Origin of the sequence: Thauera chlorobenzoica, from assembly GCF_001922305.1 — a bacterium.
GTDB classification, from domain to species: Bacteria; Pseudomonadota; Gammaproteobacteria; order Burkholderiales; family Rhodocyclaceae; genus Thauera; species Thauera chlorobenzoica.
The window spans coordinates 3,151,369-3,378,883 of record NZ_CP018839.1; the positions used below are offsets into that span (position 1 = coordinate 3,151,369).

Annotated in this window: 212 protein-coding genes, 4 tRNA genes and 6 pseudogenes (2 of these 222 running past the window's edge); 81 read left to right on the forward strand and 141 right to left on the reverse strand. The window is 65.5% G+C overall.

The window, feature by feature from the left end:
- The 18 genes from Tchl_RS14675 to tpiA form a co-directional block, all read right to left on the reverse strand.
- Positions 1 to 448, reverse strand: partial view of an NUDIX domain-containing protein gene (locus Tchl_RS14675; RefSeq protein WP_075149050.1) — the 5' portion only. 116 nt of this gene lie to the left of the window's left edge; 448 of the gene's 564 nt are visible here — the first part of the coding sequence; it begins with the start codon at positions 446 to 448; its stop codon lies beyond the left edge, outside the window.
- A 97-nt stretch (positions 449 to 545) separates the two neighbouring features.
- Positions 546 to 2,015 (reverse strand): NADH-quinone oxidoreductase subunit NuoN, encoded by a 1,470-nt coding sequence (nuoN, locus tag Tchl_RS14680; protein WP_075149051.1) that lies wholly within the window; start codon positions 2,013 to 2,015, stop codon positions 546 to 548.
- 43 nt (positions 2,016 to 2,058) lie between these two features.
- Positions 2,059 to 3,540, reverse strand: coding sequence for an NADH-quinone oxidoreductase subunit M (locus Tchl_RS14685; protein ID WP_075149052.1), 1,482 nt, complete (start codon positions 3,538 to 3,540; stop codon positions 2,059 to 2,061).
- Between the two features lie 85 nt (positions 3,541 to 3,625).
- Complete coding sequence (gene nuoL, locus Tchl_RS14690; RefSeq protein WP_075149053.1) at positions 3,626 to 5,647, reverse strand: NADH-quinone oxidoreductase subunit L; 2,022 nt, start codon at positions 5,645 to 5,647, stop codon at positions 3,626 to 3,628.
- A gap of 12 nt (positions 5,648 to 5,659) precedes the next feature.
- Positions 5,660 to 5,965 (reverse strand): NADH-quinone oxidoreductase subunit NuoK, encoded by a 306-nt coding sequence (nuoK, locus tag Tchl_RS14695; protein ID WP_004304479.1) that lies wholly within the window; start codon positions 5,963 to 5,965, stop codon positions 5,660 to 5,662.
- 58 nt (positions 5,966 to 6,023) lie between these two features.
- Positions 6,024 to 6,629 carry an NADH-quinone oxidoreductase subunit J gene (locus Tchl_RS14700; RefSeq protein ID WP_075149054.1) on the reverse strand — a complete coding sequence of 202 codons (606 nt, stop codon included), beginning with the start codon at positions 6,627 to 6,629 and terminating at the stop codon, positions 6,024 to 6,026.
- Between the two features lie 30 nt (positions 6,630 to 6,659).
- Positions 6,660 to 7,145, reverse strand: a complete 486-nt coding sequence (gene nuoI, locus Tchl_RS14705; protein ID WP_075149055.1) for an NADH-quinone oxidoreductase subunit NuoI — start codon at positions 7,143 to 7,145, stop codon at positions 6,660 to 6,662.
- 7 nt (positions 7,146 to 7,152) lie between these two features.
- Positions 7,153 to 8,202 carry an NADH-quinone oxidoreductase subunit NuoH gene (gene nuoH / locus Tchl_RS14710; RefSeq protein ID WP_075149056.1) on the reverse strand — a complete coding sequence of 350 codons (1,050 nt, stop codon included), beginning with the start codon at positions 8,200 to 8,202 and terminating at the stop codon, positions 7,153 to 7,155.
- Positions 8,202 to 10,541: an NADH-quinone oxidoreductase subunit NuoG gene (gene nuoG, locus Tchl_RS14715; protein WP_075149057.1), complete on the reverse strand. Its 2,340-nt coding sequence runs from the start codon at positions 10,539 to 10,541 to the stop codon at positions 8,202 to 8,204. The genes nuoH and nuoG overlap by 1 nt, the downstream gene beginning before the upstream one ends.
- Positions 10,535 to 11,839 carry an NADH-quinone oxidoreductase subunit NuoF gene (gene nuoF / locus Tchl_RS14720; RefSeq protein ID WP_075149058.1) on the reverse strand — a complete coding sequence of 435 codons (1,305 nt, stop codon included), beginning with the start codon at positions 11,837 to 11,839 and terminating at the stop codon, positions 10,535 to 10,537. Before nuoF ends, nuoG begins: the two co-directional genes overlap by 7 nt.
- 11 nt (positions 11,840 to 11,850) lie before the next feature.
- On the reverse strand, positions 11,851 to 12,330 hold the full coding sequence (nuoE, locus tag Tchl_RS14725) for an NADH-quinone oxidoreductase subunit NuoE (RefSeq protein WP_075149059.1): 480 nt from the start codon (positions 12,328 to 12,330) through the stop codon (positions 11,851 to 11,853).
- 98 nt (positions 12,331 to 12,428) lie between these two features.
- Complete coding sequence (locus tag Tchl_RS14730; protein ID WP_075149060.1) at positions 12,429 to 13,682, reverse strand: NADH-quinone oxidoreductase subunit D; 1,254 nt, start codon at positions 13,680 to 13,682, stop codon at positions 12,429 to 12,431.
- The gene (locus Tchl_RS14735) at positions 13,675 to 14,280 is read right to left on the reverse strand and encodes an NADH-quinone oxidoreductase subunit C (protein WP_075149061.1); all 606 of its coding nucleotides are present in this window, start codon (positions 14,278 to 14,280) and stop codon (positions 13,675 to 13,677) included. Before Tchl_RS14735 ends, Tchl_RS14730 begins: the two co-directional genes overlap by 8 nt.
- 14 nt (positions 14,281 to 14,294) lie before the next feature.
- Positions 14,295 to 14,771: a NuoB/complex I 20 kDa subunit family protein gene (locus Tchl_RS14740; protein ID WP_002926530.1), complete on the reverse strand. Its 477-nt coding sequence runs from the start codon at positions 14,769 to 14,771 to the stop codon at positions 14,295 to 14,297.
- Positions 14,772 to 14,774: 3 nt separating this feature from the next.
- Positions 14,775 to 15,149: an NADH-quinone oxidoreductase subunit A gene (ndhC, locus tag Tchl_RS14745; protein ID WP_075149062.1), complete on the reverse strand. Its 375-nt coding sequence runs from the start codon at positions 15,147 to 15,149 to the stop codon at positions 14,775 to 14,777.
- 104 nt (positions 15,150 to 15,253) lie between these two features.
- Positions 15,254 to 15,338, reverse strand: a tRNA-Leu gene (locus Tchl_RS14750).
- A 66-nt stretch (positions 15,339 to 15,404) separates the two neighbouring features.
- The gene (secG, locus tag Tchl_RS14755) at positions 15,405 to 15,764 is read right to left on the reverse strand and encodes a preprotein translocase subunit SecG (RefSeq protein WP_075149753.1); all 360 of its coding nucleotides are present in this window, start codon (positions 15,762 to 15,764) and stop codon (positions 15,405 to 15,407) included.
- Between the two features lie 37 nt (positions 15,765 to 15,801).
- On the reverse strand, positions 15,802 to 16,539 hold the full coding sequence (gene tpiA, locus Tchl_RS14760) for a triose-phosphate isomerase (RefSeq protein ID WP_075149063.1): 738 nt from the start codon (positions 16,537 to 16,539) through the stop codon (positions 15,802 to 15,804).
- A 174-nt stretch (positions 16,540 to 16,713) separates the two neighbouring features.
- On the opposite strand from tpiA, the gene Tchl_RS14765 reads away from it, so the two are divergent.
- From Tchl_RS14765 to Tchl_RS14795, 7 genes are all read left to right on the forward strand, one after another.
- Positions 16,714 to 17,094, forward strand: a complete 381-nt coding sequence (locus tag Tchl_RS14765) for an ArsR/SmtB family transcription factor (RefSeq protein ID WP_075149064.1) — start codon at positions 16,714 to 16,716, stop codon at positions 17,092 to 17,094.
- Positions 17,091 to 17,576 carry an arsenate reductase ArsC gene (locus Tchl_RS14770; RefSeq protein WP_075149065.1) on the forward strand — a complete coding sequence of 162 codons (486 nt, stop codon included), beginning with the start codon at positions 17,091 to 17,093 and terminating at the stop codon, positions 17,574 to 17,576. Before Tchl_RS14765 ends, Tchl_RS14770 begins: the two co-directional genes overlap by 4 nt.
- 74 nt (positions 17,577 to 17,650) lie before the next feature.
- A complete protein-coding gene (gene arsD / locus Tchl_RS14775) occupies positions 17,651 to 18,013 on the forward strand; it encodes an arsenite efflux transporter metallochaperone ArsD (protein ID WP_075149066.1) in 363 nt (120 codons plus the stop codon).
- Positions 18,014 to 18,194: 181 nt separating this feature from the next.
- Complete coding sequence (gene arsA / locus Tchl_RS14780; protein WP_075149067.1) at positions 18,195 to 19,985, forward strand: arsenical pump-driving ATPase; 1,791 nt, start codon at positions 18,195 to 18,197, stop codon at positions 19,983 to 19,985.
- Between the two features lie 57 nt (positions 19,986 to 20,042).
- Positions 20,043 to 21,125, forward strand: a complete 1,083-nt coding sequence (arsB, locus tag Tchl_RS14785; RefSeq protein ID WP_075149068.1) for an ACR3 family arsenite efflux transporter — start codon at positions 20,043 to 20,045, stop codon at positions 21,123 to 21,125.
- A gap of 77 nt (positions 21,126 to 21,202) precedes the next feature.
- Positions 21,203 to 22,603, forward strand: coding sequence for a hypothetical protein (locus Tchl_RS14790; protein WP_232311599.1), 1,401 nt, complete (start codon positions 21,203 to 21,205; stop codon positions 22,601 to 22,603).
- A gap of 164 nt (positions 22,604 to 22,767) precedes the next feature.
- Positions 22,768 to 23,004, forward strand: coding sequence for a DUF2789 domain-containing protein (locus Tchl_RS14795; protein ID WP_075149069.1), 237 nt, complete (start codon positions 22,768 to 22,770; stop codon positions 23,002 to 23,004).
- Between the two features lie 83 nt (positions 23,005 to 23,087).
- On the opposite strand, the gene pstB is transcribed toward Tchl_RS14795, so the two are convergent.
- The 8 genes from pstB to Tchl_RS14835 all read right to left on the reverse strand — a co-directional run bounded on the left by pstB (position 23,088) and on the right by Tchl_RS14835 (position 31,963).
- On the reverse strand, positions 23,088 to 23,870 hold the full coding sequence (pstB, locus tag Tchl_RS14800) for a phosphate ABC transporter ATP-binding protein PstB (protein WP_075149070.1): 783 nt from the start codon (positions 23,868 to 23,870) through the stop codon (positions 23,088 to 23,090).
- Positions 23,871 to 23,920: 50 nt separating this feature from the next.
- Positions 23,921 to 24,850: a phosphate ABC transporter permease PstA gene (pstA, locus tag Tchl_RS14805; protein WP_075149071.1), complete on the reverse strand. Its 930-nt coding sequence runs from the start codon at positions 24,848 to 24,850 to the stop codon at positions 23,921 to 23,923.
- Positions 24,851 to 24,854: 4 nt separating this feature from the next.
- Positions 24,855 to 25,802: a phosphate ABC transporter permease subunit PstC gene (pstC, locus tag Tchl_RS14810; protein WP_075149072.1), complete on the reverse strand. Its 948-nt coding sequence runs from the start codon at positions 25,800 to 25,802 to the stop codon at positions 24,855 to 24,857.
- 84 nt (positions 25,803 to 25,886) lie between these two features.
- Positions 25,887 to 26,885, reverse strand: coding sequence for a PstS family phosphate ABC transporter substrate-binding protein (locus tag Tchl_RS14815; protein ID WP_075149073.1), 999 nt, complete (start codon positions 26,883 to 26,885; stop codon positions 25,887 to 25,889).
- A 118-nt stretch (positions 26,886 to 27,003) separates the two neighbouring features.
- Entirely contained in the window at positions 27,004 to 28,356 is a 1,353-nt protein-coding gene (glmM, locus tag Tchl_RS14820; protein ID WP_075149074.1) for a phosphoglucosamine mutase, read from the reverse strand.
- Positions 28,357 to 28,388: 32 nt separating this feature from the next.
- Entirely contained in the window at positions 28,389 to 29,219 is an 831-nt protein-coding gene (gene folP / locus Tchl_RS14825) for a dihydropteroate synthase (protein WP_075149075.1), read from the reverse strand.
- A gap of 101 nt (positions 29,220 to 29,320) precedes the next feature.
- On the reverse strand, positions 29,321 to 31,213 hold the full coding sequence (gene ftsH, locus Tchl_RS14830) for an ATP-dependent zinc metalloprotease FtsH (RefSeq protein ID WP_075149076.1): 1,893 nt from the start codon (positions 31,211 to 31,213) through the stop codon (positions 29,321 to 29,323).
- Between the two features lie 126 nt (positions 31,214 to 31,339).
- Positions 31,340 to 31,963 (reverse strand): RlmE family RNA methyltransferase, encoded by a 624-nt coding sequence (locus tag Tchl_RS14835; protein ID WP_075149077.1) that lies wholly within the window; start codon positions 31,961 to 31,963, stop codon positions 31,340 to 31,342.
- 89 nt (positions 31,964 to 32,052) lie between these two features.
- Between Tchl_RS14835 and yhbY the strand changes: the two genes are divergently transcribed.
- A complete protein-coding gene (yhbY, locus tag Tchl_RS14840; RefSeq protein ID WP_075149078.1) occupies positions 32,053 to 32,502 on the forward strand; it encodes a ribosome assembly RNA-binding protein YhbY in 450 nt (149 codons plus the stop codon).
- An 89-nt stretch (positions 32,503 to 32,591) separates the two neighbouring features.
- On the opposite strand, the gene greA is transcribed toward yhbY, so the two are convergent.
- From greA to Tchl_RS14870, 6 genes are all read right to left on the reverse strand, one after another.
- Positions 32,592 to 33,068: a transcription elongation factor GreA gene (greA, locus tag Tchl_RS14845; RefSeq protein WP_075149079.1), complete on the reverse strand. Its 477-nt coding sequence runs from the start codon at positions 33,066 to 33,068 to the stop codon at positions 32,592 to 32,594.
- Positions 33,065 to 36,295, reverse strand: coding sequence for a carbamoyl-phosphate synthase large subunit (gene carB / locus Tchl_RS14850; RefSeq protein ID WP_075149080.1), 3,231 nt, complete (start codon positions 36,293 to 36,295; stop codon positions 33,065 to 33,067). The genes greA and carB overlap by 4 nt, the downstream gene beginning before the upstream one ends.
- 88 nt (positions 36,296 to 36,383) lie before the next feature.
- Positions 36,384 to 37,526, reverse strand: coding sequence for a glutamine-hydrolyzing carbamoyl-phosphate synthase small subunit (carA, locus tag Tchl_RS14855; protein ID WP_075149081.1), 1,143 nt, complete (start codon positions 37,524 to 37,526; stop codon positions 36,384 to 36,386).
- 186 nt (positions 37,527 to 37,712) lie between these two features.
- Positions 37,713 to 40,283: a response regulator gene (locus Tchl_RS14860; protein ID WP_232311600.1), complete on the reverse strand. Its 2,571-nt coding sequence runs from the start codon at positions 40,281 to 40,283 to the stop codon at positions 37,713 to 37,715.
- A gap of 8 nt (positions 40,284 to 40,291) precedes the next feature.
- Entirely contained in the window at positions 40,292 to 41,098 is an 807-nt protein-coding gene (gene dapB, locus Tchl_RS14865) for a 4-hydroxy-tetrahydrodipicolinate reductase (protein WP_075149083.1), read from the reverse strand.
- A 68-nt stretch (positions 41,099 to 41,166) separates the two neighbouring features.
- Complete coding sequence (locus tag Tchl_RS14870) at positions 41,167 to 41,577, reverse strand: outer membrane protein assembly factor BamE (protein ID WP_075149084.1); 411 nt, start codon at positions 41,575 to 41,577, stop codon at positions 41,167 to 41,169.
- Positions 41,578 to 41,731: 154 nt separating this feature from the next.
- Between Tchl_RS14870 and fur the strand changes: the two genes are divergently transcribed.
- Positions 41,732 to 42,169, forward strand: coding sequence for a ferric iron uptake transcriptional regulator (gene fur / locus Tchl_RS14875; protein WP_075149085.1), 438 nt, complete (start codon positions 41,732 to 41,734; stop codon positions 42,167 to 42,169).
- 90 nt (positions 42,170 to 42,259) lie between these two features.
- On the opposite strand, the gene recN is transcribed toward fur, so the two are convergent.
- The gene (recN, locus tag Tchl_RS14880; protein ID WP_075149086.1) at positions 42,260 to 43,930 is read right to left on the reverse strand and encodes a DNA repair protein RecN; all 1,671 of its coding nucleotides are present in this window, start codon (positions 43,928 to 43,930) and stop codon (positions 42,260 to 42,262) included.
- 95 nt (positions 43,931 to 44,025) lie between these two features.
- A complete protein-coding gene (locus tag Tchl_RS14885; RefSeq protein ID WP_075149087.1) occupies positions 44,026 to 44,910 on the reverse strand; it encodes an NAD kinase in 885 nt (294 codons plus the stop codon).
- A gap of 129 nt (positions 44,911 to 45,039) precedes the next feature.
- Between Tchl_RS14885 and hrcA the strand changes: the two genes are divergently transcribed.
- Together hrcA and hemH are read left to right on the forward strand one after the other, a co-directional pair.
- Complete coding sequence (gene hrcA / locus Tchl_RS14890) at positions 45,040 to 46,068, forward strand: heat-inducible transcriptional repressor HrcA (RefSeq protein WP_075149088.1); 1,029 nt, start codon at positions 45,040 to 45,042, stop codon at positions 46,066 to 46,068.
- Positions 46,069 to 46,115: 47 nt separating this feature from the next.
- Positions 46,116 to 47,213, forward strand: a complete 1,098-nt coding sequence (gene hemH / locus Tchl_RS14895; protein ID WP_075149089.1) for a ferrochelatase — start codon at positions 46,116 to 46,118, stop codon at positions 47,211 to 47,213.
- An 83-nt stretch (positions 47,214 to 47,296) separates the two neighbouring features.
- Here the strand turns inward: hemH and Tchl_RS14900 are convergent, their stop codons facing one another.
- Complete coding sequence (locus Tchl_RS14900) at positions 47,297 to 48,658, reverse strand: protein kinase domain-containing protein (RefSeq protein WP_075149090.1); 1,362 nt, start codon at positions 48,656 to 48,658, stop codon at positions 47,297 to 47,299.
- 217 nt (positions 48,659 to 48,875) lie between these two features.
- Between Tchl_RS14900 and Tchl_RS14905 the strand changes: the two genes are divergently transcribed.
- From Tchl_RS14905 to ubiG, 3 genes are all read left to right on the forward strand, one after another.
- Positions 48,876 to 50,195, forward strand: a complete 1,320-nt coding sequence (locus Tchl_RS14905; RefSeq protein WP_075149755.1) for a TRZ/ATZ family hydrolase — start codon at positions 48,876 to 48,878, stop codon at positions 50,193 to 50,195.
- Between the two features lie 103 nt (positions 50,196 to 50,298).
- Positions 50,299 to 51,009, forward strand: coding sequence for an OmpA family protein (locus Tchl_RS14910; protein WP_075149756.1), 711 nt, complete (start codon positions 50,299 to 50,301; stop codon positions 51,007 to 51,009).
- 123 nt (positions 51,010 to 51,132) lie between these two features.
- A complete protein-coding gene (ubiG, locus tag Tchl_RS14915; protein WP_075149757.1) occupies positions 51,133 to 51,837 on the forward strand; it encodes a bifunctional 2-polyprenyl-6-hydroxyphenol methylase/3-demethylubiquinol 3-O-methyltransferase UbiG in 705 nt (234 codons plus the stop codon).
- Positions 51,838 to 51,871: 34 nt separating this feature from the next.
- Here ubiG and Tchl_RS14920 read toward each other — a convergent pair whose 3' ends face one another.
- Together Tchl_RS14920 and Tchl_RS14925 are read right to left on the reverse strand one after the other, a co-directional pair.
- Positions 51,872 to 52,558 carry a TetR/AcrR family transcriptional regulator gene (locus Tchl_RS14920; protein ID WP_075149091.1) on the reverse strand — a complete coding sequence of 229 codons (687 nt, stop codon included), beginning with the start codon at positions 52,556 to 52,558 and terminating at the stop codon, positions 51,872 to 51,874.
- Positions 52,559 to 52,717: 159 nt separating this feature from the next.
- Positions 52,718 to 53,476, reverse strand: a complete 759-nt coding sequence (locus Tchl_RS14925) for an enoyl-CoA hydratase/isomerase family protein (RefSeq protein ID WP_075149092.1) — start codon at positions 53,474 to 53,476, stop codon at positions 52,718 to 52,720.
- A gap of 351 nt (positions 53,477 to 53,827) precedes the next feature.
- On the opposite strand from Tchl_RS14925, the gene Tchl_RS14930 reads away from it, so the two are divergent.
- From Tchl_RS14930 to Tchl_RS14970, 9 genes are all read left to right on the forward strand, one after another.
- Positions 53,828 to 54,577 carry an SDR family NAD(P)-dependent oxidoreductase gene (locus tag Tchl_RS14930; protein WP_075149093.1) on the forward strand — a complete coding sequence of 250 codons (750 nt, stop codon included), beginning with the start codon at positions 53,828 to 53,830 and terminating at the stop codon, positions 54,575 to 54,577.
- 48 nt (positions 54,578 to 54,625) lie between these two features.
- The gene (locus tag Tchl_RS14935) at positions 54,626 to 55,444 is read left to right on the forward strand and encodes an enoyl-CoA hydratase family protein (RefSeq protein WP_075149094.1); all 819 of its coding nucleotides are present in this window, start codon (positions 54,626 to 54,628) and stop codon (positions 55,442 to 55,444) included.
- Between the two features lie 72 nt (positions 55,445 to 55,516).
- Positions 55,517 to 56,299: an SDR family NAD(P)-dependent oxidoreductase gene (locus tag Tchl_RS14940; RefSeq protein ID WP_075149095.1), complete on the forward strand. Its 783-nt coding sequence runs from the start codon at positions 55,517 to 55,519 to the stop codon at positions 56,297 to 56,299.
- Positions 56,300 to 56,363: 64 nt separating this feature from the next.
- On the forward strand, positions 56,364 to 57,530 hold the full coding sequence (locus Tchl_RS14945; protein ID WP_075149096.1) for an acyl-CoA dehydrogenase family protein: 1,167 nt from the start codon (positions 56,364 to 56,366) through the stop codon (positions 57,528 to 57,530).
- Positions 57,531 to 57,689: 159 nt separating this feature from the next.
- Positions 57,690 to 59,258: a benzoate-CoA ligase family protein gene (locus Tchl_RS14950; protein WP_083945251.1), complete on the forward strand. Its 1,569-nt coding sequence runs from the start codon at positions 57,690 to 57,692 to the stop codon at positions 59,256 to 59,258.
- Between the two features lie 82 nt (positions 59,259 to 59,340).
- Entirely contained in the window at positions 59,341 to 60,111 is a 771-nt protein-coding gene (locus Tchl_RS14955; RefSeq protein WP_075149098.1) for an enoyl-CoA hydratase, read from the forward strand.
- Positions 60,112 to 60,258: 147 nt separating this feature from the next.
- A complete protein-coding gene (locus Tchl_RS14960; RefSeq protein WP_075149099.1) occupies positions 60,259 to 61,293 on the forward strand; it encodes a TRAP transporter substrate-binding protein in 1,035 nt (344 codons plus the stop codon).
- Between the two features lie 153 nt (positions 61,294 to 61,446).
- On the forward strand, positions 61,447 to 61,902 hold the full coding sequence (locus Tchl_RS14965; protein ID WP_075149100.1) for an acyl-CoA thioesterase: 456 nt from the start codon (positions 61,447 to 61,449) through the stop codon (positions 61,900 to 61,902).
- A gap of 149 nt (positions 61,903 to 62,051) precedes the next feature.
- Entirely contained in the window at positions 62,052 to 64,784 is a 2,733-nt protein-coding gene (locus Tchl_RS14970; RefSeq protein WP_075149101.1) for a bifunctional acetate--CoA ligase family protein/GNAT family N-acetyltransferase, read from the forward strand.
- A gap of 91 nt (positions 64,785 to 64,875) precedes the next feature.
- On the opposite strand, the gene Tchl_RS14975 is transcribed toward Tchl_RS14970, so the two are convergent.
- The 3 genes from Tchl_RS14975 to Tchl_RS14985 are packed head-to-tail and all read right to left on the reverse strand — an operon-like array spanning position 64,876 to position 67,827.
- Positions 64,876 to 65,547: a LutC/YkgG family protein gene (locus tag Tchl_RS14975; protein ID WP_075149102.1), complete on the reverse strand. Its 672-nt coding sequence runs from the start codon at positions 65,545 to 65,547 to the stop codon at positions 64,876 to 64,878.
- A 7-nt stretch (positions 65,548 to 65,554) separates the two neighbouring features.
- Positions 65,555 to 66,994, reverse strand: coding sequence for a LutB/LldF family L-lactate oxidation iron-sulfur protein (locus Tchl_RS14980; protein WP_075149103.1), 1,440 nt, complete (start codon positions 66,992 to 66,994; stop codon positions 65,555 to 65,557).
- Complete coding sequence (locus Tchl_RS14985; RefSeq protein WP_075149758.1) at positions 66,991 to 67,827, reverse strand: (Fe-S)-binding protein; 837 nt, start codon at positions 67,825 to 67,827, stop codon at positions 66,991 to 66,993. The genes Tchl_RS14980 and Tchl_RS14985 overlap by 4 nt, the downstream gene beginning before the upstream one ends.
- A gap of 429 nt (positions 67,828 to 68,256) precedes the next feature.
- Here Tchl_RS14985 and Tchl_RS14990 point away from each other — a divergent pair, with 429 nt between their 5' ends.
- Positions 68,257 to 69,030 carry a GntR family transcriptional regulator gene (locus Tchl_RS14990; protein WP_232311601.1) on the forward strand — a complete coding sequence of 258 codons (774 nt, stop codon included), beginning with the start codon at positions 68,257 to 68,259 and terminating at the stop codon, positions 69,028 to 69,030.
- Positions 69,031 to 69,127: 97 nt separating this feature from the next.
- Here Tchl_RS14990 and Tchl_RS14995 read toward each other — a convergent pair whose 3' ends face one another.
- The 9 genes from Tchl_RS14995 to Tchl_RS15035 form a co-directional block, all read right to left on the reverse strand.
- The gene (locus Tchl_RS14995) at positions 69,128 to 70,333 is read right to left on the reverse strand and encodes a lytic murein transglycosylase (protein ID WP_075149104.1); all 1,206 of its coding nucleotides are present in this window, start codon (positions 70,331 to 70,333) and stop codon (positions 69,128 to 69,130) included.
- Between the two features lie 159 nt (positions 70,334 to 70,492).
- The gene (ugpQ, locus tag Tchl_RS15000; RefSeq protein ID WP_075149105.1) at positions 70,493 to 71,281 is read right to left on the reverse strand and encodes a glycerophosphodiester phosphodiesterase; all 789 of its coding nucleotides are present in this window, start codon (positions 71,279 to 71,281) and stop codon (positions 70,493 to 70,495) included.
- Positions 71,278 to 72,756, reverse strand: coding sequence for an NYN domain-containing protein (locus Tchl_RS15005; protein ID WP_075149106.1), 1,479 nt, complete (start codon positions 72,754 to 72,756; stop codon positions 71,278 to 71,280). The genes ugpQ and Tchl_RS15005 overlap by 4 nt, the downstream gene beginning before the upstream one ends.
- A 104-nt stretch (positions 72,757 to 72,860) precedes the next feature.
- Positions 72,861 to 73,316 (reverse strand): ferritin-like domain-containing protein, encoded by a 456-nt coding sequence (locus Tchl_RS15010; protein WP_075149107.1) that lies wholly within the window; start codon positions 73,314 to 73,316, stop codon positions 72,861 to 72,863.
- Positions 73,317 to 73,489: 173 nt separating this feature from the next.
- A complete protein-coding gene (locus Tchl_RS15015; protein ID WP_075149108.1) occupies positions 73,490 to 74,851 on the reverse strand; it encodes a sigma-54-dependent transcriptional regulator in 1,362 nt (453 codons plus the stop codon).
- Positions 74,848 to 76,668, reverse strand: a complete 1,821-nt coding sequence (locus Tchl_RS15020) for a sensor histidine kinase (RefSeq protein ID WP_075149109.1) — start codon at positions 76,666 to 76,668, stop codon at positions 74,848 to 74,850. The genes Tchl_RS15015 and Tchl_RS15020 overlap by 4 nt, the downstream gene beginning before the upstream one ends.
- 4 nt (positions 76,669 to 76,672) lie before the next feature.
- Positions 76,673 to 77,122, reverse strand: coding sequence for a DUF1850 domain-containing protein (locus tag Tchl_RS15025; RefSeq protein WP_232311602.1), 450 nt, complete (start codon positions 77,120 to 77,122; stop codon positions 76,673 to 76,675).
- Positions 77,119 to 79,152 carry a TRAP transporter permease gene (locus Tchl_RS15030; RefSeq protein ID WP_075149760.1) on the reverse strand — a complete coding sequence of 678 codons (2,034 nt, stop codon included), beginning with the start codon at positions 79,150 to 79,152 and terminating at the stop codon, positions 77,119 to 77,121. The genes Tchl_RS15025 and Tchl_RS15030 overlap by 4 nt, the downstream gene beginning before the upstream one ends.
- Before the next feature lie 106 nt (positions 79,153 to 79,258).
- A complete protein-coding gene (locus Tchl_RS15035; protein WP_075149110.1) occupies positions 79,259 to 80,209 on the reverse strand; it encodes a TAXI family TRAP transporter solute-binding subunit in 951 nt (316 codons plus the stop codon).
- A gap of 345 nt (positions 80,210 to 80,554) precedes the next feature.
- Here Tchl_RS15035 and Tchl_RS15040 point away from each other — a divergent pair, with 345 nt between their 5' ends.
- Positions 80,555 to 81,664 (forward strand): NAD(P)/FAD-dependent oxidoreductase, encoded by a 1,110-nt coding sequence (locus Tchl_RS15040; RefSeq protein ID WP_075149111.1) that lies wholly within the window; start codon positions 80,555 to 80,557, stop codon positions 81,662 to 81,664.
- A 103-nt stretch (positions 81,665 to 81,767) separates the two neighbouring features.
- On the opposite strand, the gene Tchl_RS15045 is transcribed toward Tchl_RS15040, so the two are convergent.
- The 15 genes from Tchl_RS15045 to Tchl_RS15115 all read right to left on the reverse strand — a co-directional run bounded on the left by Tchl_RS15045 (position 81,768) and on the right by Tchl_RS15115 (position 99,365).
- Positions 81,768 to 82,925 carry an iron-containing alcohol dehydrogenase gene (locus Tchl_RS15045; RefSeq protein ID WP_075149112.1) on the reverse strand — a complete coding sequence of 386 codons (1,158 nt, stop codon included), beginning with the start codon at positions 82,923 to 82,925 and terminating at the stop codon, positions 81,768 to 81,770.
- A gap of 10 nt (positions 82,926 to 82,935) precedes the next feature.
- A complete protein-coding gene (gabD, locus tag Tchl_RS15050) occupies positions 82,936 to 84,393 on the reverse strand; it encodes an NADP-dependent succinate-semialdehyde dehydrogenase (protein WP_075149762.1) in 1,458 nt (485 codons plus the stop codon).
- A 108-nt stretch (positions 84,394 to 84,501) separates the two neighbouring features.
- Positions 84,502 to 85,656 carry an iron-containing alcohol dehydrogenase gene (locus Tchl_RS15055; protein ID WP_075149113.1) on the reverse strand — a complete coding sequence of 385 codons (1,155 nt, stop codon included), beginning with the start codon at positions 85,654 to 85,656 and terminating at the stop codon, positions 84,502 to 84,504.
- A 21-nt stretch (positions 85,657 to 85,677) separates the two neighbouring features.
- Entirely contained in the window at positions 85,678 to 86,325 is a 648-nt protein-coding gene (locus Tchl_RS15060; protein ID WP_075149114.1) for an ABC transporter ATP-binding protein, read from the reverse strand.
- Positions 86,322 to 87,101 carry an ABC transporter ATP-binding protein gene (locus Tchl_RS15065; protein WP_075149115.1) on the reverse strand — a complete coding sequence of 260 codons (780 nt, stop codon included), beginning with the start codon at positions 87,099 to 87,101 and terminating at the stop codon, positions 86,322 to 86,324. Before Tchl_RS15065 ends, Tchl_RS15060 begins: the two co-directional genes overlap by 4 nt.
- Entirely contained in the window at positions 87,098 to 88,042 is a 945-nt protein-coding gene (locus tag Tchl_RS15070; RefSeq protein WP_075149116.1) for a branched-chain amino acid ABC transporter permease, read from the reverse strand. The genes Tchl_RS15065 and Tchl_RS15070 overlap by 4 nt, the downstream gene beginning before the upstream one ends.
- Complete coding sequence (locus Tchl_RS15075) at positions 88,042 to 88,941, reverse strand: branched-chain amino acid ABC transporter permease (protein ID WP_075149117.1); 900 nt, start codon at positions 88,939 to 88,941, stop codon at positions 88,042 to 88,044. The genes Tchl_RS15070 and Tchl_RS15075 overlap by 1 nt, the downstream gene beginning before the upstream one ends.
- A gap of 111 nt (positions 88,942 to 89,052) precedes the next feature.
- The gene (locus Tchl_RS15080; protein WP_075149118.1) at positions 89,053 to 90,366 is read right to left on the reverse strand and encodes an ABC transporter substrate-binding protein; all 1,314 of its coding nucleotides are present in this window, start codon (positions 90,364 to 90,366) and stop codon (positions 89,053 to 89,055) included.
- 31 nt (positions 90,367 to 90,397) lie between these two features.
- A complete protein-coding gene (locus Tchl_RS15085) occupies positions 90,398 to 91,723 on the reverse strand; it encodes an ABC transporter substrate-binding protein (RefSeq protein ID WP_198158960.1) in 1,326 nt (441 codons plus the stop codon).
- 224 nt (positions 91,724 to 91,947) lie between these two features.
- Positions 91,948 to 93,318 carry a sigma-54-dependent transcriptional regulator gene (locus tag Tchl_RS15090; RefSeq protein ID WP_075149119.1) on the reverse strand — a complete coding sequence of 457 codons (1,371 nt, stop codon included), beginning with the start codon at positions 93,316 to 93,318 and terminating at the stop codon, positions 91,948 to 91,950.
- Positions 93,315 to 95,000, reverse strand: a complete 1,686-nt coding sequence (locus Tchl_RS15095; RefSeq protein WP_198158961.1) for a sensor histidine kinase — start codon at positions 94,998 to 95,000, stop codon at positions 93,315 to 93,317. Before Tchl_RS15095 ends, Tchl_RS15090 begins: the two co-directional genes overlap by 4 nt.
- Positions 95,001 to 95,216: 216 nt before the next feature.
- Entirely contained in the window at positions 95,217 to 96,158 is a 942-nt protein-coding gene (locus tag Tchl_RS15100) for an electron transfer flavoprotein subunit alpha/FixB family protein (RefSeq protein ID WP_075149120.1), read from the reverse strand.
- A gap of 2 nt (positions 96,159 to 96,160) precedes the next feature.
- The gene (locus Tchl_RS15105; protein WP_075149121.1) at positions 96,161 to 96,910 is read right to left on the reverse strand and encodes an electron transfer flavoprotein subunit beta/FixA family protein; all 750 of its coding nucleotides are present in this window, start codon (positions 96,908 to 96,910) and stop codon (positions 96,161 to 96,163) included.
- Between the two features lie 26 nt (positions 96,911 to 96,936).
- Complete coding sequence (locus Tchl_RS15110; protein ID WP_075149122.1) at positions 96,937 to 98,160, reverse strand: CaiB/BaiF CoA transferase family protein; 1,224 nt, start codon at positions 98,158 to 98,160, stop codon at positions 96,937 to 96,939.
- Positions 98,161 to 98,177: 17 nt separating this feature from the next.
- Positions 98,178 to 99,365, reverse strand: a complete 1,188-nt coding sequence (locus tag Tchl_RS15115; protein WP_075149123.1) for an acyl-CoA dehydrogenase — start codon at positions 99,363 to 99,365, stop codon at positions 98,178 to 98,180.
- A 146-nt stretch (positions 99,366 to 99,511) separates the two neighbouring features.
- On the opposite strand from Tchl_RS15115, the gene Tchl_RS15120 reads away from it, so the two are divergent.
- A complete protein-coding gene (locus Tchl_RS15120; protein ID WP_075149124.1) occupies positions 99,512 to 100,402 on the forward strand; it encodes a LysR family transcriptional regulator in 891 nt (296 codons plus the stop codon).
- A gap of 103 nt (positions 100,403 to 100,505) precedes the next feature.
- On the opposite strand, the gene Tchl_RS15125 is transcribed toward Tchl_RS15120, so the two are convergent.
- From Tchl_RS15125 to Tchl_RS15150, 6 genes are all read right to left on the reverse strand, one after another.
- The gene (locus Tchl_RS15125) at positions 100,506 to 101,222 is read right to left on the reverse strand and encodes an ABC transporter ATP-binding protein (RefSeq protein ID WP_075149125.1); all 717 of its coding nucleotides are present in this window, start codon (positions 101,220 to 101,222) and stop codon (positions 100,506 to 100,508) included.
- The gene (locus Tchl_RS15130) at positions 101,219 to 101,968 is read right to left on the reverse strand and encodes an ABC transporter ATP-binding protein (protein WP_075149126.1); all 750 of its coding nucleotides are present in this window, start codon (positions 101,966 to 101,968) and stop codon (positions 101,219 to 101,221) included. The genes Tchl_RS15125 and Tchl_RS15130 overlap by 4 nt, the downstream gene beginning before the upstream one ends.
- A 79-nt stretch (positions 101,969 to 102,047) precedes the next feature.
- Entirely contained in the window at positions 102,048 to 103,082 is a 1,035-nt protein-coding gene (locus Tchl_RS15135; protein WP_083945253.1) for a branched-chain amino acid ABC transporter permease, read from the reverse strand.
- 14 nt (positions 103,083 to 103,096) lie between these two features.
- Positions 103,097 to 104,017, reverse strand: a complete 921-nt coding sequence (locus Tchl_RS15140) for a branched-chain amino acid ABC transporter permease (RefSeq protein WP_075149127.1) — start codon at positions 104,015 to 104,017, stop codon at positions 103,097 to 103,099.
- Between the two features lie 83 nt (positions 104,018 to 104,100).
- Entirely contained in the window at positions 104,101 to 105,267 is a 1,167-nt protein-coding gene (locus tag Tchl_RS15145) for an ABC transporter substrate-binding protein (protein WP_075149128.1), read from the reverse strand.
- A 290-nt stretch (positions 105,268 to 105,557) separates the two neighbouring features.
- Positions 105,558 to 106,448 carry a helix-turn-helix domain-containing protein gene (locus tag Tchl_RS15150; RefSeq protein WP_075149129.1) on the reverse strand — a complete coding sequence of 297 codons (891 nt, stop codon included), beginning with the start codon at positions 106,446 to 106,448 and terminating at the stop codon, positions 105,558 to 105,560.
- A 160-nt stretch (positions 106,449 to 106,608) separates the two neighbouring features.
- Here Tchl_RS15150 and pobA point away from each other — a divergent pair, with 160 nt between their 5' ends.
- A complete protein-coding gene (pobA, locus tag Tchl_RS15155; protein ID WP_075149130.1) occupies positions 106,609 to 107,796 on the forward strand; it encodes a 4-hydroxybenzoate 3-monooxygenase in 1,188 nt (395 codons plus the stop codon).
- A 68-nt stretch (positions 107,797 to 107,864) separates the two neighbouring features.
- Here the strand turns inward: pobA and Tchl_RS15160 are convergent, their stop codons facing one another.
- Entirely contained in the window at positions 107,865 to 108,725 is an 861-nt protein-coding gene (locus Tchl_RS15160) for a fused MFS/spermidine synthase (protein ID WP_075149131.1), read from the reverse strand.
- A 301-nt stretch (positions 108,726 to 109,026) separates the two neighbouring features.
- Between Tchl_RS15160 and Tchl_RS15165 the strand changes: the two genes are divergently transcribed.
- From Tchl_RS15165 to Tchl_RS15220, 13 genes are all read left to right on the forward strand, one after another.
- Positions 109,027 to 110,328, forward strand: coding sequence for a tyrosine-type recombinase/integrase (locus tag Tchl_RS15165; RefSeq protein ID WP_075149132.1), 1,302 nt, complete (start codon positions 109,027 to 109,029; stop codon positions 110,326 to 110,328).
- An 18-nt stretch (positions 110,329 to 110,346) separates the two neighbouring features.
- Complete coding sequence (locus Tchl_RS15170; RefSeq protein ID WP_146060805.1) at positions 110,347 to 110,919, forward strand: hypothetical protein; 573 nt, start codon at positions 110,347 to 110,349, stop codon at positions 110,917 to 110,919.
- A gap of 77 nt (positions 110,920 to 110,996) precedes the next feature.
- Positions 110,997 to 111,218 carry a hypothetical protein gene (locus tag Tchl_RS15175; protein ID WP_075149134.1) on the forward strand — a complete coding sequence of 74 codons (222 nt, stop codon included), beginning with the start codon at positions 110,997 to 110,999 and terminating at the stop codon, positions 111,216 to 111,218.
- A 50-nt stretch (positions 111,219 to 111,268) separates the two neighbouring features.
- Positions 111,269 to 112,882, forward strand: coding sequence for a DUF3987 domain-containing protein (locus Tchl_RS15180; protein ID WP_075149135.1), 1,614 nt, complete (start codon positions 111,269 to 111,271; stop codon positions 112,880 to 112,882).
- Between the two features lie 255 nt (positions 112,883 to 113,137).
- Entirely contained in the window at positions 113,138 to 113,326 is a 189-nt protein-coding gene (locus Tchl_RS15185) for a hypothetical protein (RefSeq protein ID WP_146060804.1), read from the forward strand.
- A gap of 35 nt (positions 113,327 to 113,361) precedes the next feature.
- Entirely contained in the window at positions 113,362 to 113,631 is a 270-nt protein-coding gene (locus Tchl_RS15190) for a helix-turn-helix transcriptional regulator (protein WP_075149137.1), read from the forward strand.
- Between the two features lie 108 nt (positions 113,632 to 113,739).
- On the forward strand, positions 113,740 to 114,780 hold the full coding sequence (locus tag Tchl_RS15195) for a phage major capsid protein (protein ID WP_075149138.1): 1,041 nt from the start codon (positions 113,740 to 113,742) through the stop codon (positions 114,778 to 114,780).
- A gap of 10 nt (positions 114,781 to 114,790) precedes the next feature.
- Entirely contained in the window at positions 114,791 to 115,000 is a 210-nt protein-coding gene (locus Tchl_RS15200; protein WP_075149139.1) for a hypothetical protein, read from the forward strand.
- The gene (locus tag Tchl_RS17835; RefSeq protein WP_157110123.1) at positions 114,997 to 115,167 is read left to right on the forward strand and encodes a hypothetical protein; all 171 of its coding nucleotides are present in this window, start codon (positions 114,997 to 114,999) and stop codon (positions 115,165 to 115,167) included. Before Tchl_RS15200 ends, Tchl_RS17835 begins: the two co-directional genes overlap by 4 nt.
- On the forward strand, positions 115,164 to 115,349 hold the full coding sequence (locus Tchl_RS15205) for a hypothetical protein (RefSeq protein WP_075149140.1): 186 nt from the start codon (positions 115,164 to 115,166) through the stop codon (positions 115,347 to 115,349). The genes Tchl_RS17835 and Tchl_RS15205 overlap by 4 nt, the downstream gene beginning before the upstream one ends.
- Before the next feature lie 207 nt (positions 115,350 to 115,556).
- Entirely contained in the window at positions 115,557 to 115,967 is a 411-nt protein-coding gene (locus tag Tchl_RS15210) for a hypothetical protein (protein WP_146060803.1), read from the forward strand.
- Positions 115,968 to 116,008: 41 nt separating this feature from the next.
- Entirely contained in the window at positions 116,009 to 116,254 is a 246-nt protein-coding gene (locus Tchl_RS15215) for a hypothetical protein (protein WP_075149142.1), read from the forward strand.
- 160 nt (positions 116,255 to 116,414) lie between these two features.
- Complete coding sequence (locus Tchl_RS15220) at positions 116,415 to 116,747, forward strand: hypothetical protein (RefSeq protein WP_075149143.1); 333 nt, start codon at positions 116,415 to 116,417, stop codon at positions 116,745 to 116,747.
- 58 nt (positions 116,748 to 116,805) lie between these two features.
- On the opposite strand, the gene Tchl_RS15225 is transcribed toward Tchl_RS15220, so the two are convergent.
- On the reverse strand, positions 116,806 to 117,468 hold the full coding sequence (locus Tchl_RS15225) for a hypothetical protein (protein WP_075149144.1): 663 nt from the start codon (positions 117,466 to 117,468) through the stop codon (positions 116,806 to 116,808).
- A 339-nt stretch (positions 117,469 to 117,807) separates the two neighbouring features.
- Here Tchl_RS15225 and tnpA (Tchl_RS15230) point away from each other — a divergent pair, with 339 nt between their 5' ends.
- From tnpA (Tchl_RS15230) to Tchl_RS15245, 4 genes are all read left to right on the forward strand, one after another.
- A complete protein-coding gene (tnpA, locus tag Tchl_RS15230) occupies positions 117,808 to 118,119 on the forward strand; it encodes an IS66 family insertion sequence element accessory protein TnpA (RefSeq protein WP_075146703.1) in 312 nt (103 codons plus the stop codon).
- Positions 118,119 to 118,478, forward strand: a complete 360-nt coding sequence (tnpB, locus tag Tchl_RS15235; RefSeq protein WP_083945075.1) for an IS66 family insertion sequence element accessory protein TnpB — start codon at positions 118,119 to 118,121, stop codon at positions 118,476 to 118,478. Before tnpA (Tchl_RS15230) ends, tnpB (Tchl_RS15235) begins: the two co-directional genes overlap by 1 nt.
- 29 nt (positions 118,479 to 118,507) lie before the next feature.
- On the forward strand, positions 118,508 to 120,124 hold the full coding sequence (gene tnpC, locus Tchl_RS15240) for an IS66 family transposase (RefSeq protein ID WP_075146702.1): 1,617 nt from the start codon (positions 118,508 to 118,510) through the stop codon (positions 120,122 to 120,124).
- 330 nt (positions 120,125 to 120,454) lie between these two features.
- On the forward strand, positions 120,455 to 120,802 hold the full coding sequence (locus tag Tchl_RS15245) for a hypothetical protein (protein ID WP_075149145.1): 348 nt from the start codon (positions 120,455 to 120,457) through the stop codon (positions 120,800 to 120,802).
- Between the two features lie 151 nt (positions 120,803 to 120,953).
- Here Tchl_RS15245 and Tchl_RS15250 read toward each other — a convergent pair.
- A tRNA-Met gene (locus Tchl_RS15250) sits at positions 120,954 to 121,030 on the reverse strand.
- A 71-nt stretch (positions 121,031 to 121,101) separates the two neighbouring features.
- Positions 121,102 to 121,177 (reverse strand) — tRNA-Thr (locus Tchl_RS15255).
- Between the two features lie 114 nt (positions 121,178 to 121,291).
- On the opposite strand from Tchl_RS15255, the gene Tchl_RS18025 reads away from it, so the two are divergent.
- A complete protein-coding gene (locus tag Tchl_RS18025; protein ID WP_198158962.1) occupies positions 121,292 to 121,450 on the forward strand; it encodes a hypothetical protein in 159 nt (52 codons plus the stop codon).
- Between the two features lie 25 nt (positions 121,451 to 121,475).
- Here Tchl_RS18025 and Tchl_RS15260 read toward each other — a convergent pair whose 3' ends face one another.
- From Tchl_RS15260 to ald, 4 genes are all read right to left on the reverse strand, one after another.
- Entirely contained in the window at positions 121,476 to 121,940 is a 465-nt protein-coding gene (locus tag Tchl_RS15260) for a ProQ/FINO family protein (protein ID WP_075149146.1), read from the reverse strand.
- A gap of 103 nt (positions 121,941 to 122,043) precedes the next feature.
- The gene (locus Tchl_RS15265) at positions 122,044 to 122,688 is read right to left on the reverse strand and encodes a cytochrome b/b6 domain-containing protein (protein ID WP_075149147.1); all 645 of its coding nucleotides are present in this window, start codon (positions 122,686 to 122,688) and stop codon (positions 122,044 to 122,046) included.
- A 1-nt stretch (position 122,689) separates the two neighbouring features.
- Complete coding sequence (locus tag Tchl_RS15270) at positions 122,690 to 124,330, reverse strand: tetrathionate reductase family octaheme c-type cytochrome (protein WP_408646110.1); 1,641 nt, start codon at positions 124,328 to 124,330, stop codon at positions 122,690 to 122,692.
- A 135-nt stretch (positions 124,331 to 124,465) separates the two neighbouring features.
- The gene (gene ald, locus Tchl_RS15275) at positions 124,466 to 125,599 is read right to left on the reverse strand and encodes an alanine dehydrogenase (protein WP_075149148.1); all 1,134 of its coding nucleotides are present in this window, start codon (positions 125,597 to 125,599) and stop codon (positions 124,466 to 124,468) included.
- Positions 125,600 to 125,794: 195 nt separating this feature from the next.
- Between ald and Tchl_RS15280 the strand changes: the two genes are divergently transcribed.
- Positions 125,795 to 126,082, forward strand: coding sequence for a DUF1330 domain-containing protein (locus Tchl_RS15280; protein ID WP_075149149.1), 288 nt, complete (start codon positions 125,795 to 125,797; stop codon positions 126,080 to 126,082).
- Positions 126,083 to 126,092: 10 nt separating this feature from the next.
- Here Tchl_RS15280 and Tchl_RS15285 read toward each other — a convergent pair whose 3' ends face one another.
- On the reverse strand, positions 126,093 to 126,854 hold the full coding sequence (locus tag Tchl_RS15285) for a helix-turn-helix transcriptional regulator (protein ID WP_083945255.1): 762 nt from the start codon (positions 126,852 to 126,854) through the stop codon (positions 126,093 to 126,095).
- Positions 126,855 to 127,109: 255 nt separating this feature from the next.
- Here Tchl_RS15285 and Tchl_RS15290 point away from each other — a divergent pair, with 255 nt between their 5' ends.
- Entirely contained in the window at positions 127,110 to 128,276 is a 1,167-nt protein-coding gene (locus tag Tchl_RS15290; protein WP_075149150.1) for an ABC transporter substrate-binding protein, read from the forward strand.
- A 26-nt stretch (positions 128,277 to 128,302) separates the two neighbouring features.
- Positions 128,303 to 128,983: a flavin reductase family protein gene (locus tag Tchl_RS15295; protein ID WP_075149151.1), complete on the forward strand. Its 681-nt coding sequence runs from the start codon at positions 128,303 to 128,305 to the stop codon at positions 128,981 to 128,983.
- 142 nt (positions 128,984 to 129,125) lie between these two features.
- Here Tchl_RS15295 and Tchl_RS18030 read toward each other — a convergent pair whose 3' ends face one another.
- Positions 129,126 to 129,359: a hypothetical protein gene (locus Tchl_RS18030; RefSeq protein WP_232311604.1), complete on the reverse strand. Its 234-nt coding sequence runs from the start codon at positions 129,357 to 129,359 to the stop codon at positions 129,126 to 129,128.
- A gap of 72 nt (positions 129,360 to 129,431) precedes the next feature.
- Between Tchl_RS18030 and Tchl_RS15305 the strand changes: the two genes are divergently transcribed.
- Positions 129,432 to 130,127, forward strand: a complete 696-nt coding sequence (locus Tchl_RS15305; protein WP_232311605.1) for a LysR substrate-binding domain-containing protein — start codon at positions 129,432 to 129,434, stop codon at positions 130,125 to 130,127.
- On the opposite strand, the gene Tchl_RS15310 is transcribed toward Tchl_RS15305, so the two are convergent.
- On the reverse strand, positions 130,101 to 131,015 hold the full coding sequence (locus Tchl_RS15310) for a LysR substrate-binding domain-containing protein (RefSeq protein WP_075149152.1): 915 nt from the start codon (positions 131,013 to 131,015) through the stop codon (positions 130,101 to 130,103). The genes Tchl_RS15305 and Tchl_RS15310 overlap by 27 nt on opposite strands.
- Positions 131,016 to 131,143: 128 nt before the next feature.
- Between Tchl_RS15310 and gcvH the strand changes: the two genes are divergently transcribed.
- The 5 genes and pseudogenes from gcvH to Tchl_RS18300 all read left to right on the forward strand — a co-directional run.
- The gene (gene gcvH, locus Tchl_RS15315) at positions 131,144 to 131,512 is read left to right on the forward strand and encodes a glycine cleavage system protein GcvH (protein ID WP_075149153.1); all 369 of its coding nucleotides are present in this window, start codon (positions 131,144 to 131,146) and stop codon (positions 131,510 to 131,512) included.
- Between the two features lie 20 nt (positions 131,513 to 131,532).
- On the forward strand, positions 131,533 to 134,418 hold the full coding sequence (gene gcvP / locus Tchl_RS15320; RefSeq protein ID WP_083945257.1) for an aminomethyl-transferring glycine dehydrogenase: 2,886 nt from the start codon (positions 131,533 to 131,535) through the stop codon (positions 134,416 to 134,418).
- 27 nt (positions 134,419 to 134,445) lie between these two features.
- Positions 134,446 to 134,976, forward strand: a complete 531-nt coding sequence (locus Tchl_RS15325; protein ID WP_075149154.1) for a glycine cleavage system protein R — start codon at positions 134,446 to 134,448, stop codon at positions 134,974 to 134,976.
- 75 nt (positions 134,977 to 135,051) lie between these two features.
- Positions 135,052 to 136,182 carry a glycine cleavage system aminomethyltransferase GcvT gene (gene gcvT, locus Tchl_RS15330; protein WP_075149155.1) on the forward strand — a complete coding sequence of 377 codons (1,131 nt, stop codon included), beginning with the start codon at positions 135,052 to 135,054 and terminating at the stop codon, positions 136,180 to 136,182.
- A 63-nt stretch (positions 136,183 to 136,245) separates the two neighbouring features.
- Positions 136,246 to 136,389: pseudogene (locus Tchl_RS18300) on the forward strand (MerR family DNA-binding protein); the annotation flags it as partial.
- A gap of 9 nt (positions 136,390 to 136,398) precedes the next feature.
- Here the strand turns inward: Tchl_RS18300 and arfB (Tchl_RS15340) are convergent.
- From arfB (Tchl_RS15340) to Tchl_RS15370, 7 genes are all read right to left on the reverse strand, one after another.
- Complete coding sequence (gene arfB, locus Tchl_RS15340; protein ID WP_075149156.1) at positions 136,399 to 136,803, reverse strand: alternative ribosome rescue aminoacyl-tRNA hydrolase ArfB; 405 nt, start codon at positions 136,801 to 136,803, stop codon at positions 136,399 to 136,401.
- Positions 136,804 to 136,821: 18 nt separating this feature from the next.
- Entirely contained in the window at positions 136,822 to 137,676 is an 855-nt protein-coding gene (locus tag Tchl_RS15345) for a PA4780 family RIO1-like protein kinase (protein ID WP_075149157.1), read from the reverse strand.
- Positions 137,673 to 137,951, reverse strand: a complete 279-nt coding sequence (locus tag Tchl_RS15350) for a VF530 family protein (protein ID WP_075149158.1) — start codon at positions 137,949 to 137,951, stop codon at positions 137,673 to 137,675. Before Tchl_RS15350 ends, Tchl_RS15345 begins: the two co-directional genes overlap by 4 nt.
- Positions 137,952 to 138,601: 650 nt before the next feature.
- The gene (locus Tchl_RS15355; RefSeq protein WP_075149159.1) at positions 138,602 to 139,645 is read right to left on the reverse strand and encodes a DMT family transporter; all 1,044 of its coding nucleotides are present in this window, start codon (positions 139,643 to 139,645) and stop codon (positions 138,602 to 138,604) included.
- Positions 139,646 to 139,716: 71 nt separating this feature from the next.
- The gene (locus Tchl_RS15360) at positions 139,717 to 140,409 is read right to left on the reverse strand and encodes a hypothetical protein (protein WP_004265716.1); all 693 of its coding nucleotides are present in this window, start codon (positions 140,407 to 140,409) and stop codon (positions 139,717 to 139,719) included.
- A 20-nt stretch (positions 140,410 to 140,429) separates the two neighbouring features.
- Positions 140,430 to 141,164, reverse strand: coding sequence for a HupE/UreJ family protein (locus Tchl_RS15365; RefSeq protein WP_075149160.1), 735 nt, complete (start codon positions 141,162 to 141,164; stop codon positions 140,430 to 140,432).
- Positions 141,165 to 141,225: 61 nt separating this feature from the next.
- The gene (locus Tchl_RS15370) at positions 141,226 to 141,636 is read right to left on the reverse strand and encodes a hypothetical protein (RefSeq protein ID WP_004265712.1); all 411 of its coding nucleotides are present in this window, start codon (positions 141,634 to 141,636) and stop codon (positions 141,226 to 141,228) included.
- A gap of 571 nt (positions 141,637 to 142,207) precedes the next feature.
- On the opposite strand from Tchl_RS15370, the gene Tchl_RS15375 reads away from it, so the two are divergent.
- Both Tchl_RS15375 and copK read left to right on the forward strand, forming a co-directional pair.
- Entirely contained in the window at positions 142,208 to 142,537 is a 330-nt protein-coding gene (locus Tchl_RS15375; RefSeq protein WP_043742016.1) for a CzcE family metal-binding protein, read from the forward strand.
- A gap of 115 nt (positions 142,538 to 142,652) precedes the next feature.
- The gene (gene copK, locus Tchl_RS15380; protein ID WP_043742157.1) at positions 142,653 to 142,931 is read left to right on the forward strand and encodes a periplasmic Cu(I)/Cu(II)-binding protein CopK; all 279 of its coding nucleotides are present in this window, start codon (positions 142,653 to 142,655) and stop codon (positions 142,929 to 142,931) included.
- Between the two features lie 2 nt (positions 142,932 to 142,933).
- Here copK and Tchl_RS18035 read toward each other — a convergent pair whose 3' ends face one another.
- Positions 142,934 to 143,245 (reverse strand): HD-GYP domain-containing protein, encoded by a 312-nt coding sequence (locus Tchl_RS18035; protein WP_075149161.1) that lies wholly within the window; start codon positions 143,243 to 143,245, stop codon positions 142,934 to 142,936.
- Between the two features lie 86 nt (positions 143,246 to 143,331).
- On the opposite strand from Tchl_RS18035, the pseudogene istA (Tchl_RS15390) reads away from it, so the two are divergent.
- Positions 143,332 to 144,153 (forward strand): annotated as a pseudogene (gene istA, locus Tchl_RS15390) (IS21 family transposase); the annotation flags it as partial.
- A 110-nt stretch (positions 144,154 to 144,263) separates the two neighbouring features.
- Here istA (Tchl_RS15390) and Tchl_RS15395 read toward each other — a convergent pair.
- From Tchl_RS15395 to Tchl_RS15415, 5 genes and pseudogenes are all read right to left on the reverse strand, one after another.
- Positions 144,264 to 145,298 carry an IS630 family transposase gene (locus Tchl_RS15395; protein ID WP_075149162.1) on the reverse strand — a complete coding sequence of 345 codons (1,035 nt, stop codon included), beginning with the start codon at positions 145,296 to 145,298 and terminating at the stop codon, positions 144,264 to 144,266.
- 43 nt (positions 145,299 to 145,341) lie between these two features.
- Positions 145,342 to 148,242, reverse strand: a pseudogene (locus Tchl_RS15400) (Tn3 family transposase); the annotation flags it as partial.
- A 2-nt stretch (positions 148,243 to 148,244) separates the two neighbouring features.
- Positions 148,245 to 148,802 (reverse strand): recombinase family protein, encoded by a 558-nt coding sequence (locus Tchl_RS15405; protein ID WP_004213590.1) that lies wholly within the window; start codon positions 148,800 to 148,802, stop codon positions 148,245 to 148,247.
- 129 nt (positions 148,803 to 148,931) lie between these two features.
- Positions 148,932 to 150,011 (reverse strand): signal peptidase II, encoded by a 1,080-nt coding sequence (gene lspA, locus Tchl_RS15410; protein WP_075149163.1) that lies wholly within the window; start codon positions 150,009 to 150,011, stop codon positions 148,932 to 148,934.
- Positions 150,008 to 152,413 (reverse strand): heavy metal translocating P-type ATPase, encoded by a 2,406-nt coding sequence (locus Tchl_RS15415; RefSeq protein ID WP_034375348.1) that lies wholly within the window; start codon positions 152,411 to 152,413, stop codon positions 150,008 to 150,010. Before Tchl_RS15415 ends, lspA begins: the two co-directional genes overlap by 4 nt.
- 85 nt (positions 152,414 to 152,498) lie before the next feature.
- Here Tchl_RS15415 and cadR point away from each other — a divergent pair, with 85 nt between their 5' ends.
- From cadR to istB (Tchl_RS15445), 7 genes and pseudogenes are all read left to right on the forward strand, one after another.
- On the forward strand, positions 152,499 to 152,939 hold the full coding sequence (gene cadR, locus Tchl_RS15420; RefSeq protein ID WP_003804130.1) for a Cd(II)/Pb(II)-responsive transcriptional regulator: 441 nt from the start codon (positions 152,499 to 152,501) through the stop codon (positions 152,937 to 152,939).
- Positions 152,940 to 152,984: 45 nt separating this feature from the next.
- Positions 152,985 to 153,683 (forward strand): annotated as a pseudogene (locus tag Tchl_RS15425) (Mu transposase domain-containing protein); the annotation flags it as partial.
- Positions 153,676 to 153,804, forward strand: a complete 129-nt coding sequence (locus Tchl_RS18305) for a hypothetical protein (protein ID WP_269745425.1) — start codon at positions 153,676 to 153,678, stop codon at positions 153,802 to 153,804. The pseudogene Tchl_RS15425 and the gene Tchl_RS18305, both read left to right, overlap by 8 nt.
- Positions 153,805 to 153,881: 77 nt before the next feature.
- On the forward strand, positions 153,882 to 154,193 hold the full coding sequence (tnpA, locus tag Tchl_RS15430) for an IS66 family insertion sequence element accessory protein TnpA (protein WP_075146703.1): 312 nt from the start codon (positions 153,882 to 153,884) through the stop codon (positions 154,191 to 154,193).
- Positions 154,193 to 154,552: an IS66 family insertion sequence element accessory protein TnpB gene (tnpB, locus tag Tchl_RS15435; RefSeq protein ID WP_083945075.1), complete on the forward strand. Its 360-nt coding sequence runs from the start codon at positions 154,193 to 154,195 to the stop codon at positions 154,550 to 154,552. The genes tnpA (Tchl_RS15430) and tnpB (Tchl_RS15435) overlap by 1 nt, the downstream gene beginning before the upstream one ends.
- A gap of 29 nt (positions 154,553 to 154,581) precedes the next feature.
- On the forward strand, positions 154,582 to 156,198 hold the full coding sequence (gene tnpC / locus Tchl_RS15440) for an IS66 family transposase (protein ID WP_075146702.1): 1,617 nt from the start codon (positions 154,582 to 154,584) through the stop codon (positions 156,196 to 156,198).
- Positions 156,171 to 156,926 (forward strand): IS21-like element helper ATPase IstB, encoded by a 756-nt coding sequence (gene istB, locus Tchl_RS15445; protein ID WP_456300375.1) that lies wholly within the window; start codon positions 156,171 to 156,173, stop codon positions 156,924 to 156,926. Before tnpC (Tchl_RS15440) ends, istB (Tchl_RS15445) begins: the two co-directional genes overlap by 28 nt.
- A gap of 215 nt (positions 156,927 to 157,141) precedes the next feature.
- Here istB (Tchl_RS15445) and Tchl_RS18185 read toward each other — a convergent pair.
- From Tchl_RS18185 to Tchl_RS15515, 13 genes and pseudogenes are all read right to left on the reverse strand, one after another.
- Positions 157,142 to 157,267: pseudogene (locus Tchl_RS18185) on the reverse strand (IS110 family transposase); the annotation flags it as partial.
- A gap of 278 nt (positions 157,268 to 157,545) precedes the next feature.
- Positions 157,546 to 158,250 (reverse strand): GTP cyclohydrolase II, encoded by a 705-nt coding sequence (ribA, locus tag Tchl_RS15455; RefSeq protein ID WP_083945259.1) that lies wholly within the window; start codon positions 158,248 to 158,250, stop codon positions 157,546 to 157,548.
- The gene (nadC, locus tag Tchl_RS15460) at positions 158,234 to 159,109 is read right to left on the reverse strand and encodes a carboxylating nicotinate-nucleotide diphosphorylase (protein WP_075149166.1); all 876 of its coding nucleotides are present in this window, start codon (positions 159,107 to 159,109) and stop codon (positions 158,234 to 158,236) included. Before nadC ends, ribA begins: the two co-directional genes overlap by 17 nt.
- A gap of 24 nt (positions 159,110 to 159,133) precedes the next feature.
- Positions 159,134 to 159,763 carry a YbhB/YbcL family Raf kinase inhibitor-like protein gene (locus Tchl_RS15465; RefSeq protein ID WP_075149167.1) on the reverse strand — a complete coding sequence of 210 codons (630 nt, stop codon included), beginning with the start codon at positions 159,761 to 159,763 and terminating at the stop codon, positions 159,134 to 159,136.
- A 154-nt stretch (positions 159,764 to 159,917) separates the two neighbouring features.
- Positions 159,918 to 161,479, reverse strand: a protein-coding gene (locus tag Tchl_RS15470; protein WP_103893898.1) for an IS3 family transposase whose coding sequence is annotated in 2 segments (ribosomal slippage) — positions 159,918 to 161,038 and positions 161,038 to 161,479 — 1,563 coding nt in all. Because the reading frame shifts where the segments join, the coding sequence is not laid out codon by codon here.
- A 35-nt stretch (positions 161,480 to 161,514) separates the two neighbouring features.
- Positions 161,515 to 162,048: an antibiotic biosynthesis monooxygenase gene (locus Tchl_RS15480; RefSeq protein WP_268810550.1), complete on the reverse strand. Its 534-nt coding sequence runs from the start codon at positions 162,046 to 162,048 to the stop codon at positions 161,515 to 161,517.
- 74 nt (positions 162,049 to 162,122) lie between these two features.
- Positions 162,123 to 164,054, reverse strand: a complete 1,932-nt coding sequence (locus Tchl_RS15485; protein WP_232311607.1) for a TRAP transporter permease — start codon at positions 164,052 to 164,054, stop codon at positions 162,123 to 162,125.
- Between the two features lie 214 nt (positions 164,055 to 164,268).
- Entirely contained in the window at positions 164,269 to 165,249 is a 981-nt protein-coding gene (locus Tchl_RS15490) for a TAXI family TRAP transporter solute-binding subunit (protein WP_075149171.1), read from the reverse strand.
- A gap of 295 nt (positions 165,250 to 165,544) precedes the next feature.
- Positions 165,545 to 166,765, reverse strand: a complete 1,221-nt coding sequence (locus tag Tchl_RS15495) for a CaiB/BaiF CoA transferase family protein (RefSeq protein WP_075149172.1) — start codon at positions 166,763 to 166,765, stop codon at positions 165,545 to 165,547.
- Complete coding sequence (locus Tchl_RS15500; RefSeq protein ID WP_075149173.1) at positions 166,762 to 167,964, reverse strand: CoA transferase; 1,203 nt, start codon at positions 167,962 to 167,964, stop codon at positions 166,762 to 166,764. The genes Tchl_RS15495 and Tchl_RS15500 overlap by 4 nt, the downstream gene beginning before the upstream one ends.
- Positions 167,965 to 167,992: 28 nt before the next feature.
- Positions 167,993 to 169,576 (reverse strand): UbiD family decarboxylase, encoded by a 1,584-nt coding sequence (locus Tchl_RS15505; protein ID WP_075149174.1) that lies wholly within the window; start codon positions 169,574 to 169,576, stop codon positions 167,993 to 167,995.
- Positions 169,577 to 169,618: 42 nt separating this feature from the next.
- Positions 169,619 to 170,236, reverse strand: coding sequence for a UbiX family flavin prenyltransferase (locus tag Tchl_RS15510; protein WP_269745429.1), 618 nt, complete (start codon positions 170,234 to 170,236; stop codon positions 169,619 to 169,621).
- 479 nt (positions 170,237 to 170,715) lie between these two features.
- Positions 170,716 to 171,504: an IclR family transcriptional regulator gene (locus Tchl_RS15515; protein WP_075149176.1), complete on the reverse strand. Its 789-nt coding sequence runs from the start codon at positions 171,502 to 171,504 to the stop codon at positions 170,716 to 170,718.
- A 132-nt stretch (positions 171,505 to 171,636) separates the two neighbouring features.
- Here Tchl_RS15515 and idi point away from each other — a divergent pair, with 132 nt between their 5' ends.
- Both idi and Tchl_RS15525 read left to right on the forward strand, forming a co-directional pair.
- On the forward strand, positions 171,637 to 172,305 hold the full coding sequence (gene idi / locus Tchl_RS15520; protein ID WP_232311608.1) for an isopentenyl-diphosphate Delta-isomerase: 669 nt from the start codon (positions 171,637 to 171,639) through the stop codon (positions 172,303 to 172,305).
- Positions 172,269 to 172,418, forward strand: a pseudogene (locus Tchl_RS15525) (chorismate synthase); the annotation flags it as partial. The gene idi and the pseudogene Tchl_RS15525, both read left to right, overlap by 37 nt.
- 17 nt (positions 172,419 to 172,435) lie before the next feature.
- Here Tchl_RS15525 and Tchl_RS15530 read toward each other — a convergent pair.
- Positions 172,436 to 173,761 (reverse strand): IS4 family transposase, encoded by a 1,326-nt coding sequence (locus tag Tchl_RS15530; protein ID WP_075149177.1) that lies wholly within the window; start codon positions 173,759 to 173,761, stop codon positions 172,436 to 172,438.
- Positions 173,762 to 173,801: 40 nt separating this feature from the next.
- Here Tchl_RS15530 and aroC point away from each other — a divergent pair, with 40 nt between their 5' ends.
- From aroC to Tchl_RS18045, 3 genes are all read left to right on the forward strand, one after another.
- Entirely contained in the window at positions 173,802 to 174,776 is a 975-nt protein-coding gene (gene aroC, locus Tchl_RS15535) for a chorismate synthase (protein WP_232311609.1), read from the forward strand.
- Positions 174,777 to 174,782: 6 nt separating this feature from the next.
- Complete coding sequence (locus Tchl_RS18040; RefSeq protein ID WP_198158966.1) at positions 174,783 to 174,923, forward strand: PNPOx family protein; 141 nt, start codon at positions 174,783 to 174,785, stop codon at positions 174,921 to 174,923.
- A 117-nt stretch (positions 174,924 to 175,040) separates the two neighbouring features.
- The gene (locus Tchl_RS18045) at positions 175,041 to 175,298 is read left to right on the forward strand and encodes a hypothetical protein (RefSeq protein ID WP_075149178.1); all 258 of its coding nucleotides are present in this window, start codon (positions 175,041 to 175,043) and stop codon (positions 175,296 to 175,298) included.
- Positions 175,299 to 175,400: 102 nt separating this feature from the next.
- On the opposite strand, the gene Tchl_RS15545 is transcribed toward Tchl_RS18045, so the two are convergent.
- The 3 genes from Tchl_RS15545 to Tchl_RS15555 all read right to left on the reverse strand — a co-directional run bounded on the left by Tchl_RS15545 (position 175,401) and on the right by Tchl_RS15555 (position 178,742).
- Positions 175,401 to 176,348 (reverse strand): MBL fold metallo-hydrolase, encoded by a 948-nt coding sequence (locus tag Tchl_RS15545; RefSeq protein WP_075149179.1) that lies wholly within the window; start codon positions 176,346 to 176,348, stop codon positions 175,401 to 175,403.
- A 150-nt stretch (positions 176,349 to 176,498) separates the two neighbouring features.
- Positions 176,499 to 178,082 (reverse strand): UbiD family decarboxylase, encoded by a 1,584-nt coding sequence (locus Tchl_RS15550; RefSeq protein WP_075149174.1) that lies wholly within the window; start codon positions 178,080 to 178,082, stop codon positions 176,499 to 176,501.
- Positions 178,083 to 178,124: 42 nt separating this feature from the next.
- Positions 178,125 to 178,742 carry a UbiX family flavin prenyltransferase gene (locus Tchl_RS15555; protein WP_269745429.1) on the reverse strand — a complete coding sequence of 206 codons (618 nt, stop codon included), beginning with the start codon at positions 178,740 to 178,742 and terminating at the stop codon, positions 178,125 to 178,127.
- 340 nt (positions 178,743 to 179,082) lie between these two features.
- Between Tchl_RS15555 and istA (Tchl_RS15560) the strand changes: the two genes are divergently transcribed.
- Positions 179,083 to 180,582, forward strand: a complete 1,500-nt coding sequence (gene istA / locus Tchl_RS15560) for an IS21 family transposase (RefSeq protein WP_083945322.1) — start codon at positions 179,083 to 179,085, stop codon at positions 180,580 to 180,582.
- Positions 180,575 to 181,384, forward strand: coding sequence for an IS21-like element helper ATPase IstB (gene istB / locus Tchl_RS15565; RefSeq protein ID WP_075149181.1), 810 nt, complete (start codon positions 180,575 to 180,577; stop codon positions 181,382 to 181,384). The genes istA (Tchl_RS15560) and istB (Tchl_RS15565) overlap by 8 nt, the downstream gene beginning before the upstream one ends.
- A gap of 385 nt (positions 181,385 to 181,769) precedes the next feature.
- Here istB (Tchl_RS15565) and Tchl_RS15570 read toward each other — a convergent pair whose 3' ends face one another.
- The 13 genes from Tchl_RS15570 to Tchl_RS15635 form a co-directional block, all read right to left on the reverse strand.
- Positions 181,770 to 182,399, reverse strand: coding sequence for a methyltransferase family protein (locus tag Tchl_RS15570; RefSeq protein ID WP_174202309.1), 630 nt, complete (start codon positions 182,397 to 182,399; stop codon positions 181,770 to 181,772).
- A gap of 17 nt (positions 182,400 to 182,416) precedes the next feature.
- The gene (locus Tchl_RS15575) at positions 182,417 to 182,671 is read right to left on the reverse strand and encodes a DUF2933 domain-containing protein (protein ID WP_002943399.1); all 255 of its coding nucleotides are present in this window, start codon (positions 182,669 to 182,671) and stop codon (positions 182,417 to 182,419) included.
- A gap of 117 nt (positions 182,672 to 182,788) precedes the next feature.
- Positions 182,789 to 185,137: a heavy metal translocating P-type ATPase gene (locus Tchl_RS15580; protein ID WP_075146735.1), complete on the reverse strand. Its 2,349-nt coding sequence runs from the start codon at positions 185,135 to 185,137 to the stop codon at positions 182,789 to 182,791.
- Positions 185,138 to 185,161: 24 nt separating this feature from the next.
- Complete coding sequence (locus Tchl_RS15585; protein WP_004265696.1) at positions 185,162 to 185,560, reverse strand: c-type cytochrome; 399 nt, start codon at positions 185,558 to 185,560, stop codon at positions 185,162 to 185,164.
- 1 nt (position 185,561) lies between these two features.
- Positions 185,562 to 185,810 carry a DUF2933 domain-containing protein gene (locus Tchl_RS15590; protein WP_012586265.1) on the reverse strand — a complete coding sequence of 83 codons (249 nt, stop codon included), beginning with the start codon at positions 185,808 to 185,810 and terminating at the stop codon, positions 185,562 to 185,564.
- Positions 185,811 to 186,052: 242 nt separating this feature from the next.
- The gene (locus Tchl_RS15595) at positions 186,053 to 189,292 is read right to left on the reverse strand and encodes an efflux RND transporter permease subunit (protein ID WP_269745430.1); all 3,240 of its coding nucleotides are present in this window, start codon (positions 189,290 to 189,292) and stop codon (positions 186,053 to 186,055) included.
- A 1-nt stretch (position 189,293) separates the two neighbouring features.
- Positions 189,294 to 190,832, reverse strand: a complete 1,539-nt coding sequence (locus Tchl_RS15600) for an efflux RND transporter periplasmic adaptor subunit (RefSeq protein ID WP_075149182.1) — start codon at positions 190,830 to 190,832, stop codon at positions 189,294 to 189,296.
- Between the two features lie 14 nt (positions 190,833 to 190,846).
- The gene (locus Tchl_RS15605) at positions 190,847 to 192,154 is read right to left on the reverse strand and encodes a TolC family protein (RefSeq protein WP_075147233.1); all 1,308 of its coding nucleotides are present in this window, start codon (positions 192,152 to 192,154) and stop codon (positions 190,847 to 190,849) included.
- A 133-nt stretch (positions 192,155 to 192,287) separates the two neighbouring features.
- Positions 192,288 to 192,635, reverse strand: coding sequence for a copper-binding protein (locus tag Tchl_RS15610; protein WP_075147232.1), 348 nt, complete (start codon positions 192,633 to 192,635; stop codon positions 192,288 to 192,290).
- Positions 192,636 to 192,737: 102 nt separating this feature from the next.
- Positions 192,738 to 193,238, reverse strand: a complete 501-nt coding sequence (locus Tchl_RS15615; protein WP_075147231.1) for a cupredoxin domain-containing protein — start codon at positions 193,236 to 193,238, stop codon at positions 192,738 to 192,740.
- A gap of 70 nt (positions 193,239 to 193,308) precedes the next feature.
- On the reverse strand, positions 193,309 to 194,712 hold the full coding sequence (locus tag Tchl_RS15620; protein WP_075146732.1) for a multicopper oxidase family protein: 1,404 nt from the start codon (positions 194,710 to 194,712) through the stop codon (positions 193,309 to 193,311).
- A 17-nt stretch (positions 194,713 to 194,729) separates the two neighbouring features.
- Entirely contained in the window at positions 194,730 to 196,142 is a 1,413-nt protein-coding gene (locus Tchl_RS15625; protein WP_075146731.1) for a TolC family protein, read from the reverse strand.
- A gap of 371 nt (positions 196,143 to 196,513) precedes the next feature.
- Positions 196,514 to 196,963: a hypothetical protein gene (locus Tchl_RS15635; RefSeq protein ID WP_012586273.1), complete on the reverse strand. Its 450-nt coding sequence runs from the start codon at positions 196,961 to 196,963 to the stop codon at positions 196,514 to 196,516.
- 186 nt (positions 196,964 to 197,149) lie between these two features.
- On the opposite strand from Tchl_RS15635, the gene Tchl_RS15640 reads away from it, so the two are divergent.
- From Tchl_RS15640 to Tchl_RS15655, 4 genes are all read left to right on the forward strand, one after another.
- On the forward strand, positions 197,150 to 197,830 hold the full coding sequence (locus Tchl_RS15640) for a heavy metal response regulator transcription factor (protein ID WP_002943434.1): 681 nt from the start codon (positions 197,150 to 197,152) through the stop codon (positions 197,828 to 197,830).
- Positions 197,831 to 197,832: 2 nt separating this feature from the next.
- Positions 197,833 to 199,236: a heavy metal sensor histidine kinase gene (locus Tchl_RS15645; RefSeq protein ID WP_004357698.1), complete on the forward strand. Its 1,404-nt coding sequence runs from the start codon at positions 197,833 to 197,835 to the stop codon at positions 199,234 to 199,236.
- Positions 199,237 to 199,352: 116 nt separating this feature from the next.
- Positions 199,353 to 199,796 (forward strand): DUF411 domain-containing protein, encoded by a 444-nt coding sequence (locus Tchl_RS15650; RefSeq protein ID WP_002943438.1) that lies wholly within the window; start codon positions 199,353 to 199,355, stop codon positions 199,794 to 199,796.
- Positions 199,797 to 200,057: 261 nt separating this feature from the next.
- A complete protein-coding gene (locus Tchl_RS15655) occupies positions 200,058 to 200,423 on the forward strand; it encodes a hypothetical protein (protein ID WP_075149183.1) in 366 nt (121 codons plus the stop codon).
- A gap of 53 nt (positions 200,424 to 200,476) precedes the next feature.
- Here Tchl_RS15655 and arfB (Tchl_RS15660) read toward each other — a convergent pair whose 3' ends face one another.
- From arfB (Tchl_RS15660) to Tchl_RS15670, 3 genes are read right to left on the reverse strand one after another with little or no spacing between them, the layout of a single operon-like run.
- Positions 200,477 to 200,881 (reverse strand): alternative ribosome rescue aminoacyl-tRNA hydrolase ArfB, encoded by a 405-nt coding sequence (gene arfB / locus Tchl_RS15660; RefSeq protein WP_075149184.1) that lies wholly within the window; start codon positions 200,879 to 200,881, stop codon positions 200,477 to 200,479.
- 18 nt (positions 200,882 to 200,899) lie between these two features.
- Positions 200,900 to 201,754 (reverse strand): PA4780 family RIO1-like protein kinase, encoded by an 855-nt coding sequence (locus Tchl_RS15665; RefSeq protein WP_075149185.1) that lies wholly within the window; start codon positions 201,752 to 201,754, stop codon positions 200,900 to 200,902.
- Positions 201,751 to 202,011: a VF530 family protein gene (locus Tchl_RS15670; RefSeq protein ID WP_075149186.1), complete on the reverse strand. Its 261-nt coding sequence runs from the start codon at positions 202,009 to 202,011 to the stop codon at positions 201,751 to 201,753. The genes Tchl_RS15665 and Tchl_RS15670 overlap by 4 nt, the downstream gene beginning before the upstream one ends.
- Before the next feature lie 402 nt (positions 202,012 to 202,413).
- On the opposite strand from Tchl_RS15670, the gene Tchl_RS15675 reads away from it, so the two are divergent.
- The gene (locus tag Tchl_RS15675; protein ID WP_075149187.1) at positions 202,414 to 203,403 is read left to right on the forward strand and encodes an AraC family transcriptional regulator; all 990 of its coding nucleotides are present in this window, start codon (positions 202,414 to 202,416) and stop codon (positions 203,401 to 203,403) included.
- 155 nt (positions 203,404 to 203,558) lie between these two features.
- Positions 203,559 to 203,960, forward strand: a complete 402-nt coding sequence (locus Tchl_RS15680; protein WP_146060793.1) for a hypothetical protein — start codon at positions 203,559 to 203,561, stop codon at positions 203,958 to 203,960.
- A 521-nt stretch (positions 203,961 to 204,481) separates the two neighbouring features.
- On the opposite strand, the gene Tchl_RS15685 is transcribed toward Tchl_RS15680, so the two are convergent.
- From Tchl_RS15685 to Tchl_RS15745, 13 genes are all read right to left on the reverse strand, one after another.
- Positions 204,482 to 204,829 (reverse strand): RidA family protein, encoded by a 348-nt coding sequence (locus Tchl_RS15685; RefSeq protein WP_075149189.1) that lies wholly within the window; start codon positions 204,827 to 204,829, stop codon positions 204,482 to 204,484.
- A gap of 19 nt (positions 204,830 to 204,848) precedes the next feature.
- Positions 204,849 to 206,129, reverse strand: coding sequence for a TRAP transporter large permease (locus tag Tchl_RS15690; RefSeq protein WP_075149190.1), 1,281 nt, complete (start codon positions 206,127 to 206,129; stop codon positions 204,849 to 204,851).
- 3 nt (positions 206,130 to 206,132) lie between these two features.
- A complete protein-coding gene (locus Tchl_RS15695) occupies positions 206,133 to 206,621 on the reverse strand; it encodes a TRAP transporter small permease (protein WP_146060792.1) in 489 nt (162 codons plus the stop codon).
- A gap of 69 nt (positions 206,622 to 206,690) precedes the next feature.
- Positions 206,691 to 207,692 carry a TRAP transporter substrate-binding protein gene (locus tag Tchl_RS15700; RefSeq protein ID WP_075149192.1) on the reverse strand — a complete coding sequence of 334 codons (1,002 nt, stop codon included), beginning with the start codon at positions 207,690 to 207,692 and terminating at the stop codon, positions 206,691 to 206,693.
- Positions 207,693 to 207,728: 36 nt separating this feature from the next.
- Positions 207,729 to 209,399 carry a thiamine pyrophosphate-binding protein gene (locus tag Tchl_RS15705; protein WP_075149193.1) on the reverse strand — a complete coding sequence of 557 codons (1,671 nt, stop codon included), beginning with the start codon at positions 209,397 to 209,399 and terminating at the stop codon, positions 207,729 to 207,731.
- Positions 209,400 to 209,933: 534 nt separating this feature from the next.
- Positions 209,934 to 210,009 (reverse strand) — tRNA-Ala (locus Tchl_RS15710).
- 86 nt (positions 210,010 to 210,095) lie between these two features.
- Positions 210,096 to 211,142, reverse strand: a complete 1,047-nt coding sequence (locus Tchl_RS15715; protein WP_075149194.1) for an L-threonylcarbamoyladenylate synthase — start codon at positions 211,140 to 211,142, stop codon at positions 210,096 to 210,098.
- Positions 211,139 to 212,305 carry a 5-(carboxyamino)imidazole ribonucleotide synthase gene (locus tag Tchl_RS15720; protein WP_075149195.1) on the reverse strand — a complete coding sequence of 389 codons (1,167 nt, stop codon included), beginning with the start codon at positions 212,303 to 212,305 and terminating at the stop codon, positions 211,139 to 211,141. The genes Tchl_RS15715 and Tchl_RS15720 overlap by 4 nt, the downstream gene beginning before the upstream one ends.
- A 10-nt stretch (positions 212,306 to 212,315) precedes the next feature.
- A complete protein-coding gene (gene purE / locus Tchl_RS15725) occupies positions 212,316 to 212,807 on the reverse strand; it encodes a 5-(carboxyamino)imidazole ribonucleotide mutase (RefSeq protein WP_075149196.1) in 492 nt (163 codons plus the stop codon).
- A 14-nt stretch (positions 212,808 to 212,821) separates the two neighbouring features.
- Entirely contained in the window at positions 212,822 to 213,709 is an 888-nt protein-coding gene (gene folD / locus Tchl_RS15730) for a bifunctional methylenetetrahydrofolate dehydrogenase/methenyltetrahydrofolate cyclohydrolase FolD (RefSeq protein ID WP_075149197.1), read from the reverse strand.
- Positions 213,710 to 213,826: 117 nt separating this feature from the next.
- Entirely contained in the window at positions 213,827 to 215,569 is a 1,743-nt protein-coding gene (locus tag Tchl_RS15735; protein ID WP_075149198.1) for a potassium/proton antiporter, read from the reverse strand.
- A gap of 139 nt (positions 215,570 to 215,708) precedes the next feature.
- Positions 215,709 to 216,362: a response regulator transcription factor gene (locus Tchl_RS15740; RefSeq protein ID WP_075149199.1), complete on the reverse strand. Its 654-nt coding sequence runs from the start codon at positions 216,360 to 216,362 to the stop codon at positions 215,709 to 215,711.
- Positions 216,337 to 219,045 (reverse strand): PAS domain S-box protein, encoded by a 2,709-nt coding sequence (locus Tchl_RS15745; protein ID WP_075149200.1) that lies wholly within the window; start codon positions 219,043 to 219,045, stop codon positions 216,337 to 216,339. The genes Tchl_RS15740 and Tchl_RS15745 overlap by 26 nt, the downstream gene beginning before the upstream one ends.
- Positions 219,046 to 219,246: 201 nt before the next feature.
- Here Tchl_RS15745 and Tchl_RS15750 point away from each other — a divergent pair, with 201 nt between their 5' ends.
- From Tchl_RS15750 to lpdA, 4 genes are all read left to right on the forward strand, one after another.
- Positions 219,247 to 220,482, forward strand: a complete 1,236-nt coding sequence (locus Tchl_RS15750) for an ABC transporter substrate-binding protein (protein ID WP_083945260.1) — start codon at positions 219,247 to 219,249, stop codon at positions 220,480 to 220,482.
- A gap of 172 nt (positions 220,483 to 220,654) precedes the next feature.
- A complete protein-coding gene (gene aceE, locus Tchl_RS15755; protein ID WP_075149201.1) occupies positions 220,655 to 223,333 on the forward strand; it encodes a pyruvate dehydrogenase (acetyl-transferring), homodimeric type in 2,679 nt (892 codons plus the stop codon).
- 20 nt (positions 223,334 to 223,353) lie between these two features.
- The gene (aceF, locus tag Tchl_RS15760) at positions 223,354 to 225,027 is read left to right on the forward strand and encodes a dihydrolipoyllysine-residue acetyltransferase (protein ID WP_075149202.1); all 1,674 of its coding nucleotides are present in this window, start codon (positions 223,354 to 223,356) and stop codon (positions 225,025 to 225,027) included.
- 12 nt (positions 225,028 to 225,039) lie between these two features.
- Positions 225,040 to 226,830: a dihydrolipoyl dehydrogenase gene (lpdA, locus tag Tchl_RS15765; protein WP_075149203.1), complete on the forward strand. Its 1,791-nt coding sequence runs from the start codon at positions 225,040 to 225,042 to the stop codon at positions 226,828 to 226,830.
- Positions 226,831 to 227,012: 182 nt separating this feature from the next.
- On the opposite strand, the gene Tchl_RS15770 is transcribed toward lpdA, so the two are convergent.
- On the reverse strand, positions 227,013 to 227,515 hold the end of the coding sequence (locus Tchl_RS15770) for a TonB-dependent receptor (protein WP_075149204.1). 1,732 nt of this gene lie beyond the right edge of the window; only the last 503 of its 2,235 coding nucleotides appear in the window; its start codon lies beyond the right edge, outside the window — the gene reads right to left on this strand; it ends in the stop codon at positions 227,013 to 227,015.

Consider the following 227,515-nt stretch of genomic DNA (forward strand, 5'->3'; position numbering starts at 1 on the left):
GTTCGAGGAATTCGCCCTCGTCCCAGGCGTGGCCGACCTGCTCCAGGTGAGTGGCGTAGAAGATCTCGATGCGCTCATCGGAATAGCCGATGCAGGGGTGCATTACCCCGACATGATGCCAGCGGGCCGCCCGGTAGCCGGTTTCTTCACGCAGCTCGCGCACCGCGCAGGCAAGGGGAGCCTCGTTCGCATCGATCTTGCCGGCGGGCAGTTCGAGAAAGGCCCGGCGCAGCGGATAGCGGTACTGGCGTTCGAACACCAGCGTGCCGTCGTCGCGCAAGGCGACGACGACGACGGCGCCGGGGTGGCGGATGTACTCGCGCACGCCATTGCCCCCATCGGGCAGGCGGACGCGGTCGCGGCGGACATGAAGCAGCGCACCATCGAACACGCACTCGGTGGCCAGCTCGCATTCGTGCAGGGGATCGTCAAGGTCGGGGGCGCTCATGTTCCGATCCTAGCCGACCCGCGCCTCCCGCGCCACCGGCGACGGCGGGCGAGGAGCGCCACAGCGGGTGGGCAGCGCGGCGCGCCGGTCCAGCTTCTTACAGCGAGCCCAGCAGGGCGTAAGCACACAGCGACATCAGCATCTGCGGCGCGAGCCCGAGGGCGGCGATCGCCAGGCCATTGGCCGACAGCATCACGCGCACTTCGGCCGGAGCGCGGATCGGCGAGGCATCGACCGGTTCGTCAAAGTACATCACCTTGACCACGCGCAGGTAGTAGAAGGCGCCGATCACCGACATCACCACCGCGACCACGGCCAGCCACAGGTAACCGGCCGCGACCACCGCCTGCAACACCGACAGTTTGGCGAAGAAGCCGATGAAGAACGGCACCCCGGCCATCGAGAACATCACGAACAACATCATCAGCGCGTACCACGAGCTGCGCTTGTTGAGGCCCTTGAAGTCGTCGATGTTCTCGGCTTCGAAGCCGGCGCGCGAGAGCAGGATCAGCATGCCGAACGAGGCCAGGCTCATGATCACGTAGGACACGGCGTAGAACATCGCCGAGCTGTAGGCATTGAGGGCGAAGTGACGGTCGCCCTCGACGACGCCGGCGAGCAGACCCAGCAGCATGAAGCCCATGTGCGAGATGCCCGAGTAGGCGAGCATGCGCTTGATGTTCTGCTGCGCGATCGCGGCCAGATTGCCGAGCACGATCGAAGCCACGGCAACCAGCATCAGCATCACCTGCCACTCTTCGGCAAGGTCGAACAGGGCCCAGATCAGCAGGCGCACCGCCATCGCGAACGCCGCCAGCTTGGGCGCGGTGGCGATCACCAGGGTGACCGCGGTCGGGGCGCCCTGATAGACGTCGGGCACCCACATGTGGAAGGGCACGACGCCGAGCTTGAAGCAGATCCCGGCGACGAGGAAGACGAGACCGAACATCAGCACGGTCTGGTTCGCCGACTGGTTGTAGATCGCCTGGGCGATGGCGGAGAACTCCAGCGTGCCGGTCGCGCCATAGACCATCGACATGCCGTAGAGGAGCAGGCCGGAGGCCAGCGCGCCGAGCACGAAATACTTCATCGCGGCTTCGGTCGAGCGCGGGGAGTCGCGGTCGAAGGCGACCATCGTGTACAGCGCGAGCGACATCATCTCGAGGCCGATGTACATCGGCAGCATGTGGTTGGCGGTGACCATCACCATCATGCCCAGCGTCATCAGCAGCGCGAGCAGGTAGTACTCGGGCTTGTCGAGCTTGCGGTCGGCCAGATAGCCGCGGCCGTAGAGCAGCGCAATCGCGGTGGAGAAGTAGATCATCAGCTTCAGGAAGTCGCCCAGCAGGTCGCTGATGAAGAGGTTGCTGAAGGTGTAGACCACCTCGCCTTCCATCGTGAAGATGGTGATGAAGGCGGCCGCGATCAGGGTGAATTGAGTGAGGTGGTAGGCGAGCCCGCGCGCAATGCCGCGCGCGAAGGTGCTCGCCAGCATGATCACCAGGGCCATCACGGCGACGAAGATTTCGGCCGCTGCGGGGTAGAAGTCGGGGACGACGAAATTCATCTTCTGACCAGTCCGTTAAGTGTCTCTCGAACGCTCGGGGCGCTCAGAGCTTGCTCACGGCAACATGCCGCAGGAGTTCGTTGACCGAGGCGTGCATCACTTCGGTGAAAGGGAAGGGATACAGGCCCATCGCCAGCACACAGAATGCCAGGATCGCGAGGAAGGCGAATTCACGCCCGTTGATGTCGGTCAGCTCGGCCACATGCTGGTTGGCGATCTTGCCGAAGACGACGCGCTTGTACATCCACAGCGAATAGGCCGCACCGAGAATCAGGGTGATCGCGGCAGTGAAGCCGATCCAGAAGTTGAACTGGACCGCGCCGAGCACCACCATGAATTCACCGACGAAGCCGGAGGTGGCCGGCAGACCGGAGTTGGCCATCGCGAACAGCATGAAGAAGGCGGCGAACTTCGGCATCGTGTGCACCACCCCGCCGTAGTCGGCGATCTGGCGCGAGTGCATGCGGTCGTAGAGCACGCCGATGCACAGGAACATCGCGCCCGAGACGAAACCGTGGGAAATCATCTGCACCAGCGCGCCTTCGAGGCCGAGCGGATTGAAGATGAAGAAGCCCAGGGTGACGAAACCCATGTGCGAGATCGACGAATAGGCGACGAGCTTCTTCATGTCGGCCTGGACCAGGGCGACAAAGCCGATGTAGACCACCGCGATCAGCGACAGGGTGATCACCAGCGGCGCCATCTGCTGCGCGGCATCGGGCACGATCGGCAGCGAGAAGCGCAGGAAGCCGTAGGCGCCGAGCTTGAGCGCGATCGCCGCCAGCACCACCGAACCGCCGGTGGGCGCCTCGACGTGGGCATCGGGCAGCCAGGTATGCACCGGCCACATCGGCACCTTGACTCCGAAGGCGATCAGGAAGGCGAGGAAGATCAGCACCTGCGGCTCGATCGCCAGCGGCACCTGATGCCAGTCGAGAATGCTGAAGCTGCCGCCGGACTCCATGAACAGGTAGAGCAGCGCGATCAGCATCAGCAGCGAGCCGAGCAGGGTGTAGAGGAAGAACTTGATCGCCGCATAGACGCGGTTGGCGCCGCCCCAGATGCCGATGATCAGGTACAGCGGAATCAGCGAAGCTTCGAAGAAGACGTAGAACAGCACGCCGTCGAGCGCCGAGAAGATGCCGTTCATCAGCCCCGACATGATCAGGAAGCCCGCCATGTACTGCGCGACCTTGTCCTGGATCACCTGCCAGCCCGCCATCACCACGAGGATGGTGATGAAGGCGTTGAGGATCACGAACAGCACCGACAGACCATCGACGCCGAGGTGGTAGTTGATGTTGAAGCGCGGCACCCACGGCATCAGTTCGCTGAACTGCATCGCGCTGGTGCTGGCATCGAAGCCGGTGTAGAGCGGAATGGTCACGACAAAGCCAGCCACCGCGACCGCGAAGGCGAGCATCCGCGCCAGCGGGGCATTGCGATCCGAGCCGGTGGCCAGCACCAGCAGGCCGCCGAAAATCGGCACCCAGATCGCCAGACTGAGGAGAGGAATGTCCGTCATCGTTGCTTTCCGTTCAGTGCGCCAGAGAGGGCGCGTTCGATCTTGTTATGTGTTTCCGTTCCTGCGTGCACACTGCGCACCCATCTCAGCCACGGTTGAACCAGTAGGTGAGGAGCACGAACACGCCGATGATCATCATGAAGGCGTACTGGTACAGGTGGCCGGTCTGGAACAGGCGCGACATCTGCGCGACCCAGCCCACCAGCCTTGCCGAGCCATTGACCGCGATGCCATCGATCAGGCCCTGATCGCCGGCTTTCCACAGTCCCTTGCCGAGCACGCGGGCGCCGCCGGCGAAGACGATCTCGTTGAAACGGTCGAAGAAGTACTTGTTCTCGAGCAGGCTGTGGATCGGCTTGAAGATGCGCTGGATCGCGGCCGGAATGTCCGGACGGACCAGGTAGAAGAACCAGGCCAGCACCACCCCGCCCATCGCCAGCCAGAACGGCGCGGTCTGCAGGCCGTGCACCGCCATCGCCACCGGACCATGGAAGGCCGCTTCGAGCTCCTTCAGGCCGACGTGGTTGTCGCCGACGAAGATCACGCCCTTGAACCATTCGCCGAACAGCATCGGCTCGATGGTGAAGAAGCCGATCAGCACCGAGGGGATGGCGAGCAGGGCCAGCGGCAGCGTCACCACCCAGGGCGACTCGTGCGGCTTCTGCCCCGGCGCGAGGCCATGGTGATGGTCGGCCGAAGGTTCCTCGTCGTCGTGATCGCCGTGGTGGTCGTGATGCCCGTGCGCGTTGCCGAAGCGCTCCTTGCCGTGGAAGACCAGGAAGTACATGCGGAACGAGTAGAAGGCGGTGACGAACACCCCCAGCAGGACGCAGAACAGGGCATAGCCGGCGCCGGGGATGGTCGACGCATGGACCGCCTCGATGATCGAGTCCTTGGAGTAGAAGCCGGCAAAGAAGGGGAAGCCGATCAGGGCCAGCGAACCGAGCAGCGAGGTGAGCCAGGTGACCGGCATGTACTTCCACAGCCCGCCCATGTTGCGCATGTCCTGGTCGTGGTGCATGCCGATGATCACCGAGCCGGCGCCGAGGAACAGCAGGGCCTTGAAGAAGGCGTGGGTCATCAGGTGGAACACCGCCGCCGAGTAGGCCGACACGCCCAGGGCCACGGTCATGTAGCCGAGCTGGGACAGCGTCGAGTAGGCGACGACGCGCTTGATGTCGTTCTGGACGATGCCGAGAAAGCCCATGAACAGCGCGGTGGTGGCGCCGATCACCAGGACGAAGGACAGCGCCGCGTCGGACAGTTCGAACAGCGGCGACATCCGCGCCACCATGAAGATGCCGGCGGTGACCATGGTCGCGGCGTGGATCAGCGCCGAGATCGGGGTCGGGCCTTCCATCGAGTCCGGCAGCCAGACGTGCAGCGGCACCTGGGCGGACTTGCCCATCGCGCCGATGAACAGGCAGATGCAGATCGCGGTGATCAGCGGCCAGCCGGTGACGGCCATCTCGGTGACCGACAGTTCCTGCGCCTGGGCGAACACTTCGGCGTAGTTGAGGCTGCCGGTGTAGGCGACGATCAGGCCGATGCCGAGGAGGAAGCCGAAGTCGCCGACGCGGTTGACCAGGAAGGCCTTCAGGTTGGCATAGATCGCCGTCGGGCGGTCGTACCAGAAGCCGATCAGGAGGTAGGAGACGAGGCCCACCGCTTCCCAGCCGAAGAACAGCTGGAGGAAGTTGTTGGACATCACCAGCATCAGCATCGAGAAGGTAAACAGCGAGATGTAGCTGAAGAAGCGCTGGTAGCCGGGGTCTTCGGCCATGTAGCCGATGGTGTAGATGTGCACCATCAGCGACACGAAGGTCACCACCAGCATCATCATCACGGTCAGCGAGTCGATCAGGAAGCCGACCTCGAAGGTGATGCCGCCGGCGACCATCCAGGTGTAGAGCGTGCCGTTGAAGGTGTTGCCCGCGGCCACGTCCTGGTAGATCACCACCGACAGGGCGAAGGCGATCGCCACCCCCAGGATGGTGGCGGTGTGCGCGCCGGCACGGCCGATGGTCTTGCCGAACAGACCGGCCAGAATCGCCCCGGCGAGCGGCGCCAGCGGCACGAGAAGATAAAGTGTCTGCATGTCCGTCATCGTGACGCTTCCTTAACCCTTGAGGCTGTCCAGATCATCCACATGGATCGTGCGCATGTTGCGGAACATGACGATCAGGATCGCCAGGCCGATCGCGGACTCGGCCGCTGCGACGGTGAGGATGAAGAAAACGAAAACCTGGCCGGCGATGTCGCCCAGATAGTGCGAGAAGGCGACGAAGTTCATGTTGACCGACAGCAGCATCAGCTCGATGGCCATCAGCAGCACGATCAGGTTCTTCCGGTTGAGGAAGATCCCGACCACGCTGATCGCGAACAGGATCGCGCCCAGGATGAGGAAATGGGAAAGCGAAAGCATCTGTGACTCCCTGATCGCGCCGGCGCATGACCGGCGCGGTTCTTGTTCGCGTGCAGTGTCAGTCTTGTTTCTCGGGCTGCATCTTCACCAGCTCGACGCGGCCTTCGCGCTTCACCGCGACCTGCTTCGACGGATCGATGGCCTTGAGCCCCTTGCGCTTGCGCAGCGTCAGCGCCACCGCAGCGACCATCGCCACCAGCAGCACCAGCGAGGCGAGCTCGAACGGATACACGTAGTCGGTGTAGAGCACGCGTCCGAGTTCGCGGGTGTTGCTGTAGGTCTCGCCCGCGGCGGGCGGAGCCGGCATCGCTTCGAGGCCGAAGTACGGGCCGCCGAGCACCAGGATCATCTCGATCAGCATCAGGATGCCGACCAGCGCGCCGACCGGCAGATAGCTCCAGAAGCCTTCGCGCAGACGGTCGAGATTGATGTCGAGCATCATCACCACGAACAGGAACAGCACCATCACTGCGCCGACGTACACCATCACCAGGGTGACGGCGAGAAACTCGGCCTGCAGCAGCAGCCACAGGCCGCCGGCGTTGAAAAAGGTCAGCACCAGGAACAGCGCGGCGTGCACCGGGTTCCGGACGGTGATCACCCTCAGCGCCGCGAGCACCATGATCGCGGCGAGAAAGTAGAAGACGAAGGTCTTGAATTCCATGTTCCTGAATGGCGCCCGGGCGCCCTCCCCTTAGCGGTACTTTGCGTCCTGCTCGCGGTCGGCCGCGATCTGGGCCTCGTTGCGTTCCCCTACGGCCAGCAGCATCTGCTTGGTGTAGTAGAGGTCGCCACGCCGTTCGCCGTGATATTCCAGCACTCTCGTCTCGACGATGGCATCGACCGGACAGGCCTCCTCGCAGAAACCGCAGAAGATGCACTTGGTGAGGTCGATGTCGTAGCGCGTGGTGCGGCGCGAGCCGTCCTCGCGCTGCTCCGACTCGATGGTGATCGCCATCGCCGGGCAGATCGCCTCGCACAGCTTGCACGCGATACAGCGCTCTTCACCGTTCGGGTAACGGCGCAGTGCGTGCAGGCCGCGGAAGCGGTTGCTCTGCGGGGTCTTTTCTTCCGGATACAGGACGGTGATCTTGCGCTGGAAGAAATGCCGGCCGGTCAGGGCCATGCCCTTGACGAGTTCCTTCAGGAACAGACTGCCGATGTAATCCTTGGCACCCATGGTCTTCTCAACTCCAGATCGACAGCGGCGACATCATCCACACCGCCACTACAAACACCCACACCAGGGTCACCGGGATGAACACCTTCCACCCCAGGCGCATGATGTGGTCGTAGCGGAAGCGCGGGAAGGTGGCACGCGCCCACAGGAACAGCAGCAGGATGAACGCGGTCTTCAATGCCAGCCAGTGGAAGCCGTCGGGCAGGAAGCCGACCGGCGACAGCCAGCCGCCGAGGAACAGGATCGAGGTCAGGATCGACACCAGGATCATGTTCGCGTACTCGGCGAGGAAGAACAGCGCGAAGGTCATGCCCGAGTACTCGACCATGTGACCGGCGACGACTTCGGCTTCGCCTTCGACGACGTCGAACGGGGCGCGGTTGGTCTCGGCGATGCCCGAGATCACGTACACCACGAACATCGGCAGCAGCGGCAGCCAGTTCCACGACAGGAAGGACAGGCCCATGTCGTGGAAGCGGCCCTGGCCCTGCGAAGTGACGATGTCGGTGAGGTTGAGGCTGGCCGAGATCAGCAGCACGCAGATCAGGGCGAAGCCCATCGACACTTCGTAGGACACCATCTGCGCCGCAGCGCGCATCGCACCGAGGAAGGGGTATTTCGAGTTCGACGCCCAGCCGGCGACGATCACCCCATAGACTTCCATCGAGGTGATCGCGAGCAGGAACAGCAGGCCGGCATTGACGTTGGCCAGCACCAGACCGTCATCGAAGGGGACCACCGCCCAGGCCGCCAGCGAAGGCGCGATGGCGAGGATCGGACCAAGGATGAACAACCCCTTGCTCGCCCCGCTGGGAACGATGATTTCCTTGAACAGCAGCTTCATGCCGTCGGCGATCGGCTGCAGCAGGCCCTTGGGACCGACGCGGTTGGGGCCGATACGGACCTGCATGTAGCCGATCACCTTGCGCTCGGCAAGCGTCAGATAGGCCACGCAGATCATCAGCGGAGCGATGATCGCGACGATCTTCGCCAGCGTCCACACCGCAGTCCAGGCAGGGCCGAAAAATTCGGCGACAGGTTGCAGCATCGCTTCCATCAGACACGCTCCACGCTGAGTTCACCGCTCATCGCGCCGAGCGCAGCGGTCGAGGAGTGCGCTGCGGCCACGCGCACGCAGCCGGCGGCGAGGCCCGCATCCGCCTGAACGGTCAGTTCCGCGCCCCCTCCTCCCTGGACAACACGAATCTTCTGCCCGGCCGCGAGCCCGAGCGCGGCAAGCGTCGCCGGGGCGATGCGCGCCACCGGCGCCGCGGCATCGCGCGTCTTCTGCAGCGAAGGAGCACGACGCACGAGGGCATCGGCAAAATAGATCGGCACGTCGGCAACGCGCTCGAGGGCGTTCGCCGCCGCGCTGGCGGAGGACACCACCACCCCTTCGATGCCGTTGTCGAGCGCCGCGGCGAGATCGGCCGGCAGCGCCTGGGCGCGAACCGCTTCGGAATCGTCGTAGCCGAAGCCTTCGAGCGACAGCAGGTTGCCGAGCACGCGCAGCACCTTCCAGCCCGGACGGACGTCGCCCAGCGGGCGCGCCACCGCGGTGAAGCTCTGGGCGCGGCCTTCGCAGTTGACGAAGGTGCCGGAAGTTTCGCTGAAGGGCGCGATCGGCAGCAGCACGTCGGCGACCGCGCGCAGCGCGGGGGAATCGAAGGCCGACAGGCCCACCACCAGCTGCGCCGAGCTCATCGCCGCCATCGTCGCCGCGGGGTTGGCGAAATCCAGATCGGGTTCGGCGCCGAGCACCACATAGGCCTTGCGCGGCTGCTCGATCATCGCCGCGGCATCGAGGCCGTCCGCTCCCGGCACCGCACCGGCCAGATAGCCGCCGACGCTGTTGGCGGCCTCGCCGATGAAGCCGAAGCTGCCAGCGGTGAGGCGGGCGATCTCCTGCGCGAGCATCTGCAGTTCGCTGGCACGGCCATGGTGGGCGGCGAGGCTGCCCAGCCACACCGCGACCTTGCGTCCGCTGGCGAGGCTTTGCGCGATCGCAAGGGCTTCGTCGGCGACCGTGTCGGGCAATTTGCCCAGCAGCGCGGGACTGACTTCGGCCCCCTTTTCGCGTGCCAGCGCGACCACCACCTGGGCGAGCGTGGCGACCATTGCCGAGGGCGCGACCAGCGCCCGGTTCCGGACCGGAATCAGCCACTCTTCGGCATTCGGGCCGACGGCGCTGACGTGCAGCCCCTTCTTCGCCGCCTGGCGCACGCGCTGGGCGAGCAGCGGCGCATCCTTGCGCAGGAAGCTGCCGATCACCAGCAGGCGGTTGAGATCAGCGACGCCGGCGACCGGCATCCCCAGCCAGGGGGCCCCGGCCCTTTTGCCGTCGGCGCGGAAGTCGGCCTGGCGCAGGCGGAAATCGACGTTCTCGCTGCCCAGCCCGCGCATCAGCTTCTGCAGCAGGTAGAGCTCTTCGACCGTCGAATGCGGCGAGGCGAGCGCGCCGAGGGCGGCCGCGCCGTGATCCTTGGCGATCCCGCGCAGCCCGGTGGCGGCGAATTCGAGCGCAACCTGCCAGTCGACCGCCTTCCACTGCCCGCCCTGCTTGATCATCGGCGTGGTCAGGCGCTGCTCGCTGGCGAGCGCTTCATAGGAAAAGCGGTCCTTGTCCGACAGCCAGCATTCGTTGAGTTCTTCGTTTTCCAGCGGCAGCACGCGCTTGACGGTGTCGTGCTTGGTCTGGACGATCAGGTTCGCGCCGAGCGCATCGTGCGGGCTCACCGACTTGCGTCGCGACAGCTCCCAGGTGCGGGCGGCGAAGCGGAACGGCTTCGAGGTCAGGGCGCCGACCGGGCAGAGGTCGATGATGTTGCCCGACAGTTCGGTGTCGATCGTACGCTCGATGAAGGGCATGATCTCTGCGTGCTCGCCGCGGAAGGCCTGGCCCATTTCCATCTCGCCGGCGATTTCGGTGGTGAAGCGGACGCAGCGCGTGCAGTTGATGCAGCGCGTCATGTCGGTGGAGACGAGGGCGCCGAGGTTCTTGTTGAACACGACGCGCTTTTCTTCCTGGTAGCGCGAAGCGGAAGAACCGTAACCGACGGCCAGATCCTGGAGCTGGCATTCGCCGCCCTGGTCGCAGATCGGGCAGTCGAGCGGGTGGTTGATGAGGAGGAACTCCATCACTCCCTTCTGCGCCTTCACCGCCTGCTCGGAGTGGGTCCACACCTTCATGCCGTTGGTCACCGGCGTGGCACAGGCGGGCAGCGGCTTGGGCGCCTTCTCGACCTGGACCAGGCACATCCGGCAGCTGGCGGCGATGGACAGCTTCTTGTGGTAGCAGAAGTGCGGGATGTAGGCCCCGGCCACCACGGCCGCATCCATCACGGTGCTGCCGTCATTGACCTGGACCTGCTTGCCGTCGATTTCGATCTCTAGCATGAGGGGCTCACGTAGATTTGGCTGCCGGCGTGCTGCACTTCGGGCGGCACGAGGCATTTCTTGTTTTCGATGTGGTATTCGAATTCGGCACCGAAGTGCTTGATGAAGCTCTGTACCGGCATCGAGGCGGCGTCGCCCAGCGCGCAGATGGTGCGACCCATGATGTTGCCGGTGACCGAATTGAGCAGATCGAGGTCGTCCGGGCGGCCGAGACCGTGCTCGATGCGATGCACCACGCGGTACAGCCAGCCGGTGCCCTCGCGGCACGGCGTGCATTGGCCGCAGGACTCCTCGAAGTAGAAATACGACAGCCGCTCGAGCGCCTTCACCATGCAGGTGCTCTCGTCCATGACGATCACCGCGCCCGAGCCGAGCATCGACCCCGCCTTGGAGATCGAGTCGTAGTCCATCGTGCAGTCCATCATCACGCTGCCCGGCAGCACCGGCGACGACGAGCCGCCGGGAATGACCGCCTTCAGCTTGCGCCCGCCGCGCACCCCACCGGCCATCTCGAGCAGTTCGGCGAACGGCGTGCCGAGCGGGATCTCGTAGTTGCCGGGGCGATTGACGTGGCCCGAGATCGAGAACAGCTTCATCCCGCCGTTGTTGGGCTTACCGAGCTCGAGGAAGGTCTCGCCGCCCATGTTGAGGATGAACGGAACGGAAGCGAAGGTCTCGGTGTTGTTGATCGTGGTCGGCTTGCCGTACAGGCCGTAGCTCGCCGGGAACGGCGGCTTGAAGCGCGGCTGTCCCTTCTTGCCCTCGATCGATTCGAGCAGCGCGGTTTCCTCGCCGCAGATGTAGGCGCCGTAACCGTGATGGGCGAAGAGTTCGAAGGAGAACTCCGAGCCAAGGATGTTCTGCCCGATCAGCCCGGCAGCGCGCGCTTCGGCAAGCGCCTCTTCGAAACGCTGATAAACCTCGAAGATCTCGCCGTGGATGTAGTTGTAGCCGCGCGCCGCGCCCATCGCATAGGCCGCGATCACCATGCCCTCGATGACGCTGTGCGGGTTGTAGCGCAGGATGTCGCGGTCCTTGAAGGTCCCCGGCTCGCCCTCGTCCGAGTTGCAGGCGAGGTACTTGTCGCCGGGAAAGGAGCGCGGCATGAAGCTCCACTTCAGTCCGGTCGGGAAGCCCGCCCCGCCGCGACCGCGCAGCACCGAGGTCTTCAGCTCGGTGATGATCGCGTCCTGGGAAATATTTTCGGCGATGATCTTCTTCAGCGCCGAATAGCCGCCGCGGGCGAGGTAGTCCTGGAGCCGCCAGGTGCGGTCGCCGTCACAGCCGGCGAGGATCATTCCTTGCGTGCTCATTTCTTGTCCAGCTCGGCCAGAATCTGGTCGATCCTCTCGGTGGTCATCCAGCTGCACATGTGATGGTTATTCACCAGCAGCACCGGGGCGTCGCCACAGGCGCCCATGCACTCGCCTTCCTTCAGCGTGAACTTGCCGTCGGGCGTGGTCTCGTTGAAGTCGATGCCGAGCTTGTGCTTGAGGTAGTCGGCGGCATGGACGCCGCCGGACAGCGCACAGGGCAGGTTGGTGCACACGGTGATCTTGTGCCGCCCGACCGGCTCGAGGTCGTACATGTTGTAGAAGCTCGCCACCTCGTAGGCGGCGATCGCCGGCATGTCGAGGTAATCGGCCACGAACTCGATCAGTTCCTTCGGCAGCCAGCCCTTTTCGACCTGGGCGATCCGCAGCGCGGACATCACCGCGGACTGCTTCTGATCGGGCGGATATTTTGCGATCTCTCGATCGATCTGTTGCAGCGATTCCTGGCTCAGCATGTCGTCTTGATCTTCCGGATAGCCTGCCGATTCTTGTTTGATACCGTGGCGCCCGCGGGCGCCGATTCCCTTCGCGCGGACGCGTGCCGCGCGCCCGCTTACCGGTCGATTTCGCCGAACACCACGTCCATCGTGCCGATGATCGCGACCACGTCGGCGATCATGTGGCCGCGGGCCAGTTCGTCCATCGCCGCGAGGTGGGCAAAGCCCGGTGCGCGCAGCTTCAGGCGATACGGCTTGTTGGCCCCATCGGAGACGGCATAGACGCCGAACTCGCCCTTCGGGTGCTCGATCGCGGCATAGACTTCGCCTTTCGGCACGTGCATGCCTTCGGAAAAGAGCTTGAAGTGGTGGATCAGCTCTTCCATGTTCGACTTCATGTCCGCACGCGCGGGCGGGGCGACCTTGTGGTTGTCGGTGATCACCGGCCCGGGATTCTTGCGCAGCCAGTCGATGCACTGGCGGATGATGCGGTTCGACTGGCGCATCTCTTCCATGCGGCACAGGTAACGGTCGTAGCAGTCGCCGTTCTTGCCGATCGGGATGTCGAAGTCCATGCGGTCGTAGACTTCATAGGGCTGCTTCTTGCGCAGATCCCAGGCGATGCCCGAACCGCGCAGCATCGGCCCGGTGAAGCCCCACGCCAGTGCCTGCTCCGGCGAAACGACGCCGATGCCGACGGTGCGCTGCTTCCAGATCCGGTTGTCGGTGAGCAGGGTCTCGTATTCGTCGCAGTAGGTCGGGAAGCGGTCGGTGAAGTCTTCCAGGAAATCGAGCAGCGAGCCTTCGCGGCTGGCATTGAGCTCGCGGACCGTCTTCTCGTTCTTGAACTTGTTGACCTCGTACTTCGGCATCCGGTCCGGCAGGTCGCGATAAACGCCGCCCGGCCGGTAGTAGGCTGCATGCATGCGCGCGCCGGACACCGCCTCGTAGACGTCCATCAGGTCTTCGCGCTCGCGGAAGGTGTACAGCACCATCGTCATCGCACCGATGTCGAGCGCGTGGGTGCCGATGTTAAGCAGGTGGTTCAGGATCCGCGTGACCTCGTCGAACATGACGCGGATGTACTGGGCGCGCTCCGGCACCTGAACGCCGAGCAGCTTCTCGATCGCCATGCAGTAGGCATGCTCGTTGCACATCATCGAGACGTAGTCGAGGCGGTCCATGTAGGGCACCGACTGGACCCAGGTGCGGGTCTCGGCCAGCTTTTCGGTGCCGCGGTGCAGCAGGCCGATGTGCGGATCGGCACGCTCGACGACTTCGCCATCCAGCTCCAGCACCAGGCGCAGGACGCCGTGGGCGGAAGGATGCTGCGGGCCGAAGTTGATCGTGTAATTGCGGATCTCAGCCATGGCCGACGTCCCCGTAGTTCTCTTCGCGCACGATGCGCGGCGTGTTCTCGCGCGGCTCGATGGTCACCGGCTGATAGACGACCCTGCCCTGTTCCGGGTCGTAACGCATTTCGACGTAGCCCGACACCGGGAAGTCCTTGCGGAACGGATGACCGACGAAACCGTAGTCGGTGAGGATGCGGCGCAGGTCGGGATGGCCGGCGTACATGATGCCGTACAGATCAAAGGACTCGCGCTCGAACCAGTTGGCGCTCGGCCACACATCGACGACCGAATCGACTACCGGGAAATCGTCGTCCTCGGCGAACACCCGTACACGCAATCGCCAGTTGTGCCTGACCGAAGTCAGGTGAGCCACGGAAGCGAAACGCCGGCCTTCCCAGGCGGCATTGCCATAAGTGGAATAATCGAGCCCCGAAATGTCGATCAGCTGATCGAAGCGCAAGTCGTCATGATCGCGCAGCTTGCGCGCGATGCGCAGATATTCGGTGGCGGCGACTTCGATCGTGAGCTCGCCGCGGTCGAGCACCAGCGACCGGATGCGGTCGCCGAATACATCGCGCAAGGCCTGGCTCAGGCGTTCAAGTTTGGCACTCATGTCTGGGACACCCTTCAGCGCGCAATCGTGTTGGTGCGCTTGATCTTGTTCTGGAGCTGCAGAATGCCGTAGATCAGCGCCTCGGCCGTCGGCGGACAGCCCGGCACATAGACGTCGACCGGCACGATCCGGTCGCAGCCACGCACCACCGAGTAGGAATAGTGATAGTAGCCGCCACCATTGGCGCACGACCCCATGGAAATGACCCAGCGCGGCTCCGACATCTGGTCATAGACCTTGCGCAGCGCCGGCGCCATCTTGTTGCACAGCGTACCGGCCACGATCATCAGATCGGACTGGCGCGGACTGGGCCGGAACACGACGCCGAAGCGGTCGAGGTCATAGCGCGAACAGCCCGCATGAATCATTTCCACCGCACAACAGGCCAGACCGAAGGTCATCGGCCACAACGAACCGGTGCGCGTCCAATTGATGACCGCATCGAGCGAGGTGGTAACAAACCCCTCGCGGAAGACGCCCTCAATGCTCATGCATTACTCCCAGTCGAGTGCGCCGTTTTTCCACTCGACGATGTACCCGATGACCAGAACCGTGAGAAAGACCATCACCGAGCCGAACACGAACCAGGCCAGCTCGCCGGCGGCAATGAATTCCTGAAAGACCGTCGCCCAGGGAAAGAGGAAGGCGATTTCGAGATCGAACAGGATGAAGAGAATGGCGATCAGGTAATAGCGAACGTCGAACTTCATGCGGGCGTCTTCAAACGCCTCGAAGCCGCATTCGTAGGGAGAGAGCTTTTCGCCGTCAGGGCGATAGGGCGCGAGAAGTCGCCCAAGAATGACAGGAGCAAGCCCGAAACCAAGTCCAACGAGAATGAACACCAATACGGGAAAATAATTTTCCAGCATGTTCAGAAACCCCCATTGCGTTCGACAGCGTCAACGATGCGCTGCAATTATTGTTTTGGCTGCTCTGCATGGAAACGCCCGCAAATGCGGGCGTTTCCGGAATATGGTGCCGACGATGAGACTCGAACTCATACGGCTTTCGCCACTACCCCCTCAAGATAGCGTGTCTACCAATTTCACCACGTCGGCGCTTCGTTCAGAAAGCCAAAGAATTATACGGGTTTTTACGCAGTGCGCAAAGACTCGCAAGGATAATTATTTGGGAATCGACTGCGCCGGAGAGGTGTCGGCCGGAGCCCCCGGAGCAACCGGGATCGGCTCGCTCGCGGGCGCGCCCTGCACCCCTTCCATGACGCTGGAAGGCGCGGCCGGCTTGTTGCTGGCAAGATAGCTCAGCCCCAGGCTGGTGATGAAAAACGCCGTCGCCAGCACCGCAGTGGTACGGCTCAGGAAGTTCGCCGACCCGGACGAACCGAACAGGCTGCCCGACGATCCGCTGCCGAATGCCGCCCCCATATCGGCACCTTTGCCGTGCTGCACAAGAACGAGCCCAATGACTGCCAGACCGACCAGCACATGGACAGTGAGCACCAGGGAAAAAAGATAGTCGCCCATCACTAACCTTGAAAAAACCAAACGATTAAACAACCCATCAAGCCGGATCTGCCGCTGCGCCGCAGATCGCCATGAAATCAACCGCCACCAGCGATGCCCCGCCAATCAGGCCGCCATCGACATCCGCCACCGCGAAGATCTCGCGCGCATTCCCGGGCTTGACGCTGCCGCCATAGAGGATCCGCACCGACTCCGCTTCGACCCCATGCGCCACCAGCCAGGCGCGGATACCGCCATGCACTTCGGCCACCTGCTCGGCACTGGCCGAGGATCCGCTGCCGATCGCCCATACCGGCTCGTACGCCAGCACCACCGAGGCCATCGCCGCCACCCCGAGCACTTCGAGCACCGCTGCGAGCTGACGACCGATCACCGCCATCACCCGCCCGGCGTCACGCTCGGCGAGGGTTTCGCCCACACAGACGATCGGCACCACGCCTGCCGCCAGCGCCGCACGCGCCTTGCGCCCGACGGTGACGTCCTGCTCACCGAACAGCGCCCGGCGCTCGGAATGACCGACGATGACATAGCGGCAACCGAATTCGGCCAGCATCGACGCGCTTACCTCTCCGGTATAGGCCCCGGCGGCATACTCGCTGACGTCCTGCGCACCGAGCGCCAGTCCGCCCGGTCGCTGCTGCAGCTGGGCGAGATACGGGTAGGGGACGCACACGGCGACTTCCACCCCCGGGCTTGCCTCGAGCTGATCGAGCAGGACACGATTGGCGACAAGACTGCCATTCATCTTCCAGTTGCCGGCGACGAGTCTGATCATGTGGCGCGCTTATCTACAAGCTAAACCGATGGATTATAGGACGGCAAGGCATGCCTCGCAAATCGGATCCGCCGCTCCGCACCAGCAAGACGGGTGCCACGAGCTTGCACTGGACTCGAAGTCGGATTAGCATCTGAACCGTTCAACAATATTTGTACTATCAAAAAGATCCAGATGGAGAAACGAAGCGCCCTGCAGGTCTTCGAAGCCCTGTCGTCCGGCATCCGCCTCGACGTCTACCGCTGCCTCGTGGTCGCCGGACGCCAGGGTATGGTTGCAGGTGAAATTGCCGCCACACTCGACATCCCGCCGACCAATCTCTCGTTCCACCTCAAGAACCTGACCCAGTCCGGGCTTCTGAACGTGGCGCAGGAAGGGCGCTTCCAGCGCTACCGCGCCAACATCGAGACGATGCTCGAGGTCATCGCCTACCTCACCGAAAATTGCTGCGCAGGACGTCCGCACGAGTGCGCCGACTTCCGCCGGAGCCAGCCCGGCCTCGCCGCCCTGCTCCCCCCGCTCGACTGCCCTGCCGAAGAATCCGATCACCCATGAACGTCCTTTTCTTGTGTACCGGCAATTCCTGCCGCTCCATCCTTGCCGAAGCCACGTTCAATGCTCTGGCGCCCGCCCCGCTGCGGGCGATGAGCGCCGGCAGCCAGCCTGCCGGCTACGTCCACCCGCATTCACTGGCGCTGCTCGCCCGCGAAGGAATCCCCACCGCGGGCTGCCGCAGCAAGTCATGGAACGAGCTCCCCGCCACGCCCGACGTGGTCATCACCGTCTGCGCCAGCGCCGCCGGCGAAAGCTGCCCGGTTTATCTGGCCCCGGTGCCGCGCGCCCACTGGGGCGTGGACGACCCGGCCAGGGCCACCGGCACGACGGCCGAAATCGACGCCGCGTTCGAATCCGCCTACCGCATCCTGCGCCACCGCATCGAAGCCTTCCTCGCCCTGCCGGCCGACCTTGCCGCACGGGATCCGCAACGGTTCCGGCACGAACTCGCGCACATCGGCACCCTCGTACCGGCAAAATAGCGCGGCAAGCTTTCAACCCCGCCATGCAGGCCCCCTGGATGGCACCCACGCAGCTTCCACAGGAGAACCGCAACATGAGCACCATCCAGATCTTCGACCCCGCGCTGTGCTGCCCCACCGGCGTCTGCGGCACCGACGTCGATCCGATGTTCGCCAAGGCCGCCGCCGACCTCGACTGGGCCAAGGAAGAAGGCATCGCCATCGAACGCTTCAACCTCGCCATGGACCCCCAGGCTTTCGCCGCCAACGCGGTGGTCAAGGCCTTCCTCGAGCGCTCCGGCGAGGACGCCCTGCCCCTGATCCTGGTCGACGGCGAAATGATGCTCGCCGGTCGTTACCCGAACCGCGCCGAGCTGTCGCGCTGGGCCGGGGTGTCCTCCCCCAAGCTCAATCCGGTGCCGGCCGGCAACTGCTGCAGCGGCGGCCACTGCGGCTGAGCACGGCGCGCGCCCGTCCCCGCCCTGCGGGGGCGGGTCCGGCAGCCGCGACGGGGCAGGTTCCGCCCTCGGGCGCCGCTTGCCGAGCTGTCGCCGACCGGTCCTCTGTGTGCATTGCCCACCGCCCGCCGGCATGCCGCCCCGATCCTTCCGATCCTCTGCTCCCGTGACTTCAGCCGCCATGCACTTTCTCGAACATCCGCCCCGCCACCTGTTCTTCACCGGCAAGGGCGGCGTCGGCAAAACCTCGATCGCCTGCGCCACCGCGGTCCGCCTGGCCGATGCCGGGCGCCGGGTGCTGCTGGTCAGCACCGATCCGGCCTCCAACGTCGGCCAGGTGTTCGGCGTCGAGATCGGCGACCGCATCACCCCGATTCCCGCCGTGCCGCGGCTGTCCGCGCTCGAGATCGACCCCGAGGCGGCCGCCCGCGCCTACCGCGAGCGCATCGTCGGCCCGGTCCGCGGCGTCCTCCCCGACAGCGTGGTGCGCGGCATCGAAGAGCAGCTCTCGGGTGCGTGCACCACCGAAATCGCCGCCTTCGACGAGTTCACCGGCCTGCTCACCGATGGCGAACTGGCGCAGGCATTCGAGCACATCGTGTTCGACACTGCCCCGACCGGCCACACCATCCGCCTGCTGCAGCTCCCCGGGGCATGGACCGGCTTCCTCGACGACAGCAGCAGCGGCGCTTCCTGCCTCGGCCCCCTCGCCGGCCTGGAAAAGCAGCGCCAGCAATACCGCGCGGCGGTCGATGCGCTCGCGGCCCCCGCCCTGACCCGCCTCGTGCTGGTCGCCCGCGCCCAGGCCTCGACCCTGCGCGAAGTCGCACGGACTCACGCAGAGCTCGCCGCGATCGGCCTCGGGCGCCAGTTCCTCGTCATCAACGGCGTGCTGCCGGCCGAAGCCGTCGAGGACGATGCGCTCGCCGCGGCGATCGCCCGCCGCGAGGCCGAGTCACTCGAGCGCTGTCCGGCCGTCCTGCGCGCCCTGCCCACCGACCGCATCGCGCTGATGCCGTTCAACCTCGTCGGCCTGGCGGCCCTGCGCGCGTTGCTGGCGCCGGCGGCCGCAACCACGGCCGGCACGAGCACGGCCGCCGGCCGGCATTCGGACCGCGCGCCGGAGCCGCTTCCCGCCCTGCCCGGACTTTCCGCCCTGGTCGATGAGATCGCCCCGGGCGGCCACGGCCTGGTGATGCTGATGGGCAAGGGCGGAGTGGGCAAGACCACGCTGGCCGCTGCGATCGCAGTCGAGCTCGCCCACCGCGGCCACGACGTGCACCTGAGCACCTCCGACCCTGCCGCCCATCTCGACGAGACCCTCGCCGGCGGGCTCGTCCACCTGACCGTCAGCCGCATCGATCCCCAGGCCGAAACCGAGCGTTACCGCAACGACGTCCTCGCCACCAAGGGCGAGGCCCTCGATGCACGCGGCCGCGCCCTCCTCGAAGAAGACCTGCGCTCGCCGTGCACCGAGGAAATCGCCGTCTTCCAGGCCTTCTCGCGCATCATCCGCGACGCCGGACGCAAGTTCGTCGTCATGGACACCGCCCCCACCGGCCACACCCTGCTGCTGCTCGATGCCACCGGCGCCTATCACCGCGAGGTCGCACGCAACATGGACAAGAGCGGCATCGCCCACTTCACCACGCCGATGCTGCAGCTGCAGGACCCGGCCCAGACCAAGGTGCTGATCGTCACCCTGGCCGAGACCACGCCGGTGCTCGAAGCGGCCCGCCTGCAGGCCGACCTGCGCCGCGCCGGCATCGAGCCGTGGGCGTGGATCATCAACAACAGTCTGGCTGCAGCCGCTCCGCACGCGCCCCTGCTCGCCCGCCGTGCCGCCGCAGAAGGACCGCAGATCGCCGCGGTGCGCGAGCATCATGCCCGCCGCGTCGCGCTGGTGCCACTGCAGGCCGAAGAGCCGGTCGGCGTCGACCGTCTGCTGGCGCTCGCCGGCGGCAAGTGCTAGTTTCCGCGCCCCCGCATCTCGCGTTCAGCCCTCGTTTCCGCCCCCACTGGAGCCTCCATGTCCGCCCAATGTGAAGTCGTCGGCAAGAAAGCGGCCGCAGCCCCGATCAGCTTCTTCGAACGCTACCTCAGCCTCTGGGTGTTCCTCTGCATCGTCGCCGGCACCGCCTTCGGCCAGGCCGCGCCCGACCTTGCACAGGCGGTCGGCGCGCTCGAGATCGCCCACGTCAACCTCCCGGTCGGGCTGCTGATCTGGGTCATGATCATCCCGATGCTGATGAAGATCGACTTCGGCGCGCTGCACGAAGTGCGCGAGCAGAAAGCCGGCATGGCCGTCACCCTGTTCGTGAACTGGGCGGTGAAGCCGTTCACGATGGCGCTGCTGGGCTGGATCTTCATCCGCCATGTGTTCGCCCCCTGGCTGCCAGCAGAACAGCTCGACAGCTACATCGCCGGCCTGATCCTGCTCGGCGCCGCACCGTGCACGGCGATGGTGTTCGTGTGGAGCAACCTGTGCCGCGGCAACGCCAACTTCACCCTGACCCAGGTCGCGCTCAACGATCTGGTCATGGTGTTCGCCTTCGCCCCGATCGTCGCCCTGCTGCTGGGCGTGTCCTCGATCCCGGTGCCGTGGGACACGCTGACGCTGTCGGTGCTGATGTACATCGTCATCCCGCTGGCGATCGCCCAGTTCATCCGCGCCCGCCTGCTGCGGCGCGGCCGCGCCGCCCTCGACGCCGCGCTGGCGCGCATCGGCCCCTTCTCCATCCTCGCGCTCCTCGCCACCCTGGTGCTGCTGTTCTCGTTCCAGGGCGGGACGATCATCGCCCAGCCGGCGATCATCGCCATGCTCGCGGTGCCGATCCTGCTCCAGACCCTGTTCATCGCCGCGCTCGGCTACGGGCTGAACCGCAAGCTCAAGGTGCGCCACGACGTCGCCGGCCCATCGACGATGATCGGCGCCTCCAACTTCTTCGAGCTCGCGGTGGCGGTGGCGATCGTGCTCTACGGCTTCGATTCCGGCGCCGCGCTGGCGACGGTGGTCGGCGTGCTGATCGAGGTGCCGGTGATGCTGTGGCTGGTGAAGATGGTGACGCGCACGCGGCGCTGGTACGAGCGCGCACTGCCGGCTTCGGCCTGAGGCGGGGCGGGCGCGTCCGCCGATGCATTTTTCACCCGAGCGCACGCATCCTCCAACACACTGATCGGGCCGACACGATGCATCCTCCCCTGAAGCTCGCCCCACTGCCCGCACCACAGCTGCCGGCCGTTCCCGCCCCCCACGCCAGCGCACCCGCCTTCCCCCCCGCGGGCGACGCAGCCCGACTTGCGCTTGCCCTCAACCGGCATTGCGCCTGCCGCAGTCTGGACCGCGAACGCCTACGCCGCCAGCTCGAAGCCGAGCCCGCCCTGCTCGGGCTCGCGGCGGACATCGCCCACAGCCGTCCGCACCTGTTCTCGGCCACCGCGGTGTTCATCCCCCCCGCCACCCTGCAGGCCATGGCCGAGCTCGTCGCCGCCATCGACACCGTCGTCGCCCTGCCCGGCTTCCGCGCCGAGGCGCTGCGCCGCGCGCCGGTGATCGCGCAGCACGATCACGGCCCGCGGGGCGTGTTCATGGGCTTCGACTTCCATCTCGGCGACGACGGTCCGCAACTGATCGAGATCAACACCAACGCCGGCGGCGCCCTGCTCAACCGCGCCCTGGCGCACGCGCAGCAGGCCTGCTGCACCCAGATCGAACCCTACCTGCGCCCCACCGCCGACCTCGACCGGCTCGACGCCGTCTGGCTGCAGATGTTCCTCGACGAATGGACCCTGCAGCGCGGCGGCGGCCGCCCCGCGCGCATCGCCATCGTGGACGAGGCCCCGGCGCAGCAATACCTCCATCCCGAGTTCCTGCTGTTCCAGCACCTGTTCCGCAGCGCCGGCATCGACGCGCTGATCACCGACCCGGCCGGGCTCGACTGGCACGAAGGCCGCCTGCTGCACGACGGCCGGGCGATCGACCTGGTCTACAACCGTCTCACCGACTTCTACCTCGAATCGCCGGCGCTGGCGCCGTTGCGCGCGGCCTTCGAGGCCGGCGCGGTGGTGCTGACGCCACACCCGCACGCCCATGCCCTGTATGCTGACAAGCGCAACCTGGCGCGGCTGAGCGACCCCGCACACCTCGCCGCGCTCGCCGTCCCCGCGGCGCTGATCGACCGCCTCGCGGCGGGCATCCCGCGCACGCTCGAAGTCACCGCCGCGCACGCCGACGAGTTATGGGCGCGGCGGCGCGGCCTGTTCTTCAAGCCCGCGACCGGCTTCGGCAGCCGCGCCGCCTATCGCGGCGACAAGCTCACGCGGCGCGTGTGGCAGGACATCATCGCCGGCGCCTACGTCGCCCAGACCATCGTCCTGCCCTCGGAGCGCCTGGTGAATGTCGACGGCCAGGACAGCGAACTCAAGCTCGACGTGCGCGCCTACACCTATGCCGGCCGCATCCAGTTGGTCGCCGCACGCCTCTACATCGGACAGACGACCAACTTCCGCACCCCGGGCGGCGGCTTCGCGCCGGTGTTCCTGACCGGCGACGAGAACACCGCCCGCCCCGCAGCGGACGTCGCCGCGTGAATGAGACCGCCAGCCGGCGCGACCACGGCTGACCGTCGCCGGGATCGTCGCTCGCAGGTGGCCGGAGGTGCCGCTCGACAGCGCCGGCACCGCGGTCGCGGGTAAAGGTGTGCGCTATAGTTCGAAGGGGTCACCACACTCGCTTCGTCACTCAGGAGGACGCCATGGAACAGCCGGTACATGCGCTGAAGGACTTGTTCGCCCAGCTCGGTCTGCCCGACGATGCCGACTCCATCGAGTCCTTCATCCGCACCCACTCACCGCTCGCCGAGAGCGTGAAGCTGGCCGACGCCCCGTTCTGGACCAGCGCACAGGCGGGCTTCCTGCGCGAGGAACTCGCCGAGGATGCGGACTGGGCCGAGCTTGTCGATCAGCTCAGCGCGGCGCTGCGGGCCGGGTAGCGATCCCCCATGCCGGCGACGGGCATCGACTGGAGCGAAAAAAAGCCGGCCACGACGGGCCGGCGCGATGCAAGAGGCGGGACTCAGCCGAAGCGGCCGGTGATGTAGTCCTCGGTTTCCTTCTTCTTCGGCTTCAGGAACAGCTCGTCGGTGACGCCGAACTCGACCAGTTCGCCCAGGTACATGTAGGCGGTGAAGTCCGAGATGCGCGCCGCCTGCTGCATGTTGTGGGTCACGATCAGGATCGTCACCTTGTCCTTCAGCTCGGTGACCAGCTCCTCGATGCTCGCAGTGGCGATCGGGTCGAGCGCCGAGGTCGGCTCGTCGAAGAGGATGATCTCGGGGTCGGTGGCGAGCGCGCGCGCGATGCACAGGCGCTGCTGCTGGCCGCCCGAGAGATTGGCGCCGAGCTCGTCGAGGCGGTGCTTGACCTCATCCCACAGCGCCGCATCCTTGAGCGCCTGCTCGACCTTGCCGTCGATCACCGTCCGGTTCTTCTCGCCGCGCACGCGCAGGCCGTAGGCGACGTTCTCGTAGATCGACTTCGGGAAGGGGTTGGGCTTCTGGAACACCATGCTGATGCGCATGCGCACCTCGATCGGGTCGACGTCGGCGGCGAGCAGGTTGGTATTGTCCGGGTAGAGGCGGATCTCACCCGCGTAGCGGTTGCCCGGGTAAAGGTCGTGCATGCGGTTGAACGAGCGCAGCAGCGTCGACTTGCCGCAGCCGGAGGGGCCGATCAGCGCGGTGACCTTCTTGTCGTAGACCGGGAAGGAAATACCCTTGAGGGCGTGGAACTGGCCGTAGTGGAAGTTGAAGTCGCGCACTTCGGACTTCAGCGCCAGCGGGGTCGCAGGTGTTTTCATGCTTTGCTCTCGAAAGAATCCGGATGTCCTGGGCGCGGTCGCGGCCGTGCTCACCACTTGATGTTGCGGCGCAGGCGGTAGCGCAGCCAGATCGCCAGCCCGTTCATGGCCAGGGTCATGAAGACGAGGATGAAGCCGGCGGCGGCGGCGTTGTAGTGGAAGTTCGGGTCGGGACGCGACACCCAGTTGAACATCTGGATCGGCATCACGGTGAACGGCGCGAACAGCCAGTCAAACAGCCCGGCCGGCGGCTCGCCCGCGAACGGCGCCGGCGGCAGGAAGGCGATGAAGGTGAGCGCGCCGATGGTGATGATCGGCGCGGTCTCGCCGATCGCGCGCGCCATCCCGATGATGACGCCGGTGAGGATGCCGGCACCCGAATACGGCACGATGTGGTCGCGCACCAGCTGCCAGGTGGTGCACCCGCAGGCGTAGGCCGCCTCGCGGACGGCCTGCGGAATGGCGCGGATGGCCTCGCGCGTGGACACGATGATCACCGGCAGGATCAGCAGTGCCAGCGTCAACCCCGCCGACAGGATGCTCTGGCCGAAGCCGAAGCCATACACGAAGATGCCTAGCGCGAGCAGGCCGTAGATGATCGAGGGCACGCCGGCGAGGTTGGTGACGTTGATCTCGATGATGTCGGTGACCCAGTTCTTGCGCGCGTACTCTTCCAGATACACGCCCGCGGCGACGCCGAAAGGCACGGCCGCGGTGACGGTGACCAGCATCACCAGCACGGTGCCGACCCAGGCCGACAGGATCCCGGCCTGGCCCGGACGGCGCGACGGGAAGCTGGTGAGGAAGTCCCACGACAGGCGCGGCACGCCATCGATCGCCATCTGCGCGAACAACGCCACCAGGGTCAACACGCACAGCATCATCGCGAGCAGGCCGGTGAGGCCGAAGATCATGTCCCAGCGCTTGGCACGCCGGATCACCGTGCGGATCCGGCTCAGGTTTGCGGAATGATTGTCCATGGTGTCAGTACGCCTCGCGGAACTTGCGCCGCAGCCAGTAGCCGAGGATGTTGAACAGCAGGGTCAGCAGCACCAGCACGAGGCCGGCGGCGAAGATGGTCTGGTAGCCGATCTCGCCGTGCGGTAGGTCGCCCAGTGCCACCTGCACGATGTAGGCGGTGATCGTGCCGGCGCCTTCGGTCGGGTCGAAGGTGAGCTTCGGCTGCATGCCGGCGGCCACCGCCACCACCATGGTCTCGCCCACCGCGCGCGAGACGCCGAGGATGTAGGCGGCGGCGATGCCCGAGATCGCCGACGGGGTGACGACCTTGATCGCGGTCTGGAAGCGGGTCGCGCCGGTGGCGTAGGAGGCCTCGCGCAGCGCCATCGGCACCGCGCGCATGGCGTCCTCGGCCACCGAGCTGATGTAGGGCACGATCATCACGCCGATCACCAGACCGGCCGACAGCATGTTGAAGCCGGGCAACTCGGGAAAGATCATCTGCAGCAGCGGCGTGACGAAAAGCAGGGCGAAGTAGCCATAGACGATGGTCGGAATGCCTTCGAGCAGCTCGAGGAAGGGCTTCACCGTCTCGCGCACCCTGGTCGAGGCGAATTCCGACAGGTAGATCGCGATGATGGTACCGAGCGGAATCGCCACCAGCAGGCCGACGCCGGCGACGGTCAGCGTCCCCGACAGCAGCGGCAGGATGCCGTAGTGGGCGTCGGCGAAGAGCGGCGTCCACTGGGTGTCGGTGAGGAAGTCGAAGAGCGGGACATGCTCGAAGAACACGAGCGATTCGGACACCAGGATGTAAAGGATCGCGACCGTCGTGAACACCGATACGCACGCGGCGAAGAATAGCAAGGCCTCGATGACCTGCTCCTTCATGTGGCGCGTGCGCTTCTTCTTCAGACGTTCGCTGGTGACCGGCAGCGAGGCCGGCGCAGCAGCAGCGAGGCTGGCGGACATGGGTGAATCCTTGGCTTGCATGCGAGCTCACGGGACGGGGAAGGCCCCCGGAGGCGAGGCCCCGGAGGCATTCCACACAAGGCTTTACTTGGCTTCGAGCGACATCAGCTCTTCGATGGTGATGCCGACCTTGTTCTCGCCGCCGAACTTGGTGCCCCTGGCGAGCTTGGCGACCTGCTCGATGTTGTAGTCGTAGGCCTTCTTCGGCAGCGGCACGTACTTGACTTCGGCCGCCAGCGCCGCGCCTTCCTTGTTGTAGAACTCAACGAACTCCTTGACTTCGGGCTTCTCGAGCGACTTGGCATTGACGTAGATGAAGATCGGGCGCGACAGCGGGGTGTAGCTGCCATCGAGCACCGATTCCATCGACGGGCCGACCGCCGGTTTGCCGTCTTCGGCGATGATCTTCGCCGCCTTGAGCTTGTCCTTGTTCTCTTCGTAATAGGCAAAGCCGAAGAAGCCGAGCGCATTGACGTCGCGCGACACGCCCTGCACCAGCACGTTGTCGTCTTCCGAGGCGGTGAAGTCGCCGCGGCTGGACTTGGACTTGCCGGTGACCGCTTCGGTGAAGTAGTCGAAGGTGCCCGAATCGGCGCCGGCGCCGTAGAGCGTCAGGTCACGATCGGGCCAGGCGGGGTTCACCTGGTTCCACTTCGTGATCTTGCCCTGCGCGGCCGGCTCCCACATGGCCTTCAGCTGGGCCACGGTGATGCCCTTGTCGGCCCAGTCGTTCTTCGGGTTCAACACCACGGTGAGCGCATCGAAGGCGATCGGCAGTTCGACGAACTCGATGCCGGCGGCCTTGCAGTCGTCGATTTCCTTCTTCGAGATCGGCCGCGAGGCGTTGGAGATGTCCGTTTCGCCGCGGCAGAACTTCTTGAAGCCGCCGCCGGTGCCAGAGACGCCGACCGTCACCCGCACGCCGCCCTTCTTCGCTTTCTGGAACTCCTCGGCCACGGCCTCGGTGACCGGGAACACCGTAGAGGAGCCGTCGACCTTCACCAAGGCCTGGGCGGCGGCACCGCCGGAAACGAAAGCACCGGCGACAGCAACCGCAGCAGCAGCGAACTTGAAAACTTTCATGAGACTCTCTCCGTCAGTTGGACATCGGTTCAGACGGACGAGAGTGTATGAATGCTTTGTTACATCGCTGTGACACATCGCATGACTGCAAGACGGGACATGCCGCGATCAGCGTGGGTCAGGCGGACGCACGCTCCACAACGGCAGCGATATCGCCCGCCAGACGTTCGACGACAACGCCGTCGCGCCCCTCGACCATCACCCGTAGCAGGGGTTCGGTGCCGGACGGGCGCAGCAGCACCCGCCCGCTGTCGCCCAGCTCCGCCTCGGCCCGCGCCTGCGCCGCGGCGATACCGGGGTCGGCCTGCCAGTCGAAACCGGCTGGCAGGCCGACGTTGATCAGTTTCTGGGGATAGAACACGAGCTCGGCACAGGCTTCGGCCAGCGTCTGCCCCTGCTGCTTGAGTGCCGCCAGCACCTGCAGCGCCGAGACGATGCCATCGCCGGTGGTGTGGCGGTCGAGACAGATGATGTGGCCGGAGTTTTCGCCACCGAGCTTCCAGCCGCGCTCGTGCAGCAGTTCGAGCACGTAACGGTCGCCGACCTTGGCGCGTGCGAACGGGACGCCGAGGCGCGCGATCGCGTGTTCGAAGCCGAGGTTGCTCATCAGCGTGCCGACCACGCCGTCGAGACGGCCCTCGGCATGGCGCGCGCGCGCCACGACGTAGAGCAGCTTGTCGCCATCGTAGATCTGGCCGCGCTGGTCGACCATGATCAGGCGGTCCGCGTCGCCGTCGAGGGCAACGCCCAGATCGGCCCTGTGGGCGAGCACCGCCTTCTTCAGGTGCTCCGGGCGGGTCGCACCGACGCCATCGTTGATGTTGAGGCCGTTGGGCTCGACCCCCACCGGCAGGACTTCGGCGCCGAGCTCGTGGAAAACCTTGGGGGCGATGTGATACGCGGCACCATGGGCGCAGTCGACTGCGATGCGCATGCCGCGCAGGTCGAGCTCATTGGGGAAGGTGCTCTTGCAGAATTCGATGTAGCGACCGGCGGCGTCGGCCACCCGCCGCGCCTTGCCCAGCCGGGCCGCTTCGGCGCAGCCCATCGGCTGATCGAGGCGGGACTCGATTTCGGCCTCGACCGCATCGGCCAGCTTGGCCCCGCCGGCGGAAAAGAACTTGATCCCGTTATCGTAGAACGGGTTGTGCGAAGCGGAGATCACCACGCCCGCCTGCAGGCGCAGTGCGCGGGTCAGGTAGGCCACCGCCGGAGTCGGAATCGGCCCGGCGAGGATGACGTCGACACCCGCGGCGGAAAACCCGGCCTCGAGCGCGGCTTCGAGCATGTAGCCTGAAATCCGCGTGTCCTTGCCGATCAGCACCGCCGGATGCTCGCCGGCCGGGAGCTTCTCGCGCGCGACCAGGGTGACCCCTGCGGCGTAGCCCAGGCGCATCACGAACTCGGGCGTGATCGGCACCTCTCCGACCCTGCCGCGCACCCCGTCAGTGCCAAAATACCTGCGCCCCATGCTCGCTCCCGGCTGTCGTTCGAAGCCGCGGATTATGACACCGATGACAGCGCCTGCCACACCTTGAGCGCATCGCGGGTCGGGCCGACATCATGCACGCGGACGATATGGGCGCCGCGCTGCACCGCGATCAGCGCCGCGGCAACGCTCGCCGGCATGCGCGCATCCACCGCCCGGCCGGTGACCGCCCCCAGCATCGATTTGCGTGACATCCCCGCAAGCACGGCCAGCCCGCCGCAGCCGAAGCGCGCGAGTTCGCGCAGCAGGGTGTAGTTGTGTTCGACCGACTTGCCGAACCCGAAGCCGGGATCGAGGACAATGCGCCCGCGCTCGACCCCGGCATGTTCGAGCGCATGCACGCGTTCAGCCAGGAAGTCCTCGACTTCGGCGACGACGTCGGCATAGTGGGGGGCGGCCTGCATCGTGCGCGGCTCGCCCTGCATGTGCATCACGCACAGGGCCGCCGCACTCCCGGCAACCGCCTCGATCGCACCCTCGGCGCGAAAGGCGTTGATGTCGTTGATCATGTCAGCCCCGGCGGCGAGCGCGGCGCGCATCACCGCCGGCTTCACCGTGTCGATCGACAGTGGCACCCGCCAGTCGCGGACATGTTCGACGAAGCGGGCCACGCGCTCGAGTTCCTGCTGCTCGGGAACCGGATCGGAGCCGGGACGGGTGGACTCGGCACCGATGTCGAGCATGTCCGCCCCTTGCTCGAGCGCGCGCTCGGCACGGTCGATCGCCGCCGCCAGATCGCCGCGCGAACCGTCTCCGGAAAAGGAGTCGTCGGTGAGGTTGATGATCGCCATCACCCGAGGCTGGCTCAGATCGAGCCGGAAGCGGCCGCAAAGCAGAAAGGGCATGAAAGACTCACAGGCAGGGAACGGTTACTGGCGCGCCAAGGAAACGGGCCGGACATGCCGGCCCATCTTGTCGGACGTGCCCCGGAAAGGGCGGGGAGGACTCAGGCTGCCGGAGCCGCCGCGGTCGGCGCGGCACCCGGGGTGTCGTCCTTGGTGCGCGAGGTGGGTGCCGTGGCCGGCTTGGGCGGGCGCGGCGGGCGGCCGGCCATGATGTCGTTGACCTGGTCGGCATCGATGGTTTCCCACTCGAGCAGCGCCTTGGTCATGGCCTCGACCTTGTCGCTGTTCTCTTCGAGCAGGCGGCGCGCGAGCGCGTACTGCTGGTCGATGATGCGGCGGATTTCGGCGTCCACCTTCTGCATCGTCGCTTCGGAAACGTTGCGATGGGTGGTGACCTGGCGGCCGAGGAAGATCTCGCCCTCCTCCTCGCCATACACCATCGGCCCGAGGTTGTCCGACATCCCCCACTGGGTGACCATGCGCCGGGCAAGGTCGGTGGCGCGGGCGAAGTCGTTCGACGCCCCGGTGGTCATCTGCTTCATGAAGACTTCTTCAGCGATGCGCCCGCCGAACAGCACGGTGATCGTCTGCAGCAGGCGGTCGCGGTCCTGGCTGTAACGATCCTCGGTCGGCAGTTGCATGGTCACCCCCAGCGCGCGCCCGCGCGGGATGATGGTGACCTTGTGCACCGGATCGGTCTTGTCGAGCAGGCGCGCGACCACGGCGTGGCCGGATTCGTGGTAGGCGGTGTTGCGCCGCTCCTCCTCGGGCATCACCACCGAGCGGCGCTCCGCGCCCATCATGATCTTGTCCTTGGCGCGCTCGAAGTCATCCATATCCACCAGGCGCTTGTTGGCACGTGCAGCGAAAAGCGCGGCCTCATTGACCAGGTTGGCGAGATCGGCACCGGCAAACCCGGGCGTGCCACGGGCGAGGACCTGGGGATCGACGTCGGGCGCGATCGGCACCTTGCGCATGTGCACCTTGAGGATCTGCTCGCGGCCGCGGATGTCGGGCAGCGACACCACGACCTGGCGGTCGAAGCGGCCCGGGCGCAGCAGCGCGGGATCGAGCACGTCGGGACGGTTGGTCGCGGCGATCACGATCACGCCGGTCTGACCTTCGAAGCCGTCCATCTCGACCAGCAACTGGTTCAGCGTCTGCTCGCGCTCGTCGTTGCCGCCGCCCAGGCCGGCGCCACGCTGGCGGCCGACGGCGTCGATCTCGTCGATGAAGATGATGCACGGCGCCTGCTTCTTGGCCTGCTCGAACATGTCGCGCACGCGCGCTGCGCCGACGCCGACGAACATTTCGACAAAGTCGGAACCGGAGATCGAGAAGAACGGCACCTTGGCCTCGCCGGCGATGGCCTTGGCGAGGAGCGTCTTGCCGGTACCGGGCGAGCCGACCATCAGCACGCCCTTCGGGATGCGGCCGCCGAGCTTCTGGAACTTGGACGGATCGCGCAGGAATTCGACCAGTTCGAACACTTCTTCCTTGGCCTCGTCACAACCGGCGACGTCGGCGAAGGTGATCGAGTTGGCCGACTCGTCGAGCATGCGTGCCTTGCTCTTGCCGAACGAGAACGCGCCGCCCTTGCCGCCGCCCTGCATCTGCCGCATGAAGAAGATCCACACCCCGATCAGCAGCAGCATCGGGAACCATGACACGAAGATGCTGGCGAGGAAGGACTGCTCTTCCTCGGGCTTGGAGGCGTTGATCTGAACGCCGTAGCGCATCAGGTCGGACACCATCCAGATGTCCTGGACGCCGGGCGTATACACGGTGATCGCGCGACCCTCCTGGGTCGTGGCCTTGAGCATGCGGCCGTCGATCGTCGCTTTCGCGATGCGCCCCGCCTTGGCTTCCTCGAGGAACTGGGAGTATTCCATCGTGTTGGGCGGCGTCTGGCGCGCATTGAACTGGTTGAATACGGTCATCAGCACGACGCCGATGACCATCCAGATCGCGAGATTCTTCAAAAGATTGTTCAACGTTCTGTTCCCCGAAGGCCGATGCGGCCTGTATCTGTACGCGACTGACCGATTCTAGTGGTGAACGTTCCCGCGGGCAAACCAATGGGAGCGATTGGAAAAGGCAATCGCTCGCCCCCCCGGTACTCAGAATGGGCGCGGCCCCCTGCCCAGCAGATAGACTTCGGCACTGCGATCGCGCGAAGCCTTCGGCTTGCGCACCTGAACGCTGGCGAAAGCCGCCTCCATCTGCTTGCGATAGGCCATGAAGCCCTCGCCCTGGAATATCTTGACGAGGAAATGACCGCCCGGCTTCAGGTGGCGACGGGCGAAATCGAGCGCAAGCTCGCACAGGTGGATCGAGCGCGCCTGGTCCACTGCGGCGACGCCGGACAGGTTCGGCGCCATGTCCGACAGCACGACATCGACCTGCGCCCCCTCGAGACGGGCCTCGAGCGCTTCGAGCACCGCGTCCTCGGTGAAGTCGCCGAGCAGGAAGTCGACCCCGGCGACCGCTTCCATCGGCAGCAGATCGAGCGCGAACACCCGCCCGTTCGGGGCGCAGCGCTTGACCGCGACCTGGCACCAGGAGCCGGGTGCCGCGCCCAGATCGACCGCCACCGCCCCCGGCTTCAAGAGCCGGTCGCGCTCATCGATCTCGATCAACTTGTACGCGGCACGCGCGCGGTAGCCTTCGGCCTGGGCGCGCTGCACATAGGGATCGTTGAGGTGATCATGCACCCAGGCACGACTGGTCTTGTTCTTTTTCATCCGTCTGTCCGCAGTTCCGGCGCGGGCACTGAGCACGCACTCGGAGTAGAATCCGGGTCCCAAGGAAGTCAAGCACCCAGAGAATTTCAATGACCGATCTCACCCCGGCACAGCGCCGCGACCTGCGCGCGCGCGCCCATCACCTGAACCCCGTGGTCACCATCGCGGGCAACGGCCTCGCCCCCAACGTCGTGGCCGAGATCGAACGCTCGCTGCAGGCGCACGAACTCATCAAGATCAAGGTCCAGGGCGCCGAGCGCGAGCAGCGCGACGCCTTGATGGAGGAACTGTGCGCCACCCTCAACGCCAGCCCGGTGCAGCACATCGGCAATATCCTGATCGTCTGGCGCGCACGCCGCGAGACTGAAAAAGCCGCCCCAGTCACCGAAAGCAAGCCCGTCCGCGGTGCCGCCACGGCCAAATCGGCCGCAGCCTTCGCCGCCGCGGCGCGGCGTGCAGCGCTGGCCAAGGCGAGCGCTGAATCGAGACGTACCCCGACGCCACGTAGCCGCAGCGGTAGCGGCTCGCGCGGGCGCTGAGCCCTCGCTGACGCCCCCGGCCGCGTCCGTCCGGGAAAGGCCCAACGCAAATCGGGAAAACATTCCACCGCCGGGGGCGGTTGGAATGCTCAGAGGTAGCGCACGTCGATGATCTCGTACTCGCGCACGCCTCCCGGGGCCTGTACTTCAGCGATATCGCCGGCGTACTTGCCGATCAGCGCGCGGGCGATCGGCGAGCTGATCGAAATCTTGCTGGCCTTGATGTCGGCTTCATCGTCACCGACGATCTGGTAGGTCACGATCTGGCCGGAATCGAGATCCTCGAGCTCGACGGTGGCACCAAACACGCAGCGTCCGTCGGCGTCGAGCAGCTTCGGGTCGATGATCTGGGCATTGGCGAGCTTGGCCTCGACCTCCATGATGCGGCCTTCGATGAAGCCCTGGCGATCCTTGGCGGCCTCGTATTCGGCGTTTTCCGAGAGGTCGCCATGCGAGCGCGCCTCGGCGATCGCGGCGATCACGTTCGGTCGCTCGACGGTCTTCAGGCGGTGGAGTTCGGCGCGCAGCTTCTCGGCGCCGGCCACGGTAAGCGGAGTCTTGTTCATGCGGTCTGATTGAGTTCGGCGTGCAGCTCCTGCACGGAATAGACTTCGATGCTGCCGGCCAGATGGCGCATGCCCATGCACGCGGCACGCGCCCCTTCGATGGTGGTGAAGATCGACAGCTTGGCGGCCAGTGCGCTGGTACGGATCGAGCGCGAGTCGGTCACCGCCTGGCGCTTTTCCTCGACGGTGTTGATCACCAGGACGATTTCCTCGTTCTTGATCATGTCGACGACGTGCGGGCGGCCTTCATTGACCTTGTTGACCACCGTCACCGGGAGTCCCGCCGCTTCGATCGCCGACGCCGTGCCGCGCGTGGCGACGAGGGCGAAGCCGAGGTCGTGGAGTTCCTTCGCCACTTCGACCGCCACCGGCTTGTCGCTTTGCTTGACGCTGATGAACACCGTGCCGGAGGTCGGCAGCCGCACCCCGGCGCCGATCTGGCTCTTGACGAAGGCTTCGGCGAAGCTGCGGCCGACGCCCATGACTTCGCCGGTGGACTTCATTTCCGGGCCGAGGATGGTATCCACGCCGGGGAACTTGACGAACGGGAACACCGCTTCCTTGACCGAGTAGTACGGCGGCACGATCTCGCCGGTGACACCCTGGCTCGCGAGGCTCTGCCCGGCCATGCAGCGCGCGGCGATCTTGGCCAGCGGCAGCGAGCAGGCCTTGGAGACGAAAGGCACGGTGCGCGAGGCGCGCGGGTTCACTTCGAGCACATACACCACGGCGTTGTCGCCCTCGCCCTGGATCGCGAACTGCACGTTCATCAGGCCGACGACATCGAGCGCGCGCGCCATCGCCACCGTCTGCCGGCGCAGCTCGTCCTGCAGCTTCGCCGACAAGGTGTAGGGCGGCAGCGAGCAGGCCGAATCGCCCGAGTGCACGCCGGCCTGCTCGATGTGCTCCATGATGCCGCCGATCATCACCTGCTTGCCGTCGGAGATCGCATCGACGTCGACTTCGGTGGCGTCGTTGAGGAAGCGGTCGAGCAGCACCGGCGATTCGTTGGAAACCTTGACCGCTTCGCGCATGTAGCGCTCGAGGTCCTTCTGCTCATGGACGATCTCCATCGCCCGCCCGCCGAGGACGTAGCTCGGGCGCACCACCAGCGGGTAGCCGATTTCGGCGGCGAGCCGGACCGCCGCCTCCGGCGTGCGCGCGGTGCGGTTGGGCGGCTGCCTGAGGCCGAGGTCGTTGAGCAGCTTCTGGAAGCGCTCGCGGTCTTCGGCCGCATCGATCATGTCCGGGCTGGTGCCGATGATCGGCACGCCGTTGTCGGCCAGCGCCTGGGCGCGCTTGAGCGGGGTCTGGCCGCCGAACTGGACGATGACGCCGACCGGCTGTTCGATGTGGACGATCTCGAGCAGGTCTTCGAGCGTGATCGGCTCGAAGTACAGGCGGTCGGAGGTGTCGTAGTCGGTGGACACGGTCTCCGGGTTGCAATTGACCATGATCGTTTCATAGCCGTCCTCGCGCAGCGCGAGCGCGGCATGCACGCAGCAGTAGTCGAACTCGATGCCCTGGCCGATGCGGTTCGGACCGCCGCCGAGCACCATGATCTTCTTCCTGTCGGTGGGCTGGGCTTCGCATTCGTCCTCGTAGGACGAGTACAGATAGGCGGTGGAGGTGGCGAACTCGGCGGCGCAGGTATCGACGCGCTTGAATACCGGACGCACGCCGAGTGCATGGCGGTGCAGGCGTACCGCGGTTTCATCGGTGCCGAGCAGCTTGGCCAGGCGGCGGTCGGAGAAGCCCTTCTTCTTCAGCTCGCGCAGCTCGCCCGCCTGCAGGGCTTTCAGCGAACGGCCGGCAAGCGCTTTTTCGGTGAGCACGATGTCCTCGATCTGGGCGAGGAACCAGGGGTCGATCTTGGACAGGGCGAACACCTGCTCCTGGCTCATGCCTTCGCGGAAGGCCTGGCCGACGTACCAGATGCGCTGCGCCCCCGGATTGGCGAGTTCGTGCTCCAGATCCTCGCGGTCGGCTTCGACCTCGTCGAGGCCGTAAACGCCGACTTCGAGGCCGCGCAGGGCTTTCTGGAACGACTCCTGGAAGCTGCGCCCCATCGCCATGACTTCGCCCACCGACTTCATCTGCGTGGTCAGGCGGTCGTTGGCCTGGGGGAACTTCTCGAACGCGAAGCGCGGAATCTTGGTGACGACGTAGTCGATCGACGGCTCGAACGAAGCCGGGGTCGCGCCGCCGGTGATGTCGTTCTTCAGTTCGTCCAGGGTGTAGCCGACCGCGAGCTTGGCCGCGACCTTGGCGATCGGGAAGCCGGTGGCTTTCGACGCCAGCGCCGAGGAGCGCGACACGCGCGGGTTCATCTCGATGACGATCATGCGACCGTCCTTGGGATTGATGGCGAACTGCACGTTGGAGCCGCCGGTATCGACGCCGATCTCGCGCAGCACCGCGATCGAGGCGTTGCGCAGGATCTGGTATTCCTTGTCGGTCAGGGTCTGGGCCGGGGCGACGGTGATCGAGTCGCCGGTGTGCACGCCCATCGGGTCGAGGTTCTCGATCGAGCACACGATGATGCAGTTGTCGGCGCGGTCGCGCACGACTTCCATTTCGTATTCCTTCCAGCCGAGCAGCGACTCCTCGATCAGCAGCTCGTTGGTCGGACTGGCCTCGAGACCGCGCTTGCAGATCTCGTGGAACTCTTCCATGTTGTAGGCGATGCCGCCGCCGGTGCCGCCGAGGGTGAAACTGGGGCGGATGATCACCGGGAAGCCGATCCCGCCCTGCACCTGGAGCGCCTCTTCCATGCTGTGGGCGATGCCCGAGCGCGCCGAGCCCAGGCCGATCCTGGTCATCGCGTCCTTGAACTTGAGGCGGTCCTCGGCCTTGTCGATGGCCTCTTCGGAGGCGCCGATCAGCTCCACGCCGTACTTCGCCAGCACCCCGTTGCGGCCGAGGTCGAGCGCGCAGTTGAGCGCGGTCTGCCCGCCCATGGTCGGCAGGATCGCGTCCGGGCGCTCCTTGGCGATGATGCGCTCGACCACCTGCCAGGTGATCGGTTCGATGTAGGTGACGTCGGCCGTTTCCGGGTCGGTCATGATCGTCGCCGGGTTCGAGTTCACCAGGATGACCCGGTAGCCTTCCTCGCGCAGGGCCTTGCAGGCCTGGGCGCCGGAATAGTCGAACTCGCAGGCCTGGCCGATGATGATCGGGCCGGCGCCGATGATCAGGATGCTCTTTATGTCGGTACGTTTCGGCATTGTCTTGCCTCGATGATTCCTTGATGCGACGCCGGAGGCGCGCGCATCGAAAACGGGGGGCGGCGGGACGGACCCGCCGGTTGCCGTGTTACGCGGCGGCTTGCATCAGACCGATGAAACGGTCGAAGAGGTAGGCGACGTCGTGCGGGCCCGGGCTCGCCTCCGGATGGCCCTGGAAGGAGAACGCCGGCACGTCGGTGCGCACCAGCCCCTGGTTGGTGCCGTCGAACAGCGACACATGGGTGACGCGCAGGTTCGCCGGCATCGTCGCCGGGTCGACCGCGAAGCCGTGGTTCTGGCTGGTGATCAGCACCTGGCCGCTGTCCAGATCCTTGACCGGGTGGTTGGCGCCATGGTGGCCGGTGGCCATCTTCATGGTCCTCGCACCGGAAGCCAGGGCCAGCAGCTGGTGACCCAGGCAGATGCCGAAGGTCGGGGTGCGCGTGGTGACGATCTCGCGGATCGCGGCGATCGCGTAGTCGCAGGGCTCGGGGTCGCCCGGGCCGTTGGACAGGAAGACCCCATCCGGATTGAGCGCCAGCACTTCGGCCGCCGGCGTCTGCGCCGGCACCACGGTGAGGCGGCAGCCGCGCTCGACGAGCATGCGCAGGATGTTGTACTTGACCCCGTAGTCGTAGGCGACGACATGGAAGCGGCCCTCGGCGCGGTCGGTGTAACCGCCCTCCAGCGCCCACTCGCCCTGCGTCCAGTCGTAGCGTTCGCGGACGCTGACGACCTTGGCCAGGTCCATCCCGGCCAGGCCGGGGAAGGTGCGCGCCTGGGCGACGGCGGCCTCGGCGCTGAGCGTCTCGCCGGGCGCGGCGGTGACGATGCAACCGGCCTGCGCGCCCTTTTCGCGCAGCACGCGGGTGAGCTTGCGGGTATCGAGCCCGGCGATCGCAACCACCCCCTCGGCCTGCAGATAGGCGTCGAGGCGCTGGGTCATGCGGAAATTGGACGGCAGGATCGGCAAGTCGCGAATGATGAGACCGGCCGCGTGCACCTTGAAGGATTCGACGTCCTCGGCATTGACGCCGGTGTTGCCGATATGCGGATAGGTCAGCGTAACGATCTGGCGGCAATAGCTCGGGTCGGTCAGGATTTCCTGATACCCCGACATCGAGGTGTTGAACACGACCTCGCCGACCGTGCTGCCAACCGCGCCGATGCCCTTGCCATGGAAAACCGTTCCGTCGGCAAGCGCAAGGAGGGCGGACGGGAATGCACTCACGAGAAACTCCTGGATTCAGCTTGAAAATCTGGGGGCAGCAAGATCGACCCCTGCCCGGCATGTGCAAAAAAGCGGGACGGGCCTCTGGGCCGATCCCGCTGTATAAACCCTGGAATTCTATCTTTTCGGGCGTTTGAAGGCAAATTGGCTCACGCCGGCCTGGCGGCGTGCACATTCCCGCTCCCGTCACCGCCCACCCGCCCCGCTGCCGTTCCCGGCAATCCCGCACGCCGCCTGTGCAAGCGCGGCTGCTTCGCCCTCCACCGCCCGGGCCAGCAGCTTGATTTCATCGACCAGGACCCGGGCCTGATGCGTCGCGGCGGCGGGATCGCCGGCCCGGGCCAGTTCCTCGAGACGCCGCGCCGCATCGACCGAGCGGTCCGCCGCGAGCAGCCCGAGCGAGCCTTTGAGCGCATGCGCGAGCTCCCCCAGGCGGACAAAATCCAGCTCGGCCGCAGCCTGCTGCAGTTCGCTGACCGTCCGCCCGGCATCGCGCAGGAAGACGGCGAGCAGTTGCTGCACCACGGCCTCGTCGCCGTCGAACATCGCGCGCGTCTGATCCAGGCAGACAATGCGGCGACACTGCGCATCACCGTATCCGGACAGCTCGGGGCCGTCGCACTCGTCGCCCGCCCGGAGCGCGTCAGCGCAGTGCCGGCACACGCGTTCGATCGCAGAAAACAGCGCCTGGGGGTGGACCGGCTTGGAAACGTAATCGTCCATCCCCGCATCGAGACAGCGCTCGCGGTCGCCTTCCATCGCGTGCGCGGTCATGGCGATGATCGGCACCGGCGTCCATTCGCCCTGCGCCACCCAGCTGCGCCGCGCTTCGCGGGCACGGATCGCCTGGGTGGCCTCGATACCGCCCATCACCGGCATCTGCACATCCATCAGCACGAGGTCGAAGTGCCGACGATCGATCGCCTCCAGCGCCTCTTCGCCGTTGGCGGCAAGCGTGACCCGGTGCCCGGCGCGCTCGAGCATCCGTGCCGCGACCATCTGATTGACCGGGTTGTCTTCGGCGACGAGGATGTCGAGCGCGCGACCGCACCCCTCGGCCGCGACCGGAATCGATCCGGGGAGGGGAATCTCGAAAGCCGGCGCCAGTGGCTCGCCGCCTGACGCGCCACTGGCGCCGCTGCGCGCCATGCTCAGCGCATCGAACAGGTCGTCGCTGGAAAACGGTTTGACAAGACGAAACTGCAGCCCCAGCTCATCGCAGCGCATCGCGTCAATGCGCTGCGAATGGCTGGGCAGCATCATCACCAGGCGGTCGAGCCGCGGATCGGCCTCGGCAAAGCGCTGCGCCAGGGCAAAGCCGGCCGGCTCGGGCAGCTCCGCGTCCATGACGAGGAAGTCGAAGGGGTCGCGCCCATCGCGCACGGCGCAGAGGGCCGCCAGCGCAGCGTCCGCCCCATCGGCCACCTGGGGACGGATTCCCCGGCTGCGCATGATCCGGCCGAGGCATTCGCCGAAGGCGGAATTGCGTGCCGCGATCAGCACATGGGCTCCGCGCAGCGCATTCCGTCCTCCGGGGGGCGCCTCGGCCACCCTCTCGAACGGCAGCGTGAAGCTGAAAATACTCCCTTTCCCGGGCGTGCTTTCGACCTCAAGCGCGCCCTGCATCAGCTCGATGAGATGACGTGAAATGGCCAGCCCGAGCCCGGTGCCGCCGTATTTCCGCGTGGTCGAGGTGTCGGCCTGGGAAAACGCGCCGAAGATGCTTTCGAGCTTTTCCGCCGGGATTCCGCAGCCGGTGTCGCGCACCGAAAAACGCAGCAGCAACGGATGGACGGCCGGACCGAGGCGCTCGACCGTCACTTCGATTTCTCCGCGATCGGTGAATTTGACCGCATTGGCGACCAGGTTGAGCAGGACCTGGCGCAGCCGGGTCGGATCGCCGCACAGCACCGCCGGCACATCGGCACCGATCTCGAAGAAGAGTTCGACCCCCTTCTGGGCGGCGCGCAGGGCGAGGGTCCGGCACGTTTCCGAGAGCACCGCGCCGACGGCGAAATCGATGCGCTCGAGTTCCAGCCGGCCCGCCTCGACGCGGGAAAAATCGAGGATGTCGTTGAGGATGGTAAGCAAGGCCTCGGCCGAGGATTTCACCGTGCGCAGGTATTCGCGCTGTTCGCCGGTGAGCGCCGAATCGAGCAGCAGCTCGGTCATTCCGATGATGCCGTTCATCGGCGTGCGGATCTCGTGGCTCATGTTGGCGAGAAAATCGCCTTTCGCCCGACTCGCCGCCTCGGCCGCTTCCTTCGCCTCGAGCAGCTCCAGCTCGCGCATCTTGCGCTCGGTGATGTCGCGGACCGTGCCCAGCACGCTGCACCAGCGGCCGTCGGCCGCCCGATCGACGGCCGCGCCCCGCGCCTCGACCCAGCGCCAGTCCCCGGCGCCGCCCCGCACCCGGAACTCGACGTGAAACTGCGCGGATTCGCCACGCAGGTGGGCACGCAGGCAGGCCTGCATGGCCTCGCGGTCGTCTTCCCGGACGAGTGCCGGCCAGTTCGCGAGCACGTCGCGGAGCGGCTCACCGCGGTAACCGAGGCGCGCGCACCAGCTCTCGTCGAGCCGCAGCGTGCGGGCGCGCAGATCGAAGTCCCACACCCCGGTGGCGGTATTGGCCGAAATCAGTGCCAGGTGCCGGCGCGCACGCTGCAGCTCGTCGCCGGGCTCGCCGCCCGCCATTGCCGCGATCGAAGGAGGAAGGCTGCCCGCCGCCCCTGCCCTCGTGCCGGCGTGCTCGTCCATGTCGCTGCTCAGCGCAGGCCGAGAACGTCCTGCATGTCGAACAGACCTTCACCCCGCCCGGCGAGATACTTCGCCGCGCGCATCGAGCCCAGCGCGTACGGCATGCGGCTTCCCGATTTGTGAGTAATTTCGATGCGCTCGCCGATACCGGCGAAGAGCACCGTGTGGTCACCCACCACGTCACCGCCGCGGATGGTCGAAAAACCGATGGTGTCGGCCTTGCGTTCGCCGGTATGGCCCTCACGCCCGTAAATCGCGCACGCATCGAGGCTGCGCCCGAGTTCGCGGGCGACGACTTCCCCCATCCGCAAGGCGGTGCCGGAGGGCGCATCGACCTTGAAACGGTGGTGCGCCTCGATGACTTCGACGTCGTAGCCTTCGGACAGGATGCGCGCCGCGACCTCGAGCAGCCGGAACACGGCATTGACCCCGACCGCCATGTTGGGCGCGAACACCACCGGAATTTCACGCCCAGCCTGGGCAATCGCCGCCTTGCCCGCGGCATCGAAGCCGGTGGTGCCGATCACCATCGCACGCCCGAGCTCACGCGCCAGTGCCAGATGCACAAGCGTGCCTTCGGGGCGGGTGAAATCGATCACGCAGTCGGCAGCTGCGATCGCCACACGGGCATCGTCGCCGATCATCACCCCGGTCGCCACTCCCGCCATCTCCCCGGCGTCGCGGCCGACGAAGGGGGTTCCCGGGCGATCGAAGGCCGCCGCGAGGACGACCCCCTCTTCCTTCAGCGCGGCCTCGATCAGCATCCTGCCCATGCGGCCGGAAGCGCCGGCGATCGCTACACGAATGTCAGACATGAAACTCTAATCCTCAAAAAGCGAAGCCCGGCGACCAGACCCGGGCAAGACCGCGAGCGGTACGGAAATCAGCGATCGGCGGCGGGCGCGACCTCGATCACGCGGCTGCGCCCGGGGGCGTCGACCCGGGTGCCGGCCGAAGCCGCCGGCTGCACGTCGCCCTCGACCCGGTCGAGCAGGTTGTCTACAAAGAACACCGAGATCACGCGTTGCTGGAGGTCACCGCGACCGGGCCGGAAGCGATAGACGTAATCCCAGCGGTCCTCGCGGAACATGTCCACGACCAACGGCGATCCCATGACGAAGCGCACCTGGTCGCGCGTCATGCCGCGGCGAAGCTGGGAAAGCATGTCCTGGTCGACGTAATTGCCCTGGCGGACATCGATGCGGTACGGATCGACCACTCCGACAACCGAATCGAAGGAGCAGCCGGCGAGCACACTGGTGGCGACGAGCGCCGCGACGAGATAGGAGGGCATGAAAGGTATCGGGGCTGACGCGACGTGGTCGCAGTTCTCAGAAAGGGGCAAAAAATATAACATATGGTGGCATCACAGGGCGTTCCACGTCTCGCGAGGCCCGCTCGTTCATGCCGACCCTGCCACCTGCCGCACCTTTCCCCAACAGGCTCTCATGTCCGACAACTCCAAGAATCTGAAAAACATTGGTCTGAAGGCGACTTATCCGCGCCTGAAGATCCTCGACCTCTTCCAGAGTTCGGACCAGCGCCACCTCACCGCCGAGGACGTTTATCGCACCCTGATGAACGAGGGCATGGACATCGGCCTCGCCACGGTTTACCGGGTGCTGACCCAGTTCGAACAGGCGGGGTTGCTCGAACGCCACTACTTCGAGTCGGGCAAGGCGGTTTTCGAGCTCAACAAGGGCGGACACCACGACCACATCGTCTGCATGCAATGCGGCAAGGTGGAGGAGTTCTTCGACCCCGAAATCGAGCGCCGGCAGAACCAGATCGCCACCGAGCGCGGCTTCGCGATCCGCGAGCATGCGCTCTACATTTATGCCGACTGCACGCGCGAGAACTGCCCGCACCGCGACACCGAAAGCTGACCCGGAGCGGGAGCAGGAGCGGTCACCACCGCCCCGGCCCCGGATTCCGGGCCGTTCCGCTGTGTCATGGCGAGGCGGCGGCAAGCGCGCTCAATCACCTCCGGGCGAATGGCGGCCGAGCATTTCCGCGGCGTGCTCGCGGGTCGTCGCGGTGATCTTCACGCCGCCCAGCATGCGGGCGATTTCGTCGACCCTGCCCGGCCCATCGAGCGGCGTGACCGCGCTCAGCGTTTCACCGCCACGTTCGAGCTTGGCGATACGCCACTGCCAGTCGGCGCAGGCCGCCACCTGAGGCAAATGCGTCACGCACAACACCTGGCGGTCGCGCCCCAGGCGCGCGAGCAAGGTGCCGACGATCTCCGCCACCCGGCCGCCGATGCCGACATCGACTTCGTCGAAAATGAGCGTCGGCACGGCCGAATCACGGCTGGCCATCACCTGAATCGCCAAGCCGAGGCGTGACAGCTCGCCCCCCGAGGCGACTTTGGCCATGTTGTTGAGGGTCTGGCCAGCGTTGGCCGCCACCTGAAACTCGACCGTCTCCAGGCCGTGCGCAGCGGGTTCGCAAGGTCGCAGCACAACCTCGAAACGCCCTCCGGCCATCGCCAGGGTCTGCATCGCCGCGGTAATGTCTGCCGACAAGCGCTGTGCCGCCGGCCGCCGTGCCGCCGTCAGCCGGCTTGCCGCAGCCTCGAAGGCCTGTCGCGCGGCGGCCTCGGCGGCGGCCAGGCGCGCCGGATCGGCCGTCGCCTCCAGGGTGTCGATCCGCAGCTGCCACTGACGCTGCAGTTCGGGCAGTTCCTGCGGCGGAACCCGATATTTGCGCGCCGTATCGAGCACGGCGGCAATGCGCGCCTCGACCGCAAGCAGGCGCTGGGGGTCGAGTTCGAGCCGGTCGCGGTAGCGGCGCAGCGCATGCAGGGCCTCGTCGGTCTGAATCGCCGCCGCAGCCAGGAGTTCACGCACATCGCCAAGCCCGGGGTCGTAGTCGGCCAGTGCCGCAATCCGCCCACCGAGATGGCGCAGGCTGGAGCATACCGCCAGCTCTCCCTCGCCGAGGGCGGCAAGGGTTTCGTCGGCCCCCTCGATCAGGCCGGCGGCATGCCCCAGGCGGCTGTGCTCGGCGTTGAGTTCGTCCCATTCACCGCCATCGAAGGCGAGTTCATCGAGCTCGCGCAGCTGCCAGGCGAGCAGTTCGCGCTCGCGCGCCGAGCCGGCCGAATCGGCCTCAGCCTCGCGGTGAAGGCGTGCCAGCCGCTGCCACTCACGATGCAGGCCGGCCACTTCGACGGCAAGCGGTGCGGCACCTGCATGGGCATCGAGCAGGGAGCGCTGCGCTTCGGCACGCAGCAGCGCATGGTGGGCGTGCTGGCCGTGGATGTCGGCGAGCCACTCGCCGGCCGCACGCAACTGCGCCAGCGTCACCGTGCTGCCATTGATCCACGCCCGGCTGCGCCCGCCGGCATCGATCGTGCGGCGCAGGATCAGCCCCCCCTCGTCGGCGTTCAGCGCCTGCTCCTGCAGCCAGCGCGCAAAAGCGTCGGCATCGGGCAGGTCGAACTCCGCGGCCACCTCGGCGCGCTCACGCCCGGTGCGCACCATGGTCGCGTCGCCGCGGCCACCGAGCGCCAGCCCCAGCGCATCGAGCAGAATCGACTTTCCGGCGCCGGTCTCGCCGGTCAGCGCACCGAAGCCGGTGCCGAATTCGAGCTCGAGTCGGTCGACGATGACGAAGTCACGGATGGTCAGGCTGCGCAACATGGCGAGGGCGGGACGGAGCGGGAGGTCATTGAATTACGGGCGGCGTGAACAGGCGGGAAAAAGGTGCCCGGTGCTCCGCAGCAGGAGGGCACTCATCAGTTATGTCTGGGCTCGGCGCTCCAGTGCAGCTTTTCGCGCAGCATCGCGAAGTAGCTGTAGCCCTCGGGGTGCAGCAGACGCAGCGAATGCGGCGAACGGCTCACCCGCACGCAGTCTCCGGCGCGCAAATCGAAGCGGGCCTGGCCGTCGAAATGCACCCTGGCATCCTGCGGCGGGAGCAGCACGATATCGATGCGGCACGAATCGGGCAGGGTGATCGGGCGGGCGGTGAGTGCGTGCGGGCACAGGGGCACGAGCGCGATGCCGCCCACGCTCGGGTGCAGGATCGGTCCGTTCGATGACAGCGCGTAGGCGGTCGAACCGGTCGGAGAGCTCACGATCATGCCGTCCGAACGCTGGGTGTACACGAATTCACCATTTACGGAGAGCTCGAATTCGATCATGCGCCCGAGCTCGCCCTTGTTCACGACGACATCGTTGAGCGCGAGGGTGTGAAATACGCGCACGCCGCCGCGCAGCACTTCGGCGTCGAGCATGAACCGGACTTCTTCGGTGTAACGGCCGGCGACGATCTCATCCAGGCGCGCGAGCGCATCGCTGCGTGCGATATCGGTCAGGAAGCCCAATCGCCCGAGGTTGATGCCTACCAGCGGCACGGCGTGCTCGACCAGGCGGCGGGCGGTGTTCAGCATCGTGCCATCGCCGCCGACCACCACCGCGAGATCGGCCTCCGCGGCGATGCACTCATAGCTCGCCGCCGCGAAATCACCGGCGCCACCGATGGAACTCGCCGTACCCTGCTCGATCCACACCAGCAGGCCGCGCTCGCGCAGGAAGCGGGCGATCGTCAGCACCGACTCCGCGACGTCGGGGCTCTGATATTTGCCGATGAGGGCAAGCGTGCGGAAATTCGTGCTCATGGGGCCGGATTAAACCACATCCGGGTAGCAGACTGGCGCACCGACGATGCACCAGCGGCAGGCGGGTCTCACAGTTTTTCAACGCTTCGCGACAGGCTGTTAGAATCGAGACACTATTCGATCTCCACCATGAATTCGCTCGACCCCCGCGCCCAAATCCTGCTGAAAACCCTGATCGAACGCTATATCGCGGATGGACAGCCCGTCGGCTCGCGTGCGCTATCGCGCTATTCCGGGCTCGAACTGTCGCCGGCGACGGTGCGCAACGTGATGAGCGATCTGGAAGACATGGGTTTCATCGCCAGCCCGCACACTTCGGCCGGTCGCATTCCCACCGCGCGCGGCTACCGCTTCTTCGTCGATGCGCTGCTCACCGTACAGCCGCTGGGAAACGCCCGCGTCCGCGCACTCGAAGGCCAGCTCCTGCCCGACCAGCCTCAGCGCGTGCTCAGCTCCGCCTCCCATCTGCTGTCCGACCTCACCCGCTTCGCCGGCGTGGTCGTCGCGCCGCGCAAGGACGTCGCCCGCATCCGCCAGTTCGAGTTCATCAGCCTGGCCGAAAACCGCATCCTGCTGATCATCGTGACCACCGCGGGGGACGTACAGAACCGCATCCTGCTCACCCGCCGCGCCTACACCGCGGGAGAACTCGGCAACGCCGCCGCCTACCTCAACGAGCACTTCGCCGGCCGCTCCTTCGACGAGATCCGCCACGGCCTCACCGACGAGCTGCGCCAGTTGCGCAGCGACATGACCGAGCTGATGTCGGCGACCGTGGATGCCGGCACCCAGGCCGCGGAAGAAAGCGCCACCAGCTATGTCATTTCGGGCGAAACCAACCTCCTGGGGATCGAGGACCTGTCCTCCAACATGACCCGCCTGCGCGAGCTGTTCGAGCTTTTCGAGCAGCGCACCAGCCTGATGCAGCTGCTCGAACTCTCGAACAAGGCCGAAGGCGTGCAGATCTTCATCGGCGGCGAATCGGGGCTCGCCCCGCTCGACGGCTGCAGCGTGGTTACCGCACCCTACGAAGTCGACGGCCAGGTCGTGGGCTCGGTCGGCGTCATCGGCCCCACGCGCATGGCCTACGACCGGGTGATTCCGATCGTCGATATCACCGCGCGGCTGCTGTCGAACGCGCTGTCCTCCAATCATTGAACATCGCCGCGGCCGGCGCGGTGCCGGCCTCGCGAACCAGGATCCCCATGTCCCGCTACTGGCTGGAGCCTTCCTTCACCCACGGCACCGCGCCGCGCACCGGCGTGCTGCTGGTCAACCTGGGCACCCCCGCAGCGCCTACCCCGGCCGCCGTGCGCCCTTACCTGAAGCAGTTCCTGTCCGACCCGCGCGTCGTGGAAATCCCGCGCCTGCTGTGGTGGCCGATCCTCAACGGCATCATCCTCAACACCCGCCCGGCGGCCTCCGCAAAAAAATACGCCAGCATCTGGACCGATGAAGGCTCGCCGCTGCTGGTGCACACGCTGCGCCAGACCGGGCTGCTTGCCGAACACCTCGCCGGTGCAGGCCACGACGGGCTCGATATCCGCTACGCGATGCGTTACGGCGCGCCCTCGATCCCGGCCACCCTGAACGCGATGCGCGCCCGCGGCTGCACCCGCATCCTGGTGCTGCCGCTGTACCCGCAATTTTCGGCCAGCACCACCGCCACCGTGTTCGACGAGGTCGCGCACTGCCTGCAGCACTGGCGCAACCCGCCCGAGCTGCGCCTGGTGCGCGACTTCCACGACCATCCCGGCTACATCGCCGCGCTCGCCGGCAACGTGCGCCGGCACTGGGCCGCCCACGGCCACCCCGACCGCCTGGTGCTGAGCTTTCACGGCGTGCCGCGACGCACCCTCGAACTGGGTGACCCTTACCATTGCGAATGCCGGACCACCGCCCGCCTCGTCTCCGAAGCGCTCGGATTCGAACCCGACCGCGTCCTGGTCTGCTTCCAGTCCCGCTTCGGCAAGGCCCGGTGGCTCGAACCCTACACCCAGCCGACGCTCGAGACCTTGGCCGCACAGGGCATGGGCCGGGTCGATGTGATGTGCCCGGGCTTCGTCTCGGACTGCCTCGAGACCCTCGAAGAGATCGCCATCGAATGCAAGGAGGCCTTCCTCGGCAAGGGCGGCAAGGCGTTCCACTACATCGCCTGCCTGAACGAGGAAAGCGCCTGGATCGACGCCCTCGCCGATCTTGCCCGCCAGCACCTGGGCAGCTGGCTCGAGCATTCTCCGCCCGATGCGGCAGCCCTCGCCGACACCCGCGAACGGGCGCTGGCGAGCGGAGCGGAACACTGAAATGTCCCCTACGGTCACCGCCCCCGAGGGAGCCTCAGCCTGCTCAAGGCGGCTCGGTGCAGACTGGAATGCTGCAGGAAGGCTCAGGAACCAAGCAGCTGCAGTTCGTGGGGGCCCGCGCTGCGCTCGGCCTTCACCGCCTCCACCGCGCCTGCGGCAAGCTGCTTCGAGAGCAGCGCCAGGCGGCGCACGAGGACGGTGCCCAGCTGACGGTGGAAGCGTTCCAGCACTTCCTCGCTGGCCAGTGACAGCGCCGCCGGATTGATCTCCAGATAATGGAGCGGCTCGAGCGAAGTCACCGTATGCATGTGGCGGCGCTCGAGCTGGTCCAGCCAGGCCTGGACGCCGAACACCTCCCCCGGCCCGAGCTCCATCACCCTCCGCCCCTCGATCGAGAGCTCGACCCGGCCCTCGAGCACGATGCCGAAGCGCGGATCGGACTCCCCCTCCCGCATCAGGGCGACATGGCGCTCGACCTTGCGCCACGAGCTGACCCGCACCACCTCCCACAGGTCGACATCCTCGAACTCGGTGAAGAAGGCTAGCCCGCGCAACGCGGCAAAGCGGCTGGCGTCGGGGGGGACGTAGCTGTCGTCGAGAATGCGGTAGCGTACCGCGGCGAGATCCTTGGCGAATTCGGCGCCGTTGCGGTAGCGGGAGTACAGATCCTTCTCCAGCGCCTTGCGGATCACCGCATCCATCTGCTCGGGTACGTCGGGGTTGAGCTGCGACACCGAGGGCGGGTCGGCATTGATGATCTTGTAGACCAGCTGCGCCGGACTGCCTCCCCTGAACGGCAGCCGGCCGGTGAGCAGGTGGAACAGCAGCACGCCGAGCGAATAAAGGTCGGTCTTCTGGTTCAGCGGATAGCCCTTGATCTGTTCCGGGCTCATGTAGGCCGGCGAGCCGACGCCCATGATGAAGGTCGAGTCGGTATCGATCTTCTTGCTGATGTTGAGCGCGAGGCCGAAGTCGGTGATCTTCACGTTGTCCTGATCGTCGACCAGGATGTTGGCGGGCTTGATGTCGCGGTGCACGATACCCTGGCGAAAGGCGTGATCGAGCGCCATGCAGCATTTGAAGACGATGCCGATCGTGCGATGGATCGGCAGCAGGCTCTCGAAGCTGCAGTAGCGCTCGAGCGAGCCTCCGGGGAAATATTCCATCACCACGTAAGCCTGGTCAGGCTCGATCGCAACGTCGAAGATGCGGATGATGTTCGGGTGATCGAGGCGCTCGCACACCGCGCGCTCGGCCTTCAGCAGCTTGGTCAGGCGCCGGTTCCACTTGGCCTCGTCCTTCACCTTGTCGTCGAAGCGGACGTGCTTGAGCGCCACCGGCGAAGGGTGATCGTCGCTCTGCGCGAGATACACGGTCGCGGTCGCACCGCGACCGATCTCCTTGACGATCCGGTATTTGCCGATGCGGGAAGGAAGCCGGTTCATGCAATTGAAACAGCAGGTTTCACGCTGCCGCCAGATGGGGCCAGCGGCGATTGTCGCACGAAGCCGGTCGGGGGCACGAGCGCAGCGCGGATGCGCACGGCCGGATGGCACGACAGCGGTTGTTCGCCCCTCGGCCAGGTGTTTAAACTCCCGCAGCCCCTACCCTGACGCCCGCCCCTGACGGGTGGAGGTCGACCATCCTGCCGTGGAGTTTTTTGTGACCGAAGCCATCGACCTGTTGATCCACGCCCGCTGGACCGTCCCCGTCGAGCCTGCCGCGACCGTTCTCGACAACCACTCGATCGCCGTGCGCGATGGCCGCATCGTCGCGGCCCTGCCCCGTGCCGATGCACTCACTCGCTTCCGCGCGGCAAGGCAGGTCGAACTGCCCGAACATGTGCTGATCCCCGGCCTGGTCAATCTGCACACTCACGCGGCGATGAGCCTGATGCGCGGCCTCGCCGACGATCTTCCCCTGATGCGCTGGCTGGAGGACGCGATCTGGCCCGCCGAAGGCCGGCACATCTCGCCGGCCTTCGTGCGCGACGGCACCTTGCTCGCCGCCGCCGAGATGCTGCGCGGTGGGATCACCACCTGCAGCGACATGTACTTTTATCCCGAGGCCGCCGCCGACGCCTTCGCCGAGGCGGGCATGCGTGCAGTCCTCGGCCTGGTGATGCTGGAATTTCCCACTCCCTACGCGAGCGATGCCGACGACTGCCTGCGCAAGGGCCTGGCCGCCCGCGAGCGCTGGCTCGGCCACCCGCTGATCTCGTTTTCGATTGCACCGCACGCGCCCTACACGGTTTCCGACGCCAGTTTCGTTCGCGCCCGTGCGCTTGCCGACGAGCTCAAGCTTGCGCTCCACGTCCACATCCACGAAACCGCCGGTGAAATCCGCAATGCCCTCGCCGCCAACGGCATGCGCCCCCTCACCCGCCTGGCCAGGCTCGGCCTGCTCGGCGAAAACTTCATCGGCGTCCACGCCGTGCATGTAGACGAAAGCGACATCGAGCTCCTCTCCCGCCACAACTGCAGCATCGCCCACTGCCCGACGTCGAACATGAAGCTCGCCAGCGGCATCGCACCGGTGCCGCGCCTGCTCGAGGCCGGCCTTCGAATCGGTCTCGGCACCGACGGTGCGGCCAGCAACAATCGCCTCGACCTGTTCCAGGAAATGCGCCACGCCGCCCTCCTCGCCAAGGTCGGCGCCCTCGATGCAACGGCCGTTCCCGCCCATACGGCGCTGCACATGGCGACGCTGGCCGGAGCCCAGGCACTCGGGCTGGACGCTGCCATCGGCTCCATCACCCCTGGAAAGCAGGCCGACCTGTGCGCCATCCGCCTCGATGGCCTGGAGAGCCGCCCCTGTTTCGACCCGGTGTCGCATCTTGTTTACGTTGCCGGTCGCGAGCACGTCACCCATGTGTGGGTAAACGGCGAATCCCGCGTCGACAAAGGCGTTCCGCTGTTGCATATTAACGACAGTGAATTGCTCCGTGCAGTTTCAATGTGGCAAACTAAAATTGTTAATTGAACTGGATAGCTGTGGTTCATCCGGCATGGAGATGGCTTTGCGGCTGCCTTCATCTTCACGTTTCAGTGGCAATTCCGGCGACTCGCCCTACAAAGAGGAAACCATGATCAAACAAACCAAGAAGCAGATGCTCATGCTGGCCGCCATCGCCTCGATCGGTCTGTCCGCCCCCAGCGCATTCGCGCAAGTCAAGGATGTAGTCGTCGACGGCACGGGCGAAATCCCCTACGTCATCGATTCCCGCAAGGTCGTCGCCCGCAGCGGTACCGGCCTGTGCTGGCGCACCGGCTACTGGAGCCCGGCGGCCGCGTCGACCGCGATGGCAGGCGAATTCCCGGCCGGCTGCGCGTGCGACTCCGACATCGTCGCCAAGGACAAGTGCGTCGCCCCGGTTGCCGCCGCCGCCCCGGCCCCGGCACCCGCACCGAAGCCCACCGCCGACAAGATCAAGCTCTCGGCCGACGCCCTGTTCGACTTTGACAAGGCCGTCCTCAAGCCCGAAGGCCAGGCCAAGCTCAACGAACTGGCCGCAAAGGCCAAGTCGCTGAAGCTCGAAGTGATCCTCGCCGTCGGCCACACCGACCGCATCGGCTCCGACGCTTACAACCAGCGCCTCTCCGAGCGCCGCGCCGCCGCAGTGAAGACCTATCTCGTCTCCCAGGGCGTCGACGCCAACCGCATCTACACCGAAGGCAAGGGCGAAACCCAGCCTGTCACCGGCAAGCAGTGCGACAACGTCCGTGGCCGCGCCGCGCAGATTTCCTGCCTGCAGCCGGATCGCCGCGTCGAAGTGGAAGTCATCGGCTCCAAGTGATCCTGCGACCGCCATGCGAAAAGCCCTGCCTCGGCGGGGCTTTTTCGTTTCTGTGCCGAATCTGTTGAACAGACAGGGAACACGGCAGTCCGACTCAACACCCCACCTTCGCCTCCTTCAATGATGAGCTCACTCAACGCCGATCCTGCAGAACTGCAGAAATTCAGCGACCTTGCCCACCGCTGGTGGGATCCCGCATCCGAATTCAAGCCTCTGCACGAGATCAACCCCTTGCGCCTGGGCTGGATCAACAGCAAGGCCGAGCTCAGTGGCAGGACCGTGCTCGACGTCGGTTGCGGAGGAGGCATCCTGGCCGAGAGCATGGCCGCCCTGGGTGCCCGGGTGACCGGCATCGACCTGTCGGAAAAGGCGCTCAGCGTCGCCCGCCTGCACCTGTTCGAAAGCGGATGGAAGGTGGATTACCGCCTGATCGGCGCCGAAGCCTTCGCCGACGAGCAGGCTGGCACGTTCGATGTCGTCACCTGCATGGAAATGCTCGAGCACGTCCCCAATCCGGCGAGCACGATCGCCGCCTGCGCCCGGCTGGCCAAACCGGGAGGGCACGTCTTCTTTTCCACCCTGAACCGCAACCTGAAGTCCTATCTATTCGCCGTGATCGGCGCCGAATACGTTCTCAAGCTACTGCCGGCCGGCACTCACGAATATGCCAAATTCATCAAGCCGTCGGAGCTCACGCGTCACTGCCGCAATGCCGGGCTGGACACCCGGGAGCTCATCGGCCTGAGCTACAACCCTCTGACCAAAGTTTATTCGCTCGACACCGACACCGGCGTCAATTACCTGCTCCACACCCAGCGCCCGGAATGAAAGCAATCCCGGCCAGCCCCGCTGCGCCGGCGATTCAGCACATCGGCGGGCTGGCCGCCGATTCTTCCGCGGCACGCATGCCTGCCAGCACCAGGTGGCCCTTGGCGGTCAGGAAAGGCTCCACCAGAAGCCGGGTCCCTTCCGCGATATATTCTTCCAGCGTATAGCGGTTGCGGTAGGACCAGTGCTTGAGCGCCCATGAGTGGGCGAACATCACGTACTGATAGGCCAGCAGGTGCTCGTTGACCGGGCGCATGAAGCCGGCGCTGGTACAGGCACGGACGCAACCTTCGATCAGACGGTTGGTGCGCGTCTCCCCATCCTTGATCAGGACCCGACGTTCGGCACGCAGCGACATGGTCGAGCGGTAGGCCAGCACCGTCGCATCGCGCAGCCGATCGACGATGCTGCAGTACGCCGACAAGGCCTTGCACAGCCGCTCCACCGGATGGGACACCCCTTCCAGGTGGGGCGGAATCTCGTTCTCGTAGGAGTCGATGACGAGCTTGAGGGTCAGGAAGAGCACATCTTCCTTGTCCCCGAAATACTGGTAAATCAAGCCCGTGCTGGTGCCGGCCTTGCGCGCGATCTGCTGGATCGTGGTGGTGTGGTAGCCCTCCTCGGAAAACAGCTCGACCGCCGCAAGGATGATCTGCCGCCTGCGCTCCTCGACCAACCTGGGGTCGGACACCACACTCTTCACCTCTCCCGCTGCACTCATCGTCGTTCTTCCTGTTGACACTTTTGTCCGTACTGCAAGGGCGGCGCAGCCGGCAGACCACGGACCATACTGAAGGCCGGCGGCCTGCACTTCACCCGAAGCGGTGTGCATTGTCCTGGATCCACTCATCCCCCGGCAAGGCGGGACGGGCGGCACGAATCATTTTTGCCGGGCGAGGAACTGTTGCACCCTCGCCTGGGTATCCGGCGCGGCCAACAAGGCGGCGCTGCCTTCGAGCTCGACTTCGTAACCATCCACGCTGCCGTCGAGCGCCGCGAAAATGCAGCGCTTGCAGGCCGCCAGCGCCTGCGCCGGCAATTCCGCAAGGCGGGCGACCTGCTCGCGGGCGAGGCGCTCGAGTTCGGCCGCCGGCGCGCTGCGATGGGCACAGCCGAGCGCCACCGCCTGTGCACCGCTGATCAGCTCCGCCCCCAGGATCAGGCGGCGGGACACCGCTTCACCGCAGATCCGGGTCATGCGCTGAGTGCCGCCGGCGGCAGGCAGCAGCCCGAGCCGTGCTTCGGGAAGGCCGACGCTGGCCTCCTCGGCGACCAGACGCAGGTCGCAGGCCAGCGCGAGCTCGAAACCACCACCCATCGCGGCGCCGCCGATTTCGGCGACCGACACTTTCGGCAGGCGTTCGAGCCGTGCAAAAGCCTCCTGCATGCGCCGCGTGCTGGCAATCATCTGCGCGCGCCCCGCTTCAGTCGAAAAAAGCGTCCGGATCAGCTCGAGATCGGCCCCGGCGCAGAAGACACGCTGATTGCTGCGAATCCACAGCACCCCGACCTCGTCATTGGCCTCGACGCGGTCCAGGATCTCATTGAAACGATCGAGCCATTCATCGTTGATGGCATTGACCGGGGGGCGGCATAGCGTAGCGGTGGCGACCGCTCCATCGATATTCAGGGAAATCATGGCTTCCTTTCGCTTCGTCGGGTTAAGGGGGCATCCACTGCGCACTTGCATGGGAGCAGGCCGCTGTTACCACCGGATCACAGTGACTGATTACTCATTCAGCCGAAGAGTCGCATGCGGGAACTTGAAAATCAAGCGCATCGACGATCAAAGCCTTTTATTGAAAAGAGAAGCGCCGACATTACCGCAGCAGGAAAAATTTCTTGACTTCCAAATCTGACTGAACAATCATTCATCTCATGCGGTGCCGATCAGCTGTCCAGCGGCACCCGTGAGCACACCGACCGAGCGCAAGGCATCACCGCGCTCGCCGGGCGAAATCAATGATCCCAATCCGGAGGTTTGAACAAAATGCGACTTGAGGGCAAAACGGCAGTTGTCACCGGCGGCGCGTCCGGTATTGGTCGGGCGACGGCCGAAACGCTGGCTGCGGCCGGCGCACACGTAGTGATCGGCGACCTCGACCAGGAAAAAGGCGCAGCCGTCGCTGCAGCCATCCGCGAAAGCGGGCGCAAGGCCGACTATTTCCCGCTCGATGCCACCAGCCTCGATTCGATTGGGGTGTTCGCCAAGACCGTGGAAGAGCACGGGCTGGAAGTCGACATCGTGGTCAACGTCGCCGGCTGGGGGAAGATCCAGCCCTTCATGGAAAACAGTCCCGATTTCTGGCGCAAGGTCATCGACCTCAACCTGCTCGGGCCGGTCGCCGTCACCCACGCCTTCCTGGGTGGCATGATCGCCCGCGGCCGGGGCGGCAAGGTCATCACCGTGGCGAGCGACGCCGGCCGTGTCGGCAGCACCGGCGAAACGGTGTATTCGGGCGCCAAGGGCGGTGCGATCGCCTTCGGCAAGGCGCTGGCCCGCGAGATGGCGCGCTACAAGATCAACGTCAACAGCATCTGCCCCGGCCCCACCGACACCCCGCTGCTCGCCGCCGTGCCTGAAAAGCACCAGGAAGCCTTCGTCAAGGCGACGCCGATGCGCCGCCTCGGCAAGCCGTCCGAAATCGCCGATGCGGTGCTGTTCTTCGCCAGCAGCGACTCCGATTTCATCACCGGCCAGGTGCTGAGCGTCAGCGGCGGCATGACCATGGTTGGCTGAGGCCGCGGCCCGAACACAATCAACCCGACTCACATCCCGGAGACTGCAATGTACAAGCTGAAAGCCGCCGACTGGCACCCCGAACACTTCAAGCTCGAAGTCGCCAACCGCGTCGCCACCATCACCCTGAACCGCCCCGACCGCAAGAATCCGCTCACGTTCGAAAGCTACGCCGAACTGCGCGACACCTTCCACAAGTTCCAGTACGTCGATGACGTGCGCTCGATCGTGATCACCGGTGCCGGCGGCAACTTCTGCTCCGGCGGCGACGTGCACGACATCATCGGCCCGCTCACCAAGATGGACATGAACGGGCTGCTCACCTTCACCCGCATGACCGGAAACCTGGTGAAGGAAATGCGCACCTGCCCGCAGCCGATCATCTCCGCCATCGACGGCATCTGCGCCGGCGCCGGAGCGATCGTGTCGATGGCCTCCGACATGCGCTACGCCACGCCCGACGCCAAGACCGCGTTCCTGTTCGTGCGCGTCGGCCTCGCTGGCTGCGACATGGGTGCGTGCGCGATCCTGCCGCGCATCATCGGCCATGGCCGCGCCTCCGAACTGCTGTACACCGGCCGCGTCATGAGCGCCCAGGAAGGTCAGGCGTGGGGCTATTTCAACGACCTCGTCGCCCCCGACCAGGTCCTCGCCAAGGCCCAGGAAATGGCCCTGTCGCTGGCCAACGGCCCGGCCTTCGCCCATGCCATGACCAAGAAGTGCCTGCACCAGGAATGGGACATGAGCATCGAGCAGGCGCTCGAGACGGAAGCCGAAGCCCAGGCCATCTGCATGCAGACGCAGGACTTCACCCGCGCCTACAACGCCTTCGTGGCCAAGCAGAAGCCGGTTTTCGAAGGCGACTGAAGCCAGGCACGGCGGGCGCATCCTGCACTGCGTCCGCCTGCCGCCCTCCAACCCTGCCAAGGACTCCTGCCGATGACGCATAGTCGCGCACTTTCCGGAAAACACGCGGTGATCACCGGTGGCGGCCGTGGGATCGGTGCGGCCATCGCCCACAGCCTGGCGGAACAGGGCGCCGCCGTCACCCTGATGGGACGAACCCTGCCCCGGCTGGAACAGCAGGCAGAAGAACTACGTGCGTTCAGCCAGGTGCACTGCGAAGCCGTCGACGTCGCCCAGGCCGATTCGGTCGCAGCCGCCTTTGCCGCAGCGCAGGCACGCCTCGGCCCGGTCGACATCCTGGTCAACAACGCCGGCCAGGCGCTCAGTGCGCCGTTCGTGAAGACCGACCCCGCACTCTGGCAACAGATGCTCGACGTCAATCTGACCGGCGTCTTTCTCGGCACCCGGGCGGTCCTGCCCGGAATGCTCGCCGCCGGCTGGGGGCGCGTGATCAACATCACCAGCACCGCGGGACAGAAAGGCTACCCTTACGTCAGTGCCTACTGTGCCGCCAAACACGGCGTGATCGGCCTGACCCGGGCCCTGGCCCTGGAGACGGCGCGGAAGAACGTCACCGTCAATGCCGTCTGCCCCGGCTATACCGACACCGACATCGTCCGCGACTCGGTCTCGAACATTCAGGCCAAAACCGGGCGCAGCGAGGCCGAAGCGCTGGCCGAACTGACCCGCTTCAACCCCCAGGGCCGCCTGGTCCGGCCCCAGGAGGTCGCCAACGCGGTCCTCTGGCTGTGCCTGCCGGGCTCGGAGGCGATCACCGGCCAGTCGATCTCGGTCGCCGGCGGCGAAGTGATGTGACCTGACCGGATATACCGGCCGCATTGAGTGCGGCCGATGACTCAACAAGCAAGTGGAGCGTGCAGTGAGCGAAAAATCCTATCTCGAGTGGCCTTTCTTCGAAGATCGCCACCGCAAGCTGGAAGCCGAGCTCGACAGCTGGGCCACGAACAACATCAGCGAGCACCACGGTGAGCTCGACTCCGCCTGCCGCGAGCTGGTCGCCAAGCTCGGCGCCGCCGGCTGGCTGCGCTACTGCGTCGGCGGCACCGCCTACGGCGGCGAGCACGAAACCATCGATACGCGCTCGATCTGCCTGCTGCGCGAAACCCTGGCTCGGCACTCGGGCCTCGCCGACTTCGCCTTCGGCATGCAAGGCCTGGGCTCGGGAGCGATCACCTTGCACGGCAGCGACGCCCAGAAGCGCGAATATCTGCCCCGCGTCGCCAGCGGCCAGGCCCTTGCCGCTTTCGCCCTGTCCGAGCCGGGCTCCGGCTCCGATGTCGCGGCGATGGCTTGCAGCGCGCGCCTGGACGGCGAGTATTACGTCCTCGACGGCGAGAAGAGCTGGATCTCCAACGGCGGCATCGCCGACTTCTACGTCGTGTTCGCCCGCACCGGCGAAGCGCCCGGCGCACGCGGCCTGTCCGCATTCATCGTCGATGCCGACACCCCGGGGCTGGAAATCGCCGAGCGCATCGAAGTGATCGCCCCCCACCCTCTGGCCCGCCTGCGCTTTACCGATTGCCGGGTGCACAAGTCGGCCATGCTCGGCACTCCCGGCCTCGGCTTCAAGGTGGCGATGCAGACGCTCGACATCTTCCGCACGTCGGTCGCCGCGGCCGCGCTCGGCTTTTCGCGCCGTGCCCTGGACGAGGCGCTGCGCCGCGCCACCACCCGCGAGATGTTCCAGCAAAAACTCGCCGACTTCCAGATCACCCAGGTCAAGCTCGCGCAGATGGCGACCAGCGTGGACATTTCCGCCCTGCTCACCTACCGCGCCGCCTGGCGCCGCGACCAGGGCCACAAGGTAACCCGCGAGGCGGCGATGGCGAAGATGACGGCGACCGAAAGCGCCCAGCAGGTGATCGACTCCGCAGTCCAGATCTGGGGCGGTTGCGGGGTGGTCAGCAACCACCCGGTCGAACTCCTGTACCGCGAAATCCGCGCCCTGCGCATCTACGAAGGGGCAACCGAGGTGCAGCAGCTGATCATCGCCCGCCAGACCCTCACCGCCTACGAGGACAGCTGAGCAGACCTGCCGGGCCGCCCGCCGAAGCGAGCGGTCCGGTCGGATCATCGATGCCGGCCAGCGGACCCGATCGTGCCCCAGCGTCAACTGCACGCCCGGTTCCCCATGCCGCCCCATCTGCCCCTGCGGGGCGATTTACCGCGATTCGGAGCAAGCACGATGTCTGAACAACTGCAGCCGCAACAAAGCATGAACGCCGCCGACGAGATCATCGGCCGCCCCCTGGCGCAGGGCCTCGGTGAACAAACCGCGATGCTGTGCGCAGAGCGCTCGATCAGCTACCGCGAGCTCAACGCCGCGACCAACCGTCACGGCAACGCCCTCCGCGCCCATGGCGTCGGCAAGGGCGATCGCGTCCTCTTCCTGATGGACGACTCTCCCGAACTGGTTGCGGCCTACCTGGGCACGCTGCGCATCGGTGCGGTCGGGGTCGCGCTCAACGTACGCCTCGCCCCGCGTGACGTCCTCTACGTGATCCAGGACAGCGCCTGCCGCCTGCTCTATGTCGACGCCGAGTTCCTCCACCTCTACCAGCAGATCGCCAGCGAGCTCGAGCAGCCGCCGCAGGTCGTGGTCCGCGGCGACGAAGCCCCCGCTCCGGCCATCGCCTTCGAGCGCTTCCTCGATGGCCAGGCCGCCACCCTGGAGTCCGTCCAGGTCGCGCCGGACGACGTCGCCTACTGGCTGTATTCGTCCGGCACCACCGGGCGCCCGAAAGCGGTCATGCACGCCCATCGTTCGGTGCTGATCGCCGACCGTCTGGAACGCGAGTATTTCGGCATCCAGCCCGGCGACCGGGTATTCACCACCTCGAAGATGTTCTTCGGCTGGTCGCTCGGCCATTCCCTGATGGGCGGCCTGCAGTGTGGCGCCACCGTCATCGTCGCCCCCGGATGGCCCGATGCCGAGCGCGTCATGGCCACCGCTGCGCGCCACCGGCCGACGATCCTGTTCAGCACCCCGGTGATGTACCGCAACCTGCTGCGCGAGGGGGCGGGTGAATCGGCAGCCATGCGCGACATCCGCCACTTCGTCTCGGCCGGGGAAAAACTGCCGGAGAATATCGGCCAGCAATGGCTCGACACTTTCGGCATCCCCATCACCGAAGGCATCGGCGCCTCGGAAACCGTATTCCTGTTCCTGTGCGCCCGCCCCGATGCGTACCGCATCGGCTCCTGCGGCAAGCGCGTCCCCTGGGCGGAAGTCCGCTTGCTCGACGAGTCTGGCAAAGAGATCACCACCCCCGACACGCCGGGCCTGATCGCCATCCGCATGGCATCGCAGTTCGTCGGCTACTGGAAGCTCCCCGAGACCACCGACAAAGCCCTCCGCGACGGCTGGTACTACCCGGGCGACATGTTCAGCTTCGACGCCGACGGGTTCTGGTACCACAGCGGCCGTGCCGACGACATGCTCAAGATTTCCGGCCAATGGGTCAGCCCGGGGGAAATCGAAAGCTGCGCATCGGCCGTGCCGGGCATCGCCGAAGCGGTGGTCGTCGCCGTTCCCAACGACGACGGTCTGACCCGGCTGACCCTGTTCGTCGTCCCCGAGGATCCGTCGGCGAGCCAGCAGAAGCTGAGCGAAGCGGTGATGACGACCCTGCGCAGCACGCTGTCGATCTACAAGTGTCCACGCACGGTCCAGTTCCTCGAAGAGCTGCCACGCACGGCCACCGGCAAGGTGCAGAAATATCGGCTGCGCGACATGCTGCAGGCGACCCTCTGAACAAGGGTGAAGCAATCCCCGTGCGCGGCAGATTGATTCACGTCTGCCGGTTTTTCGCCCTATCTTGCTTCAGGAGTCCCTCATGAGCGTAGTACTGGTCGAGCAGCCGACACCCGATGTCGCCGTCGTCCGCCTGAACCGCCCCGACGCCCGCAACGCCCTCAACCAGGAAATCCGCAGCGCACTGGCCGAACACTTCGACCACCTCGGCCAGGCGGCTGAAGTGCGCTGTATCGTCCTCACCGGCGGCGAGCGCTGCTTCGCCGCCGGCGCCGACATCCGCGCGATGGCCGATGCCGGCGCGATCGAGATCATGCTGCGTCAGACCCAGCGCCTGTGGCAGGCCATCGCGGCCTGCCCGAAACCGGTCATCGCCGCGGTCAACGGCTATGCCTGGGGCGGCGGCTGCGAACTCGCGATGCACGCCGACATCATCATCGCCGGAGAAGGCGCGAGCTTCTGCCAGCCCGAAGTCAAGGTCGGGATCATGCCCGGCGCCGGCGGCACCCAGCGCCTGACCCGCGCCGTGGGCAAGTTCCAGGCGATGAAAATGGTCCTCACCGGCCTCCCGGTGAGCGCGCGCGAAGCCCTGACGATGGGCCTGGCCAGCGAGGTGGTGGCCGACGACGCGGTGCAGGCGCGCGCGCTCGAGCTGGCCCGCCACATCGCCACCCTGCCTCCGCTGGCGATCGCACAGATCAAGGAGGTCCTCCTCGCCGGCCAGGACGCCTCGCTCGACACCGCCCTGATGCTCGAGCGCAAGGCGTTCCAGCTGCTGTTCGCGAGCGCGGACCAGAAAGAAGGGATGCACGCATTCCTGGAAAAACGTCCCCCGGTGTTCCGCGGCGGCTGAGCTTCGTTTCCGCCGACCCTGGCGCTGCATTGCTGTACCATCAAAAAAGAAATGCCGGTCGAAAAACCGGCCATTCCAGGACGGGTCACAGCCACGGGAACCCGCCCTGCCATCACACCAAGTGGCGCATGTGAGGAGAAGCGAAGCATGAAAGGAAAGCACCTGAGCGCAGCGCTGGTCACGACAGCAGCAGCGCTATTCACGACGACGGCGACGGCCCAGGAAGTTATCTTGAAAGTGTCACACATGTGGCCGACGACTGCGCTCGGACACCAGCAGCTGGTGCCCTGGTGCGACAAGATTGCAGCCGAGTCGAACAACCGCATGAAGTGCCAGATCTACCCGGCGATGCAGATCGGCGGCACCCCGACCCAGGTGTTCCAGCAAGTCGCCGACGGCATTGCCGACATCGGCTGGACCCTGCCCGGCTACAATTCGGGCCGCTTCCCCTCGGTCGAAGTGTTCGAACTGCCCTTCATGTCCCACAAGGCGGAAACGACCAGCCGGGCGCTGTGGGAATACTATGAAAAATATGGGCAAAAGGACTTTGCCCAGGTCAAGCCGCTGGCCTTCCATGTCCATGACAATGGACAGGCCCACAACAGCAAGCGGCCGATCCAGACGATGGACGATTTCAAAGGCCTGAAGGTGCGCGCGCCGACCCGTCTGACCAACAAGATGCTGGCCGAGATGGGCGCCTCACCGGTCGGCATGCCGATGCCGGCGGTGGTCGAGGCGGTCTCCAAAGGCGTCATCGACGGCTATCTTCTGCCGTGGGAAATCGTTCCGACGATGAAGCTGCACGAGCTGACCCGCTATCATTCCGAGACGGCTGCGACCGAACCGGCACTGTACTCGGCAGTATTCGTGATGGCGATGAACAAGGCCAAGTACGACAGCCTGCCGGCCGATCTGAAGCGGGTCATCGACGCCAACTCGGGGATTGAACTTTCGGCTCGCCTGGGCCGCGCGTGGGACGAATCGGCCACTACTTCACGCGAAGTCGCGGTCAAGAACGGCAATCAGTTCAATACCATCCCCGCATCGGAAACCACCAAGTGGCGCACCATCGGCGATAAGATTGCGGCGGAATGGGTCGCAGAAGTAACGGCCAAGGGCTATCCAGGCCAGGCCATGCTGGACGAAGCACGCAGTCTGCTCGAAAAACATCGGGCACAATAAGCGCTGCGCACCGCAGCCCCGGCATTGCCGGCATGAGCCCGCTCGGCGATGCCCGCGGGGCGGCCCCGTACCCCGGGGCCGCCCTTTTTCACCCCCTCATCCCGCACGGCCCCGCCGCGGCGGATTCCCTCCAACCACAACAAGACTCTTCCAATGCACCCCAACACCGCGTTCGAAAAAAACCACCTGATCCGCTTCCACCACTGCGACCCCGCCGGCATCGTCTTTTACCCCGAATACCTGGTCATCATCGACGAGCTGATCGAGGACTGGTTCATCGAAGGCATGGACATGAGCTTCGCCGACCTGCACATGAACGAGCGCATCGGCGTCCCCGCAGCACGTATCGAGGTCGACTTCATCGCTCCGAGCAAGATCGGCGACATCCTGTGCCTGAGCCTGCTCGTCACCCGCCTCGGCAACAAGTCGTTTACGCTCATGGTCGAAGGCAGGGTCGGCGAACAGGTGCGGATGCGCGCCATCCTGGTGCGCGTGGTCGCCGGACTCGACGGCCTGCACGGCATCACCATCCCGCCGGCGCTGCGCAACCAGCTGCGCCGCTTCCTCGCCGCCGACGGCGTAGACCTGCTCGAAACACAGCAGGCCTGAAACGGGGCGGGGCCGCCCGGCCCAACCCCGTCCCGAAAATCCGCGAACCGTTCACCAGGTGTGTCGCCGGCCAGCCCACCGGCAAACCGCTCACAGATGCCGCCGAGTGCATTACACTGGTATTTCATCTGAATCCTCGGTCGCGGGCCATGAGTTTCCGACACCTCCAAAGCCTGTTCAATCCGCGTTCCATCGCCGTGATCGGTGCCACCGTGCGCCACCGGCGCATGGGCAACGTACTGATGCGCAACCTGCTGGCAGGCACCTTCGCCGGCCCGATCATGCCAGTCAATCCGAAGTACGAATCGGTGGCCGGCGTCCTCACCTACCCCAACGTCGCCGCCCTGCCGCAGACGCCCGACCTCGCGATCATCTGCACCCCGCCCAAGGTCATCCCGGAGCTGATCGAGCAACTCGGCCGGCGCGGCACGCGCGCGGTCATCGTCATGGCCAACCAGCTGGCGACGACGATCGGCGCCGACGGCCGCCCAGTCTCGGCGGCGATCCTCGAGGCCACCCGGCGTCACGGCATCCGCCTGCTCGGCGGCAGCACGCTCGGCATCCTGGTGCCCGGGCTGGGGCTGAACGCGACCTTCTCCCAGATCCAGGTCCAGCCCGGCAAGCTCGCCTTCGTGTCGCAGCGCGACGCGGTCGGCACCATGGTGCTCGACTGGGCCTTGCGCAAGAAAGTCGGCCTGTCCTATTTCGTGTCGCTGGGCGACGGCCTCGACATCGGCTTCGGCGAAGTGCTCGACTTTCTCGGCAGCGACTCCGATACCCGCGCGATCCTGCTCTACATCGAATCGATCCACGAGCGCCGCAGCTTCATGGCCGCGGCCCGCGCCGCCGCGCGCAACAAGCCGGTGGTCGCGATCAAGGCCGGACGCTCGCCCAACAATCGTCTGCTCGGTGTCTCCGACCCCCTGTTCCTCGACGTCCCCAACCTCGTCAGCAGCGACGACGTTCATGACGCCGTGTTGCGGCGGGCCGGCATCCTGCGCGTCGATCACCTCGACGAAATGTTCGGCGCGGTCGAAACCGTGCTCCGCTCCCGCCCCCTGCGCGGCAATCGCCTGGTGGCGGTCAGCAACGGCGGCGGCGCCGGGGTCATGGTCGAGGACAGCCTCTATCTGAGCGGCTACATGATGCCGCCCCTGAAGGAACAGACCGTAACCCGCCTGCGCCGGATCCTGTCGCCGGACTGGGACGGGCAGAATCCGATCGAGATCAAGGTCGACTCCGCACCCTCGCGCTACGAGGAAGTGCTCAAGGTGCTGCAGGAAGAGCAGGACGGCGACGCCGTGCTGCTGATGCACACGCCCAATGCGCTGAGCAAGAGCATGGACGTGGCGCACAGCGTGATCAAGACCGTGCGCGAGATTGGCGGCAACGTCATGACCTGCTGGGTCGGCGACGAAAGTGTCGCCGAGGAGCGCCGGCTGTTCGTCGATGCCGGCATCGCCACCTTCGACACCCCCGAACATGCGGCGAGCGCCTTCCTCCACATGTTCAACCACCGCATCGCCTCGGAAGTGCTGACCCAGGTGCCGCCATCCGAGCCGGTCGAGTTCAGGCCCGACGTCGCCCGCGCCCGCGGCGTGATCCGGGCCGCGCTCGATGCCGGCTGCACCAGCCTGAGCGAGGCCGACTCCAAGGCCATCCTCGAAGCCTACGGCATCCCGGTGGTGCAGACCCATCTCGCCGCGACTCCGGAAGAGGCCGGGCGGATCGCCGAGCGTATCGGCCTGCCGGTCGCGCTCACCGTGATGTCGCGCGACATCCGCCGCAAATGGGATGTCGGTGGCATCGCCTTGAACCTGGAAACCGCCGAGGCGGTCGAGGCCGCCGCCCACGGCATGTTGGCGCGCGTCGGCAGCACCCACCCTGACGCCACCATCGGCGGCTTCACCGTGCAGCGCATGGTGCTGCGCGGCCATGCCCGGCAGTTGCTCATCGGCGTCACCACCGACGCCTTGTTCGGGCCGCTGATCCTGTTCGGCGAAGGCGGCCGCGCGCTCGAAATCTACCGCGGCCTCGGCGTCGGCCTGCCGCCGCTGAACCTGCCGCTCGCCCACGACCTCATCGACCGCACCAAGGCCGCCGCCCTGCTCGACGCGCGCCCGCATCTACCGGCGGCCGACCGCGACGCGATCGCGCTGACCCTGACCAAGGTGTCGCAGATCGTCGTCGACCTGCCGGAAATCGCCGAGCTCGACATCAACCCCCTGTTCGCCGATGAAAAAGGCGTGCAGGCGATCGACGCCCACATCCGCCTGTCGACCGAGCCGCGCCAGGAATACCGCCTCGCCATCCAGCCCTACCCGAAGGCGCTGGAAGAAAAAGCGCTGCTGCGCGATGGGCGCGAAATCCTGCTGCGCCCGATCCGCCCCGAGGACGAGCCGGCCCACTACGATTTCCTCTCGCGGCTGACGCGGCAGGACTTCACCTACCGCTTCTTCCACTACATCCCGAAGTTTCCGCGCCGCGAAATGGCACGCCTCACCCAGATCGACTATGACCGCGAAATGGCCTTCATCGCCAGCGCGATCGATGCCGACGGCAAGCCGGAAACGCTCGGCGTGGCGCGCGCGGTCGCCGATCCGGACAACGACACCGCCGAGTTCGCCCTTGTCATCCGCTCCGACATCAAGCGCCAGCGCCTCGCCACGCTGCTGATGAACAAGCTGATGAACTACGCCCGCCAGCGCGGCATCCGCCGCTTCGTCGGCGATGTGATGTCGGAAAACGAGCCGATGTTGAAGCTGCTGCAGTTCCTCGAATTCCGCTTCGTGCCCTCGGGCGAGTCGGGCATCGTGCGGGCCGAACTCGACCTGCAGCCGGCCGGAAGCGCATCATCCGCGCCCCCGACCGGAGCCGAATGAGCACGCCGCCGCCCCGGCATGGGGCACGACCCACTGCGGTTGCGCCAGGCGCCGCCCCCCGGCGGCTGAACGGACGCAAACGCCCTCCGCCTCAGGCGTCCTCGAGGATCAGCACGAGCAACTCCTTCGGTCCGTGCGCGCCATAGGCCAGGGTCTGCTGGATGTCGGCCGTCTTCGACGGACCGGAAACCAGCAGCGCATTGGTCGGCAGCCCCTCCGCCCAGCCCTGTGCACGCATCGCTTCGTACAGGTTGTCATGGACTTCGCTCGCCTTCAGCAGGGCGATATGCAAGGGCGGTACCAGACTCATCAGGCGGGGCTCCTGCGGCGTCGGCCACAGCACCAGGCTGCCGGTGGCAGCGATGGCGCCGAGGGTGCCGGTGAGGCTGGCCGGGGTGTGAAAGAACAGCTCGTCCTTCCACGCCTCGACCGGACGGTCATAGGCCTTCAGGCGCAGCGTGCCGCCGGCAGCGGCGAGATGGGCGGCGAGCTGCCGCCCATGAGCGCTTTCCGGTGCCACCAGCAGCTCTTCGATGGCGCGCACGGCGAGCGCTTCGAGCACCCGCGCCGGCCATTGCGCGGCGGTGGTGAGCAAGGTCTCGCCGTGCACAGCCTCGAGCATTTCACGCAGGCGGGCGATCCGCCGCTCGGGCGCATAGCGCCACGGCTCGGTCACCAGCGCCTCGTCATAGTCGTCGGCAAGCGCCGTCGTACCTTCCAGGCTGGTGCGCAGCCTGGCGAGAATCCTGTCCCTGGCGTTCATTCAGTCCTCATTTGTCACCGAGATGGTCGTGGGCGAGTTCGTGCAGCGTGCGCGGAGCGAGCCGGGGCGCGCTGCGGTGCTCGGTCCAGGGGCCGATCCTGGCCGGCATCAGGCCACGGAAACGGGTGCCGGCGTAGGTGAACGCCTTGTACAGCACGGGCGAAGTGTTCATCTTGCGCCAGGCTTTCCACACCATGGATTCCTTGGCTGAATACTTCGCCCCCTGACCGCGCATGAAGTGCGGCTCGGCCTGCGGCGGCCGTACCGCCTCCTCGCGCAGGCGGCGGAGCAAGGCGGGAATCGGGATCTTCACCGGACAGACTTCGCCGCAGGCGCCGCACATCGACGACGCCGTGGGCAGATCGCGGGTAACCTCCAGGCCGAGCATATGGGGGGTAACGATCTTGCCGATCGGCCCCGGATACACCGTGCCGTAGGCGTGGCCGCCGATGCGGGTATACACCGGGCAGTGGTTCATGCAGGCGCCGCAGCGGATGCAGTTCAGCGTCTGGCGCAGCTCGCTGTCGGCGAAGGCCTGGCTGCGGCCGTTGTCGAGCAGTACCAGGTGCACTTCGCGGGGGCCGTCGAGTTCCTCGGCCTTGCGCGGGCCGGAGATCACGTTCACATAGGTGGTGATCGCCTGGCCGGTCGCCGAGCGCGTCAGCAGCGACAGCAGCGGCACCACGTCGCGCAGGTTCTCGACCACTTTCTCGATCCCGGTCACCGCAATATGCACCGGCGGCACCGTCGTCGACATCCGGCCGTTGCCCTCATTTTCCACCAGCAGCAGGGAGCCGGTTTCGGCGATGGCGAAGTTCACCCCGGAAACGCCGATGTCGGCCTCGAAGAACTTGCGCCGCAAGGTCTCGCGCCCAATCCGGATCAGGCGGTCGACATCTTCGGTGTAGTCCACGTCGAGCTTGTCGTGGAACAGCTTGGCGACCTGCCCGGCATTGAGGTGGATCGCCGGCATGATGATGTGCGAGGGCTTCTCCTCGCGCAGCTGGACGATGAACTCGCCCATGTCCGACTCCAGGCAGTCGACACCGCGTGCGGCGAGAAAATGGTTCATCTCCATTTCCTCGCTGACCATCGACTTGCCCTTGATCACCTTTTTCGCCGCATGGGCCTCGGCGATGCGCTGGACGATGGCATTGGCCTCGTCCACCGTTTCCGCCCAGTGCACCTTGACGCCGTTGCGCGTCAGCCTGGCCTCGAGGCGCTCGAGCAGTTCGGGCAGTTTCGACAGCGCCCGCGCCCGCACCCGGTTGCCGAAGGCGCGCAGGCGCTCGAGTTCGTCGCCATCGGGAAACTGAACCAGGCGCTTGGCCATCAGCGAGTCCATCGCACCGCGGAAGTTGCGCCGCAGCTGGGCATCGCCCAGCGCTTCGCGGGCGTTGCGCTTGAAGGCGATCGGGGCTCCCGCTTGTCCGGCGGCGGCGCTCATTTCCCCGCCCCCTGCGCGGCCTTGCCCGCCGTGCGGCGCAGCAGGAAACTGGCCAGGTGCTCGCCGCGCAGGGTGTCGCCCTGCTTCTCGAACGCACCGTTGATGTTGAGCAGGCAACCACAGTCGGCGCTCACCACTGCGGCAGCACCCGAGCCATTCAGCGCGGCGGTCTTGTCGCGCACCATCGCCCCGGAAATATCGGGCATGCGCACGCTGAACGCGCCGCCGAAGCCGCAGCATTCGCTCTCGTGGTCATGCTCGACCCGCTCCACGCCGGCCAGCTGGGCGAGCAGTGCGCGGCCGTGCTCGTGAGTGTTCATCTCGCGCCGCGCCGAACAGGAGGTATGCAACGCCACTTTCACCGGCGCACCGCTGTCGCGCAGCTGCACCCGGCACACGTTCAGCAGGAACTCGGCCAGTTCGTAGGTGCGTTCGGCCAGCGCGGCGACCTGCGGCAAGGTTTCCGGCTCATCCTTGAACAACTCGAAGTAATGATGGCGGAACATGCCGGCACACGAGCCCGAGGGCACCACCACCGGCCAGTCGCCGTCGAACAGGGCGAGCTGCGCACGCGCCACGGCACGCGCCTCGTCGGTGTAGCCCGACGTGTAAGCAGGCTGGCCGCAGCAGCTCTGGGCCTGCGGAAAATGGACCTTGATGCCCTCGCGCTCGAGCAAGCGGATCGCGTCCATGCCCGCATCCGGAAAGAACAGGTCGAGCACGCAAGTGCCGAACAGGTACGCATCGGACGGTTTCGCCGGGTAACTGCGCGGCGGCGCCGGCGGCGGTGCCACGCGGGTGGCGTTGGGTGCGGCGAAGGGGGAGTGGCTCATGCGCATCTTCTCCGAAGGTTTTGTTCATTCTGCAGCAGCCGCAGCCCGGCCGCGACTGCTGATAACACTGATATTCAGCACACCCGCCACGGATCCGCGACGCCCGGCGCACGGATCGCAAGCGGCGCCACGCACCCGCTCAGCAGCATCCGGGCGCGGACCATGGCGATGGGGCAGGCGGGGAAGCACAACCGGCGGATCGGACCGTCCTTGTCGGGCTGCCTCGCCAGATCGACCAATATTGGTATTACCACTTAACCAGAACTCGAGTTAGACTAATGAGGGTTTGGCGGTGTGTCAATCGGGGGGTCAATCCGCGTCCCAATCGGCGTCTCCATCAAAACGCCCGGGACTCCCACGGAAGGAGCACGCCGTCGCCCCATCCCGCCGCCCACGAAGAGCGGTTTTCCCGAACCGGAATCCGTCATCATGATGAAGCCCCCTCCCCTGCAACAACGCCGCCTGTCCGACGACATCGTCGCGCGCATCGAGACCCTGATCCTGGAAGGCAGCCTGCAGCCGGGCGAACGCCTGCCGGCCGAGCGCGCCCTGGCCGAGGAGTTCGGCATCTCCCGGCCGTCGCTGCGCGAGGCGATCCAGAAACTGGCCGCGCGTGGCCTGCTGGTCAGTCGCCACGGCGGCGGCACCTTCGTCAGCGACCAGCTCGGGGCCTCGTTCCGCGACCCGATGGTGGAGTTGCTCGAACGCAACCCCGACGCCCAGCGCGACCTGCTCGAATTCCGCCACACTCTGGAAGGCGCCTGCGCCTATTATGCGGCGCTGCGCGCCACCGCGCCGGACCGGGAACGGCTCACCGCCGCCTTCGAACGTGTGCAGGCGTGCTACCAGCGCCAGGGCCGGATCAGCCGCGCGGAAGAAGGCCGGATCGACGCCCACTTCCACCTCGCGATCGCCGAAGCCAGCCACAACGCCGTTCTGCTGCACACCATCCGCAGCCTGTTCGAGCTGCTCGAGCGCAACGTCGTGACCAACATCGGCGGCATGTACACGATCGGCAGCGAGGTCCGCGACACCCTGCTCGCCCAGCACCAGGCGCTGTACACCGCGATCATGGAAGGACGGGCGGAGGACGCCCGCCGCCTCGCCAGCGAGCATCTGGACTATGTCCAGCAGGTGCTCGCCGAGGCGCAGGACGAGGCCCGGCGGGTCGAGCGTGCGCAGCGCCGGCGCGCCCCGGCCTGAACCCGCTGTGCGGCGAACGCCGCGCCCGCCGATGGGCCGGCCGGCGTCGTGGAGGCGCCTGACGGCGCGCGATCGGGTTCGGTGCCCGTCCCGGGCGTCAGCGTGCGGCCGCTGCGCGCAGCACGTTCAGCACGCGCTGACCAGCGCGGCCATCGACAGACAGCCCCAGCTCGGCCTGAACGCGCCGGAGCGCTTCGCGCGTGCGCGCACCGATCATGCCGTCGGCCGCGCCGATGTCGTGGCCGCGGGCGATCAGCAGCAGCTGCAGTTCGCGGCGCTCGGCGCGCGACAAACCGGGGTCATCGGTCGGCCACGGCGCGGCGAAAGCCGCGCCACCGCGCAGCCGGTCGGACAGGTGGGCGATCGCCAGGGCATAGCTTTCCGCGGCATTGTAGGAATACAGCGCGTCGAAGTTGCGCGTCACCAGGAAGGCCGGCCCTTCCCGCCCCGCCGGCAGCAGCAGCCCAGCGGCGAGATCACCGGCGGGCAGCGCCGAGCCGTCGCTCCGGGTCAGGCCGCGCGCGCGCCACTCCGCCATCGGCCGCTTGTTGCGCCGCCCACTGCCGGCGGTGTCGAGGCCTCGCGGCAGGCGGACCTCGAAGCCCCACGGCTGGCCGCTGCGCCAGCCGGCACGGGCGAGGAAATGGGCGGTGGAGGCGAGCGCGTCGGGCACGCTGTCGATCAGGTCGCGACGGCCGTCACCGTCGAAATCGACCGCCAGGCGCATGAACGTCGATGGCATGAACTGGGTGTGGCCGAAGGCGCCCGCCCACGATCCGGCCAGGCGTTCGGGCGCGACATGTCCCTCCTCCAGGATTTTCAGCGCGGTAAAGAACTCGCCGCGGAAAAAAGCCTGGCGGCGGCCGAAGCAGGACAGGGTGGACAGCGAGCCCAGCAGCGGCCGCTCGCCGAAGTTGCGCCCGTAATTGCTTTCCACTCCCCAGACCGCAACCACGGTGGCCGCATCGACCGCGTATTCGGCCTCGACCCGGGCCAGCACCGGCGCCCACTGCGACAGCAAGGCACGACCGTCGGCGATGCGTTCCGCGTCCACCAGCCCGGCCATGTAGTCCCAGATCGGGGTGACGAACTCGGGCTGGGCATCGAGAAAACCGACCACTTCTATGTCGGGGACGAGGCCGGCCGTATGCGCATCGAAGGTCGCCACAGCGACGCCTTTTTCCACCGCCTCTGCGCGCAGCCCGGCGAGGCAGGCGGCAAATGCCGCATCGGCGGCCAGCGCCACGGCGGGGACCTGCAGGAGGGCGCACGAAACGAGCGCAGAAAGTGCCGTGCGGCGCATCGGAAACCCAACAGACGACATCGGTTCCAGCTCCGGTGATGGAAAAGTGGCGGTCCGCCGCAGAAGCCACGGTTCGGCAGCCTGGACCCTGGCCGCGCAGTCTATCGCGGCCGTCAGCGCACCGGCAATCCCGCCTTCCAGACGCTGAAAACGCTTCCGTCAGGCCACCGGGCAAGGAGGAAAATGGTCGATCCGGTCGGTGATCAGCCCATCCAACCCCAGGGCCAGCAGCCGGGCCGCGTCCCCATCCTCATTGACCGTGTAGGCCAGGAGCCTCAAACCAGCTGCGCGGGCCTGACGGACGGTAGATCCGTCCCAGGCGCGCTGCTCACAAATCAGTGCGACGCAGCCGAGACGACGCGCGAGGCCGAGCCCTTCGTCCGAAAAAGCTTCGAGCAGCAAGCCGCGGGGAAGCTGCGGCGCAACGCCGGCCGCGGCCTCGAGCGCAGCCACGCTGAAGGAGCTGAGCAGCGGCGGCAACGCCCGGGTCCATGAGCGGGTCAGCGCGGCGGCCACCTCCCGCCCGGTGCGCGCCTCGTCGCCGGGAGCCGGCTTCAACTCCACGTTCAGCGCGCACTCCTGCTGGCGGCAGAACTCGACCACGTCGGCCAGCGACGGCAGCCGTTCCCCGGCATAACGTGGCGAATGCCAGCTTCCGGCATCGAGCCGGGCCAGCTCCGCCCAGCGCTGGTCGACGGCCTCGCCCTGCCCTTCGGTGGTGCGCTCGAGGCGGTCGTCATGGAGCAGGAAAGGCTGTCCGTCCGCGCTCAGGCGCACATCGCACTCGAACATCCGGTAGCCGTGCGCATGGCCGAGCGCAAACGCGGCCAGGGTGTTCTCGGGTGCCAGCGTGCCGGCGCCGCGATGGGCGATCCAGCGCGGATAGGGCCAGTCCCCTGGCGCAGGAGGCGGGACGGGCCCGGGAAAGCCGGCGCCGGCGAGGCTCATCCAGCGCTTTCTTCCTTCGATTTGCGCGGGCGGCGGGCGCGGGGCGGCGCCTTGGCCGGTGCCGGCGGTTCGGCTGCCGGCTCCGGCGGTGCGGAGTCGCGCGGCGCGCTTTCTACGGCGGGGCGATCACGGTCGATGCCGGAGCGCTCCGCCGTGCCCGCGCCCGGAGCGGATTCGGCACGTGCACGGGCTGCTTTCGGTGCGGCGGCGGCCTTTGCCGTTTTCCCCTTGGCGCTGCCGCGCCGGGAATCCGTTTTCTGGCCTTCCTCGAGCGGCGGCGGGGTGGACTCGGACCGCGCCCGGGCACGCTTCGGCTTGCCCTTGTCGGCACGGGGCTGGCCCTGGGCCGGCGCCGCGCCCTCCCCCCCCGCTCCCGCCTCGGAGGCCGCCGCCAGCGCGGCTGCTTCGGCGGTTTCCCGACGCTCTTCCCCGCCATGCAGCGGCGGCTCCGGCGCGGTCTCGGCGGCACGCTCGCTTTCCCCCGCCGCCTTGCCGCCGCCACGCCGACGCGAAGAACGGCCCTGCGTTTTCGCCGGGCGCGCCGCGGGTTCGGCCACCGCCGCGGGCTCGGCGGCACCCGCCGCGGCCTGCTCGACCACAACCGGCTCGAGCGCGGCGAACGCAAGCGGATGCTCGCTCGCCGCGCTCCCGCCATGGCTCGGCCGGGCGACATAGGTGCCGGACTTCTCGTCGCGCCCGAGCTCGAGCAGACCGCGCGTCTGCGCTTCCTCGAGCAGGTTGCCGAAGGCGCGGAAGCCGAAATAGCTCTCGTTGAAATCCGGTTTGCGGCGCTTGATCGCTTCCTTCAGCATCGAGGCCCAGATCTTGCCGCTTTCGCCGCGCTCGGCGAGCAGGGCTTCGAAGGTTTCCACCGCGATATCGATCGCCTGGCGGCGGCGCCCTTCCAGTTCTTCCTTGCGCCGCGCCTCCTCTTCCGGCGAGCGCCGGGCCGCCGGAACGTTGTCGCGCGCCTCGCGCTTGGCCGCGGCACGCTGGCTGTCGCGCACGAGATCGTCGTAAAAGATGAACTCGTCGCAGTTGGCGATCAGCAGGTCGGAGGTCGATTGCTTGACCCCGACACCGATCACCTGCTTCGCGTTCTCGCGCAGCTTGGACACCAGCGGGGAGAAGTCGGAGTCGCCGCTGATGATGACGAAAGTATCGACGTGGGACTTGGTGTAGCACAGGTCGAGCGCATCGACGACGAGGCGGATGTCGGCGGAGTTCTTGCCCGACTGGCGCACGTGGGGGATCTCGATCAGCTCGAAGTTGGCCTCGTGCATCGCAGCCTTGAAGCTCTTGTAGCGCTCCCAGTCGCAATAGGCCTTCTTGACCACGATGCTGCCCTTCAGCAGCAGGCGCTCGAGCACGCGCTTGATGTCGAACTTCTCGTAGTTGGCGTCGCGCACGCCGAGGGCGACGTTTTCGAAGTCGCAGAACAGCGCCATGCTGATGCTGTCGGGGGATGAGGCCATGAAATTCTCCGCGTCTGGTCAGGCGCCGATGTTAAGGCCTGCGTGGCGCCGGCACCAGCGCGCGACTACGCCGGGCCGCCACGACGCGGCGGCCCGGACGGCACTCACGGACGCAAGGTCTGCGCGAGCATCTTGTCGAGCGCCGAGGTGTGGTCGGCCTCTTCGGCGGCGAACTCCATTGCCAGGCGCTTGATTTCGGCGTCGGCGCTCTTTTCGGCGACGGTGCGGTAGAAGTTCATCCCCCGGGCCTCGTTCTCGCGCGCGTACTCGAGCGCCTGGTAGGCATTCATGGTGTAGTCGAAGCCCTCTTCGTCGCCAACTTCGGTCGGTGCCACCCAGCGGTACTGCCAGGACTGGAGCTTGGGCAGTTCGCGCTTGCCGGCACGCTCCACGATCGAATCGCCGTGCATCGTCGAGTAGCGCACCATGTCGCGGAACAGCGCCGCGACTTCGAGGTTGTTGTGTGCTTCCATCATGTCGGCCAGTTCGAGGTAGCGCTCGGCGGCCTCCCGCTCCATGGCAATTGCGTGGGCGAGGAACTCGGGCATTGTGTAGGACATCGTCTTCCCTCCTGTTGAATTGTGCGGGCCGCCGAAGCGTGTCGCTTCGCATCTGGCGGGGATACGGCCCGAGCCCATTGTATTACCGTTTCATCGCCTGCGCCCTATACCTGGTCTACGGTAGCGGCCGCCGTTGCGCCCGCGGTGTGCGCCGGCACGACGGCGGAGTCTGCTCATGCCCCGGAGCGATCGCTGCGGAAATCCGCGACCTGGATGCCGAACTTGGCGATCTTGTCGTACAGCGTCTTGCGCGGCATGCCGAGCGCTTCGGCCGCCGCGGCGACGTCACCCGCACTGCGGCGCAGGGCGCTTTCGATCAGCGCGACCTCGAAGGCGGCCACGCGTTGTGCCAGCCCGCTGCCCTCGCCCACCGGACCCGCCGCCGGTCGCCACAGGCCGAGCACGAAGCGGTCGGCGGCATGCTGCAGTTCGCGCACGTTGCCCGGCCAGCCCTGTGCCATCAGCCAGTCGAAGACCTCGACCGTCAGTGCCGGCTGCGGCCGGCGGTAGCGTTCGGCAGCCTGCAGGCAGAAAGCGGCAAACAGCGCGGGAATGTCCTCACGACGCTCGCGCAGCGCAGGCAGGACGATCGGCACGACGTTGAGCCGGTAGTAGAGATCCGCGCGAAAGCGCCCGGCCGCCGCCTCTGCGGCCAGATCGAGCTTGGTCGCCGCGATCACCCGGCAGTCCACCGGGATCAGCCGGTTCGAGCCGAGGCGCTCGACCACCCGCTCCTGGAGCACGCGCAGCAGCTTCGCCTGCAGCTGCAGCGCCATGCCCTCGATCTCGTCGAGGAACAGGGTGCCGCCGTCGGCATGTTCGATCTTGCCCGCGCGGCTGCGGGTGGCGCCGGTGAAGGCGCCCGGCTCGACGCCGAACATCTCGCTCTCGAACACGCTCTCGGGCAGCGCGGCGCAGTTGATCGCGACGAAGTGGCCGCGCCGCCGCCGCCCGGCGTCGTGCAGGGCGCGCGCGACGCGCTCCTTGCCGGTGCCGGTCTCGCCCACGATCAGGATGTCGACGTCGGTGTCGGCCAGGTCCACAACCAGATCCCGCACCCGCTGCATCGCCGCGCTGTCGCCGAGCAGGCCATCCGGCCCTGCGGCTTGCGCCAGCCGGGTCTTGAGCGCGCGGTTCTCGAGCACCAGGCGGCGCTTCTCGATCGCGCGGCGCACCACCTCGACCAGGCGCTCGGGGGCGAACGGCTTCTCGATGAAATCGTAGGCCCCCAGCCGCATCGCCTCGACCGCCATATCGACGTCGCCATGACCGGTGACGAGGATCACCGGCAGGTCGGGATCGAGCGCCTGCGCCCGTTTCAGCAAGCTCATGCCGTCCATCCCCGGCAGCCGGACATCGCTCACCAGCACCACCGGGCGCCCGGCACCGAGGCGGGCGAGCGCCGGCTCGGCGCGCGCCAGGCCCTCGACCTCGATGTCGGCGAGGGCGAAGGTCTGGCACCCCGCCATCCGCACCAGCTCGTCGTCCTCGACGTAAAGGACACCGACCGCCCCCCCGATCGCGTGCTCGTTCATTCCGCCTCCCCTGCCCTGCCCTCGCCAGCGCCATCTGTGCCTGCCGCCTCCGGCCAGCACGCCCGCATCACCGTGCCCCCGCCCGCGCCGGACTCGATCTCGAGACGGCCGCCCGAGCCTTCGATCAGGTCGCTGACGATCGACAGCCCCAGGCCCAGGCCCTGGCCGAGCGGTTTGGTGGAAAAGAAGGGCTGGGTGATGCGCTCGCGCAATTCCTGCGGAATCCCCGGGCCATTGTCGGCGACTTCAAGGCATAACTGCGTCCCGTGCCGCGCCGCGCCCAGCGCGATGACGCCGCCATCGCGCCCGGCGAGCGCATCGAGCGCGTTGCCGACCAGGTTCGACAGCACCTGCTCGAGCGCCTGCGGCTGCAGCGGCAGACGCACCGCGCCGGCATCGATGCGCAGCTCGACCCCGGCCGCGTCCAGACGCTCGCGGAACCAGCCCGCCACCACCTGCATCGCCTGCGCCGCCGACGCCGAACCGCCGCCGGTCTGCTGGCGCGAGGCGAATACCTTGAGCTGCGCGGTGAGCCGGGCCATGCGCTCGATCAGGCCGATGATCTGGTTCAGGTTGTCGCGCAGCGGCTCGAGCCGGCCGCGATCGAGAAAGGTGAGGCTGTTGCCGGCGAAGCTGCGCAGCGCAGCGAGCGGCTGGTTCAGCTCGTGGGCGACGCCGGCGGCCATCTGGCCGAGGGCGGCGAGACGGTTGGCCTCGATCAGCGCGCGCTGGGCGCCGCGCAGCTTCTGTTCGGTGGCGCTGCGCTCGGAGATCTCGCGCAACAACTGGGCGTTGGTGGTGGCAAGGTCGGCGGTGCGTTCGGCCACCGTGCGTTCGAGCTCGGCCTGCGCCGCCAGGCGCTCGCGCAGGCGCCGTGCATGCAGCGCCCAGTACAGCCCGGCGACGGCCAGCACGCACAGCGCCAACCCCACCGCGAGCACCGCGGACCACGCCGCGGCACGCACCGGCGCGGTGTCGAGCAGCATCAGCATGCGCCAGTCGACCCAGTCCAGGGCACGACTACCGACCACGTAGTCCTGCCCCCCCAGCCGCGCACGGCCGGGCTCGCGCCAGACCAGCGGCAGCGCCTCGAGCGCGGCGGTGAAATACTGCCGCGTCGCCGCCAGCGCCGCGCGCGACTCCGGCGACAGCGGCGCCAGAGTGCCGAACTTCCATGCCGGATTGGACGACAGCGCGACCACGCCGTGGCGGTCCACGACCAGCACCGACTCTCCGCCCGCAGCCCAGGTCGCTTCGAGCTGGGTCAGCTCGACCTTGACCGCGAGCACGCCAGTGATGCGACCAGCGGCGCGCACCGGGTGAGCGATGAAGAAGCCTGGAACCTGGGTCGTCGCGCCGACGGCAAAGAACTTGCCGGCACCGCCGGCGAGCGCATCGCGGAAGTAGGGGCGGAAGGCGTAGTTCTCGCCGACGAAGGAATCCGCCCGCCGCCAGTTGCTCGCCGCCAGGGTGCGCCCCGCGGGGTCGATCAGGTACAGCATGCCGGCCCCGGTACGCTCATTGACCTGCTCGAGCAAGGCATTCGCCGCCGCCACCCGCGCCGGATCGTCGGGCGCCTGGAGCAGCTGCTGCAGGCTGGGATGCTGGGCGAGCACCGGGGGCAGGCTCTCGAAGCGCAGCAGCTCCGCGTCCAGGCTCGCCGCCAGCAGCGCCAGGCGCTGGCTGGCGTGCAGGGCGAGCTCGTCGGCACCGGCCTTGAAGCGCCAGGCATGCACCGCCCACAACAGCGGCACGACGAGCAGACCGGGCAGCAGCACGCGGGCAAGGCGGGTCGTCGGCAGGAAGCGGTGCATCATGGTCTCACGGGTTTCGGGCGGCCGGCCGTAGCACCGGTTCGGGCACCGGTGTCGGTGCCTCAGGCGCCATTGTGCACGGCCGCAGCTCGGTCACGCCACCGTCGGCGGGGAGGATTGCCGACAGCGGCACGCAGGCCGGCTCGCCCCCCTGCGCCGCCTCGCCCGTGCACCACTCGTAATCGGCGGTGTAGCCCGAGCGCGTCAGGCGCAGCACGGCGTGGCGGCTGCCGGGCCGCCATTCCCACACGCCGTCGCGCAGCACCGCCCCGGCCGGCGGCTCCATCCCGGCACCAAAGCCGCGCACGCGCACGGCCTCCAGCACCAGCGCCGCCGCCTCCACCCGCCAGCGCTCCTCCCAGCGCACCTTTTCAATCGAGTGCGTCCACGCCAGGGTGAACGCATTGACCGCCAGCGCCACGCTGGCGACGCTGGTGGCGAGGCAGGCGCCGATCACACCGTCAGCGCCTGCGCACTGCGCGAGCGCCAGATGTGCCAGCCGAGCACGAGCGCGGCGAGGGCAAAGCCGGCCTCGTCGGTGAGCGGCAGGGCGACCACCAGCAGCGAGGCGGCGGCGAAGGCGAGCAGGCGTTCGAGCAGGTTCAGCGCCGAGCGCAGGTGGCCGACCACCGCGATGCCCCACAGGCTGACCGCGAGCAGCGCCTTGAACACCACGTAGAAGGTCGCTTCGAGCCCCTTGTCGCCCTGCAGCATCAGCTCCGGCGCATACACCGCCATGTAGGGCACGACGAAGCCGGCGATCGCGATCTGCACCGCGCGCAGGCCGATCTTGAGCCCCGACTCCTTCGCGATCGGCGCCGCGGCGAAGGCCGCCAGCGCCACCGGCGGGGTCAGGTCGGCCATGATGCCGAAGTAGAAGACGAACATGTGCGACACCACCAGCGGCACCCCCAGCTCGAGCAGCGCGGGCGCGGCGATCGAGCTGGTGATGATGTAGTTGGGGATGGTCGGAATCCCCATCCCCAGCACCAGGCAGGTCAGCATCGTCAGCACCAGCGACAGGAACAGGCTCTCGCCGCCGATCTGGATGATGTAGCCGGCGAACGCGGTGGCGCCGCCGGTCAGGGTCAGCGAGCCGATGATCACCCCCACCAGGGCGCAGGCGACGCCCACCGGCAGCGCGTGCAGCGCGCCGTCGACGAGCGCGGTGACGGCCACGCGCAGCGTCGCCCGCCCGTCCTGGCGCGGTGCCAGCAGCACCGCGAGCACGGCGATGACGGCGACGACGGCGACGATTCCGACCTTGGCGAAGGCCGAGCACGCCAGCCCGAGCGCGATCCAGAACAGCAGGCGCAGCGAGGTGCCGTTGAGCCGCCCGGAGAAGGAGGCGCCGAAGATCAGCACCACCGTCAAGGCGAGGCCGACCATGCCCGAGAACATCGGCGTGAACCCGGCGAAGAGCAGGTACACCAGGCTGATCAGCGGCAGCAGCAGGTACCAGCGCTGGCGGATCGCCGCCCACGGGTCGGGGCACTCGGCCTTCGGCAGGCCCTTCAGCCCGGCGCGGCCGGCTTCCAGGTGCACCATCCAGAACACGGTGAAGAAGTACAGCATGGCTGGAATCGCCGCCGCCTTGGCGATCTCGACGTAGGGCACGTTGATCGTCTCGGCCATGATGAAGGCCACCGCGCCCATCACCGGCGGCATGATCTGCCCGCCCATCGAGCTTGTCGCCTCGACCGCGCCGGCGAAGGCCGGCTTGTAGCCGAACTTCTTCATTAGCGGGATCGTGAACTGGCCGGTGGTGACGACGTTGGCCACCCCCGAGCCGTTGATCGTGCCCATCAGCCCGGACGACACCACCGACACCTTGGCCGGCCCACCCTTGGTGTGGCCGACGGTGCCGAGCGCGAAGTTGGTGAACAGGTCGATCATGCCCGCCTGCTCGAGGAAGGCGCCGAACAGGATGAAGAGGAAGATGTAGGAGGAGGACACGTAGGTCGGCGTGCCGTAGATGCCCTCGGTGCCGAAGGCGAGCTGGCCGACGACCTGATCGAGGCCGTAGCCGCGGTGCGCCAGCGCCCCCGGCAGGTATTCGCCGAACAGCGCGTAGCACAGAAAGCCGAGACAGATCAGCGGCAGCGCGAGGCCCATGATGCGGCGCGCGGCCTCGAACACCAGCACCAGGGTGATGACGCCGACCACCATGTCGGCATCGGTCAGCTCGCCGGCACGCTGCACCAGATCGGCCTCGAACACCCAGTGGTAGCCCGACAGGATCAGCGCGGCGAAGCCCAGCGCCTTGGTCGCGAGGCTCGTCCGCCCCTGGCCGCCCTGCCAGGGATGAAGCAGGAAGGTCAGCAGCAGCAGGAAGCCGACGTGCAGCGCACGCACGACGGTGCTCGACAGCGGACTGAAGGCCGAAGTGACGAGCTGGAAGGTGGAGAACAGGATGGCGCTGAAGAAGACCACGCGCAGCATCTTCTTGGTCGCCTCGGCAGCGGGCGAAACGGCGGTAGCAGTCATGACGGCCCCGGTCTGGAAATCGGCGGGAAAGCGGGGGGAGTCCGGCCCGGCCCCGGCCGCGGCGCTCACGCCGGGCGGGGGCCAGGTCCGGCCTCGGAGCGAGGGCTTACTTGATCAGGCCTTGCTCGCGGTAGTACTTCTCCGCACCCGGGTGGAGCGGCACCGGCAGGCCCTCGATCGCCTTCTCGAGCTTGATCTGGCGCGCGGCGGAGTGCGAATTGCCGAGGCGCTCGAGGTTGTCGAAGATACCCTTGGTCATCTGGTAGACAACTTCGGCCGGCACCTTGTCGTGGGTGATCAGCAGGTTGTTGATCGCCACGGTGTCGACATCGGCGCTCTGCCCTTCGTAAGTGCCGGCCGGCACCTTGGCCGACTGATAGGCGGCATCACCGACCTTGGCGACGACCTCGGCCGGGATCGGCACGAAGTTCACCTTCACTGCGGCGGAGAGATCGCGCAGCGCCGCCACGCCGAGGCCGGCCGACTGCAGGGTGACGTCGATCTGGCGGTTCTTCATCAACTCGACCGATTCGCCGAAGGGCAGGTATTCGACCTTGGCGAAATCGGCATAGGTCAGGCCTGCCGCCTTCAGGATCGCGCGGGCGTTGATCTCGGTGCCCGAGCGCGGCGCCCCGACCGAGATGCGCTTGCCCTTGAGGTCGGCAAGCGAATGGATGTTGGCGTCGGCCAGGGCGACGATCTGGATGTAGTTGGGGTACACGGAGGCGACCGCGCGCAGCTTGTCGAGCGGCTTGGCGAAGCCCGCCTCGGCATTGCCCTTCCACGCGTCCGACACCGAGTCGGCGAGCGAGAAGCCGATCTCGCCGCGGCCGGCCTGCAGCAGGTTGAGGTTCTCGGCCGAAGCCTTGGTCGCCTGCACCTGGACCTTGCTGTCGGGAATAGCCTCGCCGTAGACCTGCGACAGGGTGACGCCGAGCGGATAGTAGACACCGCTGGTGCCACCGGTCAGCACATTGACGAAGGTCGCCGCCGAGGCCGCGGACGTGACCGCGACGAACAGGGTGCCGAGCGCGCATTTGCGGATCAGGGATTTCATCGGGAAGCCTCCTCGAATTAGAACGGATTATTTGCCCATCAGTGAGCGGGAACACTTTAGCAACCCCCGTGCCACCGGCGCACGCCTTGCCGGATTGGCGTTTTCCCTGATTCTGCGGGCTTTCCGGCGCGCTGCGGGGCGCTGTCGCTGCCCGCCTTGCGCGGATCTTCGGAACAGACCAGCGTGCGCTGTCGGCGATCCCGCACACTGCAGTGCACAATCCGCCGTCATGACGGAAGACGCCCTCTTCCCAGCACCCCGGCCGATCTGCTACAACCCGCTTCCCACCGCCATGAAAGGCGGTACCGGGCCCGCGCAGGCGGGCCGCAAGCATTCGGGAGCACCATGGAAACCGTCGATTGCGTGGTCATCGGCGCCGGCGTCGTCGGGCTGGCCTGCGCGCGCAGCCTGGCCGAGGCCGGGCGCGAAGTCGTCATCCTCGAGCGCGAGACGGGCTTTGGCAGCGGCATCAGCGCGCGCAACAGCGAAGTCATCCACGCCGGCCTCTACTACCCGCCCGGCTCGCTGAAGGCGCGGCTTTGCGTCGAGGGCCGCGAGCTGCTGTACGCCTGGTGCGCCGAGCGCGGCGTGGCGCATGCGCGCTGCGGCAAGCTCGTCGTCGCCGCGCGCGCCGAGCAGATGGACCGGCTGCAGCAGATCGCCGCGCGTGCCCGCGCCAACGGCGTGACCGACCTGCGCCTGCTCGAGCGCACCGAGGTCGCCGCGCTCGAACCCGCGCTCGACGTCCACGCCGCGCTGCTGTCGCCCTCCACCGGCATCGTCGACAGCCACGGCCTGATGCTGTCGCTGCTCGGCGCGGCCGAGGCGCGCGGCGCGATGCTCGCCCTGGGCAGTCCGGTGCTCGGCGGCGCGGCCGGGGGCGAGGGCATCGTCCTCGAAGTCGGCGGCGACGCGCCGAGCACACTGCGCGCGCGCTGCGTGGTCAATGCCGCCGGGCTGGACGCGGTCGCGCTCGGCCACGCCATCCGCGGCCCGGCCGCCACCCGCGCACCGCAGGCCCACTTCGCCCGCGGGGTGTATTTCAGCTACACCGGCAAGGCCCCGTTCTCGCACCTGATCTACCCGATCCCGGAGCCGGGTGGCCTGGGCGTGCACCTGACGCTCGACCTCGGCGGCCAGGCCAAGTTCGGCCCCGACGTGGAGTGGATCGATGCCCCCGACTACGCCGTCCACCCGGCGCGCGCCGCCGCTTTCTACACCGCGATCCGCGGCTGGTGGCCGCAACTGGAAGACGGCCGCCTGGAGCCGGGCTACGCCGGCGTGCGGCCCAAGATCGTCGGCCCCGGTGAGCCCGACGCCGACTTCCACATCGACGGCCCCGCCGCCCACGGCGTGCCCGGCCTGATCCACCTCTACGGCATCGAATCGCCGGGTCTCACCGCGGCGCTGGCGATCGGCGAGCAAGTCGCGGTGCTGGCGGGACGGGCGGCGTGAGCCGCCCACTGCCGTGGCCCATGCGAACCGCACGGCTCGAACGCCACGCGCATAGCACGCTCAGATGGCGGCAACCGGCTGCCTGAGAGAGGCCCCGCGCAGGCTACAGGACCGCGCGATAGATCGCGCAGACATCCTCAAACCCCATGTCGCACGGGTTGGTGGCGATCAGGCGCTGGATCTGGGTGACGACTTCGTCGGCCATCGACGGGATGTCCGCTGCGGTGACGCCGAAGTGGCTCATGCGCGTGGCGAGCCCGCCCCACCCTGCCATCGCCTCCATCGCCGCGACGAAGGCCGCGGCCGCTTCGGCGTCGGAGGCGAACGCCCGCCCGGGCAGCACGCACGGCGCCAGTTCGGCGTAGAGGGGAGTCGCCGCCCGCAGGTTGAAGCGCAGCACCGGCCCCATCACCAGAGCGTTGGCGTGGCCGTGGGGGACGTGGAAACGTGCGCCGAGCGGATAGGCCAGCCCGTGGATGGCGGCCACGGAGGCGTTGACGAACGCCATCCCGGCGAGCATCGCGCCTTCGAGCACCGCTGCGCGGGCCTCGAGATCGCCGCCGTCTTCGAGCACGCGCGGCAGCTTGCCCGCGAGCAGGGCGAGGGCCTTGCGCGCGAGGGCGTCGGCCACCGGGTTCTTCTTCGTCCGGCTGGTGTAGGCCTCGATCGCATGGACCATCGCGTCGAGCGCGGTGGCCGCGGTCACCCGTGGCGGCATCCCGGCGCTCAGCCCGGCGTCGAGCAGGGCGAGATCGGGCAGCAGCTGCGGCGCATAGACCGCTTTCTTCTCCAGGCTCTCGCAGGTGATCACCGACACCCAGGTGACTTCCGAGCCGGTACCGGCGGTGGTCGGCACCTGGATCAGCGGCAGGCGCCCGCCGCGCGCCCGATCGACGCCGTAGATTTCATCGATGTCCTGGCCCGAGCGCGCCAGCAGCGCGACGACCTTGGCGGTGTCGAGCGACGATCCGCCGCCCAGCCCGACGATGCCGTCGGCCCGGCCCTGCCCGGCGGCCTCGACCGCGCGGCGCACCATCGCCGCCGGGGGGTCGGCCTCGACCGCATCGAACAGCTGTGCGTCGAGCCCGGCCCGGCGCAGCGCCTCGATGGCGCGCGCGGCGATGCCGCAGGCGGCGATGCCGGGGTCGCAGACGATCAACGGGCGCCGCATCCCGAGTTCCTGCGCGAACTCGCCGAGGCGGTCGATCGCGCCGATTTCGGAAACGATGCGGGGCGGTGCGCGAAAGGTGAATGCCGTCATCGCCGCCTCCTCACCGGATCCCGCCCAGGCACAGGTACTTCATCTCGACGTAGTCCTCGATGCCGTACTTCGAGCCTTCGCGGCCGATGCCCGACTCCTTGACCCCGCCGAAGGGAGCGACCTCGGTCGAGATGATCCCTTCGTTGATACCGACGATGCCGTATTCCAGCCCTTCGGCGACACGCCACACACGGGCAATGTCCCTGGCGTAGAAATAGGCCGCCAGCCCGAACTCGGTGGCGTTGGCGAGGGCGATCGCCTCCGCTTCGGTGTGGAAGCGGAACAGCGGCGCCACCGGGCCGAAGATCTCCTCGCGCGCGACGCGCATCTGCGCGGTGACGCCGGTGAGGATGGTGGGCTCGTAGAACGTCCCACCCAGCGCATGGCGCCTGCCGCCGCAGAGCACCCGGGCGCCCTTGCCCACCGCGTCGGCGAGCAGGGTCTCGACCTTCGCCACTGCGTCGTCGTTGATCAGCGGGCCTTGCTCGACTTCACCGGAGAGGCCGGGGCCAACCCGCAGACGGGCCACCGCCTCGGCCAGCTTCGCGGCGAAGGCGTCGTAGATGCCGTCCTGCACCAGCAGGCGGTTGGCGCACACGCAGGTCTGGCCGGCGTTGCGGTACTTGGAGGCCATCGCCCCCGCCACCGCGGCGTCCAGATCGGCATCGTCGAAGACGATGAAGGGGGCATTGCCGCCGAGCTCCAGCGACACCTTCTTCACGCTGCCGGCGCACTGGCGCATCAGCAGCTTGCCGACCTCGGTGGAGCCGGTGAAGGAGAGCTTGCGCACGGTCGGGTTGGCGGTGAGTTCGCCGCCGACTTCGGCGGCGCGGCGCGTGGTGACGATGTTGAGCACGCCTTTCGGCAGGCCGGCGCGCTCGGCCAGCACCGCGAGCGCGAGCGCGCACAGCGGCGTATCCTCGGCAGGCTTGATCACCATCGTGCACCCGGCGGCGAGCGCCGGGCCGGCCTTGCGCGTGATCATCGCGATCGGGAAGTTCCACGGGGTGATCGCCGCCACCACGCCGATCGGCTCCTTCAGCACGACGATGCGCTTGTCCGCGCCGTGGCTCGGAATGACGTCGCCGTAGATGCGCTTGCCCTCCTCGGCGAACCACTCGATGAAGGCGGCGCCGTAGGCGACTTCGCCGCGCGCCTCGGCGAGCGGCTTGCCCTGCTCGGAAGTCATCAGCACGGCGAGGTCGTCCTGGTTCGCCAGGATCAGCTCGAACCACGTGCGCAGCACCGCGGCGCGCTCCTTTGCGGTCCGCGCCCGCCAGGCCGGCAGCGCCGCGGCCGCAGCGTCGATCGCACGCCGGGTCTCGGCCGCCCCCATGTCGGGCACGCGCGCCAGCACGCGGCCGTCGGCGGGGTCGGTGACCTCGAACCGGGCGCCGTGATCGGCCCCGGTCCAGGCGCCGTCGATATAGGCCAGCTCGCGCAGCAGCGCGGAATCCTTCAGTTGCATCATGCGTCCCTCAATCTCGTTTCAGGGTGTTCAAGAAGTGATCGGCGGCCCGACGGGCGCGGCGCCCTCCCGGCCGGGAGCCGGGCGCACCGTTACCGGACCCAGGCCTTACAGGACCGAAGCGTAGAGCACACGCACATCAGCTTCGGTGAGCTCACGCGGATTATTGACCAGAAGACGCTGGATATTCATGACGTCGCGCGCGAGCCGCCCGAGATCGCCTTCGCCGACGCCGAGCTCGCTCAGCCGCTGCTCGAACGGCATTTCCGCGACCAGCCCGGCGATGGCATCGATGAAGGCCTGCGCGGCCTCGTCGATGCCGGCGAACACACGCCCGGGGAAGACGACTTCGGCCAGCTCGGCGTACAGTGCGGCTGCCGCCGGTTTGTTGAAGGCCAGCACCGGCGCCAGCACGAGCGCATTGCTCAGCCCGTGCGGCACGTGGTAGTGGCCGCCGAGCGGATAGGCCAACGCATGGACCGCGGCCACCGGCGCATTGGCGAACGCCATCCCGGCCAGCAGCGAGCCCTGCAGCATCGCCGAGCGCGCCGCCAGGTCGGTACCGTCGGCGATCACCTTGCGGATGTTTGCGTACAGCAGTTCGAGCGCCTTCACCGCGAGCGCATCGGACAGGGGGTTCTTCTTGTGGCGGCTGGTGTAGGCCTCGATCGCGTGCACCATCGCATCGATCCCGGTCATCGCGCTGACCCGGGCCGGCAGGCCCACCGTCAGCGCACCATCGAGGACCGCGACATCGGGGTACAGCACCGGCGACACCACCCCTTTCTTTTCCTGCGTCGGCGTGGTGACGATCGCGATCGGGGTCACTTCCGAACCGGTACCGGCGGTGGTCGGGACCTGGATCAGCGGCAGCCGCGGCCCCTTGGCGAGGCCGATGCCGTAGACCTCGGGCAGCGCCTGCGGCGTCCCCGCGAGCAGGGCGACCAGCTTGGCGGTGTCCATCGAACTGCCGCCGCCGAGGCCGATGATGCCGTCCACCGCCGCGGCGCGCGCCGCCTCGACCGCGGCCAGCACCGACGCTTCGGGCGGATCGGCGAGCACGTCGGTAAATAGCGTCACCGCCACGCCGGCGGCCTGCAGGCCCTCGAGGGCACCATCGAGCACGCCCGCCTGTACCAGCCCGCGGTCGGTGACGATCAGCGCGTGGCCGATCCCCAGCTCCGCGGCCAGTTCGCCGAGGCGCGCGGCGGCGCCGGGTTCGCACACGATGCGCGGGGTGGTTTCAAACACGAAATGAGTCATGGTCGCTTCCTTCTGGGCGGATCAGGCGGCCTCGACCACGCCACGCTCGATGCGATAGCTGCGGTCGACGAGGTCGGCGGAGTGGACGTCATCGGATTCCGAGAGCACGACGGACATGCCCTCGTTGCGCAGTTCGGCGATGACTTCGGTCAGGCGGCGGGAGAGCACCGGGGCGACGCCCTCAAAGGGCTCGTCGAGCAGCAGCAGGCGGCGCCCCGGCATCAGGGCGCGGGCCAGCGCGACCAGCTTCTGCTGCCCTCCGCTCAACTGCAGCGCGCGCCGGTCGCGGAACTCGCGGACTTCGGGCATCAGGCCGTAGATCCAGTCCAGGCGCTCGGCGGCATCCCGGATGCCGTTCGCCCACGCCGGCATCAGGATGTTCTCCTCCACGGTGAGTTCGGGAATCAGCCGCCGGTCTTCGGGCATGTAGCTCACGCCGAGGGCGGCGCGTTTGTAACCGGGCACGTTCGTCATGTCCTCGCCGTCGATGCGGATCGTGCCCGAATCGCCCGCCAGCAGCCCCATGATGCTGCGCATCAGGGTAGTCTTGCCGGCGCCGTTGCGGCCGATCAGGCCGACCATCGCGCCCGCGGGGACTGCCATCGTCACCTCGCGCAGGATCGGGATGCGGTCGATCGATACGTTCAGCCCTCGAATTTCCAGTGTCATGCTACCCTCCGTTCGCGCGCCGCCGCCGGCCGGCCATGGCCGATGACCAGTTCCTGAACCCGGCTGTCGGCAAACACCGCCGCCGGGCTGCCATCGCTGATGATTTCCCCGCTGTAGAAGGCGAGCACGCGCGACACGTAGCGCTCGACGATCTCCATGTCGTGCTCGACGAAGAGCACGGTCACGCCGTGGTGGCGCACCGCCCTCATCACGGTGTCCATCAACGGGAACTTTTCTTCCACGCTGACGCCGCTGGTCGGTTCGTCGAGGAGCAGCATGCGCGGCTTGCCGATCAGCGCCATGGCGATGTCGATCAGCTTGCGCGCACCCTGCGGCACGGCACGCACGATGGCATCGCGGTAACGCTCGACCGCGAACTCGGCGAGGATTTCGTCGGCGCGGGCGATGCGTGCGGGCGTGTGCAGCCGGGCGAAGAACGGCGGGCGGGCGCTTTCGGCCGCCACCAGCGCGATCAGCAGGTTGTCGAGCACGCTGAGCTCGGGGAACAGCTGCGCCATCTGGAACGAGCGCGTCATGCCGCCACGGATGATCTGGCGCGGCGGCTGGCCGACGATGGAGCGCCCTTCGAAGAGGATCTCGCCCGACGAAGGCGGCAGGTAGCCGGTCACCATGTTGATGAAGGTGGTCTTGCCGGCGCCGTTCGAGCCGATCACGCCGACGACTTCGCCCTTGTCGATCCGCACGTTGAGCTCGCGCGCCGCGGTGACCGCACCAAAGCTGCGGTTGAGGCTGCGGGTTTCGAGGATCGCGCTCATGCCGCCGCCCTCCGCTTGCCCGCAACCAGGCTCCACAGCCCCTTGGGCAGGAACACGATGATGCCCAGCAGGACGAAGCCGAGGATCATCTGCCACGAATGCGGCGCCAGCTCGAGCGCGTAGGTGCGCACCAGGGCGAACAGCACGGCGGCGATGAAGGGCGCGGCGACGTGCGCGGTACCGCCAAGCAAGGCGATGAAGACGAACTCGCCGGAGGTGGTCCAGAACGCCATTTCCGGATCGACGTGTCCGGTGGCGAACGCGGTGAGCGCGCCGCCCACCGCGGAGATGCCGGCCGCGAACAGGTAGTTGGCGTAGAGGATCCAGCGCGGCGACAGGCCGAGGAACTCGACCCGGATCTCGTTTTCCTTGATCGCCTCGCTGACCCCACCGAGGCCCGAGCGCAGGTAGCGGTTGAGCGCCAGCGCGAGCACGCCGGCGACGACCACGGTCAGCACGAAGAGCGCCAGCTTCTGGTCCTCGCCCCCCGGCGCCCAGCCGAGGAAGGTCGGCGCATGCACGTTGAAGCCGTCGGTCGAGCCCAGCGCCGGGTTCTTCACGATCAGCCCGTACAGGATCATCGAGAACGCCAGCGACAGCATCGCGAAGAAGATGTCGCGGTAGCGCGTCATCAGCAGGCCGAGCACCGCCGCCGCCGCGACGGCCACCGCCACCCCCAGGCCGAGCAGCACGAAGACGTCGTGGATGTCGAGAAAGGCACCGCCCATCCCCACGCTGTAGCCGCCGATGCAGAAGAACAAGCCCTGGCCGAAGGACACCAGCCCGGCGCGCATCTGCATCACCACGCCTTGCACCACCAGGGCCTTGGCGATCGCCAGGGTGAGGATGAAGGCGAGCCAGTTGGGCATCACGAACCCGGCCACGATGAGGCCGAGGGTGGCAGCGATCAGCCAGACTTCGGTTTTTTCCGCTTTGAACATCAGATTTTCCTCGCCAGATTGCGCCCGAACAGCCCCTGCGGCCGTACCGCAAGCACCAGGGACATGACGCCATAGATCACGAACAGCTCGACCTCGGGTGCCAGATGCACCGCGACCGAGCGCGTCAGCCCGACCAGCAGCGCGCCGACGATGGCGCCCTCGATGCTGCCCAGGCCGCCGACGACGACCACCGCGAAGGCGAGCACGATCACTTCCACGCCGATGCCGGGCGACACCGAGATCGCCGGCGCGGTGAGCGCCCCGGCGAGCGTTCCGAGCGTGGTGCCGACGACGAAGGTGAGGGCGAACATCAGCTTCACGTTCACCCCCATGGCGACGGCGATCTCGCGGTCCTGGATCACCGCGCGCAGCACCTTGCCGGTGTGGGTACGGTTCAGGATCAGCCAGCAGCCGGCACCGATCAGCACCGACACCAGGATCAGCAGCAGGTCGTAGTTGGCGAAGGTGAGCCCGCCGATGTCACTGCGCCCGAGCAGGCTGTAGGGCTGGTAGGTGAAATAAGGATCGACGCCGAAGATCAGCTTGGTGGTGTCCTCGAGGATCAGCAGCAGCGCGTAGGTGATGATCACCATCAGCAGTTCGTCACGCTTGTACATGAACTGCAGCAGCCCCTGCTCGACCAGCCAGCCAACCAGCAGGCCGGAGCCGAGGGCGGCGACCAGCAGCAGGACATAGCTCCAGTAGGGGGCGCCGTCGCCGCCAGCGAAATACCAGCCGACGAGCGCTGCGCCGGTGTAGGCACCGATGGCGTAGAAGCTGCCATGGGCCATGTTGAGGATGCGCATCACCCCGTAGATGACGGTCAGACCGGCCGCCACCAGGAACAGCCAGGAGGCGTAGATCATCCCGTCGATCAGGATTGCATAGAGCGTGGTCATGCTCGTTGCTCCGGTGAGAGTGGGTGGGACGGAAATGGGTGAAACAGAGAAAACGAAAGGGGACAAAAGGACCCGGCGGCCTTGCCGCCAGCCGGGTCCTGCCGCCGTGCCTCAGTTACACTGCGCGCCCGGGAATCCGGCCTTGATCCACTCGCTCGCCGACGTGCCGTCGGGCGGGGTCACGCACTCGCCGCCGTAGGCTTTGACATTGGCCACGGTAGCCTTGCCGGTCTTGGCGTCGAACCGGTATTCGCCATAGGCGATGCCCTGCAGCGCCTGGTGGCCGCCGGCGCGCGCCATCTGCACCGTGCCCGAGACCGACTCGAAGCTAAGCCCCTTGAAGCTGGCGACGATCGCCTCCTTGGCCGGAATCTCGCCCGGCTTGGCGGCGGCCTTTTCCACCGCGGCCTTCAGGCCGAGGATCGCCTGCGCCATCTTGTAGGCGGGATAGGTCGGGTCGATCTCGGCCTTCGCGCGATAGGCCTCGCGGAACCAGTTGCTGAGCACGGTATCCGGCGCGAACGCACCGAACGGCCCGCGCGCGCCGATCACCAGGCCATTGGGGGCCTGACCCTTGAAGCGGTCGAGCGCCGATTCGCCGCAGGTCAGCACCGCGGTGCGCTTGTCGAACAGGCCGCGCGCCGAGCCCTGCAGCACGAACGCCTCCATGTCGCCGCCCCAGAAGCTGCTGTGGATGACGTCGGGCTTGCTCACGCTGATCGCCGAGATTTCGGCGCCGTACTGGCCCTGGAACAGCTTCGGGAGCTGCTCGGTCGCCACCTTGACGCCGGGCTCGAGCTGCTTGATCGCGGCCGAGAAGTCGCCCCAGGAATCGTGCCCCCAGGCGTAGTTCTGCTGGATGCTCGCCACCGATTCGATCTTGCGCCCGCTGTCGACCAGGTAACGCGCCGCGCCGATGTTGTCGATCGCCGCATCGAGACCGGTGCGGAAGACGTAGGCCGGGTTCTTGTTTTCCTCGAACAGGCGCGAAGTGCCGCAATCGAACAGCACGGTGGGCATCTTCAGCTCTTCGGCGACCGGGGCCACCGCCAGGCAGTCACCGGAGGAGATGTAGCCGATCACCGCATCGACCTTGTGGCGCTGGGCGAGGTTGCGGAACTCTTCCACCTGCTTCGAGGCGCCGCCGTTCTCATCGACCTCGATCACCTCGATGTCGACGCCGTTGATCCCCTTCAGCCCGTAAGGCGCGGGTACCTTGGCCGCATTCAGCGCCTCCACCATCACCTTCGCGCCATTGAGCGAAGGCACGCCGAACGGGCCCGCTGCGCCGCCCGACAGGAAGGTGACGACACCGATGCGAAACTTGCCGTTGTCGGCCGCCTGGGCCGGCGCGGCGAGCGAAAACGCGGCGGCCACGGCGGCGGCGGTCAGCGAGGGGGCGATACGGGTGAGTCCTTTTTTCATCGAAAACTTCCTCCTGGATGGGCCGTTGTTGTCACGGCAATGAAGCTGCTGTACCCCTGGCCTGTGCCCGGCGCTCGCGAACGAGCGCCGGTGCCGGCATCAGGTCTTCGGCGCGATACACGCGCCACTTGCCCGCCATCACCCGCGCGGGCGGAAAGGAGGCGTCGGGCACGACTTCGCCGACGGCCTGCATCTGCACGATCTGGTGGGTGTCGGGATCGATCCACGAGGTGAAGCCCTCCGGGTCTTCGGGCAACTGGAGCCGGAGGCCTTCCATCGCCGCCACCAGGGCGTCGCTGTCCGCCCCGGCGCCGGCTTTGCGGATCGCCGCCGCGATCGCCAGGATTCCGCTGTAGGCACCCTGCGCGGCATAGGTCGGGTAGCGCCCTTCGGCACGGTGGAAAGCCTCGACGAAGCGGCGGTTGCGCTCGGTGTCGGGCCAGTTGTTGTGGTGGCGGGCGGAGACGATCAGCCCCGGCGGCGGCTGGTCGCCGAGCGCCACCATGACCTCGTAATTGGCCCCGGTATCGAAGTTGGCGAGGCGGATCTTCCTGAAGAAATCCGTCGTCGCCGCCTGCTTCAGGAAAGCGATGAAATCGCCCCCCCACAGCGCCGTCACCACGATGTCCGGTCCAGCCTGCATCAGCGCCTCGATGTAGGCCGAATAGTCGGGCTCGTAGAGCTTGGGCCAGAACGTGCCGACGAGCTCGAAGCGCACGCCGAGGCGCTCGAAGTTGCTCTTCAGGTCGTTCCACGAGACGTGGCCGTAGTCGTAATCCGGACCGATGAAGGCGAGCCGCTTCCAGCCCGTCTTTTGCTGCAGCTCGGCCAGGTAGTGGGCGCCGGCCGCCATCGAGATGTAGGAGTCGTTCGACACCCGGAAGTAGTACTTGTGGAAGGCCTCGATGGTGAGCCGGGAGGAGGCGTGATCGGTGCCGACCAGGATCACCTTGCGCTCGAGTGCAACCTGGCTGACCGCATGGGCGACGCCCGAACTGACCATGCCGCACAGGAAACGGGCCTGGTCGCGCCGGATGAAGTCCTCTGCAATGCGGACGGCGTAGGACGCCTTCGAGCGCGTGTCGTCGACCAGCACCCTGAGCCTGGGCGTCGAGGCATCCTGCGACGCGAGGTCGGCGAGCGCGAGCTTGATTCCGGCGATGCTGTCGCGCCCGTAGATGGCAGCCCGCCCGGTCATCGGGAACATGCAGCCGACCGTGACTTCAGCTTCCGCCGCCGCGCTCCCGACCTCCACCCGGGCCGCGGCCGGGGTGCTCAGGGCGAGCACCGCCAGCGCGGGCAGGGCACGCCGGCAGATCGCAAACAGGGAATCGAATCGGGCGCATGGCTGATTCACGGTGACATCTCCTCATGGCGTCGCTTCGGGCTCGAGGCCACGGCGACTTTGTGAAAGGTAAAAGCAAAGGCCATGCCAGCCTGCCGGAAAATTCCGCCAGGCCGCATGGCGACTGGAACTCAGAGGAATCCGACCCGGTTCGGTCGGAGGCTGGCGGCACGCCGCCGCGGCGCGCATGAGCGCAATCCGCTCATGCGCGCGCGCTCATGCGCGGATTGCGCTCATCACAGACCGAGACGCTGCAGGCGACGCTTGAGCGCGTGGCGGGAAATGCCGAGGATTTCCGCAGCCCGGCCCTTCTGGCCGCCGGCCCGGGACAAGGCGTCTTCGAGGAGCTTGCGCTCCGCTGCGGCGAGCTGATGCTCGATCGGTCGCGCGCCGGCCCCATTGGCCTCCACGGCGAACCGGGCCGGCGGCGCAAGAGCGGGAGCCGTGGCGGTGATCTCGTGCGGCAGCTCGGAGGGCACGATCAGCCGGCCAGGCAGCAGGATGGTCAGGCGCTCGACGAGGTTCTTCAGCTCGCGGACGTTGCCGGGCCACGGATAGGCGAGCAGCACCTGTCCGGTCTCGTCGGAGAAGCGGATCGGCGGGCAATGTTCTTCGCGCGCATAACGTTGGGCAAAGTGCCGCGCGAGCTCGACGATGTCCGCCCCGCGCTCACGCAGCGGCGGGATGCGCAGCTGGATCACGTTCAGGCGGTAGTACAGATCCTCGCGGAAGCGCCCAAGCCTGACTTCCTGCGCCAGATCGCGGTTGGTCGCGGCGACGACGCGCACGTCGGTATCGAGCGCGCGCCCCGAACCGATCGGCCGGTAACTGCCATCCTCGAGAAAATGGAGGAACTTCGCCTGCAGCGCCAGCGGCAGCTCACCGATCTCGTCGAGAAAGAGGGTGCCGCCGTCGGCGAGCGCGACCAGCCCGGTGCGCTTCTGGTGAGCGCCGGTGTACGCCCCCTTCTCGGCACCGAACAATTCCGCCTCGATCAGCTGTTCGGGCAGCGACGCGCAGTTGACCTCGATGAACGGCCCGCCCGCGCGGGCGCTGCCGGCATGGACCGCGCGCGCCACCAGCGCCTTGCCGGTGCCCGATTCGCCGAGCAGCAGGACGCGCCCGGAGCTGCTGGCAGCGACGCGGCCGATGGTGTCGCCCAGTTCGCGCATCGCCGCGCTCTGCCCGACGAGTTCGCCGGAACCCACCACGGCCTGACGATGGAAGCTGATTTCGCTGCTCATGCGCTGACGTTCGAGCACCGAGGCGATCACATGGAACAGGTCGTCGAGCTCGAACGGCTTGCTCAGGTAATCGGCCGCGCCCTTCTTCACCGCCTGGACCGCGGCGCGGGTATCACCGTGGGCCGAGATCATGATCACCGGCAGCTCGGGCTGGTCGTGCAGCAGGCGGTCGAGCACGTCCAGGCCGGACATGTCGGGCAGGCGCAGGTCCAGCAGCACCGCCGCCGGCTGCACCGTGCCGACCGCGGCCAGCCCCTGCGCGCCGGTGTGGGCGCCATGCACGGCGTAGCCCTCGTTCTTGAGCGCGAAGCTCAGGGAACGGACCAGCGCCAGTTCGTCGTCGATGATCAGGATCGCACTCACGGCTCGTGTTTCTCCATCGGCACGATGAGTCGGACCGTCGTCCCCGCCCCGGGGGCGCTGCCGATCTCCAGGCGCCCGCCCTGCAGCTCCGCGAGCTGGCGCGCGATGCTCAGCCCGAGGCCGGTTCCCTTGGGCTTGGTGGTGAAAAAGGGATCGGTGATCCGTGCCAGGTGAGCCTCGGCGATGCCGGCGCCGGTGTCCCGCACCTCGATGCCGGCTTCCCGCCCCGTGCGGATCGCGCGCACCCTCACGCTGCCACCGGCCGGCGTGGCCTGGACGGCGTTGATGACCAGATTGACGATCACCTGGATCAGCTGGTCGCGGTCGGCATGGAGCACGATGTCGGTCGCGCCATCGACCCTCAGCACGACGCCCGCCTCGTGCGCCGGCGCCGCCATCAGCGCCTCGATGCGCGCCAGCAGCCCGGCGGCCGGCACGGGAGCGAGCTCGGGCGGACGAGGACGGCCGAATTCGAGCAAGTCCCCCATGACCCGGTTCAGGCGGTCGATTTCCGCACCGACGTCCTGGAGCAGTTCGCCGCGCTCCCGGTCCTTCTCGCCGCGGGCCAGCGCCTGCACGGTGGTCTTGATCGTCGCCAGCGGATTGCGGATCTCGTGGGCGACGCCGGTAGCGAACTCCCCCAGCACCGCCAGCCGTTCGACCCGCACGGTGCGTGCAATCAGCGCCTGCAGCCGCTCGGCCATGCTGTTGAACGCCGCCCCCACGGCGTCGATCTCGTCGCCGCCCCGGGTAGCGATGCGGTAGTCCAGGTTTCCCGCCGCCACCGCATCGGCACCGAGGGTGAGGCGGTCGACCCGGCGCCGCAGGCGCGCGGCCAGCCGCGCGAACAGCAGCGTGATCACGGCGATCGACACCAGGCTGACGAGAAACAGACTCTTCTGCGCGGTGATGAAGGGGCGAAACAGCTGATCGGGGTCGATCACCAGCATCGGCTGCCAGCCCGGCAGCACCTCGGGCCCGGCGACCATCTGCCGGCTGGGCGTGACCGCCTGCCCGACCACGTTGAAGTAGCCGCGCGGCGTCTTCAGCACCGGCTGCACGATGCCGGCGAGCGAGGCGCTGCCCAGCAGCTCGGTCACCGACGCCAGCCGCACATGCAAGGCGATGCTCCCCGACTCTTCGCCGATGGCAGACCGGCGCAGGGGCTGACGGATCAGGAACCAGCCCGAACTGCCGTCGTCCGGCGCGACCGGCCCGACCACATCGACGTCACCCGATACCGCCTTCATCACCGGCAGCCTGGCGAGGTCGAAGGACAAGCCGCTCCAGTACGGTGCGCCCGACGCGGCCTGCCCGGCGACGATGCGGGTCAGCGCTCCCGCGGGGTCGAACAGCAGGATTCCATACAGGTCGGGAACATCCGCCTCGAGACGCAGCAGCGCCTCGAGCTCGGTATCGGAGCGGGAAGTCCGCTGCTGGACCAGATAGGGCAAGGCGGGGTGATTCGAGAGCGTCTCGATCTGATAGACGCGGACATCGAAAAACGCCGTCAACCGGCTTGCCGTCGCGGTCAGCTGGGCACTCAGGCGCTCCCCGGTGATCTGGTCGAGCAGCGCGCTCGCATAACGGTCGTAGAGCGCGGCGACCACCACCATGGGCAGCACGGCGCCCAGCAGGGAAACCAGGAAGTACCTGCTGACGATACTGTTTCGTATGTTCACCGGTGACGACGACGCGCGGAAGACTCGGGCGCCAATTATGGGATAAATGCCCGGTAAACCCCAATCCGCTTGCACACCGCGAGCCGGGGCGCGGACCCTTGGCGTGCCGTGCAACGCGGCCCCTCGCGCGGTGAACAGCAAAAAAAAAAGCGGCAGCCAGGCCAGACTGGCCTGAGCATGCCGCGGAGAGGGAGAGGGAAAAAAACCGTTAAAAATTCAGATGGCTGCAGCCAGTTCGGGGACGATCTCGAACAGGTCGCCGACCAGGCCGTAGTCGGCGACCTGGAAGATCGGCGCTTCGGGGTCCTTGTTGATCGCCACGATCACCTTCGAGTCCTTCATCCCGGCCAGGTGCTGGATCGCGCCCGAAATGCCGATTGCGATGTAGAGCTGGGGGGCGACGATCTTGCCGGTCTGGCCGACCTGGTAGTCGTTGGGCACGTAGCCGGCATCGACCGCGGCGCGGCTGGCGCCGAGCGCGGCGCCGAGCTTGTCGGCGAGTGGCTCGAGCAGGGCGTGGTAGTTCTCGCCGCTGCCCAGGCCGCGACCGCCGGAGACGATGATCTTCGCCGCCCCCAGCTCGGGGCGGGCGCTCTTGGTGATTTCGCGCCCGACCAGGGCTGCAACGCCCAGGTCGGCTGCAGCGGCGACCGCCTCGATCGGGGCGGCACTCCCCTCGCCCGCGGCATCGAACGCGGTGGTGCGCACGGTGATGAGCTTGATCGCATCGGCGCTCTTGACCGTGGCGAGGGCGTTGCCGGCGTAGATCGGACGCACGAAGGTATCGGCCGCTTCGATCGCGACGATGTCGCTGATCTGGGCAACGTCGAGCAGCGCCGCCACCCGCGGCAGCATGTTCTTGCCCGCCGAGGTGGCCGGGACGAGCACGTGGCTGTAGTCGCCGGCGAGCCCCTTCACCAGCTCGGCGACGTTCTCCGCGGTCTGCGCCTCGTAGTGCGGCGCATCGCACACCCGCAGCTTGGCCACGCCGGCGATCTTCGCCGCCGCCTCGGCCGCCGCGCCGCAGCCGGCACCGGCCACCAGGACGTGGATGTCCGTGGCCAGCAGCGTGCCCAGCTTCGCCGCCGCGCTCACGGTGTTGAGGGTGGCGGCCTTGATCGAATGGTTGTCGTGTTCGGCAATGACGAGAATCGGCATGTTCAGATCACCTTCGCTACGTTCTTCAGTTTGTCGACCAGCTGCGCGACGTCGGCGACGCGCTCGCCCGCGCTGCGCTTGGGCGGCTCGGACACGCTCAGCGTGGTGAGGCGCGGCGCCACATCGACGCCCAGCTCGGCCGGCTTGACCGTGTCGAGCGGCTTTTTCTTCGCCTTCATGATGTTGGGGAGAGTGGCGTAGCGCGGCTCGTTGAGGCGCAGGTCGGTGGTGACCACCGCCGGCAGGCTCACCGACAGGGTTTCCAGCCCGCCGTCGATCTCGCGCGTGACCTGCGCACGGCCGCCTTCGAGCACCAGCTTCGAGGCGAAGGTCGCCTGCGGCCAGCCCGCCAGCGCCGCCAGCATCTGCCCGGTCTGGTTGGCGTCGTCGTCGATCGCCTGCTTGCCGCAGATCACCAGGTTCGGCGCTTCCTTGTCGCACACCGCCTTCAGCAGCTTGGCCACCGCCAGCGGCTGCAGCTCGACGTCCGTTTCCACCAGGATGCCGCGGTCGGCACCGATCGCCATCGCCGCGCGCAGGGTCTCCTGGCACGCGCCGAGGCCGCAGGTCACCGCCACCACTTCGCTCGCCACCCCGGCTTCCTTCAGCCGCACCGCCTCTTCCACCGCGATCTCGTCGAACGGGTTCATGCTCATCTTGACGTTGGCGATGTCCACGCCGCTGCCGTCGGCCTTCACGCGCACCTTGACGTTGTAGTCGACCACGCGTTTGACAGGTACCAGAATCTTCAAGGCAGGTTCTCCTTCAATCTGTTGTTTCAGACCACGCCGCTTGCGCGCAGGCCTGCGATGGTTTCGGCGTCGAGGCCGAGCGTTCCAGCCAGTATGGCCTCGGTGTGCTCACCGAGCATCGGCGGCGGCAGACGGTAGTCGACCGGGGTGGCCGACAGCTTCATCGGGTTCGCCACCTGCGGCACGCTCCCGGCGGCCGGGTGCGGCATCGTCACCTTCATCCCGCGCGCCAGCACCTGCGGGTCGGCAAAGACGTCGGCCAGGGTGTTGATCGGCCCGCAGGGCACGGCGAGCGCCTCGAGCATGGCGATCCAGTCGGCGGTGTTGCGCTCGACCGTCAGTTTTTTGAGCAGCGGAATCAGCGCCGCACGGTTTTCCACCCGCGCCCGGTTGGTGGCGAAGCGGGGGTCGGCGGCCAGCGCCGGCTGTCCGGCCGCCTCGCAGAAGCGGGCGAACTGGCCGTCGTTGCCGATCGCCAGGATCATGTAGCCGTCGGCGGTCGGGAAATCCTGGTAGGGCACGATATTCGGATGCGCATTGCCCAGCCGCTTCGGGTTCTGCCCGGTGGCGAGATAGTTCATCGCCTGGTTGGCCAGGCAGGCGATCTGGACATCGAGCAGGGCGAGGTCGATGTACTGCCCTTCGCCGCTCTTGTCCCGCCAGGCCAGCGCCGCAAGCACGGCGTTGGTCGCGTACAGGCCGGTGAGGATGTCGGTCAGCGCCACGCCGACCTTCATCGGTCCGCCGCCTTCCTCGCCGTCGGGGCGGCCGGTGAGGCTCATCAGCCCGCCCAGGCCCTGGATCAGGAAGTCGTAGCCGGCGCGCGGCGCGTACGGTCCGTCCTGACCGAAGCCGGTGATCGAGCAGTAGACCAGGCGCGGATTGACCGCCTTCAGGCTGTCGTAGTCGAGGCCGTACTGCTTGAGGCCGCCGGCCTTGAAGTTCTCCAGCACGACATCGGACTCGGCGGCGAGCTTCCTCACCAGCGCCTGCCCTTCCGGGCGGGTGATGTCGATCGTGATCGAGCGCTTGTTGCGGTTGGCGCACAGGTAGTAGGCGGCGACCGAGGTCTCCGCCCCCTGCTCGTCCTTGAGCCACGGCGGCCCCCAGCCGCGGGTGTCGTCGCCGACCCCCGGACGCTCGACCTTGATTACGTCGGCGCCGAGGTCGGCCAGCATCTGCCCGGCCCAGGGGCCGGCGAGGATGCGCGACAGATCGAGGATGCGGAGGTGAGAGAGGGCGCCGGGCATGATGCGTTCGCTGCGACTCAGTTGCTGAAGGCGGCGATGCCGGTGATGGCGCGGCCGAGGATCAGCGCATGGACGTCGTGCGTGCCTTCGTAGGTGTTGACCACTTCCAGGTTCACCAGGTGGCGGGCGACGCAGAACTCGTCCGAGATGCCGTTGCCGCCGAGCATGTCGCGGGCGACGCGGGCGATGTCCAGGGCCTTGCCGCAGGAGTTGCGCTTGACGATCGAGGTGATCTCGACCGGGGCGATGCCTTCGTCCTTCATCCGGCCGACGCGCAGCACGGTCTGCAGGCCGAGGGTGATTTCGGTCAGCATGTCGGCGAGCTTCTTCTGGATGAGCTGGTTGGCGGCGAGCGGGCGACCGAACTGCTTGCGGTCGAGCACGTACTGGCGCGCGGTCTCGTAGCAGGCCTCGGCGGCGCCGAGCGCGCCCCAGGCGATGCCGAAGCGGGCCGAGTTCAGGCAGGTGAAGGGGCCCTTCAGGCCGCGCACATCGGGGAAGGCGTTTTCTTCCGGGACGAAGACTTCGTCCATGACGATCTCGCCGGTGATCGAGGCGCGCAGGCCGACCTTGCCGTGGATCGCGGGGGCGGACAGGCCCTTGGCACCCTTCTCGAGGATGAAGCCGCGGATCTGGCCTTCGTCGTCTTTGGCCCACACCACGAACACGTCGGCGATCGGGCTGTTGGTGATCCACATCTTGCTGCCCGACAGGCTGTAGCCGCCAGCGACCTTCTTGGCGCGGGTGACCATGCTGCCCGGGTCGGAGCCGTGGTTCGGCTCGGTCAGGCCGAAGCAGCCGATCCATTCGCCGGTGGCGAGCTTGGGCAGGTACTTCTGCTTCTGGGCTTCGGTGCCGAATTCGTTGATCGGCACCATCACCAGCGAGCTCTGCACGCTCATCATGGAACGGTAGCCGGAGTCGACGCGCTCGACTTCACGCGCGATCAGGCCGTAGCAGACGTAGTTCATGTCCGAGCCGCCGTACTGCTCGGGGATGGTCGGGCCGAGCAGGCCGAGTTCGCCCATCTCGCGGAAGATCGCGGGGTCGGTCTTCTCGTGGCGGAAGGCTTCCTGCACGCGCGGCAGGAGCTGCTCCTGGCAATAGGCACGGGCGGTATCGCGCACCATGCGTTCGGTTTCGGTGAGCTGAAGGTCCAGCAGCAGCGGATCTTCCCAGTTGAACGTCGCCTTGTTCGAAGCCATGCCTATCTCCTGTTGCGTTCCAGTGTCGTTTGCAGGCGCCTGCCTGTGCGTGGAACGCATATTATTGCTCGTTCACCCTGGTTTCAAGCGATATTTATGAAGTAATCTGTGCATTTAATTCACTCCGTGAAGCATCCCCACGGTCCATGCGCAAAAAAATCCCCAGCACCGCGGCCCTCCTCGCCTTCGAAGCCGCCGCCCGGCATGAAAGTTTCACCCGCGCCGCGGAGGAACTCGCGCTGACCCAGAGCGCGATCTGCCGCCAGATCGGCACGCTGGAAAGTTTCCTCGGCGTCGCCCTGTTCCGCCGCACCCGGCGCGGCGTGCAGCTGACCGAAGCGGGGCTGAGCTACAGCCGCCAGATCGCCCCCCGGCTCGATGCGATCGAGCGCGACACCTTGTCGGTGATGGCCCACCACGGCACCGGCACCACGCTCGACCTCGCCGTGGTGCCGACTTTCGCCACCCGCTGGCTGATTCCCCGCCTCTCCGGCTTCCAGCAGCAGAACCCCGAAGTGGTGGTGAACATGAGCACCCAGACCCGCCCCTTCCTCTTCGATCAGACCGAATACGATGCCGCGATCTACTTCGGCGATGCCGGCTGGCCCGGTACCGAGGCGCACTTCCTGATGCGCGAATATCCGGTCCCGGTGTGCAGCCCTGCCCTTCCGGGCGCACGCGCGCAGATGTCGCCGGCGGAGATCGCCCGCCTGCCGCTGCTGCAGCAGACCACCCGCCCCTACGCCTGGCGCCACTGGTTCGAATCGGCCAAAGTGAATACCGACCAGGACATGGCGGGCATGCGCCTCGAGCTTTTTTCGATGCTCGCCCAGGCCGCCATCGAGCGCATGGGCGTCGCCCTGATCCCACCCTTCCTGATCCAGCACGAACTGGCCGCCGGCAGCCTGATGACTCCCTGCGACTGCAGCTTCCCGAGCACGCGCGCCTATTACCTGATCGTGCCCGAGCGCAAGGCCGAGCGCCCGGCGCTGACCCGTTTCCGCGAGTGGCTGCTGGCCGAAGTGGCCCGCGCCTGAGCCGATCGCCACGCCCGCTCCGGCTTTGGCGGGGTACCCGGCGATCGCCCGCAGCCGGTGACACACCCGCCTTGCCGGCCGCCGGCGGGAGCGGACGGGGTCGCTACACGCCGAGGTAGCGGTGCCACAGGGCGCGATCGGCATCGAGCTCGGCCGAGCTGCCGTGCCACACGATACGCCCGCGCTCGAGGATGAAGTGGCGGTCGGCCAGACGGAGCAGGCGCTCGACGTACTTGTCCACCACCAGCGTGGTCTGGCCGGCGGCCTTGAGCTGCGCCAGGCACTGCCAGATTTCCTCGCGGATCACCGGGGCGAGGCCTTCGGTGGCTTCGTCGAGGATCAGCAGGCGTGGATTGGTCGACAGCGCGCGCGCGATCGCCAGCATCTGCTGCTCGCCGCCGGAGAGCTCGTTGCCCATGTGCCCGGCCCGCTCGCGCAGGCGCGGAAACAGCGCGTACAACCGCTCCAGCGTCCATGGCGCGGCGCTGTCGTTGCGCCGGTCGGCAAAGGCGATCAGGTGCTCGCGCACGGTCAGATTGGGAAAGCACTGCCGTCCCTCCGGCACCACCGCCACCCCGAGACGGGCGATGGCATCGGCGCTCAGGCCATGGATCGGCCGGCCACCAAAGCGGACCTCGCCGCGACGCAGCGGCAGGCCGCCGATCAGGGTCTTGATCGTGGTGCTCTTGCCCATGCCGTTGCGCCCGAGCAGGGTCACGACCTCGCCGGCACGAATCTCCAGATCGAGCCCGAACAGGACCTGGCTGGGGCCGTAGCCGGCCTCCAGGCCGCGGCCGGCCAGTAGCGACTGGTCGTTCACATACCCTCCTCGGTGCCGAGATACACCGCCCGCACTTGCGGATGGGCGCGGATCGACGCGGGATCACCGCAAGCCAGCACGCGTCCGTAGTCGAGCACCGAGATGCGGTCGGCGAGCTGGAACACCGCATCCATGTCGTGCTCGATCAGCAGGATCGCGGTGCGTTCGCGCAGGCGCCCGATCAGTGCCACCATCTGCTGCGAATCGTCCGGCCCCATGCCCGCCATCGGCTCGTCGAGCAGCAGCAGCTTGGGCCGCGCGGCGAGCGCGAGGGCAAGATCGAGCCGACGCTGGAGGCCGTGCGGCAGGGTTGCCGCCACCCGGTGCAAAACCGTCTCCAGCCCCAGCGTCTGCGCCAGCTCGAGCGCCTGCCGGTGCAAACCGGTTTCGGCCGCGCGCCGGCGCAGGAAGCGGAAGCTCGAGCCGGCATGGGCCTGTACCGCGAGCAGCAGGTTATCGAACACGCTGCGCCCACCGAACACGCTGGTGATCTGGAAACACCGCGACAAACCATGCTGCACCCGCCGGTGCGGCGCCATCGCCGTCAGCTCGACCCCATCGAGCACCAAACGGCCGGCGTCCGCTGGCAACAGGCCGGAAATCAGATTGACCAGCGTGGTCTTGCCCGCCCCGTTGGGACCGATCAGGGCATGGACTTCACCGTGATCGACGGCCAGGCTGACCGCATCGGTGGCGAGCAGGCCGCCGAAGCGCTTGACCAGGCGGTCGGCGACGAACAGGCTCACCGGACGCCCCTCCTGTCGCTGCGCGCGCCCCTCCCCAGGGGCGGTGAGCGCTTTCCTTCGGACGGCCGCACGGGCGCGCTCACTGGACTACCCTCCTGTGCTCGGCGAGCGCCGCCAGGCCGCGCGGCGCAAAGAAGACGACCACCAGCAAGAGCACGCCGAGCGGCCAGTGCCAGTATTCGGTCCAGACTTTCAGCGCCTCGGCGAGTACCAGCCACACCGTCACCCCGAGCACCGCCCCCCAGCGCCGGCCCAGGCCGCCGACCACGACCATGACGAGCAGCAGCGCGGATTCGGTCCAGTGCATCAACGAGGGGCTGACGAAATTGCTGTGACTGGCGAGCAGCGCACCGGCCAGCCCGGCCAGCGCGCCGGCGCCGGTGAAGGCGACGAGCTTGAGGCGGAACACCGGGTAGCCGAGCGCGACCATGCGCGTTTCATTGTCGCGGATCCCCATCAGCGCGTAGCCGAAGCGCGATCCGGCGAGCCGGCTGGCGAACGCGAACACCAGCGCCGCGATCGCCAGCACCACCCAGAAGAAGGCGTGCGCGTGACCGGTGCCGAGTCCGCCGCCAAACGCGAGCGGGACATACAGGCCGTAGCCGTCATCACCGCCATAGGTGCTCAGCGACACCGCGAGGTAGTACAGCATCTGGGCGAACGCCAGCGTGATCATCAGAAAATACACCCCGCGCGTGCGCAGCGAAACCGCCCCGATTGCCGCCGCCACACCCCCCGACAGCAGCAGCGCCGCCGCCCACGCCAGCCAGGCCGAGTCGATCCCGGCATCGACCAGGGCGACCACCGTGTACGCCCCCACGCCGATGAACCCGGCATGGCCGAGGGCCGCCATGCCGCCGTAGCCGAGGATAAAATTGAGGCTGGTGGCGGCGATCAGCACGATCAGCAGCCGGCGCACGAAGCCGACGTAGTATTCGAGCTCGAACAGCGGCCCGAGCAGCGGCAGCAGCGCCAGCGCCAGCAACAGCGCCCAGGGCAGCAGGCGCGCGGCAAGCGCGGGCGACGACGCCCCGTGCCGCAGTGGCGGCCTGCCGCCGCCCTGCTCCACCGCGCCCGCCGTGCGCGGCGCCTCACCCGGACCGGATCGTTCCATGCAGCCTCCTTCGCTCAGGCGCGCGCGGGGAACAGCCCCGCCGGTTTCAGGATCAGCACCGCCGCCATCAGCAGGTACATCGCAATGCCGGCGAGCGCCGGCCCCAGATCGGCGGCCAGCGCGGGCGGCAGCAGCGCACGCAGCAGCGGCGGCAGGAAGGCGCGCCCGGCGGTGTCGACCAGCCCGACCAGCAGCGCGGCGATGAAGGCACCGCGCACCGAGCCGATGCCGCCGATCACGATCACCACCAGCGCCGGGATCAGGATTGCCTCGCCCATGCCGATCTGCACCGCGCTGATCGGCCCCATCAGCGCACCGGCCAGCGCCGCAAGGGCCGCACCGAGCGCGAACACGAAGGAAAACACGCGCCCGACGCGCACCCCCATGAATTCCGCCATCCTGCGGTTCGATGCCCCCGCGCGCACGAGCATGCCGACGCGGGTGTGATTGACGAGCACGTACAACCCGATCGCAACCAGCAGCCCCACCGCCAGCAGCACCAGCCGGTAGGCCGGATACGGCAGTTCGGGCAGCAGTTGCACGGGTCCCGCGAGCGCGGCCGGCATCGACGCCATCAGCGGCGACGGCCCCCAGATCGCCTTCACCGCGTCGTCGGCGATCAGGATCACACCGAAGGTCGCGATCACCTGCGCGAGATGGTCGCGGGCGTAGAGCTTCTTCACGATCAGCACTTCGAGCACGAAGGCCACCAGCACCGTCGCCGCGACCGCGACCAGGACCGCAGCGGCGAAGCTGCCGCTCGCCTCATGCACGCGCGCCGCGATGTAGGCTCCGGCCATGTAGAGCGAGCCGTGGGCGAGGTTCATGGTGTCCATGATGCCGAACACGAGCGTGAGGCCGGCCGCGAGCAGAAACAGCATCAAGCCGTAGCCGAGGCCGTTCAGGAGCTGCTCGAAAACGAAGATCGAATCCATCGGGGGGGAGAACGGGATAAAGCCGTGCGGCATGAAAGCGCGGCCGACGGGATTCCCCGCCGCCGCGCCTGAAGTCGATGCGCTTACTGTTTGCAGTCGCCGACGTAGGCGTCCTGGTGCTTCTCCAGCACGGTGCCGACGAGCTTGTTCGTCAGCTTGCCGCTCGCATCCTTGTCGACGACGCGCAGATAATAGTTCTGCACCGGGAAATTGTTCGGTCCGTACTTGAACTCACCGCGCACCGACTTGAAGTTCGCCTTCTTCAGCGCCGCGACCACCGCCTCACGATCAGCCACCTTGCCGCCGACTTCGCGCACCGCGGCATCCATCGCCATCACCACGTCGTAGGCCTGCGCTGCGTAAACGGTCGGATAGCGGCCGTTGTACTTTTTGCCGAAGGCCTCGACGAAGGCCTTGTTGGCGGGCACGTCGAGATCGTGGGCCCAATGCGCGGTGTTCAGCATGCCCAGCGTCGGCTCGCCGACCGCCTCGATGACATCCTGGTCGGCGGTGAAGCCCGGCGCGATCAGCGCAATGTCCTTCAGCCCGCTGCCGACGTACTGCTTGATGAAGTTGATCCCCATCGCCGCGGGCAGGAAGACGAACACCGCGTCCGGCTTGGCCGCGCGGATCTGCGCGATCTCCGCCGCGTAGTCGATCTGGCCGACCTTGGTGTAGATCTCCTCCTTCACCGCGCCCTTGTACAGGCGCTTGAAGCCGCCGATGTGGTCCTTGCCCGCCGGGTAGTTCGGCGCGATCAGGACCATGTTCTTGAAGCCCTTTTCGTTGGCGACCTTGCCCGCGGCCTCGTCATAGGTGTCGTTCTGGTACGAGACGCCGAAGAAGTAGGGGTTGCACTGCTTGCCCGCGAACAGGCTCGGCCCGGGGTTGCTCGACAGGAACGGCACCTTGGCGGCGAACAGCGCCGGTCCCACCGCGAGCGCGGAGTTGGACGCGACCGGGCCGGTAAAGAAGTCGATCTTGTCGCGCTGCAGGTAGCGGGCGACGAGCTGGTTGGCCTGTTCCGGGTTGCCGGCGAAGTCGGTCTGCAGGAACTCGGTCTCCACTCCGCCGAGCTTGCCGCCGAGCTTCTCGATCGCGAGGTTGAAGCCGTCGCGGGTCTCGGCACCGATGGTGGCGAAGGGGCCGGAGATGTCGAGCGCCATCCCGACCTTGATCGGGGCAGCGGCGTGGGCGCCCAGGGCGGCGGACAGGGCAAGGGACACGGCAACGGTCTTCAGCTTCGGCATCGGGGAATCCTCGAATGGGCGATGAATGATCGGGACGGGAAAGCGGGACGGGCGGGGAGATTATCACGGGGTCCCGCCGCTGCGTTCACCGCCCGGCTGCACCGCTTCGTTACGGACGAGGACGGACAGGCCGCACGCTCCATCGGAACGCATGACACAAATCTACAAAAATATAGCATTGCGTATATTTATGTGCATAATAATGCACAACATGCATGAAGGAGGCTTCGATGGCCGGCGATTCGTGCCGCAGCGACAAGCCCGCCCCTGCTTATCCGGGGGCGGGAGCCTCATGGCGCCGGCTGCCGTCCCGCATGGATGCGGCGGAACTCGGATGGCGGAACGCCTTGCCGGCGCAGGAAAAAGCGCGAGAAATACGCGGGATCGCGGAAACCAAGGGCGTAGCCAATGCCGGTGACGTCGAGGTCGGAATACGCCAGCAGGCGGCGGGCTTCGAGATGGAGGCGGTCGTGGATCATCGCCTGCGCGCTGCGGCCGGTTTCGCGGCGGCAGCTGGCATTGAGCTGCTGGGCCGAGACACCGAGACGCCCGGCATAGAAACCGACCGGTTGCCAGTCGCGGAAATGGGCTTCGATCAGTTCGGTGAAGCGTTCGACGCGGTGCCGGATCCGGTCCTGGGGGGTGCGCTCGGTGCCGATTCCGCCCGCGCGGGCAAGTTCGATCAGGACGATACCGAGGATCGCCATCAGCATGCTGATCCGCCCCGGTGCGCGGCCGGCATATTCGCGATGGAACTGCTCGAAGCGTAAGCGCATGCGCCCGTAGCCCTCCGCATCCCCCGCCAGCGGTAGATAACGCAGGCTGTCGAACGCCCCGCGAAGATCAGCGGAAAGTGCAAGTAACTCTCCGAGCAACGACCGCGGCAGGGTAAGCACGTGCCCGACCACGCCAGGCGAAAAGCGGAAACCGTGGATATGCCGTGCCGGAACCATCACCAGGCACGGCGTAAGCAACTCGAAGACTTCTGTCTCGAACACCATCCGTACCTCGCCTTCCTCGAGAAAAGTGATTTGAATCAGCGAATCATGGCTGTGCGGCGCGATCTCCCAGTCGTACAGCGCACTCCGTTCGGCAATCGTTTCGTAGTGCACCGGCTCGGGCGTGGGCCACAGTTCCGTTTCACCGAAAAGCTTGTAGCTAGGCACCCTGGATTCGATCATCGACGCGCTCCGGAAAGGTCTGCAGCTGATGCTACCCGAGCCTGGAGAAAGTTTCCAAAAGTACAAGCATTTCATTCAAGCAATTCAAGCCGAAAGCGTTTTTCCCTCCTATAGTTGAAACCGTCCACCAAGACGACATCCCCAACCAGGAGAGAGACTCATGCAAACCCAAGTCGGCATCATCGGCGGCGGCCCCTCGGGCCTGTGCCTCGCCCGCCTGCTCAGCCTCGCAGGCATCCGCAGCATCATTCTCGAACGCCAGACCCGCGAATACGTCGAGGCCCGGATCCGCGCAGGCATCCTCGAACAAGGCATGGCCGACCTGATGCGCCGCGCCAAGGTCGGCGAGCGCATGGACAAGGAAGGCCTGCTCCACGACGGCATCGTGCTGACCTTCGATGGCCGTGAGGAGCGCATCGACATGGCGGCGTTGACCGGCGGCAAGCAGGTGATGGTGTACGGCCAGACCGAGCTGACCAAGGACCTCTACGACGCGGTGCTCGCGGACGACAACATCACCGTGATCTTCGAGACCCGCGACGTGCACCCGACCGGCTTCCTCGATGGCCGGCCGCAGCTCGACTTCGTCAAGGATGGCCAGCAGACCCGCATCACCTGCGACTACATCGCCGGCTGCGACGGCTACCACGGTGCCTCGCGCGCCGCGGTGCCGCGCACCATGATCACCGAATACGAACGGATCTACCCCTTCGGCTGGCTCGGTCTGCTATCGGAGACGCCACCGGTGCATGAAGAGCTGATCTACGCCAACCACAAGCGCGGCTTCGCCCTGTGCTCGATGCGCTCCCACACCCGCAGCCGCTACTACCTGCAGGTCGGGCTCGACGAGAAGATCGAGGACTGGTCCGACGAGCGTTTCTGGGACGAGCTGAAGAAGCGCCTGCCCGAGCACATCGCCGCCAATCTCGTCACCGGCCCGTCGATCGAGAAGAGCATCGCGCCGCTGCGCAGCTTCGTCGCCGAGCCGATGCGCTTCGGCAACCTGTTCCTGGTCGGCGACGCCGCCCACATCGTGCCGCCGACCGGAGCCAAGGGCCTCAACCTCGCCGCCTCCGACATGTATTACCTGTCGACCGCACTGATCGCGCACTACAACGAAGGCCGTGACGACCTGCTCGACCGTTACTCGGAGACCGCGCTGCGCCGGGTGTGGGCTGCGGTGCGCTTCTCGTGGTGGTTCACCTCGATCATGCACAAGTTCAACGAGGATCCGATCGAGCACAAGATCCAGCTCGCCGAGCTCGACTACCTGATGAGTTCCACTGCCGGCAAGACGACGATCGCGGAAAACTACGTCGGCCTGCCCTTCGACCCGACCTTCAAGTAAGTACACCGCCGACGCCGGGCAGAGGGCTTCACCGGCCCTCTCCCTGCAGAGGCCAGGCTGAATCGCATTCAGCGCGCCAGACGCTGCGCCAGACGCAGCACCTGGCCGCGCTCGAGATGCTGGGCAAAGCCAGGAAAATCCAGATTGAAACGTCCCTGCAGCCCCAGGGCGATCGTACGCATCCACTTCCAGCGCGGCTCGAACGCGGAGTCACGGAACGCGAACAGGATGTAATTGCCGTCTTCGCGCACCGACATGGCGATGACGCGCTCGTCGAACACATCGAGCAAGCGTGCGACGTGCGCCGCGTAATCCCGCTTGTCGCCGGCGATGTTCATCACCAGCACGCCTTTTCCAGTCAGCCGCCGGCGGGCATGTTCGTAGAAATCGGCCTCGAGAAACGCGCTGCTCACCCCATCGGCGCCGAACGCATCGACCAGCAGCACATCGCAGCGCTCGTCCGTATCCTCGAGATAGCGGGCGCCGTCGCAGTGGATCACCTGCAGGCGCTCATCATCGGGCGGAACCCCGAACAGTTCGCGCAGCGCGATCACCTGCTCGTCGATCTCCAGCACGATCATCCGCGCTCCCGGCAAGTAGCGGTGACAGAACGTCGCCAGCGAACCGCCGCCCAGGCCCAGCATCATCAGCCGGCGCGGACGCGGGTTGAACAGCAGGAACGCCATCATGCGCTGGGCGTAGCCGAGCTCCAGCATCGCCGGATCGGCGATACGGATCACGCTCTGCACGAAACCGAGGCCGAAATGCAGCGCCCGCAGCCCACCGTTTTCCAGCACGAAGGGCTTGCCGTAGCTGCCCTCGAGCAAGCGCACCGCCAGCCCAGCAGGATCGCTGTCGGCAGGCTCCAGCAGGCGGATCAGGCCAGGCTCGTCGGGAAAAGGGCTGGGCAGATCGAAAAGCGGAAGCATGAAATGTCGAGGAGCGCGAGCCCCTGATCGAAGAGACCTCTTCATCGACCAGAAAGCAATACAGGCCGATCAGCAATCGCTGTCGGCCTGTATCTAGGTATGGTTGCGGGGGCAGGATTTGAACCTGCGACCTTCGGGTTATGAGCCCTTGCAAAATGGGTATTTCGATCAACTTGCATCAATTCTAATCAAGATTAAAACACAGCAAATACAAGTACTTGCGCTAATTTATGGTTGATCGCAGTTGACCCCCGTTGTACGATCGTACTTACAAAATCACTTACGGCGGGGACCTTCGGGAATGGCGCGAATCAAACTGACGAATGGTCGGGTCGGCGACTTCGCATGTCCGCCCGACAAGCTGCAAGCGTTCTTGTGGGACACCGAAGTCTGGTGGCTGGCGGTGCGTGCGCAACCGGGCGGGACGAAGACTTATGTCTTCCAAGCTCGGTTCAATGGCAGCGATGTGCGGGTCAAGATCGGCGACGTGCGCGCGTGGAATCTCGACGATGCCCGCGCCGAGGCTCGGCGGATGCAAACGCTCATCGACAAGGGCATTGACCCCCGCGACGAGAAGCGCGAACGCATCGCCGCAGCCGAATCGAAGAAGGCCGACGCGAAGCGCTTGGACATGCTCGTAGGCGACGCGTGGGATGCCTACATCAAGCATCACGAACGCCGCTGGGGCGAGCGCCACTTGGCGGATCATCGCCGTCTGTCGCAGACCGGAGGAGAACCCTGGAAGCGCGGCAAGCGGGTGACGGTGCAGGGCGTACTGTATCCGCTGCTGCAACTGAAAATGCGCGAGGTCACCGCGACAGCGCTTCACGATTGGCAGGTCGAGGAAGTGAAGACGCGGGCAAACAATGCTCGGCAAGGCTTCGAGCTGTTCCGGGCGTTTTGGCGCTGGTGTGCGAGTCGCCCCGAGTACGCCGACGTGGTTGATTTGACCACAGTAGAGAACCGCGACGTTCGCGCCGAGGTCCCGCGCCGCAAGACGAAGCGATTCGACGTGCTGGAGCGCGCTCATCTCGCCTCGTGGTTCGCTGCCGTGCGGGGGCTCAGTAACCCGGTCATCGGCGCGTATCTGCAGGGGCTGCTCCTGACCGGCTGTCGGCGCGAGGAACTGGCCGAACTGAAATGGTCGGACGTCGACTTTCGCTGGGGCAGCATGTGGGTCAAGGACAAGGTGGAGGCGGACGGGCGCAAGATTCCGCTGACCCCGTATCTGCGAAGCCTGATCTCAGCCCTGCCGCGCCGCAATGCTTGGGTGTTCAGCAGTCCGACCGCCGCCGATGGTCGAATCATGGAGCCGCGCATTCCGCACAATCGCGCGCTTGCCGTGGCCGGGCTGGATCATGTCACGCTGCACGGCTTGCGCCGCACCTTCGCCTCGCTCGCCGAATGGGTCGAGATGCCGACTGGCGTGGTTGCTCAGATCATGGGGCACAAACCGAACGCCACCGCCGAGCGGCATTACATCAACCGCCCGCTCGAACTGCTGGCAGTCTGGCACACGAAGTACGAATCATGGATTCTGGAGCAGGCTGGCATCGAGCAGCCGGGGCAAGATGCCGGGGAACGGCTCAAGGTGGTCGGATGACTGCAAGGCGGGACGACAATGAAATCTAAACCACCCATTCCTGACCTCGTGTCGATGCTCGATCCCGCGCGACCATCACCCCAGTGGTTGCAGCGGACGATCTTGCGCGCTCGGGCGTACCTCGACCTCATTTGTCAGCAGTTGAGACGCGAAGTCGAGGGCGCGTCCGAGGTCGGCGACATTCCCGATTACCCCGAAGCCGAGCACCTGTGCCGAGTCATTCACTGGGCTACTCACGCCGAGAGGGCCATCGAGCGGGGTGATGCTGTCGGCGCGGCAACCGCCGCGATGGGAGCGATCCAAGCAGCATGGCAGGCCGAGATGGTGCAGGGGCGCGTGGTCGTCGCCGATGGATTCAAGAAGCGGTCTGGCGACAAGAACAGAGCCGAAAAGGTCATCCGTGGTCGTAAGAAGCAGGTCGATGAAACGTCAGAACGTCATCGTAAAATTTACGCCGATTTCATCAAGGTCATGAACGAAAGGCCATCGGTGTCCAAACGAGTCATCTACGAGAAGCTTGGGCGGGAAAACCACCTTGCGTGGGGACGTATCCGCAACATCGTGAGCGAACAGAAGAAGGCCGCTAAATAGTCGTCACGCGATTTTATGTGACGTGACAAGCCTCCGCGTAACGTTGGGACGTGTTCAACCCAGTGGAACGCGTTGCCATGAAAACCGCCACCGCTTCAAACCAGCGCGCCGACCTCGTCGGCGGCTACCTTTCCACCCAAGAAGTCGCCGATGCGTTGCGCATCCGTCGTCAGACCGTTGCTAAGGCGCTGTGCCTGAATGGGCATTACCTCGGCATGAAGCCGGTCAAGCTCCCGAATGGTCGCTTGCTATGGGCTGCGGCTGATCTCGAACGGCTGACCGGGGCGGATGGAAAATGACAGGCGAAAAGAAGGCCGATGCTGGGGGGCACCGGCCTCAAGAACGATCCATGAACACGGTCGATTGTATGCAGGGCGCGGGCGAATCGCACCCGGCGATTGGCGCCGACGACTACGATTTTCCGCCGGAATTCGCGGAGGTCGGCAGACAGGCGGGGCTCGCGATTGTCGCGAAGTCCATGGCGCGCGCCGAGGGCTTCCAGCATCCTGCAATGCCTGCGTTCTGGGACGAACCGCGGCCTCCCGCCGTCATCGAACAGGCTCAGGCAAATGCCGCGCAGCTGATGCAGCCGACCACCACGGGACAGATGAATGCTGCGCCGATGACCACAGGACGTGGCATCGACTTCCCGCCCGGGTTGGTTGGCGAGGCGGCGCAATACATCTATCACGCGGCATTCCGTCCGGTGCCAGAAATTGCGCTTGCCGCGGCGATCACGCTAATGGCCGGTGTATGCGGTCGCAGCTACTGCACGCCGTTTCTGGATGACGGCATGAACCTGTATGTCGTCGTGCTCGCCAAGACGGGAGTCGGCAAGGAAGGCGCTACGACTGGCATCGACAATCTCGTGAGCGCCATTCGCCCGCAATTTCCAACGGTCGATGACTTCATCGGCCCCGCGGCCTTCGCCTCGGGTCAGGGGTTGCTTCGGACGCTGGACGAAAAACCTTGCTTTGTGTCCGTGCTCGGTGAATTCGGCAAGACCCTGCGCCAACTCACTGACGCACGCGCAAACAGCGCCGAAAGGATGCTCACGAAGGTGCTGCTGGATTGCTACAACAAATCCGGTCGAAATAAGGTGCTGCGTCCAATGGCGTACTCGGACGTAGTGAAGAACACCGGCCTCATCCACGCACCGAGCGTAACTATTCTCGGCGAATCAACGCCGGAAGCATTCTTCGACGGGCTCGACGTTGGCAACGTGGAGGACGGATTGATCCCGCGCTTCATCGTCATTGAGTTCCCGGGTGACGTGCCGGAATCGAACTGGACGCCCATGCTCGCGCCGCCCCAGTCGTTGCGCGACCGTTTCGCGGCGCTGGTAGCAAAGGCGATGACCACAAGAGCAAGCATTGTGCGCGATACCGTTGCGCAGACGGAGGACGCAAAGGCATTGCTCTTGGCATTCGAGCGCGAAGCTCGGATCGCCACCAGCAGCGCGAGCGGACCCGCCGCGCAAATCTGGAACCGCGCCTTTCAGAATGCCGCGCGCTTGGCGAGCGTGGTCGCAGTCGGCTGCAACTATGCCGCTCCGGTCATCACGCCGCAGATCGCGGATTGGGCGATTGCACTCGTGCGCCGCTCGGTCGCGCGACTGCTTCAACGCTTCGAGACAGGCGATGTCGGGCACGGCGACGGCAAGCAGTTCGCCGATCTAAAGCGCATCGTCGCCGACTATTTCAAGCACGATCCGGCAACTCTAGAAAGACTCAAGGTCGATCCGCGGATGGCGAAAGACAAAATCATCCCGTATCGCTACTTCATGCAGCGTGCCGCGGCGCTGAGCTCGTTCAAGAACGACAAGCAGGGAGCAACCCCGGCATTCAAGCGCGCGGTTCAATCAATGCTGGATTCCGGAATGCTCTGCGAGGTCGGAAAAATGGACTTGAGGTCCCGCTACCAGTATTCCGGCATCGCCTACGGCATCGGAAAACATTGGTGATGAAACTGATGTTGTGCGCGTTATTAGGGCGTTGTGATGGCTAAAGCGTTGATTACTTAAGCGTTATGCACGTTATTTGCGTTATGGGAGAAATTCACAAATTCACCTCGCAAAAAAATGCCTTCCCTATTAGTACATAACACACATAACACATAACAAACACGATCAATGCCTTACGTCGCAAGGGAGTGAGCGTTATTTGCCCCCTCATAACGATCGCCGCACCCAATAACGGCACGAGTAATGGAGAACAACATGAGCAAGATCAACGATTCCAAGATCGGCAAGCTGCAGGTCGCGTATGTCCTGAATACCTCGGTCAGCATTCCGCGATCAATGCTCCCGAAGTCGCGCGCCTTTCGGCGAGGCGGTGCGATCTTTCCCGGGGGCGGAAATGTGATCGTGATCGCGAAGCCCGCCAAGCGCAAGACGAAGGCGAAGTGATGCACTTGTGGTAATCGAAGTGCAAGGACGACACCATGACAACGACCGAAATTCGAATCAGCCGTCTCGTGGATGAATTTCGCGACACCATCGCGCGCGAGGGAACGCACTGCCCCGGAGGCAACCGCGTGCTCGAGAAAGATGCAAAGCGACTCATCGGATATTCGGACCACTTCAAGCATCTGCGCCACGAAGGCAAGGGGCCGAAGTTTTTGAAGATCAGCGAGCGCAAGGTCTATTACTACCTCGACGACCTTGCCCGATGGATGGTCGAGCGCGACGAGCAGTTCGGCGAACTGGATTGACCACACCACTGTGGTTATCAGCGGTATCGGAAGACAGCGGCATGGAAGGCGTCGAACGGTGACGGGACAATGCTTCACGATCAATCAACCCATCAGGACGCAACCATCATGACCGCACCCGTTTCGATTCTCGCCAAGGGTACCCAATTCGCCCGCCTCGCCATCTGCCTCGGTCGCGCTCGCGGCGAAGGTCTGCCCGCTGCGTTGCAGATCGCAGAAGCAACGTATGGCGCACATTCTCAAGTTGCGACTGTCCTCCGCGCCGCCGTCGGTGCGGGAACGACCGATGACAGCCAATTTGCTGCACCGCTGGTCGAGGCTCAGATCATCGCCAACGATTTTCTGGAAGCGACGCGCACCCGCAGCGTACTGAGCAAGCTCGACCTGCGCCGCGTGCCGACGAAGGTGGCGGTGCCGGTGCAGACCGGACGGGCTACCGCGTATTGGGCCGGTCACGGTGCGCCGAAGCCGTTGTCGAAAGGTTCGCTTGATACGGCAACGCTCGAACCGCGCAAGGTGGTCGGCATCGTGCCGCTGTCGCGTGATCTCGTCCGCCTGTCGAATGGTACGGCCGAAGCGCTGGTACGCCGTGACCTCGTCAATGGCGCCGCTGCTCTTGCGGATTCCTCGTTCCTCGATCCGACGAACGTCGGAGTCGCTGGCGTGCAACCGGCTTCGATCACCGCTGGCCTCACCCCTGTGGCCAGCAGCGGCAACGTCACGACCGATCTTGAAGCGCTGATTGATGCCTATGCGGGCGATCTCGAAACGGCGGCATTCATCACCGACCCGTTGAGCGCCGTGAAGATTGGTCTTCGGTCGAGCGGTAGCAATGCCGTCGTCGTCGGCGCACGCGGCGGTGAGGCGGTCGGCATCCCGGTCTTCACGTCGAGCGGTTCGCCGCGTTCCACGAGCGGCGGACAGATTGTGCTTCTCGATCAGACGGCGGTCCTCATGGCAGACGAAGGCATCCGCCTCGACGTCTCCGAGCAGGCAGCGCTGCAATTCGATGACGCGCCGAGCGCGGGCGCACAAGCGCTGGTGTCGCTGTGGCAGAACAACCTCGTCGCCTTCCTGATTGAGCGGCGTCTGAACTGGGCGGCTCCGCTTGCCGGAACGGTCGTCGTGCTCAACGGCGCGCTCTACTGACAGGTGCGTGATGAACGGATATGCCTTTGACACCAAACCGCGGCGGAGCAAGCGGAACAAGTATTTGACGCGCGAGCTGCACGCACGAATCGAACAGCTGGAAGTCCGGTTCAAGGCGTTGGAGGCCGCGTATATCCATCTGCTCGACTGTCAGGCCCGAGAACGGGCGGGTCTGCCGGTCCTTGAGAAACAACCGATGCTATGGGGAGAAATGCGATGAGACCGGAACTGAAGGAGATCGCCGACGGCATAGTAGCTGCGGTCAAGGATCATGTGTCGAAGGCGACCGACGATCAGCTCGAAGTCGTCGCCGGATTGGAGGCTCGTGTGGTCAACAAGATGGCCGAACTGGAAGCACGGATCGCAGAGTTGGAGGCGAGGAAATGAAGCCGATCAGGATCACGGCGCAGGAGCCGCCCGAGGACGTCAAGACCCTGGCTCAGTGGCTGGAGTGGCGCGAAGCCGAGAACCGGCGAATGTTCGCAGCGTTGGACACCGCGCTCCACGAGATGGCCGAGGGCTTCACGGCACAGCTCGAACGCGACGCAAACGGGCATTCGCAACACTGAACGAATCGCCGATACCGCGGGAAATCGCCTCGTCACCGGGCGATCGCCATCGCGTGAAGAGACGGGCAAGGGCAACGACAGCAAATCGCCCCTTGCCCCGATTTTCCGCAGAGTGACCCGGGGGGGAGTAGTCAGTCGAAGCGAGCTCGGTTCGGAACCCGGTGCGATAGCCCTCTCTTTTGCTAAACCCGGACAATGCTGGAGTAGATGATGCCCAGAAAATCAGCAGAAGCCATCGCCATGGCAGGGATGCCGTGCTTGCAGCGCATCGAGCGCCTTCGCGCGCCGGAAGACCTGTCGCCGCAGCAGCAGGCGCACTTTGGCCTCGTGGTCGCCGCGAAGCCTGCCGACTTCTTCAACCCCTGTGACCTGCCGCTGCTCGTCCAATTGTCGCGGCATCTCGCGCGTGCCGACGTGATCGAGAACAAGTTCCGCGCGAACCCGTTCATGCTGATGGACGAGTACGACGATCTCAGCCGCCTAGCCGATCGCGAGACGAAGCAGATCACCAGCCTGATGACCCGCCTACGTCTGACGCCGCAGAGCCGCTATCGCCCCGACTCGGCAAAGCACGACGCCGCAGGCACCGAGATGAGGCGTCCATGGGAAATCGAATAAGCTTCGGTGTAGCCGTGGTACGCGCCCGAGCGTGGCTAGGAATGCTGTACGCACCAGATCATTACCGAGGGCTCGACCTCGGCGAACTCGAATTGGATAACGCCTGCGTGGCCTGCGCGCTGCTCGCCGATTACCTCACCGGGGAGGATGAACCTCCGACCGGGGAGCTAGACAGCCTGTCCCGGCAAGTGGCCGATAGCATGGCCGCCCTTGGCTGGTCGATTCCACCGGACGCTGCACCGGCATTTGCCCTGAAGGTCTGCGGGGATTCTGAGCGGCTGAACTGATGCGCTGCTCAACTTCGCCGGAGGTCGCGCTGCGAAGAATTCTATGGGTTCCCTTCTGAAGATCGAAAGCAGAGAATGTGCACGCTGGCAATGCGACTACGTCGCCTGACCCAAGAATGGGCCGCCGGCTCCTTCAACTGCACGACATTGGGAGTCGGAAATGAGTAAATCACTTGTCCGCAAGATCAAGCTTCATAACGCCGTCACGATCGGGGATCTTTCCGTCGCGTTTGAGTATTACGATAGGGACGAGAAGGAAGCCATGCTCGTGATCGTCGATTACTCGAAACCTCGTATACGTCGGCTTTGCGCTGTGCGGGTGCGGAAAGGTAGGCGGATCGAGATTGCGCCCGGAATGGAGGTCGAACTTCATGGTAAGGCGACGCCGAAAACCATTGAGCTCGCTATCTTTTCCGAAGGGCTTCCGGTTACTCCGGGCTGGTTGTATCAGCGGAAACTGAGGCTCGTTGCTAAAGGCGAGTTAGCCGTCTGACGGTGAACGGGGGTCGGTTCGCCGGCCCTCGTTTAGGGCGGTTGCTGGGTGACGGCGCCTAAAGGCCTACAATCTCTTTCATGACCGCTGGGGCCTTTGCCTCGATGTCGGCCACCAGTGCGACTAACTGTTCTTCGTGGGTCTTGATTGTATCCATGGCTTCGTCGAGGACAGCAGCATGCGCTGCAATATCCGATTGTGCCGCGAGGACCTTCTGCTGTACTTGGGTAAGCCAATGGGTATAAGTCCAGTAAAACAGCGCAAGCGCTTGTATCTCCCTTGCCATCTCAGGAAAATATAGGCGTGAGACTAGTTGAACCTTCCAAACAGGTGAGGCACCGGACGATTGCGTCTGCCCGAACAGTCGCGAGTTCAATTCCTTGCTGAGCCACTCGCGGGTCGCATAGACGGCTTCCATCAGTTCTTCGAGCTTCACCCTGCGTAGGGTCTTCCATTCGCGGGTCGTCCAATCCGAGTGAGCGATCGCGGTCTTTACCTGTTCGGCAACTTCGGTTGTGGCATGGATTTGGTCCAGAATCGCGTCCATATCGGCTTTTGTTGCGTAGGTTTCACCACGTTTGCGGAAGTAGGAACCTACCCAGCCGGCTGCTGCTGAATTGATCAAGAGTAAACCCAACAGCAGCGCATAAAAATGCCAGTTTTGAAGCAACTGCTCTTGGATAATTTTCTCCGCGATCTCGCGGATAAGGGCGTCGGACATGATTACAGGATGCTTCGAAGTTAGGACTTTGAGATAGTACGACAGTCACCACGCAAAGCTTCTACCTCGCATTTTCGACCGCCTGGCTCGCCTGTGGTCATCGCAGCCTCTAGCCTCACCCGATGCAGCCGCCATACCCTGTCCCCTGTCATGACCACAGGGGGCAGCAGCATGGCGCTTCTCGATCCGTTCTTGTGGGGCCTTGCGAAGCCGACAGCGCAGACCGCGAAGCGTCGCCGCGTTGCCGCGCCGTAACCGGTAACTGAGCGGCGTCCTTCTCGCGGCGTAGCGATCGTTGAATAATTCTCGCCATGTTCAACGACGACGGGATTGGCAGTGATGGCATCGACGGTGAGGAGCAAATGGCGGCGACGCGGCCACGAGGAATGGCGGGCGGTGTTCGATCGCTTTGCGGCAAGCGGTCTGAGCATCCGGCAGTTCTGCGACAGCGAGGGCTTGAGCAAGTCGAGTTTCGAGCGCTGGCGCGGCCTGCTGGCCGGTGAGGCGTCGAGCGTCGCCGATCGCGGCGATGCGTGCGCTCGTGCGGGCTTTGTCGATGCGGGCCTGGTCGACGTTGGCGGCGGTGCAGGCCGGCTCGAGCTCAAGCTCGATCTGGGTGGCGGTGTCGTGCTGCATCTGGTGCGCGGCTGATGTTCTTCCCCGAAGGGGCGGTGCGGGTGCATGTCTATGGCCGCCCGGTTGACATGCGCAAGTCCTTCGATGGGCTGTACGCGCTCACCCGCCACGCACTTGGGTGCGATCCGCTGTCGGGCGAGCTGTTCGTGTTCATCAACCGGCGCGGCACGCAGATGAAGGTGCTGTACTGGGATCGCAGCGGCTTTTGCGTGTGGGCCAAGCGCCTCGAGCAGGGACGGTTCGTGTCCGACTGGTCGCGGGTGCTCACTCGCCAGATGGACTGGACCGGGCTGAAGCTGTTGCTCGAAGGCATCGAGCCGGCGCGCTTCAAGCGCCGTTTCAAGCTCCCGGAAGTGGCCGCCAAGCCCGCATGAATGCTGGGTTTTACGGTAAAATTCCGGCCATGACGACGCCCGTTTCGCTGACCGTTCCGACGCCCGCCGAGGCCGCCCGCTGGGCGCCCGAGCAAATCGTCGCACTGGCCCAGGCGAACGCGGCCGCCGCCCGCCAACTCGATGCCCTGCAGCTCGAGTTCCAGGCGATGAAGCATCAGATCGAGTGGTTCCGGCGCCAGCTCTTCGGGGCGAAGAGCGAGAAGCGCATCGTCGATGCGAGCCCGCATCAGATGAACCTGGGCGAGTTGCCGGTGCCCGAATCCTCGCCGCCGCCCCCTGCCAAGGACATCGCCGCCCACACCCGCCGGGCCCGCACCACCGATTACGCGGCGGGCGACGCATCGGCGCTGTTCTTCGACGAAGCCCGCGTGCCGGTCGAGACCATCGCCGTGGCGAACCCGGAAATCGACGGGCTCACCGCCGACCAGTTCGAGGTGATCGGCGAGAAGGTCAGTCACCGCCTGGCACAGCGCCCGGGCAGCTACGTGATCCTCAAGTATGTGCGTCCGGTGATCAAGCGCCTCGACACCCAGGCGATTTCCTGCCCGGCGGCACCCGAGGGGGTGATTCGCGGCAGCCGCGCCGATGTGAGCTTCGTCGCCGGGCTCATCACCGACAAGTTCTGCTACCACCAGCCGCTGTACCGCCAGCACCAGCGGCTCGGGGACAACGGCATCAAGGTTTCGCGCCCGTGGCTCACGCAGCTCACTCACGGGGCGCTGTCGCTGCTCGAACCCATCTTTACGGCCCAACTCGACTCGATCCGCGCGAGCCGCATCAAGGCGATGGACGAGACCCCGATCAAGGCCGGCCGGGCCGGCCCGGGCAAGATGAAGGGCGGCTACTTCTGGCCGGTCTATGGCGAGCGTGACGAAATCTGCTTCGCCTATCACGAGGGGCGCAGTGGCAAGCACATTGCGCAGACCCTGGGCACCGACCCGCCGCCCGAGGGGGCGGTGCTGCTTACCGATGGCTATGCGGCCTACGAACGCTACGCGGAAAAATGCGGGCTCACGCACGCGCAATGCTGGGCGCACTCGAGGAGGAAGTTCTTCGATGCGCAGGCGCTCGAGCCCGAGCGTGCGGGCCAGGCGCTGGAGATGATCGGAAAACTGTACGCGGTGGAGAAGCACATCCGCGAGGCCAGGCTCGTCGGTGAGGCACGCCGCGCGCATCGGCTCGCGCAGGCCAAGCCCGTGCTCCAGCAGTTCTTCGCCTGGGTCGACGCCCAGTTCGAATCCCAGGGCCTGTTGCCCAGCTCACCGCTCACCACCGCCATGGCGTACGTGCGCGAGCGCCGGGCCGCCCTCGAGGTGTACCTCTCCGATCCCGAGGTGCCGATCGACACCAACCATCTGGAGCGGGCGCTACGCGTGGTGCCGATGGGCCGTCGCAACTGGCTCTTCTGCTGGACCGAGGTCGGGGCAAAGTACGTGGGCATCGCGCAGAGTCTGATCGCCACCTGCCGCCTGCACGACATCGACCCCTATACGTACCTGGTCGATGTGCTCCAGCGCATCGGCCAGCATCCGGCCGCCAACGTGGCGCAGCTCACCCCAAGGCTGTGGAAGCAACACTTCGCGGCCAATCCGCTGCGATCCGATCTCTTCGAAATCTCGAAGTAGGCAAGGACGCCGGGCAGTTACCGCTTACGCCGCGCCCTCGCGCGGACCTGAGGCGCCCGCCGAACCGCCCAAGCCCGGCAGCGCAGGCCAGCGCGTGTGGGAGATCGCGGAGGCGATGCACGCGGCTGACCCGTACTGTCGCCGCAGGCACGTGCTGGCCGAGTGCGTGCGGCAGGGCATCAACGCTTCGACTGCTCGCACCCAGTATCAGCGCTGGTGGTCGTCGCGGCGCGGATAGAAAAGTTCACTCCAGCTGCCGGGTGCCAAAGGCGCTCGCGGTTCCTTGAATGAATTAGGGGCTCGACCCCGCCGACAACCAAGGAGCCAACCATGACCGCCTCGACCTACCTGACCAAGAAATCCGCCCAAGGCACAGCACGCCGCCTGCACGGCAAGGACTACGCCGAACGCTTCGACATCGAACAGGTCGCCCCGAGCGCGTGGGCGATCATCGCGAAGACGCCTGCACCTGTGGTCACCGAGAAGAATGTCCGTCGTCAGTCCGTCGAAGGCATCGAGCATCCGACCAAGCTCGTGTGGCAGATCGCCGACGAGATGCACGCGAAGGACCCGAACTGCCGCCGTCGCGACGTGATGGCCGAGTGCGATCGACTCGGGATCGCCTTCTACACGGCACGCACGCAGTATCAGAAGTGGCTCGTAGCGCGGCGAGCGTGACGGTGGCGCGCAGGGCGAAAGGGGCTTCGGCCCCTTTTTGTTGCCCGCCAGATTCGCCGACGTGGGCGCGCACCACTTACAAAACTACTTACGGGGGCCGTGAACGGACCAAGGGCTTACAGGTCGATGACTTGTAAGCCCTTGATTTGTTTGGTTGCGGGGGCAGGATTTGAACCTGCGACCTTCGGGTTATGAGCCCGACGAGCTGCCAGACTGCTCCACCCCGCGTCGGAGAAACAACACTATATACAAGGCAGCATAGAAAAGCAAGTTTTTAACCCACTGCTGCATAAAAAGACTGGTGCCGGCAATAGGAATCGAACCCACGACCTTCTGATTACAAATCAGCTGCTCTACCAACTGAGCTATGCCGGCGACGGAGCGGGATTATAGCGCAAGCCCGTAAAGCCCGGCACTCCGGGGCGCTTGCATCGATAACTGTATTTATATACAGTTATATAAAGTCGAAAGCATCTGGGAGGCCACAGCATGGAAACCGGGACCACACGCAGCCTGATCGGGATGGGCCTGATCGCAGGTCTGATGATCGGAACGGGGCATATTGGCGGAGGGCTCGCAGTGGCGATCGCAGCAGGTGCCGCGGCTTGGCTGGCACGCGCGGAGGCCTTGACGGGCGATCCGCACTGACCGCCACCGCCAGGGCGGTATCGCGTCAACGGCCGAACTTATTCACCAGCTGGCGCAGTTTTTCATCGCGACGGCGCTCGGCCTCTTCAGCTTCACGCTGCTCGCGTTGTTGCCGGGCGACGGCCGCGAACCGTTCCTTCAGTGTCGTGGTGGCATGAGTGCGCTGCTCGGCAGTCACTTCCCCGACAGGCTTGCCGTCGAGATCGAAACGCTCGGCGCTGCGCTCCACCGCCTTCAGATAGCGGGTCGAGGCGGTATGGATACGCAGGGCGGTACGCAGGCTCTTGCGATCGAACTCCGGAAAACGCTCGAGAATGCTGGCGTCGATCTTCAGCGCCAGGGGCTTGCAGTCGCGGAAAGCCGCGCTTTCAGCCTGCAAGCGCTTGAGCATGGCGCGGGAATCGACACCCCGAGGCTTCTTTACAGGGGGCTCGGTGGCAGGTGAAGAAGGCTGCGTTGCGGCGGCCGTATCGGGCTGGTCTGAAGTCATCGTGATAAAGGCTCTGAGTCGGGTCATGCGTCAACAACATGCGGCTTGCACGCTGCCGGGAAGGTCCATTTTCATCCGGCTGCGACGCAAGCCCGCTATTGTGTCATGCCTTTCGTTCGATCCGGGAGATCCCGGACGATACCGTGCCGTCTTCGTGCCCCTCTTCCCAGCCGGTGATCATCGCCTTGATATGGGCGAGCGGAGTCCGGCCCACGGTCGCGAGATAGATGTGAATGATCAGGAACGCCAGCATCAGGAAGGCGCCCACAGTGTGGAGCGTTGCGACCTGCTGCAGTCCCAGCGCCGCGGGCAGCCGGCCTTCGACGCTTCCCCACAACAGGTAGAGCAGACCCGAAGCCCAGAGCAAGGGGTTGATCACCAGCTTGACGCCGAGGTAGGCCAAGCGCTGCAGCGGGTTGTGCTTGCGCTCGAGCGTGACCTTGTAGGGATGTGGCGCCCCGGTGAAAATTCCGTAGGCATAGTAGCGGGCCATCCTGTCGACGTTTTCCAGGGTCGGGATGTAGTGCTTCCACGCTCCGGTGGTGAAGTGCCAGAAGATCGCGAAGATCCACAGGGCGATCAGCAGCCACGCGGCGATCTCGTGAACCTCGACCGCCTTGCGGAATCCGATCAGTTCATGGCTTCCATGGATGGCGAAACCGGTAAACAGCAGGGCGATGATCAATCCTGCCTGGGCCCAGTGCCAGAAACGCTCGAAACGGGTGAACAGATAAAGGCGCTCGCTCATCTCAGCTCTCCTCGCGGTGCTTGCGCCTGTTGCGCGTCAGGAAGCGCAGGCCACCGTGGCCGGCGACGCCCAGCAGCATCAGCCCGGCGAGGCCGAAGCCCAGGCGATCAAGCAAGGGGTTGCGGTCGCGACCGGGCATCCAGACGCCCGGCACCGCAGCCAGCCTGCCGCCGTCGGCGTGGCACTCGGCGCAGCCGAGGGCACGTTCCTTCGGCGCGACCATGTGGGTGATCGGCCACAGCATCGAGGTCTCGACAAAGGCGAATTTTCCGCTGTAAGGCTGGCCGCTTGCATCCGCCCCGGCCTTCAGCGCCTTTGCCCAGTCGAAGTTGTACCAGAAGGCGGTGTCGTCTGGCGTCGCGGTATGCGGCACCAGCAGGGTCAGGTGCTCGGTATCGTAAGGTTGCTTGCCGTGGAAGGTCTTCACCGGCCAGATGCGCGCATCGGGCGCGCCCGGGGTGCCGTGGAACGTGTTGATCGCCACCCGCGCGGTCGGGTCGATCTTCGATTCCGGCTGCGTATACGTGACCGTTCCGTCGAACCAGATGTAGTCGGGCTTGACGTTCTGGCCCAGCACGAACGCGCCCTTCTTGCTGTCGTAGACCACGTGCCCGCGGTCGTCCTTGAGCTGGTAGGGCTTGCCTTCGGGAGTCAGCCTGCCGGCCGCGGACCAATCCCAGCCCATCTTGGTCGGCACGCCGCCGCGGGCGAATTCGGGAATGTGGCAGGTCTGGCACGCCAGCGTGCGGGTGTGATCGTTCAGGCGTCCGGCCTGAACGAAGCCGTCCTTGTGTGGACGGTCGCCATGACAGGCCTGGCAGCTGGCCGGATTGCGGTCGGTTTTTTGCCCGCGGATCAGCGCCCCGTGAGGGTCCGCCCCGGTCATGCTGATCCGGCTGCCGGCGACCTTGTGCCGATCCGCCTCGTGGCAGCTGGCGCAACTGAAGTCCAGTCCATCCTGCGCCATATGCACGTCGAGTTCATTCGTCGCCTTGTTCAGCGAGGAATCGAGATCGCCATGTTTGACGCCGTCCCCGCCTCCGCCGTAGTAGTGGCAGGCCCCGCAGGTCTGGCGCGAAGTCGCGCCGACCTGCTGCGCCACCTTGGCGAGATCGACCGCCTCGATGAACTTGCCGGACTTCGCCGGATATTCGATGCGCTCGTAGGGCGGATGGCCGGCAAACCCTGCCAGCTTCCGATAGTCGCCGGTGTTGTGGCAAGCCAGGCAATCGACCGCATCCTCGGCGGTGAAGTCGAACGTCTCGTCCTTCCAGCCGTAGCCGATGTGACAGGACTGGCAAAAAGGCTCGTTCGAGCGGTTGCCGATGCAAAAGCCGTTGAGCATCGTCTTCTTGCCCAATTTCTGCCCGGTATCGGCATTGACGTACTCCCAGCTCCAGTGCCGGGTCGCCATCACCTGCCGGGCTGCTTCGGTATGACAGGCGAGGCAGGCGCGGGTCACTTCCGCACCGCTCTTGAATGGGCCTTTGAGTCCGTCGAATTTAGCGTGATCCGCCGTGCCGGTAACCGTCGCGCCAGCCAGGGCGCTCGCTACCATCAGCAACATGGCGCCGAAAGTACGGCGCAACCAGGATGATCGCCTGCCCATGGTTTCCCCCATCAGCCGATGCTTCCCTGCCATGGTAAGGCCCCACCGAGCATTACTTTTTGATAATTGTCTAATTTGATTAAAATCAAGAAGCGCCCCTCCGTGCGCCCGTTAAGCCCGTTAACGCAGCGCAGGCAGCCCGCGCATCGCCGCTTCCATCGGGCCGCCCTACCAGGGCGCGTCGGAACACGGCACCAGCACCTCCAGGGGTGTGAACGCCATGCCGTGGGCTTCGGCCACCGGGCGGCTGGTGATGCGGCCTTCGAGGACATTCACCCCCCTGGCCAGGGCCGGATCGTCGCACACCGCGCGCAGCCAGCCCTTGTCGGCGATCGCCAGTCCGTAGCGCAGGGTCGCGTTCATCAACGCCTGGGTCGACGTTCGTGGCAACGCCCCCGGCATGTTCGTGACCCCGTAGTGCAGGATTTCATCGACCAGGTAGGTCGGATCCGCATGCGTCGTCGGCCTGATCGTCTCGATGCAGCCTCCCTGATCCACAGCGACATCGAGGATCACCGCGCGCCGCTGCATCAGGGCGAGCATGTCGCGCGTGACCAGCAGCGGCGTCCGCGCCCCGGCCTGCAGCACCGCGCCGATCACCAGGTCGGCCTCGGCCACCATCCGCTCGACATCGTGCCGGGTCGAGTACAAAGTCCGCACCGAACTGCCCCAGGCAAACTCGATTTGCCGCAGGCGTTCGAGATCCACATCCATCAGGGTGACGCTCGCCCCCATGCCCTTCGCCACATAGGCAGCGTTGATACCGACGGTCCCCGCTCCGAGGATGAGCACGTTCGCCGGCAGGACACCGGCAACCCCTCCCATCAGCACGCCGCGCCCTCCGCTCGGGCGCTGCAACAGGGACGCACCCACCTGTGCCGCCATCCGCCCGGCGACTTCGGACATCGGCGCCAGCAGCGGCAAACGCCCGGCGGCCAGCTCCACGGTTTCGTAGCCGATGCAGACCGCCCCCGATTTGAGCAGACCTTCGGTCTGCGCCCGGTCGGGCGCGAGGTGCAGGTAGGCGAACAGGATCTGGCCGGGCCGCAGCATTGCCAGTTCGGGCGCCTGCGGCTCCTTGACCTTGATGATCATGTTCGCTTCGCCGAACACTTCCGCAGCCGAACCGGCCAGCCGCGCCCCCGCCATTGCGTAATCCGCATCACTGTAGGAGGAGCCTTCTCCCGCCTGGCGCTCGACCAGCACCGTGTGGCCATGGGCGACAAACTCCGCAACCCCGGCCGGCGTCATCCCGACACGGAACTCGTTGTTCTTGATTTCCCTTGGAACCCCGATGATCACAGCCTGCTCCTGCGTGGCGGCTCACCCGCATGACATGGCGGGCACACCCGACTCCGTTGCGGACAGTATAGGACACCCTCCCGGCGAGGGCGCCTCGCTGATGCGCACCGGGCCGGTTGGAATTGCCCGACAGGTATGATGCTGAACAGCGCACGCCCCTGCGCCCAACCTTGTTACCGATTCGGAGCGAAGCACATGGGCAATGCCTATCTCATCGGACACCTGACCGTCAAGGATGCGGACAAGTGGGCCCAATACCGCAGCCGCGTTCCAGCCACGCTGGCACCCTGGGGAGGAGAACTGATCCTGCGCGGCAGGATCGTGAACGTGCTGGCCGGCGAGCACGTCCACACCGACATGGTGGTGATCCGCTTTCCGGACGTCGCCGCAGCAGACGCGTGGCATGCATCGGCCGCTTACCAGGCGCTGATTCCACTGCGCCAGCAGGCCACCGACGGCGTGCTGCTGTGCTTCGAGGAGTGATTCCCCGAGCTCACGTTCCGCATCTCGCCGGCTCGCTCCCGGCCGACATCGACAGCGCGAACAGCTCGTTGCGGAAATGGATGCCCAGGCGCTGGAACGCACGGTTGCGGTACGTCTTGACCGAAGTCACCGACAGGCCCAGATCGGCAGCGATGCCGTCGTAGGTCCAGCCGCGCAGCAGGCGCTCGCACACTTCGAGTTCGCGCGTGGTCAAGCTGCTGCAGTGGCTCCGCAGACGCTCGATCGCCAGCACCGGCCGGGCTACGGCCCCGCTCCCGCCTTGCACCAGGATATGCTTGCGCACGCAGGCAAGCAGGCTGCAACCAAGCGCCTGGACGGTGTCCACTTCCTTGCCGCGGTAAGCGCCTGAGGACTGGTAGCGGTACAGATTGACCGCCAGAAGGCGCCCCCCGCCATCTCCGCCAACCACCGACAGGCGCTCGCCGATGCCGTGCCGACGGTAGATCTCGTCGCGATGGGGCGACGGAATTTCGGCTTCGTTCCACAAGATCATCGCCATCCGGCCCTCACTCGCCAGGCGTTCCGCCGGACGGAAAGTGCGGTCCTGTCGATAGAGGCCGCGGCGATAGCGGCCGAAGCAATCCGCCGAAACGTCGCGGCCGCGCCGGCTTCCCGAAGCGAACATGACCGGGGCGGTCTCCGGATCGAAACGGTACACCGACCAGAAATCGATCGCCGCCGCTTCGTGCAGGCGAGCGGCAACGGTATCGCCAAAGTCGGGATCGCCGATCGCACCGACGATCCGTGCCACCAGGCGATCGACATCGCCGGGGACAGGGACTCCGCAGCGCGGATCTCCGGGGACAGTTCCCAGGTCAGCATGGTCTCCTCCGATTTGGTTTCGTCCGGCACGCTTGCCGGAGGTCGGCTGGAATGCGGACGCTACACGATTCCGGCGCCCCGGTGGCGGCTGTCGTCCGACTGTCGTCCTTTCGGAGGACGACAGGACGGCGACCGTAGACGAACATCGCCCTGCACCGAACAACACCTACATGCAGGAGACGACATGCACCACACCTCCCCTCGCGCACCGCGAATCCGCCGCACTGCAGCGCTGTGCCTGGCCCTGCTCGCCCCGGCCGCCTGGGCCGAACTGAAAGTCGGAGTCATCCTGTCGGTCACCGGCCCGGCCGCCTCGCTCGGCATACCGGCCGAAAACACGATCAGGCTGTGGCCGACCGAGATCGGCGGCGAAAAAGTCCGCCTCACCTTCATCAACGACGCCAGTGATCCCACCGAGGCCTCCAAAGCCGCTGCGCGACTGGTCGATGAGCACCAGGTCGACGTCATCGTCGGCCCGTCGCTGACACCGAACTCGGTTGCGGCGATGGAAGTGGCCGGGCGCAACGGCACGCCGATCATCGCCCTGGGCGGCGGCGGCGTCATCATCGAACCGCAGGAAGGGCCGCGCAAATGGGCATTCAAGATGCCAGCCCCCGAAGCGCTGTCGGTCAGAACCGTGCTCGATCACATCGAGCGCAGCCAGCTGAAGCGGGTCGCCGCGATCACGGTCACCACCAGTTATGGCGAGGGCTTCCTGCAGACTCTGCGCTCGCAGGCGGCGACCCGTGGGATCGAGATCGTCGCCAGCGAACACTACAACGCCGCCGACCTGAGCACGACGTCGCAGGTGCTCAAGGTCATGGCGGCCAAGCCGGACGCGGTCTACATCCTCAGTTTCGGCACCCCGGCGGCGCTGCCGCACATGGAGCTGGTCAAGCGCGGCTACAAGGGCCCGATCTACCAGACCCACGGCGTCGCCAACGCGCAGTTCGTGAAGCTCGGCGGGCAGGAGGTCGAAGGCGGCCTGCTCGCGGTCGCCCCCGTCCTGGTCGCCGAGCAGTTGCCGGCGGAGCACCCGACACGCAGGGAAGGCATGGAGTACGTGTCGCGCTACGAGGGCCGCCATGGCGAAGGCACCCGCTCCCTGTTCGGCTCGACTGCCTGGACGGCACTGCGCTGGCTCGAAAACACCGTGCCCGAAGCGCTGAAAGCCGCCCACCCGGGGACACCCGAATTCCGCAGCGCATTGCGCGACGCACTCGAGGGCATGAAGGAAGTCGTCACTCCGGAAGGGGTGTTCAGCATGAGCCCGGGCAACCACAATGGCATCGACGAACACGCCCAGGTCCTGGTGCAGATCGAGAACGGCCGCTGGAAGCTGGTGCCCTGACCCCCCATCCCCCGGAGGATATCAATATGTATTACGAACCCGGCCGCATGCCGCACGGCCTGCCCCACGATCCGTTCAAGTCCTGCGTCGTACCGCGCCCGATCGGCTGGATCTCCACCACCAGCCGCGACGGCATCGACAACCTGGCACCGTTCAGCCAGTTCCAGAACATCACCTTCGATCCGCCGATCGTGATGTTCTCGGCTAACCAGGCCTCCGATGGACGGCGCAAGGACACCACCGTCAATGCCGAGCAGACCGGCCAATTCGTGTGGAACATGGCGACCTACGACCTGCGCGAGGCGGTCAACCGCAGCTCCGAAGAGTTCGCCCCCGAAGTGGATGAATTTGCCGTGTGCAACCTGAGCAAGGCAGCGTCACGGCTGGTGCGCCCACCGCGGGTGGCAGAATCACCGATCCAGTTCGAGTGCGAGTATCTCAACACCGTGCGCATTCCCGGCAACGGCATCATGGGCACGGTGGACGTGGTCTTCGGCCGCGTGCTCGCGGTGCACGTGGCGGACTGGGCGATGCGCCCGGATGGCCGCATCGACATCCCCAGAATCCGTCCACTCGCCCGCCTCGGTTATCACGACTACACCTCGGTCGATCACGTCTTCACGATGCCGACGGTGATGAAGGCCGACGGCGGCGCCGGCCTCGAAGGCTCGCCCGAGAAGGCGCTCGCCGCCCTCGGTCCGCGCTGACGGTGCCCCCCGGGCGATATCGGAGGCCCGGCAGCACCCGCGGTGCCCTCTGCCGTGGGGTAGCGCGGTCCCCTTCCGGCTCGTTCGGGCACCGTTGCAGGGCGCAAGGCCGCACTGGCCTCGGGCTGGAGCATGCCCCGGGCTAAGCATGGACCCAGCTGAGCAGCGCGTCCATGTCGGCGCGCAGCCCCAGGCACGGGCGGCGCTCGCCCCCGCTGTTTCCCCAACTCAGGGTGCCGACGACGCCGGTCGTGGCGATGCCGGGATGCACCTCGAAGCCCCATTGCGCAAGGCAGTCGGCAACGAAACGGCTGGTGGAGAACTCGTTGAAGCCGAGTTCGGGGTGCTGATGAATCGCCTGTCGCCACGTCTTCATCGCAGCTTCGTCGGGGATGAATCGATCAATGGTATTCATGGGTCAATAATAGGATTTGGCCACGCGCTGCTGGTGCGCGCCCGCCTGGCGCTGGCGACGCTGGACAAGGCGCGCGAGGAGATCCGCCTGCTGCGCGGCGGCGCCGGCGCCCGCGTCGCGATCGCCCTCACCCCGCTGGTCGCGGCGACGGTGCTGCCGCGGGTGCTCGCCGAGTTCCACCGCATCCAGCCCGATGCCGCGCTGAGCCTGGACGAGGGACTGCTGACCAGCGTCCTGCCGGGCCTCATCGAAGGCCGGCTCGACTTTGCCATTGCGCTCGCCAACCCGCAGGACTTGCCCTACGAAATCAATTTCGAAGCGCTGGCCGAAGTCCCGGCGGCGCCTGCCGGCCGCATCGGCCATCCGCTCGCTGCGGCGCGAAGCTGGGCGGAGCTGCAAGGGGCGAGCTGGGTGCTCAACCTCGCCGAGGCGAGCCAGGGCAACCACCTCGTGCGCTGGCTCGCGGCAAACGGAATCGACGTCCCCGCCAACGCGGTGCGCTGCGTGTCGTCTACGCTGATGCTGGAACTGATGCGGCGCACCGATCACATCAGGTTCGGGCCACATATCCTGCTTCGCGATCCGATGTTCGGCACCGGGCTGCAGCGTTTCGCCGTCGAACCACTGCCGCCGCCGATGTCGCTCGGCATCCTGAGCCTGCGCGGCGTGCCGCTGAGCGTTGCGGCGAAACCGCTGGCGGGACTATTCGCCCGTCACCTGCGCGCCTGACTGCGTTGCCGCAGCCCCGGACAGCACGGCGTCGGAGGAGGCGAAGCTGCTGGCGATGTAGTCGGCCAGGCAGCGCACCGCCTCGGTCGTGCTTTCGGCGCGCTCGTACAGCCGCACGTCGAGCAGCCCCATCGCGGGGAAGCCGTCGCGCTCGCCCAGGGTCCTCACCCCTTCGGGCACGGTGCTGCCGGCGAGCAGGGTCACCCCCAGCCCGGCGCGCACGGCGGCGATGATGCCGCTGTAGCTGGAGCTCATGTAGGCGACGCGCCAGGGGCGCTGCTGGCAGCCGAGCGTGTGCAGCACGCGGCTGCGGTAAATGCACGGCGGCGGCGCCAGCACCAGCGACAGGGGGCGCTCGGTGTGGCGTTCGTGGTCGAGGCTGGTGATCCACACCAGCGGCTCGGTGAGCACCTTGGTCCCGCCGCGCTCGTCCGGATCGTCGTGCAGCGCAATAACGAGATCGAACTCCCCTTTCTCCCGCCGCGCGAGCAGGTTCTTGCTCAGGTCGCAGGTCACTTCGAGCATCACGCCGGGGTGCGACTGGGCGAACTTGCCGAGGATCACCGGCAGCAGCGAGGCGGTGTACTCGTGCGGTGCGCCCAGGCGCACGCTGCCCGCCACCTTGGGCCGGCGCAGGCTGCTGGCGGCCTCATCGTTCAGCGCCAGCATCCGCCGCGCGTAGCCGGTGAGGATCGCGCCCTCGTCGGTGAGCTTCGCCCGGTGGGTGCCGCGCACGAAGAGCACCGCATCGAGCATTTCCTCCAGGCGCCGGATCTGCAGGCTCACCGCCGACTGCGTGCGCCCGACGACCTCACCGGCGCGGGTGAAGCTCCCCAGGTCCACCACCTTCACGAAAGTCCTCAGCAATTCCGTCGGAATATTGATCATTGGAGCATCTCATTTACGATGCAAATTATTTGATTTCTACTATCAAATTCACAAATGTCAATACGCCGCTACCATGAGCGCCGCACGCCTAACCCTCCACCATCCATCCGCATGCCACAGGAGACCCCATGAGCACGACCAAATTCACCGAAGACCACGAGTGGCTGCGCGTCGAGGGCGACGTCGCCACCGTCGGCATCACCGGCTACGCGCAGAACGCGCTGGGCGACATCGTCTTCGTGCAGCTGCCCGACGTCGGCGCGAGCTTTGCGGCCGGCGACGAGGCCGCGGTGATCGAGTCGGTGAAGGCCGCCGGCGAACTGAAGATGCCGCTCGCCGGCACCGTCGTCGAGGTCAATGCCGCGCTGGCCGAGGCGCCGGCCACCGTCAATGAGGATCCGCTGGGAGCGGGCTGGTTCATCCGCATCCGCCTCGACGATCCGTCCGCGCTTTCCGGCCTGCTCGACCAGCCCGCCTACGACGCCCTGACCGCCTGACCGCCTCTTCCGGACCCGCCATGAACCTGAACGACACCCCCTTCCCCTTGATGCCCGCAACCCTCGCCCAGCTCGAGCAGGGCGATGGTTTCGTCGGCCGCCACGTCGGCCCGGATGCGGCCGAAACGCGCGCGATGCTTGCCGCGCTCGGCCTCGATTCGCTCGACCGGCTCGTCGACAAGGTGATCCCCGCTTCGATCCTGTCGCCCTCGCCCCTCCCTCTCCCCGAGGGCCGGACCGAAGCCGATGCGCTCGCGCTGCTGCGCGGGATCGCGGGGAAGAACCGGGTGTTCCGTTCCTTCATCGGCGCCGGCTACTACGACACCTTCACGCCGGCCGTCGTGCTGCGCAACGTCCTCGAGAACCCCGCCTGGTACACCGCCTACACGCCCTACCAGCCCGAGATCTCGCAGGGTCGCCTGGAAGCGCTGCTCAACTTCCAGACCATGATCACCGACCTGACCGGCATGGAGATCGCCAACGCCTCGCTGCTCGACGAAGCGACCGCGGCGGCCGAGGCGATGAGCTTCTGCCAGCGCCTGTCGAAGAACCCGGCCAAGGCCTTCTTCGTCTCCAGCGATTGCCACCCACAGACGATCGAAGTGGTGCGCACCCGCGCCGAGCCGCTGGGCTTCGAGGTGATCGTCGGCAACCCGGCGACCGAGCTCGATGCGCATGAATTCTTCGGCGTGCTGCTGCAGTATCCGGCCAGCACCGGCGAGGTCGTCGACTACGCCGCCATCGCCGCCGCCGCCCACGCCAAGAAGGCGCTGGTCGTGGTCGCCGCCGACCTGCTCGCACTGACGCTGTTGAAGTCGCCGGGCGAGCTCGGCGCCGACGTCGCGATCGGCACCACGCAGCGCTTCGGCATCCCACTGGGCTACGGCGGCCCGCATGCCGCGTACTTCGCCACCCGCGACGCGCACAAGCGCGTGATGCCGGGCCGCGTCGTCGGCGTGTCGATCGACAGCCACGGCAAGAAGGCCTACCGCCTCGCGATGCAGACGCGCGAGCAGCACATCCGCCGCGAGAAGGCCACTTCCAACATCTGCACGGCGCAGGTGCTGCTGGCGGTGATGGCGAGCCTGTACGCCTGCTACCACGGCCCGCAGGGGCTCACGACCATCGCCCGCCGCGTGCATCGCCTGACCGCGAAGCTGGCGGGCGGCCTGCGCCGCGTGGGCGCCGAAGTGCTGACCAGCGCGTTCTTCGACACCATCGCCGTGCGCGTCGCCGACGCCGCGACCGTACATGCCGCAGCGCACGCCAAAGAAATGAACCTGCGCGAGATCGACGCCACCACCGTCGGCATCTCGCTCGACGAGACCACCACCCGCGCCGACGTCGAGGCGCTGTGGGCGGTGTTCGCCGACGGTGCCGCGGTGCCCGCATTTGCGGATGTCGAGAACCTCGCGCCCGAGGCCCTGCCGGCCGCCCAGCTGCGCACCTCGGCCTTCCTGACGCACCCGGTGTTCAGCCTGTACCAGTCCGAGACCAAGATGCTGCGCTACCTGCGCGCGCTGGCGGACAAGGACCTCGCGCTCGACCGCACGATGATCCCGCTCGGCTCGTGCACGATGAAGCTGAACGCCACCACCGAGATGATCCCGGTGACCTGGCGCGAGTTCGGCGCCATCCACCCCTTCGCCCCGGCCGACCAGGCCCAGGGCTACGCCCAGCTCACCGCCGAGCTGGAGCAGATGCTGTGCGCCTGCACCGGCTACGACGCCGTGTCGCTGCAGCCCAACGCCGGTTCGCAGGGCGAATACGCCGGCCTGCTGGCGATCCGCGCCTGGCACGCGAGCCGCAATGAGGCGCACCGCGACGTGTGCCTGATCCCCAGCTCGGCCCACGGCACCAACCCCGCCACCGCCAACATGGCCGGCATGCACGTGGTCGTCGTGGCCTGCGATGAGAACGGCAACGTCGACGTCGCCGACCTGAAGGCCAAGGCCGAGCAGCACGCCGACAAGCTCGCTGCGATCATGATCACCTATCCCTCGACGCACGGCGTGTTCGAGACGGCGGTGCGCGAGATCACGGAGATCGTGCATTCGTATGGCGGTCAGGTGTACATCGACGGCGCCAACATGAACGCGATGGTCGGCCTGTGCGGCCCAGGCAGTTTCGGCGGCGACGTGTCGCACCTCAACCTGCACAAGACCTTCTGCATCCCGCACGGCGGCGGCGGACCGGGCGTCGGCCCGATCGGCGTCAAGTCGCACCTCGCGCCTTTCCTGCCGGGCAGCATCACGGGCGGCCTCAAGGGTATCGGCGCGGTGTCGGCCGCGCCGTGGGGCAGCGCCAGCATCCTGCCGATCACCTGGACCTACATCACGCTGATGGGCGCCGAAGGGCTGCGCAACGCGACGGTGATGGCGATCCTCAATGCCAACTACATCGCCCGACGCCTCGAGGCCCATTACCCGGTGCTGTACCGCGGCGAGAACGGCTTCGTCGCCCATGAATGCATCCTCGACCTGCGCCCGCTCAAGGACAGCACCGGCGTCAGCGTCGATGACGTCGCCAAGCGCCTGATCGACTTCGGCTTCCATGCGCCGACGATGTCCTTCCCGGTGCCCGGCACGCTGATGATCGAGCCGACCGAGAGCGAATCGAAGGAAGAACTCGACCGCTTCTGCGACGCGATGATCGCGATCCGCGAGGAGATCGCCAAGGTCGGCAGCGGCGAGTTCGACGCCAAGGACAACCCGCTGGTCAACGCCCCGCACACCGCGGAAGCCATCGCCGGGGAATGGACGCACCCGTACAGCCGCGAACAGGCCGTGTATCCGCTCGCCAGCCTGCGTGCGAACAAGTACTGGTCACCGGTGGGCCGGGTCGATAACGTGTACGGCGACCGCAATCTCGTGTGCGCCTGCCCGCCGATGTCGGACTATGAATAAAGCACACACACCACAGGAGCCGAGGACATGAACGCATCTCTCGTCATCACCCTGATCGGCACGGACCGCCCAGGCCTCGTCAATGCGCTGGCGGCGCGTGCCGCCGCGTGCGGCGCGAACTGGCTGGAGAGCAGCATGGCCCAGCTCGCCGGGCATTTCGCGGGCATCGTGCGCCTGGAAATCGCCGAGGCCGATGCCGGCAGGCTCGAGGGGGCGCTGCGTGAGCTGGAATCCGAAGGCCTGCGCCTGACGATCGAGCGCGGGGCCGCCGCGCCGGTCGCAGGTCCGTCGCGCACGACGAAGCTCGCCCTGGTCGGACACGACCGTCCGGGCATCGTGCGCGAAATCTCGGCCGCGCTGGCGCGTCACGGTGCCAGTATCGGCAAGCTCGAAACCGCCTGCGAGAACGCCTCGTTCAGCGGCGAGCCGCTGTTCCGCGCCCGCATCGAAGTGCAGGTGCCCGCGTCCGTCGAGCCGGCAGTCCTGAAGGCAGAGCTGGAAGCGCTGGCGAACGAGCTGATGGTGGATCTCAACCTGGAGGGCGAGTCCGCCGACTGATCGAGCACCACCTGCCTGCGCGTGATGCAGGCGCAGGGCACGGTGTTCACCAACGTACTTGATAAAGGAAAGCACATGAGCGACACCCACTCCGACGCGCCGCTGCTGCGCACCCCGCTGTACGACCTGCACGTCTCCCTCGGCGCCAAGATGGTGCCCTTTGCCGGCTACGCGATGCCGGTGCAGTACCCGAGCGGGATCATCAAGGAACATACCCACACCCGCACGCAGGCCGGCCTGTTCGACGTGTCGCACATGGGCCAGGTGTTCCTCGTCGGCCCGGAGGCCGCCGCGGCGCTGGAAACCCTGGTGCCGGTCGACATCATCGACCTGCCGCAGGGCATGCAGCGTTACGCGCTGTTTACCAACGACACCGGCGGCGTCATGGACGACCTGATGGTGGCGAACTTCGGCGACCGCCTGTTCGTGGTGGTGAACGCGGCGTGCAAGGCGCAGGACATCGCCCACATGCAGAAGCACCTGTCCGGCCGCTGCAAGGTCGAGGTCCTGGACGACCGCGCGCTGCTCGCGCTGCAGGGCCCCGCCGCCGCCACCGTGCTCGCCCGCCTCGCCCCCGAGGTCGCCAGGATGGTGTTCATGAACAGCCTCACCGTGAACCTCCTCGGCGTGTCGTGCTACGTCAGCCGCTCGGGTTACACCGGCGAGGACGGCTACGAGATCTCGGTGCCCGCCGACAAGGCCGAAGCCCTGGCGCGCGAGCTGCTGAGCCACCCCGAAGTCGCTCCGATCGGGCTGGGCGCGCGCGACTCGCTGCGCCTCGAAGCCGGCCTGTGCCTGTACGGCCATGACCTCGACGTGAACACCTCGCCGGTCGAAAGCAGCCTGCTGTGGGCGCTGTCCAAGCCGCGCCGTGCCGACGGCGCACGCGCGGGCGGCTACCCCGGCGCCGACGTGATCCTCGGCCACATCGCCAACGGCGTGTCGCGCAAGCGCGTCGGCCTGCGTCCGAACGCCCGCGTGCCGGTGCGTGAAGGCGCCGAGATCATCGACGCGGATGGCCGCAAGGTCGGCGTGGTGACCAGCGGCGGCTTTGGCCCGACGCTGGAAGCGCCCGTCGCGATGGGCTACGTCGAAACCGCGCTCGCCAAGGTGGGCACCCCGCTCTCTGCGATGGTGCGCGGCAAGCCGGTCCCGATCGAAGTCGCCAGCACCCCCTTCGTGCCGCAGCGCTACTACCGCGGCTGATGCCGCACCGGGGGGCACGGCATTGCTCACGACCGCGTCTACGCCCGCCCGCAACTGGAACGTCTGGCCTTCATCCGCCACTGCCGCACACTCGACCTGCCGTTGGCCGGGATCAAGCGTCTGCTCGATTTCGTCGCCCACCCGCAGGCCGACTGCGGCGACATCAACAGGCTGGTCGATGGGCAGTTGAGCCGCGTGCGGGCACGGCCGACCTCGCTACTCGCCCACCGTCCCCCGCCCTGCCTTCACCGCTGCGCGCCGCGCCTTGCCCTCCAGGCGCCGGGTCACCGAGGCGCGCGTCGGCCGGGTGGCGCGGCGCGCCTTGGGCGGTGCCGCCACGCGGTTGATCAGTTCTTCCAGCCGCCGCAGCGCTTCGGCCCGGTTCTTCTCCAGGCTGCGGAACTTCTGCGCCTTGATGATCACGACACCGTCCTTGCTGATGCGCTGGTCGCCCAGCTGCAGCAGCCGCGCCCGGATCTCCTCGGGCAAGGATGAGGCGGCGATGTCGAAGCGCAGATGAACCGCGGTCGACACCTTGTTCACGTTCTGCCCGCCCGCCCCCTGGGCGCGGATCGCGGTGATTTCGACTTCGTCGGGCGAGACGGTCACATGGGGGCGCATCGGTGTCCGCCTTGCGGTTCAGGCGTTGCCTGCCGCCGCTCGGCCGGCCTCGCGCGCCGCTTCTTCCCTGCGCGCCGCCTCGATGATCTGCATCACTTCGTCGACATCGGCGCATCCCTCTTCCGCCCTGAAGACCCCGGTGAGCACGCTCTCGGGCTGAAGCTGGCCCGATTCGTACAGCGACCAGATCTCGCTGCCGTAGTCGGTGTCCAGTAGCGCGGGGGCGAATTGCCCGAAGTACGCGGCGAGGTTGGCGACATCGCGCTCGAGCATGCGGCGGGCGTTGTTGTTGGCCGCAGCATCGACCGCCTGCGGCAGGTCGATGATCACCGGCCCGTCGCGGTCGATGAGCACGTTGTACTCGGACAGATCGCCATGCACGATGCCGGCGCACAGCATGCGTACGACCTCGCGCACGAGCACCGCATGGTAGCGGCGCGCATCCGCCTCGCTCAGCACGACGTCGTTGAGGCGCGGCGCCGGCTCGCCGTCTTCGTCGGCCACCAGTTCCATCAGCAGCACGCCTTCGTGAAAATCGTAAGGCGTCGGCACGCGCACCCCGGCAGCGGCGAGACTGCGCAGCGCGTCCACCTCGGCGTGCTGCCACGCAGCTTCCTGTTCCTGCCGCCCGTAGCGCGAGCCCTTGGCCATCGCACGGGCCTGGCGGCTGTTCCGGGTCTTGCGCCCTTCCGTGTAATCGACCGCGTGGTGAAAACCGCGCTTGTTGGCTTCCTTGTAGACCTTGGCGCAGCGCAGCGTGTCGCCGCACTGGACGACATAGACCATCGCCTCCTTGCCGCTCATCAGTTGCCGGATGACGGCGTCGACGAGGCCATCGGCCACCAGGGGCTGGATCCTGCTCGGGGTTTTCATGCCTTGGGGGTGCTCCTGGGCGCGGCGCCGTGAGTCGGGTGTCGTTGCGCTGCGTTACTGCGCACCATGTGAAGGTAAAGCGCCTCGACCTTCTCCCGCGCCCACGGCGTGCGACGCAGGAACTTGAGGCTCGAGGCGATGCCCGGTTCGTGGTTGAAGCAGCGAATGTCGATCTGCCGTCCGAGCGCCGCCCAGCCGTAGCACGCCACCAGTTCGGTCAGGATCCGCTCCAGCGTGAGGCCATGCAGGGGATTGTTGGGTTGGGGTGCTGTCATCGCGTTCTCTTGCGTCCGGGCCGGCGGTGGTGTGGGTCGATTGGCCTACGTGGTAACTCGCGACGCGGCCACGACGGTTTCGCTCACGTCATAATTTCGAACCCGGTCGCCCTCGCCCACCATGGCACGTTTCAAACATACCTTCGCAACCCATTGATTTGTATAGGGCGCGTGCGAAACCGCCTTTCGCACAAACAGAGAGTAGAGAGCCCTCTCTGCCTAATTTTTGTGCAGTTTATGACGAATGTGGTGTTTCAGACGCGACCGCACCTTTCGCACGCATCGCTGGAACCCGCGCCAGTGCTGGCGTTACGGGCAGATAAGACAAAGCCCGGAGCGAGTCCGGGCTTTGAGGGTATTGGTGGTGCTGGGGCGACCGGGATCGAACCGAATATTAGCACTTGTGGGTAACTGAGGGTAAGTGAGGGCAATCGACGTTTCCCGCCCGTGCAGCACGCGCGCCGAAGGTCGTCGGTCGAGATCATCAACCCCAGGAAGGCAACCTCGTCGGCAATCAAAACGTGGAACTGGGTGCCGGCTTACGACCCAAACCAGCCGTCGGGCACTTTGTGGTGCGAACGGCAAGTAACCGAGTGAAGCCGTCACCTCGCATGACATGTTGGGCGACGTGAAATTGGTGCTTCGTTTAATCAATGTGAGTGCCGATGGTGGATGTCTGGAAAGTGCGGGTGCTTGTGGACCAGCCCCTCGTGGCGGTGCCAATGCTCATGTGGCTCGTCACTGTTCCAGGCGAAGTCGTGTTCGTGCTGGTGGTGTTCGTCATGGGTGTGCCGATGGCCATGCTCCATCGGCTCATGCGTGTGCTCGTGCTCGTGGTGCTCGGTGAGGTGTAGCCACACCCCCCAGCCCATCAGGGCTGCCGCAATCCAGAATGCGCTCGAGGTCGACTCGCCGAGCAGGGCCAGCGACACGGCCGCACCGATGAAGGGCGCGGTCGAGAAGTAGGCGCCGGTACGCGCCGTGCCCAGTCCGCGCAGCGCAAGCACAAAGAGCACCAGGCTGATGCCATAGCCGAACAACCCGACGACCATGGTGCCGAGCAGGACCGCGCCGTCCGGCAGGCTCGCGCCGAGCGCAAACGCCAGCCCGACGTTGACCGTGCCCGCCACTGCACCTTTCGTGGCCGCGATGAAGAGTGCATCGGAGGCCGACACGCGCCGCGTCAGGTTGTTGTCGATTGCCCAGCACAGACAGCCGGCAGCGATGGCGAGCGGGCCGATCCAATCGTTCGCGCTCCCTCCACCACCCGACCAGGACAGCACGACCCCGCCGGCGACGATCGCGAGCATGCCGAGCACGATGCGGCGGTCGGCGTTCTCCCTGAATACGACCCACGCGATCACGGCGGTCAACACCGCTTCGAGGTTGAGCAGCAGCGACGCGGTCGAGCCGCTGGTGCGTGTGAGGCCGAACATGAGCGCGAGCGGGCCGAGCACGCCGCCGAAGAAGATCGCCCCCAGCAGCCACCGCCATTCACCCTCGGCCAAGCCGGAGGGCGTCCAGCCGCGATCGCGGATCAGGCGCGCCGCAGCGAGCCCGAGCCCGCTGCCAAGGTAGAGCAAGCCGGCCAGCAACCACGGCGACATCTCGCCGACCAGCAGCTTGGCGAACGGGGTGCTCGCGCCGAACAAGGCCGCCGCGAGCAACGCATGGATCACGTAGATGTTGTTCATTGCCCTTGCCAGACCGGTGTGGCCAGAATGATCGGAAACGCCCCCACCCCGGCGGGATGGGGGCGCTGCGCTTACAACACTCGCTCGATCTTGGTGTAATCGCCTTGGGTCTTGAGCGTGACCGTGACGTCGGAGCCGGAGCGGTTCCGCCAGAACCAGCCGTGCTTGCCATCGAACGCGGCAACCAGGTCGCCCTGGTTGCCGAGCTCGTTACGCCCCTTGCCGTAGCCGTGATAGAAGTTTTTCGGCGCGTCGTAGGGGTCGCCATGGGTGTCGAAGTTCACCGGGCCACCGGCGCTCGCCCACTCATAGCGGACACGGCTGTCCTTGTTCATCGTCAGTTTGACTTCGGCGCCCTGACCGGGTTTGAGCGTCACGGTCACCGTGTCTTGTCGTCCGGCGACAGGCTCGGGTGCGACCGCTGCGGGCGGCAGTGCGGCGACCGCGACTGGCGCAGGCGCCGGTGCCGGGACAGGCGCCGCTTCGGCACGAACCGTAGGGGCGACGGCTACGGGCTGTGCGGGCGCCGTTTCCGTAGCAACGCGCTCTTCTGCGCGGGCCTCGGCCGCCAGCGACATCTTGATTTCGCCCATCGGCGTCAGACCGAGTGCGCGGCCGATGCCCGTGGGGTCGATGCCGTACTCGGCGGGCAGCACGGTGGTGACGAGCAGTCCGCCGGCGATCAGGGCAGCCAGGGCGGTCGAGCGCAGCAGCTTGCCGGTGCTTGGCAGTTCGGCGCGGCGGGGAAGATCGGTGTTGTACATGGTGGATGACTCCTTGAATCTCAGGATACGAACAGGCCGGTGAGCTGATAGCCGATTAGCATGAACCCGGCGCACATCATGGCGACGTTGGCGGTATAGGCGTGCTGGAAGAAGCCGGCGCTGCGGCGCCAGAAGCCCATCGCGATCAGGATCGCGCCCAGCGCGAGCAACTGGCCGATCTCCACGCCGACGTTGAACGCCAGCAGGTTGGGCAGCAAGCCATCGCGGGCGATCTCGAACTCCTGGATCTTGGCCGCGAGGCCGAAGCCGTGGAACAGGCCGAAGACCAGGGTCGCCACTTTGGTGTTCGGCTGCACGCCGAACCAGCGCTGGAAGGCGCCGAGGTTGTCGAGCGCCTTGTAGACGACCGACAGGCCGATGATCGCGTCGATCAGGTAGGCATTGACGTTCACCCCGGCGTAGACGCCGTACAGCATGGTGACCGAGTGCCCGATCGCGAACAGGCTGACGTAGAGCGCGATGTCCTTGAGCTTGTAGAGGAAGAAGATCACCCCGGCGAGGAACAGCAGATGGTCGTAACCGGTGACCATGTGCTTGGCGCCAAGGTAGGTGAAGGGCAGCAGGTGCGTACCCGAGATCTCCTGGATGTAGCCCTTGTCGCCCTCGGCCACGCCATGGGCGTGCGCGAAAGCGGTCAGGAGCAGGTAGAGCAGTACGCCTGTGAAAGCGTGCAGCAGCGGCCCGGAGCGTGGCAGCACGGCTGCCCGCCCCCGGCTGGGGAAGGAGTGCGTCATGAGAGTCTTCCGATGAAGTTTGCTGGGGGAGTCCGGCGCTTCACGCGCGGAACTCGACAGGTCAAACGATCAGGAGACGTTTTGGCGGGCGCTCAAGCGTGGCGCAGGGCGCGGGATAGTCGGGTCGACGCTCGTCGGCGATCCACTGATTCGACAGCGGCGGAACATCTACAGCGTGCGTGGGTGGCACGTTCGGCTTGTCATGGCTGTGATCAGCCGGGTTGTGACCGTGTTGGTGGGGGCCGCCCTCGTCCTCGACGTCATCATGGCGATGGCCATGATCGTCCTGCCCCGTGTCCGCATCGGCAAACGCATGCGCGTGGGTGGTTGCACGCAAGGGGTCGTGAGACAGGGAGATCGCACTCGAGAACGCGAACAGCGCATGCGACAGCATCAGCAGCCCGATCACCCCCCTCGCCAGCACGCGGGCGATCTTTTGCGAGAAGATGGGGTGGGCGGCAAACACGGTCATGGAGGGGCAGTTTCGAGAGGGCTGGGCGCCTTCGGCGATCGGTGCGCCGTTTTATACAGGAGTCCGGCTTGTTGCGGGAAATTCGCAACGATTGGAAACGTCAGGGCCGTGGCGAAAATTGCCCCTCCCACGCGTGGGCGCAACTCCGTTGGCGGCACCAAGGTTTGGGGGCGAGGCAAGGAGAGCAGCAGGCGGGAGTGTGGCTCGGATGGCCGTCATCCCGATGCTGATGCGGTTTGCGAGGTCGCCGCAGAGCTTTCTAATAGCGAGAACGGAACGTTGTCGTTCAAACATCAGACAACACTCATCAGCTTGGGAAGTTCGGTTTTGAGCTATCTCGCACGTTTCGTGAGCCTGCCCAAGTCATCAACCGGCTGCATGCGCGTCTGCCGTTCGGTCAAGGCCTTGGGCTGACGAAACCCGGCTCGCCAACCCTGACCGTATCCTTTCATTCTCATGACTTAAACGTAATTGCCGGGTCACCGACCTGTCAGTAGTCGGCTCCTATGATGGGGTCCATGGTTACTCAAACAAGAGCAGCCAATCTGGACAACTGAACAAGGAGCCAATCATGAAAAGGTCGATCATCGCCGTTCTCGCCGTCTCGGCGATCAGTACCCTTGGATCTTCGGCCGCTTTCGCACAGACCGAACGTGAGATGGCCGCGTATGGCTACACCAGCAACGCCACCCCCTCACGCACCATTACCGTCAATGCGAGCACTCGCCATATCAACGTGACTCGCCTGGAGACCGTTGCACTGAAGGTCGGTGACAACAAGACGGTCACATGGACCTTCGACACCTTGGGAAAGAACAGCTTTCCGCTTTCGAAGATCGTCCCGGGGGCGGATCAGGTGACGGTTTATCTCGAAGAAAGCCCTCTGTACAGCGGTTCCTGATAGCGCCAACGTCCCATAGGGACCGAGGCAGGTAAGGCATCGGGCAATCTTCAAATGGAGGCGACCGATGCGATTCTTAGTTGGTATTTCCAGCAGTTCATTCAAGGAGAGGAGCATGTTGAAGAAAGCATTGATGATCGCAGCACTTGTTGCTGCCACCACGTCGGCCTTCGCAGTTGATGCCGGGACGGTCGAGAAGTCCATTCCCCTGAAAGATGGTTCGACTGTCTACATATTCAAGGACGGGAAAATGGGGATGGAGGACAAGCTGGGACGTGCGGTGAGGATGAAGCAAGGCGAGGTCATGGAGACCAAGGATGGTCAGAAGATCATGATGCACGGCGACGAGGTCATGCGCCTCGACAGCGTTCTCCACAAGGATCACCGTAACTAAAGCTACCGGGTGATCGATTTCCGAAACGGCTCCTGCGGAGCCGTTTCTTTTTTGAAGCAGCGAAGCCACAAGGGGCGGATTGCGCGGTGCAGGTCGGCCTCGGTTGCCCGGGCTACCTCGCCATGCAATGAGAGAGCAATCCGATTGAAGGCGTTGACCACATCCGCATCAAAATGCTGCATGGCCTCTCGCTCAAGAATTGCGAGTGCCTCCGAGGGCGAAATCGCCGCCTTGTAGGGCCGAGCCGAGACCAGGGCGTCAAACACGTCCACAACCGCGAATATGCGTGTTGGCGCCGGCCGAAAACTGGCCATGTAGAGGGGTGAATTCCGGCTGAAAACTGACCAGGGTGTTTAACCTCTCTGCCTCATTTTGCGGCAGAGGAACAGAGGTGATCACCATGGAAATGCTGGGCAAGGTCAGAAGGATGCATTACCGGGACGGGCTGTCCCGCTCGGAGATTGCGCGACGCACGGGGCTGTCGCGCACGACGGTGAGGAAGTGGCTCGAGGAGGCCGATGCGGCGGCGCCCCGTTACCGTCGCACGAAGGCGCCGGGCAAACTCACGGCCTTCGATGCCACGGTGGTGGGCTGGCTGGAAGCCGATGCCCGCCGCCCGAAACGGGAGCGTCGGACGGCTCAAGCGATGCTCGCGCAGTTGAAGGCACAAGGCTTCGAGGGTGGTTACACGATCCTGACCGATTTCATCCGCGACTGGCGGCACCGCAAGGGGACGAACGACCCGGGGCGGGCTTTCGTGCCGCTGAAGTTCGAACTGGGCGAGGCGTTTCAGTTCGACTGGAGCGAGGAGCGGCTGGTCATCGGTGGGGTGTGGCGCAAGCTGCAGGTGGCGCATCTGAAACTGTGTGCGAGCCATGCGTTTGTGCTGGTGGCCTACCCGAGTCAAGCCCACGAGATGCTGTTCGATGCGCACACGAGGAGTTTCAAGGCACTCGGCGGCATTGCCCGGCGCGGGATCTACGACAACATGAAAACCGCGGTCGACAAGGTCAAGAAGGGCAAGGGCCGGGTGGTCAATGCGCGTTTTTATGCGATGTGCTCGCACTACCTCTTCGATCCGGACTTCTGCAACGTGGCCAGTGGTTGGGAAAAGGGAATCGTCGAGAAGAACGTGCAGGACAGCCGGCGCCGAATCTGGCAACAGGCCGGTGAAGAGCGCTTTGGCTCGATGGCCGAGCTCAACACGGGATCGTCTCAGAAAACGGAAAATAAAGCACGTTAAGCCGGTGGCAGTGGTCGCAACGGTCTGAACTTGCCTGCGCCGACCTTGGTGCTGCTGCGCCAGAGGTACTAACTTTTCAATAAGTAGAGTCATTCCAGGATATAGCGGCACTCTGGCTGCCTGAAGAATGACTTCACGAGTTCAGGGAGTTTCTGGATGCTGCGCAATGCGCCGAGAGCGAGCCGCTTCATCTCCTCGGCACTCTCGACCAACTGGCGCGCGACCTTCCGCTTCACATGAGCCCAGACCGTTTCATCCGGATTCAGATGCGGCGAGTACGGTGGCAGGTAGCAGAGTTTGAGCATGCCGTCCAAACTCTCGATGTAGCTCTTGACCATCTTTGCCTTGTGGATCGGATGGCCATCGACGATCAGGAACACCGGCTTCTCGGCATTGACCATCAAGCGCTTGAGGAACTCGACAAACACCTTTGCACCGACGGATCCTTCATGCAGCATGAACCGAAACTCACCCTGCGTGCCGACCGCCGAGATCATGTTCAGCGAGAAGCGCCGGCCCGTCGCCTGCACCACCGGCGTCTGGCCCTGCGGCGCCCAGGTCGTGCCGGTGTGGTAGTCCGAGCGGATACCCGACTCGTCGCCAAAGTAGATCGTTGCTCCGACCCGCTTGGCTTCAGCACGGATCGCGGGGTACGTCTCCGTCTCCCACGTGCGCACCAGCACAGGGTCTTGCTGCCATGCTTGGTAGAGCGGCTTCTGGGCGCTGAAGCCCAGGATTTTCATGAGGCGGTGGACCGAGGAGATCGACAACTCCTTCTTGAACTGGCGCTTGATCAGGTGACGGATCAGCGACAGCGTCCACAAGCCGAACTCGAACTTGAACTGCTGCGGGTTATGGTCACGAACGGCATTGGCGATCCACGACAACTCCTCGGCGCTGAGTTTGCTGGGGCGCCCCGGAATCGGCTTGGCCAGCAATGCGTTCTGCCCGCCATTGGCAAAGTCGGCGAGCCACCGGAAAACGCTGCGCTCATTCACGCCATACGCCGCCGCGACGCTTTGCACCGTCTGCCCCTCACGCACCGCTTTGACAGCCTGCTGCCGCATCACCTGCAAGGTGTGATGATCGAGGGCGCGGCCGTCGGAAGGTCGTTTGCATTTCATGGGGCATATTATCGCTCACATGACACTACTTACGGGAAAGTTAGTAATCGCCGGTCAGATTGATGTGTTCCCACCCCAGCGGTGACAGGTATTGAAACAGCGTCTCGTCTACCGGTTTGCCGTGCCCGTTCAAAGCATTGGTTGCCCGTTCCAGATAGGCCGTGTTCCAAAGCACGATGGCCGCCGTTACCAGATTGAGGCCGCTGGCCCGGTAGCGTTGTTGCTCAAAACTGCGGTCGCGGATTTCGCCCAGTCGGTTGAAGAACACCGCCCTGGCCAGCGCGTTGCGCGCCTCGCCTTTGTTGAGTCCGGCCTGCACGCGGCGGCGCAGCTCCACGCTTTGCAGCCAATCCAGTATGAACAGCGTGCGCTCAATGCGCCCCAGCTCGCGCAGTGCAACGGCCAGTCCGTTCTGACGCGGATAGCTGCCGAGCTTGCGCAACATCAGCGAGGCCGTCACCGTACCCTGCTTGATCGAAGTGGCGAACCGCAAGATTTCATCCCAATGGGCGCGTATCTGCTTGATGTTCAGCCGGTCGCTGCTAATCATCGGCTTGAGCGCGTCATAGGCGGCATCGCCCTTTGGGATGAATAGCTTGGTGTCGCCCAGGTCTCGGATACGTGGCGCGAATCGGAAGCCCAGTAGGTGCATCAGGCCGAAGACATGATCGGTAAAGCCCGCTGTGTCGGTGTAGTGCTCCTCGATCCGCAAGTCCGACTCGTGGTACAGCAGGCCATCGAGCACATAGGTTGAATCACGCACGCCGACGTTGACTACCTTGGTGCTGAAGGGCGCGTACTGGTCGGAGATATGGGTATAAAACGTCCGGCCTGGACTGCTTCCATACTTCGGGTTGATATGCCCGGTGCTCTCCGCTTTGCTGCCGGTTCTGAAATTTTGGCCATCCGACGATGACGTGGTGCCATCGCCCCAGTTTCCGGCAAAGGATTGCCGGAACTGCGCGTTGACCAGTTCGGCCAGCGCCGTTGAGTACGTTTCATCCCGGATGTGCCAGGCTTGCAGCCACGACAGCTTGGCGTAAGTCGTGCCTGGGCAGGACTCGGCCATCTTGGTTAGCCCGAGATTGATGCCATCAGCCAGGATCGTCGTCAGCAGCAAGGTTTTGTCCTTGGCCGTGTCGCCGGTCTTCAGATGCGTGAAATGCCGGGTGAAGCCTGTCCACTCATCAACTTCCATCAGCAGTTCGGTAATCTTGACGTGTGGCAGCAGCATCGCCGACTGGTCGATTAGGGCTTGTGCGGTCTCCGGCACCGCCGCGTCCAGCGGCGTGATCTTCAGGCCGGACTCGGTAATGATGGCATCCGGCAGATCATTGGCCGCCGCCATGCGGTTGACGGTGGCAAGCTGCTGTTCCAGCAATGCCAGTCGGTCGTGCAAATACTGATCGCAATCGGTGGCCACTGCCAGCGACAATTCGTTGGCCAGCTTCAGAGTAGCGAACTTCTCGGCCGGCACCAGGTACTCATCAAAGTCCTTGAACTGGCGCGAACCCTGCACCCAGACATCGCCTGATCGCAGCGCGTTCTTTAGCTCTGACAGGGCGCACAGCTCGTAGTAGCGCCGGTCAATGCCATCGTCCGTGAGCACCAGTTTCGCCCAGCGTGGCTTGATGAATGCGGTCGGCGCGTCGGCGGGCACCTTGCGGGCGTTGTCGCTGTTCATGCCGCGAAGCACCTCGATGGCATCGAGTACGCCCTTGGCGGCTGGTGCCGCCCGTAACTTAAGTACGTCCAGGAACTGCGGCGCGTAGCGGCGCAACGTGGCGTAGCTTTCACCGATGCGATGCAGAAAGTCGAAGCTCTCCGGCTGCGCGAGCTTTTGCGCCTCCGTGACGCTGGCGGCGAAGGTATCCCACGGCATTACGGCCTCGATGGCGGCGAACGGATCGCCGCCGCTCTGTTTGGCTTCCAGCAAGGCTTGGCCGATGCGGCCATACATCCGCACCTTGTCATTGATCGCCTTGCCGGAAGCCTGAAACTGCTGCTGATGCTTGTTCTTGGCGGCGTTGAATAGTTTGCCAATGATGCGGTCGTGCAGGTCGATGATTTCGTCGGTGACGGTGGCCATGCCTTCAATGGCCAGCGAAACCAGAGTGGCATAGCGTCGTTGCATCTCGAACTTTGCCAGATCGGCAGGCGTCATCTGCCCACCCTCACGGGCGATCTTGAGCAGGCGGTTCTGGTGAACTTGTCGCTCGATGCCTGCGGGAAGGTCAAGCGCCTGCCAAGCCTTGAGGCGCTCGATGTGTTCAAGCATATGCCGAGAGTTCGGCTTGACGGGCGACTGGCGCAGCCATGCCAGCCACGTCAATTTGCTGCCGTCCTTGCGCTTGAGAAGTTCGTCCAGGCGCTGACGGTGGAGCGATAACAAAGAATCGGTCAACGCCGCGTAAATACGCCGGTTGGCACGGGTGATGGCCTCGGCGCTCGCGCGCTCGATGGCATTCATGGCGGGCAGGATGATGCTCTGCCGCCGCAGGTTTTCGACAAGGGTGCTGGCCAGCACAATCCCTTTATCGGTCTGCAAGGCCAGCTCGGTCAATGTATGCACGGCTTGCCGGTAGTGACTCATGGTGAAGGGCTTGAACCCGAACACCGTTTGCAGCTCGACCAAGTGCTCCCGCCGCGTCTGCTCGCGCTGGCCGTAATCGTTCCAACTTTCCACCGGCACCTTGAGTTGTGCGGCCACCATGCGCAACAGGGGCGGAAACGGAGGCTCATCGATGCCCAAGAAGATGCCAGGGAATCGCAAGTAGCAAAGCTGCACGGCGAAGCCCAATCGATTCGCAGCGCCGCGACGCTGGCGGATCACCGATAGGTCGGTTTCGTTGAACGTGTAGTGCCGTATCAGTTCGTCTTTGGCATCTGGTAGTGCCAGCAGGCTTTCGCGCTCGGTGGCGGACAGGATTGAGCGGCGCGGCATGATCAGTCTTCCCGCAGGTACTGGTACAAGGTTTCGCGACTGATGCCGAAGTCACGGGCCACCAAGGTTTTTTGATCGCCTGCCGCGACTCGCTGTTTCAACTTGGCAATTTGTTCGCTGTTCAGCGATTTCTTTCGTCCCCGGTAGGCACCGCGCTGCTTGGCCAGCACGATTCCCTCGCGCTGGCGTTCGCGGATCAGTGCGCGCTCGAACTCCGCAAAAGCCCCCATGACCGACAGCATCAAATTGGCCATCGGTGAGTCATCGCCGGTGAACGCCAGCCCTTCTTTGACAAACTCCATCCGCACGCCCCGTTGTGTCAGCCCCTGAACGATGCGGCGCAGGTCATCGAGATTGCGTGCCAACCTGTCCATGCTGTGCACCACCACGGTGTCGCCCTCGCGCACAAAGGCCAGCAGCCTTTCAAGTTCGGGACGTTGCGTGTCCTTGCCGGAAGCCTTATCGGTGAATACCTTACCGACTTCGATTTGCTCCAGTTGCCGATCAGGGTTCTGGTCGAAGCTGCTGACGCGGATATAGCCAATGCGTTGACCTTGCAAGGTGCCTCCAAAGGTAAAAGTGTCAGGATGAAATCCATTACCCTTGGCGGCTTGTGTCAATAAATACAAACTACAACTCTATTCTGACGTGCTTTGCGCCAAGCATCTGACATCAGGTTAGGGTATAGCTTAACCGGACACCTCGGCCTCTGTGCCTTTACTGCTTTTCGGTACAACCGTCAAGAACAGGCAGAGCGCTCCGATAGTTATCGCCACATCAGCGAGGTTGAAGGCGGGCCAGTGCGCAAGTCGCCAATGGAAGTCAAGGAAATCAACAACCTGTCCACGCAGCACACGATCCGCGACATTGCCCAGCGCACCGCCGAGGATCAGGCTGTATCCCATCGCTTCGAGACGGGGCAATTGCTGGCACAGCATGCGTCCCAGCCAAGCAGAAACGACCAGGCCCAGCGTGATGAAAAAGTAACGTTGCCAGCCGCCAGCGTTCGCCAGAAAGCTGAATGCCGCGCCGGGATTCAGGACATGGACGAAGTTGAAGAAGGGCGTGACTTCGACCTGTTCACCGTAGGCAAACGTGCGGGTGATGGCGAACTTTGCGAGCTGATCGGTCATGACAGCACTGGCGGCCACTGCGAACCAGACCCAAGTCGATGTGCGGCGAGCCGATTGCCACACAGGGACGGCCAGCGGCATCAGCCACCCGGCGAGCGCCGTGCAACTCAATCCAAGTACCCACCCCGCCAGCACATCGGCAGGAAAGTGCATTCCGGCTGCGATGCGTGACCAACCGACCAATGCGGCGTACAACACCAAGCCGATGCGGCCACGACGGCCTATCAAAGGCCAGAGCGCGCCGACCACCAGCGCGGCATAGGTGGCATGCCCGCTGGGCAGGCTGTAGTGTCGTTCGATGCCCCCGATAACGCGCACCATGTCGCCAAAAACGGCAGGCGGGCGTGGAAAGTCGATCCATAGCTTCAAGATGGTGGCGACGAGAAATGCCAACGCAAAGGCCACGCTAAAGACTCTGAGTCTGTACCGGATGGCATCGGCCCGCGTTGGGTCAGGTGCCGACTTTGACCATCCCCACATCGCCAAGAGCATCAGTGGTGCAGTCCAGTAGTTGCCTATCACAAGGTTGAAGAACGATGCCAGCGGTTCCAGCGCTGCAGGTGTGCTCATGTTGATGGCTTGGAACAACGCGATGTTCAGACCACCCCAGTCGTAGAGAAAGAATTTCCAGCTCATTTGCGCAACAGCCTCAAGCCATTGCCAACGACGAGCAAGCTGGCCCCCATATCAGCAAACACCGCCATCCACATGGTCGCTTGACCCGTGAAGGTCAGCACCAGAAATACTGCCTTGATGCCAAGGGCCAGCACAATGTTTTGCATCAGCACCTGCGCCGTCGCACGCGACAGGCGCACGAAGGTCGGAATCTTGCGCAGGTTGTCGTCCATCAGGGCCACGTCGGCGGTCTCGATTGCGGTATCTGTGCCAGCCGCTCCCATTGCAAAGCCGATGTCCGCACGCGCCAAGGCCGGGGCATCGTTGATGCCATCACCGACCATGCCAACCTTGCCGCTTCGGGCCAGTTGCTCCACTTCGCGCAATTTGTCATCTGGGAGTAGGTTGCCTTGCGCACGGTCGATTCCGGCTTGTGCGGCAATGGCCTGTGCCGTATGGGGGTTGTCGCCGGTCAGCATCATGGTGTTGATGCCCAGTGCGTGCAGCTCGGCGATGGCGGTCCTGCTGCTGTCCTTGATGGTGTCCGCTACGGCGAATAAGGCATGTACCGCCTTTGCGCCTACCAACATCACGACGGTCTTGCCAGCGGTTTCCAGCGCAGCGATGCGCTGCTCCAGCTCTGGTGTGCACTGCCCCAGCTCTTCGAGCATCCGGTGGTTGCCCAGATGGTAGGTCGCACCGTTGATTTGGCCTTGCACACCCCGACCGGGCAGCGCGTTGAATTCGGCCACGTCGAGCAAGGCAACCCCGTCCGTCTGCGCGGCCTGTGCCACCGCCTTGGATACAGGATGGTCCGAGCGGGCCGCCAGACTGGCAGCGATGCTGCGGCTGTCCGAGGCGAGTGCATTGCCCCATGTGACAAAGTCGGTCTGTGCGGGCTTGCCGTGCGTGATCGTGCCGGTCTTGTCCAGAGCCAGCCAGCGCAGCTTGCGGCCTTCTTCCAGATAGACGCCACCTTTGATGAGAATGCCGTGGCGGGCGGCGGCGGCCAGGCCGCTGACGATGCTGACCGGTGTAGAGATCACCAGTGCGCACGGGCAGGCGACCACCAGCAGAACCAATGCACGGTAGATCCAGTCGAGCCATGCCGCACCCATGAACAGCGGCGGCAACAACGCGACGGCGATGGCAACGCCGAATACAACGGGGGTGTACCAGCGGGCGAACTGATCGACAAAACGCTGAGTCGGCGCACGACTACCTTGCGCAGCCTCTACCGCGTGAATGATCCGGGCCAAAGTGGAGTTGTTGGCCAAGGCGGTGACGCGGTACTCGAACGAGCCGGATTCGTTGATCGTGCCAGCGAACACCGAATCACCGGGGGATTTTTCGACCGGGAGGCTTTCACCCGTGATCGGGGCTTGGTTGACGGCAGAGCGGCCTTCCAGCACCTCACCATCAAGGGCGATGCGCTCACCTGGTTTGACCCGGACGCGGGCGCCGATGGTGATTTGCTTGGCGCCCACCTCGCGCCATGTGCCGTCAGCCTGCTGTACCGTGGCCTGTTCCGGGGTCAGGTCGAGCAGGCCACGGATAGCGTTACGAGCGCGATCCAGCGATTTGGCTTCGATTACCTCGGCCAGCGCGAACAGTACCATCACCATTGCCGCTTCGGGCCAGTGGCCGATCAACATGGCACCCGTGACCGCAATCGACATGAGGGCGTTCATGTTGAGATTACGGTTCTTGAGCGCAATCCACCCCTTCTTGTAGGTGGAGAGGCCACCCGTGAAGACCGCGACAAGCGCCAGAACGACAACCGACCAGTGATTGCCGTTGTGGAGCCAGTAGACCGCCTCGGCCGCCGATGCAGTGACCAAGGAGATGCCCAGCGGCCACCAGTTGGTCGGCGTGGTCACAGGGGCGGCGGATGGAGATGCGACCTCTGCCGTGTCCACGACCTGCGCCTCGAATCCAAGCGCTTGCAGTGCCACGAGCACGTCTGGCAGAACCTGGTTCGCATGGCGTACCGACAGCGTGCGCTGCATCAGGTTGAAATCGAGATCAGCAACACCGGCCACGGTGCCGAGCTTGTTGCGGATCAACGTCTCTTCGGTCGGGCAATCCATCTTGGCAATGGACAGCTTGGTCGTCTGCTCGGCCGACGCCTGATCCATGCGCACAGCTTGCATGCCGATGGCCTTCAGCGCCTGCTCGACGGGAGACAACGAAGGCAATTCGTGTCGCACGGCCAAGGTACGTTGCATCAGGTTGAATTCAAGACCCGCCACCCCCGCCAGACCGGCCAGTTTGCTTCGGATCAGCGCCTCTTCGGTCGGGCAATCCATGTTCTCGATGCGGTACACCGCTTGAGCCGATCCGGTTGCCAGCGGGGCCGGTGCCGTGGGTTGGATGATCGGCTCAGTCGTGCAGCCACACCCCTTTGAAGCGCATTCGCTCATGAGTAACTCCTGAAAATCTTCTATTCAGCCTCCATTAAAATCTCTATAGTCACTATAGAGTCAAGTGATAATTGGAGATTGATGCATGGAAATCAGAATTGGCGACCTCGCCAAGCGCTCTGGGTGCGAGGTCGTGACCATCCGCTACTACGAGAAGGAAGGGCTACTGCCGAAGCCAGCGCGAAGCGGTGGCAACTTCCGGCTGTACGGTGAGGCGCACATTGAGCGCTTGCAATTCATCCGTCATTGCCGTTCGCTCGACATGACGTTGAGCGAGATTCGCGCATTGCTGGGTCTGCGAGACAACCCGATGCAGGACTGTGGGGAGGTCAACACGCTGCTGGAGGCCCATATTCAACAGGTGGAAATGCGTGTGTCCGCGCTGTTGCAGTTAAAACGGCACTTGGTTGATTTGCGCGAGAAGTGTTCTGGCTCTCGATCTGTAGAGGCGTGCGGCATTTTGCAAGGGTTGGGCAATTGCAATTGCCATGGTGAAAGTGCCACGAACAGTCAAACATCTGGGTAAGTAAGGGCTTAGCGTGCTTTATTTTCCGTTTTCTGAGGCGACCCCAACACCTGGCTGCTGGCCCGTTGCCGCAGTCTCTGGCAGGAGTTGCGCCATCCGCAGTACGCGCTGACGGTTGCCGAGATGCTCGAGCACGAGCAAGCCCACCTGATGCCGATGATCGCGCCCTTCGATGGGTACGTCGAAGCGCCGGGGCGGGTATCGAGCACCTGCCTGGTGACGGCGGACCGCAATCACTACTCGGTGCCGTGCGAGTTGGCGGGCAAGCTGATCAGCAAGCGCTTCTACCCGGAGTGCATCGAGTTCGTGTTCGACGAGGTGATTGTGGCCAGCCACCCGCGTCTGTTCGAGCGCGAGCAGACCTGCTACGACTGGCGTCACTACCTGCCGCTTCTCGAACGCAAACCGGGTGCGCTGCGCAATGGCGCGCCGTTTGCCGAGATGCCCACCGCACTCCTGCGCTTGCAGCGCTTGCTGCTGCGTCGAGACGGCGGCGATCGGGTGATGAGTCAGGTACTCACGATGGTCCCCAAGGTCGGCCTGGAGCCGGTGTTGGTGGCCGTGGAACTGGTGCTCGACTCCGGCATGGTCAGCATCGAGCATGTGCTCAACGTGATCGCACGGCTGAACCAGGCGCCCCTACCGGAATCGGTCGAAACGAGTCTCGAACTCAAGGCGCTGCCGCTGGCCGACACGCGGCGCTACGACAGCCTGCGCGAACGACAGGAGGCCGATCATGCGTGATATTGGCGCGGAACTGAAAAGCCTGCGTCTGTTCGGCATGGCCGCCGCCTGGAACGAGATCAGCGCTGACGACGGTGCGGCGGTACAGAGCTCACGCTGGCTGATCGAGCGTAACCGGTAACTGAGCGGCGTCCTTCTCGCGGCGTAGCGATCGTTGAATAATTCTCGCCATGTTCAACGACGACGGGATTGGCAGTGATGGCATCGACGGTGAGGAGCAAATGGCGGCGACGCGGCCACGAGGAATGGCGGGCGGTGTTCGATCGCTTTGCGGCAAGCGGTCTGAGCATCCGGCAGTTCTGCGACAGCGAGGGCTTGAGCAAGTCGAGTTTCGAGCGCTGGCGCGGCCTGCTGGCCGGTGAGGCGTCGAGCGTCGCCGATCGCGGCGATGCGTGCGCTCGTGCGGGCTTTGTCGATGCGGGCCTGGTCGACGTTGGCGGCGGTGCAGGCCGGCTCGAGCTCAAGCTCGATCTGGGTGGCGGTGTCGTGCTGCATCTGGTGCGCGGCTGATGTTCTTCCCCGAAGGGGCGGTGCGGGTGCATGTCTATGGCCGCCCGGTTGACATGCGCAAGTCCTTCGATGGGCTGTACGCGCTCACCCGCCACGCACTTGGGTGCGATCCGCTGTCGGGCGAGCTGTTCGTGTTCATCAACCGGCGCGGCACGCAGATGAAGGTGCTGTACTGGGATCGCAGCGGCTTTTGCGTGTGGGCCAAGCGCCTCGAGCAGGGACGGTTCGTGTCCGACTGGTCGCGGGTGCTCACTCGCCAGATGGACTGGACCGGGCTGAAGCTGTTGCTCGAAGGCATCGAGCCGGCGCGCTTCAAGCGCCGTTTCAAGCTCCCGGAAGTGGCCGCCAAGCCCGCATGAATGCTGGGTTTTACGGTAAAATTCCGGCCATGACGACGCCCGTTTCGCTGACCGTTCCGACGCCCGCCGAGGCCGCCCGCTGGGCGCCCGAGCAAATCGTCGCACTGGCCCAGGCGAACGCGGCCGCCGCCCGCCAACTCGATGCCCTGCAGCTCGAGTTCCAGGCGATGAAGCATCAGATCGAGTGGTTCCGGCGCCAGCTCTTCGGGGCGAAGAGCGAGAAGCGCATCGTCGATGCGAGCCCGCATCAGATGAACCTGGGCGAGTTGCCGGTGCCCGAATCCTCGCCGCCGCCCCCTGCCAAGGACATCGCCGCCCACACCCGCCGGGCCCGCACCACCGATTACGCGGCGGGCGACGCATCGGCGCTGTTCTTCGACGAAGCCCGCGTGCCGGTCGAGACCATCGCCGTGGCGAACCCGGAAATCGACGGGCTCACCGCCGACCAGTTCGAGGTGATCGGCGAGAAGGTCAGTCACCGCCTGGCACAGCGCCCGGGCAGCTACGTGATCCTCAAGTATGTGCGTCCGGTGATCAAGCGCCTCGACACCCAGGCGATTTCCTGCCCGGCGGCACCCGAGGGGGTGATTCGCGGCAGCCGCGCCGATGTGAGCTTCGTCGCCGGGCTCATCACCGACAAGTTCTGCTACCACCAGCCGCTGTACCGCCAGCACCAGCGGCTCGGGGACAACGGCATCAAGGTTTCGCGCCCGTGGCTCACGCAGCTCACTCACGGGGCGCTGTCGCTGCTCGAACCCATCTTTACGGCCCAACTCGACTCGATCCGCGCGAGCCGCATCAAGGCGATGGACGAGACCCCGATCAAGGCCGGCCGGGCCGGCCCGGGCAAGATGAAGGGCGGCTACTTCTGGCCGGTCTATGGCGAGCGTGACGAAATCTGCTTCGCCTATCACGAGGGGCGCAGTGGCAAGCACATTGCGCAGACCCTGGGCACCGACCCGCCGCCCGAGGGGGCGGTGCTGCTTACCGATGGCTATGCGGCCTACGAACGCTACGCGGAAAAATGCGGGCTCACGCACGCGCAATGCTGGGCGCACTCGAGGAGGAAGTTCTTCGATGCGCAGGCGCTCGAGCCCGAGCGTGCGGGCCAGGCGCTGGAGATGATCGGAAAACTGTACGCGGTGGAGAAGCACATCCGCGAGGCCAGGCTCGTCGGTGAGGCACGCCGCGCGCATCGGCTCGCGCAGGCCAAGCCCGTGCTCCAGCAGTTCTTCGCCTGGGTCGACGCCCAGTTCGAATCCCAGGGCCTGTTGCCCAGCTCACCGCTCACCACCGCCATGGCGTACGTGCGCGAGCGCCGGGCCGCCCTCGAGGTGTACCTCTCCGATCCCGAGGTGCCGATCGACACCAACCATCTGGAGCGGGCGCTACGCGTGGTGCCGATGGGCCGTCGCAACTGGCTCTTCTGCTGGACCGAGGTCGGGGCAAAGTACGTGGGCATCGCGCAGAGTCTGATCGCCACCTGCCGCCTGCACGACATCGACCCCTATACGTACCTGGTCGATGTGCTCCAGCGCATCGGCCAGCATCCGGCCGCCAACGTGGCGCAGCTCACCCCAAGGCTGTGGAAGCAACACTTCGCGGCCAATCCGCTGCGATCCGATCTCTTCGAAATCTCGAAGTAGGCAAGGACGCCGGGCAGTTACCGCTTACGATCGAGCAACTGCTGCAGGCCGAGGGTACCGATCGTGCGATGCGCTCGATCCGCTACCAGATGAGTGCCGCGCGTTTCCCGGTGCACCGGGATCTGGCCGGTTTCGACTTCGAGCAGTCGTGCGTCGAGCGCAAGCTGATCAGCGAACTGAGCGATCTGGGCTTTGCCGACCAAGCCCACAATGTCGTGTTCGTCGGCGGCCCGGGCACCGGCAAGACGCATCTGGCCACCGCGTTGGGCATCTCGGGCGTCACCCGTCATGGGCGGCGGGTGCGTTTTTACTCCACCGTGGATCTGGTCAATGCGCTCGAACAGGAGAAGGCCGCCGGCAAGGCCGGGCGCATCGCGCTGTCGCTGCGCAACGTCGATCTGGTCATCCTGGACGAGTTGGGTTACCTGCCATTCAGCCAGGCCGGCGGTGCCTTGCTCTTCCACCTGCTCTCCAAGCTCTATGAGCACACCAGCGTGATGATCACGACCAATCTCACCTTTGGCGAGTGGGCGAGCGTGTTCGGCGACGCGAAGATGACCACGGCCTTGCTCGACCGCCTGACCCACCACTGCCACATCATCGAGACCGGCAACGCGTCCTGGCGCTTCCAGCACAGCAGTGCGGCGGCCAAGTCACGCATCCAGTCGCGGGAGACGGCCCGGCGGGCCGCGCCGGCAAGCGAGGCTGAGGCATCTGAGCCGTTCTGAGTCGGCGTCGCGCGGGGGAATCTGCTTCGGGCTACGCCCTTCGCAGATTCCCCCGCGCCACTTCACGCGCCCGAACACATCGAAACGAGAGATAGGAGGGAGTTCCCACCCCAGAATCCGCTACACTTATCCACAGTCGCCGCAATGACAGGCGGCTATCGTCCCTGGTCAGAATTCAACCGGAACACCTGGTCAGTATTGGACCGGCGCCAACACGCGCGGAAATCAAGCGTCTCGCGGCGCTGGAGCTTGAAGCGTCCGATCTCTCCGGTCTCGGGACAGACGGTATGCAGTTGGATCACGCGCTTGGCGATGTCCATTCCGATTACGCTAATCTTCATCATGGCCCCTCCTGCTTGAGTGGTTTGAATCGACATCTCCACTTTGGCACTCAGATGCCGTTGCAGCGAGGGGCCCCCTATCGTCTTCAGAGCCCCTGCCGGCCCCGTTGCCGGGGGAGGCGTCCATACCATCTGATCAATTGATGTTCTGAGCACGCTCACCCAAGCCAGCCATTTTCGCCGACTCCGATGATCGATTTCTCCGCTTCTACCGCTGCTGTTCGAGGCCGTTCCGGCCCCGAGCACCCGTTTGATGAAAGTGATCACTGGGCGCTCGATTATGGCCGCGTACCCGCAAACTCCCCTGCAGCATCGAAAACATGCCCCATGCGGTCGGCCTTCGTGTCGAGGTAGGCTGTGTTGTGTGAGTTTCTCCCGCCCGGCAACGCAACCCGCTCGACGACCTCGAACCCCATCGCGCTCAGGGCTTCCGTCTTCGCCGGATTGTTCGTCATCAAGCGTAACCGTCGAACGCCGATGTGCCTCAGCAAAGGAGCGCAGACCGCATAATCCCGGGCGTCTGCCGGAAATCCCAGGCGCAGATTGGCCTCGACCGTATCCGCCCCGCAATCCTGCAGACCATACGCCCTGATCTTGTTGTGCAGGCCGATTCCCCGCCCCTCCTGGCGCAGGTACAGCAGGGCTCCGCTGCCCTCGGCACCGATCCGCTCCAGCGCGCTGCGCAGTTGATGACCGCAGTCGCAGCGCAGGCTAAACAGCGCGTCACCGGTGAGGCATTCCGAATGGATGCGCGCGAGCACCGGGTCTGCGCCAGAGACGTTACCCATCGTCAGAACCAAGTGTTCCTTATGAACCAAATCGATGAAACTGTGCGCAACGAACATACCCCACCGCGTAGGGAGCTGACTCGAGGCGACAAAACGCACCCCGCGGTGCGGCCGGCTGCGGACAGCATCGTTCCGCCCGGCCCCTCCTGCTGCTGCCGTCTTTTCGGGCTCTTCGATCTCAGGCTGCTGGAACATCGGGCCTCCCCTCATGAAGAGCGATCCGCATCGACAGGTCGATCGCCTTGACGTCCTTCGTGATGCTTCCGATCGAGATACGATCGACACCGGTTTCCGCCACCGTGCGCAGATTGCTCAATGTAATCCCCCCGGACGCTTCGAGCTCCGCCCGACCTGCCGTGATCCGCACTGCATGGCGCATCTGTTCAACGTTGAAGTTGTCCAAGAGAATGAGCTTGGCGCCGGCCACGAGCGCTTCCTCGAGCTCCGCGCAATTCTCAACCTCGATCTGCAGCGGGATCCCGGCGGGTGCAATCTCCGCCGCAGCTCGCAGCGCCTGCGCAATCCCGCCCGCGACCGCGATGTGGTTCTCCTTGATCAGTACCCCTGCGTAGAGTCCCATGCGATGGTTGTGTCCGCCACCGACCCGCACCGCGTATTTCTGTGCGACGCGCAGACCCGGCAGCGTCTTGCGCGTGTCGTAGATGCACGCCCCCGTTCCGGCCACTGCTGCCACGTATGCCCGCGTCGCGGAGGCAGTCGCGGAGAGGGCTTGCAGAAAATTGAGTGCGGCCCGCTCGGCAGTCAGCAGCGCGCGAGCGTTGCCGTGGATTTCGCACAGCGTGTCCCCGGGCGACACCTCGGTCCCTTCCTTCGCACGCCAGTCGATGTCGACGGCCCCATCGATCTCTCGGAAACACTGTTCGAACCACGGCGCCCCGCACAGTACGGCGCGCTCTCGGCTGATCACCGTCGCGTGCGCCCGGCGGTCCGCCGGAACCAGCATTGCGGTGAAATCGCACCCCCCGATATCCTCCTCGAGCGCCGCACGCACCAAAGTCGAGATCTCCGATTCGAAACTCCTGTCGTTGCTCATGACGTCTCCTCCTGCATCGGAGCATCAAACGGCGACGTCGGGGTTCAGCGCGTAGCGGCCGGCCAGCGTCGCGGTGTCGAGCACGTGCGGGCGGATCGCCTCGATGACGTCGCGTGCGCCGAAAGTCCCCGCCAGTGGGCATTTCGCCGTGTCGAGTGCATACAGCGTAAAGACGTAGCGATGCGGGATTTCGTCATTCCATGGCGGGCACGGTCCGTCGTAGCCGAAATACTGTCCGGCCATGTGCTCGTCGCCGGCAAACCACTGCGTGTAATCGTTGAGCCCCTGACGGGTGCCGTGCGGCGCGTACGGCCCAGGCTTGCCGCGCGGAACGACACCGTTCGAAAATTCCCCTTTGCCGATACCTTGCAGTTCCGGGGATATATCGACAAGGGTCCAGTGATACAAGTCGACCCGCGGAATTCCGGCGGCGACCAGCCGTCCTTCCTTGTTTAAATCGTCAAGCACCGACGGCACATCCGGATCGTGGCACACGATGGCGAGCGATCGGGTGCCCGCGGGCAGGTCGCTCCACGCCAGATCGGGATTGAGATTGCCCGAAAGGACGATATGCGTCTCGGGGTGAGGTGCAGCAAACGCACATTCCTCTGGAATTCTTCCATTGTCGTCAAAGCAGGTACTGGTCAGTCGCATGACAATTTCCTCTCGTTGCAAGAATCATTCAGATCGCCGATTCCGCCGCCATCGGCGATACCGGAGGTAGTGGTTTCACAAGTTCGCCCGCTCGCGATAGAGCCAGGGCCGAAACAGTCTGGTGCGGAGCAAGTCAAGATAGTTGTCGCCTGATTCATGCAGCCAACTGCTTTATGTCTTCAGCATTGCTATGGATAGCAGCGTCGCACTCCGGGTTGAGCGTCACGACCTCGATCGGCGACCAGTTGCGTGTGCCGCGGGACCAGCGGGCCGGGTTTCGCTCGCGCGCCTTCAGGTACGTCTCGTGACGCGCCTGCAGGATCGCTCGGTCCTCGAGGGCATGGCGCTGCGCCGGGGTGACGTAGCGGATGCCGCTATGGCGGTGCTCGACGTTGTACCAGTGCACAAAGTCGCGCCCCCACTGGCGGGCATCTTCAAGGGTGGCGAAGCCACGCGCGGGAAACTCGGGGCGGTACTTCGCCGTCTTGAAGAGCGACTCCACGTAGGCGTTGTCGTCGGAGACGCGCGGGTGCGAGTACGACGGTTTGATGCTCAGCCAGTGCAGCAGCGCCAGGACGTTGGTCGCCTTGAGCGTGCTGCCGTTGTCTCCATGCAACACGGGCTTTTCGAGCATGGCGTGCACGCCCTCGGAGAGCGCCGTGCGCTTGAGCAAGCACACCGCATGGTCCGAATCATCGGCGTCGTGGATCTCCCAACCGACGATCTTGCGGCTGTACAGATCCATGATCAGGTAAAGGTAGAACCAGTGTCCCTGCACTGCCGTGGGCAGATAGGTCATATCCCAGCACCACACCTGGCCGGGTGCGGTAGCCACATGTGTGGTCGGCGTGCGCGAGGGCTGGGGCGCACGGGTGCGGCCGCGGTGCTGCGTTTGCCCATGGGCGCGCAGCACCCGCTGGAAGCTCGATTCACTGGCGATGTAGATGCCTTCGTCGGCCAATGCCGGCACGATGCGCGCCGGCGGCTGGTCGGCGAAACGCGGCTCGTTGGCCACCGCCAGGATGCGGGCGCGCTCCGCTTCGGTCAGCGCATGTGCAGGCGTCGGCCGCTCGGCCTCGGGCCGTCGGTCGCCGGTGCGAAGGCCCCCCTCGGCGGTCCAGCGCTGCAGCGTGCGCACGGTGATGCCGGCCTCCTCGCAGGCCGGGCGCAGGCGTGCACCGGCCGCATGAGCCGCCTCGATATTGCGGACCAGTGTGTGGCGATCTTCCAGGGCGATCATGCGTCCTCGTCCTTGTCCGTCGGAAAGATCGCCGACAGTTTTTTTCGCAGCACCAACAGCGCGGCGGCTTCGGCCAAGGCTTTGTCCTTGCGGCGCAGTTCGCGCTCGAGTTCCTTGATGCGGCGCCGATCGGCCTTCGTGGCGCTCGGGCTTGCGCGCACCTCTTCCGGGGCGGCCAACGCCTGCGTGGCGGCTGCACGCCACTGCTCGAGATCCTGGGGATACAGGCCCTTCTCGCGGCACCACGCGCCCTTGGTAGCCTCGTCCATCGCCGCGGTCGCCAGCACCGCCTCAAATCGGGCCGGCGCTGTCCAAGCCCGCTCGCGAGCGGGCTTGGACAGCGCATCCGCGCGCCACCGCTCCAGCGTTGCCGCTGTGATGCACAACTCACGTGAAACCGTTTCCACCGATGCGCTCTCCGGGGGCAGCAACCTTGCCACCACCTTGTCTTTAAATGCTTGTCCGTATCTGGCCACTTCGTTCTTCCGCTATCGCCCTCGAGTTTCAGATTTTATCGAGGCGACAACCATTCTGACCCAGAGGGGGTGATCGAGGGCATGACGATGTAGGTCAGCAGGACCACCGCAATCGGCACCAGTACCATCGTCGCCACATAAAGCGGCAGGTGATCGAGCACGGGTCGCAACACCATCAACAGCGGCGTGATCGTCAGATACACGCCGAGAGCGCTCGCGATCATCATCTTGTGGCGGGGCGGTGGAATCATCGGCTGGGGCGAACCGGCGTTTGCCGGCAACTGAAACCATGTTTCCAAACCCACCGCCTGCTCGATCAGCACCGGTGCGCTCTCGACTGATTCGAGCTGCCTCACCAGTTCCAGCCGTTGCGCAGAGTCCTCCCATTGCCGCAGACTTGCGAAGCTGTCGAAGCTCACGATAATCCGGTACGCACGTTCCCCGGCTCCGGTGGGCTTGAGGACGGTGGCGCCCAGGTTGCCAGGGAACTGGCGAGCCGCACGAAGCCCTCCGCTCATGAGGACTTCCCACTCCAACTCCCGCCCGGGTTTCGGCACCCGAGTGACCATTAGCGTTACAGGATCCTTGAGCGCAGCCTGCCCCTCAGCAATCAATTGCGGTCCCTCCGGTGGTGGATTGTCCGTCAGTAGGATGAAGTCTCGCGACGCTCACCCGGCCTCGAACCGGCGCGCATCGCCATCCATGCTCCGAATACTGCGGCGATTCCCCCGGCTGCCTGAGCAAGAGGCGAGGGAGCCAACAGCGCAAATCCTGCGGCCAGGAAACACAGGCGATGCACGATGCCGAGCGGCCATTTCCAGAAACCTTCGGCCGCCAGACACAGACAGGCCACGGCAAGGGTCACCCCCAGACAGGCAAATGCAATCTGCAGCGGCGCTCCCGAGAACAGAATGCCATTGTTGTACACGAAGGCAAAAGGAACGATGAACGCAACCATCGCCATTCTTACCGCCGCGAGCCCGATGGCAAGAGGGTTGGCGAGCGCGATGGGGGCAGCAGCAAACGCGGCAACGGCGATCGGCGGGGTCATCGCCGACAGGCTGGCGTAATAGACAAGAAACAGATGCGCAGCGATCAGCGAAACGCCAAGCTTCGTGAGCGCCGGCGCGACCAGCACCGCGGCGAGGATATACACGCTCGGGGTCGGCATTCCCATCCCCAGCACCAGCGTGATGACCGCGGCGACCACCAGCGACAGGAACAGATCCGTGCCGGCAAGGAGGAAGATGAGTTCGGTTACCTTGGCGCCGAGCCCGGTCATCGACAGCCCGCCCACGACCAGCCCCGCGGCCGCACATGCGGCGACTACCGGCATCACCCGCAGGGTCGCTTCCGCAAGAATCTCGTAGAACCCTCTGAAACTCAGGCGCGTCTCCCGCCTGCACATCGCCACCGCGATCACCGCGAGGGTGCCGAATGCGGCCACGAAATTGGGGGAGTATCCGATGAGCAGCGCAAGCACCAGAGCGATCAGCGGGACCAGGAACATCCCTCCTCGCCGCATCGTGTCGGCGAAAACCGGCACCTTGTCGAGCCCGGTAATCCCCAACTTGAGGGAGTTGAGGTGCACCTGCAGATAGACGCAGAAATAACAGAGGAATGCCGGCACGATCCCCGCCAGGGCGATATCCGTATATCGGATGCCGGTGAACTCGGCCATGATGAAGGCTGCCGAACCCATCACGGGGGGCAGGATGCTGCCGCCAGTGGATGCGGCGACCTCGATTCCGCCGGCAAGGGCACCCGAGTAGCCAAGCTTCTTCATCATCGGGATCGTGATCGACCCGGTGGTGACCACGTCGGCCGTGGGACTTCCGGAAATGGTCCCGTAGAGTCCCGACGAGACTACCGCGATTTTCGCGGGACCGCCGGGGCTCTTGCCGCTCACGGCTGAAGCGGCATCGAAGAAGAAATCGCCGCCTCCCGTGCGCGACAGGAAGGTTCCGAACAGGCCGAACAGGAAGACGTACGTCAATGCGACTCTGATCGGCGCACCAAAGATTCCGTCGGTCGTGAACGCGAGGATATCGAGAAAGTGGAGATAGTCGATCGGACCGTGGCCGAGCACGCCCGGCAACCGGTCACCCCACAAATTGTAGGCAAGGAACACGAGCACGATCGACGTCAGCCCCGGGCCTACGGTGCGCCGTGTCGCTTCGAGAGTGATGAGCAGCAGCCCGCTTCCGCAAAGGATGTCCCACGCAGTCAGTTCGTCGAGCAGTGTAATGCGGGTCACGATCCGCTCGTTGTGGAACCAGAAATAGGCCGAGATGCCGATGCTCGCCGCCGCGAGGATCAGATCCCAGACGGGAACACGGTCGCGACTCGAGTTCGCGCTCGCCCCCGTCGTCAGGAAGACCAGCGCGAGCATCAGCCCGAGGAAGACGATCGTCATCGCATAGATCTGGACGATCTGGATCGTTGTCACCCAGACGATGCCGAGCGCAACCAGCGCCGCAAAGGGTTTCAGCAGATGCCCCGCCCAACTGTCGGGGTCGCGGCGGGCACCGGTCGTCAGGAATCTGCTCAGGAATGAAAGGCTAATGCTGGACACGTTTGGTTCTCCTCGTACGGCTTGCGTCCCTCAGCCCCCACCAGACCTCGACCGGCGGCCACGCCCCATGGAGGAAGCGGCACGCATGATGGTGGAGATCGGTGGTAGCAGCGAACGGCCGGGACGCTGATGATCCGTGACCTTGCAACCGGCGATGACGGCAAGGACTAATAGCGCGGAGTGAAGGGAATGCCGCGGATTCGGTTCGTCGTACCTACTTGAGCAGGCCGGCTTCCCGGTAATAGGCTTCGGCGCCCTTGTGATACGGAATGACTTTCTGACTTGCGAGGAATTCAGGCGTGATCGCCTTCAGACTGCTATGTGCCCCCTGCAGCTTGTCGATGTGCTTATGCAGCGCCTCGGCGAGGTCATGGGCAACCTTGTCTTCCATTTTGCTGTTGACCATGAGCACCGCTCCAAGCGCGACCGTCGGAACATCGACCGGTTGCCAGGGATAACTTCCGGCCTTGACGATGAAGGGCGCGACCTTCAGCTCTTGCGACACCGTATTGATTACGCGCTCGGAAACCGGCAGCAGCACAAGTTCGACCGCATCGCCGGCCTGGACAATGAAACTCGTCCGGACGAAAACCCCATTCGCGAACATGTCGATCCGCCTGTCCTTCATCAGGTCGCCCTGCTCGTCGGAGGCCGCGTAAATGACGTCGCCCCCCCATTTCTTGATGTCATCCACGGTCACACCGATCGCCTTGAACAGCTCGATGGCGACGTGCTCGGTGATGTTACCCCGCTTGTTCAGGGCGATCCGGAGCGGTGGCTTCTTCGCTGCGAGATCGTCAAAGCTGTGAATGCCGTATTTCTCGGCGAACGCCTTCGTGATGACCATCTGCATCGGCGCCCAGTTGTATAACAGGGCAATCGCCCGGAGACTGGTAACCGGTCTTGCAAAGGGCTTCGCGCCGAGCGTCGCGATCTGAAGCTCGGCATCGTGCGCAATGCCCAATTCGACCTTTCCCTGGTCGATAAGCGCAATATTCGCGAGTCCACCTCCCGATGTCTGGTATGTGACGTCGGAACCCGGAAAGCTGTCCTTGATCGCCCCATCGATACCGACACCGATCATCGTCCATAACCCGCTCGGACTCGCGCCTGAAAGGGTCATCCGGTAAGGGTCCGCCGCTGCACTGAAACTCAATAACACAAAGGCAAGTCCGCAAATGATGAATCGCAACATTTTGTTTCCTCCTTGTAGTTCTTTATGAAACGTCGGCTGTATCGGAGCAGTGTCCCGGTAAGGGACTTATCTGTCTTGTAAGTGCGTGCTATATCTCTTTCTTGACCGGATTATCTTTACGGTAATGGTCGCGATCAACGGAACCAGGCTTGCAGAACCGAAATAAACATCCACAATCTGGATGTTTATTTCTGGTCCGTGCGGGCCCGGTTCACACCATTGTTCTGACCCGCCAACTATCGGTGCATGCGAAAATCAATGGCGGATCCGACGCCGGGCATGATCGCCATGCCCGTCACTGAAACGCCCCCTCTCGCTCGCAGGCCATGTATTCGTCCACGGTCATGCCGAGAAGCTCCTGGAACACGTAAGCGTTGTCCTGCCCAATTCGTGGGGCGGCTGCGGTGACATCACCCGGCGTCGCCGACAGATCGAAGGCCGAGAAATAGCACGCCACGTCGCCGATACTGCCGTGCAGGCGACGACGCCAGATGCGCCGGTACGCAAGCTGCGGATCGCAGAACAAGTCTGCGATCGTATTGACCGGATAGGCGTGAACCCCGACCGCCTGAAGCTGCGCCGCTGTCTGCTCGGCGGCACGCGTTAGCATGCACCGGGAAACGATCTCGTCGAGTTCCCCCACGTTCGCGTGCCGGCTCGCGTGCGTCGCGAACCGGTGGTCGGATCGGAGTTCAGGACGCCCCAACACGTTCGCGAAACGCCCAAACTCCTCATCGGACCAGCACGACAGCGCAAGCCACGCTCCGTCGCTGCACTGATAGGCATTGTGCGGAGCGGCATCCGGATCGCGGTTGTCCGCGCGCTCGGCCACACGACCATTGCGGTGGTAGTCGAAAAGTGCGCCGGCGATGAACATCAAGCCACTCTCGTATTGCGCCAGATCGATCCACGCGCCCTCGCCCGTCCGTCGCTGGCGGTCGACCGCCGCCAGGACCGCAGTTGCACCCAGCGTCGAGGCAATAAAGTCGATGTACGGGCCGTAGAGCAGCATTGGCGGACCGTCGGGACTGCCGGTCAACCCGCAAAATCCGGCGAGCGCCGACAACTGAGAGCCGAACCCCGGCGTCTGCGCACGCGGGCCGGTCTGACCCATGTTGCAACTCGAGATCATGACAATCCCGGGGTTCAATTCTCGCGCCGCCTCGTAACCGAGTCCCAGCCGATCCATGACTTCCGGTCGCATGTTCTCGACGACGATATCCGCCCAGCCGACCAGCCGCCGCGCGAGGTCGGTACCGGCCGAGGTCTTCAGGTCCAGCGTTACGGCATGCTTCGAGTCATTGAAGATCGCGAAACAGCCGCCCCGGTCGGGGCCCGGCTTACCGTCCTTGAATGGCGGATACTCTGTGCGGAAACCATCAGGACGCTGATGTGACTCCACGTGCACGACGGTCGCGCCGAAGGTTGCGAGCATCTTGCCGATGTGCGGCCCTGCCGCGTACGCGCCAAACTCGGCCACCTTGACTCCGGCCAAGGCTTGAGAAATCGCGCTCATACGAGTTGCCCCTCCTTCTCCATCACCGTCGCCCCCGCGACGTCCACCGGCTTCGATCCCGCACGGCATTCATTGAGCAAGGTCACAACATCGATCTCCTCACCGGGCCGATGACGCAGGGGTTGCCGGGCCTGGTCGACAATCGCGAAGCTGCCGCAATGCCGCTGCAACTCGCCGTCGGGACCCTGCAGGTCGTCCCAGAACGCGCGGGCGCCGAGTTGCGGATCGGTGGCGATATCCTGCATCGTGGAAACCGGATAACCGAGCATCTCCCGCCGACTCGCCTGCTCAAGAAATTCTCGCTTCGGGATACCCAGAAAGAACGCAGCGATCGGGCGTTCCATCTCGTCGACTTCCTCCTGGCTGGCAAGCTTCGGATCGAAGCGCTTCCAGTCGGTCTGTGTCAGCACCCCGAGATCCGCCCCGCACTCACGCATCCACTCGACGAGCCGCGCGTTGGTCCGTCGCCCGGCCGGACCACCGTACAGCACGAAGTTCAGATAGCCGTCGGCGCAGGGCCAGAATGCGCGGAAGCGCGCGCCCTTTACGGAGCGGCCGCTGACAAAGGCGCCGGCACGCGTCGGATTCGTGCGTTCCATATCCCAGAACGCCGGCGCATGGGACAGCGCGAGGATGACGGAAGCTTGTGCAGACACGTCAATACGCTGGCCTACACCCGTCGCCGTTCTGTGAATCAGCGCCGTGAGGACACCGACTGCAGCCTGAGCGCCAGCCCAACAATAGGACTGCGGCACGGTCACGCGCAGCGGGGTCTCACCGGGCTCGCCGGCAAGCGACATCGCACCACCTGCGGCCATCAGCTCAAGATCCGAAGCAAGCCACCCGGCGCGCGGGCCTTCGGCACCAAACGGTGTCACCGACACCTGGATCAGCCGAGAGTTGCGTTGCCGCAACCGCTCGGGGTCCAGCCACGACGCGAACGGCGTGCCCGGCTGCGCCGATTCGACGAGGATATCCGTGTGATCGATCAGGTGATCGAACTGCGACCGTCCTTCGGGCGTTTCGAGATCAAGCCGCAACAGGCGCTTATTAACGTTGTAGGCCTGCCAGTCTGGATCGTCGACGGGCATCCCAGGTGCCTCAATCTTGATTACGTCTGCCCCGAGATCGGCCAGCAACCGCCCGGCGAGCCAGCCGATGCGGTTGCTGAGATCCAGGACGCGGTATGCGCTTAACATGGGCGCTCCTTGTCGTCCTGGCGGTCTCTTAACGGCCGGTGCGGGCGAGCGACAGCACCCAGCCGGCCATGCGCGACTTCATCTTGTCGATGTCCTTGGCGTCGAAGAAGTTCTCCGGCTTGACCAGATCGACGCCATACACCGGCCGGTGGAAGTCGCTCTCGTAGCCGTACGGCACCGTCGCGTCGATGCCCATGCCGCCTTCGAACTGGGTGTTGGAAGCGGTCCATTGCTTGTCACCCGAGGTCATGCGTTCGGCCGGCATGAAGGTCTGACCGCGCCCACCCGGCAGCGGATTGAGGATGTCGGTCTGCGGATTCACGCGGGTGGTGAGACACCACATGATGTCGTCCATCGAGTAGATGTCGACGTCTTCGCTCACCGCAATGGCCAGCCGCATGCCCTGCGAGCAGGCGAGGATGGCGGCGAGGAAGTTGCGCTGCCAGCCTTCCTCGATCTGGTTGCGCTTCTTCACCTGGATGATGCAGCCGCCCCAGTCGGTCATGCAGTACGGAATATGCACGTTCTGCACGATGCCCGGTTGCAGGCGCTCGCACAGGGCGAAGATCGCCGATTCGCGCACCGAGGTGTCAATGTTGGCGTCGTCCGCGGTGTGCACGCCGAGCGGGAAGATGATCGGCTTGCTCTCGCGGCGGCGCATCGTGATCGCGGTGACGTGGAAAGTCGGCGCCTTGTAGGCCTTGCCCATGTAGCCCGCCCATTCCGGATGGAAGTGGAAGCGGCCCTGGATGTCGGCGGCTTCCGACTCGGCGGTCTCGTAGCGCTTGTCGCGCGGATGCAGGTAGCCTTCGAGCACGTATTCCGCATCGGCCAGCGTGTAGGCGTCGATGGTGCGGCACTTGACCAGACGCACCGGCGAGCCCTGGATCGCCCCGGCGATGCCGATCTCGTCACAGCCCTTCGGCAGGATCGCGTAGTCGAAACCCGCGCCGGCGACGTAGGTGCACGACGGCGGCACGCCGAAGCACATCGTCAGCGGAATCGGCTCGTCGTCCTTGTAGTGCTCGGTCATCACCTGCCACATGTGCGATCCGGGCGAGATCTGGAAGGTGCCGACGTTGCCCCAGCGGAAGTTCATGCGGTTGTAGCCGATATGGCTGCCGCCATCGAAGTACGGGCCGACCACGCACGAGATGCCCGAGCCGATCGTCATCTCCGTCTCGAGCGGCGTGTGGCGGATCGCGGTGAGCCACTTGTTGACGTCGAGATCGGTGGTCAGCACTTCCTCCTGCACCGGAGCCTCGTCCTGGCCGATGATCACCGGCTTCAGGGGGTGATCGATGGCGCGGGCGACCTTCTTCACGCGGTCCAGCGAATTCTCCCAGCCAAACAGTTCCTCGACGACGCGGATGTCGCCGAACAGGTTGGTGATGGCACGCGCATGCGGCATGTCCTTCACGTTGTTGAACAGCATCGGCAGGCTGCCGTCGAAGATCTTCTGCAGCCCCGTGATTTCGAGGTCCGGATTGACCTCCTTGTTCGTTTCGACCAGATAGCCCTTGCTGCGGAACCACTCCAGCGCCGCGCGCAAGTCCTTTTCGCCCACCCGCTCCGCCGCTTCGCTGATTCCCTTCGTTGCCAGATCGTTCATCGCACTGCCTCCATTGAATTGAGCCTGGAATTGAGAGTTGAGTTATTGCTTTTGCGGCTGAAGATTCGCGATCTTCCGACCGCGCATCTCCCCCTCCCACCGCCGCGCAAATTCGGCCGGAATGCCGAATTGATCGAGAATCCGGGCCACCACGTGATCGACCATGTCGTCGAGCGTCGCCGGATGGTTATAGAACGCCGGCATCGGCGGCATGATCGTCGCCCCCATGCGGGAGAGCTTCAGCATGTTTTCCAGATGAATGTCGGAGAGCGGCATTTCGCGCGCGACCAGCACCAGCCGACGACGCTCCTTCAGGATCACGTCCGCGGCGCGGTGCACGAGGTGGTCCCCCGTGCCGTGCGCAATCGCCGCGAGGCTGCGCATCGAACACGGCGCGATCACCATGCCTTCGGTCATGAACGATCCCGACGAGATCGACGCCCCCATGTTGCCCTCGACGTGATCGACGTCGGCCAGCGCGCGAACCTGCTTCGCCGTGTACGGCGTCTCGTGCTCGATCGTCTGGATCGCCCACTTGCTCAGCACGAGGTGCGTTTCGACATCCGATTCCTGCAGCGCCTCGAGCAGGCGAACGCCGAAAATCACGCCCGTCGCGCCGGTGATGCCCACAATCAGTCTTTTCATTTGATCCTCGCTCAAGGGGGAAACGCGATCCAGGTCTCGCCAGAACAGTCCATATTACGAACTACAAATCAGCATCACCACCGACAACAAACCACTGTTTTGACGACTTGTTGGCAACTCTAGGCATGTGCACATGCACAAACAACCCGCCCGGCTCAATTCTTGTTCCATATTTTGGACTTTTGCAGAACACCCTCGGCAATGGCGGATTCAACAGCCGGCGGCGGAGAGAATGAGGCGGACGTGGCGGCCCGCCACGCGCTTCGCGCAGCGACATCGAACCCGACGTTTCGATTTCACCGGAAAACAGACTGACTTGCGGACATGCCACCGCAAACCGCACCAGCGAATGCGGGCAGTCAGGCGCTCCCAATCAGGAATTCAGCGAAGCAGATAAACAACCCCAGCAAGGAAAACGACCATGCGCATCGCAGGCGCGAATCACAGCCCCGCACCGCGGAGATGACACCCAGGGGATTGCGTCGATACACCCCTCACGGGTGGACGGTATCGCTCACCGCCGCTTCGAGATTGACGATTTCGGACCGAATGAGCGCAACCAACTCCTTCTGGCGCTTCTCGGCCATCCGCTCGGAAATGGCGCCTATGCTGATTGCGAGAAAGGGTTCGCCGGAGCGCGAGCGTATCGGCAACCCGACCGAAGTCGCGCCAGGCGTGATATGGGCATCGTTCAGCGCATAACCCAGTTCGCGGCATCGCTTCAGCAAACGCATCAGCGCGGGCACCGTCAGATTGTTGTATGCCCCGAGCCGCAGCGCATTGGCTGACACGATATCCTCGATAGCTTCATCCGCCAGGGACATCAGCAATGCCAGCCCGCCCGCACCAACCCCCAACGGGCGCCGCGTGCCCACGTCCAGCGTGAGCGTCTTGATCGGAAACGATCCCTCGGCGCGATCGACACACACAGTATCGAAACCACTGCGTATCGTCAGGAAGACCGTGTCGCCGGTCTGCTCGGCGAGCCTCGCCAATGCCGGCCGGCAAATGTCGCGCAGGTTGAAGCTGGATGAGGCGGCAAGCCCGAGTTCGAAGGTCAGACGCCCCAGAAAGTAACGACGCGTCTCAGCATCCTGGCTGACCAGCCCCTCCGTAATCAGGCATTTCAATATCCGATGCACTGTCGGCCGCTCGAGCCTGGCGTGGCTGGAGATATCCACCAGGCGCAGGCCGGTGCCATTGCGTGAAGCGATGATGCGCAGCACATGGGCCGCACGCTGGATGCTCTGTGTTCCTGAACCGGGGGAAGCGTGGTCACTCACGGCACAATTCCTTATTTAGGTCCACATATTGAAATTTTATTGCCAGCCTTTGGCTTGTCAATCTTCATTCCGAAGAATAGATTCGATTCCACAAAACACGCGACCCGGTCGTGCGGCTCAAGACAAGTCTGCATGTTGGACATTATCACGGCGTGCGTACCGTTGCAGCGGCGAGTGGCGCTGCAACCCCTGCAGCGCTTGTTTTTGAAATATGGAGCGCTTATGGAAGACCAAGTGATTCTGGTTGACCTGAACGACAATCAAGTCGGCTTCGCCGGCAAGATGGCGGCGCATCGCAGCGGCGAGCTTCACCGCGCCATTTCGATATTCGTCTTCGACGCTGCCAGCCGGGTCCTGCTGCAAAAGCGCGCCTCGACGAAATATCATTCCGGGGGACTTTGGAGTAATACGTGTTGCAGCCATCCGCGCCCAAATGAAGACACCACCGATGCGGCGCGCCGCCGGTTGCGCGAGGAAATGGGTTTCGATTGCGAACTTCAGGAAGTGTTCAGCTTCGTGTACCAGACAAGGTTCGACAACGGCCTCATCGAGCACGAATATGATCACGTCTTTTTCGGACATCATGATGACAAGCCCGTATTGAATCCGGAAGAGGCCGAAGACTGGAAGTGGATGGACATGAGGCAATTGGCCGCCGATATACGTGAACACCCGGAGAGCTACAGCGTCTGGCTGGCGGCATGTGTTGACCGCGTTGTCAGTTTTCGGACTTCAGGGCACTCCGGCCACCTTACGGAGGAGACATGTCGGGAAATTCGATCGGCAAACTCTTTGTCGTAAGCAGCTTCGGCGAAAGCCACGGCCCCGCACTGGGAGGCGTGGTCGACGGCTGCCCCCCGGGGCTCGAGTTGTCGGAGTCGGATATCCAGCCCGATCTCGACCGCCGCAAACCCATTCCATTACACACAATTCATTCATCATGCTGGTCACGCGCGTACTTGAGCCCCGCCGCGAAATCCATGACGCGCTGAAGACCGATCCAGATCGTCTTCACGCCGGGCTCGCCGTCGCCCTTGCGCCCGAGAAAGCCGCCGAGCATGGCCACCAGACGCACCATCTCGTTGAGTGCAGGCGGTTTCTCAGGAGGACGCTGCTTGTTCAGGATGAAGGCCGCCTGCCATTCGTCACGCTCGAAGAGCAATTCGGCCTCGAGCTCGGGACAGGTTCGGCCCAGTCGCATCAGCCGGGCAATACGCCAGGCCACCACCATGAACAGCGCCAGCGCGCGCTCCAGGCGCGGCACCGTCGCCAGTTGCAGCGCCTCGACCTTGCAGCCGTTCTTGAGCACGTGGAAGAAGAGTTCGATCTCCCAGCGCGCCCGGTACCAGTCGATGAGTTCGCTTGCCGCCTCGAAGCTGGCCGCCTCGCGGTTGGTGAGCAGCCGCCATTCGACCGGCTTCACGCCGGCCGGTGCACCGATCTCACGGGCGATCACGCACGTCGCCTCGAGGTGATCGCGGGGCCCGGCCTTGAGCTTGACGCGCGAGGACCAGACTTGCTGACGCACCTGCCGCGCCTTTTGCCCCTTGCGCGCAGGGATCGTGAAGCGGATCTCCCCCAACGGTTCTGCGCCCAGCACGCGCGGCCAGAGCTTATCGCCGCCGGGCAGCGCGCGGTTGTGCTGCGAGCGCAGCAGCCAGTCGGCCGGGCAACCCAGCTCGCGCGCCCGCGCCATCAGCGCGACGATATCGGCTTCCCGATCCGCGACATACACCAGGCGGGTGGCGGGCAACGTTGCCGCGCGTTCGGCGATCCGCTCGTAGCCTTCGATCCAGCGCACGCTCTCGGTGAGGCCGCCGCGCGTGCCATCGTCGGCCTTCGGTTCGCGCGCCCACATCCACGCATCGAGCACGCCCAGGGGCTCGCGCGCCGGCGACACGGCGTAGGTCGGGTGCAGGTACATCCCGCGCTGCGCTTCAAACGACAGCGGTCCCAACCCCTCGATCGCCTGGCCGTTGAAGTCGAGTTCGGTCGTGTCCTGGATGCACAGCACCACCGCATGGGCCGCCATGCGTTCATCGGTGCGCGCCAGGTGCGGTGCCAGGATGTCGGCCCAGCCGATGTCGTCGTCCGACAGCAGCCGGTACGCCGCCTGCGTCTCCGCCCAGCCGCCACAGGCGGCCGGGATGCTGGCCGTCGGTTGCGCCCCCAGCCGCTCGGCCAGCAACACCGTGCGCCGGTTCAGGCGCTGGTCGCCCAGGTCGATGGTTTCAAATTCGTCGGCAGCCCAGCTCATGGATGGTGTCGTCAGATCGGAAAGGTCAGGAGCTTACGCAATGACGTTCGCGTTGTGTGTAATGGAATGCCGCAAACCAGGGCAATCGCGCTATACGACCGCACGTTCTGAAAACGACAGGGTAGAAATCCTCTCGGGAGTTTTCGAAGGACGTACTACCGGAACGCCCATCGGTCTTCTGATCCGCAACACCGATCAGCGCTCAAAGGACTATGCCCGGATCAAGAATCTTTTCCGCCCCGGCCATGCCGACTACACCTATCAGCAGAAGTACGGCATACGGGACTATCGCGGTGGCGGCCGATCGTCGTCGCGCGAGACTGCTGTGCGGGTCGCGGCGGGGGCCATCGCGAAGAAGTATCTGAGGGAGCGCTTCGGGGTGCATATCCGCGGCTACCTGGCCAAGTTGGGGCCGATTGCCGCGATGCAGCTGGACTGGGACGAGATCGGGCGCAATCCGTTCTTTTTTCCCGATGCATCAAGGGTGGATGAACTCAAGCACTACCTGGACGCATTACGCAAGGACGGAGATTCGGTCGGTGCCCGCATAAACGTGATCGCCCACAGCGTGCCGGTGGGACTCGGAGAGCCGGTGTTCGACCGGCTCGACGCCGATATCGCACACGCACTGATGAGTATCAATGCCGTCAAGGGGGTGGAGATCGGCGACGGATTTGCCTGCGTTGAACAGCGGGGCAGCGAACACCGCGACGAAATCATGCAGAACGGATTCGCGAGCAACCGGGCGGGCGGAACCTTGGGAGGCATCTCGTCGGGCCAGGACATCCTCGCCAGCATCGCGCTCAAGCCGACGTCGAGCATCCGAACCCCGGGAAAAACCGTCGACATCACAGGGGATCCCGCTGTGATCGAGACACACGGAAGGCATGACCCCTGCGTTGGAATACGCGCAGTCCCGATCGCAGAAGCCATGCTGGCCTTGGTCCTGATGGACCACGTGTTGCGCGACCGCGGCCAGAACGCCGATGTACCCCGGCCACTGCGTGAAAGGTGACCAATCATGCAAGCCGATTCGACCCAGGAACCGCTCACCTATCTCCAGCGCCACCACGTGATGACCCTCGCAACCCATGGCGCCGGGGGCCCGTGGGCGGCGGCAGTATTCTATGTGAATGACGGCGCGGACCTGTATTTCCTGTAAGCGCCAGGCACACGGCATGCACGCAACCTCGAAAGCGACACGAGTATTGCCGCGACCGTACAGGAAGATTACTCCGAGTGGCAAGAAATCCGCGGGATCCAACTGGAGGGGGAAGCGATGCGGTTGAACGCACCGGATAGCCTGCGCGCCGCCGCCCTCTTCGCCCGCAAATTTGCCTTTACAACCCCCGGCCGCACGGATGGCGCGATTGCCACAGCGATGAACAAGACTACCTGGTACAGACTCCGACCTTCCAGGCTGTACTTTATCGACAACTCTCGCGGACTTGGTTGCCGCGAGCAGTTCGACGTCATTTGCATCGAGGGACCGAAGTCGGTCGCCGAATTGTCGGCGCCGCCACAAAAGACGACTTGAAATGGAATGCGGCTCTGCAACACGGGGCCAAGCCGTTCCCCCGTCAGCGGGCCGATCCTCTTCAACGATTGTGGCGCTGACCACCAGGCGCACCGCCGCGCTTCAGTTCAAACTGTCTAGCCAGACCTCCAAGCCTTGGGCATTGACGTCCAGCTCGTCGCTGAAGATATCGAACAATTCGGCGTCGGCGATTTGCCATCCCTGGCGGACTCGCTCCTCAACCAACAACTGGCGCAACGCATTGACGAGACGGCTATGCCGCTCCCCCTTCCCATCGGCGTGAACCTTCCGCGCCAGATCGCAGTGAGCATCAACCAGCCTGTGCAGATCGCCTCCAAGGCGACGCACGTCAGTGACCTGCCCAAAATGCGCGAGATAGATCGCTCCCGGTTGCTCCGCGAGAATATTGGCTATCGACGTGTGTATGGCTTGAGGATCGAATTGCACTGGCGATGTCAGCGCAAAAACGAACGCGCGGCCATCGACATCGATCTCGCGATAGGAAACACCGAACGCGTCGCCCGCAAAAATGTGCCCCGTCCGGCTGTCCCGCAAACAGATATGGTGTTTCGCATGTCCAGGGGTGTCAAGCACGGTAAGAATTCGTCCAGCGAGGTCCAACGCCATTCCGTCGCGGGCTTCCACAATCCGCGAGAGCGACACAGGCTTGAGATCGCCATATAGCGCCTGCGCCGTTGCTTCGCCGTAAACTGCCCGGACCCCCTCCACCAGTCTCGACGGGTCGGCCATATGCCTTGCGCCACGCGGGTGCACCACCAGTCTGGCATTCGGAAAGACTTCCATCATCGCGCCGGCACCTCCGGCATGATCAAGATGGACATGCGACGGAACGATGAATTCGACCCCGCTCGTGGACACCCCAAGGGATTCAAGGGCGTAAAGAACCTGCGGCACCGAAGCGTTTGTCCCGCAGTCAAATATGGCAGCACGGCCGTTTTGAATGATCAAATAGATCGCCGCGAGACCAGGTCGGATGTACATGGCATCGACAGCGTAAATGCCATCGACGTATGAAATCACTGGACTCATGGACAGGATCTCGTGTTCACATAACCGGCCGCCGCTGTAACAGCGCGTAGATCGGCCAGCAACCGCCCGGCGAGCCAGCCGATGCGGTTGCTGAGATCCAGGACGCGGTATGCGCTTAACATGGGCGCTCCTTGTCGTCCTGGCGGTCTCTTAACGGCCGGTGCGGGCGAGCGACAGCACCCAGCCGGCCATGCGCGACTTCATCTTGTCGATGTCCTTGGCGTCGAAGAAGTTCTCCGGCTTGACCAGATCGACGCCATACACCGGCCGGTGGAAGTCGCTCTCGTAGCCGTACGGCACCGTCGCGTCGATGCCCATGCCGCCTTCGAACTGGGTGTTGGAAGCGGTCCATTGCTTGTCACCCGAGGTCATGCGTTCGGCCGGCATGAAGGTCTGACCGCGCCCACCCGGCAGCGGATTGAGGATGTCGGTCTGCGGATTCACGCGGGTGGTGAGACACCACATGATGTCGTCCATCGAGTAGATGTCGACGTCTTCGCTCACCGCAATGGCCAGCCGCATGCCCTGCGAGCAGGCGAGGATGGCGGCGAGGAAGTTGCGCTGCCAGCCTTCCTCGATCTGGTTGCGCTTCTTCACCTGGATGATGCAGCCGCCCCAGTCGGTCATGCAGTACGGAATATGCACGTTCTGCACGATGCCCGGTTGCAGGCGCTCGCACAGGGCGAAGATCGCCGATTCGCGCACCGAGGTGTCAATGTTGGCGTCGTCCGCGGTGTGCACGCCGAGCGGGAAGATGATCGGCTTGCTCTCGCGGCGGCGCATCGTGATCGCGGTGACGTGGAAAGTCGGCGCCTTGTAGGCCTTGCCCATGTAGCCCGCCCATTCCGGATGGAAGTGGAAGCGGCCCTGGATGTCGGCGGCTTCCGACTCGGCGGTCTCGTAGCGCTTGTCGCGCGGATGCAGGTAGCCTTCGAGCACGTATTCCGCATCGGCCAGCGTGTAGGCGTCGATGGTGCGGCACTTGACCAGACGCACCGGCGAGCCCTGGATCGCCCCGGCGATGCCGATCTCGTCACAGCCCTTCGGCAGGATCGCGTAGTCGAAACCCGCGCCGGCGACGTAGGTGCACGACGGCGGCACGCCGAAGCACATCGTCAGCGGAATCGGCTCGTCGTCCTTGTAGTGCTCGGTCATCACCTGCCACATGTGCGATCCGGGCGAGATCTGGAAGGTGCCGACGTTGCCCCAGCGGAAGTTCATGCGGTTGTAGCCGATATGGCTGCCGCCATCGAAGTACGGGCCGACCACGCACGAGATGCCCGAGCCGATCGTCATCTCCGTCTCGAGCGGCGTGTGGCGGATCGCGGTGAGCCACTTGTTGACGTCGAGATCGGTGGTCAGCACTTCCTCCTGCACCGGAGCCTCGTCCTGGCCGATGATCACCGGCTTCAGGGGGTGATCGATGGCGCGGGCGACCTTCTTCACGCGGTCCAGCGAATTCTCCCAGCCAAACAGTTCCTCGACGACGCGGATGTCGCCGAACAGGTTGGTGATGGCACGCGCATGCGGCATGTCCTTCACGTTGTTGAACAGCATCGGCAGGCTGCCGTCGAAGATCTTCTGCAGCCCCGTGATTTCGAGGTCCGGATTGACCTCCTTGTTCGTTTCGACCAGATAGCCCTTGCTGCGGAACCACTCCAGCGCCGCGCGCAAGTCCTTTTCGCCCACCCGCTCCGCCGCTTCGCTGATTCCCTTCGTTGCCAGATCGTTCATCGCACTGCCTCCATTGAATTGAGCCTGGAATTGAGAGTTGAGTTATTGCTTTTGCGGCTGAAGATTCGCGATCTTCCGACCGCGCATCTCCCCCTCCCACCGCCGCGCAAATTCGGCCGGAATGCCGAATTGATCGAGAATCCGGGCCACCACGTGATCGACCATGTCGTCGAGCGTCGCCGGATGGTTATAGAACGCCGGCATCGGCGGCATGATCGTCGCCCCCATGCGGGAGAGCTTCAGCATGTTTTCCAGATGAATGTCGGAGAGCGGCATTTCGCGCGCGACCAGCACCAGCCGACGACGCTCCTTCAGGATCACGTCCGCGGCGCGGTGCACGAGGTGGTCCCCCGTGCCGTGCGCAATCGCCGCGAGGCTGCGCATCGAACACGGCGCGATCACCATGCCTTCGGTCATGAACGATCCCGACGAGATCGACGCCCCCATGTTGCCCTCGACGTGATCGACGTCGGCCAGCGCGCGAACCTGCTTCGCCGTGTACGGCGTCTCGTGCTCGATCGTCTGGATCGCCCACTTGCTCAGCACGAGGTGCGTTTCGACATCCGATTCCTGCAGCGCCTCGAGCAGGCGAACGCCGAAAATCACGCCCGTCGCGCCGGTGATGCCCACAATCAGTCTTTTCATTTGATCCTCGCTCAAGGGGGAAACGCGATCCAGGTCTCGCCAGAACAGTCCATATTACGAACTACAAATCAGCATCACCACCGACAACAAACCACTGTTTTGACGACTTGTTGGCAACTCTAGGCATGTGCACATGCACAAACAACCCGCCCGGCTCAATTCTTGTTCCATATTTTGGACTTTTGCAGAACACCCTCGGCAATGGCGGATTCAACAGCCGGCGGCGGAGAGAATGAGGCGGATGTTGGCACCGGCCGAAAACTGGCCATGTAGAGGGGTGAATTCCGGCTGAAAACTGACCAGGGTGTTTAACCTCTCTGCCTCATTTTGCGGCAGAGGAACAGAGGTGATCACCATGGAAATGCTGGGCAAGGTCAGAAGGATGCATTACCGGGACGGGCTGTCCCGCTCGGAGATTGCGCGACGCACGGGGCTGTCGCGCACGACGGTGAGGAAGTGGCTCGAGGAGGCCGATGCGGCGGCGCCCCGTTACCGTCGCACGAAGGCGCCGGGCAAACTCACGGCCTTCGATGCCACGGTGGTGGGCTGGCTGGAAGCCGATGCCCGCTGCCCGAAACGGGAGCGTCGGACGGCTCAAGCGATGCTCGCGCAGTTGAAGGCACAAGGCTTCGAGGGTGGTTACACGATCCTGACCGATTTCATCCGCGACTGGCGGCACCGCAAGGGGACGAACGACCCGGGGCGGGCTTTCGTGCCGCTGAAGTTCGAACTGGGCGAGGCGTTTCAGTTCGACTGGAGCGAGGAGCGGCTGGTCATCGGTGGGGTGTGGCGCAAGCTGCAGGTGGCGCATCTGGAACTGTGTGCGAGCCATGCGTTTGTGCTGGTGGCCTACCCGAGTCAAGCCCACGAGATGCTGTTCGATGCGCACACGAGGAGTTTCAAGGCACTCGGCGGCATTGCCCGGCGCGGGATCTACGACAACATGAAAACCGCGGTCGACAAAGTCAAGAAGGGCAAGGGCCGGGTGGTCAATGCGCGTTTTTATGCGATGTGCTCGCACTACCTCTTCGATCCGGACTTCTGCAACGTGGCCAGTGGTTGGGAAAAGGGAATCGTCGAGAAGAACGTGCAGGACAGCCGGCGCCGAATCTGGCAACAGGCCGGTGAAGAGCGCTTTGGCTCGATGGCCGAGCTCAACACCTGGCTGCTGGCCCGTTGCCGCAGTCTCTGGCAGGAGTTGCGCCATCCGCAGTACGCGCTGACGGTTGCCGAGATGCTCGAGCACGAGCAAGCCCACCTGATGCCGATGATCGCGCCCTTCGATGGGTACGTCGAAGCGCCGGGGCGGGTATCGAGCACCTGCCTGGTGACGGCGGACCGCAATCACTACTCGGTGCCGTGCGAGTTGGCGGGCAAGCTGATCAGCAAGCGCTTCTACCCGGAGTGCATCGAGTTCGTGTTCGACGAGGTGATTGTGGCCAGCCACCCGCGTCTGTTCGAGCGCGAGCAGACCTGCTACGACTGGCGTCACTACCTGCCGCTTCTCGAACGCAAACCGGGTGCGCTGCGCAATGGCGCGCCGTTTGCCGAGATGCCCACCGCACTCCTGCGCTTGCAGCGCTTGCTGCTGCGTCGAGACGGCGGCGATCGGGTGATGAGTCAGGTACTCACGATGGTCCCCAAGGTCGGCCTGGAGCCGGTGTTGGTGGCCGTGGAACTGGTGCTCGACTCCGGCATGGTCAGCATCGAGCATGTGCTCAACGTGATCGCACGGCTGAACCAGGCGCCCCTACCGGAATCGGTCGAAACGAGTCTCGAACTCAAGGCGCTGCCGCTGGCCGACACGCGGCGCTACGACAGCCTGCGCGAACGACAGGAGGCCGATCATGCGTGATATTGGCGCGGAACTGAAAAGCCTGCGTCTGTTCGGCATGGCCGCCGCCTGGAACGAGATCAGCGCTGACGACGGTGCGGCGGTACAGAGCTCACGCTGGCTGATCGAGCAACTGCTGCAGGCCGAGGGTACCGATCGTGCGATGCGCTCGATCCGCTACCAGATGAGTGCCGCGCGTTTCCCGGTGCACCGGGATCTGGCCGGTTTCGACTTCGAGCAGTCGTGCGTCGAGCGCAAGCTGATCAGCGAACTGAGCGATCTGGGCTTTGCCGACCAAGCCCACAATGTCGTGTTCGTCGGCGGCCCGGGCACCGGCAAGACGCATCTGGCCACCGCGTTGGGCATCTCGGGCGTCACCCGTCATGGGCGGCGGGTGCGTTTTTACTCCACCGTGGATCTGGTCAATGCGCTCGAACAGGAGAAGGCCGCCGGCAAGGCCGGGCGCATCGCGCTGTCGCTGCGCAACGTCGATCTGGTCATCCTGGACGAGTTGGGTTACCTGCCATTCAGCCAGGCCGGCGGTGCCTTGCTCTTCCACCTGCTCTCCAAGCTCTATGAGCACACCAGCGTGATGATCACGACCAATCTCACCTTTGGCGAGTGGGCGAGCGTGTTCGGCGACGCGAAGATGACCACGGCCTTGCTCGACCGCCTGACCCACCACTGCCACATCATCGAGACCGGCAACGCGTCCTGGCGCTTCCAGCACAGCAGTGCGGCGGCCAAGTCACGCATCCAGTCGCGGGAGACGGCCCGGCGGGCCGCGCCGGCAAGCGAGGCTGAGGCATCTGAGCCGTTCTGAGTCGGCGTCGCGCGGGGGAATCTGCTTCGGGCTACGCCCTTCGCAGATTCCCCCGCGCCACTTCACGCGCCCGAACACATCGAAACGAGAGATAGGAGGGAGTTCCCACCCCAGAATCCGCTACACTTATCCACAGTCGCCGCAATGACAGGCGGCTATCGTCCCTGGTCAGAATTCAACCGGAACACCTGGTCAGTATTGGACCGGCGCCAACAGTCTACCTTTCTCAGGATCGGCGGGTGTGATTGATCAAACTCACTCTGCCCTGCACGCATGCGTGGAGCCCCAAGCTCAAAGGCGCCTTGCTTGCAGACAATGAGCAATCTGCGCGGCGGCATCTCCCTCTACTTCGCAAGCTGCGCTCGGCACCAAACGGTCCATCGAACTACCGCAGGCGAGGAATGAACGCCGGCGTGCGCTCGCGGTATGAGCGATAGGCGTCCCCGAACGCCTCGATCGCGTCGAGCTCTTCCCGGCGGGCAAGCCTGGCGTACACGATCAACAGAACCGGGAACATGATCAGCGTGATCAAGGTCGGCCACTGCAGCAAGAAGCCGAACATGACCAGAACGAACGCGACGTATTGCGGGTGTCGAATGCGGGCGTAGGGGCCGCTGTCGGCGACGCGGCGGGTGCGCTGAGCCTCGAGGAGTACGGGCCAGGCCTTTGCCAGGAGCCAGAAGCCACCGACGATGAACAAGGTGCTCAAGAGGTGAAACGGGCCGAAGTGCGGGTTACTGCTCCATCCGAACATGACCTCCAAGAGGTGCCCTGAGTCGTGGGCAAAAAAATCGATTCCCGGAAATTTCGAAGACAGCCACCCCGAGAGCAGGTAGATCGTCAACGGAAAGCCGTACATCTCGGTGAAGAGCGCCAGGATGAAGGCCGAGTAAGCGCCCAAGGATCGCCAGTCCCGGCTTGTGCGGGGACGCGTGAAGCTGAAGGCGAAGGCGATGAAGAACAGCGAGTTGATGATGACCAGTGACCACAAGCCGTAACTCGACGTCTCATTCATCTCGATCTCCCGTGGCATTACGCATCATGGTTACCTTGGTCTTCAGTCGGCGTGTGTTTTCCCTTGTGGCCGTGACCGTGATGCATGAAGACGTGCATCAGGGGGCACGCAAGCAAGATGAGCCACGGTAGGTAGCCGAGCACATGGAGCCGGTGCTCGGCGATAAGGAGAACGGCCGCCAGTACGACGAAGACCGGAAATACGCGGCGAACCCTTAAGTTCGATTCAGCCCGACCGGATGGACGGGGCTCGGCTTCCGTCTCGGCTTTCATGAGACAGCTCCTTGTGCGCAAACATCGACACGCTGACGCCGGCATGCCTCCCAACGAACGAAGTACCCGTCACGCAGTTCGTCTGCCCAGCTTTCCGTGCGGGCGGATTGAGGTCGATCAGATCCTTTTCCGTCCGAGGCGCAACGCGTTGCCGACCACGGACGCCGAACTGAAGCTCATCGCCAGGGCGGCAATCAGCGGTGAAAGAAGCAGCCCGAACGCTGGATAGAGCACCCCGGCTGCGATCGGCACACCCGCTGCGTTGTACAGGAAGGCGAACACGAGGTTCTGGTGCATGTTGCGCACGGTGGCGACGGAGATGCTGCGTGCGGTGGCGATGCCCCGGAGATCACCCTTGACCAAAGTCAGATGGGCACTGTTCATCGCGACGTCGGTCCCCGTGCCCATCGCGATACCCACATTCGCGCGCGCGAGCGCCGGCGCGTCGTTGATGCCGTCGCCGGCCATGGCGACGATGTGCCCCTCGGCCTGCAGTTTGCCGACGAGCTCATTCTTGTCGGCGGGCTTCACTTCGCCATAGACCTCGTCGATGCCCAGGCGGGCACCGACCGCACGCGCCGTGGTGAGCCCATCGCCCGTGGCCATGATGATCCTGAGCCCGCTCGCCCGCAGCGCATCGAGCGCTTCCGGGGTCGAAGCCTTGATCGGATCTGCAACGGCGATGAGGCCGACGAGCACGCCCTCTGCGGCGAGGTACATCACGCTTGCGCCCTCAAGGCGCAGAGCCTCGGCGCGTTCCGCGAGCCCGCGCCAATCGATGCGCTCATCGTCCATCAGGGCGGTGTTCCCCAGAACCACACGTTGGCCATCGACTGTGCCGCGCACGCCGATGCCGGAAGAGGATTCGAAGGTGTCCGGTGTGCTGAGCGCGAGACCGCGCTCGCGAGCCTCGCTCACGATGGCCTGGGCGAGTGGGTGCTCGCTACCCTGATCGAGGCTGGCTGCGATGCGAAGCACGTCGGCCTCCGTCCCGCCCGGCGCCGCCACCACACTATGGAAGGCGGGGCGTCCTTCGGTCAGGGTGCCGGTCTTGTCGACGATCAGGGTGTCGACCTTGCGCAGCGACTCGATCGCCGCCGCATCGCGAAACAGCACGCCCTGGGTGGCGGCCTTGCCGGTCGCCACCATCACCGACATCGGCGTGGCTAGGCCCAGTGCGCAGGGGCAGGCGATGATCAGCACCGCCACCGCGTTGATGAGGCCATAGGCCCAGCTCGGCTGGGGTCCGAAGAGCCCCCACACCACGAACGTGGTGAGGGCGATGAGCACGACGACGATGACGAACCAGCCCGCGACGACATCCGCCAGGCGTTGCATCGGCGCGCGCGAGCGCTGGGCCTGCGCGACCATCTGCACGATCTGCGACAGCATGGTCTGTGCGCCGATCTTCTCGGCGACCATGACCAGCGCCCCACTGGTGTTGAGCGTCGCGCCGATCACCTTGTCGCCGGGGCGCTTGGTGACCGGGATCGGCTCGCCGGTCAGCATCGATTCATCGACCGCGCTTTCGCCTTCGGCAACGGAACCATCGACCGGCACCTTTTCGCCCGGACGAATGCGCAACCGGTCGCCAGGATGGACGTGGGTCAGCGGGATATCCTCTTCGGTGCCATCCGCGCGAATGCGCCGCGCGGTCTTGGGCGCGAGGCCGAGCAGCGCCTTGATCGCGGCGCCGGTCTCCGAGCGCGCCTTCAGCTCCAGCACCTGGCCGAGCAGCGTCAGCGAGATGATCACCGCTGCTGCCTCGAAATACACCGCCACGTGTTCGCCCATGCGGAAAGAGGCCGGAAACACTTCGGGCGCAACCGTAGCGACGACGCTATATAGATAGGCCGCCCCAACTCCCAGTCCAATCAGCGTCCACATGTTCGGGCTGCGGTTGCCGATCGACTGCGCGCAGCGCACGAAGAACGGCCAACCGGACCAGAGCACGACCGGTGTCGCCAGGGCCAGCTCGACCCAGGGGCGCGCCGCACCCAGCATCGGATCGAAGACGCCACCGGACATGGCGATCGCGGTGACGATCACCGTCAGCGGCAGCGTCCACCAGAAGCGGCGGCGGAAATCGGCGAGCTCGGGATTGTCCTCATCCTCAAGACCCGGCATCACCGGCTCGAGTGTCATACCGCATTTCGGGCAGGTGCCCGGTCCAATCTGGCGGATCTCCGGATGCATCGGGCAGGTGTACTCCGTGCCGGGCACCGGTGCGGGTTCCGTTGAAGGCTGACTTGTCTCCGGTGCCAGATACCGCGCCGGATCAGTCTCGAACTTGCCTTGGCACTTCGCACTGCAGAACCGGTATTCGTGTCCGGCGTGAATGACCCGATACGGAGAGTCGGGCTTTACCGTCATGCCGCAGACCGGATCGGTGTCATTGCCTGTCGATGCATGATCGTGGCGATGAGTGTGGCCGGAATGGCCACCCTGCGAATGTTCGTGGGTCATGATGCTTCTCCCCGGCGTTTGTTGTTATCGAATGCCGACCTTGCGCTGTTCACCACGGATGAATGCCGTGACATGAGCGACCTCGTCCGACGTCAGGCCGGGAACAGGTGCCATGTCGCCGAACTGCCAGTGGTGGGCGCGCACACCGTTCGCTACCGCCAACTGAAAGGCGATATCGGCGTGATGACTGGGTTCGTAGACCTTATGGAGCATGGGCGGCCCCTTGTCCGAGCCCTTGAGGTCGGTCCCATGGCAAGCGGCACAGTGCTGTGCGTAGAGTCCCTTTCCTTGCGCCGGATTGGGCATCAGCCCCGGAGAGGGCTGCGGGATCTTCCAGCCTTGCGCCGCTGCGCTCGAAATCAAGACGCCCGAAAGCGCCGCGATGACGACGCCACGGCCAAGGCACGCCCCTGTCATCGACATCTCAGCGCTTCTCCGAATCGGTGTCGTTGCTGCGGTGCCCGCCGTGATGTCCTCCATGGCCAAACAGGTGCATCAGGGGACACAGCAACAGGATCAGATACACCCAGTTGCCCGACACATGCGCCCAGTGTTCGCGCAACAGGAAGAACAGTGCGATCGCCGCCAGCATCAGGCCGGCGATGACGCCGGGGGAGCGATACCAGGCGACAGATCGAGGGAGTCCAGGATCATGAGCAGGCTTTGTGTTCATGGCTTCATACCTTGCGGGTCGGCGAATGGCGAACGGCTGCGGGCGGCTTCGAGCAGCACGGCGAGAGCGGGGCATCCCGGTGGGCTCGCTCGTTCTCGCGACACCAATTCCTGAAGGATTGCCAGAGGGATTTCAGCCACGCAAGCATCGCACTGCTCCTCGTCACGTTCAGCGGCAGCCTCGGGAACGGGGCCTTGGAAACAGGCTACGCCCCCGATGCTGTCGCGCCGCTGACCGGTGCATTACAAATTCGACACCGTGACCAGCGCCTGCGCGGGTGCTGTCTTGGCGCTGCGGCGCAACTCCCACTGCTTGACCAGCGCATACAGCGCCGGAATCACCGCCAGCGTCAGCACGGTCGAGGACACCATGCCGCCGACCATCGGTGCGGCGATACGGCTCATCACCTCGCTGCCGGTGCCGCTGCTCCACATGATCGGCAACAGGCCGGCCATGATCGCGACCACGGTCATCATCTTCGGCCGCACGCGCTCGACCGCGCCTTCCATGATCGCTTCGTACAGATCGGCGACCCCGGCCGCGCGGCCTTCAGCCTGGCAGCGCGCACGGACCTCTTGCCACGCGTGATCGAGGTAGATCAGCATGATCACGCCGGTCTCGGCGGCCACCCCGGCGAGCGCGATGAAGCCGACCGCCACCGCCACGCTCATCTGGTAGTCCAGCCACCACATCAGCCACACCCCGCCCACCAGCGCGAAGGGCACCGACAGCATCACGATCAGCGTTTCGGTGAGCCGCCGGAAGTTGAGGTACAGCAGCACGAAGATCAGCATCAAGGTCACCGGCACGACGACCTTCATCTTCTCCTTGGCCCGCTCCATGTTCTCGAACTGACCGCTCCAGGTGGCGTAGTAGCCCTGCGGGAAGGCGACTGCTTCGGCCACCGCCTGCTGCGCGCGCTTGACGAAGGCGCCGAGGTCGGCCTCGCGGGTGTCGACATACACATAGGCCGCGAGCAGCGCGTTTTCGGTGCGGATGCCGGGCGCGCCGCGGGTCAGCTTCACTTCGGCGACCTGGCCGAGCGGGATCGGGCCGTTCATCGTCGGCACATAGACGTCGGACGCAAGGCGTGCCGGATCGTCGCGCAGGCCGCGCGCGTAGCGCACCGACACGCCGTAGCGCTCCAGGCCCTCGACCGTGGTCGTCACCATCTCGCCGCCGAGCGCGGTGGCGATCACGTCCTGCACCCTGTCGATGGTGAGCCCGTAGCGCGCGAGCTGGTCGCGGCGCGGCACGATGTCCACGTAGTAGCCGCCGGCCACGCGCTCGGCGTAGGCGCTGCTCGCGCCGGGGACCTTGCGCACCGCCGCTTCCACCGCCTGGGCGACTTTCTCCAGCGTCTCCAGGTCCTTGCCGAACACCTTCACCCCCACCGGGGTGCGGATGCCGGTGCTGAGCATGTCGATGCGGGCCTTGATCGGCATCGTCCACGAGTTGGCGAGGCCGGGGAACTTGAGCGCGGCGTCCATCTCGGCGATCAGGGTGTCGGTCGTCACTCCTGGGCGCCACTGGTCCTGCGGCTTCAAGTTGATCACGGTCTCGAACATCTCGAGTGGCGCCGGATCGGTCGCAGTGTTGGCGCGGCCGGCCTTGCCGTAGACCGATTCCACTTCGGGGAAAGTCTTGATGATGCGGTTGGTGGTAGCGAGCAGGCGCCCGGCTTCGGTCACCGACATCCCCGGCAGCGCCGCCGGCATGTAGAACAGCGTGCCTTCGTTCAAGGTCGGCATGAACTCCGAGCCGATCTGGCGTGCGGGCACCAGGGTCGCGGCCATCGCCAGCACGGCCAGCACCAGCGTGACGAGCTTGAACCTCAGCACGCCCTGGATGATCGGCCGGTACACCCAGATCAGGAAGCGGTTCACCGGGTTCTTCGCCTCGGGCAGGATCCGCCCGCGCACGAAGAACAGCATCAGCACCGGCACCAGGGTCACCGACAGCAGCGCGGCGCCGGCCATGGCGAAGGTCTTGGTGAAGGCGAGCGGCGAGAACAGCCGCCCCTCCTGGCCTTCGAGCGCGAACACCGGCAGGAAGGAGACGGTAATGATCAGCAGCGAGAAGAACAGCGCCGGCCCGACCTCCTTGCACGCGAGCACGATCGCGGCGCCGCGCTGCTTCTGGGTCGCGCCTGCGGGCAGCCGCTCGATGTGCTTGTGCGCGTTCTCGATCATCACGATCGCCGCATCGACCATCGCCCCGATCGCGATCGCGATGCCGCCCAGACTCATGATGTTCGAGCCCAGGCCGAGCGAACGCATGGCGATGAAGGCGAACAGGATCCCGAGCGGCAGGGTGATGATCGCCACCAGCGCGCTGCGCACATGGAGCAGGAAGATCACGCACACCGCGGCGACGATCAGGCTCTCCTCGAGCAGGGTCCATTTCAGGTTGGCGATTGCACGCTCGATCAGCTCGGAGCGGTCGTACACCGGCACGATCTCGGTGCCCGCGGGCAGGCCGGGAGCGATCTCGGCGATCTTGGCCTTGACGTTGGCGATCACGTCGAGCGCGTTCTGGCCGAAGCGCGCCATGACGATGCCGGAGGCGACCTCGCCTTCGCCGTTGAGCTCGGCGATGCCGCGCCGCTCGGCCGGCACCAGCTCGACGCGGGCGACGTCGCCCACCCGCACCGGGGTGCCGCGCTCGGCCTTCAACACGATGTCGGCGATGTCTTCCACGCTGCGCAGGTAACCGCGCCCGCGCACCATGTATTCCTTTTCGGCGAGTTCGACGACCCGGCCGCCGACGTCGCGGTTGGAGGCGCGGATCGCCTGCGTCACCGCATCGAGGGTGATGCCGTAGCCGGCCAGGCGCAGCGGATCGACGGTGACCTGGTACTCGCGCACGAAGCCGCCCAGGCTCGCCACCTCGGACACGCCTTGCGCCTTGGTGAGCTGGTAGCGCACGTACCAGTCCTGCACGCTGCGGGTGTCGGCCAGGCTCATGTCGCGGCCGAGCACCGCATATTGGTAGACCCAGCCCACGCCGGTGGCGTCCGGCCCGATCTGCGGCGACACCCCCTGCGGCAGGCGGCCGGCGGCCGAGCTCAGGTACTCGAGCACGCGCGAGCGCGCCCAGTAGATGTCGGTGCCGTCCTCGAAGATCACATACACATAGGAGGCACCGAACATCGAGAAGCCGCGCACCACCTTCGCCCGCGGCACCGCCAGCATCGAGGTGGTGAGCGGATAGGTGACCTGGTCCTCGACCACCTGCGGCGCCTGGCCGGGGTAGTCGGTGTAGACGATCACCTGCACGTCGGACAGGTCGGGCAGCGCGTCGAGCGGCGTGTGCTTGACCGCATACACGCCACCCCCGATCAGGAACAGCGTGGCCAGCAGTACCAGGAAGACGTTGCGCGCCGACCAGTCGATGACGCGGTCGAGCAGGCCGGGTGCTGCCGGTCTGGCTGCCGCGTCGGTTGGCACGACGTTCGAAGAGTCTGTCACAGGGGCATGCATCTCAGTGCCCCCCGTGACCGCCGGCGCTCGGTGCAGGCGCAGTGCCTGCAACCGGCTCGATCCCGGTGATGATGTACTCGCCTGGCTCACCCGCCTCGAAGACGAACCGCACCGGCGAGCCTGGGGCGATGCTCTTCACCAGCGCCGGATCGGCAATCATGAAGTCCATGGTCATCGCCGGCCACTGGAGGGCCGGGATCTCGCCATGCGTCATCGTCACGCTGCCGCCTTCGGCGTCGAGTGCATCGAACGTCCCTTGCGCTTCGTAACGGGTCGGGCTCGCTTGGGACTGATCGCCGGCATCGGGCTCGACCAAGTTGGAGAGTGCCGCCTTGAGCTGGCTTTCCGAGTCGATCAGGAAGTTGGCTGACACCACGACGCGATCGCCCGTCGCCACGCCTTCGAGCACCTCGACCACCTCGCGGCCGCGCTCGCCCAGCTTCACCGGCTGCGGCTTGAAGCGCCCTTCGCCGAGCGCGAGCAGCACGACCCGGCGCTCGCCATCGTCGATGATCGCCGAGGTCGGCACCACCGCCTTCGGGGTGGCGTCGCCGGCCGCGAGCGCGACCTGGGCGAACATCCCCGGGCGCAGCAGGCCCTCCGGGTTGTCGAGTTCGAGGCGCATGCGGGTGCTGCGCGTCGCCGCGTCGAGCGTCGGATAGAGATAATCGACCCGCGCCGCGAAGCTGCGCCCCGGGTAGGCGTCGAGGGTGACCTGCGCCGCCTGTCCGACCCGCACGCGGGCGAGGTCCTGCTCGTAGACGTCGGCGATGATCCACACCTTCGACAGGTCGGCGATGCGGAACAGCGCCTCGCCGGGCATGAAGCGCCCGCCCTCGATCGCCATCTTGTCCAGTACCACGCCACTCACCGGGGCGTGGAAGACCTGGCGCGCCCCGGCCTGGCCGGCCACCTCCAGATTGCGCAGGCGCGTCCGCGTCGCCTCGGCCAGGCGCCGGGCGGATTCGCTGGCGACCGGGTCGTGGGCGGCGCTCTGGCGGGCCAGGCGCTCGGCGATGCGCAATTCCTCACCGGTCGATTGCAACTCGGGGCTGTAGGCGGTGAACAGCGGCTGGCCCTTGTTCACCGGATCGCCCACCGCATTCACGTGCAGGCGTTCGATCCAGCCCTCGAAGCGCGGCGCGACCACGACCTGGGTGCGCTCGTCGATCTCGATCCGGCCGCTGGCACGCACCGCGGCGTCCACCGCGCGCAGTTCGACCTCGGCGGTCTTCACCCCCAGGGTCTGGATGCGCACCGGACTGACCGCCACCGCGCCGCTATCGTCCGGTTTGTCGTCGGCATAGACCGGGATGTAGTCCATGCCCATCGAATCCTTCTTCGGCACCGGCGAGGTATCGGGCAGGCCCATCGGGTTGCGGTAATAGAGGATCTTGCGTTCGCCTTCGGCCGGGGCCGCGCGATCGGCCTGCGCCTGGCTTGCGCCGATCGGCGGAACTGGATTTCCGGTATTTTGCAGGTGCGCAACCCCGTACCCTGCGCCTGCGGCAATCGCCACGCCCACCGCGATCGCCGTCATTCGAACGGCTGAGCTCACTTCAAATCCCCCGTCAGTTTCTTGATTTCGGTCAGCGCCAGGCGCGTGTCGAGCTCGGCCTTCAAGCGTTGAGTCCGGATGTCGATGAGCTGGCGCTCGGCTTCGATCACGCTGTCGAAGTCGACCTTGCCGCTGCTGAGCGCGGCCTGACTGGCATCCCGCGTGGCCTGCGCCTGCGGCAGCAGCGTATGTTCGAGCAGGCGCAAGGTTTCGCGGCCCTGCGCGTACATCGACCAGGCGGTGCCGAGCTCCCCCGACGCGCGCGCCCTGGCGTCCTCGCGCCGTGCCTCGGCCGCCATCAGCATGTACTCGGCTTCGCGCTCCCTGGCGCGACGGCTGGACTGCTGCAGCGGGATCATCACCTCGAACATCACATCCCACGAGGACTTGCCTTCGTACGGCCGGTTGTTGGTCACGCCGACGGCGAAGTCCGGCAGGCGGTCGCGGTAGGTGCGCTCGCGCCCGGCGCGGGCGACGTCGATGTCGTTGGCGGCGACCTGGACCTCCGGGTTGGTACCGGCGGCCGCCTCGAACAGGGCACCTGGCGCCAGCCCCTCGGGCAGGAGCGGCGGATCGGCGGGCGCGGCGAGCGGCGCGTCGTGCGCGCGGCCGAGCAGGCCATTGAGCCCCGTCGCGAGGCCCTTGCGGCGCTGCTCGACCTCGACCAGCGCGAGGCGCTGGGAGGTGATCTCGCGCTGCATGCGCAACACCGCCTGCTGCGGCAGCAGACCCAGCGCGTAACGGGCCAGTGCAAGCTCTTCCAGGCTTTGCAGCAGGGTCAGCCCCTCGCGGTTGAGGACCCGCTCGCGGTCGGCGGCGTAGTAGCGCAACCACAGCGTCTCGATCTTCGCCGCAAGCTCGGCCCAGGCGGCGTCACGCATCGCATCGGCCTGGGTCGCCTGCGCCTCGGCGGCCTTCACCGCCAGGTCGCGCTTGCCCCACCCGGGCAGCGGCTGGGTGATGCGGTAGCGCGTCTCCCCCACCTGGCCGGGCAGCAGCGAGGCCGGGCGCCCGTTCATGGTGTTGGTGGCGTCCATCAGCTCGACCTCGAGCGTCGGGTCGGGCAGCGCACCCGCAGGGGTCACGCGCTCATACGCTGCGGACGCTTCCGCGCGGGCGGCGGCAAAGCCGGGGTTGCGTTGGCGCGCATATTCAACCAGCGCCTGGGGGCTCGTGCCGAGCGCCGGAGTATCGGACGAGCCCTGGGTCCAGGCACTGCCGCTTCCCAGTGTGAATGCCAACACCAGTGCAAGCGCTGCAGGACGGGGCAGGCGGGATGAGGGTACTGCGAACGGGGATTTCATCGAGAAACGATTCCGGCAGGCGGTCGAGTGCATGCACAGGCACTTCGCCACCCGCCTCAGCGTTGATCCAGCCGGGAGAGCATGCCCGGGGTGGATGGTCAGAGTGGAGCACGACGTACCTGCAGGGTCCGTGTCACTGGACAGTTTCGAGAGACGTCACGGTCAGCACACCACCGACCCTCTCGACGGAAAAGCGGATCTTGTCGCCGACCTTGACCTGATCGAGCAGGCCCGGCTGGGCCGCGCGGAACACCATGGTCATCGCCGGCATGCCCAGCGACTCGAGCGGGCCATGGGCAATGGTGAGCTTGCCGGCCGGCTTGTCGAGCTTCTTCACCGTGCCGTCGGCCAGCCTGGCGTCAGCCTCGCTCGGGGCGCTCGCCCCGCCGTGATGGGCGCTGTGATCGGCCTGCGCCAACGCCATCGGAGCGGTGCCACCGAGCAGGGCCAGGAGTGCCGTGGTGATGAGGGTCTTCTTCATGATCGGTTTTTCCAGGGGTTGAAATTCTGGGTGGATTCGAACGTCGGCGCCATTATGCGAAGCGCTCACCGACGGGACGCTGACGCAGGGATTACATTTCCGTCAGCCAACCTTGATCGTGCCGATCATCCCGGCCTGGAAATGGCCGGGGATCAGGCAGGCGAACTGGAACTCCCCCGCACTGTTGAAGTGCCAGATCATCTCGCCGCGCCCGCCGGGCGCGACATGCGCCATCCATGGCTCGTCATGTTCCATCCCGGGGAAGCGCTGCATCAGCTCCGCGTGCTCGGCAAGCGTCGCGGGCGTGCCGACCACCATCTCGTGCATCACCGCGCCTCGATTCTCGTGGGTGAAGCGGATCGTCTCGCCCAGGCGGACCTCGATGTGGCCGGGTACGAAGCGCATTTCATCGGTCATCACGATGGCGATCGTGCGCGAGACCGATCTCCCATCGCCCGCAATCCCCCAGTCCAGCTGCTCGCTGGGGGGCGCGGACGCGGCTTTGGCGGCATGCTCGGCATTGCCATGGGCGAACGCGCTGCGGTGAACGGCAAGCACACCGGCGGCAAGGCTGGTGGCCAGAAATCGGCGACGACTTTTCATGGGAATCTCCTTCTCTGTGGGTTGAATCTTGTTGGTGTTGTCGTGGGGGCTGATTACGAGGCGATCGACTTCAATGCCCCTGATGGCCGGCAGGCTTGCGAACCGTCATCTCGACCGATCGCGCAGGCTCGGTGCGCGGCATGCTCGAGGGTCCGGCTGCAGCACTGCGCGCCGGTTCGGGTAGCGCCGCGCCCGCCCACTCGTAGGCCACCGTCCCCTTCGGGTGCTTGAACCAGCCCGGGTCGCGGTAGTCGCCCCGCTGCTGCTCGCGGCGCACCTTGAGCACGGTGAACATGCCGCCCATCTCGACGGCGCCGAACGGCCCCTGCCCGGTCATCATCGGCAGGGTGTTGTCGGGCAGGGGCATCTCCATCTCGCCCATGTCGGCCATGCCGCGCTCGCCCATCAGCATGTAATCGGGCACCAGCTTCTGGATGCCCTCGACCAGGCCGCGATGGTCGACGCCGATCATGGTCGGCACGTCGTGCCCCATCGCGTTCATGGTGTGGTGCGACTTGTGGCAGTGCATCGCCCAATCGCCCTCCTCGTCGGCGATGAACTCGATCTGGCGCATCTGGCCGACGGCGACGTCGGTGGTGACCTCGGGCCAGCGCGACTCCGGCCGCGTCGGCCCGCCGTCGGTGCCGGTAACCTCGAACTCGTGGCCGTGGATGTGGATCGGGTGGTTGGTCATGGTCAGGTTGCCGATGCGCACCCGCACCCGGTCGCCCTTCCTGACATTGAGCGAGTCGATGCCCGGAAAGGCGCGGCTGTTCCAGGTCCACAGGTTGAAGTCGAGCATCGTGTTGATCTTGGGCACGTAGCTGCCGGGCTCGATGTCGTAGGCGTTGAGCAGGAAGCAGAAGTCGCGGTCCACGCCCGCGATGTGCGGGTGCGGCGCGCGCGGATGCGTGACCCACATGCCCATCATGCCCATCGCCATCTGCACCATCTCGTCGGCGTGCGGGTGGTACATGAAGGTGCCGGGGCGGCGGGCGACGAACTCATAGACGAAGGTCTTGCCCGGCGGGATCTGCGGCTGGTTGAGGCCGCCGACCCCGTCCATGCCGTTGGGCAGGCGCTGGCCGTGCCAGTGGATGGTGGTGTGCTCGGGCAGGCGGTTGGTGACGAAGATGCGCACGCGGTCGCCCTCGACGACCTCGATCGTCGGCCCGGGCGACTGGCCGTTGTAGCCCCACAGCCGCGCCACCATGCCGGGGGCGATCTCGCGCTCGACCGGCTCGGCGACGAGGTGGAACTCCTTCACGCCGTTGCGCATGCGCCAGGGGGCGGTCCAGCCGTTCAAGGTGACGACCGGGTCGTAGGGGCGTCCGTCTGGTGGCGACAGTGGGGCCGCCGTTACGGCGCTGGTCTGGATCACGGGCTCGGGCAGCGCCGCGAGCGCGGCGCGGTTGACGGTTCCGGCAGCGGCCAGCAGGCCTGCCCCGGCGAGAAAGCTGCGTCGGGTGGTCATGATCGTCTCCGGATAGGTCAGTGGCCACCACCGGCTTGCGCCGGTGATGCGCTTGATTGAAGGCTGAGCGGCGCGATCGGCTGGCCGAGCAGGCTGGCCTTGAGCCCAGCCTCGGCGCGCCAGAAGTCGCGTTCGGCCTCGATCGCCTGCACCACGCTCGCCGACTGCGCGCGCGCGGCGGCAAGCAGCTCGAACACGCCGATCAGCATCCCGTTGTACTGGAGCACCGACTCTTCGGTGATGTTCTGACGCAGCGGGACCACCTCGTTGCGGTAGTGGCGCGCGAGATCGTATGCACTGCGATAGCCCTCGTAGGCTACCCGGACCTGGGAGCTGGCGTTACTGGCAAGCTCGAGCGTGCGATTGAAGGCCGCGAGATAGCGGGCCTCGCCGCCGGCGCGCGCCGCGTCGCCGAGGTCGAACAGCGGCAAGGGCAGCTCGAGCTCGAAGCCGCGCTGGGTCGATTCGCCGGTCTCGCTGTTGCGCACGCCGGCCACATGCAGGCCATTGACGACGCTGGTGACCCGCGTGAGGCCCAGGCTCTTCGCCGTCCGGTCGAGATCGGTGCGGGCGATGCGCACGTCGAGCCGGTTCTCCAGCAACGCCGCACCGGCGGTGGCTTCGTCCATCGGCGCCTCGGGCAAGGCCGGCAACTGATCGGGCAGACGCAGCGCCTGCGCCTGGCTCGGAGTGAGGCCCAGACGCTGGATCAGGGTTTCGCGTGCGGCGGTGGCGTTCTGGCGGGCGCGGATCAGGTTGGCCGTTTCCTCGGCGGCGAGCGCCTGTTCGCGCGCGCGCTGCAGGCGGCTGAAGTTGCCGGTGGCCTGCATCCGACGGGCGAGCTCGGCAGCGGTCCCGGCGGCCGTGGCCACCTCCTCGCGGTAGCGCGCGACCTGTCGCGCCGCGACCGCATCGACCCAGGCCTGGCGCACTTCAGTGACGGTGCTCAACAGCGCAATCGAGGACTGCAGCCGGGTCTGCTGCTGGCGGAACTCGGCCTGCTCCAGCCGCGCGGGCAGAAACAGCAGGTCGAACAGCGAGATGCCGAGCGAACGGCCGATGTCGAGTTCGCGCCCCTCGGCGCCCGAGCGAAACAACCGCTCGAAGGTGAACACCGGATTGCCGATGCGGGCCGAACCGGTCGCATCCGCCGAGGCCACGGCGGCTTCCGCCAGCAGGGACTGGAACGCCGGGCTGTAGCCCAGCGCGATGCGCACCGCGTCGTCGATCGCCAGCGGCTGTGCGAGCAGGCGATCGACCTCGGCGCGCATCGCCTCGCGCTCAGGGTCCGAGCGCAGCCAGCGCACCTCGCTACCCGTCTGCTCGCGCGCAAAGCGCTCGACCTCAGCGAAGTTCTCATCGATCGCAACGCTGGCGCACCCGGTCAGCACGGTGGCGGCCAGCAAGGATATGGGGAGACTGGCTCTCATCGCTCGCCCCCTTTCGAAGTCGGCGTGAGGTGGCCCATGTGCCCGCCGAGACGTCCAGCCTCGTCGTTGGCATCCTTCCACGACCGCAAGGGCTCATCGACACGGTAGGGCCGATATTCGTTCAGGGGCGAGCGATACGCCGGCACGCGCTGTGGCTTGGGTGACCCAGACTGGGTCGCGGCAGGCGCGTGGTCAGCGGGATTAGACGGAGAGGAGGGCTCGGCCTGCGCGCCCGACACGAGCGCCACGGCGACGGCCAATCCTCCACCGAGGTGGATGAGTCGTCTCTGCATGGGGAATGTCTCTTTGTTGGTCTTGTGATGAATCGGACGCGGGGCGATCGACGAGGTCGCCGCTCCGCGTCCCGATGCTCAGTTGGGCATCGCCGGCTTGGCGGCCGGATGCATCTTCATCATGTTCTGCATCATGCCCATGTGCTCTTGCATCATCTTCATGTGCTCCTGCATGAGCTTGGGATCCATCATCATGCCGCCCATGGGTCCAGCCCCGGGTCCAGGACCACCACCCTTCATCATCGGACCAGCCCCCATCTGCCCCCCCATCATCGGGCAACCAGTGGGCGTGCCCTGCGATGCAGCCTCCAGGGCCTTGACCTGCTCTTCCATCAGGGCCATGCGACGTTCCGGGTTGGTCTCGGCACGGATCGACTTCATACGTTCCTGAAGCGCGGGGACACTCGCTGCGGGCGGCCAGGCCTGCACCGGATCGGTCGTCTGCGCGACGACCGGACTGCCATGCAAGGCTGCAGCCAGAGCGACGACGGGCATGAGCCCGGCGAGACGGTACAAACGCAGTTTCATGATCGATCTCCCATTGGTCGCGGGGTTCCGTCGCGGTACGGAACGCTGTGCCACGCAGAGCATCTTGCGCCCGCCTGCCTGTCGTTGGCCTGACCTGGAAATTACATTTCTGTAAGCCCGGGGGTTATCCAGCACCCCGGGCGCAAAATCGGGCACAGGCAGCACGAAGCGCGTAGGAGCGAAACAATGAAAATTCTGATCGTCGAAGACGAAGTGAAGACCGGCGACTACCTCCGCCAGGGGCTCACCGAAGCCGGGTTCGTCGTCGACCTTGCAAGAGATGGCCTCGATGGGCTCCACCTCGCCCTTAACGGTGACTACGACCTGGTCGTGCTCGACGTGATGCTGCCAAGGCTGGACGGCTGGGGCATCCTGCAAACACTGCGTCGCAGCAGTCGTGAGACCCCCGTGTTGTTCCTGACTGCCCGTGACCAAGTTGAGGATCGGGTCCGTGGTCTTGAGCTCGGCGCCGACGATTACCTGGTCAAGCCCTTCGCGTTTTCCGAGTTTCTCGCGCGCGTTCGCACGCTGCTGCGCAGGGGAAGAAACCACGAACCGGAGACCCTGCGCTCAGCGAACCTGGAGCTCGATTTGCTTCGCCGCCGGGTGAACCGATGCGGGCAGCGCATCGATCTGACCGCCAAGGAGTTTGCCTTGCTTGAACTGCTCCTGCGACGCAAGGGTGAAGTATTGCCCCGCTCACTCATCGCTTCGCAGGTGTGGGATATGAACTTCGACAGCGACACGAACGTGATCGAAGTTGCCGTGCGCAGGTTGCGCGTAAAGGTCGACGACCCCTTTGAGCCGAAGCTGATCCACACCGTGCGGGGTATGGGCTACGTGCTTGAGGCGATGGAGCCGATCTGACGATGATCCGCATTCACTCGCTGACGGCGAGACTGGCAACACTATTTGCCGTCCTCGCTGCGAGCCTGCTTGTGCTGGCAGCGATGCTCTTTGGGCGCATGTTGGACATGCATTTCCAGGAGCTGGACATGCACGAGTTGCAGGGCAAGGTCACGCTCATCCGCAACGCGCTGCAAAGTGTTGATGCGACTGGGGGGCGATCGGAACGCATTGAGGCGCTCGAACGCTCCTTCGTTGGACATGAAAGTGTCGGTGTCCTGGTTCGCGACGTCGAGGGACGCGTCCTGTACATCATCCATCCCGAGCATTTCACCGCCTCCCAGCGGGCAGGCGAACCCCTTTCACGCGCGTTAACCGACTGGACCGTGGATGAGCGCCCCCATCGAGGGCTCGAGGTCAGCATCGCGCTACCGAGCCTTGGGGCGAAGGAGCAGACGATCGAGGCGCTGGTCGCAGTGGATCTGTCGCATCACGTCCACTTCCTCGCGTCGGTACGTCATGCAACTTGGGCGGGCGTCTTCGTCGCTGCCTTGGCGGCGGCGCTATTCGGCTGGTTTGCTGCGCACCGGGGCCTCGCCCCCCTGCGCCGGGTCACCGAAACTGCCCGTCGGCTGTCGGCAAGGCAACTCGGCCAGCGTCTCGCCATCGATGATGCGCCGCTGGAAGTGCGCGACCACGTCGAAGCCTTCAATGGCATGCTCGCTCGGCTCGAAGCCGCTTTCCAGCGGCTCGGCGATTATTCGGCGGATATAGCCCACGAACTGCGTACGCCGATCTCGAACTTGATGACCCAGACCCAGGTCGCGCTGTCGCGGCCGCGCACTCTCGACGAATACCAGGACATCCTGGCCTCGAACCTCGAGGAATACGAGCGCATCGCGCGCATGGTCAGCGACATGCTGTTCCTCGCCAAGGCCGACGAGAACACCCTCGCGCACGCGGGCGAGGCGATCGACCTGGCCCGCGAGGCAGACGCACTGATCGACTTCTACGAGGCGCTGGCCGACGAGCGCCAGGTCCGCATCGTGCGCCAGGGCCAAGCGAGCGTTCAGGGTGATCGCCTGATGCTGCGGCGCGCGCTGTCGAACCTGATCTCGAATGCGCTTCGTCACACACCGAAAGAGGGGCAGATCACGATCAGGATTGACGCGGACGCAGCCGGCGTCCGTCTCGCCGTCTCTAATGTCGGCGACCCGATACCCGCCGATCAGATCGAACGGATCTTCGAACGCTTCCATCGCGGTAGCGCCCAGCGCGAATCTCGCGGTGAAGGCGCAGGGCTCGGACTTGCGATCACGCGTTCCATCGTCCAGGCCCACGGGGGTCACATCACTGCGCGCTCCGCTGAAGGTGTCACCTGCTTCACGATCACCTTGCCTCGCAATGAAGCCTCATCGCCTTCCTGATCCTGCAAAGTCGACCGGGGTCCCGGCTGTCTGACGGAAATGTAATTTTGAGGTCAGCTTCCCGTTGGGCTCAAAGTGCCAAACTATGCCTCGACGCCATCAACCGGAAGACGAACATGAAGACGAAAACTTTGCTCGGCGGGCTCGTGGCAAGCCTGATGATCGTGAGCGGCGCAGCGTTTGCGCAGGGGCCCGTACGCGTAGAGGTCTACAAGAGCGCTTACTGCGGGTGCTGCGGGAAATGGGTCGAGCACCTGAGAAAGAACGGCTTCGATGTCGTGACGAAAGACGTCGATGATGTCCCCGCAGCCCGCAAGGCACTGGGCATGCCGGACCAATACGGCTCGTGTCACACGGCCAAGGTAGGTTCCTATTCCGTCGAGGGGCACGTCCCTGCGGACGACATCCGACGGCTTCTCGCCGAGTCCCCAAAGGCAATCGGACTGGCTACGCCAGGCATGCCGCAGGGGTCGCCCGGCATGGAGACCTCGACCCCGCAACCCTATGAGACGCTTCTGGTCGGGCTTGACGGAAGCGCGAGGGTTTTTGCCCGACACTGACGGCAGAGCTGGTGAGTATCGACTTTATGAGCGCAGTGCCGGCCGACTTACGAACCACGCTGGCCTCAGCTCGCTCTAGGGCTGGTTTCGGATCTCACCGGTCGCTCGAATGACGACTCTGCTACTACCATGTGTGGCAGCAAATGGCCGTCCGCCGACGTTGGACATACCAATACCGTCGCGACCTCCCACCGTGAAAAGCCTGATCCACTGGCTGGCACCGTCCGTGCTACGTTACAACCCTCCGCACGAAGCAAACCAATGCATCCACAGCATCCCTCCGCTCCACCCCCTAACAGCCGGGGCACTCGCGCTGCGCTGGTCTTCGCCTTGACGGCCGAGCGCCTGTCGGTCTTCTATGACCACGGCCAGTGGCCTACCGCGGCGCAGGGCGCGAGTCTCGTCGCAGACTGGCTCGGCCGCAGCGGGCGCAGTCTCTCGCCGGCCGATCGGCATCACCTGTCGGAACTCAGTGATGAACTCGCCCGCCAGATTGCCGGCTCGCTATCGCGCGAGGCGGGGCTACACACGGCGCACGAGATGATGGAAGCCCTCGACCCCAACTACGAATCCGATGTGGCCCGCTCGCTGATGGCGGAATGCGTGCGGCTACTCGACGGCGCCTGACTCGTTGTCGTTCACCGCACGCGCCACGATGCGCCCTGCGCCCGCAGCCCGCCCTACTCGCCCACCTTCCCCCGCCCCGCTTTCACCGCTGCGCGCCGCGCCTTGCCCTCCAGGCGCCGGGTAACGGAGGCACGCGTCGGCCGCGTGGCGCGGCGGACCTTGGGCGGTGTGGCAACGCGGTTGATCAGTTCTTCCAGCCGCCGCAGCGCCTCGGCTCGGTTCTTCTCCAGGCTACGGAACTTCTGCGCCTTAATGATCACCACCCCGTCCTTGCTGATGCGCTGGTCGCCCAGTTGCAGCAGCCGTGTCCGGATCTCCTCCGGCAAGGATGAAGCGGCGATGTCGAAGCGCAGATGCACCGCGTTCGACACCTTGTTCACGTTCTGCCCGCCCGCACCCTGGGCGCGGATCGCGGTGATTTCGACTTCGTCGGGCGAGACGGTCACATGGGGGCGCATCGGTGTCCGCCTTGCGGATCAGGCGTTGCCTGCCGCCACCCTGCCCGCCTGGCGCGCCGCCTCTTCCTTGCGCGCCGCCTCGATGATCTGCATGACTTCCTCGAGATCGGCGAGTCTGTCTTCAGCGTTGAAGACCCCGGTGAGCTCACTGTCGGGCTGCAGCCTGCCGGATTCGTACAGCGACCAAATCTCCTTGCCGTACTCGGTGTCGCGCAGCTCGGGGGCGAACTGGCCGAAGTAGGCGGCGAGGTTGTCGACGTCGCGCTCGAGCATGGCGCGCGCATTGTTGTTGGCGGCGGCGTCGACAGCCTGCGGTAGATCGATGATCACCGGCCCGTCGCGGTCGACGAGCACGTTGTATTCGGACAGATCCCCATGGACGATGCCGGCGCACAGCATGCGTACGACCTGGCGCACGAGATCGGCGTGGTAGCGCCGCGCGTCGTCCTCGCTGAGCACGACGTCGTTGAGCCGCGGTGCCGGTTCGCCGTCCTCGTCGGTCACCAGCCCCATCAGCAGCACGCCCTCGTGAAAGTCGTACGGGGTCGGCACGCGCACCCCGGCCGCGGCGAGCAGGCGCAGCGCGTCGACCTCGGCGTGCTGCCACGCGGCTTCCTGTTCCTGCCGCCCGTAGCGTGAGCCCTTGGCCATCGCGCGCGCCTGGCGGCTGTTCTTGACCTTGCGCCCCTCGGTGTAGTCAGCCGCCTTGTGGAAACCGCGCTTGTTGGCTTCCTTGTACACCTTGGCGCAGCGCAGCTCCTCGCCACACTGCACGACATAGACCATGGCCTCCTTACCGCTCATGAGCTGACGCAGGACGGCATCGACGAGCCCGTCGGCCACCAGCGGTTCGATTCTGCTCGGGGTCTTCACGTGTTGGGTCGGGTCCTGGATGTGTTGCGGTCGGGGGCAGCGCGCAGCATATCAAGATACAGCGCCTCCACCTGTTCGCGCGCCCACGGCGTGCGGCGCAGGAACTTGAGGCTCGAGGCGAGGCTCGGCTCGTGGTTGAAGCAGCGGATGTCGATCTGCCGTCCGAGCGCCGCCCAGCCGTAGCACGCCACCAGTTCGTTGAGGATCCGCTCCAGCGTGAGGCCGTGCAGGGGATTGTTGGGTTGAGGTGCGGTCATCGCGTTCTCTCGCGTCCGGGCCGGCGGTGGTATGGGTCGATTGGACCACGTGGTAACTCGCGACGCGGCCACGACGGTTTCGCTCCGCTCAAATTTCGAACCCGGTCGCCCGCGCCCGCCAAATCACGATCCAAACTGCCCTTCGTAAACCATTGTTTTGTATAGGGCGCGTGCGAAACCGCCTTTCGCACCACAACAGAGAGTAGAGAGCCTCTCTGCCTAATTTTTGTGCAGTTTATGACGAACGTGTGAAACCAGGGGCGATTCATGCTTCAACCTCTCCTTTGTACAGTGTACGATGTACAACAAAAAATCATGGGTATTATGAGACGCGATGAATCGTAATCTAGAGGTCGTCTTCTCAACCAATATGCTCCTGGCTACCCATGCCGTCGGTAAGCCATGAACGCGCAATTGCTTGCCCGCTACGAGCTGTTTCGCACGCGCGATCTTGAAGAAGCGAGGGAGCAAGTCGGCCGCATCCTGAGTCCGCACCGCCTGACATCACCCAATCCGCGCGCCGCCTTCGATGTGCGCTACCAGTATGTCAATCTAGGCGACACGTCAGTGATGTATGCCGAATACGGGGGCGATGTGGTAATCGACCCGGGTGCGCTGGAAAGTTTTTATCTGGTTGGAATGCCGCAGGCTGGGAAAACCCTAGTGCACATAGCGGGCCAGGATATCGTCTCGCGTCCAGGCTATGCCTCGGTGCAGTCACCTACCCGCCCGCTGCGCACGACATGGCTCGATGGATGCCGCAAACTGACCGTGAAAATCGACCGGTGCGCGCTGGAGCGGCACCTCGCGCAACTGCTGGGCCGGCCGTTGGATCGGCCGATCGAATTCGAACCACTAATGAACGTCGAACGAGGCCCGGCACTCAGCTGGCGTCATATGGTCGATTTTCTGCTAAGTGAGCTGAGCGGAAATTCCGCCTTGATCGCCACGCCGGAAGCGAGGCGCCGCATCGAGGAACTTCTCATGAACGCACTACTCACTATTCAACCGCATTCCTACAGTGACGCGCTCACGACGCCTGCCGGCTCTGCCGCCCCCGCCTGCATCCGCCGGGTCGAGGACTATATCGCCGCCAATCCGTTTCAAGCCCTCACCCTCCAGACGCTCAGCCAAGTTGCAGGGGTATCCCCCCGGTCCTTGCAGGAAGGCTTCAAGCGCTACCGCGGTGTATCGCCGATAGCATTTGTCACCGAACGCCGTCTCGAGCTCGCACGACGCACATTGCAAGAAGGACGGCCGCACGACAGCGTCACCGAGGTAGCATTGCGTTGCGGTTTTTTTCATCTAGGCCGCTTCGCCCAGAGCTACAAGGTTCGTTTCGGCGAAACACCCTCCGAGACCTTCCGTCGCGCTTCAGGACGCTCAAGGTAGACCTACTCTACTGCGTTCCCCCGGTGCGACTCGTATGTTTGAGCCCGGCCAGTTCGGTAGAGTCTGGACGTCGTTAAGGTGCCAGACCGGCCCGTGCAGCTTGACATCGGCTTGGGTGTTCGAGCCAGTCTCTGAGTACAGAGCGCACTGTCAGCGTGCTGGCTTTCCTCAAGGCCAAACGGCCACGCGCCCCAGTTCAACCGAGCGCGTATGAACAAGCAAGGGTTCTGCAACCTCAATTCACAGCGGTGCTGGTGCGCTGTGAGGATCTGGACAGCTTAATCCAACTGATCGCCAACGCCCAGCAACAAGCCATCGCAGCGATGGTCGCGCGTCGGCACCGGTTGCTGACCGTTCTGGTGTCCGAGCGCCAGCGCCTGCAGTTGGAGATGCCCATGGTGCGTCCGAACATCGAAGCCATGATCGAGTCCATCCGCGCGCGCTCGACAACAAGGTCGAAGCGCAAATTGCCGGACATGTGCGCGAGCACTACGGGGCGCTCGAGAAGCTGCTGCGCTCGGCCAGCGGCATCGACCCGGCTGCCAGCGCCGCCCTAATTGCTGATCTGCCTGAGTTCGGACCGCTCAACCGGCGCCAGATCGCCACACTCGCCGGGGTGCTGCCGATTGACCAACCCACGACTCGGCTGCAATCCGTGGACGACGCTACATCCAGGTCGGGCGCTTCCAGATTTGCTGCGTCCTCTACATTGCCACCTTGCCCGCTTCACTGCACAACCCCGGCATCAAAGCCTTCTACCAGCGTCTCCATGCAGTCGGCAAACTGCCCAATGCCGCCCTGGTCGCCGGCACGCGCAAGCCGCTGTCCACGATCAACACCATGGTCCGCAACGACACAGGGCTGCCTCAGTTACCCATACTGGAATAGACCCATGTCAGTGATGCAAGCCGCGGCAGTGGTTTCGCCGCAGAAAGCGGCCGCAGGCTGCACAAAATTTGTGCAAACCGCTACCACCTTGGGCAGACGACTGACTGGTCCATAATGGTAAATATGAAGCTGCGGCTGCCCTGAGCACCGACACGCCTTGGGACAATTCATTGACCCGGTGGACGGATATTCAGAGCGCCGCGACCACAATGACTTCAACGCGAATGGCGGGGTGAGCCAACACCACGGCACAGGTGGCACGGGCAGGCGGACTGTCATGATCGACCCACGCCTCCCATATCTCGTTCATCGCATCGAAATCACCGATGTCCGCCAGCCAAACTTGGGCCGACAGGATCTTCGAGCGCTCACTGCCAACCTCGCCCAACAGACGGTCGATGCGAGAAAGTACTTGACGGGTCTGCTCAGCAACAGGCGCAGTAAAATCATCGGGGACCTGCCCCGCCAGATACACGGTATCTCCGTGAACGACCACCTGGCTCATGCGGGGCGAAGTCTGTTTTCTCAGAATAGTCATGGATACCTCTGCAACATAATCATTTCAAAATTCCTGGCAGCCACATTGCCACCGCTGGGAACATAAACACGATGGCGATGGACAGCACTGAGATGCCTGCGAAAGGCAGCGCCGCACGCCACATCTCGCTACTGCGCAAATCGTGCACGATGCTCTGAATCGCAAACAAGTTCATGCCGATGGGCGGGGTGATCATACCCAGTTCCAGATTCATCACCAGGAGAACGCCGAACCAGATAGGATCGAAACCCATTGCGGTGACGACTGGAAAGACGATGGGTACGGCAATTAGCGTAATGGAAATCGGGTCGAGGAAACAACCAAGCAACGTCAGAACGAGCAAAATTCCGACTAGGATTAGGAGCGGCGCCAGTTCGAACGAAACAACCGCAGCCGTGATCTCTTGCGGAATCTGCATCACGATCATCGCGTGTCCCAGGAGCGAGGAACCGATGACGATGCTGAGAAGGCGAGCCGAGTTCTCGACAGTGCGTAGAAGTGTCTGCCAGAACGCGCGCGGTTCGAATCGCCGGTCGGTCAGGATGTTCACCATAATGACGTAGATAGCACCGACCGCAGCCGCCTCCGTTGCAGTGAACACGCCGCCGTATATCCCGCCGAGTACAATGATCGGCAGCGCTAGTGCCCAGCCGGCTGCGGTCAACGCTACGAATCGTTCAGCCCACGGAACCTGAGGTAGGGGTTGGGGCACTCGCGCCAGAAGCAAAAGGAACAGGATGGTAAGCCCTAACTGCAACAGACCGGGAACCAGGCCCGCGGCAAACAGAGCGCGCACCGAGGTGTCGGTCAGTGCGCTGTAAAGGATAAACGCGAGGCTCGGCGGAATCAGCATGCCGAGAGTACCGCCACTTGCTACGAGACCGGCTGCTAACTCTTTGTCGTAACCTCGCGCACGCATCTCGGGTATCGTAATACGGCCCAGAGTGACCGCGTTGGTCATGCTGGAGCCTGAGATGGCGGCGAACACTCCGCAACTGGAAATAGTGGCGATTCCGAGCCCGGCGCGTAAATGCTGCGTCAGGGCGGTTGCGCTGCGATACAGACGCTGACTGCTGCTGCCCGCGGTGAAACTCTCGCCCATCAGAACATAAAGCGGCAACGCCACGAGAACAAAGGAGTCGACCGCCTTGAATCCGGCAATAGCGAGCTGAGTCGTTCCCTGGAGATCGCCCGAGTGCAAGAACAGCATCACCACCGCTGTTGCACCGAGGGCAAAAGCCACCGGCATGCCCAGTAAGAGAAACAAAATCAGTCCGCCGAATGCGATGATGTAATCCATCGCTCAATCTCCTCTTTGAATTAACTTGATGAGTTGCGAGATACCCTCGCACACGAGGAGCAAGGCCCCAAGTGGAATGGCGGACTGGAGAATGAACATCGGCACCTCGAAGGCGGTATAAGAGACGTTGCCGAGTTCGTAGGAGCGCCAGGCTACGCGGGTGCCCGCGTATAGCAGGATGACAAAAAATAGCTGGGCGATACACAGTGTCACTACCCGCGCCACTCGGCGCTTGCTCGGCGACAGGTAGACGAGCAGTAAATCGACAACGATGTGCTGTCGGCGCCGCATCATAAACGCCATGGCGAGAAACGCCATCATGATGTTGAGGAAGATGGGAAGATCCGAGAGCCAACCTGGGCTTGCCCCGGTGAAAAAGCGAAGGGCAACATCGGCACCGATCATCAACGTCATTACACCGACCGCCGCAGCGGACAGGCTGAAGAAGAAGAACTCAATGCCTTCTAGCCACCTATCCAGAATGCTCCACACGCATCTACCTTGGTCCCTCGCCGACACCGGTAATTCCGGTGAGCATGCCGCAACCTGCTCTTGTTCCACTTATTTTCCCCCGGTAGCCATATCGAGCAATTTTTTGCCCGCGGGACCGGCCTGCCCAACGAACTTCTCATGTACGGGCAGCAGCTTCGCACGCCATTGTGGCAATTCCTCAGCCGGGACCTTGTGCACCACAATGCCGGCCGAAGACATGGCTGCGATCGCCTTTTGCGTCTGCTCTTCAGTCTGCGCCGCCACCCAATCTTGAAGTGCGCGCGCCTCTTCGCGAACGATGCTTGCCAACTCGGTTGGCAGCGATTCCAGCGCAGCCGTATTGGCAGTCATGATGTGCACCGGCCAAGCAACATTGACGGCTGTGAAATTCTTCTGCGCCTCATGTAGCTTTCGCGCCGTCATGCTGCTCGGGCCAATGAGAATGCCGGAGACGATGTTGCGCTGAAGTGCGATGTAGTGATCGGACGGAGGGGTCGACACCGGCGTTCCACCTAGCGCTGCTACGGACTCGGCAAACAGGCCGCCCGGTACGGTGATTCGCAGTCCCTCTAGATCTTCCGGCTTATTGATAGCGCGACTGCCGGTCAGGAAGCTCATCGGGCCATAGTCCACCCATGCAAGATGGGTCATCCCCTTGGCCTTAAGGTCGGCGGCCAGCGTCTCGCCGAATTCGCCGCTAAGCAGCCTGAACATTGCTGCGCCGTCGGGAACCAGCATCGGCAAATCGAAGACGGCGACAGTCGGGACGTAACCAGAATACCCGACATCCGCCGCCATCCCCAGATCGAGCGAACCATTGATGAGCGCCTCAGGAATTTCGCGCATGCCGAACAACTGTCCTGCGGGGTAGATGTCGATGCGCAGCCGTCCCTCAGTCCGCTCCTCGACGCGTTTGACAAAGGTTTCCGCCGCCGTGTGATAGTAGTGGACTGTCGGCCATTGGTGAGCAAGCTTCCATCGGTAGCTGTCACTCTGCGCGTACGCCGTGCCTAGGAAGAGCCCGGCAAGGGCGACGGAAATGACGGCGAATATTGTTCTAGTCCAGTTCATAGCCTCCTCCTTATACTAAGTTTTCACATTTCCGCTTCAGTAGTATTCTGATGGGTCGATCCGGACATCGACTAAGACCGGTTTCTCCAATGCGAAGGCCGTCTGCAAGACGTCCGTCAACGTGTCCGGTCTGTCGGCCACCATCGCTGCGACCCCAAGACCGCGCGCCACGGTGCAGAAGTCGATAGCCGGGTCGTCGAGCCAAGCACCCGGAAAACGCCCGGTTCGTACCGCCGCCTGGTTGAACTCGCCAAGCCCACGTCGCACGGCCATGTATCCACCGTTGTTCACTACCACGAAGACTACAGGGAGGCGCATGTGCGCCGCCGACCATAGCCCCTGAATGCTGAACATTGTTCCCCCATCCCCGACGAAGGCGGCAACGCGGCGGTTGGGTAAGGCCAGTTGAACCCCCAAGGCTGCTCCCAGCCCCCAACCTAGCCCTCCTCCTGACGTGCCAAAATATCCCCGGCCCCGTGTAAGCGAAAAGCGGTGAAGCATCAGGAATTTCGACAAGACCGATTCATCGACGACTACACCGTCAGCCGGAAGTGCTGTATCCAGCGCAGTGAGGAGATCAATGAGTCGAACCCGGCCGGGCGGCCGTTCATCAAGCAGGGGCCGCGCGATAGGAGATGTTTGCGCTGCACCCCGCGCAGCGCGGATGCGGCGCCTAGCAAGACTCTCTGCCCCCAATGCCGCAGGTCGCTGTTGTTTGAGCATGGAGACGAGATCGTGCAGGGCAGCATCGGGGGCACCCAGGAGCGCTTTTTCGACGGGGTAAATCTTTCCGAACTCGCGCGGGTCACTGCCAACTTGAAACAACCGCACGCCGTGATGCAGATACGGCTCTGCCGGATACGCATACTCCATAAACAGTCGCGCGCCAAACGCCACCACAACATCGCAGTCGCGGACTACAGGCAGAACAGGCGAGAAATTGCCATGGTAAAAGATGTGATCAGAGGGGAAGTTCGCCGCGTTCGTCGTGAAAACCTCCTCCCCTACCACAGGCACAGCCAAACTTTCGGCCAATTCCTGCAGCCACCCGGCCGCGCCCGTGAGGCCAACCTCATTACCAGCGATTAAGAGCGGTCGCTCCGCCGTCGCCAGCACTTCCAGAATGTCCTGCAGATCGTCCGGGTGGACACGACTAGACGCAGACTTCACCGGCCGCGCAAATTCGCCCTTGGCGCTCTCCGGCAGATCTGCTCCCATGTAATTCTCCGGCACCGCAAGGAAAGCCGGCCCTCGTGCTGGAGTGGCGGCCTCCTTAAGGGCGCGGTATGTGAGTTCAGGGAATTTCTCAGGTAGCGTCACCCTCCAGGCCGCCTTTGTAAATTGCCTCGCTAGGCCCGTGATATCCGGTACCTCCACGAAGCAACCACGCCCGGAAAGCCGATCATCCTTGTCCCCGGCTATAACGAGCAAAGGCACTCGGTCGCTGTGGGCGTTGATCATGTGTACCAAGGTGTTGGCAGTGCCAACCGACGTGTGCACGAGCACCACACCGGTGGTGCCGCTGGCACGCCCGTACCCGTCGGCCATCGAGGTTGCAACCCCTTCGTGCAGGCAAAGACGGAAAGACAGTTCTTCGCTGATGAAGCCGTCAAGCAAAGGCAGTTCGGTGGTTCCCGGATTACCGAAAACCTGACTAATGCCGTTCGCTTTCAGGACGGCCAAAGTTTCCTTGGCTGCATTGGTCATGATTCGTCTTGATTTCTGTGGTGTTGACGAATCGTAACGAGCCGTTGAAAAGGCTGAAATCCGATTTGCGCGACGCGCTATCCACTAAGCGCAAGGGAGGTGCTTCTATCGACAGACCTTCAGGCTATCTGTCCTTATCCACCAGCTTCCTGTCCACTAGACCGCGTCAATCGGCAGTTGATTAGGACCATCTAAAACGCGAGTTGTACGGATGGTGTGGCCGGACGATACCGCCAGTAAAGAGCGACGACGATTTTGCTCGCACCATAATCTCGAACCCGGTCGCCCGCGCCCGCCAAATCACGCTTCAAACCGCCCTTCGTAACCCATTGATTTGTATAGGTCGCGTGCGAAACCGCCTTTCGCACCAACAGAGAGTAGAGAGCCTCTCTGCCTAATTTTTGTGCAATTTATGACGAATGTAGGGTTTCGGGCGCGCCCGCACCTTCCGCACGAATCGCTGGAACCCGCGCCAGTGCTGGCGTTACGGGCAGATAAGACAAAGCCCGGAGCGAGTCCGGGCTTTGAGGGTATTGGTGGACCGAAAGGGGATCGAACCCTCGACCTCTGCATTGCGAACGCAGCGCTCTCCCAGCTGAGCTATCGGCCCTGAAAGAGCGCGCATTATAGGCAAGCCCGCCCCGAAAAGGAAGCCCCTGCGACAGGGTCGTACCCGGCTTCTCGGTTCGTTGGGTTTCAACCGCCGGAGCCGGCGGCGGCGCGGTCGAGGCGGTCGGTGATCGCACGCCAGTGGGGGCCGGCGGGTGGGGTTTCGATCAGGATGAAATCGGCGTCAAGGGCGTCGAGGGCGCGCAGGCTGGCATAGAGTTCGCGAGCGTAGGCGGTGGCATCGGCCGGTGCGGACTGCCAGATCAGACGCGAATCGTGCGGATCGGGCGCACGGTGGGCGAGCACGGCGACGCGGCTGCCCTCGCCCGCGAGCAGGGCCGCTTCCCCCGCCAGGCGCTCGCCTGCCACCAGGCGCAGCGGGGTGCGCGGCGCGTAATGGGCGGCGAGGGCGCCGGAGACGCGCGGTGCCGGGGCCTCTGCGGCCGGCGCCGCAGCCAGCTCGATTGCCGCCTCGCCGCGCAGTCGCGGGCGACGGCCGATGATGCGGGCGATGTCGTCGGACGTGATCGCGCCGGGGCGCAGGATCTCGGGCGGGTCGCGCGAAAAATCGACGATGGTCGATTCGATGCCGACCTCACAGGGGCCGCCGTCGAGCACCATCGCCACCTTGTCGCCGAGTTCGTCCTTCACATGCAGCGCGGTGGTGGGGCTGATGCGACCGAAGCGGTTGGCGCTGGGCGCGGCGATGCCCGAATCGAAAACCTGCAGCAGGGCGAGCGCGACCGGATGGGAGGGCACGCGCAGGCCCACGGTGTCCTGACCGCCGGTGACCTCGTCCGGGACCGCCGGGTCGCGCTTCAGGATCAGCGTCAGCGGGCCGGGCCAGAAGGCGCGGGCGAGCGCGAGCGCCTCCCCGGGAATATCCGTGGCCCAGCGTGGCAGGTGCTGGACGCCGGGCAGATGGACGATCAGCGGATGATCCGCCGGCCGGCCCTTGGCTGCGAAAATCCTGCGCACGGCCTCGGCATCGAGGGCGTCGGCGGCAAGGCCGTAGACCGTCTCGGTGGGCATGCCGACGAGTTCGCCGGCGCGCAGCAGGTCCGCCGCCTCGTGGATCGCGACCAGGGTCGGCGGCTCGATGCGGCCGCGGGGTTTGGCCCGGGTGCCACTCATTCGTCGCGGATGCCGATCGCCGCGCGCGCGCCCAGCGCGCGCTCCAGCACTGTACCGGGATCGTCGCCGACCACGGTAAAGTGCCCCATTTTGCGCCCCGGCCGCGCATGGTGCTTGCCATACAGGTGCAGGCGCAGGCCGGGCACGGCATGCAGCACCGACCAGTCGGGCTCGCGGTAAGCGCCGTGGCCCTTGCCGTCGGCGTACCACAGCTCGCCGAGCAGATTCACCATCACCGCCGCCGAGTGCTGGCGCGGCGCCGCCAGGGGCAGGCCGCACAGCGCCCTGACCTGCTGCTCGTACTGGCTGACGTCGCAGGCGTCGAGGGTGTGGTGGCCGCTGTTGTGCGGACGCGGCGCCATCTCATTGACAAACAGCTCGCCGGCGCAGACGAAGAACTCCACCCCCAGGGTGCCGACATAGCCGAGGCGCTCGGCGATGCGCTCGGCGATGCGTTGCGCCTCCGTCGCTACACCTCCCGCCTCGCTGGCAGCAAGCTGCGCCGGCGCGATGGTGACGTCGAGAATGCCGTTGCGGTGGCGGTTGTCGCCCGCGGGAAAGCTGCGCACCGCCCCCGTCTCGTCGCGCGCGAGCACCACCGACACTTCGCAGTCGAGCGCCAGCATCTTCTCCAGCACGCAAGGTTCGCCCTTGAAATGCTGGAAGGCCGCCAGCGCCTCCTCGGCATCGGCAACCCGGGCCTGACCCTTGCCGTCGTAGCCGAAGCGCGCCACCTTGAGCACCGCCGGAAACAGCGCGGCAGGCGCGCTGCGGATGTCGTCCTCACCACGAATCACCGCGCACGGCCCGTGCGGCAGGCCATGGTCGGCGAGGAAGGTCTTTTCGGCGATACGGTTCTGGCACACCGCCACCGCGCTTGCGGCCGGATGAACGGGGATGAACTTGCCGAGGTAGTCCAGGGTGTCGGCCGGAACGTTTTCGAATTCGGTGGTCACCGCAGCACATCCGGCCGCCAGTGCGTCGAGCGCGCCGTAGTCGTCGTAGGCGGCGACCAGGTGGCGGTCGGCGATGAGGCCGGCGGGGCTGTGCGGGTCGGGATCGAGCACCCACACCTTGTAGCCCATCTCGTGTGCGGCGGAAACGAAAAAACGGCCGAGCTGGCCGCCGCCGAGCATGCCCAGGGTGGCTGGCGGGAGGATCATGATGCGGCTCTCAATCCAGGGTCATGGCGAGCACCGCCTGCGTCTGGCGGGCGCGGAAATCGGCGAGGCGGTCGGCCAGCGACGCATCGCCGTTGGCGAGCAGGGCCACTGCGAACAGCCCGGCATTGGCCGCGCCGGCCTCACCGATGGCGAACGTGGCGACCGGGACGCCCTTGGGCATCTGCACGATGGAGAGCAGCGAATCCTGCCCCGACAGCGCCTTCGACTGCACCGGCACGCCCAGCACCGGCAACGTGGTCTTGGCTGCGACCATCCCGGGCAGGTGGGCGGCGCCGCCGGCGCCGGCGATGATCACCCGCAGCCCGCGGTCGCGCGCGGTTGCGGCGTATTCGAACATCAGGTCGGGAGTGCGGTGGGCGGACACGACCCTGGCTTCGAAGGGCACCCCGAACTCCTCCAGCACCTTGGCCGCGGCCTTCATCGTCGGCCAGTCGGAGTTTGACCCCATGATAATGCCGACGGCGGGGGAAAGTGCGCTCATTGTGCGTCCTTTGCTCACGTGCCGGGGGCGAGCTCGCGCGAGCGTGCGGCACGCTCGGCGGAGATCACGGTGTTTTCCAGCAGCATGGTGATGGTCATCGGCCCGACCCCGCCCGGCACCGGAGTGATTGCCCCGGCTACCGCCCTGGCCGACTCGAAGTCGACGTCGCCGCACAGTTTGCCGGCATCCGGACCGTCCTGCAGGCGGTTGATGCCGACGTCAATCACGGTGGCACCGGGCTTGATCATGTCGCCGGTGACGAAGCGCGGCTTGCCGATCGCCGCCACCAGGATGTCGGCGCGGCGGGTGTGGAAGGCGAGGTCGCGCGTCTTCGAGTGGCACACGGTGACCGTAGCGCCGGCATTGGTCAGCAGCATCGCCATCGGCTTGCCGACGATGTTCGAGCGGCCGATGATCACGGCCTCGGCCCCCTGCACCGGCACCGCCGCGCTTTCGAGCATTTTCATCACCCCATGCGGCGTGCACGGGATGAAGGCTTCGCGGTTCTGCGACAGGCGGCCGACGTTTTCGGCGTGGAAGCCGTCGACGTCCTTGCCCAGGTCGATGGCTTCGAGCACGGCGGTTTCGTCGAACTGCGGCGGCAACGGAAGCTGCACCAGGATGCCGTGCACCGCCGGGTCGGCGTTGAGTTCGGCCAGCCGGGCCATGACCTCGGCGGGGGCCGCATCCTGCGGGTAATCGAAGCGCAGCGAGCGGAGGCCGGCCTTTTCGCAGGCCGCGACCTTGTTGCGCACATACACGGCCGAAGCCGGATCGGCACCGACCAGGATGACCGCCAGACAGGGTTGTACGCCACGTGCCGAGAGTGTCGCTGCACGATCGGCGATTTCTCCACGGACACGCGCCGAAAGGACGTTGCCATCGATGATGCGAGCGGTCATCGGATCTGCCTCGAAAAAGAAGCGGATTTTACAGCATGCCGGCGCCGGCGACGCACCCGGGCCGGGATTGGACGGCGCGGCACCGGAGGCGCTCCTGCCCGCCGCCGACCGCAAAGCTCAGTGTCCGGCTATTGGAGGCGGGCATTTCAGGCCGATCGCGGTGATCACCCCGCCGACGCTCATCTCGCGCACGGTGAGGATGAAGGCGCCGACATGCACGCGGTCGCCAACGACGGCGACGCGGCCGATGCGCGCGCGCAGCAGATCGCGCATCGACAGGTGCCGTTCCTGCGCTTCGAGCACCAGGCCATAGGCATCGGCGAGATCGCCCGCGAGGGATTCCGGGTCAACGACGAATTCGCCGAAGAAGCTGGCGTTCGCGCTCAGCTCGTTGCCCGCGCCGCCAAACAGGCGGGCGATCCGCTCGGCAAGCTCGTCCGGGGCCACGAACCACACCGAGTCGCCGGGAATCATCCGGGAATCCATCGTCAGGCGCTGCAGGTGACCGTCACGGACGAGGGCCACGCAGCGCACACCGATGCTGCCGAACTCGGCCGCGACCTCGTCCGGATGGCGACCTTCGACGCGTGCTCCGGGTGCGACCCGGTATTCGAGCAGATCGACCGCAGCCTCGTCATCGACCCACACTTCACGCTTGTCACGCGGTTCGTCGCGCGGCGGCACTTCGACCTTCAGCCAGCGCGCCACCACCGGCACCGTCGCCCCCTGCACCAGCAGGGACAGCAGCACCACCGCAAAGGCGACATCGAACAGCAGGCGCGAATCGGGCACCCCCATCACCACCGGCACGATCGCCAGCACCACCGGCACGGCCCCGCGCAGCCCGACCCAGCTGACGTAGGCCAGCTCGTTGCGCCGGTACCGGAACGGCGCCAGGCCGATCATCACCGCCAGCGGGCGGGCGACCAGCATCAGGAACACCGCCATCGCCAGCGCCTCGAGCGCGTGATCAAGGAGCAGCGACGGCGTCACCAGCAGGCCGAGCACGACGAACATCCCGGCCTGGGCCAGCCAGGCCAGCCCGTCCATCACCCGCAGCACGTGCTCGGTGGCGTGGCTGCGGCGGTTGCCCACCACCACGCCGGCCAGGTACACGGCGAGGAAACCGCTGCCGTTCAGGAGGTTGGTGGCGGCGAACACCAGCACTCCGCCCGACAGGATCAGCAATGCATACAGGCCTTCGGCCAGGTTCAGGCGCGCCATCAGCCGCGACAGCACCCATCCGCCGGCGAGGCCCGCGAGCAGCCCGAGTCCGAGCTGGCTGGCGAGCATCCACGCGAAAGCGGACAGCGTCGCCGTTTCGGGCTCCAGCAGCATCCCCACCAGTGCGGTGACGAGCAGGATCGCCATCGGATCGTTGGCGCCCGATTCGATCTCCAGCGTCGCCTGCACGCGCTCGTTGAGCCGTACGCCGCTGTTGCGCAGCAGCGCGAACACCGCCGCCGCATCGGTGGAGCCGACGATCGCCGCCAGCAGCAGGCCCAGGCGCCAGTCCACATCGAGCAGCCAGGTGGCGAAGGCGCCGAGCAGCCCCGCGGTGCCGACCACCCCCCAGGTCGCCAGCACCGCGGCCGGCTTCAGGCCGACGCGAAAGCTGCTCACCCGCGTGCGCAGCCCGCCGTCGAGCAGGATCACCGCCAGCGCTGCCTGGCCGATCATGGAGGCGATGAAGAAGTCTTCGAAGACGATGCCGCCGGGGCCGCCCTCCCCGGCGAGCATCCCCACCACCAGGAACAGCAGCAGCAGGGGCAGCCCCAGCCGCGCCGACACCGTGCTGGCGAGCACGCTGATGAACAGCAACAGCCCGGTCAGCAGGAAAAAGGCGTTGATTCCAGTCATTCGGGGAGATCAGTGGAAATAATGTGAACTTGCCAACCGACGGGTTGCGCGTCGGCACCGCCCCCGCTCGCGCCTGCGCTCCCCGGCGCGGCATGGATGACGCAACAGGCCTGCGGTCAGCGCGCCCCGGGGCGGGCGCTCAGCGCGGCACGGTGCCCGGCTCCGCCAGCACCACGTGCTGCACCAGCTCGGCGAGCGAATGCGCACCCATCTTTTCCATCACCCGGGCACGGTGGACTTCGACGGTCTTGATGCTGATGCCGAGCACATCGGCGATCTGCTTGTTGAGCTTGCCGACGATGATCAGGTCGAGCACTTCGCGCTCGCGCTGGGTCAGGTGCTCGAGGCGGCGCGCGGTGTCCGCCTCCTGCAGGCGTTTGTCGCGGTTTTCGCGCTCGAGCCGCAGGCACTGTTCGATCAGGCGCAGCATGTCGCGCTCGCCGAACGGCTTCTCGATGAAATCCACCGCCCCCTTCTTCAGCGCCGACACCGCCATCGGCACGTCGCCGTGGCCGGTGATGAACACCACCGGCAGGCTGCAGCGGCGGCGGCCGAGCTCCTCGAACAGTTCCAGCCCGCTCATCCCGGGCATGCGCACATCGAGCACGAGACAGCCGGTCATGCCGGGCTCGCTGGCCTGCAGGAAGGACTCCGCCGACTCATGCACGGCGACGCGATAGCCGTTGGCTTCGAGCATCCAGGCAAGCGAGTCGCGCAGGGCTTCGTCGTCGTCGACGATATGGACGATCTGATCGGGAACGATCTGGTCAGGCGCTGCGGGCAATCCGCTCACTGGCTGTCTCCGTCGGCAGGGTAAACGTGAATATGGTACCGCCTTCGGGGTTGGCGTCGACAAGCAATCGGCCATCATGGAACTCGACGATCGAGCGGCAGATGTTCAAGCCCATTCCCATGCCCTCGGCCTTGGTCGTGTAAAAGGGGGTGAACAGCCGCCGGCGCCCTTCCTCGCTGATGCCGTGGCCGCGGTCGATGACCGCCACTTCCACCGCATCGGGACCGAAACTGCGCACCCGCAGCACCAGCACGCGCCGCTCGGGCAGGGCATCGGCCATCGCGTCGAGGCCGTTGCGGATCAGGTTCAGCAGCACCTGCTCGATCATGATCCGGTCGGCGAACACGTCCGGAAGTCTGGGCTCGACCTCGGCGACGATGCGGATGCCGACGCGGCGGGCGTCGATTTCGGCGAAGCCGAGCGCATCGTCGAGGATTTCGGCCAGGCGCACCGCGCTGCGCCGCGGTTCGCTCTTTTTCACGAACTCGCGCACCCGGCGGATGATCTTGCCCGCGCGCTCGGCCTGGAAGCTGGCCTTCTGCATCGCCGCGAGCACGTCCTCCGGCCGCCACTGCCCCCCCTGCATGCGGGTGACGCAGCCCGCGCAGTAGTTGGCGATCGCCGCCAGCGGCTGGTTGAGTTCGTGGGCGAGGGTGGACGCCATCTCGCCCATGGTGATCAGCCGCGCGGTGCGTTGCAGGCGGTCTTCCTGCTGGCGCGCGACCTCGGCGGTCTGCTTGCGGTCGGTGATGTCGGTGGCGATGCCCATGCGCACGAGGCGGCCATCGACCCAGCGCGTGGCCTGCTCGCGCACGTGGTACCAGCGCCCCGACAGCGGGTGCTGCAGTTCGCCATCGAACAGCTCGCGGGGTAGTTCGGACGTGCCCAGGCTGCGCGGATCGACCCGGTAGTCGCCGCGCTCGGGCTGCGGCACGGCGACCCCATTGACCGTGCGCCCCACCGCATCGAAGCCGTGGATGCGCTTGAAGGCACGGTTGGCGAACAGGATCTCGTCAGTACGGGCATCGGCCACGAAGACCGCGGCATCGAGGCCGTCGAGCACCGCCTCGAAACGCTCGTGGGCGGCTTCGAGCGCCGCGCGCACCCGCTTCGGTTCGGTGATGTCGGTGATCGAGGCCATCCAGCCGGTCTGGCGAGCGGAGGAATCGATCAGCGGCGACAGGTAGAAGCGGGCATCGAAGCGCTCGCCGTTCTTGCGCCGGATGCGCATCTCGAAACCGGCCGCCGGCGCCTGGCCGGACAGGGTCAGGGCGAGGTTGCGCTCGCACACCGCGCGCGACTCCTCGGGCCAGTAAGGAAAAGGCGGCCCGGTGCCGATCAGCTCGTCCTCGTCGAAGCCGATCATGCGGCAGAACGCCGAATTGGCGTAGATGATGCGCCCGCTCAGGTCGATCGCGCGCAGGCCGGTGACCACCGAATCCTCCATCGCCTTGCGAAAGGCCGACTCGGCGCGCAGCGCCTCCTCGGTAGCCTTGCGCCCGGTGATGTCGTGCGCCACCGCATAGACGAGGCGTTCTTCGGGCACCGGGTTGATGCTCCATACCAGCCACTTGTAGCTATCGTCGGCGCAGCGGCAACGGTTCTCGAACTTCACCGGCTCGCCGGCGGCCAGGCGGCGTAACTGGTCGAGCGTGGGGCCGACATCGTCGGCGTGGACAAAATCGATCAGCGAGCGCCCTGGCAAGGCCTCCGGGTCATGTCCGAGAATGCGCGCGAAGGCCGGGTTGCAACGGCAGAAGCGGCCATCGAGCCCGACCACGCACAACATGTCGAGCGACAGGTTGAACAGCCGGTCGCGCTCCTTTTCCACCTGCACCCGGCGCTGCACGTGGCTGCGCAGGGTCCACAGGCTCCACAGCACCAGCACCGACAGGCCCAGGATCAGCACCATCGGCAGCAGCTGCGAAACGCCGCTACCGCTGCGAAACGCCGTCGCGCGCAAACCCAGCCCATTCCCCGGCGGGTCGAGCGCAAGATCGAAGGACAGCCGTTCGTCGAGCGCGGGCAGCAAGGCGCTCGTCGCCAGCAGCTCGCCTTCGACGTCGTGCAACGCCAGCCGGTACTTGTCGGCAAACCACGCCGGCACCAGGTAGCGCGCCATGCGCTCGATCGAATACACCCCGACGATGGCGCCGCGGAACTCGCCGCTGCGCACCACCGGCACATATACTTCGAGCACCGCCCCGCCCCGCGGGCTGCGGTGAGCGGCGCCGTATTCCACCCGCAGCGAACCCCGCACACGCTGCAGCACGCGTGCCTGCTCGCTGCTCAACACCTCGCCGGGCAGGCGATCGGTGGTATCGAACGGCGCGCTCCAGCGCACGATTCCGTCGCCCCCCACCCAGACGATGTTGGCCAGCTCGGCATGGTTGGCGATGTGCTGGTTGGCGCGCAGCTGGAAGCCGTCGTGATCGAGCATCTCGGAAGACAGGTCACGGGCAAGCTGGCCGAGGAACTCCTCGGTCCCGAGCATCTGCCGGCGCATTGTCTGCTCGGCCCACTGCATGTCGCGCGCAAGCGCGTCGCGCTCAAGCTCCAGTTCGCGCTGCTGCAACAGCCACACCAGGCTGAGCATGGCCAGCGCGAACAGCACCACCGCGGCGTACGGCGCCGTCCAGTACCAGCGCTGGGACGAAAAGGAAGCAGCATGGGACTCGGGCATGAAGAAGGGAACGCCGGGTACAGGAAAGGATTCCCGGCACCTTGACCGAGAGGAGGATTCTTGTCGATCCCCCGCCAGCCGTCATCCGGTTTAACCCTAACGCCCGACTGACGCCAGATCCGCGCGCAGTGCTGGCGACGAAGCGCCCAATGGGGGTTTCCGCCAATTTTTACACCCGCCCCACCCCCCTAGAGTCCGCCCATGCATTCATTCGCCACACTGCGCTACCGTGCGCGCTTTTTGCTGCCCGGCTTCCTGGGCCTGGTCTTGTGCACCCTCGCCGCCACGGTCTCCGCCGCCGATGCTCCACCGCCGGAGAGCATCCGCATCGGCGTTACCGGCCCGTTCACCGGCGCCTCCAGCCCGATGGGCATTTCGATGCGCGAAGGCATCCGCATCGCCGCGGCCAAAATCAATGCCTCGGGCGGCCTGCTCGGGCGTCCGGTGCACCTGCTCGAGCGCGACGACGAGGCCAGCAACGAGCGCGGCGCCCGCCTCATCCAGGAACTCATCAACAAGGACGGCATCATCGCCGGGCTGGGCATCGTCAACACCGGCGTCGCCCTCGCCAGCCAGCGCCATTACCAGCTGGCACGGATTCCGGTGATCACCTCGGTGGCCACCGGATCGCTGATCACCCGTCAGTTCCTGCCCCCCGAGTTTCCCGACAACTACGTCTTCCGCGTATCGGCCAGCGACGAACTGCAGGCGCGGGTGATCGTCAAGGAAGCCATCGACCGGCGCGGCCTCAGCCGCCTGGCAATTTTTCACGATGCAACCAACTACGGCGTGCAGGGCAGCGAGGACCTGATCGCCGCGCTGAAAGAACGCGGCATCGCGCCGGTTGCGGTGGAGCGCTTCCAGTTACGCCAGGTAGATATGAGCGAACTGCTCGCACGGGCACGTTCAGCCGGCGCCGAAGCGGTCCTGACCTACGGCATCGGCCCGGAACTGGCCTACATCGCCAACGGCATGGCGCGGATGAACTGGCGGGTACCGATCATCGGCAGCTGGACGCTGGCGATGTCGAACTTCATCGACAGCGCGGGCCCGCATGCAGAAGGTGCCCGCATGCCGCAGACCTTCATCCAGGACGCCGGGAACCCCCGCCAGCAGGCCTTCCTCGAGGCATGGCGCCAAAGCACCGGCCTTGAACGCATCCTGGTTCCACCGGCCGCAGCCCAGGGCTACGACTCGATGCTGCTCCTCGCCGCAGCGATCCGCCAGGCAGGCAGCGTTGAAGGCAGGCGCATCCACGCGGCGCTGGAGGACCTGCGCACCCCCGTCCATGGCGTGATCATGACCTACCGCCAGCCCTTCTCGCGCACCCGCCACGAAACCCTGACGCTGCCTGGCCAGGTTCCCCTCGGAGAGGTCCGCAACGGCCGGGTCGTGTTTGCCTACGACGCCGACCGCAAGCAGGCGCTCAAGCCATGAACCGCACGCCGGAGCCTCCCCCTATGGCGCATAGCCTATTGCACATAGCGAAAACACGTTTTATAGTCTGAAAATGCAACCCGCCACACAGCCTGGCGGGTTGCGTGCGTACCGCCCCCCATCCTGCATACCCCGCAGGCACTGCCAACCGAATGTCATGAGGAGACAAGCCATGACCGGAACGAACCCGCTCCCGCACACCGACACGGACGCGCAGGAGACAAAGGAATGGCTGGAAGCGCTGGCCGCCGTCGTCGAACACGAAGGTCCCGAGCGCGCCCACTACCTGATCGAAACCCTGATCGCCGCCGCGCGCGAGGAAGGGGTGAACATCCCCTATTCGGCGAACACCGCGTACATCAACACCATTCCGGTCGAGCAGCAGCCGTCCTACCCGGGCGATGCGGACATGGAAATCAAGATCCATTCCTACATCCGCTGGAATGCGATGGCGATGGTGGTGCGCGCCAACAAGAGCACCAACGTCGGCGGCCACATCGCCAGCTTCGCGTCGGCAGCCGCGCTCTACGACGTCGGTTTCTCGCACTTCTGGCACGCGCCCTCCGCCGACCACGACGGCGACCTGATCTACTTCCAGGGCCATTCGGTGCCCGGGATCTATGCCCGCGCCTACATGCTCGGGCGCTTCACCGAAGAACAGATGGACAACTTCCGCCAGGAAGTCGGCGGCAAGGGTATTTCCTCCTACCCGCACCCCTGGCTGATGCCCGATTTCTGGCAATTCCCGACGGTATCGATGGGCCTCGGCCCGCTGTGCGCGATCTACTCGGCGCGCTTCATGAAGTACCTCGCCAGCCGCAACCTGATCGACCCGACGCGCGCTGCCCAGCGCAAGGTGTGGGCCTTCCTCGGTGACGGCGAAACCGACGAGGTCGAGTCCCTCGGCGCCATCGGCATGGCCGGGCGCGAGCGCCTCGACAACCTCGTCTTCGTCATCAACTGCAACCTGCAGCGCCTGGACGGCCCGGTGCGCGGCAACGGCAAGATCATCCAGGAGCTCGAAGCCGAGTTCCGCGGCGCGGGCTGGAACGTCATCAAGGTGATCTGGGGCACGCACTGGGACGCGCTGTTCGCCCGCGACCAGAAAGGTCTGCTCAAGCAGCGCATGATGGAGCTGTGCGACGGCGACTACCAGACCTTCAAGGCGAAGGACGGCGCGTATGTGCGCGAGCACTTCTTCAACACCCCGGAACTGCGCGCGCTGGTGGCCGACTGGACCGACGAGCAGGTGTGGAATCTGAACCGCGGCGGCCACGACCTGTTCAAGATCTACGCCGCCTACAAGCAAGCCAACGAGCACCAGGGCCAGCCCACGCTGATCCTGGCGAAGACGATCAAGGGCTTCGGCATGGGCCAGGCCGGTGAGGCGATGAACATCTCGCACCAGCAGAAGAAGATGGACGTCGAGGCCATCCGCCGCTTCCGCGACCGCTTCGGCCTGCCGGTGCCCGACGACCAGATCAAGGATCTGCCCTACCTGAAGTTCGCCGAGGATTCGCCCGAGTACAAATACCTGCGCGAACACCGCATGGCCCTGGGCGGCTTCCTGCCCCAGCGCCGGCGCAAGGCCGACGCCCTGCCGGTGCCGGCGCTGGAAGCCTTTGCCGCGCTGCTGAAGGCTTCGGGAGAAGGCCGCGAGCTGTCGACGACGATGGCCGTGGTGCGGATGATGAACACCCTCCTCAAGGACAAGCAGATCGGCCGTCACGTGGTGCCGATCGTGCCCGACGAGAGCCGCACCTTCGGCATGGAAGGGATGTTCCGCCAGTACGGCATCTGGAACCAGGAAGGGCAGAAATACCTGCCCGAAGACCATGACCAGCTGATGTTCTACAAGGAGTCGCAGACCGGCCAGGTGCTGCAGGAAGGCATCAACGAGGCCGGGGCGATGGCCGACTGGATCGCCGCCGGCACCGCCTACAGCGTGCACGGCGTGCAGATGATCCCCTTCTACATCTTCTACTCGATGTTCGGCCTGCAGCGCACGATGGACCTGTGCTGGGCGGCGGCCGACCAGCGCACCCGCGGCTTTCTCATCGGCGGCACCGCCGGGCGCACCACGTTGAACGGCGAAGGCCTGCAGCACGAGGACGGCCACAGCCTGCTGCTCGCCAACATGATCCCGAACTGCATCAGCTACGACCCGACCTTCCAGTACGAGGTGGCGGTGATCGTGCAGGACGGCATGCGGCGGATGTTCGCCGAGCAGGAAGACATCTACTACTACATCACCGTACTGAACGAGAACTACGAGCATCCCGAGATGCCCGAAGGCGCCGCAGCCGACATCCTCAAGGGGCTGTACCTGTTCCGCAGGGGCGGCGACGACAAGGGTCCGCGCGTGCAGTTGCTGGGCTCGGGGGCGATCTTCCGCGAGGTGATCGCCGCCGCCGAACTGCTCAAGAACGACTGGGGCGTCGAAGCCGACCTCTGGGGCGCGCCGAGCTTCAACGAACTGGCCCGCAACGGCCACGACGTCGAACGCTGGAACCTGCTGCACCCGATGGAGGAACCGAAGCAGTCGCATGTGGAAGAAAAACTGGGCAGCACCGAGGGCCCGGTGATCGCCGCCACCGACTACATCCGCATGTTCCCCGAGCAGATCCGCTCGCAGCTGAAAAAGACCTACGTGACGCTCGGCACCGACGGCTTCGGCCGCTCCGACACCCGCGAACAGTTGCGCCATTTCTTTGAGGTCGACCGCCACTGGGTGGCGCTGGCCGCGCTGAAGGCCCTGGCCGATGACGGCGTGATCGGCCGCGACCGGGTCGCCGCAGCGATGCTCAAGTACAACCTCGACCCGAACAAGCCGAACCCGCTGTCGGTCTGAGCGCGCAAGGAGACAACAACATGAGCCAACTCATTGAAGTGAAGGTTCCCGACATCGGCGATTTCGATGCCGTGCCGGTAATCGAGCTGTTCGTCAAGGTCGGCGACACCATTGCCGTCGACGACGCCATCGCCACACTCGAATCCGACAAGGCCACCATGGACGTGCCCTCATCCGCCGCCGGCGTGGTCCGGGAGGTCCTGGTCGGCATTGGCGACAAGGTGGCCGAAGGCACGGTCCTGATCCGCGTCGAAGTCACCGGCGCCGCTGCCGCCGCCCCGGCTCCGGCCACGGCGGCACCGCCCCCTGCCCCCGCGGCCGCTCCGGTCGCGACCGCTGCGCCCGCGCCGGCTGCGGCCCCCGCCGCTGGGGGCGGCATCGTCGAGGTGAAGGTACCCGACATCGGCGATTTCGATGCCGTGCCGGTGATCGAGCTGTTCATCAAGGTCGGTGACACGATCAAGGTGGACGACGCCATCGCCACCCTCGAGTCCGACAAGGCGACGATGGACGTCCCCTCCTCCGCCGCCGGGGTGGTCAGGGAAGTGCTGGTGAAGGTCGGCGACAAGGTCGGCGAAGGCAGCGTGCTGCTGAAGCTCGAGACTACGGGCGGAGCCGCAGCCACTGCGCCGGCGTCAGCCGCGGCTGCGGCCGCCCCCGCGGCTGCGCCCACGCCCCCGCAGCCCGCCAGCGGCGCTGTCACCCCTGTGTCGGCTTCCATGCCGGTCGCGGTGGCAGCCACGCCATCGGCGGTCAAGCTCGGTGGCACGATCCACGCCAGCCCCTCGGTGCGCGCCTTCGCCCGCGGCTTCGGCGTCGATCTCGCCCAGGTCAAGGCCAGCGGGCCGAAGGACCGCATTCTCAAGGAAGACGTCACCGCCTTCATCAAGGGCGCGATGAGCACCGGCGTGGTTCCGGGCAAGAGCGTGGCGGCGGCGGCCATCGGCAGTTTGGGCGGCGGGCTGGACCTGCTGCCGTGGCCGAAGGTGGACTTCGCCAGGTTCGGCGAGGTCGAGGTCAAGCCGCTCTCCCGCATCAAGAAGATCTCCGGCCAGAACCTCGCCCGCAACTGGGCAATGATCCCGGCGGTGACCTACCACGAGGACGCCGACATCACCGAGCTGGAAGCCTTCCGGGTGGCGATGAACAAGGAGTTTGAAAAGTCCGGCAAGAAGCTCACCATGCTCGCCTTCATCATCAAGGCCTCGGTGCGCGCGCTGCAGGAGTTCCCCGAGTTCAACACCAGCCTCGACGGTGACAATCTCGTCTACAAGAAGTACTTCAACATCGCCTTCGCCGCCGACACCCCGAACGGCCTGGTCGTCCCGGTGGTGAAGGACGCCGACAAGAAGAGCGTGTTCGAGATCGCCGCCGAGACCGGCGCACTGGCCAAGAAGGCGCGCGACGGCAAGCTCGGCCCCGCCGACATGTCCGGCGCCTGCTTCACCATCAGCTCGCTCGGCGGCATCGGCGGCACCTACTTCGCGCCCATCGTCAATGCGCCCGAAGTCGCCATCCTCGGCGTCAACAAGTCGGCAATGAAGCCGGTGTGGGACGGCAAGGCCTTCGTGCCGCGCCTGACCCTGCCGATGTCGCTCACCGCCGACCACCGTGTCATCGACGGCGCGCTCGCCACCCGCTTCAACGTCTATCTTGCCCAGCTGCTGGCCGACTTCCGTCGGGTCATGCTGTAAGGAGGCCGCACCATGAGCCAGATTGTTGAAGTGAAGGTGCCGGACATCGGCGATTTCGACGCCGTGCCGGTGATCGAGCTGTTCGTCAAGATCGGCGACACGATCGCGGTCGATGACGCGATCTGCACGCTCGAATCCGACAAGGCGACGATGGACGTGCCGTCCCCGGCCGCCGGCATCGTCAGGGAAGTACGGGTCGCAGTCGGCGACAAGGTCGCCGAAGGCGCGGTGCTGCTGCACGTCGAGTCAACGACGGCCTCAGCCGGAGCAGAGGCGGCCGCCCCTGCTCCGGCTGCTGCGCCCGCAACCGCCCCCCCCGCTGCCGCTACCCACAGCGGCAGCGCCGACGCCGAGTACGACCTGGTCGTGCTCGGCGCCGGCCCCGGCGGCTATTCGGCCGCCTTCCGCGCCGCCGATCTTGGCCTCAGGACCGCGATCATCGAGCGCTACACGACGCTCGGCGGCGTGTGCCTGAACGTCGGCTGCATTCCGTCCAAGGCGCTACTCCATGTCGCCGCGGTGGTCGAGGAAGCCGAGCACGTGCAATCCGCCGGTATCCAGTTCGCCAAGCCTGCAGTGGACGTCGACGCGCTCAGGAAGCACAAGGACGGCGTGATCGGCAAGCTCACCGGCGGCCTCGCCGGGATGGCCAAGGCGCGCAAGGTCGATGTCATCCGCGGCTACGGCAGCTTCCTCGATCCGCATCACCTCGAGATCGAGGAAACCGCCGGCAGCGCCCAGGACAAGACCGGCACGAAGAAGGTGGTGAAGTTCAGGCAGTGCATCATCGCCGCCGGTTCGGCCGCGGTGCACCTGCCCTTCCTCCCCAAGGATCCGCGCATCGTCGACTCCACCGGCGCCCTCGAATTGCGCCAGGTACCGGGCAAGATGCTGGTCATCGGCGGCGGCATCATCGGCCTGGAAATGGCCACGGTGTATTCGGCGCTGGGCGCGCGCATCGACGTCGTCGAGATGCTCGATCGCCTGATGCAGGGGCCGGACGCGGACGCGGTGAAGGTGTGGGAAAAGCAGAACGCCCAGCGCTTCGACAAGATCATGCTGAAGACGCGGACGGTGGCGGTCGAAGCCAGGGAGGACGGGCTTTACGTCAGCTTCGAAGGCGAAAACGCTCCGCCCGGGCCGGTACGCTACGACATGATCCTGCAGTCGGCGGGGCGCGCGCCCAACGGCGGCAAGATCGCCGCCGACAAGGCCGGTGTCGTCGTCGGCGAGCGCGGCTTCATCCCGGTGGATGCGCAGATGCGCACCAACGTGGCGCACATCTTCGCCATCGGCGACGTCGTCGGCCAGCCCATGCTCGCCCACAAAGCGGTGCACGAAGGCCACGTCGCCGCCGAGGTCGCCGCCGGCGAGGCCCAAGGCAAGGCGGAGCTGGCCCGCACCGCCTTCGACGCCACCGTGATCCCGGGGGTGGCCTACACCCACCCCGAGGTCGCATGGGTCGGCTACACCGAAGCCCAGGCCAAGGCCGAAGGCAAGAGGGTCGAAACGGCCAAGTTCCCGTGGGCGGCGAGCGGCCGCGCGATCGCCAACGGCGCCGAGTACGGCTTCACCAAGCTGGTCTTCGACGCCGAAACGCATCGCGTGATCGGCGGCACCATCGTCGGCCCTTCGGCCGGCGACATGATCGGCGAAGTCTGCCTGGCGATCGAGATGGGGGCCGACGCGGTCGATATCGGCAAGACCATCCACCCCCACCCGACGCTCGGCGAGACGGTGGGGATGGCGGCCGAACTGGCCCACGGCAGCTGCACCGACCTGCCGCCGATGCGCAAGAAATAGCCGAAGCCCCCCGCGCGCCGAGGAAAAAACCTCCGTTCGCCTCCCCGTGGGAGGCGCCGGAGGTTTTGCGTTTACGGCTCCTGCGCGGCCCCTGCACCGGGTGCGAGCTTCCAGGCCATCAGGCGACCTGGCAAGACCCGCAGGCGCCGGAGGGGTGCGGACAGCGGCCTGTCCCCGCCCGTTCAGAAGCCGATGTTCACTCCCGCATAGATCGAGCGCCCCATGCCCGGCACGGCAACGCCCCAGGGTACGCCGGTGGCCGACATCGTCTTGCCGCTGCCGGTGTAGGCGCCGCCGAGCGGATGTGCGTAGTAACGGTCGAACACGTTCTCCACCCCGACGTCGACACGGACCTGCTTCCACACGTAGCTGCTGCGCAGGTGGAGCAGTCCGTAGCCGGCGGTCGCGAGTTCATTGCGCTCCGCAGATACCTTGTTCTTGGCGCTGACGAACTCGCCTTCGACGGTGTTCGTCCACCCGCCGAAGCGGTGTTCAAGCGCCAGTTTCGCGTTGAGCGGCATGATGTTGTACAGGTTGTCGCCGGTCGTGCGGTTCTTGCCGCGCACGTAGCTCAGACTGCCCCGGGCGGTGAAGCTGCCGATGCCTTCCTGCCTGGCGAGCAAGGCATGGCCGGAGAGGTCCACACCATGGAGGCGGGCGGACTGGTTGGCGAAGCGGAGATAGA

Coding starts and splice junctions, on each gene's coding strand:
- Tchl_RS14735 (WP_075149061.1), bottom strand. CDS start 14,280: ATGAGTGCCAAACTTGAACGCCTGAGCCAGGCCTTGCGCGATGTATTC.
- Tchl_RS15270 (WP_408646110.1), bottom strand. CDS start 124,330: ATGGCAGGGAAGCATCGGCTGATGGGGGAAACCATGGGCAGGCGATCA.
- Tchl_RS15200 (WP_075149139.1), top strand. CDS start 114,791: ATGAACGGATATGCCTTTGACACCAAACCGCGGCGGAGCAAGCGGAAC.
- Tchl_RS14965 (WP_075149100.1), top strand. CDS start 61,447: ATGCACCCCAACACCGCGTTCGAAAAAAACCACCTGATCCGCTTCCAC.
- Tchl_RS14910 (WP_075149756.1), top strand. CDS start 50,299: ATGATCAAACAAACCAAGAAGCAGATGCTCATGCTGGCCGCCATCGCC.
- pobA (WP_075149130.1), top strand. CDS start 106,609: ATGCAAACCCAAGTCGGCATCATCGGCGGCGGCCCCTCGGGCCTGTGC.
- Tchl_RS15055 (WP_075149113.1), bottom strand. CDS start 85,656: ATGACTCATTTCGTGTTTGAAACCACCCCGCGCATCGTGTGCGAACCC.
- aroC (WP_232311609.1), top strand. CDS start 173,802: ATGACGTTCGCGTTGTGTGTAATGGAATGCCGCAAACCAGGGCAATCG.
- Tchl_RS15585 (WP_004265696.1), bottom strand. CDS start 185,560: ATGTCGATGACAGGGGCGTGCCTTGGCCGTGGCGTCGTCATCGCGGCG.
- Tchl_RS15075 (WP_075149117.1), bottom strand. CDS start 88,941: ATGACCACGCTCTATGCAATCCTGATCGACGGGATGATCTACGCCTCC.
- Tchl_RS15185 (WP_146060804.1), top strand. CDS start 113,138: ATGAGCAAGATCAACGATTCCAAGATCGGCAAGCTGCAGGTCGCGTAT.
- tnpB (WP_083945075.1), top strand. CDS start 154,193: ATGTTCTTCCCCGAAGGGGCGGTGCGGGTGCATGTCTATGGCCGCCCG.
- yhbY (WP_075149078.1), top strand. CDS start 32,053: ATGACCGATCTCACCCCGGCACAGCGCCGCGACCTGCGCGCGCGCGCC.
- Tchl_RS15620 (WP_075146732.1), bottom strand. CDS start 194,712: ATGACCACCCGACGCAGCTTTCTCGCCGGGGCAGGCCTGCTGGCCGCT.
- Tchl_RS18040 (WP_198158966.1), top strand. CDS start 174,783: ATGCAAGCCGATTCGACCCAGGAACCGCTCACCTATCTCCAGCGCCAC.
- nuoN (WP_075149051.1), bottom strand. CDS start 2,015: ATGAATTTCGTCGTCCCCGACTTCTACCCCGCAGCGGCCGAAATCTTC.
- Tchl_RS15215 (WP_075149142.1), top strand. CDS start 116,009: ATGCTGTACGCACCAGATCATTACCGAGGGCTCGACCTCGGCGAACTC.
- secG (WP_075149753.1), bottom strand. CDS start 15,764: ATGGGCGACTATCTTTTTTCCCTGGTGCTCACTGTCCATGTGCTGGTC.
- Tchl_RS15210 (WP_146060803.1), top strand. CDS start 115,557: ATGATGCCCAGAAAATCAGCAGAAGCCATCGCCATGGCAGGGATGCCG.
- Tchl_RS15245 (WP_075149145.1), top strand. CDS start 120,455: ATGACCGCCTCGACCTACCTGACCAAGAAATCCGCCCAAGGCACAGCA.
- Tchl_RS14980 (WP_075149103.1), bottom strand. CDS start 66,994: ATGAGCGCCGCCGCCGGACAAGCGGGAGCCCCGATCGCCTTCAAGCGC.
- Tchl_RS15590 (WP_012586265.1), bottom strand. CDS start 185,810: ATGAACACAAAGCCTGCTCATGATCCTGGACTCCCTCGATCTGTCGCC.
- tnpA (WP_075146703.1), top strand. CDS start 117,808: ATGGCATCGACGGTGAGGAGCAAATGGCGGCGACGCGGCCACGAGGAA.
- dapB (WP_075149083.1), bottom strand. CDS start 41,098: ATGTCTGACATTCGTGTAGCGATCGCCGGCGCTTCCGGCCGCATGGGC.
- Tchl_RS15310 (WP_075149152.1), bottom strand. CDS start 131,015: ATGATCAATATTCCGACGGAATTGCTGAGGACTTTCGTGAAGGTGGTG.
- Tchl_RS15195 (WP_075149138.1), top strand. CDS start 113,740: ATGACCGCACCCGTTTCGATTCTCGCCAAGGGTACCCAATTCGCCCGC.
- Tchl_RS15610 (WP_075147232.1), bottom strand. CDS start 192,635: ATGAAGAAGACCCTCATCACCACGGCACTCCTGGCCCTGCTCGGTGGC.
- Tchl_RS14835 (WP_075149077.1), bottom strand. CDS start 31,963: ATGAAAAAGAACAAGACCAGTCGTGCCTGGGTGCATGATCACCTCAAC.
- Tchl_RS15260 (WP_075149146.1), bottom strand. CDS start 121,940: ATGACTTCAGACCAGCCCGATACGGCCGCCGCAACGCAGCCTTCTTCA.
- Tchl_RS15290 (WP_075149150.1), top strand. CDS start 127,110: ATGCACCACACCTCCCCTCGCGCACCGCGAATCCGCCGCACTGCAGCG.
- Tchl_RS15720 (WP_075149195.1), bottom strand. CDS start 212,305: ATGATCCTCCCGCCAGCCACCCTGGGCATGCTCGGCGGCGGCCAGCTC.
- Tchl_RS14960 (WP_075149099.1), top strand. CDS start 60,259: ATGAAAGGAAAGCACCTGAGCGCAGCGCTGGTCACGACAGCAGCAGCG.
- tnpC (WP_075146702.1), top strand. CDS start 154,582: ATGACGACGCCCGTTTCGCTGACCGTTCCGACGCCCGCCGAGGCCGCC.
- Tchl_RS15625 (WP_075146731.1), bottom strand. CDS start 196,142: ATGAGAGCCAGTCTCCCCATATCCTTGCTGGCCGCCACCGTGCTGACC.
- Tchl_RS14930 (WP_075149093.1), top strand. CDS start 53,828: ATGCGACTTGAGGGCAAAACGGCAGTTGTCACCGGCGGCGCGTCCGGT.
- Tchl_RS15020 (WP_075149109.1), bottom strand. CDS start 76,668: ATGATGCACCGCTTCCTGCCGACGACCCGCCTTGCCCGCGTGCTGCTG.
- Tchl_RS15465 (WP_075149167.1), bottom strand. CDS start 159,763: ATGCGACTGACCAGTACCTGCTTTGACGACAATGGAAGAATTCCAGAG.
- folP (WP_075149075.1), bottom strand. CDS start 29,219: ATGCCCTTTCTGCTTTGCGGCCGCTTCCGGCTCGATCTGAGCCAGCCT.
- Tchl_RS15550 (WP_075149174.1), bottom strand. CDS start 178,082: ATGAACGATCTGGCAACGAAGGGAATCAGCGAAGCGGCGGAGCGGGTG.
- Tchl_RS15295 (WP_075149151.1), top strand. CDS start 128,303: ATGTATTACGAACCCGGCCGCATGCCGCACGGCCTGCCCCACGATCCG.
- tnpC (WP_075146702.1), top strand. CDS start 118,508: ATGACGACGCCCGTTTCGCTGACCGTTCCGACGCCCGCCGAGGCCGCC.
- Tchl_RS15170 (WP_146060805.1), top strand. CDS start 110,347: ATGAAATCTAAACCACCCATTCCTGACCTCGTGTCGATGCTCGATCCC.
- Tchl_RS18025 (WP_198158962.1), top strand. CDS start 121,292: ATGGAAACCGGGACCACACGCAGCCTGATCGGGATGGGCCTGATCGCA.
- Tchl_RS15505 (WP_075149174.1), bottom strand. CDS start 169,576: ATGAACGATCTGGCAACGAAGGGAATCAGCGAAGCGGCGGAGCGGGTG.
- Tchl_RS15035 (WP_075149110.1), bottom strand. CDS start 80,209: ATGAAATCCCTGATCCGCAAATGCGCGCTCGGCACCCTGTTCGTCGCG.
- gcvP (WP_083945257.1), top strand. CDS start 131,533: ATGAACCTGAACGACACCCCCTTCCCCTTGATGCCCGCAACCCTCGCC.
- ribA (WP_083945259.1), bottom strand. CDS start 158,250: ATGTTCCAGCAGCCTGAGATCGAAGAGCCCGAAAAGACGGCAGCAGCA.
- carB (WP_075149080.1), bottom strand. CDS start 36,295: ATGCCGAAACGTACCGACATAAAGAGCATCCTGATCATCGGCGCCGGC.
- Tchl_RS14940 (WP_075149095.1), top strand. CDS start 55,517: ATGACGCATAGTCGCGCACTTTCCGGAAAACACGCGGTGATCACCGGT.
- Tchl_RS14985 (WP_075149758.1), bottom strand. CDS start 67,827: ATGAGCCACTCCCCCTTCGCCGCACCCAACGCCACCCGCGTGGCACCG.
- ubiG (WP_075149757.1), top strand. CDS start 51,133: ATGAGCTCACTCAACGCCGATCCTGCAGAACTGCAGAAATTCAGCGAC.
- cadR (WP_003804130.1), top strand. CDS start 152,499: ATGGAAATCAGAATTGGCGACCTCGCCAAGCGCTCTGGGTGCGAGGTC.
- Tchl_RS15205 (WP_075149140.1), top strand. CDS start 115,164: ATGAAGCCGATCAGGATCACGGCGCAGGAGCCGCCCGAGGACGTCAAG.
- Tchl_RS15010 (WP_075149107.1), bottom strand. CDS start 73,316: ATGTCCTACACAATGCCCGAGTTCCTCGCCCACGCAATTGCCATGGAG.
- Tchl_RS15655 (WP_075149183.1), top strand. CDS start 200,058: ATGCATCCACAGCATCCCTCCGCTCCACCCCCTAACAGCCGGGGCACT.
- Tchl_RS15575 (WP_002943399.1), bottom strand. CDS start 182,671: ATGAAAGCCGAGACGGAAGCCGAGCCCCGTCCATCCGGTCGGGCTGAA.
- Tchl_RS14815 (WP_075149073.1), bottom strand. CDS start 26,885: ATGAAAGTTTTCAAGTTCGCTGCTGCTGCGGTTGCTGTCGCCGGTGCT.
- Tchl_RS14990 (WP_232311601.1), top strand. CDS start 68,257: ATGATGAAGCCCCCTCCCCTGCAACAACGCCGCCTGTCCGACGACATC.
- aceF (WP_075149202.1), top strand. CDS start 223,354: ATGAGCCAACTCATTGAAGTGAAGGTTCCCGACATCGGCGATTTCGAT.
- Tchl_RS15110 (WP_075149122.1), bottom strand. CDS start 98,160: ATGCCCGGCGCCCTCTCTCACCTCCGCATCCTCGATCTGTCGCGCATC.
- arsA (WP_075149067.1), top strand. CDS start 18,195: ATGCACTTTCTCGAACATCCGCCCCGCCACCTGTTCTTCACCGGCAAG.
- gcvT (WP_075149155.1), top strand. CDS start 135,052: ATGAGCGACACCCACTCCGACGCGCCGCTGCTGCGCACCCCGCTGTAC.
- copK (WP_043742157.1), top strand. CDS start 142,653: ATGTTGAAGAAAGCATTGATGATCGCAGCACTTGTTGCTGCCACCACG.
- Tchl_RS15220 (WP_075149143.1), top strand. CDS start 116,415: ATGAGTAAATCACTTGTCCGCAAGATCAAGCTTCATAACGCCGTCACG.
- Tchl_RS15605 (WP_075147233.1), bottom strand. CDS start 192,154: ATGAAATCCCCGTTCGCAGTACCCTCATCCCGCCTGCCCCGTCCTGCA.
- Tchl_RS14870 (WP_075149084.1), bottom strand. CDS start 41,577: ATGCCCTCCTATCTCGTCGCGGCGCTCGTCGCCACCAGTGTGCTCGCC.
- ugpQ (WP_075149105.1), bottom strand. CDS start 71,281: ATGAGCCTCGCCGGCGCCGGCTTTCCCGGGCCCGTCCCGCCTCCTGCG.
- hemH (WP_075149089.1), top strand. CDS start 46,116: ATGTCCCGCTACTGGCTGGAGCCTTCCTTCACCCACGGCACCGCGCCG.
- pstC (WP_075149072.1), bottom strand. CDS start 25,802: ATGTCCGCCAGCCTCGCTGCTGCTGCGCCGGCCTCGCTGCCGGTCACC.
- Tchl_RS15370 (WP_004265712.1), bottom strand. CDS start 141,636: ATGACCGTGTTTGCCGCCCACCCCATCTTCTCGCAAAAGATCGCCCGC.
- Tchl_RS15640 (WP_002943434.1), top strand. CDS start 197,150: ATGAAAATTCTGATCGTCGAAGACGAAGTGAAGACCGGCGACTACCTC.
- tpiA (WP_075149063.1), bottom strand. CDS start 16,539: ATGATCAGACTCGTCGCCGGCAACTGGAAGATGAATGGCAGTCTTGTC.
- Tchl_RS14920 (WP_075149091.1), bottom strand. CDS start 52,558: ATGAGTGCAGCGGGAGAGGTGAAGAGTGTGGTGTCCGACCCCAGGTTG.
- Tchl_RS14700 (WP_075149054.1), bottom strand. CDS start 6,629: ATGGAATTCAAGACCTTCGTCTTCTACTTTCTCGCCGCGATCATGGTG.
- Tchl_RS14770 (WP_075149065.1), top strand. CDS start 17,091: ATGAACGTCCTTTTCTTGTGTACCGGCAATTCCTGCCGCTCCATCCTT.
- Tchl_RS14900 (WP_075149090.1), bottom strand. CDS start 48,658: ATGAACCGGCTTCCTTCCCGCATCGGCAAATACCGGATCGTCAAGGAG.
- Tchl_RS15580 (WP_075146735.1), bottom strand. CDS start 185,137: ATGACCCACGAACATTCGCAGGGTGGCCATTCCGGCCACACTCATCGC.
- Tchl_RS14685 (WP_075149052.1), bottom strand. CDS start 3,540: ATGACGGACATTCCTCTCCTCAGTCTGGCGATCTGGGTGCCGATTTTC.
- recN (WP_075149086.1), bottom strand. CDS start 43,930: ATGTTGCGCAGCCTGACCATCCGTGACTTCGTCATCGTCGACCGACTC.
- Tchl_RS15375 (WP_043742016.1), top strand. CDS start 142,208: ATGAAAAGGTCGATCATCGCCGTTCTCGCCGTCTCGGCGATCAGTACC.
- Tchl_RS15355 (WP_075149159.1), bottom strand. CDS start 139,645: ATGAACAACATCTACGTGATCCATGCGTTGCTCGCGGCGGCCTTGTTC.
- istB (WP_075149181.1), top strand. CDS start 180,575: ATGCGTGATATTGGCGCGGAACTGAAAAGCCTGCGTCTGTTCGGCATG.
- Tchl_RS15280 (WP_075149149.1), top strand. CDS start 125,795: ATGGGCAATGCCTATCTCATCGGACACCTGACCGTCAAGGATGCGGAC.
- Tchl_RS15180 (WP_075149135.1), top strand. CDS start 111,269: ATGAACACGGTCGATTGTATGCAGGGCGCGGGCGAATCGCACCCGGCG.
- hrcA (WP_075149088.1), top strand. CDS start 45,040: ATGAATTCGCTCGACCCCCGCGCCCAAATCCTGCTGAAAACCCTGATC.
- Tchl_RS15675 (WP_075149187.1), top strand. CDS start 202,414: ATGAACGCGCAATTGCTTGCCCGCTACGAGCTGTTTCGCACGCGCGAT.
- Tchl_RS15495 (WP_075149172.1), bottom strand. CDS start 166,765: ATGAGCGCGATTTCTCAAGCCTTGGCCGGAGTCAAGGTGGCCGAGTTT.
- purE (WP_075149196.1), bottom strand. CDS start 212,807: ATGAGCGCACTTTCCCCCGCCGTCGGCATTATCATGGGGTCAAACTCC.
- tnpB (WP_083945075.1), top strand. CDS start 118,119: ATGTTCTTCCCCGAAGGGGCGGTGCGGGTGCATGTCTATGGCCGCCCG.
- Tchl_RS15685 (WP_075149189.1), bottom strand. CDS start 204,829: ATGACTATTCTGAGAAAACAGACTTCGCCCCGCATGAGCCAGGTGGTC.
- Tchl_RS15065 (WP_075149115.1), bottom strand. CDS start 87,101: ATGAGCGCGATCCTCGAAACCCGCAGCCTCAACCGCAGCTTTGGTGCG.
- Tchl_RS15650 (WP_002943438.1), top strand. CDS start 199,353: ATGAAGACGAAAACTTTGCTCGGCGGGCTCGTGGCAAGCCTGATGATC.
- Tchl_RS15645 (WP_004357698.1), top strand. CDS start 197,833: ATGATCCGCATTCACTCGCTGACGGCGAGACTGGCAACACTATTTGCC.
- Tchl_RS14795 (WP_075149069.1), top strand. CDS start 22,768: ATGGAACAGCCGGTACATGCGCTGAAGGACTTGTTCGCCCAGCTCGGT.
- Tchl_RS14970 (WP_075149101.1), top strand. CDS start 62,052: ATGAGTTTCCGACACCTCCAAAGCCTGTTCAATCCGCGTTCCATCGCC.
- Tchl_RS15715 (WP_075149194.1), bottom strand. CDS start 211,142: ATGAGTGGCACCCGGGCCAAACCCCGCGGCCGCATCGAGCCGCCGACC.
- Tchl_RS14885 (WP_075149087.1), bottom strand. CDS start 44,910: ATGAGCACGAATTTCCGCACGCTTGCCCTCATCGGCAAATATCAGAGC.
- pstA (WP_075149071.1), bottom strand. CDS start 24,850: ATGGACAATCATTCCGCAAACCTGAGCCGGATCCGCACGGTGATCCGG.
- Tchl_RS15490 (WP_075149171.1), bottom strand. CDS start 165,249: ATGTTGCGATTCATCATTTGCGGACTTGCCTTTGTGTTATTGAGTTTC.
- Tchl_RS15500 (WP_075149173.1), bottom strand. CDS start 167,964: ATGTTAAGCGCATACCGCGTCCTGGATCTCAGCAACCGCATCGGCTGG.
- Tchl_RS15750 (WP_083945260.1), top strand. CDS start 219,247: ATGCATTCATTCGCCACACTGCGCTACCGTGCGCGCTTTTTGCTGCCC.
- nuoF (WP_075149058.1), bottom strand. CDS start 11,839: ATGATCCTCGCCGGCTGTGACGGCGACCGCACCTGGCGGCTCCAGGAC.
- Tchl_RS15165 (WP_075149132.1), top strand. CDS start 109,027: ATGGCGCGAATCAAACTGACGAATGGTCGGGTCGGCGACTTCGCATGT.
- gcvH (WP_075149153.1), top strand. CDS start 131,144: ATGAGCACGACCAAATTCACCGAAGACCACGAGTGGCTGCGCGTCGAG.
- ndhC (WP_075149062.1), bottom strand. CDS start 15,149: ATGCTGGAAAATTATTTTCCCGTATTGGTGTTCATTCTCGTTGGACTT.
- Tchl_RS14765 (WP_075149064.1), top strand. CDS start 16,714: ATGGAGAAACGAAGCGCCCTGCAGGTCTTCGAAGCCCTGTCGTCCGGC.
- Tchl_RS15060 (WP_075149114.1), bottom strand. CDS start 86,325: ATGACACTGGAAATTCGAGGGCTGAACGTATCGATCGACCGCATCCCG.
- Tchl_RS15365 (WP_075149160.1), bottom strand. CDS start 141,164: ATGACGCACTCCTTCCCCAGCCGGGGGCGGGCAGCCGTGCTGCCACGC.
- tnpA (WP_075146703.1), top strand. CDS start 153,882: ATGGCATCGACGGTGAGGAGCAAATGGCGGCGACGCGGCCACGAGGAA.
- Tchl_RS15480 (WP_268810550.1), bottom strand. CDS start 162,048: ATGGTCACTCGGGTGCCGAAACCCGGGCGGGAGTTGGAGTGGGAAGTC.
- gabD (WP_075149762.1), bottom strand. CDS start 84,393: ATGCAACTGAAGGATTCCGCGCTGCTGCGCGAGCTGGCCTATATCGAC.
- Tchl_RS15175 (WP_075149134.1), top strand. CDS start 110,997: ATGAAAACCGCCACCGCTTCAAACCAGCGCGCCGACCTCGTCGGCGGC.
- Tchl_RS15325 (WP_075149154.1), top strand. CDS start 134,446: ATGAACGCATCTCTCGTCATCACCCTGATCGGCACGGACCGCCCAGGC.
- Tchl_RS14790 (WP_232311599.1), top strand. CDS start 21,203: ATGCATCCTCCCCTGAAGCTCGCCCCACTGCCCGCACCACAGCTGCCG.
- nuoL (WP_075149053.1), bottom strand. CDS start 5,647: ATGACGGACATGCAGACACTTTATCTTCTCGTGCCGCTGGCGCCGCTC.
- greA (WP_075149079.1), bottom strand. CDS start 33,068: ATGAACAAGACTCCGCTTACCGTGGCCGGCGCCGAGAAGCTGCGCGCC.
- Tchl_RS15190 (WP_075149137.1), top strand. CDS start 113,362: ATGACAACGACCGAAATTCGAATCAGCCGTCTCGTGGATGAATTTCGC.
- Tchl_RS15595 (WP_269745430.1), bottom strand. CDS start 189,292: ATGCATGCCCCTGTGACAGACTCTTCGAACGTCGTGCCAACCGACGCG.
- arfB (WP_075149156.1), bottom strand. CDS start 136,803: ATGCGCCCCCATGTGACCGTCTCGCCCGACGAAGTCGAAATCACCGCG.
- Tchl_RS15745 (WP_075149200.1), bottom strand. CDS start 219,045: ATGCCCGAGTCCCATGCTGCTTCCTTTTCGTCCCAGCGCTGGTACTGG.
- Tchl_RS14935 (WP_075149094.1), top strand. CDS start 54,626: ATGTACAAGCTGAAAGCCGCCGACTGGCACCCCGAACACTTCAAGCTC.
- Tchl_RS15415 (WP_034375348.1), bottom strand. CDS start 152,413: ATGAGCGAATGCGCTTCAAAGGGGTGTGGCTGCACGACTGAGCCGATC.
- Tchl_RS15670 (WP_075149186.1), bottom strand. CDS start 202,011: ATGACCGCACCTCAACCCAACAATCCCCTGCACGGCCTCACGCTGGAG.
- nuoI (WP_075149055.1), bottom strand. CDS start 7,145: ATGGGTGCCAAGGATTACATCGGCAGTCTGTTCCTGAAGGAACTCGTC.
- arfB (WP_075149184.1), bottom strand. CDS start 200,881: ATGCGCCCCCATGTGACCGTCTCGCCCGACGAAGTCGAAATCACCGCG.
- lpdA (WP_075149203.1), top strand. CDS start 225,040: ATGAGCCAGATTGTTGAAGTGAAGGTGCCGGACATCGGCGATTTCGAC.
- Tchl_RS15135 (WP_083945253.1), bottom strand. CDS start 103,082: ATGGAACGATCCGGTCCGGGTGAGGCGCCGCGCACGGCGGGCGCGGTG.
- Tchl_RS15600 (WP_075149182.1), bottom strand. CDS start 190,832: ATGACGGCGATCGCGGTGGGCGTGGCGATTGCCGCAGGCGCAGGGTAC.
- arsB (WP_075149068.1), top strand. CDS start 20,043: ATGTCCGCCCAATGTGAAGTCGTCGGCAAGAAAGCGGCCGCAGCCCCG.
- Tchl_RS14740 (WP_002926530.1), bottom strand. CDS start 14,771: ATGAGCATTGAGGGCGTCTTCCGCGAGGGGTTTGTTACCACCTCGCTC.
- Tchl_RS15080 (WP_075149118.1), bottom strand. CDS start 90,366: ATGAAAAAAGGACTCACCCGTATCGCCCCCTCGCTGACCGCCGCCGCC.
- Tchl_RS15140 (WP_075149127.1), bottom strand. CDS start 104,017: ATGGATTCGATCTTCGTTTTCGAGCAGCTCCTGAACGGCCTCGGCTAC.
- Tchl_RS15545 (WP_075149179.1), bottom strand. CDS start 176,348: ATGAGTCCAGTGATTTCATACGTCGATGGCATTTACGCTGTCGATGCC.
- Tchl_RS15735 (WP_075149198.1), bottom strand. CDS start 215,569: ATGACTGGAATCAACGCCTTTTTCCTGCTGACCGGGCTGTTGCTGTTC.
- Tchl_RS15040 (WP_075149111.1), top strand. CDS start 80,555: ATGGAAACCGTCGATTGCGTGGTCATCGGCGCCGGCGTCGTCGGGCTG.
- Tchl_RS15100 (WP_075149120.1), bottom strand. CDS start 96,158: ATGCCGATTCTCGTCATTGCCGAACACGACAACCATTCGATCAAGGCC.
- Tchl_RS18035 (WP_075149161.1), bottom strand. CDS start 143,245: ATGGCCAGTTTTCGGCCGGCGCCAACACGCATATTCGCGGTTGTGGAC.
- idi (WP_232311608.1), top strand. CDS start 171,637: ATGTTGGACATTATCACGGCGTGCGTACCGTTGCAGCGGCGAGTGGCG.
- Tchl_RS15345 (WP_075149157.1), bottom strand. CDS start 137,676: ATGAAAACCCCGAGCAGGATCCAGCCCCTGGTGGCCGATGGCCTCGTC.
- Tchl_RS15120 (WP_075149124.1), top strand. CDS start 99,512: ATGCGCAAAAAAATCCCCAGCACCGCGGCCCTCCTCGCCTTCGAAGCC.
- Tchl_RS15030 (WP_075149760.1), bottom strand. CDS start 79,152: ATGACTGCTACCGCCGTTTCGCCCGCTGCCGAGGCGACCAAGAAGATG.
- Tchl_RS14950 (WP_083945251.1), top strand. CDS start 57,690: ATGTCTGAACAACTGCAGCCGCAACAAAGCATGAACGCCGCCGACGAG.
- Tchl_RS15350 (WP_075149158.1), bottom strand. CDS start 137,951: ATGACAGCACCCCAACCCAACAATCCCCTGCATGGCCTCACGCTGGAG.
- Tchl_RS15360 (WP_004265716.1), bottom strand. CDS start 140,409: ATGTACAACACCGATCTTCCCCGCCGCGCCGAACTGCCAAGCACCGGC.
- glmM (WP_075149074.1), bottom strand. CDS start 28,356: ATGGGGCGCAGGTATTTTGGCACTGACGGGGTGCGCGGCAGGGTCGGA.
- Tchl_RS15045 (WP_075149112.1), bottom strand. CDS start 82,925: ATGACGGCATTCACCTTTCGCGCACCGCCCCGCATCGTTTCCGAAATC.
- Tchl_RS15700 (WP_075149192.1), bottom strand. CDS start 207,692: ATGAACTGGACTAGAACAATATTCGCCGTCATTTCCGTCGCCCTTGCC.
- aceE (WP_075149201.1), top strand. CDS start 220,655: ATGACCGGAACGAACCCGCTCCCGCACACCGACACGGACGCGCAGGAG.
- Tchl_RS15225 (WP_075149144.1), bottom strand. CDS start 117,468: ATGTCCGACGCCCTTATCCGCGAGATCGCGGAGAAAATTATCCAAGAG.
- nuoH (WP_075149056.1), bottom strand. CDS start 8,202: ATGGAAGCGATGCTGCAACCTGTCGCCGAATTTTTCGGCCCTGCCTGG.
- Tchl_RS14730 (WP_075149060.1), bottom strand. CDS start 13,682: ATGGCTGAGATCCGCAATTACACGATCAACTTCGGCCCGCAGCATCCT.
- Tchl_RS18045 (WP_075149178.1), top strand. CDS start 175,041: ATGCGGTTGAACGCACCGGATAGCCTGCGCGCCGCCGCCCTCTTCGCC.
- Tchl_RS15265 (WP_075149147.1), bottom strand. CDS start 122,688: ATGAGCGAGCGCCTTTATCTGTTCACCCGTTTCGAGCGTTTCTGGCAC.
- Tchl_RS15115 (WP_075149123.1), bottom strand. CDS start 99,365: ATGGCTTCGAACAAGGCGACGTTCAACTGGGAAGATCCGCTGCTGCTG.
- Tchl_RS14995 (WP_075149104.1), bottom strand. CDS start 70,333: ATGCGCCGCACGGCACTTTCTGCGCTCGTTTCGTGCGCCCTCCTGCAG.
- Tchl_RS14955 (WP_075149098.1), top strand. CDS start 59,341: ATGAGCGTAGTACTGGTCGAGCAGCCGACACCCGATGTCGCCGTCGTC.
- Tchl_RS15145 (WP_075149128.1), bottom strand. CDS start 105,267: ATGCCGAAGCTGAAGACCGTTGCCGTGTCCCTTGCCCTGTCCGCCGCC.
- Tchl_RS15570 (WP_174202309.1), bottom strand. CDS start 182,399: ATGAATGAGACGTCGAGTTACGGCTTGTGGTCACTGGTCATCATCAAC.
- folD (WP_075149197.1), bottom strand. CDS start 213,709: ATGACCGCTCGCATCATCGATGGCAACGTCCTTTCGGCGCGTGTCCGT.
- Tchl_RS15705 (WP_075149193.1), bottom strand. CDS start 209,399: ATGACCAATGCAGCCAAGGAAACTTTGGCCGTCCTGAAAGCGAACGGC.
- nuoE (WP_075149059.1), bottom strand. CDS start 12,330: ATGCTGAGCCAGGAATCGCTGCAACAGATCGATCGAGAGATCGCAAAA.
- arsD (WP_075149066.1), top strand. CDS start 17,651: ATGAGCACCATCCAGATCTTCGACCCCGCGCTGTGCTGCCCCACCGGC.
- Tchl_RS14925 (WP_075149092.1), bottom strand. CDS start 53,476: ATGATTTCCCTGAATATCGATGGAGCGGTCGCCACCGCTACGCTATGC.
- Tchl_RS18030 (WP_232311604.1), bottom strand. CDS start 129,359: ATGAAGACGTGGCGACAGGCGATTCATCAGCACCCCGAACTCGGCTTC.
- nadC (WP_075149166.1), bottom strand. CDS start 159,109: ATGAGCAACGACAGGAGTTTCGAATCGGAGATCTCGACTTTGGTGCGT.
- Tchl_RS15160 (WP_075149131.1), bottom strand. CDS start 108,725: ATGCTTCCGCTTTTCGATCTGCCCAGCCCTTTTCCCGACGAGCCTGGC.
- Tchl_RS15395 (WP_075149162.1), bottom strand. CDS start 145,298: ATGAAATGCAAACGACCTTCCGACGGCCGCGCCCTCGATCATCACACC.
- Tchl_RS15635 (WP_012586273.1), bottom strand. CDS start 196,963: ATGAAACTGCGTTTGTACCGTCTCGCCGGGCTCATGCCCGTCGTCGCT.
- fur (WP_075149085.1), top strand. CDS start 41,732: ATGTCCGACAACTCCAAGAATCTGAAAAACATTGGTCTGAAGGCGACT.
- Tchl_RS18305 (WP_269745425.1), top strand. CDS start 153,676: ATGCGTGATATTGGCGCGGAACTGAAAAGCCTGCGTCTGTTCGGCATG.
- Tchl_RS15690 (WP_075149190.1), bottom strand. CDS start 206,129: ATGGATTACATCATCGCATTCGGCGGACTGATTTTGTTTCTCTTACTG.
- Tchl_RS14975 (WP_075149102.1), bottom strand. CDS start 65,547: ATGAACGCCAGGGACAGGATTCTCGCCAGGCTGCGCACCAGCCTGGAA.
- nuoK (WP_004304479.1), bottom strand. CDS start 5,965: ATGCTTTCGCTTTCCCATTTCCTCATCCTGGGCGCGATCCTGTTCGCG.
- Tchl_RS15005 (WP_075149106.1), bottom strand. CDS start 72,756: ATGGCCTCATCCCCCGACAGCATCAGCATGGCGCTGTTCTGCGACTTC.
- Tchl_RS15150 (WP_075149129.1), bottom strand. CDS start 106,448: ATGATCGAATCCAGGGTGCCTAGCTACAAGCTTTTCGGTGAAACGGAA.
- pstB (WP_075149070.1), bottom strand. CDS start 23,870: ATGAAAACACCTGCGACCCCGCTGGCGCTGAAGTCCGAAGTGCGCGAC.
- Tchl_RS14860 (WP_232311600.1), bottom strand. CDS start 40,283: ATGGACGAGCACGCCGGCACGAGGGCAGGGGCGGCGGGCAGCCTTCCT.
- Tchl_RS17835 (WP_157110123.1), top strand. CDS start 114,997: ATGAGACCGGAACTGAAGGAGATCGCCGACGGCATAGTAGCTGCGGTC.
- Tchl_RS15530 (WP_075149177.1), bottom strand. CDS start 173,761: ATGAGCTGGGCTGCCGACGAATTTGAAACCATCGACCTGGGCGACCAG.
- Tchl_RS15070 (WP_075149116.1), bottom strand. CDS start 88,042: ATGTTCAAAGCGGAAAAAACCGAAGTCTGGCTGATCGCTGCCACCCTC.
- lspA (WP_075149163.1), bottom strand. CDS start 150,011: ATGAGCTGGAAATTCTTTCTCTACGACTGGGGTGGTCTGAACATCGCG.
- Tchl_RS15015 (WP_075149108.1), bottom strand. CDS start 74,851: ATGAACGAGCACGCGATCGGGGGGGCGGTCGGTGTCCTTTACGTCGAG.
- Tchl_RS15615 (WP_075147231.1), bottom strand. CDS start 193,238: ATGAAAAGTCGTCGCCGATTTCTGGCCACCAGCCTTGCCGCCGGTGTG.
- istA (WP_083945322.1), top strand. CDS start 179,083: ATGGAAATGCTGGGCAAGGTCAGAAGGATGCATTACCGGGACGGGCTG.
- nuoG (WP_075149057.1), bottom strand. CDS start 10,541: ATGCTAGAGATCGAAATCGACGGCAAGCAGGTCCAGGTCAATGACGGC.